Raw genomic sequence first — 227773 nt, 5'->3', positions numbered from 1 at the left:
ACCGCGCGCAGCTTTTCGCACAGCGTGCAATTCACCGAGCGCTTCTACGAGATCCTGGCCGATGTCGGCGACCGACGCCGCGCTGCCGAACTGACGATGACGGTGATGGCAGCGCCGTCGCTGCTGGGCATCGTCACCGACGTGCTCGGCATCGTCGTGGTGTGTGCCGCGCCCATACCGGCGATGGTCCGGCACGCGCTGTTCTGCGGCATGTGGGCGGTGTGGCTGATCCCGACCGGCGTCGTGCTGATCTCGCTGCTGCTGGCCAGCCTGCCGGCGCCGCAGCGGATGCGCACCACATCGAACAGCCCGGTCACGGTCGGGCTGCTGCGTCGCATCGCGCGGCTCAGCCAAGGCCGCGCCGCGCTACTGACCACGGTGGTGGTCGTGATCGCCAGTGGCGTCGTCGTCCAGCAAGCCGCGCAGATCAAGATCGGCAATCCGGTCGAAGGCTCCAACCTGTTCTGGCCGGACTCGGCGTTCAACCAGGCGGTGCGCGCGATCAATGCGCAGTTCCCCGGCGTCAATACGCTGGAGATCGTGCTGGAAGCCAAGGATCCAAAAGCGCCGTTCTGGACATCACAGCGCGTCGACACGGTGATGACGATGCAGCGACTGCAACGGCTGATGGAGAACAGCGCCGACCCGCCGCGCGCGACGCTGTCATTCGCCGACTATCTGACCGAAACCAACCGCCTGTTCAACGGCGGTGACCCGCGCTGGATGCCGCTGGATGCGCGCGAGCGGGCGATCAGTGCCGCGTCGATCGGCGCGATGATGGGGTCCAGCGCCAAGAACTTCGGTCATGTCGTCGACCCGACGCTGCAGCACGCCACGGTGTCGCTGTGGTATCGCGACAACCGACAGGACACCGTCGATGCGGCACTGGCCGCTGCGCAGCGCGCGGTGGCCGAAGTCGGCGCCGACCACGCCGAATTCCGCGTGCGTTTGGGCAGCGGCACGATCGCGTTGCAGGAAGCGGTCAACCGCGTGATCGAACGGTACGAATGGATCGTGATCGGCGTGCTCAACCTGCTGATTTTCGCGCTATGCAGCCTGGCCTATCGCTCGTTCGTCGCCGGGCTGTTGCTGTTGGTGCCGGTCAACCTGGCCAACGAAGCGCTGATCGCCGCGATGCACTGGCTCGGCGTCGGCCTCGATGTGAATTCGATGATCGTCGCAGCGATCGGCGTCGGTGTCGGCATCGACTACGGCATCTACCTGTTGTCGCGTATCGCCGAAGAAGTCCAGGCCCGCAGCGGGCGCTGGAACGAGGCGATCGAAGCCGCGCTGGTGACCACGGGCCGCGCGATCCTATTCACCGCCACCGTGATGACGATCGGCATCCTGCCCTGGTATCTGATGTCGGATCTGAAGTTCGTCGCCGACATGGGGCTGCTGCTGATCGCAATCATGGGCATCAATCTGGTACTGGCGCTGGTCGTGTTGCCGCTACTGGTGGCCTGGGTCAAGCCCTCGTTCGCGCTGCGCCAGAACCGCATCGTCGGCGAGCACTGGCTGCACTGATCAGCACCGGGCCAGACCGCAGTGGCTACAATTGACACCACCGGCGCGTCGATGCGCCCTCTCCTACTCGTCCCAAACGGAATTGCTCATGTCCAAGCCTGATGTCTTCGTCGTCTCGGCCGCTCGTACCGCGATTGGTAGCTTTGGTGGCAGCCTCAAGGATGTTGCCCTCGCCGATCTTGCGACCACCGCCGTCAAGGCCGCGATCCAGCGCTCCGGCGTGTCGGCCGACCAGGTCGGACACGTCGTCATGGGCAACGTGATCCCGACCGAGGCACGCGACGCCTACCTCGGCCGCGTCGCGGCGATCAACGCCGGCGTGCCGATCGAAACGCCCGCGTTCAACGTCAACCGTCTGTGCGGCTCGGGCCTGCAGGCGATCGTGTCGGCGACGCAGGCGTTGCTGCTCGGCGAAACCGGCGTGGCAATTGCCGCCGGCGCCGAGTCGATGAGCCGCGGGCCGTATCTGTCGACGCAGGCACGCTGGGGCGGCCGCATGGGCGACATCCAGATGATCGACTACATGCTCGGCATCCTTCACGACCCGTTCCAGAAGTTCCACATGGGCATCACTGCCGAAAACGTTGCCGAGCGCTACGGCATCACGCGCGAAATGCAGGACGCGGTGTCGGTGGAGAGCCAGCGCCGCGCCGCGCAAGCGATCGCCGAAGGTCGCTTCTCGTCGCAGATCGTGCCGGTGCAGATCGCCACGCGCAAAGGCGTCGAAGTCTTCGAAACCGATGAAAACGTCCGCGCCAGCGTCACGCTGGAGCAGCTGGCCAAGATGAAGCCGGTGTTCAAGAAGGACGGCCTGGTCACGGCCGGCAATGCCTCGGGCATCAACGACGGCGCCGGTGCCGTCGTGCTGGCCAGCGGCGACAAGGTCAAGGAGCTGGGCCTGATCCCGCTGGCGCGCATCGTCAGCTACGGCCATGCGGGCGTCGATCCGGCTTACATGGGCATCGGCCCGGTGCCGGCCACGCGCATCGCGCTGCAGCGCGCGGGCCTCGGCGTTAAGGATCTCGACGTGATCGAATCCAACGAAGCCTTTGCGGCGCAGGCCTGCGCGGTCAGCAAGGAGCTGGACATGGATCCGGCCAAGGTCAATCCGAACGGCTCGGGTATCTCGCTCGGTCATCCGGTCGGGGCGACCGGCGTGATCCTGGCGACCAAGCTGATCCACGAACTGCAGCGCACGCGCGGCCGCTACGGTCTGACGACGATGTGCATCGGCGGCGGTCAGGGCATCGCGATCGTCTACGAGCGCGTCTGATTCCGCCGCTGCGCCGACCCGGAGCATCGTGATGATCCGTTCGACGCTGTTCGTTCCTGCCGACAGCGAGCGCAAGCTCGCCAAGGCATCGGGCGCCGGTGCCGATGCACTGGTACTCGACCTCGAAGACGCCGTGCTGCCGGAACGCAAGCCGGCCGCCCGCGCCCAGATGCGCGACTACCTCGCGGCTCACGCCGCTGCGCGCGACGCGATCTGGGTCCGCGTCAACGATCTGCAATCGGGCGAGTTGCTGAAAGACCTGGCGATGGTCGTGCCGGCGCGTCCGGCCGGCATCCTGCTGCCGAAGATTCGCGGGCCGGAGGACGTGGCGATCGTCGGCCACTATCTCGATGCGCTGGAGAGCGAGCACGGCCTGACTCAGGGCCAGATTCGCATCACCGCGATCGTCACCGAAACGCCGGCTGCGGTGCTGAGGCTCAGCGAGCTGGTCAAGCAGGCTCATCCGCGCATACAAGCGATCACCTGGGGCGCCGAAGACCTCAGTGCGGCGCTGGGTGCCGGCGAACCGCGCTTGCCGGGTGGTGCCTGGCGCAGCATGTATGACTACGCGCGCTCGCAATGCCTGCTGGCCGCCCATGCGCTGGGCGTCGAAGCGCTCGACACCGTCTATGTCGACTTCAAGAACCTCGATGGCTTGCGCCGCTCGTGCCTGGAATCACGCTACGACGGCTTCACCGGACGCATGGCGATCCACCCGGACCAAGTCGCGATCATCAACGAGGCCTTCACACCGACGGCCGCGGAGCGCGAACTCGCACAGCGCATCGTCGATGCATTTGCCAGCGGCGCTGGCGCGGTTGCGATCGACGGCAAGATGTATGACGTGCCGCACCTGAAGTCAGCGCGGCGCATCCTGGCACGCTGACAGCGCGACTGCGGCCTCAGTCGCTGGCGACCGGACGCTTGAGCTGCAGCGCGCTGCGCCGGCAGTGGGCCACCAGTTCGTTCTTCTGGTTGTAGGCCCGATGGATGAACTCGACGACGCCCGCATTGGGCCGTGACTTGCTTTCGCGCAGTTGCAGCACCTCGGTTTCGACACGCACCGTGTCGCCGTGAAACAAGGGCTTGGGAAAGCGCACCTCGTCCCAGCCCAGGTTCGCCACCGCGGTGCCATGCGTGGTGTCATTGACCGAGATCCCGACGATCAAGCCCAGCGTGAACGCACTGTTGACGATGCGCGTGCCGAACTCGGTGTGTTCGCGGCAATACTCCTCGTCCAGATGCAGATACGCCGGGTTGTGGGTGATGGCGCTGAACCAGACGTTGTCGGCTTCGGTGATCGTGCGACGGATCGGATGTACGAAGCGCTGGCCAACCTTCATTTCGTCGAAATAGACACCGGGCATTGCGATCTCTCCAGGGATGCTCGTCGTACCGCCGCCGGGCCACGGCGCAGCCGGTCGTGATTCGTTGCTAGTATTGATAGACCCGATTCGGCAGCGCAAACGACGCGACGCTCAGACGCGACGCCAGCGCTGTAATGAGACGCTGCAAGGCGATGCAAGCCGGCATTCCGATCGACGACGCGCGTCGTCATTCACCGGAGGCGACGATGAAATCCAAGGTTTATCCCGATGCGCAGGCCGCGCTGCACGGCATGGTTCGCGACGGCATGACGATCATGGCCGGCGGCTTTGGGCTCTGCGGCGTGCCGGAGCACTTGATCACCGCGCTGCGCGATAGCGGCGTCAAGCAACTGACGGTGATCGGCAACAACGTCGGTGCCGACGATCACGGCATGTGGGCGGTGCTGGCCAACGGCCAGATCAGCAAGGTGCTGGCGTCGTACGTCGGCGAAAACAAGATTCTCGAACAGCTGTACATGAGCGGTGGCGTCGAGATCGAGTTCAACCCGCAGGGCACGCTGGCCGAGCGCATCCGCGCCGGCGGTGCCGGTATCGCGGCGTTCTACACGCGCACCGGCTATGGCACGGCGGTGGCCGAAGGCAAGGAAACCCGGCAGTTCAACGGCGACTGGTACGTGATGGAAACCGGCCTGGTCGCCGACGTGTCATTGGTGAAGGCCTGGAAAGGCGACACCGAAGGCAACCTCGTGTATCGCAAGACCGCGCGCAACTTCAATCCGATGATCGCGACGGCCGGCAAGCTGACGATCGCCGAAGTCGAGATCCTGGTCGAGCCCGGCGAACTGGACCCCGACCAGATCCACACGCCGGGCATCTATGTCGATCGCCTCTGTGTCGGCACACACTACGTCAAGCACATCGAGCGAAGGACGACACGACCGCGCGCGACGCCGGCACAGGAGAACTGACATGGCATGGTCCCGAGAACAGATGGCCGCGCGCGCCGCACGCGAGTTGCAGGACGGCTACTACGTCAACCTCGGCATCGGCATCCCGACGCTGGTCGCCAACCTGATCCCGGACGGCATCGCCGTCACTTTGCAGAGCGAGAACGGCATGCTCGGCATGGGGCCGTTCCCGTACGACGACGAAGTCGATGCCGACTTGATCAATGCCGGCAAGCAGACGATCACCGAACTCAAGCACACCAGCTATTTCTCCAGCGCCGACAGCTTCGCGATGATCCGCGGCGGCCACATCGATCTGTCGATACTCGGCGCGATGCAGGTGGCCGAAAACGGCGATCTCGCCAACTGGATGGTGCCCGGCAAGATGATCAAGGGCATGGGCGGCGCGATGGATCTGGTTGCCGGCGTGCGCCGCGTGGTGGTCGTCATGGAGCACACCGAAAAGAACGGAGCACCGAAATTCAAGCGTCAGTGTGCGTTGCCACTGACCGGCAAGGGCGTCGTCGATCTGCTGATCACCGATCTGGCGGTGTTCGCGATCGACCGCAAAGGCAGCGGCGCGACGCTGATCGAGCTGGCTGACGGCGTCACGCTGGACCAGGTGCGCCAGGCAACCGAAGCGCACTTCAAGGTCGCTTTGACGGCCGCGACCTGATTGGCTTCAGCCGCGTCGGCGCGCGCCGACGGCGGCCAGTGCATCGAGTTCGCGCTGATGCAGTTGCCGGTACTGCGTCGGCGACTGGCCGCGCCAGCGACGAAACGCGGTGATGAACGGCGCCGGCTCGGCATAGCCGAGACGCTCGGCGACTTCGGCCAGCTTCATCCGCCCGGTGGTCAGCAGTTCTTCGGCAATGGCCTGACGCACTTCGTCAATCAGTGCGCGGAACGAGGTGCCCTCGTCGATCAAGCGCCGCCGTAAGCTGCGACTCGACAAGTGCAGCCGCGCCGCGACGTCTTCCATCGACGGCATCGCCGCCGGCGTGCGCAGCAGCAGGTCGCGCACTTCGCCGGCGACACCGCCCCGGACGCGGCGCCGCGCCAGCAAATGACGGCACTGCGCCTCGCACAGGCGTGCAATCGCCGGATCGGCCATCGGCAGCGGCGCGTCGAGCGTGGCCGCGTCGAGCAGCAATTCGTTGCGTGCGGCACCAAAGCTCGGTCGCACGCCGCACAGCCGGTCGAAGCGGCTGGCATAGACCGGTCGCGGAAACGCAAAGTTGGCATAGCGCGCCGGAAACCCACCGGGGCGGATCTCCAGCGCGGCTTGCGCCCAGGCCGCGAAGTCGCGCTCGATCAGGAACTGGCGCAAGTCTTCGGGCAGGCCGCTGTCGTCGAGTACGATCAGCAGATCGCTGCCGCGCGCTTCGGTGCGGAAGCGGCCGAACGCATGGCTCAAATCGAGATAGCGCATCGCCAGATGCGTGGCGTCGCGAAACGTGCGACTGCTCAGCAGCGCGTAGCCGGTCAGGCCATAGGTGGACAAGTGATAGCGCAAGCCGGCTTCCAGGCCCAGCCCCGGCAGCGGGCCGAGCGCGTTGACGATGTTGCGGATCAGCTGCAGCTCTTGCGCCGCTTCGATCTCGGCCTGGGGATCGGCCAGCTGCGCCACGGTGATGCCGGTAGCGCGCAAGCAGCGCGCGCGGTCGGCGCCGCGCTCCACGGCGAGCGTGACCAGCAGCGCAGCGCTGACGGTGCTGCGGCGTACATCGGCATACGACATCGGGACTCCGCTGGCGGCATTGCACGGGTGATCGACGAGCGGACGGCTGTCCGAAAGTCTCACTTGGTTGTCCGAAAGTATCATCCAGAGCCGTCGCTGCAAACGCCACCATCGGCCCGTGCCGCGACGAGCGGCGCCTCTACTGCACAGGACTGACCATGACCGACGCCTATATCTACGACCACGTGCGCACGCCGCGCGGCAAGGGCCGCGCCGATGGCGCGCTACACGAGATCACGCCATTGCAGCTGGCCACGCAGGTGCTGCAGGCGCTGCGCGACCGCAGCGCCCTCGACACGCAGCTGATCGACGACGTGGTGATGGGCATCGTCTCGCCGATCGGCGAGCAGGGCGCGGTGCTGCCGCGCCTGGCGGCGCTGGCCGCCGGCTACGGCGATGCGATCCCCGGCGTGCAGGTCAACCGCTTCTGCGCCTCGGGCCTGGAAGCGTTCAACATCGCAGCCGCCAAAGTGATGGCGGGCCAGTCGATGGCCGTCGTCGGCGGCGGCATCGAATCGATGTCGCGCGTGCCGATCGGCTCCGACGGCGGCGCATGGCCGACCGACCCGGCGATCGCGCCGCGCGTGCACTTCGTGCCGCAGGGCATCGGCGCCGACCTGATCGCCACGCTCGACGGCCTGTCGCGTGAAGACGTCGACGCGTATGCCGTCGAGAGCCAGCGCCGCGCCGCACAGGCCTGGGCCGAAAAGCGCTTCGCGCGTTCGATCGTGCCGGTGCGCGACGTGATCGGCGATGTCGTGCTGGATCACGATGAACACATGCGCCCCGGCACCACGCTGGCCGATCTGGGCAAGCTCAAGCCGGCGTTCGAGCAGATGGGCCAGATGGGCGGCTTCGACTCGGTGGCGCAGCAGCGCTATCCGCAAGTCGAGTCGATCCGCCACGTACACACCGGCGGCAATTCCAGCGGCATCGTCGATGGCGCCTGCGCGATCCTGATCGGCAACGCCGACTACGGCCGCGCGACCGGGCTCAAGCCGCGTGCGCGCGTCCGTGCGTTCACGTCGATCGGCTCGGAGCCTTGCATCATGCTGACCGGCCCGGCGCTGGTGACGCAGAAGCTGCTGCGCCAGGCCGGCATGTCGCTGGCCGACATCGACCTGTTCGAAGTCAACGAAGCGTTCGCGTCCGTCGTGCTGCGCTTCATGTCGGCGATGGGCGTGTCCCACGACAAGGTCAACGTCAACGGCGGCGCGATTGCAATGGGCCATCCGCTGGGCGCCACCGGCGCGATCATCGTCGGCACCGCGCTCGACGAACTCGAACGCACCGGCAAGCGCACCGCGCTGTGCACCTTGTGCGTCGGTGCCGGCATGGGCACCGCCGCCATCATCGAACGCGTCTGACGCCAGACAGGAGCCCCAACATGAGCAAGACGCTAACGCTGTCCGTCGACGCCGACGGCATCGCCCTGATCACGATCGACCTGCCCGGCCGACCGATGAACGTGCTGGCACCCGAGTTCAACGCCGATTTCGCCGCTGCCGTGGAGCAGGTCGCCAGCGACGCCGCGATCAAAGGCGCCGTGGTCACCTCCGGCAAGAGCAGCGGCTTCATTGCCGGTGCCGACCTCAAAGACCTGGTCAACGCCTACGACGCCGGCATCACGCCGACGCAGGCCGCGCAAGCCTCGCAGCAGATCAGCAGCCTGTTCCGCCGCATGGAAACCTGCGGCAAGCCGTTTGCCGCTGCGATCAACGGTGTGGCGCTCGGCGGCGGCCTGGAGCTGGCGCTGGCCTGTCACTGGCGCGTGCTCAGCGACGAGCCGAGCACGCAGATCGGCCTGCCCGAAGTCAAAGTCGGCCTGCTGCCCGGTGGCGGCGGCACGCAGCGCCTGCCGCGCCTGATCGGCATTCCGTCGGCTTTGCCGCTGCTGCTGCAAGGCAAGTCGATGCGCCCGGCTGAAGCGCTGAAGCTCGGCGTGGTTCACGCCGTGGCACCGACGGCGGAGCTGGTGCAGCGTGCGCGCGAATGGCTGCTCAGCAAGGCCGACAACGCGGCCGTGCAGCCCTGGGACCGCAAGAACTTCCGCATTCCGGGCGGCGCGGGGCCGATGGCCTCGCATGCACCGCAGACCTTCGTCGCCGGCAACGCGCTGACCTCGTCGATGACGCAGAACAACTACCCGGCGCCGACCGCGATCATGTCCTGCGTGTTCGAAGGCACGCAGTTGCCGATCGACACTGGTCTGCGCATCGAAAGCAAATACTTCGGCAAGCTGCTGGCCGGTCCTGTGGCGCGCAACATGACGCGCACCTTGTTCGTCAACAAGACCGCTGCCGACAAGCTGTCGGCACGTCCGCGTGACGTACCGCGCGGCGCGGTCGCCAAAGTCGGCGTGCTCGGCGCCGGCTTGATGGGCGCCGGCATCGCGCATGTCAGCGCGCAGGCCGGCATCGAGGTGGTATTGCTCGACAACACCCGCGAGCAGGCCGACAACGGCAAGGCCGGCATCGCCAAGATGCAAGCCAAGACGCTGGCCAAGGGCCGCACCACGCAGGCCAAGATCGACGCGCTGCTGGCGCGAATCACGCCGACGGCCGACTACGCCGACCTGCAGGGCTGTGATCTGATCGTCGAAGCGGTGTTCGAACAGCGGCAGATCAAGGCCGACGTGACGCGCAAGGCCGAAGCGGTGATCCCGACCACGGCGGTGTTCGGCAGCAACACCTCGACGCTGCCGATCACCGGGCTGGCCCAAGCCAGCAGCCGGCCGCAGCAGTTCATCGGCCTGCACTTCTTCTCGCCGGTCGAGAAGATGCCGCTGGTCGAGATCATCGTCGGCGAGCAGACCTCGCAGGCGACGATCGCCAAGGCACTGGACTACATCGGCCAGCTGAAGAAGACGCCGATCGTCGTGCACGATTTCCCGGGCTTCTACACCAGCCGCGTGTTCGGCACGTTCGTCCAGGAAGGCCAGCGCATGCTGCTCGACGGCATCGCGCCGGCGCTGATCGAAAACGCAGCCAAGGCAGCCGGCTTCCCGGTCGGCCCGCTGGCCGTGTCGGACGAAGTGACGCTGACGCTGCAGCAGGCGATCGCACGCCAGCACGATGCCGATGGCGTCCCGGTGCAGTACCGCAGCCAGGTCGGCCGCGCGGTCGTCGACAAGATGGTCGACGAACTCAAGCGACCGGGCCGTCGTCAGGGCGCCGGCTTCTACGACTACCCGGCCGACGGCTCACCCAAGCGTCTGTGGCCGGGCCTGGCGCAAGCGTTCCCGCTGGCGCCGCAGCAGCCGGGCGTCGATGAGCTCAAGCAGCGATTCTTGACGATCATGGCGCTGGAGACCGCGCGTTGCGTTGAAGACGGAGTGATCGACAACGCCGCCGACGCTGACATCGGCTCGATCCTCGGCATCGGCTTTCCGCCCTGGACCGGCGGCACGCTGAGCTACATCGACACGCTCGGCGCCGAGCGCTTCGTCGCGCAGTGCCAGGCGCTGGCTGCGGTCCACGGGCCGCGCTTCACGCCGTCGCCTTGGCTGCTGGCACGCGCTGCCAGCGGCACGCGCTTCTACCCGCCGGTCAGCGCCGCCGCGTAAGCGCGGCAGCGGTCGCGCATGTCGGCTATCGTCGGGACCACCTCCCGACGCAACGCCGACATGCGCACCGTGACCTGCACCTATGACCAGCACGCCGAGGCGATGCTGGCGATCTTCAACGACGCGATCCTGAACTCGACCGCGTTGTACGAGTACCAGACGCGCACGATGGCGACGATGCGCAGCTGGTTCGATACCAAGCAGGCCGGCGGCTTTCCCGTGATCGGCGTCGAAGACGAGCGCAGCGGCGCGCTATGCGGCTTTGCCAGCTACGGCACATTCCGCGCGTGGGCCGCGTTCAAGTATTCGGTTGAGCATTCGGTGTACGTGCACCGCGAGCATCGCGGCCAAGGTCTGGCCTTGCAGCTGATGCAGCAGCTGATCGCCATGGCGACCGAGCGCGACGTACATGTGATGGTCGGTGGCGTCGATGTCGACAACACCGCCAGCATCGCGCTGCACCGCAAGCTCGGCTTCGTTCATGCGGGCACGATCACGCAAGCCGGATTCAAGTTCGGGCGCTGGCTGGATCTGGCGTTCTATCAACTGACGCTGCCGACGCCGCGCCAGCCGGTCGACGGCTGACGCCCGTGCGCTGCGCAGTGCCTACAGCGGCTCGCCGGTGACCGAGCGCAGGCTCGGACCCGGACCGGCCACCGCCCGGCGTTGATGCCGGGCGGGCGGCGTCGTGACCGGCCGCAGGCGCTGGCGCCGGACCGTGTCGCGATCGTCATCGACGACCGGCAGACCGAAGCCGTTGCGCCATTCGGGTCCGGCCGGACCTTGCTCGCCGGCACCGTCATCGAACAGCACCTGATCGAAGTTGTACAAGCGCATGGGAGTCGGCCACTCGGAGGAGACCGCAGAGTAGTCAGCCGCAGATGACCCGCTGATGACCGAAGTCAGTGCCGGCTAGCGAATCACCTGATAGCCACGGCCCGACAGGCACTGACGCACGGCACGGGCGCGGGCATCGTCGGCGTCTTCCCCGGGCGCCACGGGCGCATCGCGGCCGGCGTAGGTCTGGCATTCCTTCAGGTCGGTCTTGTAGCGGCCCGAGGCCAGGCCAGAACTCTCGACCATCGGCGTGCTGCGGAAGCAACCGCTGTTGACCAGCGACAGTCCCAATGCAGCGGCCAGCGCCAGGCTGCGGGCCAATAGGGTCGGTGCCGATGCCGGGCGCATCGTCGCGGGTTGCCGCATGGGCTGCTCCTTGGTGGGGGGACTCGATGGTAGCGCGCGCTGCCGCCGGCTCAACACTATGGACGAAGCGGCGGCACGGCGCGGGCGCCATCGTCGACGACATTGCCAAGCCTGGGGACTACACGATGTCTGCCGACCTGCTCGATGACCTGCTGCGCCGCGTCCGACGCCTCGAAGCGATCCACGAGATCGAGCAACTGAAGTACCGCTATCTGCGCGCCTGCGACGCCAAGGACGTGGACGGCTTTCGCGACTGCTTCGTGCGCCAGGGCGCCGACCTCGACTACGGCGTACTGGGCCAGTTCAGCGACCGCGAGCCACTGGTGCAGATCTTCAATCAAGTCGCGCGTCAGCGCGGCGGCGACGGGGCGTGGATCGTCCACGACGTTCACCACGGCCACCATCCGAGCATCGAGCTCGTCGACGACCACACGGCGACCGGACGCTGGACGCTGGGCTTCGTCACGCTGCACCAGACGCCGGGCTTCTACACGCAGGCGTCGATGGAGTACCACGACCGCTACGTGATCGAGGACGGCCGCTGGAAGATCCAGACCTCGCATGCCAAGCCGCTGACCAGCATCACCACGCCGCTGCCGGCCGGCTTGATGCTCGGCCCCGGCCCATCGGCCTGAGGCCTCGCGGCCGCCGCGCCGCTTAGCGCAGCACCAGCCCGGCGGCGTAGGCCGCCGTGCCGAGCAAGCCGGCCTGCGGATGCAGGATCACTTGCGTCGGAATGCGCTGGAGGATCGCACCGTGGCGGCCCTTGTCCTCGAAGCGGCGGCGAAAGCCGCCGGCCTCGATCCACGGCAGCAGCTTCTGCGTGACGCCACCCGGCAGCAGCACGCCGTCCCAGGCACCGAAGGCCATCGCCACATCGCCGGCAAACGCGCCGAGCAGTTCGGCGAACACTTGCAGCGTGCGCGCGGCCGGGCCTTGCGGATCGCGCTCAGCCGCAGCGCTGATCTGCGGCGGCGTCAGCGGGTCGGCCGGCAGTCCGTCCACGGCGCGGACGGCGTCGTACAGGTTGACCAGCCCGGTGCCGGAGATCAGCCGCTCGGCCGACACGCGGCCAAAGCGCGGCAGCAGCACGCGTAGCAGTTCTAGTTCGTAGGCCGTGCCCGGCGCAAAGCCGACATGCCCGCCTTCGGATTCGATGACGACGCTGCGGCCGCGCTCGACGATCACGCCGCCGACACCCAGGCCGGTGCCAGGGCCAACCACCGCGTAGCAGCGCCGCTCGCCGGCGCCGGCCGTCGGCGACGGCGCGCGCGCCACGTTGCCGATGGTCTGCAGATCGGCGTCGTGCAGCACCGGCAGCACGCTGGCCATCGCCGTGAAGTCGTTGATCACGTCGAGCGCATCAAGCCGCAATTGCGCGCCGAGTTCGCGGATCGAGAACGCCCACGGGTTGTTGGTGATCTTGACCGCATCGCCGGTCACGGCCGAGGCCACCGCGAACACCGCGCGGCTTGGTCTTGCCTCGACGCCCGGCAGCTGACCGAGATAATGCTCGACCGCGTCGCGCAAGCTGGCGAAATCGGCCGTGGCGACGGCCTGCTGATACCGCAGCGGCGGCTGCGCGGCGCCGGGCTCGGTCAGCGCAAAGCGGGCGTTGGTACCACCGATGTCGGCCACCAGCAGGGATGGGTTGCGCATTGCGGTCGTGCGGGAGAGGGCCTGAGAGGCGGCCACGCTAGGCGGCGCGGCGCGGCGCTGTCAACGCGGGCTACACTCGCGCACCTTCCGCGTCTCTCGCCGATGCACACGATGTCCCCTGCCGCCGATCTGCGCGTGCTGTCGATCATCCCGCCGATGACGCAGCTGAACACGCCCTACCCGTCCACCGCCTACCTGACCGGCTTCCTGCGCGGCAACGGCGTCGCCGCGGTGCAGGCGGACCTGGCGCTGGCGCTGGTGCTGGAATTGTTCAGCGTCGCTGGACTGGACCGGATCAAGGCCTGCATCGATGCACTGCCGGCCGCTGCGATCACGCCGCGTGTCGATGCGTTTCGCCAGCAGTTCCCGGCGTATCGCGCGACGATCGCGCCGACGATCGCGTTTCTGCAGAGCACCGATCCGACGATCGCGCACCGCATCGTCAGCCGCCGCTTCCTGCCGGAAGGACCGCGCTTTGCCTCGCTCGATGTCTACGTCGACGATGACGGCGGCGACCCGCTGGCCTGGGCCTTCGGCGCGCTCGGCCTGCACGATCGCGCACGGCATCTGGCGACGCTGTACCTGAACGACCTCGCCGACGTGCTGCGCGACGCGGTCGACCCGCGCTTCGAATTCGTCCGCTATGCCGAGTCGCTGGCGATGAGCCAGCCGAGCTTCGATCCGCTGGCCTGCGCACTGGACGCGCCGTACACGCTGGTCGACGAGATCCTGCATGGGCTGACATGCGATGCGATCACCACGCATCAGCCACGCGTCGTGCTGATTTCGGTGCCGTTTCCGGGCGCGGTCTACGCGGCGTTCCGGATCGCGCAGACGATCAAGCGGCAGCAGCCCGAGATCATCACCGTGCTCGGCGGTGGCTACGTCAACACCGAGCTGCGCGAGCTGGCCGAGCCGCGCGTGTTCGACTACTTCGACTATGTGACGCTCGATGCCGGCGAGCGGCCGCTGCTGAACCTGCTGGCGCATTGGCGCGGCGAGCGCGAGCGCAGCGCGCTAGTGCGCACCTTCGTCCGCGATCCTGACAGCGGCGCGGTGCAGTACCTGGATTCGCGCGAGCCGGACATCGCGTTCAACCACGTCGGCACGCCGACCTGGGACGGCCTGCCGCTGCGCCGTTACCTGTCGCTGCTGGACATGCTCAATCCGATGCACCGTCTGTGGTCGGACGGCCGCTGGAACAAGCTGACGGTCGCGCACGGCTGCTACTGGAAGCAATGCAGCTTCTGCGACGTCAGCCTCGATTACATCTCGCGCTACGACGCCGCATCGGCGACGACGCTGGTCGACCGCATCGAAGCCATCGTCGCCGAAACCGGCCAGACCGGCTTTCACTTCGTCGACGAAGCCGCGCCGCCGAAAGTGCTCAAGGCGCTCGCGCAGGAGCTGATCCGCCGCGGCGTGTCGATCAGCTGGTGGGGCAACATCCGCTTCGAAAAGAGCTTCAATCCGGAGCTGTGCCAGCTGCTGGCCGACAGCGGCTGCATCGCGATCTCGGGCGGGCTGGAAGTCGCGTCCGACCGGCTGCTGAAGCTGATGAAGAAAGGCGTCAGCGTCGAGCAAGTGGCGCGGGTGACGCGCGCGTTCACCGAGGCCGGCGTGCTGGTCCACGCGTATCTGATGTACGGCTTCCCGACGCAGACGGTGCAGGACACCGTGGATGCGCTCGAATACGTGCGCCAGCTGTTCGAGGAAGGCTGCCTGCAATCGGGCTACTTCCATCGCTTCACCTGCACCGTGCACTCGCCGGTCGGCCAGAACCCGGACGAATACGGCGTGCGTCTGGTACCGCCGCCGGCCGGCACGTTCGGCAAGAACGACATCGCGTTCATCGACCCGACCGGCGTCGACCACGACCGCCTCGGCGTTGCGCTGAACAAGGCGCTGTACAACTACATGCACGGCATCGCGCTGGATCAGGACGTCCGCGCCTGGTTCGACATCAAGGTGCCGCGGCCCAAGGTGGCACGCGACGTGATCGCGCGCGCGCTGGGCTAGCCGCGCGGCGGCGTCAGCGGCCGAAGCGCAGCAGCGCGAACGCCGCCGTCGTCTCGAAGTCGGTCTGCTGCTCCAGCGCCGCGCGACGCTCGGGCCGCGCCTTCCACACATACGGCGTCATCGCCAGCAACTGGCGCAGCGCGGTGTTGTCCAGCCGCAGCGACGCCTCGACCTGCTGCTGCGCCAGCAGCGTGAATCCCGCGGCGATGAAGCCGTCGACGAACTTGTCGGGCTCGTGCGCGCGCACCTCATCGAACAAGCCGGCGCGCAGGCTCCACAGATGCGTCGGCGCCGGCGTGACCACCAGCACCTGTCCACCAGGCCGCAGCGCGCGGTGCATTTCGGCCACGTGCAGCTGCGTGAACAGGCAGGTGATCAGGTCGAGCGTGCCGTCGGCCACCGGCAGCGCGGCGCCGCTGGCGACCAGCCAGGTAATGCCGGCGCTGCGATGACGGCGCGCGGCAAGCTGGATGCCGGGCTTGGCGATGTCCAAGCCGATCACGGCCGGCGCGCCGGGGGCCTGTGGGAAGGCTTGCGTGTACCAGCCTTCGCCGCAGCCCAGGTCCAACACCGAGCGCGCGCCGGCAGCGCCGATCTGCGCCAGCACCGCGTCGCGCAGCGGCGCGTAATGCCCTGCTTCCAGGAACGCGCGTCGCGCGGCCAGCGACTCGGCGCTGTCACCGGGGTCGGTGCTGTGCTTGTGCTGCACCGGCAGCAGGTTGACGTAGCCGTCGCGCGCGACGTCGAAGCAATGTCCGGCCGCGCAGCGCCAGACCTTGGGCTGGCAGTCGAGCATCTGGCGACACAGCGGGCAGATCAGCACGGGACGGGCATGGCATCGGGCAAGGGCGCGCAGCCTAGCGGGTCGCCGACCGGCACTCCAGCCGCTGCCGCAGCGGCAATTGACCGCACCCACGGGCGGGCGGATCATCCGCCGCCTCACGTATCGCGGCGCCGCCGACCGGCAACCGCCGCACCGAGGTCCACTGCCATGTCCGCCGCTGCCGCCGCACCGTCCGTCCCCACGCCCTCGATCGCCGAGTTGGCCGACGGACTCAAACGCGCCGGCCACGTGTTTCTGCAGGGCGCGGCGATGCAGCCGCTGCTGCAGGCCGAGCGAGCGCTGGACGACTGGCCCGCGTTTGTCGCCGCCTGGGACGGCATGCCGCTGGACACCTACATGGCCGACGGCGGCCGTTACCGGCGCCGGCTGTACGCGGTCTACCAGGCCGATGCCGGCGGTATCGAGCGCGCGGCCCATCAGCCGCATTTCCAGGGGCTGGAGTACAACCCGCTCAACGGCAACGTCGCACGCTGGTTCGAGCCGATCGCTGACGCCGTCGGCAGCGGCGCGACGATGCACGCCGTGCTCGGCTTCTGTCACCGGCTGTTCGGCTCGCTGGCGCCGGCCGTGAACCGCTGGCACGTCGAAGTGCATCAGTTCCGGATCGAAGCGGCGGCCGGCGAAGCCGGCAAGCCGACGCCCGAAGGCGTGCACCGCGACGGCGTCGACTACGTGCTGGTGCTGCTGGTGCGCCGCCACAACATCGCCAGCGGCACGACGACGATCCACACGCCGGCCGGCGACGATCTGGGCAGCTTCACGCTGACGCAGCCGTTCGACGCGACGCTGGTCGATGATCACCGCGTCTACCACGGCGTGACGCCGGTCGAGCCGATCGACCCGCAGCAGCCGGCGTTCCGCGACGTGCTGGTGGTGACGTTCCGCGCGGCCTGATCCGCGCGATACCGGGCGACGGCCTACGGCAAGCAGACGAGGCCAGCCCGGCAGCGAGGCATCAGGCTGGCAGCCGTCATCCCTGCCTGGCGCCATCTCATGACCCGTTCCGCCTTCAGCCCGCTGACGATTGGCCCGCTGACGCTGCGCAACCGCTTCATCAAGTCCGCGACCAACGAGGGCATGGCGCCGGGCGGCATCCCCAGCCGGGCACTGGTCGAACACCACCGCGCGATCGCAGCCGGTGGCGCGGCGATGACCACGGTTGCGTACTGCGCGGTCAGTGCTGACGGCCGCACGTTCGAAGACCAGATCCACCTGCATCGCGGCATCCTGCCGCACTTGCGCGCGTTGACCGATGCCGTCCACGCGCACGGCGCCGCGGCTTGCGCGCAGATCACGCACGGCGGCGCATTCACGTTCCTCAAGCAGTTGTCGACGCGCTATCCGCTGAGCGCGTCGGGCGGCTTCAACGCCGTCGGTGTCGTCAGCGGACGGCTGTTGCGCACGCAGATGGATGCAGCGCAAATGGAGCTGGTGACGCAGCAATTCGTCGACGGTGCGCAGCTGGCCGTCGAGGCCGGCTTCGACGCCGTCGAACTGCACATGGGCCACGGCTATCTGCTGAGCCAGTTCCTGTCGCCCGGCTACAACAAGCGCCGCGACGGCTACGGCGGCGATGCGGTCGCCCGCGCGCGCTTTCCGGCGCAGATTCTGCGCCGCGTGCTCGACGCGGTCGGCACCCGCGTCGCGGTGACCTGCAAGATCGGCGTCGATGAGGGCTTTCGCAAAGGCGGTACGGCCGAAGATGCTGCGGCGATTGCACGCGTGCTCGAGCGCGAGGGCGCGCATCTGCTGGTGCTCAGCGGCGGCATGAACGTCGAATCGCCGTGGGCGATCTTCGGCAGCCCGATGCCGCGCGAAGCGGTCGAAAACATGCAGAACACCGTGGTCAAGCTGTCGACGCGGCTGATGCGGCTGATCGAGCCCAAGGTGCAGTTCAAGCCGCTGTACTTGCGCGAGCACTCGCTGAAAGTCCGCAGTGCGGTGTCGATGCCGCTGGCATATCTGGGCGGTGCGCAGTCGATGGACGCGGTCGAACAGATCATGGCCGACGGCTTCGATGCGGTGACGATGGGACGTGCGCTGATCCACGACGCGCGCCTGGTGCAGCGCTTCGCCGACGGCAGCACACGCGTGTCGGGCTGCACCGCCTGCAATCGCTGCGTGGTGTCGATGTACACGCCGGCCGGCACGCACTGCGTGATCGGCCCGGCGCCCGATGCCTCGCTCAATGCGATGCCGGCCGTCTGACCTGCCCTACGTCGAATAGACGAAGCCCCTGCGGCGTCGCGGTTCTACCGTCCACGGACATGATGGCGGGGATGTCGATGGGCAGCGACGCAACTCAGGCAGTGATCTCGGGCCAGGCCTGGGACGAATTCTGCGACGCGCTCAAGCGCGCCGGCCAACAAGTGCTGCGTGCCGAAACGCCGGCCACCGAGCTCGATCGCGCCGAGGGCTGGCGCTATCTGACGCGGCTGCTGCGGATCGGCCTGGAAATGCATCTGGAATTCGCCGATCCGGATTTCCCCGGCTTTTTCGCGCCGTCGCACGAAACCGGCAAAATCGGCGCCGACAACCCCGACAATCTGTACATGATGGCGCGCATCAACGGCGCGCATGGCTATCGCATCCGCGGCACGCGCGGCAGCGTGTCGTATCTGTCGATCGGCACGCAGAAAGGCGGCTACGAGACCGACGGCAAGATGGAGCAGACCGGCTTCATCGACGTGGCCGATCTGCAACTCGACGGCGCCGACGGTCGCTTCGAGATCGTGCTCAGTGACGTGCGTCCTGCCGATGCGCGCAACTGGTTGCGGATCGAAGCCGCCAGCAACGCGGTGATCGTGCGCCAGACGTTCATGGACCGCTCGCAGGAGCGCCCCGCGCAACTGACGATCGAACGGCTGCACAAGGACGCCGCGCCCGCGCCGCTAAGCGCTGCGCGTCTGACGCAGGGCTTGGGCAACGCAACACGCTTCGTCGAAGGCACCGCGCAGCTGTTCGCGAACTGGGCGCAGAGCTATCTGCCGCATGTCAATCAACTGCCGCTGGCCGACCAAGCGCTGTGTCAGCGCGTCGGCGGCGACCCGAACATCCTGTACTACCACTCGGCCTGGCAGCTGGCGCCGGACGAGGCGCTGGTGATCCATGTGGCGCGCGTGCCCGACTGCCGCTTCTGGAATCTGCAGATCAACAACTGGTGGATGGAATCGCTCGACTATCGTCATCAGCGCATCCATCTGAACAAGCACAGTGCGCAGCTCGACGCCGATGGCGGCGTGACGATGGTGCTGTCGCATCGCGACCCCGGCCACGCGAACTGGCTGCACACCACCGGTCACGACATCGGCACGATGTGCCTGCGCTGGGTCGGTGCTGCCGAGCCCGTGCATCCGACCACGCGCGTCGTTCGACTCGGCGCCCAAGGAGAATGGCTCTGATGACGACCCCCACCGCGATCGGCGCCTTTGCCGTCGACGCCCTGCTGGCCGAAGCACGCAGCAGCACCGGCGGCCTGGACGATTTCGGCGATGCGCGCTTCATGCCGGCGCTGCATCGCTTGTGCGAGTCGCTGGAACGTGAGGCCAAGCTGTCGCCGACCGGCGTCTATCTGATGCGAACCAAGCTGATCAGTCAGCTGGTCAATCGGCTGCGGCTTGAAGACTATTTCAAACAGCATCCGGAGATCGCCAACGAGGTGATCGCCGCGCCGGTGGTGATCGTCGGCCTGCCGCGAACCGGGACAACCAAGCTGCACCGCCTGCTGTCGCGCGACCCACGCTTTCACTGGATGGCGTGGTGGGAGTCGATCTACCCGGTGCCGTTTGCCGGCGAGACACTGCAGCAGCCGTCGGCACGGATCGCACAAGCGCGCAGCGACGTGCAGGCGATGACCACGGCGATGCCGAAGCTGACCGCGATCCATCCGATGGACGCCGACGCGGCCGACGAAGAAGTGATGCTGATGGAGCACTCGTTCCTGTCGGCGTTCAATGCCTATGCCGACGTGCCGAGCTACATGCAGTGGATGGATGCGCAGGACCAGCGTCCGGCCTACGCCTTCCTGAAGCGGATGCTGCAGTTCCTGCAGTGGCAGAAGCGGCAGCGCGGCATCACGGCTGAACGCTGGGTACTGAAAGCACCGCACCACTTGCTGCGCATGGGGGTGCTACTCGACGAGTTCCCTGGTGCTCGGGTAATCCAGACGCATCGCGATCCCAAGTCGAGCATTCCATCGATCGCCAGCTTCATCCATGCGCTGTGGTGCATTTACAGCGACAACGCCAGCGCCGCCGCGGCCGGCCGCGAATGGAATGACCTGATGCGTCGCGCGCTGCTGCACACGATGCAGATACGCGATCAGCGCGGCGCCGAGGCGTTCTGCGACGTGCGCTTCATCGACACCGTGAAGCGGCCGATGGAGGTCGTGAGCCAGGTCTACGCGTTCCTGGGCCAGGATCTACCGCCGGCCATCGCCGAGACGATGCGCCATTGGCTGGTCGAAGACGAGAAGTCACACCAGGGCGGCCACGATTACACCGCTGCGCAGTTCGGCTTGTCCGACGCGCAGATCGAGCAGGACTTCGCCGCGTACATCGCGCGGCATCTGGGCTGAGCACCACGCCGGCCCGGCACGCATCACATAACGAAACCAACGAGGAGCGCTGCGCCATGCTGCTGAGAGACAAGGTCGTCGTCATTTCCGGCATCGGGCCGGGCCTGGGCGTCAAGCTCGCGATCGAAGCGGCGCGTGAAGGCGCGCGTGGCGTGGTCTGTGCGGCACGCACCGCCGACAAGCTCGACGATGCCGAGGCGCGGATCAAAGCGCTGGGTGTCGACACGCAGGTGCTGAAGATCGTCACCGACATCAGCGACCGCAGCCAGTGTGACCGCCTGGTCGAGACGACGCTGAAGACCTTCGGCCGCATCGATGCGCTGGTCAACAGCGCGTTCGTGCACGGCGACTTCGACCACGCATCGACCGCCAACCTCGACCGCTGGGCCGACGTGTTCAACGTCAACCTGCTCGGCACGCTGAAGCTGACGCAAGCGGTGCTGCCGGGCATGCAGCAGCGCAAGTCCGGCGCGGTGGTAATGATCAACACGATGGCCGCACGCAAAGTGCCGTCGGTGCCCGAAGCCGGCTACGCCGCGAGCAAGGGCGCATTGGCAACCTCGGTGAAGTTCCTCGCCAACGAAGTCGGCAAGGACAACATCCGCGTCAACTCGATCCACATGGGCTGGATGTGGGGCGCGCCGGTGGAAGGCTACATGGTGATGCAGGCACAGCAGACCGGCGTGCCGCTGGACGAACTCAAGGCGCAGGTGTCCAAGGACATCCCGCTGGGCCGCATCGTCACCGACGACGAATGCGCGCGGGCCGCGCTGTTCCTGGTATCGGACTACGCCAGTGCGATCACCGGCGCGGCACTCGACTGCAACGGCGGCATGTACATGCCCTGAGTGGGCGCGCCATGGAAAAGCTGATCTATCTGCTATGGCGACCGGTCGACATCGACGCGCAGAGTTGGGCGGAGGGCTTGCGGCACAGCGCGCCATCGCTGAAGCCGCTGCTGCGCTCGCTGAAGTTCAACCTGCAGGACGCCGATGTCGCCCCGGCATCGGCGCTGCGCCGTGTCTCGTCGGCATCGCCGCCCGATGCGATCGCGCAAGTCTGGGTCGATACCGCGATCGACTCGCGGCGCGCGCCGCTGGACGCGGCACTGCTGGCCCACAGCGCCCGCATCGCGGCCTATCTGGTCACCGAGTCGCAGCCGCTGGTGAATCAGCGCCACCCCGCGCAGCGCGGCGAACGGACGACGGGCTTTGCGCAGATGGCGCTGCTGAAGCGGCCGGCGCGACTCGACGTGGCGCAGTGGCTGTCGATCTGGCACGGGCATCACACGGCGGTGGCGATCGAGACGCAATCGACGTTCGAGTACATCCAGAACGTCGTGGCGCGCACGCTGACGCCTGACGCGCCGCACTACGACGCCTTCGTCGAAGAATGTTTCCCAGCGGCGGCAATGACCGATCCTCTGGTGTTTTTTGATGCGGCCGGTGACGGCGAGCGGTTCCAGCACAATCTCGACCGGATGATGGACAGCGTCCATCGCTTCATCGACATGGACCAACTCGACGTGCTGCCGACCAGTCAGTACTGCTGCTGAAGCGGCGCGGCGCCGAGCCCGGCGCCGCTGCTACGACCAGCCTTGCCGGATCAGGTCTGCCACAGCGCGCTGGCGCCGGCGTCGGTCGCCGACAGCAAGCGGTTCAGCAGCGACTTCAGCACTTCGCCTTCGCCGGGGCCCAGCCGCTCCAGCAACTGCGACTCGACCGCCTTGGCGGCCGAGATGATCCGCAACGCGCAAGCGCGGCCTTCCAGCGTCAGCTCGAAGGCCTTGCCGTCGCTGCCGTCCAGCGTCTGTGCCAGGCCGCGGCCGATCAGCGACTGCAGCGCCGAGCTGCTGTGGTCGTCGAGCACGCCCGCCATGCCGGCGTCGAGTTCGCTGGCCGACAGATCGTGCTTCAGCGTCAGCGTCGACAGCAGATAGAATTCTTCGTCGCTGAGCCCTTCGTGATCCAGATGCGAGCGGATCTTGCTGAAGAACTGGTGGTGACTGCGGCCGAGCAGATAGCCGAGAAAGTCTTCGTTGAAGCTGCCGGCCAGATAGGCACTGCGCGGCTTCAAGCTGTCGTCGCGGCGCGTCGCGTGCGCATAGCGGCCGCTGTGATAGACCAGCGGAGCCGACTCGGCGCGCTCGAACTTCAGCACTTGCCCGACCAAGATCACGTGATCGCCGCCTTCGTACTGGAACGCGGTGCGGCATTCGAAGCGCGCGGTACAGCCACGCAGCAGCGGAATGCCGTCCGGCCCGGTGTCGAGTTCCAGACCGGCGAACTTGTCGACGCCGCGCTTGGCGAAGCGCGACGACAGCGGCTCCTGATCGGCCGCCAGTACGTGCACGGCCCAATGGGTCGCCGCACGGAACGCCGGCAGACTGGCCGAGGTTTCGGCCAGGCTCCACAGCACCAGCGGCGGATTCAGCGATACCGAGTTGAAGCTGTTGGCGGTCAGGCCGACTTTATTACCGTCGGCATCCAGCGTGGTGATGATGGTGACGCCGGTAGCGAAGCTACCCAGCGCCCGACGGAACTCCGTCGCATCGAATGTTTCGGTCTGGCTCATTTCCATAGCATGCATGGAACGGGCGATTTGCGCAGCCGAAGTCGCGGGAGTGTCCATCGGGTCGGGCTCTGTGGGACTAGAAGTTGTATTTGGCCGAGAACGAAACGTTGTCGCGGTCCTGGATCGGCCGCAGCTTGGTGTCCGCCGAGCCGATGTAGGCGTTGTAGGCCATACCCAGCGTCAGCGCCTGCAGCCGCGTGAAGTTGACGCCGACGCTGGCGCGGTAGTCGCCAGGGCCGTTGAGCTGACCAAAGCCGCCGAGCAGCGAGCTCTGGCCGTTGATGACGCCGGACATGATGATCGGGAAGTTCACGTCCCAGGCCGGGAATACGTTCTTCTTGTCGATCAGCACGATCATCTGTGCCGCCGAGGCGTCACGCGTGTTGGTGAAGTCGCGGCGGCAGCTGTCGGGCGTCGCGGCGCAAGCCTGCTGATGCGAAAACACGTTGTTGTAGCCCACCTCGCCGACCAGCGTCAGCGTGTCCCAGAACCAGCGCGGACCGATCGTGTACAAGCCGGAGAACTGGATCTGGCCAACATTGCCGCGCACCGGCGTCGGGATCGGACCCTGGATGCCGCCGTCGGCGTCGACCAGCACCGGCGTGCCCTCGCGGTACGTCAGGTCCATACCGATGTTGGCACCGAACAACGAGGTCGACAGGCTCAGCGCCGTCATGTCGACGCCGTCGAAGTAGCGGATGTTGTAGGTCGTCGGCACCAGCAGGCCTAGATCGCCGGTCGAAATCAGCGGATTGCCATTGGGGCCGACCAGCAGCGGCGCGCTGCCGTAGTTCTGCACGGGCGCCGGGTTGGTGTCGTGATAGCGCAGGCGGAACGCACCGACGTTCGTCGTCGGCGTCAGCTGGTACTTGATACCGACGCTGTACTGGCCGTGTGCGCTCGGGCGGATATCGCCCTGACGAATCACGTTGATGAACCGCGGCTGGTTCGGCTGCGGAATCAGCGCCAACGGAATCGGCACATCGGGCAGCAAGCTGTCGAGGTTGTTGAACAGCGTGGTCAGCGCCGCTCCGGCCGGCAGCTCGGTGTTCAAGAAGCCGGCGGCGGTCTGCAGCAGCTGTATGGTGTCGGTCGAGAACAGGTTGGTGTTCTGGTAGTTGCCGAAGAACAGCGGATTGCGCAGGCCGTAGATGAATTCGGCACCGGGGCCGACAACGTCCGCCGGCGAGAAGAATTCGCCGACCGGATACAGTTCGGTGTGCTTGAACTGCAGCTTGTACTGGCCCACTAAGCTGACCCGGTCATTCAGCGACAGCTGCGCACTGATCTGGTTGACCGGCAGCAGGATGCTCTTGACGTCGGCGCCGGGGATCGCCGCCTTGGTCGCATCGGCCGGCGCCTGTGCAAACGAAATACCGCTGAAAAACAGGCTTTCGCCGTACGCAGCGATATGCCGGCCGACACGCACGTTCAGTGCTGCGCTTTCGCCCAGATACCAGCTGCCGTAGACATAGGCGTCGAGGAAACGCGCACGACGGCCGTCACGGTAGCGCGCGTCGTTGCTGAACTCGTTGACCTCGCCTTCGGTCTTGTTGATCGTGTCCGGCGAATTGTTGTCGTTGCGCTTGCGATAGGCACGGTCATAGAACACGTCGCCGCGCAGCACCAGACCGAAGTCATCACGGGCGAAGTTCAGCTCGCCGAGCAGCGTCATGCGGTTGTTGATCAGCGAGCCCTTGTTGAAGTTTTGGCTGCCGTCGTCGAAGTTGAACTGCGACACCTTCAGAAAATCGGCGACCGGGATTTCGGGAGGCGGCGGCGGATTGGTGATGCCGTTGGAAGGCGACTCGACGCGCATCGCCGTCGAATAGGTCGCCGACAGCTGCGAATCCATCTCGATGCCCCAGAAGCTGTAAGCGTTGGCTGCACCGCTGTAGCTCAGCGCCGTCCCCACGCACGCCAAACCCGCCTGCCAGCGCTGGCGCACACGACGCGCAGCCAGTTGCTCCCCATTCAACATTCCCATCGCACGGTCTCCGGTCGTCCGCTTGAGCGGACCTGTTGTGTCATCGCATCTCGCGGAGTGCCTGCCGTGCCGGCAAGACTCCGGGTGCTTATCCGGAATGCTAGACGTTGGCGCCGCCTGCTCCATCGGCTGCATGGATGAGGCGCGCATCGTCAACAAACGGGTTCGAGCGGTAAAAACGCCTCAATGGCCGGCACCGCGTCGTCGCCGGTGGCGATTGATCAGCCGGTGTTGCCGCCACTGCAGCGCTGATATCGACGACAGCAGCACGCGCCGGCATCGCCCGTTGTGACGAAGTCAGCCGACGCGTCGAAGTTGCGTCGAGTATCGACCGTCAGCGTGGCGGCGGCACCAGCAGCGGCGCGATCTCGTCGAGAATCCGTGGGTCGTCGATCGTGGCCGGCATCGTGTAGCTGCGGCCGTCGGCGATCGCGCGCATCGTGGCGCGCAGCACTTTGCCGCTGCGGGTCTTCGGCAGTCGCGGCACGATCACGGCCTGCTTAAACGCCGCAACGGCGCCGATGCTGGCGCGCACGCGCTCGACCAGTTCGCGCGTGATCTCGTCGGCCGGCCGCGTCACGCCGCTCTTGAGCACGACCAGCCCGACCGGCAACTGGCCCTTGAGCGCGTCGGCGACGCCGATCACCGCGCATTCGGCGACATCGGGATGCGCGGCCAGGATTTCCTCCATCGCGCCAGTCGACAGCCGGTGGCCGGCGACGTTGATGATGTCGTCGATCCGCGACATCACCCAGCAATAACCGTCCTCATCGATCACGCCCGCGTCGCCGGTCAGGTAATAGCCGGGATAGCGCGACAGGTAGTTGTCGCGATAGCCGGCTTCGTCGTTCCACAGCGTTGCCAGCGTGCCCGGCGGCAGCGGCAGCTTGATCACCAGATTGCCGATTTCGCCGGCCGGCAGCGCCGCACCGTCGGCATCGAGCACCTGCATATCGAAGCCGGGCACCGGCACTGTGGCCGAGCCCGGCTTGACGGTCATCGGCGTCAGGCCGATGCAGTTGGCGATCGCCGGCCAGCCGAGTTCGGTCTGCCACCAGTGATCGACCACCGGGACTTTCAGCATCTGCTGCGCCCACAGCACGGTGTCCGGATCGCAGCGCTCGCCGGCCAGATACAGCGTCTTCAAGCTGCTCAGGTCATAGCGGCCGATCAGCTCGCCACGCGGGTCTTCTTTCTTGATCGCGCGGAATGCGGTCGGCGCGGTGAAGAACGACTTGACGCGGTACTGCGAGATCACGCGCCAGAACGCGCCGGCATCGGGCGTGCCGACCGGCTTGCCTTCGTACAGGATCGTCGTGCAGCCGGCGAGCAGCGGCCCATAGACGATGTACGAATGGCCGACGACCCAGCCGCAATCCGATGCGGCCCAGAACACGTCGCCAGGGCCGACGTCGTAGACCGCCTTCATCGAGTACAGCAGCGCCACCGCGTGGCCACCGTGATCGCGGACCACGCCCTTGGGTTTGCCAGTGGTGCCGGACGTGTACAACACGTACAGCGGATCGGTCGCCGCGATCCGCGCACAGGGCGCCGGCTCGGCAGCGGCCTCGGCCAGCTGCCAGTCGTGATCGCGGCCCGGCTGCATCGACGCCAGGCACTGCTTGCGTTGCAGCAGCACCACGCGCGTGACCTTGTGCTCGGCCAGCGTCAGTGCTTCGTCGAGCAGCGGCTTGTATTCGACGATGCGGCCCGGCTCGATGCCGCAACTGGCGGTCAGCACCAGCACCGGCTTCGCCGCATCGATCCGCTTGGCCAGCTCCGGCGCGGCAAACCCACCGAAGACGACCGAATGGATCGCGCCGATCCGCGCGCAGGCGAGCATCGCGATCGCCACTTCCGGGACCATCGGCAGGTAGATGACCACGCGGTCGCCCTTGCCGACGCCCTGCGCGCGCAGCAGCCCAGCGACGCGCGCGACGCGCTCGGTCAGCTCGCGGTAGCTGTATTGCTGGCGCGTATCGGTGACCGGGCTGTCGTAGATCAGCGCCAACTGGTCGCCGCGACCGGCCTCGACATGGCGATCGAGCGCGTTGTAACAGGTGTTGAACTCGGCGCCGTCGAACCAGCGATAGATCGGCGCATTGCGGCGATCCAGCACCTGGTCCCAGCGTCGATCCCAGTGCAGTGCGTCGGCCTGCGCGGCCCAGAAAGCCTCGGGGTCGAGCTGCGCCTGCTGGTACTGAGCCTGATACAGCGTGTTCGATGTCGACATTGCGTTCGGGTCCATGGTCATCCCTGATATCGGTGGACCGCGCGCCATCCGGCGGCGGAGCGAGGAACGTCGGCGGCTAGCATGCCGCGCCCGGCGCCGTCGCGCGACCGGTCAAAAACTGACCGGCGATCATTCCCGTAGACTGGCCGTCGACAACGGAGCGCACATGGCCAAGCCCAATTACGGATTCGACAAGCGACAGCGGGAACTGAAGAAGAGCAAGCAGCAGGAAGAAAAGCGCCTGAAAAAGCTGGCCCGTGGCACGGGCGGCGCCGAAGGTGACACCGACACCCAGGGCCAAGCGCCCTCATCAACCGAGCCGACATCATGAGCAAGAGCCAGGACGCAAAGAAGGAAACCAAGAAGAAGCCGCTGAAGACGCCGGCCGAAAAGCGCGCCGAGAAGAACGAAAAGAAGAAGAACAAGTAAGCCGTCGGCGCCGGAGCGGGCCGCAAGGCCCGCCCGGCGCAGAACGCGCTACATGCGGAACACGCCGTAGCGCGGCTCGGCGATCGGTGCGTTCAGCGCGGCACTGATCGCCATGCCCAGCGCGTTGCGCGTATCGGGCGGCGCCAGAATGCCGTCGTCCCAGATTTCCGACGTGCTCCAGTACGCGCTCTGCTTGCGCTTGAACTCGCCGAGCACCGGGTCGCGGATCGCATCGATATCAGCCTGCGTCAACTGCTTGCCCTGCTTGGCGAGCTGGCGAATCTTGACGTCGGCCAGCGTGTTGGCCGCCTGCTCGGCACCCATGACGCTGATCTGAGACTGCGGCCACGAGAACAGGAAGCGTGAATCGAACGCACGCCCGCTCATGCCGTAGTTGCCGGCACCGAAGCTGCCGTGGCACATGACGGTGAACTTCGGCACTTCGGAATTGGACACGGCCATGATCATCTTGGCGCCGTCCTTGGTGATGCCACGGCGCTCGTACTCGCGGCCGACCATGAAGCCGGTGATGTTCTGCAGGAACACCAGCGGCGTCTTGTTCTGATTGCACAGCTCGATGAAGTGCGCGCCCTTGAGCGCGCTGTCGTTGAACAGCACGCCGTTGTTGGCCAAGATGCCGATCTTGTAGCCCCACAAGTGCGCATAGCCGGAGATCAGCGTCTTGCCGTAGTTGGGCTGGTACTCATGAAAGCGCGAGCCATCGACCAGGCGCGCGATCACCTCATGCATGTCGAAGCCCTGCTTGATGTCGCGCGGCAGCACGCCGTACAACTCCTCGGGGCTGTAGAACGGCGCCTCGGGCGGCTGCCATTCGACGCCGGCCTTCGGCTGGCGATGGAACTGCGCGACGATGTCGCGGGCAATCGCGATCGCCTCTTGCTCGCTGCTGGCCGGATAGTCGGCCGTGCCCGATACCGAGGTGTGCATGTCGCAACCACCGAGGTCATCGACGCTGACATCTTCACCGGTGGCCGCTTTCACCAACGGCGGGCCCGCCAGGAAGATCGCACCGGTGCCGCGCACGATCACGTTGTAGTCCGACAGGCCCGGTACGTAGGCGCCGCCGGCCGTGCAGTGACCGAGCACGACAGCGACTTGCTGGACGCCCATCTTCGACAGCATGCATTGATTGCGGAAGATCCGGCCCGCGTAGTACTTGTCGGCGAACAGATCGGCCTGCAGCGGCAGAAAGCCGCCAGCCGAATCGCACAGATGCACGACCGGCAGGCGGTTCTCGATCGCGATGTCGAGCGCGCGGATCGTCTTCTTGACCGTCAGCGGATACCAGGCGCCGCCCTTGACGCTGGCATCGCCGGCGTTGATGACGACTTCGCGGCCGGCGACGATGCCGATGCCGGTGACGCATGCCGCACCGGGCACTTCACCGTCGTAGGCCTCGTTGGCGGCCAGTGACGAGAGTTCCAGAAACGGCGTGCCCGGATCGAGCAGTTGCTGCAGGCGCTCGCGCACCAGCAGCTTGTTCTGCGCACGCAAGCGGTCCACGTCGCGCTGAGGGCGATCATGGCGCGCCTTGCGCTGCTTCTCCTTGAACGCGTCGGCCAGCGCGCGATTGTGCGCGGCGTTGGCCTGGAACTCGGCAGATGCCGTGTTGAGCTTGGATTCGATGCGTTTCATTGCGGCGGCACTCGGAAGGTTCGGTGTCGTAACGGTTCAGGGTTGCGCGTACGGCTGCAGCTCAGGCTCGGTGCGCGACAAGTGCAGCGTCGGCAGGCCGTTGCTCGGCTCTTTGAGCACGATGGTGACGATGCCGCGCAGCAGCTGCGGCAATGGCGGAATGACCAGATCGGGCAGCAGCGACAGCGGCCCGCACAGGCCGGTCTGACCGCCCGCTGCAGCGAGTACGCGCTCGACGCTGGCCGGCCCCGGATGATCGAAAGCGTCCAGCGCCAGCGTGAACGTCAGCGCGTCATTGAGCCCGATCGTCACGTGGTCGACGATGCGGCCGGGGCAGACGTCCTGCAGCAGAATGTTGCTGACGCGTGGATTGTCGAGACCGAAATCCAGTGCGGCAGTCGGCACCGGTTGCACCGGCTGCACCAGTTCGTCGAACAGCGTGTACAGCGCGGTATAGGAAACATCGCCCGGCGTCTGATCGCCGCGATTGCTCGCCTCGATGAAGCGCGAATCCGGGTTGAACTGGTGGAACGATTCGGGGATGCCGATCAGACCGAGACTGGCGATCGTGCTGAACACCGAGGTGTTGGCCGTACCCTGGTTCGGACCCGCCTGTGCGATGAAGTCGTCGACAGCCACCCGCGTTGATGGAAACCAGCGCAGCGCCCAGCGCACCACGGTGACGCCCTGGCTGTGTCCGACCACGGCGATGCGTCGCCCACTGCGCCGGAACGTCTCGCGGATCGCATGGACGACGTACTCGCCGCTGATCTGCGAATCACCAAAGCCGCGATCGGGATAGGTGACATAGCAGACATCGTAGCCGCGGTTCTGCAGCAGCGGCAGATAAGTCCACTCGTACTGCTCGAAGCCGCTGGTGAAGGTGCCGTGCACCAGCAGCACGGCCGGCTTGTCCGGATGCGTGAACGGCGTGCAGGTCAGCGACGCCGCCAGTGCATCGGGCGATGGCGACAGCGGCGGGTCGGCATCGACCAAGCGCTGGAACGTGTCCGCGTCCGGCGCTGCTGCATCGAGCACCTCGTCGCCACCGCCGCAGCCGGCGAGCGACAGCAGCATCAGCGAGCCGAGCAGCGCGTGGCGCATCGGTGCCAGCATCGTCCTCATCAGGCCTTGCCCGCGGCGGCGAGCTTGACCAGCAAGGCATCGCGGTCGAAGGTCTGGCCCTTTTCATAGCTCAGCGCTTCGATGACGCCGTCGCGCGGCGCGGCGATCGTCGTCTCCATCTTCATGCTCTCCATCACCAGCAGCGTCTGGCCCTTGGTGACGGCATCGCCAACGGTGACCTGTACAGCGACGATGCTGCCCGGCATCGGCGCGCGGATGCTGTCATCGGCGCTTCCACCGGCGCTGGCGGCAAGCCGGTCCAGCGGATGGCGGTAACGCAGCTGATAGGCCTCGCCGTCGAGATGAACGAACACGTCGTCGCCGCGCGTGGCGACGACCACTTCGACGCTATGGTCGCCGATCGACAGCAGCGCACGGCCGTTGTGCAGCTCCGCCAGCGTGACGGAAACGGTGTGGCCTTCGCGGTGCAAGCGATAGACGCCCGGTCCGCGCGACAGCGCAACGTTGTGCTCGGCGTCGCCGAGCTTGAAGGCATGATGCATGGTGCTCCCCTGCCGGCCGGGCTTCGCCCGGCTCGCGTTTAGTTGGTCCAGTCGCCGATCGCCGCGTGCAGCTCGGGTATCACGTCAGCGCCTTCCCGCAGCGGCTGCGTCGACATCGCCGCGACGGCCAGCAGCGCCTGCAAGCGGTCCTCACCCAATTCGGGGTCGGCTGCGATCTGCGGGTTGGCGTCGAGAAAGCCGGTGTGTACGTCACCGGCGATGAACGCCGGATGCGCGATCAAGCGGCGCAGGAACGCGGTGTTGGTCTTGCAGCCGAGCAGCACCGTGTCGCGCAGCGCGGCGTCAGCACGCGCGATCGCGTCGCTGCGGTCGCGACCGCGAATGATCAGCTTGGCGATCATCGGATCGAAGGCACTGGTGACTTCGCCACCCTGCACCACACCGCTGTCCCAGCGCACACCCTCGCCCTGCGGCGGATGCAGCACCAGCACCGGACCGGTGGTCGGCGTGTAGCCACGGCCCGGATCTTCGGCATAGATCCGGAACTCGATCGAGTGACCGCTGGAGCGGATGTCGTGCTGCTGCAGCCGCAGCGTTTCGCCAGCGGCGACGCGCAATTGCTCGTGAACCAGATCCAGTCCGGTGATCTCTTCGGTGACCGGATGCTCGACCTGCAGCCGCGTGTTCATCTCAAGGAAGTAGAACTCGCCGCCTTGGCCAAAGATGAACTCCACGGTGCCGGCATTGCGATAGCCAGCCGAGCGGGCGATGCCAGCGGCGGTTTCGCAGATGCGCTCGCGCAGCGGGGCATCGAGCGCCGGGGACGGCGTTTCTTCCACGATTTTCTGGAAGCGGCGCTGCACCGAGCATTCACGCTCGAACACATGGACGACGTTGCCGTAGGCATCGCCCAGCACCTGGACTTCGATGTGGCGCGGATTCTCGATGTAGCGTTCGACGTACAAGCGGCCGTCACCGAAGTAGCGCAGACCTTCGGAGCGCGCGCGCTCGATCTCGCCTTCCAGCAGCGACAGGTCGCGGACGATGCGCATGCCCTTGCCACCACCACCGGCCGATGGCTTGATCAGCAGCGGCGCACCGACCAAGCGCGCCCGCTCGACGAAGGTCGCGGGATCGTCGTCTTCGATCGCGCTCGGCGCCACCGGAAAGCCGCCCTTCTCGACGAAGTTGCGCGCACGCACCTTGTCGCCCATCAGTTCGATCTGCTCGGGACGCGGGCCGATGAACACCAGGCCCGCTGCCTCGACCGCGCGCGCGAAGCCGGTGTTCTCCGACAAGAAGCCGTAGCCTGGGTGGATCGCGCCCGCGCCGCTGGCCTTGGCGGCTGCCAAGATCTGCGCCGCGTCGAGGTAGGCCGCGACCGGCGTACTGCCGGTGATCTCGATCGCTTGATCGGCCATCGTCACCGCCAGCGCGCCGCGGTCGGCCGCGTGGTAGACGACGATGCCGCGCAAGCCGAGCTTCTTGACCGTGCGCAGCACGCGCACGGCGATTTCACCGCGATTGGCGACGAGCACCGAATCGAACGGCCATGATGAGGGGGCGCTGGAATGGCTCATGCAGACTTCCTGTGATGGTCGGTGCCGGCGACGAGGCGCGGCTCGATACGTTCCACTGCGACGGTCGGCGGCGTCGCCAGACCCTCACACAACAGCGACAGCAATTGATCGGCGATGGCGTCGATGTCGAGCGCGCCGCGGCCGCACAAGTAATTCCAGGCGTGATGTTCGATGCCGCCGTAAACGGTCGCACGCAGCAGCGTCGGCGGTACGTCGCGACGGAACTCGCCCGCAGCGGCACCTTGCTCGATGACGTCGACCAGCAACTGCGTGTAGCGACGGTTCAGACCGTGCAGCGAGGTGCCGCGATAATCGTGTTCGGACTGCACTTCGCGAAACATCAATCGGCACAGCTGTGGGTAGTCGCGCAACGCACGCAAGTGCCGCCAGATCAGCCGATGCAGACGGGCACGGGCGCCGTCGATCGACTCCAGCTCGCGTGCGCAGTCGCCAAACAACTCGTCGTGCCAGTTCTCCAGCGTGCGCAGCAGCAGATCGCGCTTGGTCGCGAAGTACTTGTAGACGGTGCCTTCGACGACGCCGATCCGTGCAGCGATCTCGGCGACACCGGCCGCCTCGTAGCCCTTCTCGCAGAACACCGCGCGGGCGGCGACCAGAATCTCGTCGACGCGTTGCTCGCGCGCCAAGCGCGGGGCTGCTGTGCGCAAGCTCATCGCGCTGGCATCCGGATCGGGAAGTCCATCAGCACCTGCGCCAGCATCTTGCCCTGCGGGTCATAACGCAGGCTGGCCGTGCCACCGCCGCCGAGCGCCTGCGTCAGCAGGAAGTTGAAACCGTTCAGGCCCGGCCAGTCATAGCGCAGCACTTCACCGTCGACGAAGTGCGCCAGATATGCGCGCACGGCGGCAGCGGTCAATTGCTCGCGCAACAACGGCAGATACTCGGGCTTGCGCGCCAACACGCCGATATTCGCGCTGTCGCCCTTGTCGCCGCTGCGGCCGTAGGCGATCTGGATCAGCGGCACCGTGGCCTCCGCTGGCGCGAGCGCTGCCGCGGCATCAGTGGCCGTCGCACGCTGCGGCGTCGATCCGGCGGGCGCGGCCTGGTAGCGCACCGCAGGCGCCTCGAACGGCCGGCCGTCGACTTCGATCGGCACCAGCGTCTTGTCGACCAGGCAGGAGAACAGGCGCACCAGCGGCGTAGCGCTCGGGCGTCCGCCCGAGAAGCCGGTGATGCTCTGCACCATCGAGGTCGCAGGCGGGATGAACTCGCGACCGAACACGTCCAGCGCCTTGGCGTTGTCGTGGTGGACGGCGATCTTCAGCAGCACTTCGCGCGTGCCGCGAGCGCGGCTGTTGGCGCCCCAGTTGGCTTCGGCGCCGAGCACTTCGACATCGGTGCGGCGGTAGTCGGCGAAGCCGGCTTCGGTCATCAAGCGCCGCGTGCGCTTCAGAATCGCGGCGGCCACGGCTTCGGCCTTGGCTACGGCGTCGACGCCGCCGATCAGCATCGTGCCGCTGCAGCGGAAGCCGTCCTGGTACGTGGTCGAGGTCTTGTACTGCGCGGTGGGTGCCGAGCCGCGCGCACCGCGCACGTCGACGCGGTCCGGTCCGATCTGCGTCAACTGCACGTTGGTGAAATCGCAGGTCACGTCGGGCAGCAGGTAGGCCGCCGGGTCGCCGATCTCGTAGACGATCTGTTCGGCGACGGTGTCGACGACGACGCGGCCGCCAGTGCCGGCCGGCTTGGTGACGACAAAGCCACCGTCGGCGCGGCATTCGGCAATCGGGAAGCCCATGCGGTCCCAGTCGTCGGCGACCTCGCGCCAGTCGGTGCTGACGCCGCCGGTGGCTTGCGCGCCGCATTCAACGACGTGCCCCGCGAGGCTACCCGCCGACAACAGGTCGTAATCGTCGGCCTTCCAGCCGAACTCATGAATCAGCGGACCCAGTGCCAGCGCTGAGTCGACGCAGCGTCCGGTCAGCACGATGTCGGCACCGGCATCGAGCGCGGCCGCAATCGGGAACGCACCCAGATACGCATTGGCGCTCCACGGCTGCGCCGGGAAGGCGTCACCGCTGAACATCTCGCGCACATCACGGCTGCGCAGCGCCTCGACCTGCGGCATCAAGTCATCGCCGGTGACGATGCTGACTTTCAGATCGATGTTCAGCGCTTGCAGCCGCGCTTCGATCGCCGCTTTGCAGGCTTGCGGATTGACGCCACCGGCATTAGTGACCAGCTTGATGCCCTGCGCCTTGAGCTGCGGCGCGAGCCGGGCGACGACGCCGGGCAGATCGGTGGCATAGCCCAGCGCCGCATCCTTGGCACGCGCGCGCGCCAGCAAGGACATCGTAATCTCGGCCAGATAGTCGAGGATCAGATAATCGATCGCGCCGGAATCGACCAGCTGCTTGGGGCCTTCGGCGCTATCGCCCCAAAAGCCAGCGCCACAGCCGATACGGACCAGACTCTTGCGCGTTTCGGGCTGGCTCATGTCAGCGACCCGTCCACACCGGTGAACGCTTCTGCTGGAACGAGGCCATGCCTTCGCGAGCGTCTTCGGTGCTGGCCATCACCGGGATCATCACTTGTGCGTATTCCAGCGCCTGGCGCAGATTCATGTCGCGCATCGAGTGGAAGGCCTGCTTGCCGATTCGCAGCGCGGTCGGACTCTTGTCGACGACGCGCGACAGCAGCCAGTCGAGCTTGCTGTCCAGTTCGCTGCGCGGCACCAGATAGTTGACGATGCCCCATTCCAGCAGCAGCGGCGCAGCGAACACCTCACCGGTGATGCACATCTCCTGCAGCTGGCGCGGCGGCAGCAAGCGCTGCATGTACGGCAGGATCATCATCGGCGTCATGCCGATCTTCGGTTCGGTGGTACCGAAGCGGATGTCGTCGGCCGCCACCGCCATGTCGCAGGCACACAGGATGCCGAAACCGCCCGCCATTGCCGCGCCATTGACGCGCGCGATGATCGGCAAGGTGCAGGCTTCCATGCAGTTGAACAGCTCGACGATATAGCTGCGCGGCTGCGAGTAGTCGACGGCAAACACCGCGCCCTGTGCATTCTTGGCCAGATCGGCGCCAGCGCAGAACGCCTTGTCGCCGGCACCGGTCAGCACGATCGCGCGAACATCGCCGCTGGCCATCGCCTGCTCGATGCCCCGGATCATCGTGCGAACCACCTGCTCGTTGAGCGAGTTGCGGCGCTCTTCGCGGTTGATCGTGATCCACAGGACATTGGCCGCAGCCCCATCACCGGCCCCAGCGACGGCGCGCCGTTCGAGCTTCACCAGATCTTGATCCGACATGCGTTTGCACACCCATTTCAGGAATGGACGGCAGTCTGTTGTCGCGCTGGTGAGTCTGCCTCACCCGTATGTGGGAGTCGGGTCCGGCGGCGTCGCTCGGGTACGCTGCACGCCTGGAGAACGCCCGATGCCGCAGCCCCCCAACGACCTCGATCCCGATGCCGACGCACCCAGGCCGGGTGCCACGGCGCCGGCTGCCGCTGGCCTGCTGATCGATGCGATGAACCTCGCCTACTGGTGTGGTGCGCCGCCGAGTTTGCGTGTGCCGCTGAGCTTGCTCGCGTACTGCGTCGGCGCTGGTATCGATGCCCGTCTGTACTTCGACGCCAGTGCGGTGCACCGGCTGCCGGTCGACGAGCGCGACCTGTATGGCCGGCTGTTGCATGAACACGCGGGCCGGGCCGGCGCAGTTCCGTCCGGCCGCAGTGCCGACGGCGTGATGCTGCGCGATGCACGCCGCAGCGGCGCCTGCATCATCAGCCGCGACCGCTACCGCGACCATCGGCGCCGCTATCGCAAGCTGATAGACGACCCGACACGCCTGCTGTCAGGCCATGTCGCAGCCGACCAGATTCACGTCGCCGCGCTGGATCTGCACGCGCCACTGGCTGAAACCGCCGCAGCGGCCTGGCAGCAACTGGCGCATGGCGCCACGCTCGCCGACACCGCCGGCTGATGGCAACGGCGCCGCCTCGATGTCAGGCAGGCGGCAGGAACGGATCGCGGAAGGTAAACGCAGCCGGCGTTGCGCCGTGCTGCTGCAAGTGCAACAGGCGCGCTTGCGCCTCGGCGACATCGGGCCGATGACCTTGCGGCACCCACCACAGCACCAGGAACGCCTGCGGCATCCGGTCGAACCATTCGCGGCGACGACGCATGATCGCCACATGGTCGGAGTCGTAGACGAACGCCTTCAGCGCTTCCAGATCGCGCCACACCGACAGGTTGACCAGCACGCTGTCGCCAAAAGGGCGCAGCGCCGTGGCGTCGCCGTCGTCGGTCTGCAGTCGCCAGACGTAGCCCGGCGAGCGTTCGGCCAACTGGTTGATACGGTCAAGGTTGGCGACGAAGTCGGCCAGCAGCGGCGATTCCAGCGGTGCCTTCATCGAGGCGATGTTCAGTTGTGCGAGTTCGTACATGCGAGTGCCGAAAGAGTCGGAACGATGGAGCCTGGGTTCGATCGGAGGGTGGGGATCGGTTCAGCGCGGCGATGGAGACGGAATCTGCGGGATTCCTGCAACGAACGAGGCCTTGCCGATGCGCCCGTTGGCGATCTGGTAGATGCACAGCATGTCGAGCGATCCGCGTCCATCGGGAAAGTTGCGCGTGATCCGCTCCAAGTCGACGACGACATCACCGAGCACTTGGCGCGACAGCAGCTCGGCATGCAGATCCGGTTCAGCGAAACGCAGCGTAAAGCGCTGCCGCAGCTGTGCATGACCCCGCGCCAGCAAGGCACCGTGCAGTTCGTAGTGCTCGGCCTCCTCCGCATAGGTGGCCAGCAAGGCGTCGACGTCCTTGGCGTTGTAGGCGTCGAGCTGGGCTTGGACGATCTGGGTCGGCGTCATCATCGGTGTCGAGGGCGGTAGCGGCGTGCCGCCATTATTGACGCAGGCGCTGCGGAGGCCCACGGCTCAGCCGCCGACGCGTGCACCGACCGCGCGCAAGCAGAAATCGGCGATGCCTTCGACGAGCTTGTCTTCGGTGACGCGCTTGGCAGTCGGTGCGACCGGCCGGACCAAGGCCTCGGTGAACGCGCCGACGATGCACGCCGCGCCGATGTCGACCGACTGTTTCGGGAATTCGCCGCTGGCGATGCCGTCTTTCAGCAGCTTCTTGAACACATCGCCGATCTGCGCACGCGCGATCAGGCGTGCGGCCTCGACTTCGGGGTCGGCTGGCTCGGCGATGAAGGCATACGCCAGATACGGGCCCTGCAGCGCGCGCCGCGCGAACGACTCGACCGCAGCGCGCAGCCGCTGGGTGGCACTGCCATCGCCACGGGCGATGTCACCCAGGATTGCGACCTCGTGCGCTACGGCGGCGCCGAGTACTTCGACGAACAGCTCGGCCTTGGACGGAAAGTAGCGATACAGCGCGCCGGTCGACAGCCCGGCGCTCTGCGCGACGGCGGTGACCGAGGCCTGACGGAAGCCGCCTTCGGCAACCAGCGCGCGGGCGGCTTTGAGGATGCGCTCGCGGTTGTCGGCGAGGCGCTCCTGCATCAGCGTGGATCGTTTGTAGGCCATGGAATGAATCCGCTTCCCTTTTGTGAATCTTATTTCATTTCTTTGTTGCCACGCCTATCATCCCGCCATGCGGCGACCCGAAGTCGCCGGCTCACTTTCGATGGCGCCGGCCATGACCGCGCCGAACCGACCCGAGGAGATGTCCGCATGTTCAGCAGCGCCTTCAACTTCGACCTGGGCCGCGACGTCGACGATCTGCGCGAGGCCGTGCGCCAGTTTGCCGAGCGCGAGATCGCGCCGCTGGCCGCGCAGACCGATCGCGACAACGCGTTCCCGATGCCGCTATGGCGCAAGCTCGGCGAACTGGGCGTGCTCGGCCTGACCGCGAGCGAAACCTACGGCGGCACGCCGATGGGCTATCTGGCCCATGTCGTGGCGATGGAAGAAATCTCGCGCGCGTCGGCATCGATTGGCCTGTCATACGGCGCGCACTCCAACCTGTGCGTCAACCAGCTCGACAAGAACGGCAGCCCGGAGCAAAAGCAGCGCTATCTGCCCAAGCTGATCAGCGGCGAGCACGTCGGCGCGCTGGCGATGAGCGAGCCGGGTGCCGGCTCCGACGTGGTCAGCATGAAGCTGCGCGCCGAGCGGCGCGGCGATCACTACCGGCTCAACGGCAACAAGATGTGGATCACCAACGGGCCCGACGCCGACACCTTGATCGTCTACGCCAAGACCGACCCGGAAGCCGGCCCGCGCGGCATCACCGCGTTCATCATTGAAAAAGGCTTCAAGGGCTTCAGCACGGCGCAGAAGCTCGACAAGCTCGGCATGCGCGGCTCCAACACCTGCGAGCTGGTGTTCCAGGACTGCGAGGTGCCCGCCGAGAACGTGCTCGGCAGCGTCGGGCGCGGCGTCAATGTGCTGATGTCCGGTCTCGACTACGAGCGCGTCGTACTGTCGGGCGGCCCGCTGGGCATAATGGCCGCCTGCATGGACATCGTTGCGCCATACACCCGCGAGCGCCGCCAGTTCGGCCAGGCGATCGGCGAGTTCCAGCTGATGCAGGGCAAGCTGGCCGACATGTACGTCGGCTTCAACGCCTGCCGCGCGTACGTGTACGCGGTGGCGCGCGCCTGTGATCGTGGTGAAACCACGCGCAAGGATGCCGCTGGCGCGATCCTGTACAGCGCCGAAAAAGCGACGTGGATGGCCGGCCAGGCGATCCAGGCGCTCGGCGGCAACGGCTACATCAACGATTACGCCACCGGCCGCTTGTGGCGCGACGCCAAGCTCTACGAGATCGGTGCCGGCACGTCGGAGATCCGCCGCATGCTGATCGGCCGCGAGCTGCACAACGAGCTCGGCTGATGGACGTCATCGCGTCCAAGCTGCGCACCAACAGCGACGAGTACCGGCTCAATCACGCGGCGCTGCAGGCGCAGGTCGACGAACTGCGCCAGCGCACGGCCGAAGCGGCACAAGGCGGCAGCGCGGCGGCGCGCGCCAAGCACACCGCGCGCGGCAAGCTGCTGGTGCGCGACCGCATCGACTTGCTGCTCGACCCCGGCACGCCGTTCATGGAGCTGTCGGCACTGGCTGCCAACGGCATGTACGGCGGTGATGTGCCCTGTGCCGGCGTCGTTGCTGGCATCGGCCGCATACACGGACGCGAGTGCGTGGTCGTCGGCAACGACGCCACCGTCAAAGGCGGCAGCTACTACCCGATGACGGTCAAGAAGCACCTGCGCGCCCAGGAGATCGCACGCGAAAACGGGCTGCCTTGCGTATATCTGGTGGACTCCGGCGGCGCGTTCCTGCCGATGCAGGACGAGGTGTTTCCCGACCGCGATCACTTCGGCCGCATCTTCTACAACCAGGCCAACCTGTCAGCGCAAGGCATCGCGCAGATCGCCTGCGTGATGGGCTCGTGCACGGCCGGCGGTGCTTATGTGCCGGCGATGTCGGACGAGACCGTGATCGTCCGTGATCAGGGCACGATCTTTCTGGGCGGGCCGCCGCTGGTCAAAGCGGCGACCGGCGAGATCGTCAGTGCCGAAGACCTTGGCGGCGGCGACGTGCATACGCGCTTGTCGGGCGTCGCCGATCACCTGGCCGACGACGATGCGCACGCGCTGGCGCGGGTGCGTCGCATCATCAGCCGGCTCGGTGCACCACAACGTCACCTGATCGCCAGCAGCGTTGAAGCGCCGCGCTACGACCCTGCCGAGTTGTACGGCGTGATCCCGGCCGATACGCGCAAGCCCTATGACGTGCGCGAGGTGATCGCCCGTATCGTCGACGGCTCGCGTTTCGACGAATTCAAGGCGCGCTTCGGCGCCACGCTGGTGACCGGCTTTGCCCAGGTCTACGGCTATCCGGTCGGCATCGTCGCCAACAACGGCGTGCTGTTTTCGGAGTCGGCGCAGAAGGCCGCGCACTTCATCGAGCTGTGTGCGCAGCGCAGCATTCCGCTGGTGTTTTTGCAGAACATCACCGGCTTCATGGTCGGCCGCAAATACGAAAACGAGGGCATTGCGCGCCACGGCGCCAAGATGGTCACCGCGGTGGCGACTGCGCAGGTTCCCAAGTTCACGGTGCTGATCGGCGGCTCCTACGGTGCCGGCAACTACGGCATGTGCGGGCGCGCCTACGGGCCGCGGTTCCTATGGGCTTGGCCCAACTCGAAGATATCGGTGATGGGTGGAGAACAAGCCGCCAGCGTGCTGGCGACCGTGCGGCGCGACGCGCTCGAAGCGCAAGGCAAGGCCTGGAGCGCCGAAGAAGAAGCCGCATTCAAGGCGCCGACGCGCGAGCAGTTCGAGCAGCAAGGCAGCCCGTATTACGCGACCGCGCGGCTCTGGGACGATGGCATCGTGGATCCGGCGCAGACCCGCCGGATGCTGGGCATGGGGCTGGCCGCCGCTGCCAATGCCCCGATCGAGGCAACACGCTTCGGCGTGTTCCGCATGTGAGGCTGCCGCGATGATTCCGTTCGACAAAGTTTTGATCGCCAACCGTGGCGAGATCGCCTGCCGCGTGATCGCCACCTGTCGCCGCCTTGGCATTGCGACGGTCGCGGTGTATTCCGAAGCCGATGCGCAGGCGCGCCACGTGCGCCTCGCCGATGAGGCTTATTGCGTCGGGCCGGCAGCCGCGCGTGACAGTTATCTGCGCATCGACCGTATTCTGGACGCGGCACAGCGCAGTGGCGCGCAGGCGATCCACCCCGGCTATGGATTCCTCAGCGAAAACGCCGCATTCGCGCAGGCCTGCGCCGATGCCGGCATCGTGTTCATCGGGCCGCCGGTGGACGCGATCCGGGCGATGGGCAGCAAGTCGGCCGCCAAGACGCGGATGCAAGCCGCCGGCGTGCCGCTGGTGCCGGGTTATCACGGCGACGACCAGCAGCCGTCGCGCTTGCAGGCCGAAGCCGATCACATCGGGTATCCGGTGCTGATCAAGGCCTCGGCCGGTGGTGGTGGCAAGGGCATGCGCGTGGTCCACGCCGCTGCCGACTTCATTGCCGCGCTGCAAAGCTGCCAGCGCGAAGCCGCATCGAGCTTCGGTGACGAGCGCGTGCTGATCGAGCGCTATCTGCAGCAGCCGCGACACATCGAAATCCAGGTGTTCGCCGACCAGCAGGGTCAGACGATCAGCCTGCACGAGCGTGATTGCTCGGCGCAGCGGCGGCACCAGAAAGTCGTCGAAGAAGCACCAGCGCCGGGCATTAGCGACGCGCAGCGCAGCGCGATGGGCCAAGCGGCTTGTGATGCGGCACGCGCGGTCGGCTATGTTGGCGCCGGCACCGTCGAGTTCATCGCCGACGGTCGCGACAGCAGCCGCTTCTACTTCATGGAGATGAACACGCGGCTGCAGGTCGAGCATCCGGTCACCGAGATGATCACCGGGCTGGACTTGGTGGAATGGCAACTGCGTATCGCAGCCGGCGAACCCTTGCCGCTGACGCAGGCACAAGTACCGCTGCGCGGCCATGCGATCGAAGTGCGGCTGTACGCCGAAGAGCCCGAAAAGGGCTTCCTGCCGTCGATCGGCAAGCTGTCATGGTTTAGAACCGGGGCGCCGTCGCCGCATCTGCGCCTCGACAGCGGCGTCGAAGCCGGCGACGAGGTGACGCCGCATTACGACCCGATGCTGGCCAAGCTAATCGTCTGGGATACGACGCGCGACGCGGCCGTACAACGGATGCTGGCCGCGCTGGCGCAGACCCAGATCGCCGGGGTCGGTCATAACGTGGCGTTTCTGTCGCGGCTGATCGGCCACCCGGCGTTCCGGCGTGGCGAGATCGACACTGGCTTGATCGAACGCGAATCCGAGATTCTGCTGGCGGCGCCGGCTCGCGTGCCATGGAACGCCGTCGCAGCGGCGGCACTTGCGCAACTGGACGACGAGCACGCGGCCACTACCGACACGCCCTGGGCCGCCGATGGCTGGCGACTCAACGGGGCGTTGCGCCGGTCGTTCACGTACCGCTGCGGCGAGCAGGTCGTGCCATGCGCGATCGACTATGTCGGGCCCGGTCGCTACCGGATCGATGACATCGACGCCACCGTTTCGCGCCAGCCGGATGGCCGTCTGAATCTGCGGCTCGGCGAGCGAGCCTGCGTTGCGACCGTCGTTGCGGAGGGTCTGCAGCGCGACGTGTTTATCGACGGCCTCCAGTATCGGCTGCGCTACGACGATCCCTTGGCGCACGACGCTGCCAGCGACGAAGCGGGCGGCAGTCTGTTGGCGCCGATGCCCGGCAAGATCATCAGCTTGCTGGTCGAGCCGGGCGCAACCGTCACGCAAGGCCAAGCCTTGCTGGTGATGGAAGCGATGAAGATGGAGATGACCGTCTGCGCACCGCGCGCCGGCGTGGTTGCCGCCTATCGCTGCGCCGTCGGTGAACAGGTGCGCGAGGGCGTCGAACTGGTGGACTTGCAGGCGTCGACGCCGGACTGAATCCCGCGCGGTCAGTCGTTGCCCAAGGCGCGCAGCATCACCATCGTGCCCAGCGCCGGTCCGGCGCTGCTGGCAATCGGCGCGCGGCTGACTTCGATGCGGCGGGAGGCCCCGTCGCGGTCGACCAGCGTTGCGATGGTCCGCTCGGGGCCTGGCTCAAGCGCTTCCTTCAATTGCAGCACCTGCGACAAGGGCCGACCTTCGGCGTCGTCGTTGAGCCAGCCGATGATCTGCTCGGCGGCTGCATTGACGAAGCGCACTCGTCCATCGGGATCGATGGCGATGATGCCGTCAGTGACGCTGCCCAGCGCCGATGCCAGCCAGTGGTGTGCCTCGCGCAGATGCGCTTCGGCCTGACCCTTGAATGACGCGAGCTGGATCGCGGCCTTCAGATCGCGACCCAGGAACGGCTTGGTCAGATAGCCGAACGGTCCGACCTGGGTAAGCCGGTCCACCGTCAGCGTGTCGCTGTATGCGGTCAGGAAGACCACCGGAATCGCCAAGTCGCGCTGAATGACTTGTGCCGCTTCGACGCCGTCACGCGGCCCTTTGATGACGACGTCCATCAACACCAGATCCGGCTGTTTTTCGCGCGCGAGGCGGATCGCGTCCTCGGCGTTGTCGGCAATGCCGAGCACCTTGTGTCCTAAATCCTGGATCTGCGCCGCGAGATCAAGCGCAACAATCGCCTCGTCCTCGACTATCAGCAATGCCGCCATAGGTGCGCTTCCGTCGCTGCGGTGGGTTGGAGAAGTCTACGGTCCAGATTATCAGTACGGCAGCGTACTGGGATCAAGAAACGACGCGCGATACCGGCAGCACCAGCGTGGCGCGGGTGCCGCTGCCAGACTGCAGATCGAAGCTGGCATCCAGCTGAGACGACAGTGAGCGCACCAGTTTCAAACCTAGGGATGTCGATGCCAGGTTGCCGATATCGTCCGGCAGTCCGATGCCGTCGTCGACGACATCGATCCTGACGCCACCGTCAGTTACACCGACCGTGATGTCGATGCGCCCGCTGCGTCCGTTGGCGAACGCATGCTTGGACGCATTGCTGAACAGCTCGTTGACGATCAAACCCAGTGGCACCGCGGTGTCCAGGCCGATCGGCATCGGCGGGCTGTTGCAGACGACCTCGATACCCCGCTGCACACTGCCGGAGGAGACCGCCAGACGCTGGACCAGGTCGGACAGGTACGCGCCCAGATCGATCGCCGCCAAGCTGCGCGACTGGTAGAGCTTTTCGTGCACCAGGGCCATTGCGCGGACGCGTCCGGCCGCATCGGCCAGCGCTGAACGTGCCGGACTGTCCGGCAAGGTCCGCAGCTGCAGATTGAACAGGCTGGTGACCACCTGCAGATTGTTCTTGACCCGGTGGTAGACCTCGCGCAGCAACGTCTCCTTTTCGGTCAGCGCGGCCCGCATCTCGACTTCGTGGCGCTTCTGCACCGAGATATCGGTGGCAATGCTCAAGTAGCCGGTGATGATGCCGACGTCGTCTCGCAGCGCCGATATCGACATCAGCACCGGCACGCCGCGACCGTCTTTGCGGATGAACGTCCAAGGACGCTGGTCCTGGCGTCCTCGACTGGCATAGGCGACGACCGCTTCGAAGTCACCCAGCACTTCAATGTCTTCTTCCTCCATCAATAAGCGAGAGCGCAGCAACAACTCGGTCTGATCGTGCAACGCGACCTGGCTCATCTGACCGACGCATTCGGCCTCGCGATACTGCAGCAGCCGCTGCGCGTTGCGGTTGATGCTGGTGATCAATCCGCTGGCGTCGGTGGTGATGATGCTCGTCGGCGCCGAACTGACGATGCTCGACTGCAGCGCCAGCGCATCGCGCAGCGCCATTTCAGCCTTGCGACGCTCCTCGGCGTTTTTCATCTGGACGATGAAATAGCGCGGCTCGCCCTGGTTGCTGCGCACCAGCGAAACCGCCAGCACGACCCACAGATAGCCACCGTTCTTGCGTACGACGCGACGATCGCTCTGGTAGCTGGGCGCTTCACCTGCCATCAGACGGTCCAGCATCTTCAAATCGAGTGCCAGCTCGTCGGGATGGGCGCCGTCCTGATAACGCATCTGTGACAACTCGTCGCGGCTATAGCCGGTGATGTCGCAGATCGCCTGATTGACCTCCAGCCAACGGCCCTCGATCGACATCAGCGCCATGCCGATCGGCGCATTGGCCATGATCGTCCGAAAGCGCTGCTCACTCTCCCGCAGCGCCTGTTCGGCGCTGCTGCGGCGCGAGATATCGGTTGCCATCATCACTTGCAGATGTTCACCGCCAACCTCGATCCAGTTGCTGAAAATCTCGATCGGAAACGTCTGGCCCGAGCGCATCGCATAGATCGGTCGTTCCGGAAGGTCACGCTCCGCCGCCACTTCGCGTTGAGCCAGGGATGGGTCGATGCTCGACCTCAGCGCGTGGCCCGGTATCAGGTTGTCGACCGGGCTGCCGATCAACGCCGGTCGCGGTATCGCGAAAATCGTGGCCGCGTGGTCATTGGCTCTGACGATGTGACCGCTGCGGTCGATCACCAGAATCGCTTGCGGTGCCTGATCGAACACACTGCTCAACATCACCTCACTGTCGATCAGCGCATCGGCCTGCACGCGACGGTGACGCTCGCCGTAGGCGACGCGCCGTCGAAGCATCGCAACCTCGACTCGCCACATCAGCACAATCACCAGCACGATCAGCAGCGCAGCCGCACCGAGCAGTATCAGCAGCCCGCCGATCGGGGGATTGAGCGTGATGTTCACATCGCTAGCGTAGGAAACCCGAACGCCAACCGCGATGACGTTCATCAGTTTCAGACAGACGGACGGAGCGCAACGATGGCCGGTCGCCGATCGCGCCCGCATCGGCACGGACGGTCGATTCCGGCGTCAGATAACGATCGATTTCCCGCCGGGTGCGCAATACGTTCGTCGCCGCTACAGGCCAACGTCCCTTGACCCGATTGTCAGGTGCGGCTGTACTGGCGATGCAACAACATCAGCCGGTCGCCAGCGCAAACACCGGTACCGCATCGCTGAATCCCTTCATCACCTCGGGAGCACGTGCGTCGACGGCATAGCGCGGGTCGTCGGCGACGGCCGTGCACGTGGTCTGGTCGATCAGCACCTCGCCGTCGGCGGCACGCTGGCACAGCCGCGCTGCGAGGTTCACCGCCGTGCCGACGGCGGCATACTCCAGCCGCCCCGCACCGCGCAAAGCGCCGATCGTCGTATCGCCGGTGGCCACGCCGATGCCGATGCCCAGATCGACTCCGGCTTCCTTCAGAAACTGACCGACGCGCTCGCGCAGCTCGGCTGCGAGCCGCACTGCATGCAGTGCGTGGCGGCGATCCGGCAGCGGCGCGCCGACCAGGATCAGCACGCCGTCACCGGCATGGTCTTTGACGGTGCCGCGATGTTGCAGGCTGACGGCGCCGACGACGCGGTAATAGCGCTCCAGCAGGCCGACGACGCCATCGGAATCGTGTTCTCGGGCATAGGCGGTAAAGCCGCGCAAGTCGCAGATGACGATGCTGATCTGGCGCCGCTCGCGGCGCATCGCTTGCTCCATGCCCTGCGTCGACAGCAGACGCGCGATCTCCGGCGACAGGAACTGCCGCATCGACGCGCCGCGCTGGCCCTGGATGATCAGGTATTGCACCGCGCCGGACAGGAAGATCAGCAAGCCGAACGAGATCAGCAGCGGCACCCAGTCGCGGCTGACCACCAAGCCGGTCAGCAGAAATGGCGCGGCGACCATCAGCGCGCGCAGCCGCACCGACTCGGCCGGGTCCTTGCGCGTGAAGCGCACAATCACCAGCGCAATCGTCGACAGCAGAATCGCCGTCGCCAACACCGGCACCAGCGCCCAAGCCAAACCGCGCATCCGCAGCCAGCCGGTACCCTCGCCCGCCGCCTGGTCGGGTGCGAGGACCACGTAGCCGATCACCAGCAAGCCGTACAGCAGCGCGATGCCCTGGGAGACGCGAAACAGCACGCCAACGGTCCGCTTGAGCGTGGCACTGGCGTCGGCGGCGACACGCCGTGCCCATTCGATGCCGGCCAGAATCGACAGCGTCTCCAGGCTGCGGCTGCCGATCTGGTAGATCCAGAAGCTGTTCGGGCCCATCGCGTGCTCGAGTGGCACCAGCGCCAGGCGCACCCCGATCACGATCAGGCACAGCGCCAGGGCGCGGCTCGACGGGCTGCGCCGGTCGGCCCAGACGAAGATCGCACCCAGGCCAACGGCCAGCAGCGCGGCAACCCAAAAGGCACTGCCCGTCATCGTCGTCGGATCGTCGCAAGAGTCGGTGGAGAACCGCGCGATGTTGAGCCCAGCGCTCCCGTGCGGCAAGCGCGGCGGTGCGAAGGATCAATGCATACTTTGGCGATGCCCACGATCGCCGATGTCGAAACCTGGTATGCCGCGCGCAATTGGCGCGTATTCGAGTTCCAGCGTCAGTGCTGGGCGGCCTATGCGGCCGGGCAGTCGGGCCTGATCCACGCCCCCACCGGCGCCGGCAAAACGCTGGCCGCGTGGATCGCCGCACTGTTGCAGTCCCGCGGTGCCGACGAGCCGCTGCGGGTACTGTGGATCACGCCGATGCGCGCACTGGCGGCCGATACCGCGGCCGGCTTGCAGCAGGCCAGTGATGCGCTCGGCGCGGGCTGGAGCGTCGAGCTGCGTACCGGCGACACCGGCAGCGCCGCCCGCGCCAGGCAGCGCCGGCAGATGCCGCAGGCGCTGGTGACGACGCCCGAATCGCTATCGCTGCTGCTGTCGTACGCCGACCTGATCCCACAGTTTACCGGCCTGCACGCGGTGATCATCGATGAATGGCATGAGCTGCTCGGCAGCAAGCGCGGCGTGCAGACGGAACTGTGCCTATCGCGCTTGCGGGCACTGGCGCCGTCATTGCGAACCTGGGGATTGTCGGCAACGCTCGGCAATCTCGAGCAAGCCGCGCGCGTGTTGGTCGGCGTCGATCGAACGGCCCAGATTGTGGCCGGTGTCTCGCCCAAGCACACCGTGATCGAAACGCTGCTGCCACCGGCGATACAGCGCTTTCCGTGGGCCGGACATCTGGGCCTGCCGCAACTACCGCAGGTGATCGAGGCGCTGAATGCGGCGTGCAGCTCGCTGGTGTTCACCAACACGCGCGCACAAGCCGAGCGCTGGTTCGACGCAATCGGCGCTGCGTTGCCAGACTGGCCGATCGGCTTGCATCACGGGTCGCTGGACGCCGGAATGCGCCGCGACGTCGAAGCCGGCATCAAGACCGGAGCGCTGCGCGCGGTGGTTGCGACATCGAGCCTCGATCTGGGCGTGGACTTCACGCCGGTGGATCAGGTGATCCAGATCGGCGGGCCCAAGGGCGTGGCGCGTCTGCTACAACGTGCCGGCCGCAGCGGCCATCAGCCGGGCCAAACCAGCCGCATCGTCTGTGTCCCGACGATGGCGCTGGAGCTGGCCGAGTTCGCTGCCGCGCGCCGCGCCGCTGGCGCCGGGCTGATCGAAGCCCGAACGCCGCTGCGGCACTGCCTGGATGTGCTGGCCCAGCATGTCGTGACGCTGGCGCTGACGTCGAGCCTGAGCGCCGATCAGCTACGCGCTGAGATCAACGGCACGCATGCCTATCACGGCCTCGGCGACGCCGAATGGGCCTGGGTGCTGGACTTCGTGATGCGCGGCGGCAGCGCACTGGCCGCCTATCCGCAATATCGCAAAGTGGTCGAGCGCGACGGCCTGTTGCACGTGGATGATGCGACGCTGGCACGACGACACCGAATGGCGGTCGGTACGATCGTGTCCGACTCGATGATGCGCGTCAGCTACCAGCGCGGCGCATCACTGGGCAGCGTCGAAGAAAGCTTCGTCGCACGACTCAAGCCGGGCGATGGGTTCTTCTTTGCCGGGCGTCGCGTTGCGCTGGTGCGCGTCCGCGACATGGTCGCCTACGTCAAACCGGCGACCGGCAGCAGCGTGATTCCGCGATGGATGGGCGGACGCATGCCGTTATCGTCGGAACTGGCCGGCGTGGTCCGCGAACTGCTGGCCGAGGGCGATCACACCGATGCGGCGTCGCCTGAACTTACCGCGCTGCAGCCGCTGCTGAGCGTGCAACGACGCTGGTCGGCATTGCCGGAACCGGGCCTGCTGCTGGTGGAGCGCATGCGTTCGCGTGAGGGCCATCATTGGTTCGTCTATCCGATGGCCGGGCGTCATGTACACGAAGGTCTATCGGCGCTGCTGGCCTATCGCCTGGCGCAACGCGCGCCGCTGACCTGCAGTTTTTCAGTCAACGACTACGGTTTCGAACTGTTGGCGCGGACCCTGCCCGACCTCGACGCCGACGGCCTGCGCGCGCTGCTGAGCACCGACCGCCTGGAGCACGACCTGCCGGCCAGCATCAACGCTTCCGAGATGGCCAAGCGTCGCTTCCGCGAGATCGCACGGATCGCCGGCCTGGTGTTTGACGGCTATCCGGGCAGCGGCGGCAAGACCGTCAAACAGATCCAGGCCTCGAGCGGCCTGATCTACGATGTGCTGGCGCGCTACGACCCGGACAATCGGCTGACAGCGCAAGCACTGCGTGAGGCACTGGAACAGCAACTCGACTACCAGCGCCTGCGCGACAGCCTGCAGCAGATGCAGTCGGAACAAATCAGGTTGATCGACGTCGACCGCTTGACACCACTTGGCTTTCCGCTATGGGCCGACCGACTCAATCAGCATCGCGTATCGAGCGAGGGCGTCAGCGAGCGCGTCGCGCGGATGCTCGAAGAACTCGAAGCCGCGGCCCAGTCCGAGCCGGCAGCGACATCGACGACGCGCCGCCGCCGCGTAAGCAGTCGTGCTTGATCCAACGCAGACGCTGGACGTGGCGCTGGCCGGCGAATCGGTACGGCTCGATGCACGACGCGCGCTGTACTGGCCGCGACGCCGCACGCTGATCGTCGCCGACGTGCACCTGGGCAAGGACAGCGTGTTCCGCCGTGCCGGCGTCGCCGTACCCAGCGGCAGCACGGGCGACGACCTGGCTCGTCTTGCGGCGCTGCTGCTGGACCACGGCGCCGAGCGGCTGCTGGTGCTCGGCGACTTGTTCCATGCACGCTTGGTCGCCGACGAGCCTTGGTTCGCCGACATGGACCGCTTTCGGAGACAACACGCATCACTGCGGATCGACGTGGTGCGCGGCAACCATGACCGCATCGACGGCGTGCCCGCCGCATGGCAACTGAACTGGCGCGAGGAACCAGCCGACGAACCACCGTTCGTGCTGATGCATGACGCAACCGCGCCGCGTTCGATCACGACGGGCTACGCGCTTGGCGGGCACCTACACCCGGTATTGAACCTGACGAGCACCCGCGACCGGCTGCGGCTGCCGGTTTTCTGGCTGCGGCAGGATCATGCGGTGCTGCCGTCGTTCGGCGGATTTACCGGCGGCCATCCGATCGAGGCTGTTGATGGCGATCGCGTGATCGGCATCGCCGGGGATCGCTTGATGGCCTTGCCGAATCGGCGACGTTGACGCCCAGTGGCGATCGACGCGCTACTCCGCGTCGGGCTGCTGCTGCGGCGCAGCGCGCTGGAACGCGTCGAGCTGCATCGCCGCGTCGCTCAAGCGGCAGATCGTCGGGTATGCGTCCATCGGCAGATCGAAACGTCTTGCATTGAACACCTGCGGCACTAGCACGACATCGGCCATCGTGATCTGATCGCCGACACAGTGGCGGCGACCGTCCGACATCGCCGACAGGCGCGGCTCGAGCGCGGCGAAGCCGAGCTGCATCCAGTGCTGCATCCACGCGGTCCGCTGCGTCTCGGCGGCACCAAACTGCGCCTTGAGCCGGTTCAGCACCCGCAGATTGTTCAGCGGATGGATATCACAGGCGATCTGCAGCGACAGCGAGCGGATCGCCGCGCGCTGCATTGCGTTGCCCGGCAACAGCGGCGGCTGCGGATAGGCCTCGTCGAGATACTCAATGATCGCCAGCGATTGGGTCAGCAGCGCACCATCGATCTTTAGCGCCGGGATCAATCCCTGCGGGTTGATCACTCGATAGGCGTCGGCGTGTTGCTGTCCGCCGTCGCGCAGCAGATGGACTGCATGCGGCTCGTAGTCCAAGCCCTTGAGCCGCAGCGCGATGCGCACTCGAAATGCGGCCGAGCTACGCCAGTAGTCGTACAGCAGCCGATCCGCTGCGTCGTTGGCGGCGCTCATGACGACGCGACTGGCGCGGCGACGCATTGGTCGATCGCGCCGAATACGCTGCAGCCGTCCTCGTCGACCATCTCGATGCGGACGCGATCGCCGATCTGCAGAAACGGCGTTTGCGGCTTACCGGTCTGCAAGGTCTCGACGGTGCGCAACTCGGCGATGCAGCTGTAGCCAACACCGCCCTGTGCGACCGGACGGCCCGGCCCGCCATCGGCGTCGCGATTGCTGACCGTGCCGCTGCCGACGATGCTGCCGGCGCTCAAGGGTCGCGTGCGTGCCGCGTGCGCGATCAATGTCGGGAAGTCGAACGTCATGTCGACGCCGGCATTTGGGCATCCGAATGCAAGGCCGTTGAGCGTGCTCAGCAGCGGACGATGCAGACGCGCGCCGTCCCATGCGGCGCCCAGTTCATCGGGCGTGACCGCCACCGGCGAGAATGCCGAGGAAGGCTTGGACTGGAAGAATCCAAAGCCCTTGGCCAGCTCACCCGGGATCAAGCCGCGCAGCGACACGTCGTTGACCAGCATCAGCAAACGAATGCTGCGCTGGGCCGTCGCACGGTCGGCACCGGCCGCGACATCCGTTGTGACAACGGCGATCTCAGCCTCGAAATCGGCGCCCCACTCGACATCGGCCAGCGGGATCGGCTCGCGGGGCGCCAGAAAGGCATCGCTGCCGCCCTGGTACATCAGCGGGTCGGTCCAGAAGCTCGCCGGCATGTCGGCGCCGCGCGCCTTGCGCACCAGTTCCACATGATTGACGTAGGCCGAGCCATCAATCCACTGATACGCACGCGGCAGCGGCGACAAGCAAGCGCACGGATCGAACGCGGCCAACGTCGCGCCGCCGGCATTGACCCGCTGATACTGCTGCTGCAGCAGCGGCTCGGCTTGATCCCATTGATCGAGCGCCTGCTGCAACGTGGTGACGGCGGCCGGCATGCACACGCTCAAGTCACGCGATACCACGACCAGGCGGCCGTCGCGCGTGCCGTCACGCAGCGTCGCGAGCTTCACGGCGCACCCGGCGCCGGCATGCGCCAGCTTTGGTGGTAGTCGGCGCGCTCGACCTGCATCGCCAGCTCGCCGATGTCGAGCGCATCGCGCGTGTCGATCATCACCGCATACTCGTCGGTGCCAGGCTTGGTCTGATGGAACATCCGGCTCAAGGCCTTCGGATGCGGGCCATGCGTGAAGCCACAGGGATGCAGCGTGACCATGCCGGGATGGATGCCATCGCGCGAGAAGAAGTCACCGGCGTGATAGAAGATCACTTCGTCGTAGTCGTCGTTGTTGTGGAAGAACGGCACCTTCAGCGCACCCGGATCGGTCTCGAACGGCCGCGGTACGAACGTGCAGACAACGAAGCGGTCGGCGACGAACGTGGTGTGTGCCGACGGCGGCAAGTGATAGCGGTGCGACATCAGCGGCCGCAAGTCGCGCACGTTGATCCGCACCGGGTGCAGCGTCCCGTGCCAGCCTTCGGCATCGAGCGGATTGAACGGATACAACACGGTCGACAACTGGTTGCGGCGCTTGATCCGCACCCGCCAGTCGCCGACGAGCGCGCGCTGCCGACAGAAAGCATCGTCGATCGCCGGTAAGTCGAACATCGCCGGGTCGAAGATCGCCTGCTCGCCGACCAGGCCCTTGCCGGGCAGCTGATAGCTGCTGCCAGTGGCTTCGATCAGCAGCAGCGTAATCGGCGCGGCGCACTCGATGCGCCACATCGTGCCGCGCGGCAGCACCACGTAGTCGCCGCTGACCACGCTCAGATGGCCGTAGTCACAGAACAGCTCGGCCTGCCCGTCGTGTACGAACAGCAACTCATCGCCATCGCCATTGCGCACCAGATGATCCATGCTCGCCGTGCAACGCCAGTAACGCATTTGCACCGCAGCGTTGAGCAGCACGCTGGCCGCGTCCCATGGCGATGCGCCTTGCACCGGCAACTGCGTCAGATCAAACGCACGCGGCCGCAGCGGGCCTTCCCAGGACGTCCAGCCGGTCGGCGGATGCGTGTGCATCATCTGCGTCGACGGGCCGAAGAAGCCGTTCTTGCCGAGCTCGCGCTCGTAGCATCCGTCGGGCAGATCGGCATGCGCCTGGCGTGATGTGCGGCCCTCGCTGGGCGGACGGTAGATCCACTTGCGGTCGCTCATTGCGGCGCTCCCTGAAGATCAGTGACCATGGGACCTGAATCGAGACTACTGACTACGACCGGCCATTGTCCTCGGCTGATCACCTGATCGTCGGCCTGCACCTGTGTGGCGGCAATCGGTGCCTGGGCACTGATGCGCAGCAGGCGCTCGCGCAGATCGCCGCGAGTCGATTCAAACAGCTGGTCAAAGCGATCGAGTACGAAGTAGGTCTGCTGAAACGTATCGATCCGGTAGGCCGTTTGCATCACACGCTCCAGATTGAACGCGATCCGGTGCGGCTGAGGCGATTCGATGCAGTAAGCCGTTTCGCTGCCCGACGACAAGATGCCGGCGCCGAATGCGCGCAGGCCCTGTGGCGTGCGGATCAAGCCGAACTCGACCATGTACCAGTACAGGCGCGACATCGGTTCAACCGCATCCAGGTCCACGGCGATGCGTCCCTGCGCGCCGTAGGCCTGCAGGTAATCGGCAAACACCGGGTTGCTCAGCAGCGGCACATGGCCGAAGAAGTCGTGAAAGATATCGGGCTCGACCAAGTAGTCGAACTCGTCTTCGCGGCGCAGCCAGACGCTGACCGGAAACTCACGCCGCGACAGATAGCCAAAGAACACATCGTTCGGAATCAGGCCCGGCACGGCGACCAGCTGCCAGCCGGTGGCACGATGCAGCAGCGTATTGACGCGATCAAAACGCGGAATCGCGTCGGCCATGTCCAAGGCGCGTACGCCGTCGATGAAGGCCGGCGCCGCATAACGCTCGATCAACTGCGCTTGGCGCGCATACAAGCGCCGCCACAATGCGTGATCGGCCGCTGTGTACCGGGCGTAGTCCTGCTCAACGCGATAGTCCGCGCCGCAGTGCTGATAGTCGCCACGCAGCTGGCAGCTGCCGGCGACTTCGAACGGGTTGCCGCGAGCGCCGTGTGCGTCCATGGCGTTACGCAGCCAGCGCGCCGCGACGAATCTGGTCGCGTTCCATGCTCTCGAACAGCGCCTTGAAGTTGCCTTCGCCAAACCCCTCGTCGCCCTTGCGCTGGATGATCTCGAAGAAGATCGGGCCGATCTGCGTCTCGGTGAAGATCTGCAGCAGCAAGCGGCCGGGGCCGGCTCCGTCGATCAGCAGCGCACGCTGACGCAACGCGGCGATGTCTTCGCCGTGCCCCGGCAGACGCTCGTCGACGGCTTCGTAGTAGGTGTCCGGTGGCGGCGCCAGAAACGGCACGCCATTGGCGCGCAGTCGATCGACGGTGGCGCAGATGTCGTCAGTCGCCAGTGCGATGTGCTGAATGCCCTCGCCGCGATAGGCCTGGAGGTATTCGGCGATCTGGCTGCGGTCGTCGGCGCTCTCGTTGATCGGGATACGCAGCTTGCCGCAGGGGCCGGTCATCGCCTTGGACGTCAGGCCCGTGTGCTGGCCCTCGATATCGAAGTGGCGGATTTCGCGGAAGTTGAACAGCCGCTGGTAGAAGTCGGCCCAGTGCTGCATGCGCCCACGCTCGACGTTGTGCGTCAGGTGATCGATCTGCGTCAGGCCGACACCGTGCGGGTGACGATCGACACCGGGCAGGTAGCGGAAGTCGACATCGTAGATCGACAGCTCGCCTTCACCCTGACCGTAACGATCGACCAAATACAGCGGCGCACCGCCGATGCCTTCGATCGCCGGTATCCGCAGTTCCATCGGCCCGACCGGGCCGTCGATCGCCGTGGCGCCGCGCTGCAAGGCCTGCTCGAACGCATGGCGTGCGTCGTTGACGCGGAACGCCATCGCGCACGCCGACGGTCCATGGTGGCGGGCAAAGCCGGCCGCGTGCGACGCCGGCTCGCCGTTCAAGATGAAGTTGATGCCGCCCTGGCGATACAGCGACACGCGCTTGGAGCGGTGCTCAGCGACGCGCGTGAAGCCGAGCGATGCAAACAGCGGCGCGAGGCTATCGGCATCGGGGGCGGTGAATTCGACGAACTCGAAGCCGTCGGTGCCCAGCGGGTTGGCGATCTGCTGCGTCATGGCGAAGCTCCTGTCTGTTGCAGACAATGTTAGGGAGCGCTTCGATCAATGTGCTATCTATATCAGCAGTGATACGCCTTGATTACGCAATATTCAAGATGCCGATGCCCGATACAAGCAATATTGTTGCGAGCACGCTGGACCGCCTCGATCACCGCATCCTGGCCGGGCTGGCACGCGACGCGCGGATCTCCAATCTGGCGTTGGCCGAGCAGGTCGGCCTGTCGCCGGCGGCCTGCCTGCGTCGCGTCAAGCAATTGGAGGAGCGCGGTGTGCTCGGCGGCTACACGACGATGGTGCAGCGCAAGGCGCTGGGCTTGAACGTGGAAGCTTTCGTCCAGATCAGCCTGGAACGGCAGACACCGGACAACGTCGACCGCCTGCACGACGCGATTCGCGGCCTGCCCGAAGTGCGCGCCTGCTACTTGATGACCGGCAGCGTCGACTACCTGCTGCATATCGTCACCAGCGACCTCGACGCCTATGCCGAGCTGATGTCGCGCAATCTGCTGGCGCTGCCCGGCATCAAGGATGTGCGGTCGAGCTTCGTGCTCAAGTGCGAGAAGCGCGAGCCGGGCATCTACGTCGTGTAGCGGCCGGTACGGCGGCCGGCAGGCTCAGGTTTCGTCGGGCTCGTCCGGCTGGTCGTCTTCGATCTCGCCCGAACGGATTCGCTCCAGACGCTCCTGGAACACTTTCAGCAGGCGCTCGCCGTAACCCTCGTCCATGATCTGCGCCTCGATCGCGTTGCGCAGCGCGTCGATGTCGAACTCGGGATGCTCCGGGTCGATGATCTCGGCAACATCGCCAACGGCCTTGGGCCAGTTCTCGTCGATCATCAGCATCGCCGGCGTATCACCGGCGTCGAGTGCGAACACGGTGAAGTCGAAGCGGTGCGAATAGCCGTCCCAGGTCACCCATTGCGGCTCGCCGGAGTCGAGGTAGGTCAACACCGCCTCGGCAATGACCGCGGCGAACTTCTGGATATGGCTGTGTTCGATCATCTGGGGTCCAATCAAGTCTTGAGGCGGTAGCCGGTGCGGAAGATCCACGCGATACCGACGATGCAGATCAGCATGAACAGCAGCGTCATGCCGAGGCTGACGCCGACGCTGACATCGGCGACGCCATAAAAGCTCCAGCGGAACCCGCTGATCAGATAGACCACCGGGTTGAACAACGCCAGCTTCTGCCAAAACGGCGGCAACATGCCGATCGAGTAGAAGCTGCCGCCGAGGAAGGTCAGCGGTGTGATGATCATCATCGGTACGACTTGCAGCTTTTCAAAGCCGTCAGCCCAGATGCCGATGATGAAGCCGAACAGGCTGAAGGTGACCGACGTCAGCAGCAGGAAGCCGAGCATCCAGACCGGATGCATCACGCTGTAATCGACGAACAAGCGCGCCGTGATCAGGATCAGCACACCGAGGATCAGCGACTTGGACGCTGCCGCGCCGACGTAGCCGCAAACCACCTCGAAGTACGACACCGGCGCCGATAGCACCTCGTAGATCGTGCCGCTGAAGCGCGGCATGTAGATGCCGAACGAGGCATTGGAGATGCTTTCGTTGAGCAGCGACAGCATGATCAAGCCGGGGATGATGAAGGCGGCGTAGCTGATGCCGTCGATGGCGCCGACGCGAGAGCCGATCGCAGCGCCGAATACGATGAAATACAGCGACGTCGACAACACCGGTGAGGCAATACTCTGCATCAGGGTGCGGAACGTGCGCGCCATTTCGAAGCGATAGATCGCGCGGATCGCGTAGAGATTGACCAGCGATGTCATCGGGGCTGCCTCACCAGACTGACGAAAATGTCCTCCAGCGAACTCTCGCTCGACGACAGGCTCTTGAAGTCGATGCCATGGTCACCGAGCCGGCGCAGTAGCGGCGCAATGCCGGTCTGCTCGCCTTGCGCATCGAATGTATAGACCAGCGTCTGGCCGTCGGCCGACAGCTCCAGCGGGTACTGCGCGAACTCTTCCGGAATCGCCGCCAGCGGCGACTGCAACTGCAGGCTCAGCTGCTTCTTGCCAAGCTGTGCCATCAAGCGCGCTTTCTCCTCGACCAGGATGATGCGGCCCTGGCTGATGACGCCGATCCGGTCGGCCATCTGCTCGGCTTCTTCGATGTAGTGCGTGGTCAGGATGATCGTCACGCCGCTGGCGCGCAGACGATGGACCATCTCCCACATGTCGCGTCGTAGTTCGACATCGACACCGGCCGTCGGCTCGTCGAGAAACAGAATCTGCGGTTCATGGGACAGCGCCTTGGCGATCATCACGCGGCGCTTCATGCCACCCGACAGGGCCATGATCCGTGAGTCACGCTTGTCCCATAGCGACAGCTCGCGCAGCAGCTTTTCGACCAGCGCCGGATTGGCCGGCTTGCCGAACAAACCACGGCTGAAATTGACCGTAGCCCAGACGGTCTCGAACGAGTCGGTCGACAACTCCTGCGGCACCAGGCCGATCTTGCTGCGCGCCGCACGATAGTCACGGACGATATCGTGACCGTCGGCGAGGACGACTCCGCTGCTGGGGTTGACGATGCCGCAGATGATGCTGATCAGCGTCGTTTTTCCAGCGCCGTTGGGGCCCAGTAGCGCGAAGATTTCGCCGCGACGAATGTCGAGGTCGATGCCCTTAAGCGCCTGGTGACCGGACGCATAGGCCTTGGTCAGCGCCTGGACGGAGATGATCGACTGCAAGCTGTTCTCCCGAAAGTGACACGGCGCATCGACCGGCGTGACAGATTATGCCTGATCGGAATGCCGGAGTTTTTACAAAAACCCGCTAAAAACCGCCTGATTTTCGCTCGGCGGGCTTGGCGCGCGCTCGCGCTTGCCCTACATTCCACGCTGCCGACGCCAAAACGCGGCTCAGATCGGCATATAAACCCACGCATCGAGGACGACATCACCCCATGAGCACGAAGAAAGCCGTGAAGAAGAAGGCTCCTGCCAAGGCCGCCAAGTCGGCTGCCAAGCCGGCCGCCGCCAAGCCGATCAAGGAAACGATGAGCAAGACCGGCCTGGTCGCGCATCTGGCCGAAGCCACCGGCCTCGCCGGCAAGGAAGTGCGCTCGGTGCTGGCCGCGCTGGAAACCGCCGTGCATTCGTCGATCAGCAAGAAGGGCGCGCGCTCGTTCACGCTGCCGGGCCTGCTGAAGATCACCGCCGTTTCGGTGCCGGCCAAGCCCAAGCGCAAGGGCATCAACCCGTTCACCAAGGAAGAGCAGGTGTTCGCCGCCAAGCCCGCCTCGGTGAAGGTCAAGGTGCGGCCGCTGAAGAAGCTCAAGGACGCTGCGCTCTAATCGCGCCGCAAAAGCCTTGACTGGATGCTGCCATCGCAGCATCCACGATGAGGGCATGGCCGGGTCTACGGACTTCGCCATGCCCTCTGTGTTTTCAGTGCTCGGCATCCGTGCCGCGCACGAAGCAACGGCAGCGCACCCTCGTATTGCCGCCTAGAAGTCCAGATCGAGCGCGCCGCACAGCCAGTCGTACAACGGCGCGATCTGCTCGTAGTGCCGCGTCAGGCGCTTGACCAGATCCGGCGCCATCACCTCGTCATCGCTCAGCGCGCGGCTGGCAATGAAGTCCTTGCGCTTCAGATCGTCGATCAGTTCATGCGCCGGGTCGTAGCCGCGCGGCGGCCGCGTCAGTGCCTCGCCGTCCAAATGCCAGGGATCGGGCAGGCCTGGCTTGCGAGTGGCGTCCTTCCAGCTGCGCGGATTGTTCAGCAGGTAGTCGCGGATCAGCTTCAGTGTGTCGGGCTGGGGATGCCAGATGCCACCGCCAACGAAGCTGGCGCCTGGCTGGATGTGCAAGTACAACACCGGGGCATCGAGCCGCCCCATCGACGCATTGCTGCCTTCCGAGCGTGCCACGGCGCGCGTTGCCGCATGAAAGAAGGTAATGCCGACGTGGCGCTTGTAAGGACTCTTGTCGCCCGAAAAGCGCACGTCGCGGTGAATGCGGAATAGCGAGCCGCCAACCCGCTTCGGCTCGGCCCGTAGCTGCGGCGAAATCGTCGCCAGCGGTTCGGCCATGTCGGCGATCAGCCGCAGGCTGGGCTCGCGCAGCGAGGCCTCGTACTGCGCCTTGTGTTCGGTGAACCACTCGCGGTTGTTGTTGCGCGACAGCTCGGTCAGAAATCGCAGCGATTGCGGCGTGAAGTACGGCGTGGACTTGGCGGAAGGCATGCGAGGAGTCGAGCGACGGCGCGTTGATGGCCGGGCGCGAGCATCGGCCACGCGACCGCGGCCGGCAATACCCCGCGACATCAGACCGCTGCGATCGCGATCGGCAAATGTGATCGGGCCGTGCCCGCAACGGCGTGCCCGCTTTCAACTCTGGCGGGCTTTCGGCCATAGCCGCGCAATCGTTTGTTTCCACTGGGATAAACGACGTCTGTCGAACGCATGGCCAAGGTCGGCAAAAAGTTTCTGACGATGCCACTGAACTATTCGAGCCGACCGGCCTCCAACACCGTGAATGTGGTTTCTCCCTTTCCACATTCCCCGCCTCTCTCCCTGGGCGGGTCCGGCTTCCCCCGAGCCGGAACCTGTGCCCCGTGAGTCCCACCCCTGGCTCACGGGGCATTTCTTTTTGGGTTCGCCGTCCGTGCCGGCTCTTGCATGGCGGCGCATCGCCGCGATATCCAGTTCGAGCACGAACGACGACAGGCGCCGCTGGAAGGAGAACGCCGATGAGACCGATGCCGATACGGTTGCCACGACCCCGTGTGCTGCTGTTCGACTGGCATGCAACGCTGGTCGATACGATGGACGCGATGTACTACGCCCTCGACGATGTGTTGCCACGCCTGGGGCCGCTCGGCCTGCTGAATCGCCTGGTACCGCCAGGCGAATCCAAGACGGCCGAAGATGAGCGCCTCGTGCAGTACGTGCGGCAGCACACCAGCCTGCACCCCAAGATCAAAACGGAGCGGCGCATCTCGCGTACCGATATCTTCGAACTGCTGTTCGGAGCCGACGAAGAAGCCAAGCAGATCGCGCATCGCGAGTTCGACGCGCTGTACGAGCGGCATTTCGGCGCCGTTCGCGTGCTCGAGCCCGACGCGCGCCAGCAGCTGCTTGGGTTGCGCGCTCGTGGCATCAAGCTCGGCGTGCTGTCCAACCGCGCCCGTCGCTTCATGGCCCACGAAATCTACACGGTGGATGCCACCGGCTGGCACGACCTGTTCGACGTGATGGTTTGCGGCGATGAGGTACCGCGGCGCAAGCCGTTCCCCGACCTGATTCTCAGCGCGTTGCAGCAACTCGGTGAACCGACCGACGCGCACTGTTGGTATGTTGGCGACAGCGTGTCGGATATCGTCGCCGGCGCAACAGCCGGCGTCACGCCGGTGTTCTACAACGGCGTGGGCTGGGATGATGCCTGGCTGCAGAAAATCTTCCCGAATACGCCGCGCCATCCGCACCAGCCCGAGGCCGTGATCGCCTCGCTGGCCGATCTGGCAGAGCGCGTGGACGCTGCCGGCGGCGCAAGCCGTACCGACCGCGTACCCCCGCTTACGGCATGACGCCGCCGGCCGGCCGGATCAGGCCGGCATACAAGCCCTCGATCGCAAACTCGGTCTGCTCGGGATCGATACGGATCGGCGCATAGCGATCCTGGTCGTCGTTCTCGGACAGCAGCACCACGTACTTGCCCTGCTTGGTATAGCGCTTCAGCGTCATCGTCAGATCGCCGGTGACCGGATCGACGATGCGCACGGCGACGATCTGTCGGCTGTGAGCTTCGTGGGTCTGATGGATGCCGACCAGATCGCCGTCGAAGATGTTGGCGTTTTGCATCGACCAGCCTTCGACGCGGCGCAGGAACTGCGCACGCGGCCGAAACAGCGTCGGCTCGACGGTCAGGAATTCCTCGACGTTTTCGTCGCTCATCACCGGCGTGCCGGCGGCGATGCGGCCGATGACCGGCAGCCGGTTCGCCGGCAGCGCCGCCAGCGTTTCGTGGACGATGCGCAAGCCGCGCGCGGTGCCCTCTTCGCTCTGCACATAGCCCTTGTCGATCAGCGCCAGCAGGTGATCGCGCGCGGCGATGCGGCTGAACTTGAAGCGGTCCGCGATCTCGCTTTGCGTCGGCGGACGACCGTTCTGCTCGATATGACGCTGCAGAAAAGCCAGCACCTTGGTCTGTTGCTCGGTCAGCGGCGGCAAGCTCATAGGGGGCTTACATTATGGGCGGGGTTACATTAATGTAAGTTCCATCAGGCGCCGTTGCAAACGCCTCCCTACCGCACGACCCGAAAGCCCCGACGATGAAATCCAAGCGCTCGAAGTTGTTGTCCGCTCCGTTTGCCCCGATCTGGCTGGTCGCTGCCGCCGTGATGGCCCAGCCCGGCAGTGCACAGGCTGCCGAAGTCGCAGCCGCGTTCTCGCCGGGCATCGCCGGCACCACGGCCGAAGCGCTGGTGATCGAGACGATCGACTCGGCGCGGCAGAGCATCCGGCTGGCGGCGTACTACCTGACGTCGCGGCCGATCGCGCAGGCCTTGGTCGACGCCCGTCGTCGCGGCGTTGACGTCAAGGCCGTGCTCGACAAGGACACGCTCAATCGCAGCGCCGGCAGCGCGCAGTATCTGGCCAATTCCGACATCGCGGTCCGCATCGACAGCGAGTACTCGACGATGCACAACAAGTTCATGGTGGTGGACTCGCAGACGGTGCAGACCGGCTCGTTCAACTACACCGAAGCCGCATCGCGGGCCAACGCCGAAAATGTGATCGTCGTGCGCAATCACGCGCCGTTCGCGCAGGAATACGAATCCGAATGGCAGCGCTTGTGGCGTGAATCCGAGCCGCTTCCTCGCCGCAACTAGCGCCGCTGGCCGCGTTCAGCCGCTGATCAGTCGCCGGTGAAGCGCGGCGGCCGCTTTTGCAGAAACGCATCGACCGCTTCGGCGTGATCGGCGCTTTCGTGGGCCAGCGCCTGAAACGCGGCCGATAACTCCAACACCTCGCGCAGTCCTTGCTGCTGTCCCTCGCGCAGCAGTCGCTTGGCCAAGCGCAGAGCCTTGGCCGGATTGGCGGTGACGGCCTCGGCCAGCGCGATGGCCGTCGGCAACAGCGCATCCGGTGCAACCACGCGCGACACGATGCCGCAGGCCAGTGCCTCGGTCGCGTCCAGCGTCTGCCCGGTCAGGATCATCTCGGAGGCTTTCGACAAGCCGACGATGCGCGGCAGGATCCATGCGCCGCCATCGCCCGGAATGATGCCGAGCTTGATGAAGCTCGATGCGAACGTCGCCGTGTCGGCCGCGACGCGGATGTCGCACAGGCAGGCGAGATCCAAGCCCAGGCCGATCGCATGCCCGTTGATGGCGGCGACCATCGGCAACTCGCAGTCCCACAGTGCGCGAATCACCGCCTGCACGCCGTCTTTGTAGTTGCGCCGCGTCGCCGCCACCGAATCGAGCGGCCCAATGCCGTTGCGATCTTTCATCGCCTTCAGATTGCCGCCCGCGCAAAACGAACGACCACGGCCGGTCAGCAGTAGACAGGACACGCCAGGCTCGTCCTGAGCACGCTGGACGGCGGCGATCAGGTCGGCGCAGTCCTGCCGGGTCGCGATCGCGTTGTGCGTATCAGGGCGATCGAGCGTCAACTGCGCAATCGCACCGTGACGCTGGTAGTGAACAAAACAGGGAGAGCTCATATCGGGTACGCAGGGCCGGCCATCACGCGATGCTGCCAGCGAGCGACCGGCAGCACCACCACCGGCGGAGCAATCAGCTCGGTTCCAGCGGCTTGAACCGGCCGTCGTTGAATTCCTGCTCAGGCCGAGCCCACAAGCTGCCGTTCTCAGCACGATAGATCGTCAGCACGTCGCCTTCGACGATCGGTCGACTCGATTGCACCTGGCCCAGCCCGAGCTGCGCATAGACGCTGCCGCGCTTCAGGTGTCGATGCGTCGGCGCGCCCAAGCCGGCGGCCCGCTCCAACTCGTCAATGCGCTGCATCAGCCTCGCGACTTCCTGCTGCAAGGCTTCGACCCGGGCGTCGTCGGCTGCGCTCATCGTCGTCACTGGTGTGAAATGGCGCCCCCATCGTAGCGGGCCCGACGCCGCTCGGCTAAGTCTTGCGCCGCGAACCGCTTGAGGGCGCGCCGCTCTTGCCGGCGATCAGCAGTTCGACCAGCGGATGCAAGCGCAGCCGCGTCGGCACCAGCAGATAGACCGGGTGATGCAGTTCCTCGGTGCGGCCCAGCGGCTTGAGCCCGTACTGACGGCAGGCATCGCGCTCGACCAGTGTCGGCACCGCGATCGCGCCCAGTCCGCGACCGGCGAACGCCTTCATCAAGGCGCTGTCGTCGAAGCGACCGACGATCTCGGGGCGCACCTCGTGGCGCGCGAACCATTGCTGCAACGACAGGTTGATCGACGAGTCCGACGACCATGACAGAAACGGCATGCCATCGAGCCGCTGAGGGAAGCGGCCGCGATGGCGATCCACCAGCTCGGGCGTGGCAACGAAACTCAAGCCCGGCCGCGCCAGCTCGTAGTCGCGCAGCGAGCGCGACAGCTCAGGCGGCAGCGGCTGGTCGGCCAGTACGGCGTCGAGTTGGTGATCGAGCGCGCGTCCGACCAGTTCGTTCAATCCGCCTTCGACACAGCTGAGCTCCAATGCCGGACTTTTGCGGAACACCGCCGGTTCCAGCAGCTTGAGCGCCATCATCTTCGGGATGCTGTCGGTCAGTCCGACGCGCAAGCGCTGGCGCCGTGGCTCACCGCGGCCGCTGAGCAGGTCGCCCAGCTCCTCGCCGAGCGAAAAAATCGCTTGCGCATACTCGAGCGCGGCCTCTCCATCGACGTTCAGCGCAAGACGTTTGCCCACCCGCGCAAACAGCGGACGCCCGAAAGCCTGCTCCAGTGCCAGCACCTGCGCGCTGACGGTCTGCGGCGCCACATGCAGACGCGCGGCCGCCGCCGTCACCGAGCCGGTACTGGCAACGACCATGAAATAGCGCAGGTGGCGAAAGTTGAGGCGGCGCAGTGCTTGTTCGCTCATATCCCGTTTTACCTGATTAAACCTGCTTTTATTTCTGCTTTATTGCGATAGCGAAGCGGCCGATCATCAAGCTCACAACGCGACGTGATCAGGAGATGACGATGAATCCGCACCAGATGATCCAGAACGACCTGCAAACCCGGAGCCTGCAGATCAGCTCCGAAGTCGAGACCATGCTGCGGCGTGAAACTCGTGCTCTGGAACATGACTATGGCGCGCTTGCAGCGCGACTCCAAGTCCGTCTGCTCAACGTGCCCGGCGCGCATCCCGATCAACCGAATCGGTGCTGCATGCTGACGATCCATCAACCCGGGATCGGCCCTCTGATCGCATCGGCGATCAGCCACGACTTGCGGATCGCCTTGCGGATCGCATTCGCCAATCTGCGCGACATGATGGCGAGGCGCAATGACGACGGCTCGGCGCCGGCGCGTATCGGGCTTGCAATCCACTGAAACCGTGCCGATTCGCTTTTCAGGAAACGCCTGATTCCAACTGCGCATTTATCTGCTTTGCCTTGCATCAGGACTCGGACACGATGAGCTGGCTCCACGACCAGACCCCTTCCACGATGTCGATTGACCTGCAGGCCCGCGGCTTGAGCGTCGACCCAAGCCTGACCGCACTGGCGCGGCGCGAGGCGGCAGCGTTCGAGGCCGACTACGGCCACCTGCTGCGCAACGCTCGCATTCGCTTGTTCGAGGTCGACAGCGCCTTGCACGGCGGCCTGAGCCTCTGCTGCCTGATCGCGATGCGCGGGCCGTCCGGCGCCGTCGTCATGCGCTCAGGGCTGGGCGCCGACGCATATCAAGCGCTGCGTGCGGCTTTCGTCCGCTTGCGCCGCGACGTCCGGCAGCACTGCCGCGCTGCGCGGCGACGCCACCCCTTCCCTCCAATCACGCTGCCCGCGTGACGGTATTGACGCTGCTGCACTGGCGTCCCTTTTATTCCTCCCACCCGCCGTTGCCGATGCCTCGCGACGGCGGTTTTTTTTGCTTGTCGCTGCGCTGCGGCGTCGATACCGTAAGCGGCCTGACGCTTCGAACGAGTCTCGCCGCATGCAAACCCGCAGTGTGTCGCTTTGTCATGGTGGCCAGCTCGGCTACTACCGCCACGCCTCCAGCAGCACCGGCACCGAGATGGGCTTCGCCGTGTTCGTGCCGCCTCAAGCGGCGCAGGCGCCGGTTCCGGCGCTGTACTTCCTCGCCGGCCTGACCTGCACCGAAGAAACCTTCGTCATCAAGGCCGGTGCGCAGCGCCTTGCAGCCGAACTGGGCCTGATGCTGGTGGCCTGCGACACCAGCCCGCGCGGATTGAATCTGCCCGGCGATGCGGAATCCTGGGATTTCGGCGTCGGCGCCGGCTTCTATCTCGACGCCACGCAAGCGCCCTGGGCGGCGCACTACCGGATGAGCCAGTACATCAACGTCGAACTGCCAGCGCTGATCGAATCGCAGTTTCCGGCGCGCGGTGACCGCCGAGGCTTGTTCGGTCATTCGATGGGCGGCCATGGCGCGCTGGTCAATGCCTTGCGCCATCCGCAGCGCTGGCAGTCGGTGTCGGCGTTCGCGCCGATCGCCAATCCGGTGGCCGTGCCGTGGGGCGAGAAAGCGTTCAGCCGCTACTTGGGCGAAGACCGCAGCGCATGGGTGCAGTGGGATGCTTGCGAGCTGATGCGGCAGCAGCCGTATCCGGGACCGATCCTGGTCGACCAAGGCTTGGCGGATCAGTTTCTCGCCAGCCAACTGCATCCCGATGCGCTGCAAGCGGCCGCGGATGCCTCAGGCCAAGCGCTGACGCTGCGCCAGCATGCGGGCTACGACCACAGCTACTGGTTCATTCAGAGCTTCATCGACGATCACTTGCGTCATCACGCATCGATTCTGCTGGCGCGCTGACCCGCCGATCGCGAGTCAGCCGCCGAACAGCCACTGATGCAGCAAGCGGCCCGGCATCAGCGCGAAGCCACCGGCGATCAGCAAACCACCGACATAGACGCCGATCATGCTGTCGCGGTGGCGGCGAATGTCGCCGCGTCGCGCGGCACGGTATGAACGCGGCACGCTGATGAACACCATCAGCGAGAACAAGTGAATAAATCCAAAGTGGCCGAGCCACCGCGGGCCCACTTGCGCCGGCATCAGCAGCGCGATCAGCGCCGTGGCCAGCATCAGCAGCAAGTAGACGTGGCCAACGACACGATGCACGGGTGTGCCCTTGGGACGCAGCAACTGCCAAGTTCCGATGACGAATGCCGGTAGCACGGTCGCCAGATGCAGATAGGCCAGCGTCAGATACGTCATTGGACCCCCGTCCCGTCAGGGGCCTCCGCCCCATTGCCGCAATTGCAGCACATTGCCTTCGGGGTCGTAAGCATTGCGAAGGACAAAGCCCGGCCCGGCGTACTCGGGACCGATCAAGCCGCCACCGAGCCGGTCCGCCGTCTTGCCGGCATCGGCCAGCGAATCCACCGAGAAGAACAGTTTGATCGCCTGCTCCTCGCGTATCGCTGGCGGCCGATCGATCGTAAAGGTGGCCGCAATCGCAGCGGGGATCGCATGCAGGATCAGCTGAGTATCGGCGGATTCCAGCACCTGATGCTGATCGTCGGCGGTCAGCACCTGCAAGCCGAGCACGGCCTGGTAGAACACCGACATCCGCTGCAGATCATGGGCGTAGATCAGCGCGCCAGCGCGCGCGGGACCGGGCATCGGTCAGCGCCCGCGGATGGCGGCCGCGCGGCGCGCGTCGAGCCATTCGAAGATCGCCATGCCGGCCAGCATCGCCAGCGTGAAGATCACCGCCTTGGTCTGCATCAAGCCGACGGCAACGATCGCCGGCCCTGGGCAGAAGCCCGCCAAGCCCCAACCCACGCCGAACATCAGGCTGCCCACCACCAGACGGCGATCGATCTGCGTCGCCGTCGGCAACTGCAACGGTGCGCCGGATAGCGTGCGACCACGCCGAATGATGAACGCGAATGCGACGCTGGCCACGCAGATGGCACCGCCCATGACCAGCGCCAGCGAAGGGTCCCAAGCGCCGGCGAGATCGAGAAAGCCGAGCACTTTGGCCGGGTTGGCCATGCCCGACACCAACAGCCCGACACCGAATATCAGGCCCGCGATGAATGAACTGATCAGAGCGCCCATTTCAAGCTCCGGACAGCGGCAGCAGATGGCGTACGACGTACACGGTCGCGAAGCCGGCCATCATGAACACCGGCACCGCGACCATCGAACGCGTCGACAGCCGCGACAGACCGCAGACGCCATGACCGCTGGTGCAACCCGAACCGTAGCGTGTGCCGATGCCGACGATCAGGCCGGCCGCGATCAGCAGCGGCGTGCCGGCATCGATCCGTATATCGGGCATGCCGACGCTAGCCCGATACAGCAGCGGCGCCGCGAGCAAGCCCGCCGCAAATGCGATGCGCCAGCCGATGCCACCAGCGGATGGTTTCAACAAGCCGCCAATGACGCCGCTGATGCCGGCGATGCGGCCGTTGAACAGCAGAAACACCGCAGCCGCCGAGCCGATCAGCAGCCCTCCCGACAGCGCAGCCCATGGCGTGAACGACACCCAGTCGATGGTCATCGTGTTTACTTCTCCCGTTGTAATTAGAAATCGATCCGACGACCCCGGCGCGCGGCAGCGCGCCAAGGGCGTCAAGTCGTCGGCAAGATGCCGCCGGCGCGAGCCAGCAGCAACATCATCACCAGGCCACCGACAATGGCAAACGCCTGCTGCAAACGCGGCCCCGGCAACCGTGAGGCGAGCCGCCGGCCCAGCAGCAAACCCAGCAAGGCCCCAATGGCAAACGGCAGCGCCAGCGCCCATGGCAGGCTGCCCACCACGGTCGCCGACACGACACCGCCCGCCGACACCAGCGCGATGACCCCCAAGGACGTGGCGACGACGCTGTGCTGCGCGATGTCGGTGTAGCGGCGCAGCGCCGGCACGATCACAAAGCCGCCGCCGACGCCAAGCAGTCCGCTGAGCACGCCCGCGAGCGCGCCGATGCCGGCCAACGCGCGTGCACACGGCAAGGTCCAGCGTAGACGCCCCTCGCCGGGATTGATCACGCACGGCAGCGGCGGCAGCTCGACACGCGCGACATCAGCGGCGCGAGGCGCTGCACTGCGCCAGGTGCGCAGCGAGGCATAACCCAGCACCAGAGCGAATGCGGCCAGCAGCGGGCGGTCTGGCAGCCGATGCGCCAGCGCCACGCCCAGCGGCGCCGTCAGCACACCAGCGACACCGATCATCGCGGCTGCGCGGTAGCGCAAAAGCCCGTCGCGATGGGCCAGGCCGGCGCCCAGCAGCGCCGACAGGCCGACCGCGAGCAATGCGGTCGGCGCGGCCTGCTGCAGCGGCAAGTGCAGCGCGAACACCAGCAGAGGAACCGCCAGAATGCCGCCGCCGGCGCCGGTCAGCGCCAAGATCAAGCCGATGATGGCGCCGAGCATCAGCGGCAGCGCGTCGGCAGACAGCAGCGCGGCGATCACAGCGCGTTCAACGGAATCTTCAGGTACCGCATGCCGTTGTCTTCGGCCGGCGGCAGTTCGCCCGCCCGCATGTTGATCTGCACCGACGGCAGGATCAGCGTCGGCATGTCGAGCGTCGCGTCGCGAGTCGTGCGCATCGTCACGAAGGCGTCTTCGCTGATGCCGTCGCGAACATGGATGTTGTGCGCGCGTTGCTCGGCCACGGTCGTCACATAACGCAGCTCGCGGCCACCGGGACGATAGTCATGACACAAGTACAACGGCGTCTCCGGCGGCAGACTCAGCACTCGATTGATCGACCGATACAGCGTTCGCGCATCACCACCGGGAAAGTCGCAGCGTGCGGTGCCGTAATCGGGCATGAACAAGGTATCGCCGACGAACGCGGCCTGCTCGCGCCCATCACCGATCACGTAGGTCAGGCAGGCCGGCGTGTGCCCGGGCGTGTGAATCACGCGGCCTTGCAGCGAGCCGATCGCGAACGTATCGCCGTCATCGAACAACCGGTTGAATTGACGACCGTCGCGGGCGAATTCCTCACCGGCATTGAACAGCGTGCCGAATACTTTCTGCACGGTCCGGATCTGAGCGCCGATCGCGATATGGCCACCGAGATGTTGGCGCAGGTACGAGGCGGCCGACAGATGGTCGGCGTGCACATGCGTCTCCAGGTGCCACGACACCGTGGCGCCCAGCGCCTTGACGCGCGCCATCAGTCGATCGGCCGACGTCGTCGACGTGCGGCCTGATTTGGGGTCGTAGTCGAGCACGCTGTCGATGACAGCGCACTGCATCGTCTGCGAGTCCACGACGATGTAGCTGACCGTGGAGGTCGCCTCGTCGAAATAGGCTTCAATCTGCATCTTCGGGTTCGAATTCATCGTGAGGTATCCAGCAGAAAAACCAGCGGTAATCAGCCGACCCACTCGGGCTTGGGCGTCGGCTTCTTCAGCCACCAATTGCAGTGCGTCGGCCTGCGGCCATCGAAGCGAGCCCTGAGGACGCCTCGACCGGCGAAATCGACGCGCTCGGGACGCCGCTCAGAGACAACGCAGACCGGTTCGGCCAGCCCGGCAAGTGGCATCGCGGTCTTGCATCACGAAGGGGGCATGCTTTGCAGTCAAACCGCATGCCAAGGCGATCAGATCGTCACATTCAGAACAAGCTAGCGTTTCTAAACAGGTTTTGACGGCATGGGCAACCGCGGTGATGACATCGGCGCCCGTCAGGGCGCGCCGATTCTGCCACGTGGCAGCACTATGGCGGCGCTGTGGCAGCTTCTTGGCAGCATCAGCCCGCGATATCTGCCGTCACGCGCGATGGCCGAGCCCGCTGACCAGTGGCACACGAACCGCAGCAATACCGCCGGTAATGCCGCAGCGCAGCACGAAATCTTGCGCCGCAGACCATACCAACGGGTGGGGCCGGCTCGGGCTGTGAACCGCTAGCGTGCAACTTCGATCGTTGCGGGGGAGATCCATGTTCCAGTGTGTGAGCGGTGCGGCAGTGCGTCGCGTCTTCAGCCTGTCGGCCGCGTTGCTGGTCAGCGCCTGCAGCACGGTCGCCACGACAACGGCACCATCGCCATCGCCGGCACCTGCGTCGCCGTTCACCGGCTTCTTCAAAAACTTCAGCACCTGCCGCAGCGAGTTCGACGCGATCGAAGCGCGGATTGCAGAGGCCGGCGTGCGCGAAGCGTCGTTTCACGTCGTGCCCGGCTTTGCGTATCTGCGCACCGACCGGATGCTGGCGTCGTTCCGCGACCAAGTGAGCGGCGTCGATGACGTTTGGGAATGGACGCGGCGCATGCGCGAACTGGAAGAAGAGGCGCGCGACTACGAACTGATGAATCTGGGCATCCCCAATCCGCAGCGCGCCGACCTGCGCGCGCGGTTGGCCGACTGCGGCCGGGTGCTGGCCGCGATCGAACTGGCGGACGATGCCAACTGGGCCAAGCTGCAAGCGGCGGTCAAGCCCGCCGACCAACCTGCGGCCGTCACCGAAGCCGCGTTCGATCCAGCCCAGTGGCAGCGCGACTATCTGGCACCGTTGCAGGCTTTACCGGCCGGTACATCGATGCGCCTGTGGGCGCCCAAGCCCGTCGAAGATCTGCGTCTGCTCGACCAGCTCCCGCAGGCCGTCGAACTGAACGTGCTGCAGTATCCGTCGATGACCAATTCGGCGTGGCGGGCGCTGGCCGAGCGCCATGCACCGCGACTGTGGATCGAAACCGCCAGCGAACAGGATCTGCCGGCGGCACCGGCCTATCTGCCTCAGGGCTTGGGCGCCGACACGGGTCAATCGCCGGTCTATTACCAGATCGGCTACACGCGCTTTGGCGGCGCCACGCTGGTGCAGATCACCTACGTGGCCTGGTTCAAGGCCGCTGCGTCGGCGCCCGCGCCGCTGGAAGGACTGATCTGGCGGGTGACGCTGGACGCGGCGATGAAGGTGCTCAGCTACGACAGCTTGCGTGCGTCGGGCCAGGACCATCGCTGGTATCCGGTACAGCCGCTGAGCCCGCAACCCGATCGGCTCGCCAGCGGCCAACTGTACGTCGCGCCGGAACTGGCGCCGGCCACCGGCGCCACGCTGCGCGTGGCCAGCGGCGACCACCAGCTGCGTCGCGTTGTGCCCGCCGCGCAAGCCGCGTCGGCCAAGACCGGTGAATACGAACTGCGGGCCTACGAGGATCTGTACGCACTGCCGCTGGCTGACGGCAATACGCGCAGCTTGTTCGGACCGGACGGCACGCTGGCGACGACGGCCCGTGCAGCGCGACCCGAAGTGCCGCGCCAAACGGGGCACCACGCACCGGCCGACGTGACGCCGCTGCATCTGGACGACCCCTACGTGCTCGAAGCGGTGTTCGTGCCGGTACCGCAGCAGCCGCTGCGGACGATGCAGACGGCGCAGCTGCGCCGCTAGGCCAGCACCACGCAGTTGCGGCCGCGGCGCTTGCCGACGTAAAGCGCCGCGTCCGCGATCTTCATCGCCGACGCCAGTGACCGGTCGTGACCGGGCACCGTGTAGACACCGATCGTCACCGTCGTCGACAACGAGCGTTCTTGATCGACCGGCAGGCTGACGCGCTCGAAGCATTCGCGCAGGCGCTCGCCGATCACCACCGCATCGGCGGCAACGGTCGCTGGCAGTAGCACGCAAAACTCTTCGCCGCCGTAACGGCCGAACAAGTCGCCGGGACGCAGCAGGCCACGGACGGTCTGCACGAACAGCCGCAGCATTTGATCGCCGATGTCGTGGCCGTAGCGATCATTGACCTGCTTGAAGTAGTCCAGATCCATCATCAGCACGGTCGAAGCCGACCCCGAGCGGTGGCAGCGCTCGACCTGGCGCTGGCCCAGCCGCTCGAAACCGGCCCGATTGAGCACTCCGGTCAGGCCATCGCGCTCGGCCAACAGCAACAGCCGGTTTTGCAAGCGTTCGCTGATCATCAGCAGCAGGCCGATGTGCCAGAGCATCGTCACCACGACCAGCAGAATCGCCGATGCCTGCTGCACCCGGGGCACGCCTCGCAGCGAGGTTGCCGACGGACCGACGACACTGGCCAGCACGCCTTGTCCGAGCAGCGCGAAGGTCGACACCAGCACCGCCAGCAGCACGATGTGGCGCGCCACCAGCGGCTCGCGGCGCTGATCACCGATCAGATCCAACGCGGTCACGCCGGTGATCAAAGCCAGCGAATAGCAGCTGATCTGCACCCGAATGCGAAAGTCGCCGGCGATCGCCGGCACGAAGGTAAAGGCCAGCGCAATGGCCAGCGCCGGCAGCCAGATCAGCCAAAGATGGACCGGGCGCCGCGAAAACAAGCGCATGCCAGTCCACAGCATCGACAGGCCGAGCCAGTACAAGCCGTTTGCCACACCGATGCTCAGCGCATCGGGAATCAGCCCGCGCAATGCAAGCAGCAGCGTGCTGACGCCGGTGATCAAGGCGGACAGGCTGGTCATCAACAGCAGCGGCGTATCGCGCCGGGTGCTGGCCATGATCAGCTCCAGTACGCCGAACGAGAACTGCACCAGCAGCCAGATCACCAGCGCCGTGCGCACGTCGAAATGCTGATCGAGCGGCGGATTCACGGCAGCGTCCAGCCGAAACGCAGGCCGATGATGCGCGGGTCACCGGCAAAACCGCCGTAATCGCCGACGCCGTACAGCGCCTGCGTCGCTGCCAGATACTGCTCGTCGAACACGTTGCGCACCCAGGCTCCTACGACCCAGCCTTGCCGTTCGCTGCGCACGTCGACGCGCAGATCGGTCAGCGTGTAGCCCTCGATGCGACTGGAGCGGCCGCGCTCGACGCTGCCGAATGTATCGCTGCGGTACGACGTATCGACACCCGACTCCAGCACCAGCGAGTGCCCCAGCGACAGGCTGTGGCTCAAGCCGACATTGCCGCTCCAGCGCGGCGCGTTGTACAGCTGGCGACCGCTGAGGTCGCGGTCGTTGCGGCGCGTGTCTTCGTCGGGCGCATTGCGAAAGTCGACCGTCACGGCGTCGTTGTACGCCAGCGCAGCGCGCAAGCGTAGATCGGCCGGAAGCAAGGCGTCGGCCTGCAACTCGACACCGCGCAAGCGCACACGGCCGACGTTGAGCAGATTGGTCTGGCGCGGATCGGGGATCAGTGCCTTGTCTTCATTGAACGTCAGCGCCTGATAGTTGCGGACCTGCGAGTAATAGAGCGCGCCCGACAGCGACAGACGGCGTTGCAGCAGGTCGGCCTTGGCGCCGAGCTCGTAGGCGTTGACCGTCTCGGGTTTGAACGTCGGCTTGACCGTCTCGCCGGTGACCCCGAGATTGATGCCACCGCTCTTGTAGCCGCGTGCCACCGACCCGTAGACACTGGCATGTGGCGTCAGCGTGTAATTCAGCGCGACATTGCCCGACACGTTGCCTTCCGAGTAACGGTCACGACGGCTGAACTCGCCGCCGACCAAGCCATCGATCAGGCCGTTGAACGTGGCACCGCTCAGATCGACGCCGATCAAGTTGCCGAGCACGTCGAGATTGTTGGTCAGCGCCAGCGGGCTGGCGTCGACATCGCCGCCGGAGCGCGAGCGGCTGACGTTGGCCAGTTTCCACTCATGCGTATAGCGCAAGCCCAGGTCGACGATCAGCGAATCCAGCGCCTGCCAGTGCGTGGAGGCGAACCCCGCGACGCTGTCGGTGTGTTGCCAGTAGGGCGCCTGTACGACCATGCCGTCGAGCGTCCGTGGCGGGATCAACAGGTCGAGCGCCAGGCCGACGTCGCGGCGCGTTGCGCCCGGTACGCGTTCGCGGATCAAACCGCCGAGCGTCCACTGCACCAACTCGTCACCGAGCACCGCACGATCGCGACCTTCCAGCTGCTGGTGCAGGTAGTAGAGGCCTGCCACGCTCTTGAACGCGCCGTCGTCGCGATTCAGCCGCAGCTCCTGGCTGAATTGCTGCTGGCCGTTGGCCGTGCCGAATGCGGCCAATCGCAGCGACGTACCGTCGTCGCTCAGCGGCACCGAGTGCCAGTCGCGCCAACCACTGAGGCTGGTCAGCGTCTGCTGCGAGCCCAGCGGCAGCACCAGCTCCAGCGAGGCGGCGCTGAGCTCGACGAAGGCCCGCGTCGGCAAATCGGAATCGGCCTCGCGATCGAAAGGATCAGATGAGGCGCGGGTGTATTCCATGTAGTCGTCGCGCACGGTCACGTTGGGACGAATCGGCGCCACCAGCGGATAGGCACAGCAGCTTTCGTCGCCGCGACCGTATTCGGTGATCAGTCTGGCCACCAGGTCCCGCCCTGATGGCGTCCACAGCAACTGACCGCGCGCGCCGGCCTTGTCACGGTTGTTCAAGGTTTGACCGTCGAAGCGGTTTTCGATCAAGCCGTCGCGGCGCGTGCTGTAGCCGGTCAGCCGAGCGGCCAGTTCGTCGTCGACCAGCGGCCCGCTGACGGTGCCGCGAAACTGCTCGCCGCCGTATTCCGACAATCGCGACTCACCCTGGACTTCAAACGATTGCGTCGGCAGGCGCGTGACCACGTGAATGGCACCGGCGGTCGTGTTCTTGCCATAGAGCGTGCCCTGCGGGCCGCGCAGTACCTCGATTCGCTCGAGGTCGATCAAGTCGAACACCGAGTTGCCGGCACGTCCGGCGTAGATGCCGTCGACGAACAAGCCAACGCTGCTTTCGATGCCGTCGTTCTGGCTGCTGCTGCCCAAGCCGCGGATCGAGAACGTCGTCAGCCGCGGATTGACCGAGACCACGGTCAGGCCCGGCACCCGCTGCGGCAGATCGGTGACCGAGCTCAATCCGGCGGCCGCCAGGTCGTCACCCGACAGCGTCACCAGCGAGATCGGCACGTCGAGCGCTCGCTCCTGGCTGTGACGCGATGTGACGATCACGGTCGGCAGTTCGACGACGGTCGCGACAGGATCAAGCTCGTCCGCCGTCGTCTGCGCCCCGCTATCACAGGGCAGCCAGCAGGCAGCCGCGATCAGAACCCGGCCATAACGGGCGATCGCATTCTGGAGAGCACACCAGTCAAGCGTCATCAATGACGTCTTTTAGGCTACGCGTCGGGGCGCGGCATTATTCCCGAACGGCGTCAGGCTGGGGAGCACCGCGACGCGCGCGCCGACGTACGGTCACCGCCGTCAGCGGGCGGCGCCGATCCATCCCCAGCCGTACACCGGGTCGTGCCCAGGCTCACCCAGATCGCGTGCCTCGGATCTCAACGCAGCCAACACCGCCGTCGCCGAGCCCGGCGGTTGGTCGGATAACCGCAACGCGATCTCCGCGGCAACACGAGGCGCGGCAAACGACGTACCCGACACCGTCGACCGCGCCGCTGGATCAAACGGGTTCAGCACATCGACGCCGAGCGCTGCAAACCCGATGTAGCGTCCGCGGTTGGCGCGCCGATAACCACGGCCATCGCCGTCGACGGCGGTCACTGCGACCACGTCGGGGTAGGCGGCCGGATACACCGGCGCGGCCGCCGGCCCGCCATTGCCGGCCGCTGCCACCACCACGACACCGCGAGCGGCGGCGCGCCGCACGACTTGCGCCAGCACCGCGTTGTCGGGGCCTTCGATGCTGATGTTGATGACCGGGTAGCGGCGACCGACCAGCCAGTCGACCGCGCTGGCGATCGCGTCGGTCGGTGCAACCAAGCGCTGCGCCGTGTCGATCGCGAACACGTCGGCCACGCCCAGTCTCAAGCCCTGCGCCGCCGCAATGGCCGCCACGACGCTGCCGTGCTCTCGCGGTGAGTAAGACTGACCGGTAAAGCTGCGTGCCTCGTCCACCACGGCAGACAGCGGACCGGTCGCGAACTCGGCGCCGGTGTCGATGATGCCGATGCGCCCGCCCACCACGGTGCGGCGCGGCGCGGACCCGGCCGGTGATGGGGCCGAGACTGGCGCGGGCGCCGACGCGGAAAACAGATGATTCGGCGCGACTGCCGCCTGCGGGGCCAAGGCTTGTACCCGCTCGACCGCAGCGGCCACCGACTCGCCCGGAGCAAGCCGAACGCGTGCCTGGACCAGTCCGAGTGCCTCCAGTGGTCGGAGGTCGAACACGCGGTAGCCGCCCTGCTGCACGCCAAGCAGATCCGCCGCCTCACCGACCATCAGCACTTCGCCCTGGCGATGCTCATGGCCATCGCCGCCTCGCTCGAAGGCGATCACATCGTCGGCGCGCGGGACCAGCGGGTCGCGCGACAGCGCATCGTCGTCCTCGCCGCGCCCGCGATCCGAATCACCCCCGCGGTCGTCGCTGCGGTCGTCATCACGGTCATCGCGGTCGTCGCGGTCATCATCGCGCGGCTCGCGATCGCGATCGCGCTCCCGATCGGCATCGCGTCCCGAACGGTCGTCGCGATCGCCGCGATCGTCGCGGACCTCGTGCGACTCGCGACTGTCACGGACTTCGCGCGGCTCGTCGCGTGCCGAAACCGGCAGCGCGAGCAGCGCCATCAGCAGGCAGGCCTGCAAGGGAACAAGGCGTCTAGGACGGGTCATCGGCGCCGACACTACATAAACCGGACCGCGAGGGGAATAATCCCGCCGCTGGTTCGTTGTGCAATGCAAGAAGGTGAAGACGGATGCCGGATTTCAGGCGTGAGCTGGTAGAACTGCTACCGAGGTTGCGACGGTTTGCGCTGGCCCTGTGCGGCTCGCCGGCGGACGCCGACGATCTGGTGCAAGCCAGCGTCGAGCGCGCGCTGCTGTACGCCGCCCAATGGCAGCCGGGCACGCGGATGGACAGCTGGCTGTACAAGATCGCGCAGAACCTGTGGCGCGACGAATTGCGCGCCCATCGGCGCCGCGCCGAGCCGCTGGACGAAGCGGAGCAGGTCGTCGGTGAGGACGGGCGCGACGTGACGCTGCAGCAGTTGCAGATCGACGAGGCACGGCGCGCGATGCGCGCATTGCCCGATGAGCAGCGTGCGGTGCTGGCGCTGGTGGTGCTTGACGGCCTGTCCTACCAGCAAGCCGCCGACGTCATCGGCGTACCGATCGGCACGGTGATGAGCCGGCTGGCACGGGCGCGCAGCCGGATGGCCGAGGCCTTGGGCGGCCGCGCCGTCGGCGTCGGCGCCGGTTGATTCGCAACCGCCGGCGCTGACCGCCTTTTGCGACTGGACGACGATGAACTTCAGGATGACGACAAGCCGATGAACCCGACCGACGAAACGCTGAGTGCCTACCTGGACGATGAGCTCGACGCCGACGCGCGTGCTGCTCTGGAATCGCTACTGGCGCGCGATGCCGCCGCACGCGAGCGGCTGCAGGCACTGAGCGACAGCGATGCGCGACTGCGCGCCGCGATGCCGCTGGGTAGCGCCGAGGCCGATCCGCTCGCGGCGCTGATTCTGGGCGGTACTGCGTCGGCACGGCGCGCGCCAGCGCCGGTCATGACCATGCCGCGTCCGGCGCTGCGTCGGCGACGGCGCCTCGCCAGCGTGATGGCGATGGCGGCAGGACTGGGCGCGATCGTGCTCGGTCAAGCGCTGCTGACGCGTCACGACAGCGGTGATGCCGGAGCGACCGCGCCCTGGCTACAGGCCGACAGCGGCTGGCAGGCCGCGCTCGACCGGCAGCCCAGCGGCGTGGCCGGGGCCACACGGATCGAGTTGAGCTTCGCGGCAGCCGATGGCCGCCATTGCCGGCTGTTCGCGCAAGCCGGCGGCGAAGGCCTGGCCTGCCGCGCCGCGACCGACACGGGCTGGCAGGTGGTCGCCTGGGACGCAACGGCACCGCAGGCCGGCGCCAGCGACGGCTATCAGCCCGCCGGCGCGAGCGCGGCGCTGGACTCGGCGATGAATCGTCTGGGCGGCGGCGACGCGCTGGCGCCCGAGCAGGAGCGCCAGCTGATCGAACGGCAATGGCGCTGATCGGCAGCACCGTGACGCACCGCAGCGGCCGCTGCGGTCAACACAAGCCGTCAGCTCAGCGCCGCGTGCTGGCCACGTTCCACAGCAGCGTCAGGCCGCCGAAGTAATCCGCACTGCCGTCCGACAGGCCGGCGCCACCGGCGATGGACACGCGCCAGCGATCGCTGAGTCGCACGGTCACCGTGCCATCCGCCGAGGCCGGATGGGTATCGCCTTGTACCGAAGCCGAGCGCCACTGGACATTGGCGCCCAATTCGACCGCTGGCGTCACGTTGACCCAAGCCCCGCCACCGGCCTGCCAACCGTCGACGCGGTCGAGCAACTGGTTGTCACCGAGAAATCGGCGGCCCCCTCCGACATAAGCACCATAAAGGCCCGAGTCCCAGCCCAGCTCACCGGTGGCGGCGTAGTCGGTGGCACCGACGCCCAGACCCTTGCGCTCGCTGCCGGTGGCGAACTTCACCCTTCCGGTGGCGTCGACGTAGAACGCACTGCCAGCGATGTCGTTGAACGAATAGGTCAGCGCCAGGCTCGCGTCGCCGATCCCGGTCACGTTGCGATTGGCGTCGAAGCGCTCGATATCCTCGGCCTCGTCTTCGAGCTCCTCTTCGATCTCTTCTGCGGTGTCATCGCCATCATCGGGATCACTGCCGCTGCCACTGCCGCTGGAGCCGGAGCCGCTGTTGCTGCTCTCCTCACCACTGCTGGAACTGTCACCGCCGCCGTCATCGCCGACCAGCACCGTGACGTCGGCAGGACCACTGAGATTGACGATCGGCAGCGAGGCGCGCAGCGACCAGTGATTCCAGCGCAGCCGCGCGGTAATCGGCGTGACCAGCGTGTCGGTGCGCGTGCTGCCGCCATAACGACCACTGGAATACTCCGATCCGGCCGTCAGCTGCAGCGCCGTCGCAGCCGACGCGGTGCCGACAGCGCTGCCGGACGCGGCCAGGCCGCAAATGCCGCATCGCAGCAGACGCTTGATGTCGATTGTCACGCTACCCCCATCGCTTTATTGGTCTTGTCGTCATGACGCGGCGCCGATCATACGCAGCCGCGGGCGGCTCGCCGCGACCGCGCTGAAAGTTTATTTATTTTCGAAAATCGTACCGGGCGTGGAATAAACCGCTGGATGGATCGTTGTCGGGATAGGAGCCGGGCTGATCGAACGTCGATTGCACCGGCAGCAACAGCGCAGTCAACCGAGAACCCCATGATCCAGATCAGCAAAAGCGCCCGCCTGGCGGCCGCCAGCATCAGTGCCTTCATCGCCGCGTGCGGCGGCGGTGGCGGCAGCGATTCCAGCAGTACGCCAACGACGCCGAGCGGTACGACCACGCCGGTGGTGATGTCAGGCCCGATCACCGGCTTCGGCAGCGTGATCGTCAACGGCGTGCGCTTCGATGTGTCGAGTGCTGCCTTCAAGATCGACGACTCCAGCGGCGGCCAGGACGACTTGTCGGTCGGCCAGATCGTGACCATCGCCGGCACACTGGATGATCGCGGCAACCGCAGCGCCAGCGAAGTCGTCTACGGCTCCGAAATCAAGGGCCCGGTGCAGAGCATCGATCTGGCCAACCGGCGCTTCGTTGCGCTGGGTGTCACCGTCGTCGTCAGCGACGCCACGATCTTCCGCAACCTGACCGGACTCGACGCACTGGCCGTCGGCAACTTCGTCGAGGTCAGCGGCTATCCGAATGCGTCCAATGGCACGCTGGAAGCCAGCTACGTCGAAAAGGAAGACAACACGTCGCAAGCCCGTCTGCGCGGTAGCGTCGCCGCACTCGATACGGCGCAGAAGCGCTTCACGATCGGCACGACCACGGTCGACTACGCCAACGCCACGCTCGACCCGTCGAGCCTGACGCTGGCCGACGGCCTGTCGGTCGAGGTGCGCGGCAGTGTCGGCGCCGATGCCGTGTTGCGCGCCAGCCGCATCAAGAGCCGCAAGGGCTTCGATGTCAGTGACGACCGCCGCAACGGCAAGGCCGAAGTCGAAGGTCTGGTGTCCTCCGTTGATGGCAGCCGCTTCGTCGTCAACGGTGTCACCGTGACGATCAGCAACAGCACCGTCTACGAGCGCGGCACCGCAGCCGACATCGTCGTCGGCGCGCGACTGGAAGCAGAAGGCGCCGTGCAGGCCGATGGCTCGGTCGTCGCCAGCAAGATCGAGTTCAAGGTCAACGGCGGCAACGGGGGCGGACGCGACGGCCGCATCTACGGCACGATCGAAGCGGTCGACGCCACGGCCGGCACGATCAAGCTGCTCAACACCACGGTCAAGACCAACACCTCGACGATCTACGAAGACGATCGCGACAAGATCAAGACCTTCCAGTTTGCCGGCTTGAGCGTGGGTGACTACGTCGAGATCGGCTTCGTGATCGCGGGCAGTGATGTGTTGGCCACCCGCGTCGAGCGTGACGATGCGGAAACCCGCAGCGAAGTGCGCGGCCCGGTGTCCAGCTTCGATGCCGTCACCGAGCAGCTGGTCATCATCGGCGTCGCGGTCGACGCCAGCAGCGCCCGCTACCAGCGCGGCGAAGCCGTGATCACGCAGGACGAGTTCTACGCTGCGCTGACGGCCGGTGCCGAGGTCAAGGCCAAGGGCAGCTATTCGCCCACCACGCTGAAGGCCACCGAAGTCGAACTCGAAATCAATGACGACGGCGATGATGGCGACGACGACAACGGTGATGATGGTGACGATGACAGCGGCGATGACAGCGACGACGACAAGGGTGGCGATGGCAAAGGCGGCTGATAGCGCGCACTGCACGGCGTGACGCATACGCGATTCGTCGGCCCCTGGTGGCGACCTGCATCCCTTGCGGAGCGGTCGCCACCAGGGGCTTTTTGATTGCAGCACCGCATGGCGGCGCGAGCCGGCCGACATCGCGTACAAGCCGTCACCCATGCTTCACGCAGCGGCAACATCGTGCCGCTACTTTCCCAACGATCAAAAAAAGTAGATCACGGGGATCATCATGAAGCGCGAATCACGCCGGCATCGCCACAAGGCGATCGCCACTGGCTTGTTGCTGGGCGGCAGTCTTGCATTGCCTGCCAAAGCGGCGGAACTCAGCGGCCGGGTCAGCGACGTCAGCGGCGTCAAGTCGTTGCAGAGCGCGGAAATCGAACTGCTGCCGCTGGGCCGGCGTACGCTCTCGGGCGCCGACGGCAGCTTCCGCTTTAGTGATATTCCAGCAGGGCGCTTCACGCTGAAGGCGCGATACAGCGGTGCCGACACCGTGGAACTTCCGGTGACGGTGGACGCCGATGGCGTCACCCGGCTCGACATCAAACTCGGCAGCAGCCGCGATGGCGACGACATGGCGACGATTCTGGTCGTCGGCCAGCGCGCCAACCAAGCCAGCGCGCTGTCACGGCAGCGCGCGGCCGACGGCGTCGAAAGCGTGCTGACGCGTGATGCGATCGGTCAGTTTCCGGATCAGAACGTCGCCGAGTCACTGCGGCGCGTGCCGGGCCTGTCGGTGCAGAACGACCAAGGCGAAGGACGCTTCATCGTATTGCGTGGTCTCGACCCGCGGCTCAATGCCGTGTCGGTCAACGGCGCACGCGTGCCGTCACCGGAATCCGACAGTCGCGCGCTGCCGCTGGACACGATCTCGTCGGATCAGATCGAGTCGATCGAGGTCAAAAAGACGCTGACGCCGGACATGGACGGCGACACGCTCGGCGGCTCGGTGGAAATCAAGACCGCCAGCGCATTCGATCGAACCGGTGCGTTCGTCGGCGGCACCGTCGAAGGCGCCTACAACGACCAGACCGGGCGTCATTCACCGAAGGGATCGCTGAACTTTTCGGATATCTACGCTGACGGCAAGCTGGGTGTCGCCGGTGGTGTTTCGTACTACGACCGTCGCTTTGGCTCCGAAGGCGTCGAAGCGTCGGACTGGACGATCAGCGACGACGATGTTGCTTACGCCGAGGAGCTGGACTATCGCAACTACGATGTCGAGCGCCGTCGCATCAGCGGCTCGCTGACGCTCGACTACCAGGCAAGCCAGGACACAGCGCTGTACCTGCGCGGCTTGCTCAGCTCGTTCCGCGATCAGGAAGAGCGTTCGCGACTGGTGCTGGGCTTCAACGAAGCACCGCGCGTCGGTGACGCACAAAGCGCCACGTTCGCGTCGGACGACGGCGAGATCCAGGCCGAGCGCGAGATGAAGGACCGCACCGAGACGCAGGACGTGCATTCGCTGGTCGCAGGCGGCAAGACCTACCACCAAGCGTGGACGTTCGACTATGCCCTGAGCCAGTCGCGTGCCAGTGAAAAGGAAACCGGCCGTCTCGACACCAATTTCGAGCGGTCTTTTGAAGACCCGGGCGAACTGCAGTTGACCGTCGACGGTACGGCGAGCCTGCGTCCGCGCTTCGCGGTTTCGGATCAAGTGTTGTTCGTCAATCCGGCCGAATACGAGTTCGACAAGTTCGAGCTGACCAACGGCCGCAGCACCGATGAAGAGCAGGCGCTGCGCGTCGACATCGCGCGCGCATTCTCGCTGGAGCGTGGCACGGCCGAGATCAAGTTCGGCGGCAAATATCGCCAGCGCGACAAGCAGTACGACTTGCAACTCGACGTCTACGACGACGTCAGCAGCGGCGACCGGCCCACGCTGGCCGGCTTCAGCACCGGCGTACCCTACGCGCCGGGCCTGATCAATCCGACGGTATCAGCCGCGGCCGCGCGGCAGTTCTTCAATGCCAACCGCGACACGCTGGAGCTGAGCACGGCTGATACGGCGCTCGAATCCAATGCGGCCGACTACGACGTGTCCGAAGACATCACGGCCGGCTATGTGATGGGCCGTTACGATGCACGCCCCTGGCGCATCATCGGTGGCGTTCGCGTCGAGCGCACCGACAACGACATCCGTGGACAGCAGGTCGATCTGGTTGAAGAAGGCGGCACGCGCGACGGCGTGCAGTTGGACGAAGACACGGTGTTCGTCACGCCGCGCAGCCGTTCGCGCAGCTACACCACGGTGCTGCCGAGCCTGAATCTGCGCTACGAAGCCGGTGACGATCTGGTGCTGCGCGCGGCCGCCTACCGGAGCCTGGTGCGGCCCGACATCGCCGATCTGGCACCACGCTTCCTGATCGAAGAAGCCGACAACGGCGGACGCGAAGGCGAGTTCGGCAATCCGGATCTGAAGCCGTACACGGCATGGAACTACGACCTCAGCGCCGAGTGGTACTTCGCGCCCAACGCGGTTGTTCAAGTCGGGCCTTTCGCCAAGCGCATCGACGATGTGATCCTACAGACCCGCATCGAAGATACGACGTTCAACGGTATTGCGGTTGACGAAGCGGTACTGCCCGTCAACGGCGCGCACGCCACGCTGCTCGGCGTCGAGCTGAACTACCAGCAGTCGATGGACTTTCTGCCGGCGCCGTTCAACGGCCTGCTGGTGGGCGTCAACTACACGTATGCGGACACGCAGACTGACTACAACGGTCGGGAGATCATGCTGCCGGCGACGTCGCGTCATGTCGGCAATCTGGTGCTCGGCTACGAGCGCGGTCCAGTGAGCCTGCGTCTGGCGGCGGCGCGTCGCAGCGAGTATCTCGACGAAGTGACCGAGGATGGCGAGGGCGATCGCTGGGTGCTCAGCCACCTGCAGTACGATCTGACGGCGCGCTACCGGATCACGCCGCGGCTGCAGGTGTTTGCCGAAGGCATCAACCTCGCCGATCAACCGCTGCGCGCCGTGTTTCGCGGCACCGAAGCCGGCGGAGACCGCCTGTCGCAGTTTGAGGAATACTCATGGACGGCCAAGCTGGGCTTGCGCTTCACGTTCGCCGAGGGTGGCATCTGATGCGGCGCACTCCGGTCGCGATGCCGGCGCTGACCGCGCTGGCACTGCTGACCACAGCCTGCGCCACGACACCGCGACAGCCGATCGACGGCACGCGTCAGGTCCGCGCCACGGTTGAGACGACGCCGGTGGCCACCGGCAACGATGCGGCGGACGACCCGGCGATCTGGCGCAACGCTGCCGACCCGGCGCGCTCGCTGATCGTCGCCACCGACAAGAAGGCGGGCTTGCACGTCTATGAGCTTGATGGCCGCCAGCGCCAGTTCTTACCCGCAGCGCGTTTGAACAACGTGGACTTGCGCGCCGACCTGCAGTTGGGCGGTGAGCCGGCCGTGATCGTCGCCGCCAGCGACCGCAGTCAGATCGATCGGGCCCAGTTAGCGCTGTTCCTGCTCGCGCCGGCCAGCGGCGAGCTGCGCCCACTGGCGACGGTGCCGGTCGGTAATGGCGAGGCTTACGGCAGCTGCCTGTATCGGCGTGCAGCGGACGCTGCGCTGTTCGCGTTTGTCGTCGACAAGGACGGCAACATCGTCGAGTTGGCGCTGGACTTGAGCGGCCGCGTGCCGCAAGCCAAAGCGGGCCGTCGCTTCAAGCTCGGCAGCCAGTCCGAAGGCTGCGTCGTCGATGATCGCACCGGCTTGCTGTATGTCGGCGAGGAAGATGTCGGCATCTGGCGCATCGATCTCAATGCCGGCGCTGACCCGCGCCCGGTCGCGTTTGCCCGCGTCGATGATCGCAACCTGGTGGCCGACGTCGAAGGCCTGGCGCTGGCGCCGCAAGGCGAGCGTGGTGGCTGGCTGATCGCGTCGAGCCAGGGCGACAGCAGCTACGTCGCCTACCGGCTCGATGACGGCCGGCCGGTGGGCCGTTTCCAGATCGTCGACGGTGCCGTCGACGGCACCCGCGAGACCGACGGTATCGAGCTGATGCTCGGCGACTTCGGTCCGCAGTTCCCGGACGGTCTGTTCGTTGCACAGGACGGCGACAACGCACCGGACCTGCAGAACTTCAAGCTGGTGCCGTGGCAGGCGATTCGCGCGGTGCTGGGCGGGTCGCCCTAAGAGCCGCACCGGGCTTCGGCGCTCTCACCGAGTGCCGAAGCGCCGTGTGTTGTACGCAAGACCGGCACTGGCCTATCGTGTCCGGGTGAACCGATCCGTCCGACCGCTGCTGAACCTGTTGCTGGCCCTGGTGCTGTTTGCACAAGGCGTCAGTGCGGCCGCCAGCGGCCGCGGCATCGAGCGCTCGACGCCCGCCAATGCGGTGGTGGCAGCGGCAGCGGCAGCGGCCATGCCGATGGATCACTGCCAGCGGATGCAGGCCGCGGCCAAGTCGCCGCCGGCCGCGATCGCCGCACCGGTCATGTCGGCCAAGGCCTCGTGCTGCAACGCCGCCTGCCCTGACATGCTCAGCTGCGCGATGGCCTCGCTGGCGATGCCGGCGCATGGCGCGCTGCGGCTTCATCACCACTTGCCGCCGCTGCTCGGCGCCGAACCGGCGCAACTGAGTGCGCAGACCCGCGGCAAGGCCACGTTCCGACCTCCGATTCTCTCGCAGCAAGCCTGATGTTGCGCTAAGGGCTGCGCCGCCTGCGGGCGGTGGATGCCCTGCGTCGCCCGCCGCCGGGGTTCTGTCGTCATCGACCCCGCCGTGGCGACGCATCGAATCCCCTCGATGCGAGAGATCGAAACGTGAAACCGAATTATCGAAGCGTGCTCGCGGCCGCCTGGCTGATCGCCGGCACCGCGACGGCCGCCGACGACGGCCGTGCACCGGCTGCTGCCGCCGGACTGACGATGCAAGACGCGGCACAGCAGGCCGTGCAGCATCAACCCTTGCTGGACGAACTCGACGCCCGCGCTCGTGCCGAGCGTGAGAGCGCGATCGCCGCACGGCAGCTGCCCGACCCGAGCCTGATGGCCGGCGTATCCAACCTGCCGGTCGACACCGCCGATGCGTACTCGCTGCGGCGCGACAGCGACACGCAGCTGCAGATCGGCCTGAACCAGGAGCTGACGCGCGGCCGCAAGCGCGCGCTGCGTGGCGACGTCGGCGATGCCCGCGCAGCGGGCTATGCGATCGAGCGCCGCGCGACCGAGCGCAGCGTGCGCCGCGATGCCGCGCTGGCTTGGCTGGCGCTGTGGCGCAACCTGCGCATCGTCGAGTTGGCGCAAGCGAACCACGTACAAGCGCAGACCCAGGCGGCCGCCGTGCAGATCGCGCTCGAATCCAATCGCGCGACCCAGGCCGAGCTCTTGGCGGCTCGGATCGAAGCGGGACGCATGCGCGACGCGGTCGCCGCTGCCGAGCAGAGCGTCGATCACGCGCGCTTCCTGTTGTCACGCTGGATCGGCGATTTGGCATTCGGGCCCATCAGCGAAGTCCTGCCCGCTGCTGTCGAGCCACCGTCGATGGAGCAAACCGTGTCGCGGGTTCAATCGCATCCGTTGCTGACGGAGCGGCGCAACCAGTTGGAGACCGCGCAGCGTCAGGCCGAACTGGCGCGAGCCAGCTATGCGCCGGACTGGCGCGTTCAGGTCGGCTATGCACACCGCCCCGACTTCTCCGAGATGGCCACGCTGCAGTTCGGCGTCGATCTGCCGGTGTTCACGCACCAGCGCCAGGACCGCACGCTGGCTGCGGCGCAAGCGCAAGCCGAAGCAGCCGAGCATGCGATCGATGACAGCCGGCGTCAGCTCGAAGCCGAGGCACGACTCAACCACCACGACTGGCTGCGACTGCAGCAACGCTTGCGTGACTACGACGAGACGCTACTGCCGCAAGCGCAGCAGCGGATCGACGCGGCGCTCGCGGCATGGAGCGCCGGCCAGTCCGCGTTGACGACCTTGCTCGACGCACGTCGTGCGGCCTTGGAGCTGCAGATGACCCGCGTCGATCTGCAGTACGACTTCAGCCAGCACGCGATCCAGTTGCAGTACCTGGGTGCCTACGACAGCGCCGGCGACGGCGTGGAGAATCCCTATGAATAAGCCCATCTTGATCATCGGCGCGCTCATGGTGGCCAGCGCTGGCGGCATCGGTGTGGTCCTGGCGCAGCGTGCATCGGACCCGGCGCATCAGCACGTACCGACACCCCGTCGGGACGCAGCCGGCACGCTGTACTACACCTGCGCGATGCACCCGCAGGTGCATCAGGACGCACCCGGCCAGTGCCCGATCTGCGGCATGAAGCTGATCGAGAAGCGCGAAGCAGCACAGGTCGACGCGGCGCGGCCCGACGCGGCAAGCCGTCCGGCCGGCGTATCGATCGATCCGCGCATGGTGCAAAACCTCGGCATGCGCAGCATCGTTGTCGGCAGCGCCGATGGCGCAGCGCAGGCCGGCAACACGGCGAGCATCGAGGCCACCGGCAGCGTGCAGATCGACGAGCGTCGCATCGTCGCCGTCGAATCGCGCGCCGCAGGTTGGGTCGAGCAATTGGCGGTGCGCGCAGTCGGTGACACGGTGACTGCCGGGCAAACGCTGGCGGCGATCTACTCGCCGGATCTGCTTGCCGCACGTCAGGAGCTGACGCTGGCGCAGCAGACCGGCGATGCCGCGCTGATCGACGCGGCACGCACGCGGCTGCGACTGCTCGGCGTCGATGCAGGCAACGGCAACACGACACCACGGATCGCATTGCGCTCGCCCCAGGCCGGCATCGTCACCGAGTTGCTGGCCCGCGAAGGCATGCAGATCAGCCCCGGCATGCCGCTGCTGAAGCTGGCGGATCTGTCGCGCGTGTGGATCATCGTCGACGTACCGGAATCGCGTGCCGCTGGCGTGGTCGTCGGCGCGACCGCGCAAGCACGGCTGCCAGGCGTGCCCGACACCGTGTTTGACGGGCAGATCGACTATGTCTATCCCGAACTGGACGCCGGTACGCGCACGCTGCGCGCCCGAATCAGCCTGGAAAATGTCGGCGGACGCCTGCGACCGGGCATGTATGCGCAAGTGCAGATCGGCGTGCGCCATGACGATCGACGCAGCAGCGCGATGCTACGAGTGCCGGCGACGGCCGTGATCCGCACCGGGACCCGCGACCTGGTCATCATCGATCAGGGCCAGGGCCACTATCAGCCGACCGAGGTGCAGATCGGCGCCGAGCAGCACGATCAGATCGAGATTCGGTCGGGCCTCGAGGCCGGCCAGCGCGTCGTCGTCAGCGGGCAGTTCCTGATCGACGCAGAGTCGAATCTGCAAGGCGCACTGGACCGGCTCGGCACCGCGCATGCTCATGGTGATGCGCCGTGATCGCGCAGCTGATTCGCGGCTCGCTGCAGCATCGTGCGCTGGTGCTGATCGTGGCGCTGATGCTCAGCGTCTGGGGCCTGTTTGCGCTGCGGCAGACGCCGCTGGACGCGATACCCGACCTGAGCGACGTGCAGGTGATCGTGCGGACGACCTACGCCGGACAGGCACCGCAAGTGGTCGAAGACCAGGTCACCTATCCGCTGACGACGACGCTGCTGTCGGTGCCGCATGCGCGAACGGTGCGCGGCTATTCATTGTTCGGCGAGTCGTTTGTCTACGTGCTGTTCGACGAGGGAACCGATTTGTACTGGGCGCGATCGCGCGTGCTGGAGTACTTGGCGCAAGTACAGGGCCGCTTGCCGGCGGGCGCCAAGGCTGCGCTCGGCCCGGACGCGACCGGGGTCGGCTGGATCTACGAGTACGCGCTGGTCGATCGCAGCGGCCAGACCGACATCAGCCAACTGCGCGCGCTGCAGGACTGGTTTCTGAAATACGAGCTCAAGACCGTCCCCAACGTCGCGGAAGTCGCGACGCTGGGCGGCTACAACCGCCAGTATCAGATCGTGCTCGATCCCGATCGACTGCGCGCGCTGAAGCTGCCGCTGGAGCGCATCATCGACGCGGTGCGCGCCGCCAACAGCGAAGCTGGCGGCGCCGTGATCGAACTGGCCGAAGCCGAGTACATGGTGCGTGCGCGCGGCTACCTGAAGACGCTGGATGACTTCCGTCAGATTCCAGTCGGCCTGGACGATGACGGCACGCCCGTGATGCTCGGCGATGTGGCCCGTGTGCAGGTCGGCGCCGAGACGCGGCGCGGCATTGCCGAGCTCGATGGTGAGGGCGAGGTCGTTGGCGGCATCATCGTGATGCGTTCGGGTGCCAATGCGCGCTCGACGATTGCCACCGTCAAAGCACGGCTGGATGCGCTCAAGCCGAGCTTGCCCGCGGGCGTCGACGTCGTCGAAACCTATGACCGCGCGACGCTGATCGATGCGGCCGCCGCGCATCTGAGCCGCAAGCTGATCGAGGAATTCATCGTTGTCGCCGTCGTCTGCCTGCTGTTCCTGTGGCATCTGCGCTCAGCGCTGGTCGCGATCATCACCTTGCCGGTGGGGCTGCTGTGCGCGTTTATCGTGATGCACCTGCAAGGCATCAACGCCAACATCATGTCGCTGGGCGGTATCGCGATCGCGGTCGGTGCGATGGTCGACGCCGCGATCGTGATGATCGAGAACGCACACAAGAAGCTCGAAGCCTGGCGCCATCAACACGGCGCGGAGCCACAGGGAACGGCGCGCCTGCAGCTGATCGGTGACGCGGCCGCCGAAGTCGGCCCGGCGCTGTTTTTCAGCCTGCTGATCATCACGCTGTCGTTCGTGCCGGTGTTCACGCTGCAAGCCCAAGAGGGTCGACTATTCGCGCCGCTGGCCTACACCAAGACCTACGCGATGGCCGCAGCGGCCGCGCTGTCGGTGACGCTGATTCCGGTGCTGATGAGCGCCTTCATCCGCGGCCGCATCCGCGACGAGCACGACAACCCGATCAACCGCGCACTGATCGCGGTGTACCGACCGGCCATCGACCGCGTGCTGCGCCATCCACATGCGACACTGGTCATCGCAGCGCTGCTGGTGTTGGCGGCGCTGTGGCCGGCGACGCGACTCGGTAGCGAATTCATGCCGCCGCTGGACGAAGGCGACGTGCTGTATATGCCCACGACGCTGCCGGGATTGTCGGCGGGCAAGGCTGCCGAAATCCTCCAACAGACCGACCGCATGCTCAAGACGTTTCCGGAAGTTGCGCGGGTGTTCGGCAAGAGCGGACGCGCCGAAACCGCAACCGATCCCGCGCCGCTGGAAATGATCGAGACGACGATCCAGTTCAAGCCGCGCTCCCAGTGGCGGCCCGGCATGACGCCACAAGCCTTGATCGCCGAAATGGACGCCGCGCTGAAGATTCCGGGCATGGGCAACGTCTGGGTGCAGCCGATCCGCAATCGCATCGACATGCTGGCCACCGGTATCAAGTCGCCGGTAGGCGTCAAGATCGCCGGGCCCGATCTCGCCGAGATCGAGCGCATCGCCAACCGCGTCGAAGCCGAGATCAAGGCGATCCCCGGCACCGCATCGGCATTCTCGGAACGCGTATCGGCAGGTCGCTACATCGAGGTGATTCCTGATCGGCTGGCCGCTGCGCGATACGGCTTGAGCATCGCCGACGTACAACGCATCGTCAGCGTTGCCATCGGCGGCGACAACGTCGGCGAGACGATCGAGGGCTTGCAGCGCTTCCCGATCAACATCCGCTATCCGCGCGAGCAGCGCGACTCGGTGCAGGAGTTGCGCGATCTGCCGGTGGTGACGATGCGCGGCGAAACGCTGACGCTGGGCAGCGTCGCCCAGGTGAAGATCACGGACGGTCCGTCGATGATCAAGTCGGAGAACGCACGACTCAGCGGCTGGGTCTATGTCGATATTCGCGACCGCGACTTGGGCGGCTACGTCGCCGAAGCGCAGCAGCGCATCGCCGAGCAAGTAGACTTGCCGCCGGGCTATTCGATCGCGTGGTCGGGGCAGTTCGAATATCTACAGCGCGCCAGCGAGCGGCTGCGCATCGTCGTGCCGGCGACGTTGGCGATCATCCTGCTGCTGCTGTACCTGAGCTTTGGTCGCGCCGCGCCGGCACTGCTGATCATGGCGACGCTGCCGTTCGCGCTGGTCGGCGGCTTTTGGCTGATCTACCTGCTCGGACACCATCTTTCAGTCGCATCGGGCGTCGGTTTCGTCGCACTGGCCGGCGTCGCCGCCGAGTTCGGGGTGATCATGCTGGTCTATCTCGACAGCGCGATTCGCGAGCGCGAGGCGCGCGGCACGCTGCTGACCACGGCCGATCTGCGCGACGCGATCATCGACGGCGCGGTACTGCGTGTGCGACCCAAAGCGATGACGGTGGTGGTGATCATTGCGGGTCTGGTGCCCTTGTTTGTCGGCGACGGCACTGGCAGCGAGATCATGCAGCGCATCGCCGCACCGATGATCGGTGGCATGGTGACGGCACCGCTGCTGTCGATGTTCGTGTTGCCGGCGGCGTACCTGCTGATCCGTCGTCGTGGGTTGCGCCGCCCCGATCAAGCGTCGTAGACGTGGGCGCCGCGCGCCGTTCAGGCCATTGCGGCCGCGACTTCACGTGCGACGCGTTCGCCGGCCTGCAGCGCGCCTTCGATGTAGCCACACCAGGCCTCCGCCGTTTCGGTGCCAGCCCAGTGAATGAGCCCGGACGGCGCGCGCAGCGCCGTGCCCAGGCTGCTGAGCGTGCCCGGCGTCGGCACGCCAACGTAGCAGCCGAGGCTGTAGCGCTCGGCGGTCCAGTCCTGGTCGACATAGTCGATCGGGTCTGCGGCTTGCGGCCCGTGACTGTGCACCAGCGACTCGATCACCGCACGCCGCCGCGCCGCAGCGTCGGCACTCCAGCGCAGCGCGCGGGCACCGTCGATGAAGCCGACCAGCACGCCGTGCGAGGCATCGGCCGGCGAAGCGTCGAACACCGGCGACAGCAGGCTGTCGCTGCCGACGAACTCGCCCGACAAGCCCGAAGCGCGCCAGAACGGGCTGCGGTACGCCACCAGGCACTTGATCACCGAGCCCATCGGCATCCGCTGACCCAGTGCATGGCGCTCGACGCTGATGCCGGGCATGTCGATCCTCGAGGCCAGCAGCGGCGACATCGCGACGATCACGCGCCTCTCCGACAGTAGGCGGCCGCCAGCCAAGCGCAGCGTCGCTTGGTTGGCGTGCTGTTCGATCGCCAGCACCGGTGTCTCGTACGACACGCCGTGATGTAACTGCGAGGCGAGGTGCCGCGACAATGCATGCATGCCGCCTTCGATCACATGCGCTTGTGCGCCGTCGTCGGCCGACACCAGATATTCGAAGCTGCGGTTCGACGACAGGTAGTGCAGGAAGCCCAGCATCGACAGCTTCGAAGCCTCCGTGCACAGCACCGCGCGCAGCGCGGCGTCGAACAGCCGGCGACCGCCCGCGGTGCGTATCCAGCGCGCCTGCCATTGCTGCACGGTGACGGCGTCCAGCGTCGCCGCATCGTGGGCCTGCCACGGCGAATCAGCCGGCACCAGCGACTGCAGACGGCGCAGCCGGGCCAGCGCCGCCGAAAACTCGAGCAGCCCCAGCGGTGACACCGGGGGAATCAAGCCGCGATAGCGCCGCACCACGCCCGCATCGGCGATCAGCTTGTCGCCGGTGGTGTACTGCGCGCGAATCGTCGCGCCAGCCTGATCGGCCAGCGCGCGCAAGCGCTGATGATCGACGCCGAGCCACTGACCGCCAACGTCGACCACACGGCCGTTGAGCATGGCGGCGCACGAGCGCCCACCGACTCGTTCCCGTGCCTCGACCACCTGCACGCGCAAGCCGCGTTGCTGCAGCTCGCAAGCCGCGCGCAAGCCGGAAAATCCGGCACCGACGATCACCACGTCGTAGCCGTCGGTCGTATCCCGACCGCAGAGCGGCACCATCGCGGCGGGACTTTGCTCAAGCGTCATTGGCTGCGCATTCGTGGACTGCGGCATGGAAGAATCCAATCGCGATCATCGTTCACCGCAGCGCCGGCGGCGCCACCCCGGCCGTGGCCAGTGCGGTCTTGCGCAGCACACTCGGCGGCTGGCCAAACCAACGCTGGCAGGCGCGACTCAGCACCGCTTGTTCGGCATAGCCGAGCAAGCTGGCCAAGCGCGTCAGCGGAATTCGGGTTTCGCAGAGATAGCGGTGCGCCAGTTCGCGCTGTACCTCGTCGCGCACACGCTCGAACTGCGTGCCCTCGGCGGCCAGATGGCGCTGCAGCGTGCGCGGGTGCATCGCCAGCAGCGCGGCGATCGCGACTTTGTCGTTCGGCCCGGTGCCGATCGTGCGCCGCAGCAGGCGCCGTACGCGCATGGCCATCGACTGTGTCGGGTCGGCGACCTGCTCACGCAGGTAATCCATGGCCAATTGCTGGAGCGCCGGATTGGTGTCGGCAAAGCGCAGTTGGTAGGTCCGCTCGGATATCAGCAAGGCCGCATGAGGCTGCGCGGCCAGCACCGGCGCGCCAAAGAAGCGGCTGTACGTGATCAGCGGCGCCAGCGGCTGGTGCGGCAATGCAACCGCCTGCAGTTCGTAGGCATCGCCCGCAAGCAGCTGCAGGATGCGATGCACGTCGCCGAGGCAGACATCGATCGCTTGGCGCAGCACGCGCGCACCGGGCACATCGAGTTCGAAGCGGACTTCTGCGCCATGGCGCAGTGCGCCGCGCTCGCGCTGCACGCTGACCGACATGCCGGTGCTGTGGACGAACAAGTAGCGCGAGATGATCTGCAGCGCCTCGGCCATCGTCTGCGCGTTTCGCATCGCGATCGCCAGATGGCCGAGCACACTGATGTCCTGCACCGCCGACAGCCGCAGACCGAAGTCGGCGCAAGCAGTGATCTCGGCACTGGCTTCCAGAAGCTGCACCACCGACCGCAGCGGCAGCGGCGCCTCACCGTCGTCGAGCGCCTGCGGCACGATCCGGTAGCGCTGCAACAGCGGCAGCGGATCGACGCCCAGCTGCTGCATCAGCGTCCTGTAGCCGTACAAACCGCCGGCGCGTACCGTGATCGTCATGTCTCATTAGATCAAATGTTTGTCTCCAAAGGTCAAGTTTGGAGGGCGCCCGCCACCGCAGAATCAGCCTGATGCTGTGCCGGCCATGACCGGCACCTGACCGTGCGATATCAGGAGCCCCGATGACCCAAGCGACTGCTTCCCCGTCCAGCCCCACCTCACCGATCGTCGACGTGCTGATCATCGGTGCCGGCCTGTCGGGCGTCGGCATGGCCTGCCACCTCAAGCGCGAATGCCCGGACAAAAGCCTGCTGATTCTGGAGCGCCGCAAGACCATCGGCGGCACTTGGGATCTGTTCCGCTACCCCGGCATCCGCTCCGATTCGGACATGTTCACGTTCGGCTTCAAGTTCCGTCCGTGGAACGAACTCAAGGTGCTGGCCGACGGCCCGTCGATCCGCCAGTACGTCAACGACACCGCGCGCGAGTACGGCATCGACCGGATGATTCGCTTCGGCCTGAAGACGACGCGGATGGAATGGAGCGACGCGCAGCGACTGTGGACCGTCACCGCGCTCGATGAGGCCAGCGGGCAGACCCAGCAGTACCGGGCCCGCTATCTGGTCGGCGCCACCGGCTACTACAACTACGACCGCGGCTACGAGCCTGCCTTCCCGGGCCGCGAGCGCTTCCAGGGCCAGGTGATCCATCCGCAGCATTGGCCCGAGTCGCTGGACTATCGCGGCAAGCGCATTGTGGTCATCGGCAGCGGCGCCACTGCGGTGACGCTGGTACCGGCCATGGCCGACCAGGCGGCCAGCGTGACGATGCTGCAGCGCTCGCCTAGCTATGTGTTCTCGGTGCCCGGCTACGACCAGCTGTCGGCGGTGCTGCTCAAGCTGCTGCCGCGGCAGTGGGTGTTCTCGCTGGCGCGCCAGCGCAACATCGTCGTGCAGCGCTGGATCTACCTGGCGTCCCAGCGTTGGCCGGCGCAAGTGCGGCGCTGGCTGCTGTCGGGCGTGCGCCGGCAGCTCGGGCCCAATGCCGACATGAGCCACTTCACGCCGCGCTACAACCCGTGGGAAGAGCGGCTGTGCGCGGTACCGGACGCCGACTTGTTCAAGGCGATCCGCAGCGGTAAGGCGCGGGTCGTCACCGACCAGATCGAGACGTTCACCGAGACCGGCATCCAGCTCAAGTCGGGCGCCGTGCTCGACGCCGACATCATCGTCACCGCCACCGGGCTGCAAGTGCAGATGCTCGGCGGCGCTGAGTTGGTCGTCGGCGGCAAGCCGCAGCCGCTGAACCAGCTGATGACCTACAAGAGCGTGCTGGTGCAGGACGTTCCGAACATGGCGGTGATCTTCGGCTACACGAACGCCCCGTGGACGCTGAAGGCCGACCTGGCGTCGGAATACATCTGTCGCCTGCTCAAGCACATGGATTCCCGCGGCCTGGCTGTGGCCACACCGCGGCCGCACGGCGAGCAGCCGGTTGAGGAGACCATCTTCGGCGCCCTGGGCTCCGGCTACGTCAAGCGCGCCCAGGCCGTGCTGCCCAAGCAGGGCCACGACGTGCCCTGGCGCGTGCTGCATCACTTCGAGCGGGACACGGTGATGCTGCGCGACGAGCCGATCGAAGACGGCCTGCTGGAGTTCGAACCGGCGCGGACCGGAAGCGCGACGGCGGCCCGGATGGCGGCCTGAACCGGCCCAGCCGCCGACACGATCCGGTCGGCATCTGAGGTTAAGTTCATGATTTGTACGTCGGAACCTACAGGCGCTGGCGATTTTGCGGCAGGCGGCGACCATGCAGGGCTGGTCATAATCAGCGAAGCTCTGCCCGCCGACCCTGCTGATGATGAACGACGAGTTGTACACCACTGACCTGCCACAGCATCGCGAGCGGTTGCGTAACGCGGTCCGGGCACTGGCCGGCAACTCGGTGCTTCGCCTGCCGCCGCCGCGCGCGCCGATTCCGGCCCTGCCGCAAACCGCTCTGTCGATGGTACTCAGCCCGGCGCTGAGCCGCGCCGTCGGCACCGGCCAGCTCAGTGGCGACGACGGGCTGCGGCTGTTCGTCAGCCTGCTCGACGCCGAGGTCGACCCGCTGACGGCGCTACGTCGCTGGATGATGGGCCTGCGCTTTCTGGCTCGAAACCTCGCATCGCTGCTCAACACCGGCCACGCCTGGTTCCGTGGCGACCATGTCGATGTGCACGAGCGCTACTGGATCTTTTTCGCGATCTGCGACTTCGACGCGTTCAACCGGGTGCCGGGCTTCGAGGACTGCCTCAGCTTCCTCGACCTCGACGACAGCCCGGACTGCAACGGCGACGACGGCGTCGATCCGGTCGACGCGATCTGGCCCCAGGGCTACGTGCTGCTGCACTAGCCCGGCGCCCGCACTTCAGGTGCGGCGCGACGGCGGCGTCGGGTACTGCGCGGCGTAGGCACGCATCAGCGGCGTACTGCTGATGCCGTGCAGCAGGGTCGACGCGGCAATCGCCGTCAGCGTCAGCGTCGCGATCGGCAGCGCATCGGTCGGCGACAAGCCGTGCGTGATCGCGTAGGCCAGGTAGTAGATCGAGCCGATGCCGCGTATTCCGAACCACGACACCAGCGCGGTCCGCAGCGGGCGGTAGCCGGCGATCGCGCAGATCGGAGCGACCGCCAACGGCCGGATCGCCAGCAACAGCACGGCAGCGAAGGCCATCGCACGTGCGTCGGGCGACATCGTCGCCAGCAAGGCGCCCACCAGCAGCACCAGCGCCAGTTCCCCGATGCGATCCATGTGATCGTTGAAGCGCAGCACGCCTTCGGCCAGCACGGCCGGCGCCCGCCGCGGATCGGTGGCGTGATTGCGGGCCGGCGACGCCGACGGCGAGATCGTCGTCCTTGGCGCTGCTTGGGTCTGCCGACGCTCGACCGCGCGCACGGCCCAGCCCGCGGCGAACACGGCGACGAAGCCATAGGCGTGGATCAGATGGGCGGCGCCGTAAGCGGTCGCAATCAATCCCAGGGCCAGAAAGTCATCGAAACCCAGCGCCTCTTGATAGCGCCGCCGCAGATACAGCACCAGATGCGCAACGCTGCTGCCGACGACGACGCCGATCGCGGCGCCGGCCGGCACCATCCACACGATGTCCACGGCCAGCCAGCGCAGCCCCTGGTCGCCCAGCGCGTGCTGGCCGAGCAGGCCGAGTCCGAGCATCAGCAGCGGGAACGCCGTGCCGTCGTTCATGCCGGCCTCGCCGGTCAGCGTCGTGCGCACCGGGTCGGTATCGCGGGTGTGCGTCACTTGCAGGTCGGATGCGAGCACCGGATCGGTCGGCGCCAGCACGGCGCCCAACACGACGGCCGCGCCGAGCGGAAGGCCCAGCCAATAGACTCCGAGCACGGCGATCATCGCGACGGTCAGCGTCATCGACACCGTCGCCAAGGCCAGCGGCAGGCGCCAGCGCGGCGCGTTGAACGGCAGCCGCAGCTTGAGGCCGACACTGAACAGCGACACCGTGACCGCGATTTCGCTGGCGATTTCGAGCCAGCGGGCATCGGCGATCACGTCGAGCGAAATCCAGCCGAGCCGGCCCATCGCGACGCCGATGACCAGATAGATCACCGCCGTCGTCAGCGGCCAGCGCGCCACGCGCACGCCGATTAGGGCGATCAGCAGCAACAACAACCCAATGATCAGATACCAGCTGGCAGCGTCCATCGGCCGCAGCCTAGCCAGCCAACGCCCGCCCCGGCCTGAACCGCCGGCAGCTCGCGTCGCCAGCGATGTGACGGGGCGAGCGCCGACCCGTCGCCAGCACACACGCCCGGTCGATCCGGGATCGTGTCCCGCCCGTGACGGTCAGTGGCGGCGGCGGGTCAGACCAAGCGCCAGGCGATCGTCTCGCCGGCGCGGAACGGCACCAGCTCGTGTCCGGCAGCCGGCTGCGAGGCCGGCACCGTCCACGGCTGCTTTTCGAGCGTGATCGTGCTGGTGTTGCGCGGCAGTCGGTAGAAGTCCGGGCCATGGAAGCTGGCGAACGCTTCGAGCCGGTCGAGCGCGCCGGCTTGCTCGAACGCCTCGGCATACAGCTCGATGGCCGCGTGCGCGGTGTAGATGCCCGCACAGCCGCAGGCCGCTTCCTTGGTGTGGCGCGCATGCGGCGCGCTGTCGGTGCCGAGGAAGAACTTGGTGCTGCCGCCGGTGGCGGCCGCCACCAGCGCCTGGCGGTGCACTTCGCGCTTGAGCACCGGCAGACAGTAGTGATGCGGACGCACGCCGCCGACGAACAGCGCGTTGCGATTCAGCAGCAGATGGTGGGCGGTGATCGTCGCGCCGACGCGAGCCGGCGCCGCCTCGACGAACTGCGCGGCATCGCGTGTCGTGATGTGCTCAAAGACGACGCGCAGGCCGGGGAAGCGCTCGACGATGCCGATCAGGAAGCGGTCGATGAAGGCTTTCTCGCGGTCGAAGATATCGACGCTCGGGTCGGTGACCTCGCCGTGCACCAGCAGCGGCAGGTCATGGCGTTCCATCGCCGCCAGCACCGCGTCGCAGCGGGCGATGTCCTGCACGCCGGCATGCGAATTGGTCGTCGCACCGGCCGGGTACCACTTCACGGCATGGACGATGCCGCTGGCCTTCGCCTCGGCGATGTCGTCGGGCGTGGTGCCTTCGGTCAGGTACAGCACGATCAGCGGCTCGAAGTCGGCACCGGCCAGCGTCGCGGCGCGGATGCGCTCGTAGTAGCCGCGCGCCTGGGCGGCGTTGACCACCGGCGGCACCAGATTGGGCATGGCGATGGCGCGAGCGAAGCGGCGAGCCGTATCCGGCAGCACGCTCTTGAGCATCTCGCCGTCGCGCAGATGCAGGTGCCAGTCGTCGGGTCGGGTCAGGGTCAGGCGCATGGGTCGTGATCGGGCAGCGGCCGCAAAAGGGCGGCTATCTTCTCATTCCCTGCCCGGCCGCCGCAGCAAGCGCGACGGCGGCCGGTACGATCAAGCGCGCGCCATCACCGGATCGAGGTGCTCGCCACCCGGGAACGCGAGGCGCAGGTTCTTCAGCCAGGTGCTGCCGAACTGCCGCGTCAGCGACGCCGAGTTGTACGGCAGACCGTAGCGCGCCGCCAGCGCGCGCACGCGCGGCGAGACTTCGGGATAGCGGTTGCTGCACATGTCGGGGAACAAGTGATGCTCGATCTGGTGCGACAGATTGCCCGACAGCACGTGGAACAGCTTGCCGCCTTCGATGTTGCATGAGCCGAGCAGCTGCCGCAGATACCAGCGTGCGCGCGTCTCACCTTCGACCTGCTGCTGCGTGAAGTTGTATGCCCCGCCCGGAAAGTGCCCGCAGAAGATGATCGTGAACGTCCAGATGTTGCGCATCACGTTGGCGATCGCATTGGCGCCGGCCACCAGACCGAACACGGCCCATGGCGACCACGGCAAGTAGAACGACAGCGGGATCGCCACCAGCGCCGCGGCGCCCGGCCATGCGATGTAGTCCTTGACGATCTGCCGCCAAGCCTTGCGAGCGACGTGCTTGAGCACCGGCTTGACCTCGGCAAACGTCTTGCGGCCGTGCAGGTGGTCGTCGAGCGCTTGCTCGTGCAGCGCCACGCCTTCTTCGAACAACAGCATCAGCAGCACGAACGTGATCGGCTGGAACAGATAGGCCGGATGCCACTTCTGCATCGGCGTGACGCGCATGATCCCGTAGCCGACATCAAGGTCCTTGCCCAGCACGTTGGTCCACGTGTGGTGGACGACGTTGTGCGAGTGCATCCAGCGGTCCGACGGACCCATCGTGTCCCACTCCCAGGTGTTGGACTGGATGTTCGGGTCCTTCATCCAATCCCACTGCGCGTGCATCACGTTGTGGCCGATCTCCATGTTCTCGAGAATCTTGGCGATGCCGAGCATCGCCGTGCCCAGGCCGATGATGCTCAGGCTCGTCGCCCACATCGCCAGCGGATGACCCCAGGCCGGCAGGAAGAACAGCCCGGCGTAGATCACGAAGCGGCCGGTCACCGCCAGCAGGCGCTGCGTGCGGATCACTTTGAGTATGTAGCGGCGGTCGCGCTCGCCACGGCTGTCGAACACTTCGTCGCGGATCGCGTCCAGCTCGCGGCCGAACTCTTCGATCTGCGCATCGGTCAGGTCGACCGGCATCGCGCTGCGGATGGTGCTTGTCATCGTCAGTCCCTCAAAGGTCGAGTTCGCAGTCGCCGGCCGCCGCACAGACGCAGGTCTGCACGATGGCGCCGACGTCGTTGAGCAGCTTGCCGGTGCGCAGATCGCGCACGCAGCCGCCGAGCAAGCGGGTATTGCAGGTGTGGCAGATGCCCATGCGGCAGCCGTGCGGCGGGTTCATGCCGGCGTCTTCGGCCACGCGCAGCAGCGGCGTCAGATGGTCGGCACTGGCCTGCACGCCGCTCTTGCCGAAGCGGACCAGGCCACCGACCGCGTCCGGCGGGATCGGCGCCTGCGTCGCGCGGAAGCGCTCGATGTGCAAGCGACGCGACAGCCCCGCGCCCTGCCAGTGTTGTTCCAGCGCGTCGAGCAGCGACTGCGGGCCGCAGGCATAGACCTCGCGCTCGCGCCAGTCGGGGCACAGCGCGTCGAGCTGCGCCGCCGAAAAATGCCGCTCCGCTGCGCTGCCGGCGCTGATCGCCTGCGTCAGCTGCAGACTCAGCTTGTAGCGTGGATGCTGGGCCGCCATCGCGCGCAACTCGTTGCCGAAGATCACGTCGAATTCGTGCGGCGCGTAATGGATGTGCGCCGTATCCGGCAAGCGCTGCTGCGCGATCAGCGCGCGCAGCATGCTCATCGCCGGCGTGATGCCGCTGCCTGCAGTGATGAACAGCGGCTTCACCGGCTGCGCATCAGGCAAGTAGAAGTCGCCTTGCGGCAAGCCCAGCGGCAGGTAGTCGCCAACCTTGATCTGCCGCACCAGGTGATGCGACATGCGACCACCGGCGATCGCCTTGACGGTGATCGTGATGCAGCGGTCGTCGCGCTCCGGCGCCGACGAGATCGTGTACGTGCGCGTGTAGTGCATGCCGCCGATCGGCACGCCGAGACGCGCGTGCTGCCCGGCGCGATGGCCGCGCCAGTTGACGCCGGGTCGCAGCGTCAGCGTGCGGGCGTCCTTGGTTTCATCCCAGACCTTCTCGACCCGCGCCTGCAGCGAATGGCTGGCCCACAGCGGGTTGACCAACTCCACGTAATGCGAGGTGCGTAGCGGCCACGCAAAGTAATCGGTAACCGCGGTAACACGTGACCACAACGACGGTGCGCGCGGCTGCGCACTGGCATCAGTCTGCATCGTCTCTCTCCTTCCGACGAAACTGGTTTTAGTAGTCGTCGGACTCTGACACGTTCCAAGCCCGTTGGCGCGTGTCAGAGTCGAGATTCCCGCAAAAAACGATGACTCGACCGATCGTTCAGCACACCTCCGATCAACGGCTGAGCTGGGTGTACAGCGCCACCTGCAGAATGTGATTGACCGTGTCGCCGTTACGACGCTGCGTCCACTGGTTCAAGTAGCCGATTTCGACGTCGGTGGTCGGGTTCAGGCGCCAGCCCAGTGCGACGTAGGCGCGGTTCTGGTCGAGCGTGCGGGCGTTGAGTTCGTCGCGCGCCGACAGGTTGAGAAACACCTCGTTTTGCAGCGCAACAAACGCTCCGTGGCGAAATGGCATGGCGCCGTCGAGCGGCAATACAGCGCGGCCGAACCAACGCAGGCGATCCGAATAGAGATCGTCGGCGCCGTTGCGGCCGATGAAGCGCTGCTCGAGCCGCAGACGTTGGCTCACCGATCCGAACGACAACGCACGACTGAACACGTACTGCTGCCAGGTGCGATGCTCGGTCGCCGTTGGCGCGCCTTCGGGGTAGGTGCCGATGTAGGCATAGCCCGCACTGAAGGTGTGGCCCGGTGCCGCGAACCATGACAAGCCGGGCCGCACCAGCAGATTGCGTACACCGGTCCATTCGTCGCGGCTGCGCACTTGCACGTCGGAGATCAGTCCGAAGTCTGGCGTCAGCGCCGTGTTGTTGAACCAGGCCAGCCAGCCCGACTGTTCGTCGTCGCTGGCGATCGCGCGGGGCGCTGCCAGCATCGAGGCTGCGACCAGCAGGGCAGCGGCCCCGCGCAGCAGCGCGCGGGGGCTTGGAGCAGCGGTTGCAGCGAGCGTCGACATCAGCGTCCTCGTCGTCAATATAGGCAGGGATCGGTGCAAGGCTCAGCCGCCGAACGGAACGGACGACTGGTGCACGGCGATCTTCAGATTGTTGTTGCGGTCCTTGACGTAGGCGAACGTGTATTCAACCTTGACGTCGGCGCTACCGTCGGGCGGCGTGAAGTAGTAGTTGCCCATCGCGACGGCCATCTTGCAATTGTTGTTGATGATGCCGGCGTTTTCCCAGCGGATCTTGGTCCAGCCCTTCAGCGCGAAGCCCTTGTCTTCGGGGTAGCTTTCGTTGCCGCCGACGAAGTACGAAAGCGCCGCGTCGAACGAGTTGCGGAACTGCTTCTGCGCCGCCAGCGTCGGCTTGAACAGCACCGAGCCCAGATCGTAGCCGTAGAACGTCTGGATGTGGTCCTTGGCGGCGGTCACGTAATCCCCGCTGTCCTTGTGGATCTTGCCGATACGGACGATGCCGTTGCCCCAGGCGGTCTGTGCATTGACGACCTCGGCTTCGGTGATGCACTCGTCCGAGTACAGAAGCGCGTTGTTCTGGGCCGAGCTGCGCAACTCGGGCGCAGCGGATCCAGCTGCCGCGCCACGCACACTGGCGTCGGCACCGGCGCCGCAAGCCGCCAGCAACACGCTGGCAGCCGACATCAACAAGGGAGCCGCAATACGGATCGGACGGGCAAACATGGCGATGAATCTCCTGATACGGGTCTGCACTTCATGGGATGGAACGCCGGCATCGGCGTGACATCATTGTCAGCAGGACCCGCCGGTTTTTAATATGCTGACCAGCAGATCATCTGATAGGCCGATCGGCAGACCATGACCACGACACTCGACAGCCCGATGACAGCGCGCGAACTGCGCTCGTCCGCACGCAAAACCGAAAGCCATGCGAGCCGCGTGGCGTTGCTGCTGCGTGCGGCCGAGTGTCTGTCGCTGGAGCGAACCCCGCGAGAGGCCATCGTCGCCGCACTGGCACCGCTGACCCGTCACCTGGGCATCGACAGCGCGCTGGTGATGACCCAAGCGGGCGGCGCGCTGACCGTGTTCGCCGGCGTCGGTCCGGTATTGCCGGTTGGCGCCAGCCTGCCCAACGGCGGGGTACTCGGCGAGGTCACGCGGCCACCGATGCAGCCCGCGCTTCGCGAACATGTGGTCAGCCGGATGCGAGTCGGCAGCCATGCCGCGCTGGCCTACGAGTACCTGCTGCCGCTGCGCTTGGCAGGCCGCTGCCACGGCATCGTCGCCCTGCTCGGTGAGCGCGGCGCGCGGTTGCCGGACGCCGACGACCAAGCCGTGTGCGTCGCGATGGCCACGATGCTGACCGGCGCCGTGGCGACCACTAACGCACCGCGAACGCGCGCAACCAACACACAGGCGATGGCGACGATCACGCGCTTGACCGCGCGCGAGCAGCAAGTACTCAGCCTGCTGCCCACCGGCGCCAGCAACGCCGATATCGCCACACGGCTTGGCATTGCACCGGGCACCGCCAAAATTCACGTCGAGCGCATCCTGCACAAGCTCGGCGTGCGCGACCGGACGGCTGCCGCGATCGTCGCCGCCAACTGCGGCTTGCAGCCATGACGCGGCCGACGCGCTGGCGCGATGCGCCACTGTGGCTCAAGGGCCTTGCGCTGGGCTCACTGCCGGCCGTGATCCTGCTGGTGGTCACGCTGATCGGTCAGCAGCTGTATCAGCGTGTAGAACGAGCCGATGCGGAACTCAGCCGTGCGGTGTCGATCCAGAACGACATCCAGGCGATTCACATCCTGCTGGCCGAAAGCTCGATGGCCGTGCGCGGCTATGCGCTGACCGGCCGACGTGACTTCCTGGCGCCCTATGAGCGGTCACGTTCGGCAATCGGCGTGGTGCTGGTCGATATGCGCAAGCGCATCCGCGACCCCGGCGTGCTGGCACTGCACGACACGATCACCGGCTTGTTTGAGCAAAAAGTCGAGAGCCTCGATCAACTACGCGATGCCGTGGCACAGGGCGTCACCGGCGATGCGCTGCTGCCACGCTTGATCGAGTCCAAGATCGTGCTCGACGATCTGCGCGCCAGGCTCGGCGAGATGCACGCGCGCGAAGCGCGGATCGTCACCGACTTTTCGCGGGCGGCCCGTGCAGCCACCGAAGCCAGCTACCGGTTCAGCCTCGTCGCCAGCGTGCTGATTCTCGGTGGATCAGCAACAGCCGTGATGCTGCTGCTCGGCAGTATGCTGCGGCGCATCCAGGCGCTTGCGGTCAATGCCGAACGCTTGGTCCACGACGAACCGCTGCAACCCATCGACGGCGGTCGCGACGAACTCGGCGTGCTCGCCGACCGGCTGCAGAACGCCAGCTTGCTGCTCGCTGCGCGCGCCGCACAGGCGCGTACCGCCAACGACGCCAAGAGCCGCTTCCTGTCGCGAACCAGCCACGAATTCCGCACGCCGCTGAACGCAATCATCGGCCAGTCGCAATTGCTGGCGCGGTACCGCGACGATGCCGCGATCCAGCGCGCCACCGAGCAGATCGATACAGCGGCGCGCCATCTGCTGCAGTTGATCGACGACACGCTGGATCTGTCGACCGCCGAAGTCGGCGAGTTGCGGATCGCCGACGAGCCGGTTGACGTGCAGGCGCTGGTCGATGAGCTACGCGCGTTGATCGCACCGCTCGCCGACCGCCACGGCGTGCGGTTGATTTTGGAGCCAGCGGACGCGCCGCTGACGCTGCGCGCCGATCGTCGACGACTGCGCCAAGTGCTGTTGAACCTGCTGTCGAACGCGATCAAGTTCAATCACGGCGGCGGCGAGGCGAGGATCGGCTGGCGCGTGGTCGGCGATGCCGGCGTCATCGACATCGCCGACAACGGCCCGGGCATTGCGGCTGACGATCTAGGGCGGCTGTTCACGCCGTTGGAACGGCTCGACGCCGAGCAACGCGGCATCGAAGGCACCGGTCTGGGTCTGGCGCTGTCGCGTCAGTTGGTGACGGCCATGGGCGGCACAATCCGCGCCACCAGCCAGCCCGGCGTCGGCTCCGTGTTTTCGGTCGAGCTGCCGCGTGATGGGCAAATGACGGCCACGGTGTCGACGGGTACCGCAGCCCATGTTGAGGTCCAGGCCACCGCCGCTGCGTCGATCCTGATGATTGGCGCTTCTGCCGATGATCGCGCCTTGTTCGGTGCCCTGGTTGCGCGACGTCCGCAATGGCAGTTGCGCTACGTCGATGCACCGGTCAGTGTGATTGCGGCCGCTGAACTGATCCGCGCAACGCTGCCACAGCGGATCGTTGTCTGTACGCCGCTACGCGACGCGTTGATCGGGGCCTTGGCTGAGGCGCCGACACCGCATACCAACGTCGTCGACGGGCGCAGCGCACCCGCGATCGCCATCATCCACGATGCCGCGATTGTTGGACATGATGGCGACCTCGATGGCGATATCAATGGCGACATCGATCGTACTCGTCGAATCACGGTGCTGACCCGTCCGCTGCAAGTGCGGCGATTCTTCGACTGGCTCGACTCACCCGGATCCGACCGATGAACAAGATCGACGACATCAGCAGTGCGCGCATCCTGATCGTGGACGATCAGGACACCAATCTGCGTCTGCTCGAAGACTTACTGGAGCGCGAAGGCTTCAGCAACATCATCAGCACATCCGATCCGGAGCGCGCATTGGAGCTGTATCGCGCGTTCGATCCCGATCTGCTGCTGCTCGATTTGATGATGCCGGTGGTATCGGGCTACACGATTCTCGAACAGCTCGAAAAGCAGCGCGACCCCGACGACTACCGCCCCGTGCTGGTACTCACCGCCGACGCCACGCTGCAAGCCAAGCGCCGCGCGCTGGCCCTGGGCGCAAAAGACTTTTTGACCAAGCCGTTTGATGGACTTGAGGCGATGCTGCGGGTGTGGAATCTGCTGGAAACGCGGTTCTTGTACCGGAAGCTGCAGGCACTCGAACGAAAGAACGCGCCCAATGGGAGTGGTGACTGAGCGCAGACCGTGTGGCGGTCAGCCACCACCGACGCAACGGCCGATGATGCCCAGGCGCGACGAGACGGTGGCAGCTACAGCGCGAGCGCGTCACGGACGATAAGGCTCCTCGACGATCCGTTGCGAGATCCACCAGATGTTGCCGTGCGCGTCTTTGACGCCGCCTTGTCGATCGCCGTAGGGCATGTCGGCCACCGGCATTTCAAGGATCGCGCCGTGATCGAGTGCGCGTTGCATGGCGGCGTCGGCATCGGCCACGTACAGATAGAACGCGGCCGACATTGCGGGATAACGCGCCGTGGCTTGGCTGACCATGACTGTCGAGTTTCCGATCTGGACTTGAACGTTCTGAATCACGCCATTGGGACGCATCGTCCGGCAGGTTTCTGCGCCGCCGAGTCCGTCGATCAGAAAGCGGACGAACGCCTCCGCCCGGTCGACGAAGAAGTACGGCGTGATGGTGTTGAATCCCGGAGGTAGGTACATAAGGCCTCGGTTGGCGGAACTGCGGGCTGCGATTTGATCTCGTCGGCCACAGGTACTGCAGCGGATCAGCTGTCGCGACCTGCCAGGCCAGCGCGCGCGTAGATCAGGCCTGCAAACAGCAACTCGATAACGCCGCCGGCAAGGGCACTGAACAGCGGCGGTGCGCGAGTCAGTGCGAGCCCGATACCGGCCACGCACAGCGTCCCGCCCAAGACCCAGTAGATCGACAGCCCATAGAGCGTTTGGAACGTCAGATATCGACCGCCGATCACCAGCAGCATCGCCGGAAAGAACCATTCGATCCGCAGCGTCGACAAACCGAACGCAACGGCAATACCCATGAGCATCCAGACCGTGCTTTCCATCGCGAGCCGAGCCAAGGGATTCCCCGGCTGATGCGCACCGCGGCGACCGAGCACTTTGGTCAACAGCACGCTCACGGGATGAATGAAAGCGCCCGCAACCAGCAGCGTCCATACCGCCGCATCAGGCGAACGGAACAACGCGACGGATGCCGCTGCCAGCCATGCGACGGCCGATACGGCGGTTCCGGGCGCACCACTGATGTACCCCGCGCGCATGTCCATCTGCGCATCGGCAATCTGCAGGTCTTTCATAGAGGGTTCCGGCATCGGCCGCGCCGTGCGTGCCGCGTTGAAGGTACGAGCCGATATCGAACCGGCCGCCATCGCGTGTCGGCGCAGATCCGCTCACACGCCACGACGAATCACGCTGACCTGCTTGTGCCGGATCAGCAGATACAACGCGAACCCGACCGCCACGCCCGGCACGATACCGAGCAGCAGACACAGCCACCCGTACTGAACGGCATAGGCTTTGGCGTCGCGGATCACCCAGACCGCCAGAACGAACCAGCACACCAGAACGTCCGTCGAGTAGCCGCTGGAATACGGATTGACGAATCCGGCTGCAAACGCACCCCAGATATCGGGATTTTCAATCAGCGGCGGGACCACGACCGAAGCGAAAAAGACCGTAAAAGCGACGATCGCACCAATCAATAGCGTCCTGTAGACGGATTCCGACATCGTTGACACTCCCTGTTGCACGGATGGTGCGCGCCGTCATGCGCGGCCTTGAATCGGAGCATTGCGACGCAACGCACCGCAGACCCCGAAGGACCCGACTTCACGTCGATATCCACGTTGCGGGGGTCTGTTTGACGCCTTGCTTCACCATAGCGCCAGCGCATCGGAGGCGGCAACCGGCATCGAGATGGCGACGTCGCCAACGCCCGATATCACGGGCGTCTCGTGAACGAGGCGTGCTACGTCGGCGCCACCGACGCTAGACCTGCGACGACGACGTGCCGTGCTGCGCGGTCGCTCCGTCCGTGGAGTAGCCAAGAATGGTCTCATCGGCCATGCGCCCACACTGATACGTCGCGTACAGATATCGCACGATGGCAAACGGGCTCGCGGACACGAAGCCCGTATTCGGATCGATCAGCCCCAGCACGGCAGCCGCACCAAACCGCTCGGCCAGCTCGGCACGTTTGCGGCTGCCGCGCGCGCAGCTTCGCCACTGATACGGCAACTCCAAGCACGTGAGCGCATCGAACACGACGATAGCGCCGGCACTGCCTTGCGTACCGTAAAACGTCAGCGGCTTCGGCGGCAGCCGGCTGGGCACACGGAGCACGCCGAAGTACAGCGATAACCGCAGTGATCGCAACATCAATGTCGAGATCGACAGCGACGATAAGCGACGCACGCGGGCCCCGCCGCCGTAGGTCTGCATCAGGTAGGCGATGATGGCCGACGAATCCGACAGGCTCACGCCGGTATTCGGATCCTCGATGTACGGAAACATCAGCTGGCCGCTCTTCTCCTTGACCACCGGCCGATAACGACTGTCGCCAAGCTGCGCATAGGCGCGGATCGTCACACGCGGTGTGGGATAGATCTGTACGTCTAGGTCCAGATCGGTGATCACTGCGCGTACGCGCTGGCAGAACGGGCATCCGTTGTACTCGTACAACACCAGCGGTTGGGCGGCCGGGATCGCGGTCGGCTGCACCCACGCGCCACGCTGGCGCGTCCAGTAGGTCAGCAGATAGCTGCTCAGCCAATGCCAGACGAAGTAGATGGCGCCGGAAGGCCGATGGAACACGTAGCGCCACGACAGTATCGCGAGCGCAATGGATTCCGGAACCAAGGCGGCGATCGCCGTCAGCTTCAGATGCCAGGTGTCGCCCGCATCGAACAAACCCGCTGCACCCGCGAGATGAGCCGACACGATGTCGGTGGCGTCGATCGCGATGCACGCGATCAACAGGCCTCTGATCGTCTGCGGCCTTGCGAGCACCACGAGCAAGGCCAGCACGACATCACGGATCGCCCACACGCGGACGATGTAGGGCATCTGAGGATTGGATGCGATCGACGCACCCAGTGAGTCCATCAGCTGATCCGGATAAAGATAGCCGTATGCAGCCAAACCGCCGCGGACGGCGCACATGGCGGCAATCAGTGCGGCCATATACCCAAGCTGTCCCCGCATGATGCCTCCCGTTGCGGTGCCGACGACCGCGTTGCGCCCTGGTGCCAGCCTGCCACCGCGAACCAGCGGGGCGAGGTCATACGGTAACGGATGTTGCGAGCGATCCGGCACCAGCTCGGCGTGCTGCTACCTAGCCGCGCCCTTGCGCAAGGTTCGACTGAGGATGAACTTAGTGGTGGCGATCTGGCTGGGGCAGTAACCATTGACCTTGGGAAGGGCGTCGTCGACGTCGGCCACGCGCGATCCGTAGAAGATATGCAGCGATGGCGCCGGCAGTGGCGACGACGGCGGATAGTTCTGCGCCGGGACGAAAGCGAGCTCTACGAACGGCGCCAGCGCGAGGAAGCCGACGCGTGCCGGGTACAGGGCGCGGCCTGATTTTCCCGTTTTTTTGTACGGCGAGGATCTCAATTCAGATGTCCCACGCGCATCGGCTTCGTTCGAACGCCGATGCTCCACCCCGAGCAAGGGCTGCGGTGAAACGGCCGGTCAGCGATCTGTCCCGGATTCGCCGACGGCAGTGTCGGCAGCAAACGCCGCGGCCAGGTGATCCATGAACACGACGGCACGTCGCGGCAGCAGCCGCTTGGCCGGATACAGCGCGCTGATCGGCAGCGGCGGGATCGCCCAATCCGCGAGTATCCGTTGCACTTGGCCGCTGGCCAGTGCGTCAGCGAACAGCCAGTCGGGCATCAAGCCGATGCCGATGCCGTCAATCACGGCACTGCGAACGCCCTCCGGCGAGTCCACCTTGAAATTGCCGCGAACCTCGACCGGTGCCTGCACGAACGGCCAGACGTTGCCGGTGGCCAGCAGCGTGTACTGAATGCAGTTATGCATCGGCAGCGCCTGCGGTGATTGGGGAACGCCGCGAGCCGCCAGGTATTCGGGGCTGGCAACGCAGATGCGCCGGGCCGTACCCAGCGGACGCGCCTTCAATGTCGAGTCGCGCAGCTCACCGACGCGGATGGCGACATCGATACCGTCCTGCACCAAGTCGACTTTGCGATCGGAGATCTGCAGGTCGAGCTCGACATCGGGATAGCGCGCCAGAAAGGGCTTGACCAAGGGCAGCAGCTTGAAGCGGGCCAGCGCCACCGGGCACGCCACGCGCAGCGGCCCGCGCGGCCGGTCCTCACCTCGCGCATTGCTTTCGGCATCGGCGATCGCGTCCAGCGCGCGACGCACTTCGACGTAATAGCGTTCCCCTTCCGGTGTCGGGGTCAGCTTGCGGGTCGAGCGGTGCAGCAGGCGCGTGCCCAGGTGGCTCTCGAGCGCGGCGATATGACGGCTGACATTCGGCTGACCGATCGCCAGCTCCCGCGCCACGGCGCTGAAGCTGCCGGTTTCAACGGCCCGCGCGTAACAGTGCATCCAGAGCAGACGATCCATTGGGCCCTATTCATGCATCCAGTGCATGAGCGCTGTGATTTCGGCTGATCTTATCGATCTGCAGTCATGGGTGGATAGTGCACACATGGCCGGCACATTCCGCTGCCGCGACACCCACCAGGAGACTCCCATGCTCAGCTATCCGATCCCGACCAATGAAGCGGCGCCCGAAGGCAGCCGCGCCACGCTCGCCGCTGTCGAGAAAGCCTGGGGGTTCGCACCCAATCTGATGCGCACCTTCGCCAACAGCCCGGCGGTACTCGAAGGGGCATGGGCGCTGCTGACCGCGTTTAGCAAGACGCGCTTCACGCCGGCCGAGCAGCAACTGATTTCGCTGGCGATCAGCGTCGAGAACGAGTGCGGTTACTGCGCTGCCGCCCACAGCCTGATGGGCAAAGGCGCCGGCCTGACCGCCGCCGAACTCGATGCCGCCCGGGCCGGCCAGCCGCTGCTATCACCGCGTCATGAAGCACTGCGCCGCTTCGCGACCGTGGTCACCGCGACGCGCGGCAATCCCGGCGCCTCGGACATCGACGCCTTCCTGGCAGCGGGCTACGACGCGACGGCGATCCTCGAAGTGATGCTCGGTGTGGCCACCAAGACACTGATGAACTACACCGACCACGTCGCGCATGTGCCGCTGGACACGGCATTCAAAGCCACGGCCTGGACAGCGGAACTCAAGACAGGGCGCTGAAGCAGCGTGCCCAATGGCCAGCCGGCTGCGACAGCATGGGCCGGCTGGCGATTGGGCGTCGATCGCAAGGGGCCGGCGCAGGCTGAAGAACCATGGTGCGTCGCGGGCTCGAAACACGTGGCGCCGATGCGAGACCCAACCGAGGGCAACCCGCCGCCCAAGCGAAGCCCAGACCCACGACTCGCCGCATGCCGGCCAAGGCTGACCCGGACAGCAGCGGCGGGCGCAGCGCGCTCGCTGACCCGATCGGACTCGGATCGCGTGATGGCTGTAACCTCTGGCGCCTTGACACGTGTCTAGCGGACCTTGATCATCCGGCCATGTCCGAAAGCACCAGCCGCCAGCAAGACGAGAAAGACCGTCGTCGAGACGAGATTCTCGATGCAGCAGAACGCGTGCTGCGCGAACAGGGCTTTGACGCCGCCAAGATGCAGGACATCGCCACGCGTGCGCGCGTGTCGCGTGCGCTGGTCTACCTCTACTTCAAGGACAAGGCCGAGCTGCATTTCGCCATCGGTCTGCGAGCGCTGGAGTTGCTGCGTGCGCGCTTTCAGCAGGCCCGTGCGCGGCACAAGACGGGGCTGGATCAACTCCGAGCCATTGGCCATGCCTATTTGGTGTTTGCACAGGAGTTTCCGGTCTATTTTCAGGCGATTTCGCGCTTTGAAGGCCATCAGGCGACACCTGACGAAGAAGGCGCCCAAAAGCGAATGATGATGGCGGGCCGACTCGTCCATGCCGAGCTGATCACCGCGCTAATGATCGGGCAGCAGGACGGCACCATCCGCAAGGACATCGACGCCCATATCCAGGTGGCAATCACCCTCTGGGGTTTCACCCACGGGGTGGCGCAGCTGTTGATGACCAAGGCAAGCGTTCTGGAATACGAAGGCATTTCGATGGTGGACTTCGTCAACGACGCAATGGAAATGGCCATCCGCGCGGTGCGCGCCTGATTTTTGTTGTCCGGAGATATACATGGGTCTAGTCAGTAGACACGCATTTAGTCATGCACCTTCTGCCGGCCGGCGGACGTCAGCATCAGTACCACTGGCCCTGCTGATGCTGCTGTTCGGCACGGCCGCCCATGCCGATCCACTGCTGGATCGCTACGTGACCGAAGCGCTCGCCAGCAACAGCGCGCTCCAGGCGCAGCACTTTGCAGTGGAGGCGGCGTTGCAGGGTCTGTCGGCGGCACGTGGAAAGCGCGGTCCGACGGTGACGCTCAATGCGCGTTACACCGCTGCTGAAGGTGGGCGCGTCATCGAACTGCCGACCGGTGATCTGGTGAATCCCGTCTATCAAACGCTGAACCAGCTGACGGCCGGGTCTGCCAACCCGACCGCTTTTCCGCAGATCGACAACACCGACATCGCCTTGGTGCGGCGGCGCGAGCAAGACACACGCCTGAGCTTTGCGGCACCGCTCTACGCGCCGGAGATTGATGCGGAAGTGCACCTGCGCGCCGCCCAGTTGGAAGGCAGTCAGGCCACGCGAGAGGCCTATGCCCGCGCGCTGGTTCGCGATGTAAAGACCGCCTATCTGCGCGCCGTGGCAGCCGATGCCGGCGTGCAGGTACTCGAAGCCAGCCGCGCCAGCCTTCAGGCCAATCTGCGAGTTGCCCAAGCACTGGTCGCTGCCGGCAAGGCCACTCGCGATCAAGGTCTGCGTGCGGAAGCCGAGCTGCTCGATATCGAGCAACGGCTCAACACCGCCCGCAATGAGGCCCGCGCGGCACGACGCTTCCTGAACCTGCTGCGCAACCAGGACGAAAACACCCCGGTGGACGTGCGGGTGGACACCACCGAACCGCTTGGCGATGGCAGCGCGCCTGCGTCATCCCGCCCGGAACTCCGACAGCTCGATGCCCAGATCGATGAGGCTGAAGGCGCCCGCAAGCTTGCCCGCGCGGCCTATCAGCCCGTGCTGGCCGTGGTGGCCGATGCCGGCATTCAGGGCGTGGAATACGGATCGGGCCGCGACCCCGACGTGGCGACCGTCTCGCTGGTGCTGAAGTGGACGCTGCTGGATTTCGGTACCCGCCGTGCCGCGGTCTCTCGCGCCGCCGCGCAAGCCAATCAGCTCAAGGCCCTGCGGCAGGATGTTCAGCGTCAGCTGGCGCTCGCACGCGCCAACGCGGCCGATCGCGTCCAGACCACAGCCGATAGCTTGAGCACGGCCGCTGCGCGCCGCGCCGCGGCCGAGGAGTCGCTGCGGATCGCCGAGCGCAAGCGCGATGCCGGCCAGCTCTCACAGGCTGAGTTCATCGATGCCGAGCGCAGCGCCACCGCTGCTCGTATGGGCCTGTTGCTCGCAGGTACCGAACAACGCATCGCCGCTGCCGAGCTGGAGTTCACCGAAGCCCGCTTTCCCTTGCCTGCCGTGCTTTCCGGAGTTTCCCCATGACCGTCCCTGCCAGCCCTCTGCTGTCAGTTCGTGCCTATCGCGCGCGCTCGTCTGGCCATCTGGCCGCCGTGTTGTTGCTGCTCTCTGCCTGCTCAAAACCCGATGCGCCGCTAGCGCCGCCGACACCGCGAATCGTGCAAGTGGCCACGGTAAGCGAAGGCCCTGCCGAGCCGCAGATCGTGGCGAGCGGTCTGGCGGCCAGCCGCGATGAGGTGCGCCTGTCGTTCAAGGTCGGCGGTGTGGTCGCCCGCATCGAGGTGCGCGAGGGTGATCTCGTCAAAAAAGGCCAAAGGCTGGCGAAGATCGACACCGCCGAAATCGACGCCCAGCTGCAACAAGCTCAGGCCGCCGCGACGAAAGCCGCCCGCGACCTCGACCGCGGCAAGTTGCTGTTCGCGCAGGATGTGGTTACCCAAGAGCAGCTGGATGATCTGGGCACGGCTGCCTCGGTTGCCCAGGCGCAACTCAATGCCGTGGCGTTCAACCGCGAATATGCCGAAATCATCGCGCCCGATGATGGCCGCGTGCTTCGCCGTCTGGTGGAGCCACTGGAGCTTGTGGCCGCTGGAACCCCGGTACTGATCGTGGGCAAGCAGCAGGGCGGCATGGTGCTGAAGGTCGCGCTGCCAGATCGTGATGCATTGCGGCTCAAGATCAACGATCCCGCCGAGATCGTGTTCGATGCCATCCCGTCGCAGCGGATCCCGGCACGCGTACGACAGCTGTCACAGGCGGCTGACGCGCGCACCGGAACCTACCAGGCCGAGCTCAGCCTGGATGCGACGGCACTGAACCGCCCCCTGCCCAGCGGCTTGATTGGCCGCGCCACCATCCGGCCTTCGGGCGCAGCGGGCGGCACCCTCACGCGAATGCCGTTGGCTGCACTGGTCGAAGGCGATCAGCACCAGGCCCGTGCGTATCGCTTTGATGCCACCACGAGCACCGTGCACGGCATTGAAGTCTCGGTGGCCTTCATCGAGGGCAGCGACGCTGCCCTGCAACAGCCGCTACCTGCCGGCACGCAGCTGGTCACCGATGGCGCGGCCTATCTGCACGACGGGGAGAAGGTCAGGCTCGTCGCTCGGGAGAACCACACGCCATGAATATCGCCGCGCTATCCGTTCGCAATGGCCCCTTCATGCTAGTGCTGTTCGGCCTGCTGATCGCGCTGGGCTTCAGCAGCCTGCAATCCATCCCGCGCTCCGAAGACCCGTACTTTCCGATTTCGGCATTCAGGATTGTCACGGTCTATCCCGGCGCCGATTCGCTGGTGATCGAGCGACAGATCAGCGAGCCGATCGAAGACGCGATCACGGAGCTGGATAACGTCAAAAAGCTCACCTCCACCTCGAGTGACAGCCTGTCCGTGGTGTTCGTGGAGTTCGATGCGACGGTCGACGTCGACAAGAAGTACGACGAGGTCTCGCGCGAGATCAACGCCCTGCGTCCGGATCTGCCCGACGGCGTTGTGCGGCAGGAGATCAACAAGATCAACCCCGGTCTGGTGCAGATCGTGCAGTTGGGCCTGGTCTCGGAAACCGCCAGTTATGCGCGTCTCGCTGACGAGGCGGAAGCCTTGCAGGACGAGCTGGAGCGTATCCCCGGCGTGCGGCAATCCGAGACCTGGGCCTATCCCAAGCGCGAGCTGCGGGTCGCACTCGACTACCAGCGAATGGCCGAACTGAAGCTGCGCGCAGGCGACGTGCTCGCCGCCGTCGCGGGCGAAAACACCAATGTGCCGGGCGGCGCCATCGAGAGCGGTCCGCGCCGCTACAACCTGCAAACCTCGGGCTCCTACACCGATCTCGACGAAGTAAGGGAGACCGTGGTGGGCGGCAGCCCAGGCCGGCTGATCCGCATCAAGGACATCGCCACCGTGAGCTGGGACTACGAGGCCCGGGAAGTGGAGGCGCGGCTCAACGGCCAGCGTGCGGTATGGGTCACCGCCAACCAGAAGGACGGCCAGAACATCGCCATCACCCAGGCCGCCATCGACGAGACGGTCGAGGCTTTCAAGGCTCGCCTGCCGAGCGACATCAAGCTGGTGCCCACGTTCAAGCAGTCCAAGAACGTGGAGGAGCGTCTGTCGCGCCTGACGACGGATCTCGCCATTGCGATCGCGCTGGTCGTCATCACACTGCTGCCGCTCGGACTGCGCGCCGCCGGCGTTGTGATGATCTCCATTCCGCTGTCGCTCGCCACCGGTCTGGCGGCGCTGCACTTTGCCGGCTTCTCGCTCAACCAGCTTTCGATTGCCGGTTTCGTGGTGGCGCTGGGTTTGCTGGTGGACGACAGCATCGTCGTCACCGAAAACATTGCGCGCTTCATGCGCGAGGGCCACAGCCGCATGCAGGCGGCGATTCTGGGCACCCGGCAGATTGCACTCGCGGTGCTGGGCTGCACGGCCACGCTGTTGTTTGCGTTTCTGCCCCTGCTGCTACTGCCCGGCAATTCTGGCAAGTACATCCGCTCGCTGCCGGTGGCCGTGGTGTTCACCGTCACCGCCTCACTGTTCATCTCGCTGACGATCATCCCCTACCTGGCATCACGGCTGCTGCCCAGACACGAGAAGGAGGAAGGCAACGCTGCGCTGCGCTTCACGATGTCGGCGATCCACACGATCTATGCCCCGTTGCTGAATCGGGCACTGGCTGCCCCCAAGCGGGTGATGCTGATCTCCGGGGTCGTCGTTGCTCTGAGCGTCATGCTCATTCCCTCGATCGGGTTCTCGCTGTTCCCCAAGGCGGAGACGCCACAGTTTCTGATTCAGGCACGGCTGCCCGTCGGCGCCAGCTTGCAGGAGTCCGACCGCGTCGTGCGCGCCATCGAGTCGGCCCTGGCGAGCGAGAAAGAGGTGGAGCACTTCATGGCGACCATCGGCCGTGGCAATCCACAGATCTACTACAACCTCTTCTCGCGCGAACCGGCCGCGCACTACGCCGAGGTCTTCGTGCAGCTATACCGCTACGACCCCGAAACCACCCCGGCACTCTATGCGCGGCTGCGCAGCCGCTTCGATGACATTGCGGGCGCGGAAGTGTTGCTGAAGGAGTTCGAGAACGGCCCGCCGATTGATGCGCCGATTGCGCTGCGCCTGGTCGGTCCTGACCTCACGGTGCTGCGCGATCTGGCCAACGAGCTCGAACGCCTCATGGCGTCCACTCCCGGCGCGCGCGATGTCATCAATCCGCTGCGACGCGGCAAGATCGATCTGCAACTGGCGCCCAACGTTGCGCAGGCTGGGTTGCTCGGCGTGCAGCCCGTGGAGCTGGACCAGAACATCCGGCTCGCCGTATCGGGCCTGGAGGCAGGCGACTTTCGCACCGCAGATGGCGACAACTACCCGGTGGTGCTGAGGGCCCCCATGCAGGGCCGCAGCACGCTCGAGGTACTGCAAGGCCTGCATGTGGCGTCAAGCACCGGCGAGCAGATCCCGCTGGCCCAACTCGCAGCCGTGGAGCTGGTGCAATCGCCGCCCAGTATTTCGCGCTACGGGCGCAGCCGCTCGGTCACGGTCACGGCCTATCCGCAGGCCGGCTTCAATACCGCAGCGGTGACCTCGGCCATCGTCAAGCGGCTGGAGCAGATGAATCTGCCGCCCGGCTACCGGTTCGAAATCGGTGGTGAGGCCGAGAGCCAAGCCGAGAGTCTGTCCGGCTTCGGTACGGCAATCTTGCTGACCGTGTTCGGCATCACTGCGGTACTGGTGCTGGAGTTCGGGAGCTTCAAATCCACGCTGATCGTGGCCACTGTTATTCCGCTGGGCATCACCGGCGGCCTGCTGGCCCTGTTTTTCACCGGCAACTCGATCTCGTTCACGGCCATGATCGGCTTCATCGCGCTGGTGGGCATCGAGATCAAGAACTCCATCCTGCTGGTGGATTTCACCAATCAGTTACGAGCGGAAGGCCTGCCTCTGGATGACGCCATCGCCAAGGCGGGCGAGGTGCGGTTTCTGCCGATCCTGCTGACGTCACTCACGGCCGTGGGCGGCCTGCTGCCGTTGGCCGTGCAGAACTCCGGCATCTACTCACCGCTGGCCTGGGTGATCATCGGCGGACTGACAAGCTCTACCCTGCTGGGTCGGTTGGTCACACCGGTGCTCTACAAGTTGCTGCCGCCGAACCAGACCGATGATCTGGATGCCGCTATCGAGACCCGGATGCCGACGTCGCTACGCTCCTGAGCCGGCGCTTGCATCGACGGTGAAAACCGTCGGGCTTGCGCCTGACGGCCCCGCCTACTCGACCGTCACACTCTTCGCCAGATTGCGCGGCTGATCGACGTCGGTGCCGCGCAATACGGCGACGTGGTACGCGAGCAGCTGCAGCGGGATCGTGTAGATCAGCGGGGACTGGATCGCTTCGATGTGTTCGGGCATCAGCAGCACTTCGACGCCATCTTCGGCCTGGAAGCCGGTGTCGGGGTCGGCGAAGACGAACAGCTTGCCGCCGCGGGCGCGGACTTCCTGCAGGTTGCTTTTGAGCTTTTCCAGCAGCGCATTGTTCGGCGCGACGGCGACGACCGGCATGTCGGCGTCCACCAGTGCGAGCGGGCCGTGCTTGAGCTCGCCGGCCGGATAGGCTTCGGCGTGGATGTACGAGATTTCTTTGAGCTTGAGCGCGCCTTCCAGCGCGACCGGATACGTCGGGCCGCGGCCGAGAAACAGCGCGTGGCGCTTGTCGGCAAACTGCTGCGCCCATTGCTTGATCTGCGGCTCGAGCTTGAGCGTGCGCTCGACCAACTCGGGCACGTGCGCGATCTGGCGCACGAACAGCGCTTCGGTGCTGGCGTCCATGCCGTTGTGCCGCGCCAGCACCAGGCCCAGCAAGCTCAACGCGGCCAGCTGCGTGGTGAAGGCCTTGGTCGAGGCCACGCCGATTTCGGGACCGGCGCGGGTCATCAGCGTCAGGTCGGCTTCGCGCACCAGTGAGGACTCGGGCACGTTGCAGATCGCGCAGGTGGCCAGGTAGCCAAGCTTGCGCGCTTCACGCAACGCGGCGAGCGTGTCAGCGGTTTCACCGGACTGCGATATCGCGACGAACAAGGTGTTCGGCGGCACGACGGGATCGCGATAGCGATACTCACTGGCGACTTCGACCGTACACGGCAGCTTGGCGCCCTGTTCGATGTAGTACCGCGCGATCAGGCCAGCGTGATAACTGGTGCCGCAGGCGACGATGTGCACGCTCTTGACGCGCGGCAGCAGCAGCTCGGCCTTGGGGCCGAGTGCGGCTTCGAGCACGCGCTTGCCGGTGATGCGTTCGGCCAGCGTGTCGGCGATCGCGCGCGGCTGCTCGAAGATTTCCTTGAGCATGTAGTGCGCGTAGTCGCCGCGTTCAACACTTTCGGCCGACAGGCTCGATTCGCGCAGCGGGCGCTCGGCAACCGCACCTTTGGCGTCGAAGATGCGGATGCCGCTTTCGCGGATCTCGGCGACGTCGCCTTCTTCAAGGAACTGAAAACGGCGCGTCACCGGCAGCAGTGCCTGCACGTCGCTGGCAACGTAGTTTTCGCCGTCGCCATGGCCGACGACGACCGGGCAGCCGGCACGCGCGGCGACGATGCGGTCGGGGTCCAGCGGCGACACGACGACGATCGCGTAGGCGCCGTGCAGGCGTTTGACGGCGGTCTGCACCGAGGCGAGCAGGTCGCCGCCGTTGAGCTTGAGCGTGTCGTTGATCAGGTGCGCGACGACTTCGGTGTCGGTTTCGCTGCTGAACAGATAGCCCTTGCCACGCAGTTCGGCACGCAGCTCGTCGTGGTTTTCGATGATGCCGTTGTGCACCAGCGCGACTTGGCCTTCGGAGAAGTGCGGGTGCGCGTTGCGTTCGCTGGGCACGCCGTGCGTCGCCCAGCGCGTGTGCGAGATACCGCGATGGCCGCTGATCGGCTGGGCGGCAATGTTGTCGGCCAGCTGCTGCACCTTGCCCTGGGCGCGCCGGCGGTCGAGCACGCCGTCGGCGGTGATCAACGCGACGCCGGCCGAATCGTAGCCCCGGTATTCGAGCCGGCGCAGGCCTTCGACCAGGATGGGAGTCACGTCGCGAGGCGCTACGGCGCCGACGATTCCGCACATATCAGAGCACCGGAGCGCGCCGCGCACGGTGGCGCGGGATCGAGGAAGACAGGGCGTGGTTCATGGCCGATTGTATCCGCTGGCGCCCATACCGGCCGCGCTGCAGCGGGCGGTGTTGCCTCAGCTTTTCTTTTTGCTGGGACGCTTCCAGTTGGCGATGGTCTTTTGGTCGCGCGCGCGGCATACGGCCAGCGCATCGGCCGGTACCTCGCGCGTGATCGTAGAGCCGGCCGCGATGAACGCACGCTCGCCAATGGTCACCGGTGCCACCAGCTGCGCGTCGGTGCCGATGAACGCGCCGTCGCCGATCACCGTCTGGTGCTTGTTGGCGCCGTCGTAGTTGCAGGTGATGACGCCGGCGCTGATGTTGACGTCGGCACCGACGGTGGCATCGCCGATGTACGCCAGATGACCGGCCTTGGTGCCGTGGCCGAGCGCACCCTTCTTTACTTCGACGAAGTTACCGATGTGCACCTCGTCGGCAAACGTGGAGTCGGGCCGCACGCGCGCAAACGGGCCGATGCGGCAGTCCGCACCGGCTGCGAGGCCTTCGAGCACGCAATGCGCCTGTACCACGCTGCCTCGGCCCAGACGCACGTCCTTGAGCAGCGTATAGGCGCCGACGCGCACGCCGTCGGCCAGCTCGACGCGGCCTTCGATGATGACGCCGACGTCGATGAACACGTCGCGGCCGGCGATCAGCTCGCCGCGCAGATCAAAGCGCGCCGGGTCGGCCAGTTGCACGCCGGCGCGCATCAGCCGCGTGGCCTGCCGCTGCTGATACAGCCGCTCGGCGCGCGCCAGTTGCACGCGGTCGTTGACGCCTTCGACTTCGTCCGGCTGCGGCGCGCTGACGGTGCGCACCAGCATGCCGTCGGCCACGGCCAGCGCGACGACATCCGTCAGGTAGTACTCGCGGTTGGCGTTGTCGTTGCGCACCTGCGCAATCCAGCGCTTCAGCGCGCCAGCCGGCGCGGCCAGCAAACCGGTGTTGATCTCGGTGATCGCGCGCTGGGCGTCGTTGGCGTCTTTGTGTTCGACGATGCCGGTCACCTGCCCTGCCGCATTACGCAGGATGCGGCCGTAGCCGCTTGGATCGGCCAGCGTCGCGGTGACCAGTGCCAGCGCGCCATCCGCCGCTTGCGCCAGTGCCTGCAGCAGGTCAGCACCGATCAGCGGCACGTCGCCATACAGAATCACAACGCGTGCGTCATCGGGCACGCCCGGCAGCGCTTGCTGGACCGCGTGTGCGGTGCCGAGCTGTTCGGCCTGCATCGCGATCGCCTGCGGTGTGGCGACGCCGGCATCGGGTCGCGCAAGCCAGGCTTGCACGGCATCCGCGCCGTGGCCGAGCACCAAGTGCGTGGGCGCGTCGAGCGCCGCTGCCGCACGCAGCACATGCGCCAGCATCGGCTGACCGCCGACGGTGTGCAGCACCTTGGGCAGGTCGCTGTGCATGCGCGTGCCGCGGCCGGCGGCAAGGATCAAGGCGTGGACGGCGGTCATGGCAGCGGTATCGGAAGTGGCAAGCGGCTGCGCAGTTTAGGCAATGGCGCACAAAGCGGCAGCCCAAGTCCGTGGCCTAACGAAAGCGGCCCTGCTGCACGAGCCGAAGCGCGTGCAGCAGGGCCGAGCCAGGCCGGTCAAACGCTCGCGGTCAGGACAGGCCTTGAGTCACCGACTTGCGGCCCGCCGATTCGGCACGCGACTCGATCGCCGACGGGTCGACGACCATGCGCCGGTTGGTGGCCGGCGCCGTGCGCTGCCAGTCCTTCAGCAGTACGAGGCAGGCGTGGTCGATGAAGCGCAGCCGGTCAACGTCCAGGTGCAGCGTGGCGCCTTCGGGCACCGCATCGAGCGCCTTGGCCAAGCGCGGCACGCTGAGGAACGTGGCCGAACCCTCCAAGCGAAGCTCCCACTGGTTGGGCTTATCGAGCTGACGCAGGTTGACGTGCAGCATCGCCGCGCGCAGCGCCAAGCGCAGGATCGACAACGCCATGCCGGCCAGCACACCGGTCAGCAGGTCGGTCGCCACAATCACCAGCGCCGTGGCCAGGAACACCAGCAGCGAGCCGCGACCGTAGGCGGCAAACTCCTTGATCTGCGACGGGTTGACCATCTTCACGCCCGTGAAGATCAGCACGCCGGCCAGGCCTGCGATCGGCGTCATCCGCAGCAGCCACGGCAGCAGCATCACGAAGCCGAGCATCCAGGTCCCGTGCAGGATCGTCGACGCACGCGTGGTCGCGCCGGCCTGAACGTTGGCCGCACTGCGCACGATCACGCCGGTCATCGGCAGCGCACCGAGGGCACCGCAGATCAGATTGCCGACGCCCTGAGCGCCCAGCTCGCGGTCGTACTTGGTGCGCGGACCGTCGTGCATGCGGTCGACCGCCGCGGCCGACAGCAGCGTCTCGGCACTGGCGATGAACGCGAACACGACCGCAGCAATCAGCAGCGTCGGGTCGAGCAGCAGGGCCAGCGCGCTGCCGTCGACCGGCTTGATCGCCGCCAGCAGGTCATGCGGCACGTCGATACGCTCCACGTCGAGCTGACCGAACTGCGCCGTCGCCGTCACCGCAACAACCGCCAGCAACGCACCCGGCACCAGCTTGAGCTTGGCCGGCTTGAGCTTCTCCCAGGCGTACATGATGGCAATCGTGCCCAGGCCGAGCAGGCCGGCCAGTGACCCGTCGCCATGCTTGACGGCCGCCCACAAGCGTCCCGGCAGCGCGGCAAAGTTCTGCAGGCCGGTCGACAGCGGCTTGGCGTCGAGCATCACATGTGACTGGGACGCGACGATCAGGATGCCGATGCCGGCCAGCATGCCGCTGACGACAGCCGGGCTGACCATGCGGAACCACACACCGAGGCGGCCGATGCCGGCAATCAGCTGCAGCAAGCCTGCAAGCGCGACGACCGGACCCAAGGCCACCAGGCCGTGGTCACGGATCAAGTCGAACACCAGCACCGCCAGGCCCGCGGCCGGCCCGCTGACCATCAGCGGCGAGCCGGCGATCGACCCGACGATGATGCCGCCGACGATGCCGGTGATCAGTCCGGTGACCGGCGGCGCGCCAGAGGCGATCGCGATGCCCATGCACAGCGGCAGCGCGACCAGGAACACCACCACCGACGGAAGTAGGTTGGCAACGAACTGACGACCCGGGGCCGCCGCCGGCTTGGCGGTGCTGATGGCGCTGTTCATGCTGCGTTTCCGAGGACACCGGACAGACGGGCCGGCGGCGTGGCGGTGGGCCAGGATTCGCCGTTTTCCAACACCTGCGACAGCGACACGAAGTGACCGCGCTGTGCGCAATACGCCTTGATGCCACCGTTCTCGATGTCGTACACCCAGCCGTGCAGCGTCAGGTTGCCACGGGCGAGACGCGCTGCCACCGACGGATGCGTGCGCAGGTGGTCAAGCTGGGCCACGACGTTTTCTTCGGTCAGCGACGCCAGCGTGTCGGCCGAGGCCTCGTGGCTGTAGTTGTTGTCGACCACATGCTTGGCCACATGCGCGTGGCGCAGCCAGGCGCTGACGGCCGGCAGCTTGTCGACGGATTCCGGCGTCATCGTCGCCTTCATCGCGCCACAATCGGTGTGGCCGCAAACGACCACGTTGGCGACGCCGAGCACGGCGACGGCGTATTCGATGGCCGCTGAAACACCACCCGTGAACTGCGCATAAGGCGGCACGATGTTGCCGACATTGCGGCAGACGAACACGTCACCCGGCTCGCTGGAGGTGAAGAATTCGGGCACCACGCGCGAATCGGCGCAGGTGATGATCATCGAGTGCGGCGTCTGCTTGGCAGACAGCTTCTCGAACAGTTCGCGCTTCTCCGGGAACGATTCGAGGCGGAAACGGTTGAAACCTTCAATGAGTCTTTGCATGGCGTGATAATCCAGATTTCTTGCGGAGGGACAACCGCCCGGGCCCTGAACGCGGCCGGGGTGATGTTCGATCAGACAGGAGAACGCCGCCGTGAATTGGCGACGCGGTCGCAGACGTCAGGCGACGGCTGGGGGGCGCAGCAGAGGTTTAAGGTGACGCGTGGGTACAACGCCGTGCCCCTTGCGGGCACGGGCACCGCTGCAATCGGCTTCGTAGGAGCCATGCAGCGCGTGTTTCAGTGCATCTTCGAGTTCAGCGGTGCTGGGCTCGGCTTGGTCTTGCGTGACATCTTGCCCAGCCAACGGCGCCCCATCGTTATCGGACGGTGCCACTTCTACAACGCTGTCCGATACAGCGGCAGCGCGTGAGGGCTCCGCCGACCAGGCGTACTGGTGTACCGCCGACAACCAACAAAACAACGCCACGCACAGCGGCCAGACGAGCTGGCGCCGCAAATCCGCGAACGTGTTGTGTGAAGCTGCCCTAGTGAACACGGTATCTCTTGTCGCCTCCCAGAATCCTGCAAGGCTTATATGTGATCCCTCAGAACAGCAAAGCCTGTTCCGGGTTCCATCATTTACGAGCTTACGTCTAAATCGGACGCGACAGAATACGCCGCCCAAATGACAAAAGGCGCCTGGAGGGCGCCCTTCATCACGACGATCGAGGCGTGACGCCTAGTGCGTCGGGCCCTTGAGCTTGCGCACAAACTCGAGCCGGGCAGCGGCTTCGACCATCTCCTGCTGGGCCTTGGCCAGATCGGTTTCGGTCTTGGCACCGGCCAGACGCGATTCAGCGTCCTGCTTGGCGCGCAAGGCCGACGCCTCATCGGCGTCCTTGGCGCGCAGCGCGGTGTCGGCGAGGACCGTCACCAGGTGCGGCTGCACTTCGAGGATGCCGCCGCTGACGAAGATCTGCAGCTCTTCGCCCGAGGGCGTCTTGACGCGCACGACGCCCGGCTTCAAGCGCGTAAGCAACGGCGAGTGGCGCGGCGCAATGCCAACTTCACCCATTTCGGCGGGGGCGAACACCATCACCGCCTCACCCTTGTGGATGTGACCTTCAGCGGAAACGATATCGACGTGAATCTGCGCCATGGCGGGTCCTATTGTGCTGACAGGTAGCGGGCGGCCTTAGGCCGCTGCCGCCATCTTGGCGCCCTTCTCGATGGCTTCGTCGATCGTGCCGACCATGTAGAACGCCTGCTCCGGCAGGTGGTCGTACTGGCCGTCGACGATGCCACGGAAGCCGCGGATCGTTTCCTTCAGGCTGACGTACTTGCCCGGCGAGCCGGTGAACACTTCAGCGACGTGGAACGGCTGCGACAGGAAGCGCTGGATCTTGCGCGCACGGGCAACGACGCGCTTGTCGTCTTCCGACAGTTCGTCCATGCCAAGGATCGCGATGATGTCCTTGAGTTCCTTGTAACGCTGCAACACGCCCTGCACGTCGCGGGCGGTGTTGTAGTGCTCGGCACCGACGACATCCGGGTCAAGCTGGCGGCTGGTGGAGTCGAGCGGGTCGACGGCCGGGTAGATACCCAGGCTGGCGATGTCACGCGACAGCACGACGGTGGCGTCCAAGTGAGCGAACGTGGTCGCCGGCGACGGGTCGGTCAAGTCGTCCGCCGGCACGTAGACGGCCTGGATCGACGTGATCGAGCCGGTCTTGGTCGACGTGATGCGCTCCTGCAGCACGCCCATTTCTTCGGCGAGCGTCGGCTGGTAACCCACCGCCGACGGCATACGACCGAGCAGCGCGGACACTTCGGTACCGGCCAGCGTGTAGCGATAAATGTTGTCGACGAAGAACAGCACGTCGCGACCTTCGTCACGGAAGTACTCGGCCATCGTCAGGCCGGACAGCGCCACGCGCAGACGGTTGCCAGGCGGCTCGTTCATCTGGCCGTACACCATGGCCACCTTGGACTCGCTCAGGTTCTCCTGAACGATGACCTTAGCATCCGACATTTCATGGTAGAAGTCGTTGCCTTCGCGGGTACGCTCACCGACGCCGGCGAACACCGACAGACCCGAGTGCGCCTTGGCGATGTTGTTGATCAGCTCGAGCATGTTCACGGTCTTGCCGACGCCGGCACCACCGAACAGGCCAACCTTGCCGCCCTTGGCGAACGGGCACAGCAAGTCGATGACCTTGATGCCGGTTTCGAGCAGTTCGGTCGAGCCGGACTGATCTTCGTAGCTCGGCGCTTCGCGGTGGATCGACCACTTCTCGTCGGTGACGACCGGGCCCACTTCATCGATCGGCTCGCCGAGCACGTTCATGATGCGGCCGAGCGTGCCCTTGCCCACCGGAACCGAGATCGGCTTGCCAGTGTTGGTGGCGATCAGGCCGCGCTTCAGGCCTTCGGACGAACCCAGCGCGATGCAGCGGACGACGCCGTCGCCAAGCTGCTGCTGGACTTCCAGCGTCAGGTCGGCGCCATCGACCGTCAGCGCGTCGTAAATGTTGGGGATGGCGTCACGCGGGAATTCCACGTCGACAACCGCGCCGATGATCTGAACAATCTTGCCGGTGCTCATCGCTCTATCTCTCTTTATCAGTACTTCGTGCTGTACGGCGTTAGACGGCCGCGGCGCCGCCGACGATTTCGGCGAGTTCCTTGGTGATGCTGGCCTGACGCGCCTTGTTGTAGGCGAGCTGCAAGCCCTGAATGATCTTGCCGGCGTTGTCGGTGGCGGCCTTCATCGCCACCATGCGCGCGGACTGCTCCGAGGCGGTGTTCTCGATCACGGCCTGGTAGACCTGCGACTCGATGTAGCGCTGCAGCACGCTGTCGAGCAGCTCGGTGGCACCGGGCTCATAGATGTAGTCCCAGCTCTTCAGCAAGCCGGTGGCCGGCGTCGCTTCGATCGGCAACAGCTGCTGCACCGTCGGGCGCTGCGTCATCGTGTTGACGAAGTTGGCGTAGACGACATAAACGCGATCGACTTCACCGTTGCGGAACGCGTCGGTCACGACCTTGATCGTGCCAAACACGGACTCCAGCGTCGGCTTGTCGCCAAGTCCCGACGCGGTCGCCAGCACCTTGCCGCCAACACGCTTGAAGAAGCTGATGCCCTTGTTGCCGACGATCGCCAGATCGGCGTCGACGCCCTTGTCCTTCCATTCCTTGATCGAACGGATCGAGGCACGGAAGGTGTTGACGTTGATGCCACCCGCCAGACCACGATCGGTCGAGATGATCAGGTAGGCAACGCGCTTGACCGGGCGATCGACCATGAACTGGTGGCGATACTCGGGCTGCGCATTGGCCAGATGACCCATCGTCCGGCGGATCGCCTCAGCGTAAGGACGCGCAGCCAGCATGCGTTCCTGCGCGCGGCGCATCTTCGACATCGCCACTTTTTCCATCGCACGCGTGATCTTCTGCGTGTTCTTCACGCTCTTGATCTTGGTGCGGATTTCCTTTGCGCCGGCCATCGCCTGCTCCTAGTGCTGGCCGACCTTAGATCGCGCTCTGCTTCTTGAACGCGTCGAGCGCGGCTTTCAGCTCGCCTTCGATCGCGTCGTTCCAGTCGCCCTTGACGTTGATCTTGTCCATCAACGGCTTGTAGGCCGACGCCAGGAACTGCTGCATGCTGGCCTCCCATTCGCCGATCTTGTCGACCGAGACGGAATCCAGGTAGCCCTTTTCAGCGGCGTACAGCGAGGCGGCCATTTCGGCGACGCTCATCGGCGCGTACTGCTTCTGCTTCATCAGCTCGGTCACGCGCTGGCCGCGCTCGAGCTGCGCACGGGTGGCCGCGTCGAGGTCAGAGGCGAACTGCGCAAACGCGGCGAGTTCACGGTACTGGGCGAGCGCCAGCTTGGTGCCGCCCGAGAGCTTCTTGATGACCTTGGTCTGAGCGGCGCCACCGACGCGGCTCACCGAGATACCGGAGTTCACGGCCGGACGAATACCGGCGTTGAACAGGTCGGTTTCGAGGAAGATCTGGCCGTCGGTGATCGAGATCACGTTGGTCGGAACGAAGGCCGACACGTCACCGGCCTGGGTTTCGATGATCGGCAGCGCGGTCAGCGAGCCGGTCTTGCCCTTCACTTCGCCGTTGGTGAACTTCTCGACGTAGTCGGCGTTGACGCGGGCCGCACGCTCGAGCAGACGGGAGTGGAGATAGAACACGTCGCCCGGGTAGGCTTCACGGCCCGGCGGACGCTTCAGCAGCAGCGACACCTGACGATAGGCGACGGCCTGCTTGGAGAGGTCGTCGTACACGATCAGCGCGTCTTCGCCGCGGTCACGGAAGTATTCGCCCATCGTGCAGCCGGAGTACGGTGCGATGTACTGCAGCGCAGCGGCTTCGGAAGCCGAAGCGGCGACGACGATGGTGTGAGCGAGCGCGTCGTTCTGTTCGAGCTTGCGCACGACGTTGGCGATCGACGAGGCCTTCTGGCCGATGGCGACGTACACGCACTTAACGCCGGTGGACTTCTGGTTGATGATCGCGTCGATCGCCAGCGCGGTCTTGCCGGTCTGGCGGTCACCGATGATCAGCTCGCGCTGACCGCGACCCACCGGGATCATCGCGTCGACGGCCTTGTAGCCGGTCTGCACCGGCTGGTCGACCGACTGACGGGCGATAACGCCGGGGGCGATCTTTTCGATCGGGCTGGTGCCGGCGGCCGTGATCGGGCCCTTGCCGTCGATCGGACGACCCAGCGCGTCGACGACGCGGCCGAGCAGGCCCGGACCGATCGGCACTTCCAGGATGCGGCCGGTGGTCTTGACCGTGTCGCCTTCCTTCAGGTGCTTGTAGTCACCGAGAACGACGGCGCCGACCGAGTCGCGCTCGAGGTTCAGCGCCAAGCCGAACGTCGGGGCGCCGCTCTTGTCGGCCGGGAATTCGAGCATTTCACCCTGCAGCGCGTCCGACAGGCCGTGCACGCGGACGATACCGTCCTGCAGCGAGACGATCGTGCCGGTGTTGCGCGCTTCGGTGGCCGCGTCAAAGTTCTGAATGCGGGCCTTGATCAGGTCGCTGATTTCGGAAGGGTTGAGTTGCATGGTTAATGCCCTGAGTGTCCGTAGGGACGCGGCCTGTGCCGCATCCGGCTGATTCTTCATCCCGGCCGCTTTCGCGCCCGGCTTGTCTGTGCTGCAGCGCTGCCTTAGCCGGCCAGCGCGCTCTTCATCCGTGCCAGCTCACCGCTGACCGAACCGTCGATGACGAGATCGCCTGCGCGAACCACCGCGCCCGCGATCAGGCTCTCGTCCGTCTTCCATTCGATCGCCACCTGGCGATGCAGACGCTGCCCGATGGCGGCACCCAACGCAGAACGCTGGGCATCGTGCACTTCGCTGGCCGACGTGATTTCCACGTCGACCCGCGACTCCGCCTCGGCGCGCAGCGCTTCGAACTGCTCGGCGATCTGCGGCGCCAGCTTCAGCCGACCGTTTTCGGCCAGCAGACGCGCCAGACCCTGGCCTTCGGTGCCGATGCTGCCGCCCAGGGACTGGGCCAGCGCATCGGACAACATCTGCCGGGTCACGCGCGGATGACCGATCAGCGCAGCCGTTTCCGGCACCTGCACGGCGGCGGCGATCGCCGCCAGACGTGCCGACCACTCCTTCAAGCTGCCGCTGTCACGCGCCAGCTGGAAGACGGCCTTGGCGTAGGGACGCGCCAGAGTCTGCAATTCGGCCATGGCTGCTTAGATCCGGCCGGCGAGGTCTTGCAGGATGTCGGCGTGCGCGCTGGCGTTGACTTCACGCTTGAGGATGCGCGCCGCACCGAGCACGGCCAGATCAGCAACCTGCTTGCGCAGTTCTTCCTTGGCATGTGCAACCTGACGGGCGACTTCACCGTTGGCGTGCTCAACGATCTTCTCGCCTTCCGCCGTTGCAGTGGCCTTGGCCTGCTCGATCATCTGCGTCGCCTGCTTGTTGGCAGCGGCGAGGATTTCCTGAGCCTGCACGCGGGCAGCCTTCAGGGCCTCGTCGCTCTTGGCGGACGCTTCCTTCAACGAAGCGGCGCCACGCTCGGCAGCAGCCAGACCTTCGGCGATGCGCACGCGGCGTTCTTCGAGCGCCTTGGTGATCGGCGGCCAGACGTACTTCATCGTGAACAACACGAAGATGAAGAACACGATCATCTGGCCAACGATGGACGGGATACTTGCCTGCATCGCGTTTCTCTTTTAGGTCGAGTCAGTCAAACGTTTACGCAAAGACGCGCAAGCGCGTCTTAGCCAGCGGGCTGCAGAGCGGCGAGCAGCGGGTTGGCAAACATCATCAGCAGGCCCATGGCGACGCCGATGATCGCGATGGCGTCCAGCAGGCCGGCGATGATGAACATACGGGTCTGCAGCATGTTGGCCATTTCGGGCTGGCGGGCAGCGCCTTCCAGGAACTTGCCGCCCAGCAGGCCGAAGCCGATGGCGGTGCCGAGGGCAGCCAGACCAAAGATCAGGCCGATGGTGATGGCCGTGTTGGCCTGGATTGCTGCGATCAACTCCATGGGATGCTCCGTCTCTATATCTATTGCGGTGGTTGGTACGGGGTACGGCTTACAACTGGAAACCAGGTACTACGTGCTGCAGACGACGGCGTGGCTCAATGATGCTCGTAGGCCATGCTCAGGTAGACGATCGTCAGCGTCATGAAAATGAAGGCCTGCAACGTAACGACCAGAATGTGGAAGATCATCCAGCCCATGCCGGGGATCACCTGCGCCCACCAGGGCAGCAGCGCGATCAGGATGAAGATCAGTTCGCCGGCGTACAGGTTGCCGAACAGTCGCAGTGCCAGCGAGAGCGGGCGGGCAAGGTATTCGACGGTATTCAGCAGCACGTTGGCGGGCAGCATCTTGGCGCCGAACGGGTGCGTCAGGAACTCTTTGGCGAAGCCGCCAGCGCCCTTGCCCTTGAAGCTGTAGACGAAGATCAGGATGAACACCGACAGCGACAGCGCGAATGTGGCGCTCATGTCGGCCGACGGCACGACGCGGATGTAGGCGTGGTGTGGATCGTGGCCCATGGCACCGTAGACCTGGGCCCAGATCATCGGGACCAAGTCCACCGGGAGCAAGTCCATGCAGTTCCACAGGAACACCCAGACAAAGATCGTCAGGGCCAGCGGCGCAATGAAGCCGCGCGGGCCGTGGAAGCCGTCTTTGACCGAGTTGTCGACGAATTCGATGATCGATTCGACGAAGTTCTGCAGCTTGCCGGGCACGCCCGACGTCGCCTTGACCGCCGCGATGCGGAAAATGGTCAGGAACACCAAGCCGAGAATCGTGGCGAAGAACAGCGTGTCCAGATGCCAGGCCGTCAGCGAGATGAACTGCTTATCGCCGGCATAGGTCAGATGCTGCAAATGGTGGGTGACGTATTCCGCCGGTGTTTGTTCCGCGCTCGCCATCACTCTTTCCAAAGCAAAGAGAACCAGTAGATCGAAAGGGTCGCCAGATACGCCGTGATGAACGGCAGGAACTGGTGCCCGAATATTTTAATTGCGGCGACGAAGACCACCGCCACCATGACGTACTTCCAGGCCTGCGCGCGAAAGAAATCCGACAGCATCGCACCCGGGTCCCGATGCGCCCGCCCCAGGGCCTTCAAGGCCGCGTAGTAGCTGATGAGCGCGCTGGCAGCCCCTCCGGCTGCTGCGGCCAAGGCGGCGTCAAACCCCGACACCCACCACCACAGCAATCCGGCCCCCAGGCCGACAGCCAGCTGATACCAGACGATGCGCGTTGCCAGTGACATGCCGCGTTACCGATGACTGGGTATCAAGCCCATCAATTATAGGGGGCCGCGATAGGCCAGTTCAACTGCGCTGATTGCCTGCGCATATCGCAATTGGCGATTCGCCCGATCGAAGCGCCGGATGGCCCTGCCACCGTTCGTCGCTCAGGCGCCTCCGCCGATGCGGCCAAGCAGGGCCTGCAGCTCCTTGTCGTTGCGGAAGCTGACGGTCAGTTTGCCGCGTCCCGACTCGCCTTGGACCAGCCGCACGGGCAGGCCGAAGCTCTGCCGCAGGCGCTGCTCGATCTCGCTGCCGGGTGCTGCCGGCACCTTGGACGCCGTCGGCCGAGGCTCGCCGCGGTTCTGTGCGGCCTGCACCAGCGCTTCGGTCTGACGGACGGTCAGGTGCTCGTCGATCACCCGATGGGCCAGCGCGGTTTGCGCGCTCTTGGGCAGGCCGAGCAGTGCCTTGGCGTGGCCCAGCGTCAGCCGGTTTTCACGCAGCCACTGCTGGACCTCGGCTTCCAGTTCCATCACGCGCAGCAGGTTGGTGATGCTGGCGCGCTTGCGGCCGACCGCCGTGGCCGCCTGTTCGTGGGTCAAGCCGCATTCGAGGATCAGCTTGTGCAGCGCCTCGGCTTCTTCCAGCGGGTTGAGGTCGGCGCGCTGGATGTTTTCGACCAGCGCCACCGCCATCGCGCCACGCTCGTCGAGGTTGCGGACCACGGCCGGCACGGTCTTGAGTCCGGCGAGCCGGGCGGCGCGCCAACGCCGCTCGCCGGCCACGATCTCGTAGCGGCCGTTGTCGGCGGGCCGGACCACGATCGGCTGGACCACGCCCTGGCTTGCGATCGAGTTCGCCAGCTCCTCAAGTGCCTCGGTGTCGAACGCACGACGCGGCTGATGCTTGCCGGGCTGCAGATCGTCGAGCGGCAACTGGCGCAGCTCTTCGTCGGCGTCGACCGGCGCCGCAACCGCGTTGACGCTGCTCAGCAGCACATCCAGGCCGCGGCCTAAACCTCTCTTCTTTACGCTCATCAGCTCTGGCTCAGGCCATGTGGTCGGTTGTCAGGCGAAGCTGGCCGCCGTCGTGACGGCGCAGCACTTCGCCGGCCAGCGCCAGGTAGGCCTTGGCGCCGGTGCTGGCAGCGTCGTAGAACATCACCGGCAGGCCGTGGCTGGGCGCTTCGGCCAGGCGCACGTTGCGCGGGATGATCGTGCGGTAGACCTTGTCCGGAAAATGCTGGACCAGCTGCGCGGACACGTCGTTGGCCAGGTTGTTGCGCGGGTCGAACATCGTCCGCAGCAGGCCTTCGATTTCGAGCCGGGGGTTGATCACCCGCTTGATCTTCTCGACGGTATCGACCAGCGCCGACAGGCCTTCGAGCGCGTAGTACTCGCACTGCATCGGGATCAGCACGCCGTCGGCGCAGACCAGCGAGTTGACGGTCAGCTTCGACAGCGCCGGCGGGCAGTCCAGAATGATGTAGTCGTATTGATGCGCGACTTCGGCCAGCGCCGTCTTCAGCGCGAAGTCGCCGGCGGGCTGGTCGCGCAGCTTGATCTCGGCCTCGGTCATGTCCGAGTTGGCCGGCAACAGCCACAGATTCAACGACGGCAAAAAGTGGATCGCATTCGCTGCCGGGGTTTTTTCCAGCAGCACGTCGCGGGCGCTCAACTGCAACGACGACTTGTCCACACCGACGCCCATCGTCGCGTTGCCCTGCGCGTCGAGGTCCACCAGCAGCACACGGCGCTTGGTGGCCGCCAGTGAGGCAGCGAGATTGATCGAGGTGGTGGTCTTGCCGACCCCGCCCTTCTGGTTGGCAACGGCGATGACGTGCGTCATGGAGCTTCACGTAGCGACAGGATGACCGCGTGCCGGTCCTCGTTCAGTTCCGGCACCTGCAAGCGGTGGATCGACTCGACCCGGCAGTCAGGCGGCAACGCCGAGACTTCGGCGTCCTCTAGTTTGCCCTTCATGGCGACCCATTGACCACCCGGCGCCAGCAGCGACCGCGTGCCGTCGACGAAATCCGCCAGGCTGGCGAACGCGCGACTCAGGATTTGCAGGAACGGCTCGGCAGGCCGATAGGCCTCGCAACGCGCTTCGACGACCTGCACATTGGCCATCGCCAACGCACGAACCGCGTGGCGCATGAACCGGGTCTTTTTGCCGTTGGAATCGAGCACCGTCACGGCCACGTCAGGACGGGCGATCGCCAACACCAAGCCCGGCAGACCGGCGCCACTGCCCACATCGAGCACGGGGCCATCGCCGATCAATGGCAACAGCGACAGCGAATCGAGCAGATGTCGCGTGATCATCTGCTGCGGATCGCGGATTGCCGTCAGGTTGTAGGCGGTGTTCCATTTCTGCAGCTCGTGCAGGTAGGCACGAAGCCGCTCGGGGGCGTCGGCGGGCAGTTGCAGGCCAAGGCGGTCGATGCCGCGATCGAGTCGGTCGGCCGGTCGGCCCTGAAGATTGAGGGAGGCCAACGGCGGCGACTCCAGCCTTGAATGAAGGCCCGGAGTATATCGGCCGGCCGGCCCGTCGGGCCGACAGCGGCGCCATCGCGACGACCGTTGTCGACCGCGTATCCGACCAGCGGGCATTTTCGCCCGACCAAACTAGGGCTTTTTCCCTAGTGCGCCGGTGCTTGGATATGGCTACGGTGCACGCGGGCGCCTGGTGGGGGCGAGCCCATTCCTCTGTAACGAACGGAAGCGCAGGCCAGTACGCGGGCGGGCCTTCGGCTTGCCGTCGCCACGCGCTTGCGCGTCCGTCACTCAATTTTGGTGACGCACCGATGTCGATTCCGTTGATCAAGTACAGCGCGCTGCTGGTGCTGCTGACGTCTCTGGCTGCCTGCGGCGGCGGCGGTAGCGAGCCGGACGAACCCGATGCCGGCGGCCCGGTGCCGACCATCGTCGACACCGACGGCGACAGCATCGCCGATGCCGTCGACAACTGCCCGGCGGCAGCCAATGCCAGCCAGGCCGATGCCGATGGCGATGGCTCGGGCGATGCGTGTGACGCGATCACCCCACCGGATGCACCGGCCGACAACGATGGCGACGGCGTGGCCGACACCATCGACAACTGCCCGACCACGGCCAATGCCGACCAGCGCGACACCGACAACGATGGCCTAGGCGATGCGTGCGACGACGCCACCGTCGTTCCGCCACCGCCGCCGGCCGACAGCGACGGCGACGGTATCGCCGACGCTAACGACAACTGCCCGCGCACCGCCAATGCCGACCAGCTCGACAGCGACGGCAACGGCATCGGCGATGCCTGCGACGTGCGCAATCCGCCGGCCGACGCCGACAGCGATGGCGTCGCCGATGGCAGCGACAACTGCCCCAGCACGGCCAATGCCGACCAGCGCGACACCGACGGCGACGGTGCCGGTGACGCCTGCGATGCAACAGCGCCAGATCGTGACGGCGACGGCATTGCCGACGCCAGCGACAACTGCCCCGCCGATGCCAACGCCAGCCAGCTCGACAGCGACGCCGACGGCATCGGCGATGCCTGCGATGCGCCCGCCCCGGCGCCCGACACCGACGGTGACGGCGTCGCCAACGATCGCGACAACTGCCCGACCACGGCCAACGCCGACCAGCTCGACACCGATGCCAATGGCGTCGGCGACGCCTGCCAAGGGCCGCCGGTGGCCGCCCGCTGCCCGCTGCCCGCCGGCGCACAGACGCTGCACGAATGGACCGGCACCGCTGAAACGGCGCTGCTCGGCACCACGCTGAGCGGCGGCCCGGCGGTCGAAACCTACGAACTCCCGGCCGGCTGTGAAGTGCGCGACGTGACCGTCGACATCCAGTGGGCGACGCCGCTGGAAGACCTCGATCTTGCGGTCAGTTTCCCGGGCGGCGGCCGGGCCACGTCGGCTGACTTCCAGCTGTCGGGCGAAGCGGTCGAGCGCGTCAGTGCGGCCCGCGTCGGGCCCGGCACGTTCTCGATGACCGTCACCGGCTACATCAGCGTGGCCACAGCATTCAACGGCCGCATCACCGGCATCGTCGGCGATGCGGGCAGCGGCGGCGGTGGCGGCGACACCGGCCTGGGACCGATCCGCGATCCGCAATCCGAGCCGGGACGGCCGCGCGTGGTCGTCGCCGACATGGATTCGGGCATCAACCCGTATCACGCGATCTACTACGGCGGCAGCGAGCTCTATCCGGACGCGCATCCGTCGTCGGTCACGCAGGAAGTGCTGGCCGAGCTGGGCGTGAAGCCCGAAAACGTGGTGCAGCTGACCCGCACCGGCAACCTCGCGGCGGACCTCGCCGCCGACAAGGCGTTCTGGGATCGGGTCGAGCGCGGCGTGCCGTATCACTTCAAGGGCACCAACATCGTGGCGATCTCGTTCGCTGCCGATGGCGACATCGTGCTCAAGCCCGACGTGTCCAAGAGCGCCCATGGCGTGGGCACCAGCCACGCCGTGCTGCGCGCCAATCCCGAGGCGGTGATGCTGTTCGTCGAGCAAGCCACCGATCTGGGCAGCGACCGCTCGCATGAATACAGCTTCGGCCATCCGGCCGTGGACATCGTCACCACCAGCTATGGCGTGTCGATTCCGCAGACCGGCTTCCCGCTGCCGGAAACGCGTGCGTTCCACATGACCTACGAGGGCGTGATCCTCAACGGCAAGCTGCACTTCTCGTCGGGCGGCAACGGCCCCGGCCTGACGCCGCTGCGCGCCGGCGCCGGACCGTGGTGGAGCATCGGTGTCTCCGGTATCGAAGAAGGCACGTCCGAAGGCCGCTCGCTGTTGTCCGGCAACTTCCCGGACTTCATCTCCGACTTCACTCAGGACCTGGCCTACTGCATGGACTGCCAGTCGGGCATGCAGAGCGTCGGCGGCACCAGCTTTTCGACGCCGCGCGCGGCCGGCGTAGCCTCGCGCGTGCTGCTCGACAGCCGCCGCGCGCTCGGCCACACCGGCGGCATCAAGACCGTCGACGGCAAGCCGGTGATGGCAGCCAGCGCGGCCGGTCGCACGATCAGCAACTGGTTCCTGCGCCGCGCGCTCGAACAAGGCGCCTACGCGCCGGATTTCTCCGAGTACGACCCGACGCAGGCGGTCACCGATCTGGTCGGCCTGCCGATCAATCCGGTCGCGCCGTGGCTGCAGACCGGCTGGGGTGATCTGTCGGCACTCAACGACAAGGGCGTCGTCGCGGCGGCGCTGAGCCATCTGGGTCTGGCCAAGACACCGCGCGAGAAAGCGCTGGGCTTTTGCGAGTTCCAGACCGAGCTGATCCTCGAACGCAAGCGGTACTGGGACCAGTTCGCACCGCTGCTGCCGGACGTGCTCGGTGGCGATCAGACCGGCACGGTGCCGGCACAGGACCCGTTCCTGTATTGCGCTTCGTCGGTGCCCGGTCACCCCGAAACCAATGATCCGGCCATCGTCGGCGAGCCCGGCGACGGCGGCGGTGATCCGGAACCGCTGCCCTGCCCGGCCGCTGGGCAGTCCGCAATGGTCGCGACGTTCTCCGGCACGGCCGGCACCGCGGTCGGCGGCCTGGGACCGGTCGGCACCGAAACGCGTCATAGCGTCACCGTGCCGGCAAGCTGCTCGTTGGCCTCGCTGACGGTGCGTATCGAATGGGCTAATGCGGCCGAAGATCTCGACTTGCAGGTGCTCGCGCCCGACGGCAGCGTCGCTGGCACTTCCGAGCAGACCAACCTCGCCGCCGGTGCGTTCGAGCAAGTGGTCGTCGCCAATCCGGTGGCCGGCACCTACACCGCGGTCGTGCGCTCATTTACCAACATCCAGACCGCCTACGACGGCAGTGGCCAGACCACCGGCGCGACGGCAGGCGGTGGCGGTGGAGGTGGAGGTGGAGGTGGTGGCGACGAGCCGCCGGCCGAAACGGCTTGCGCAGCGGCATTCGAGAGCGTCGCCGTCGGCGCCGATGTGGCGCGCATTGATCCAGGCCTGCGCTACGGCCTACCGGGCAGCCTGATCTTCACGTTCGCTGACAGCCGCGGTCGCGACGAAGGCTTGAAGCGCCTGCTGCAGGGCGGCTTGCTCAGCGCCGACGAAGCGGCGCGCACTTATGCGCTGAAGCGCTTGAACATGGTTCGTGTGCCGGTCGCGCTGGTGACCGGCAGCCTCGTCAGCAAGCTGCGCCGCGCAATGCAGGGCCTGCCGCTGATTTCGATCTGGGGCGACCACGCACGCGTGCCGTCGCTGGACAGCTCGGTGCCGCTGATCGGCGTCAACGCGGCGCGTCAGGCCTTTGCCAGCCCCTCGCTGCCGCTGACCGGTCAAGGCATCGGTGTGGCCATCATCGACACCGGCATCGACACCTTCCAGGGTGACCTGAAGGCCGTGCAGCACAACGTGCGCATGGTCGGCAACATCGCCGTACCGCTGGCCAATACCGAAGTGGTCAACGGCCACGGCACGCACTTGGCCGGCACGATCGCCGGCGACGGCACGATGTCCGAAGGCCGCTTCGTGGGTGTCGCGCCCGGCGCCACGCTGGTCGGTGTCGCCGTCGAAGTCGGCGCGCCGTATCTGTTCACGATCGAAGCGATGGACTACGTGCTGCAGATGCAGCAGACGTACAACATCCGCGTGACCAACCACTCCTACGGCCCGGGCACCGGCAGCGGCTTCCGCTTCGACCCGTCGTCGCCGGATTCGCAGGCGGTCAAGGCGCTGCACGACGCCGGCATCGTGCCGGTGTTCGCAGCCGGCAACCTCGGTCCGAACGACGACACGATCAGCGACGAAGCGCAGAACCCCTGCGCGATCGGCGTTGCTGCCGGTGACCGTGCGTTGCAGCTGGCGGACTTCTCGTCGCGCGGCACCGCCAATGGCGATGCGGTCGGCCCCGACATCACGGCGCCCGGCGTCAACATCACCGCGTCGCGTGCGGTCAACGGCATCAACTCCACGCCGACGCCGCGGCTCGACTATCCGGCGTACGCGACGATATCGGGCACGTCGATGGCCGCGCCGCATGTTGCCGGCGTTGTCGCGCTGCTGCTGGAAGCACGACCCGACCTGAGCTTCGAGCAGATTCACGAGGTGCTGACGACCACCGCCGATCCGATGACGCGGCCCGATGGCAGCGCGTATCAGCCGCACGAAGTGGGCGCCGGCTACGTCGATGCACTCGAAGCCATCGCCCGCGTGCTGGACCGCGACGTGCCGGTGACCGACGTTCCCGGTCCGGTGATCCCGGGGGCCGGTCGCACGCCCGTGGCGAGCTTCGCCAATAACGGCGGCACCCTGACCACGCCGGTGTTCTGCCTCGGCTGCGGCTCGGACCCGGAGTTCGGCTTCCATCGCTACACCTACGAGCTGGCGGCGAAGCCGGGCGTCGATGCGCTCGAAGTGGCGCTGACGCCGAGCACGCCCAGTGCCTTGTTCAACATCGACGTGCTCGGCCCGGACGGCGCCACGGTCGGCAGCGACACCACGCCCGGCGTCGACGGCGCCTTGCTGGTCACGGTCGCCGAGCCCAAGGCCGGCACGTACACGGTGCTGGTGCAGGAACTGGTCGGCGTCGGCGGCACGCCGTACTCAGTGGCGATCACGACGGTTTGCCCGGCCGACGGCTGCGACGCGGTCAATCCGCCGCCGCCGGTGACCGACACCGACGGCGACGGTCGCGACGACGCGGTCGACAACTGCCCGGCCGTGGCGAACTTCGACCAAGCTGACGCCGATGCCGACGGCATCGGTGACGCCTGCGAAACGCCGACGGGCGGCGACGCACCGGTCGCCGGCGACGATGCGCAGCCGCGTGTCGTCGTCGCGGTGATCGACTCGGGCATCAACCCGTATCACGCGTTCTACAACGCGGGCAGCCCGATCTATCCGGCCGGTTCGGCGCCGTCCTCCGTGACGCGCGACGTGCTGGCCGAATTCGCGGTCAAGCCCGAATGCGAACTGAAACTGACGCGCACCGGCAACTTCGAAGCCGACTTCGCCGCTGACAGCAGCAGCGGCTTGTGGGCGCGCGCGGCCAGCTGCGACGTGATGTGGTTCGTCGGCACCAATGTGCTCGCCAAGTCGTTCATCGCCGGCACGCGCGTCGTGCTGCCGGACAACGCCGACGACACCCACGGCGTTGGGGTGTCGGCAGCCGTGCTCAAGGCCAACCCCGAAGCCGTGCTGCTGTTCCTCGAGGGCATCAGCGATGCGTCCGAGGAATACGCGATGACGCACGCGGCCATCGATCTGGTCAGCACCAGTTACGGCGCGGTCGGCAGCCTGCCGATTCCGGAGCACATCAATCGCTCGTTCACTGGCACGCAGACCTTCGGCAAGCTGCATTTCGGCGCCTGCGACAACTCACCGGCCACGGCGCCGCAAGACGGCACCTGCGGGCCGTGGTGGAGCATCGGCATCGCCGGCTATGAGGAAGGCGACAGCAACTACAACACCGGTGAGCCGCAGGACGCGAGCAACGGCAAGCAGCTGATCAGCGGCTCGCTGCCGGACTTCCTGGCCGATTTCACGCAGGTGTTGCCGTACTGCGACGCCTGCGAAGACGGCTACGACGACTTCGTTGCCGGGACCAGCTTCGCCACGCCGCGGTCGGCCGGTACGACGTCGAAGATCCTGCTCGAACTGCGTCGCAAAGCCGGCCATCTGCGCGGCATCCGGCTGCCACCGCAGAGCACCGCGCCGCTGATGGTCTCCTCTGGCGGCATCGCGGTCAGCAACTGGCAGCTGCGCCGTGTGCTCGAAGTCGCCGCTTGGTATCCGCCGATCGAGAACTACGATCCGGTACAAGCGGTATTCGATCAAGTGGCCGTACCGATTCCGCCAGCGGCGCCGTACACGGTGGCGGGCTGGGGCGTGCTCAGCACCGACCAGGGTGGCGTCGTCGACGAAGCACTGAGCCTGCTCGGCGTGCGGACGCGGCCGCCCGGCGAAGTGCCGCGCACCAAGAGCGTCGACGCCTGCTACTTCCAGACGGCGTTGATCACGCTGCGCAAGGGCTATTGGGACTTCGTGGCGGTCGGCAGCGAAACCTTCCTGAATCCGCCGCAGCCGGACCCGTTCCTGTTCTGCGAGTAACGCGGCGGCGGCCCATCGCTGCCTGTTCGGAGCGACCGTCAACACCGGGCCCGATCGATGATGCCGAAGCATCGTCGATCGGGCCACGGCGATCGCAACGGTCGCCGTGCAACGACCCCGTGTGATGCCTCAGCGCTTGCGCGCGCCCACCACCAGCAAGACCAAGCCGGCGAGCAAGATGGCGCCCGAGGCGACCGGCGTCACCGGGAACGATTTGGTTTCCTGCTTTTCGATTTCGATCGGACCGATGTCGGCCACTTTCTCGTCGTGCTTGAACACCACGCCGCCGAAAACGAAGCCGAGGATGCCCAGCACGATCAACACCACGCCGAATCCTTTCATGGCGCAACTCCCTGTTCAGTGAATGATGGAGTTGCGGAGTACGCCAGCGCTGATGCGTCTGCAGGCTGAATCAGGCTAGCTGCCGGGCAGCCACAGGCGCACTTCCAGCCCGCCGTCGATGCGGTTGGCCAGTGCGACGCGGCCGCCATGCGCCTCGACGATTTCGCGGCACAAGGTCAGGCCCAGGCCGGTACCGTCGGGTTTGGTCGAGTAGAACGGCAGCAGCGCGCTGGCCAGCACTGAATCCGACATGCCCGGCCCGCGATCGAGCACGCGCAGCAGCACTTGGCCGTCGGCCTGCGTCTCGACCGCAAGACAGACCTCGTCGGCAGGGCCGCCGGATTCGTGCGCGTTCTTCAACAGGTTGATCAGCACCTGTTCGATCTGCGCGGCATCGAAGCGCGACGGCTGCGTCGGCGGCTCGCCGACCGGCCGGTACGGCACCGTGCGTCCGAGACGCGCCAGGAACGCAGCCCAGTCGACGTCAACCTTGCGCGGCTGCGGCAGCTTGGCGAAGCGGGCATAGTTTTCGAGAAACTGCTTGAGCCGCGCGCTGCGCTCTTCGATCGTGACGAAGATGTCGTCGAGCAGATCGTGGCGCTGCGCCTGCACCGCAAGCCGGCCCGAGTGCGCCAGTGACGAAATCGGCGCCAGCGAATTGTTCAGCTCATGGCTGATCACGCGGATCACCTTCTTCCAGGTCTGCAGCTCTTGCCGCGTCAGCTCGCGCGTCAGGCTACGGAACTGGTAGAGCCGGTGCTCGCGCGTATTCAGCGTGAACTGATTGCGGGTCACATGCACGATCTCTGGCTCTTCGCCGTCGGCCTCGACCGTGTACAAGCCATCGCGCTCGGCAGTCGCCGCCTCGCGCAGGCCTGGCGGCGATTGCTGCAGCAAGGTCTGAAACACCAGGCCTTCCATGCGTCTTCCGCGATGGAAACGCTTGCGCGCCGCTGTATTGGCGTACAACACGTGGCCACTGGTATCGGTCAGCACCAGCGACTGCGGAGACGACTGGATCACCGTGTCCAGCAGCAACTCGCGCTGATACAGGTTCTGTCGCTCACTGCGCAGGATGTCACCGACGCTGTTGTAGACATCCGCCAGCTCGCCCAACTCGTCGTGGCGCGTGATCGCCAGGCTGACGCTGAAGTCGCCGTCGCGCAGCGATGAGACACCGTCGACCAGCGCGCGCAGATGCCGCGTCACTGGCGCCATCACATGTCGCACCGCGAGCATCGTCACTGGCAGCACGATCAATGCCGACAGCAGCACCGCCAACAGCGGCTCACGCAGATACCCGGCCATCAGGATGCCCAGCAGCGTACCGGCCAGCGCCAGCAGGCTGCACAGCAACAGCGTGCGCCCTTCGAGCGACAGCATGCGGCGGGTCATCTTGCCGCCGCGAGGCAATCGCGCGTGCGGGCGCGCAGGCTGCTCATTCTGGCTTGTGCAAGCCGAACTTCTCCATGCGCCGATACAGCGCCTGGCGCGATAAACCCAGCTCGCGTGCTGCGCTGGCAATGACGCCGCCACTGCGCGCGAGCACCGCCTGCACCGTGTCACGATCGGGCTCTGGCAGCGCATGCGTGGCCGCGCTTTCGGCCATCCGGTCGCTGACCGCCGGCAACCCAAGCTCGCGCGGCTGGATCACATCGCCCGCCGCCAGCAGACACGCGCGCTTGACGCAGTTCTGCAACTCGCGAACGTTGCCCGGCCAGGGATAGGCCAGCAGTGCGCGCTCGGCTTCCAGACTGAAGCGGTGATTGGCGTCGAGGAAGGCGTTGGCCGTGACCAAGATGTCGTCGGCCCGATCGCGCAGCGCCGGCACGCGCAGCTCGATCACGTTCAGGCGGTAGTACAAGTCTTCGCGGAATGTGCCGGCCGATATGGCAGCTTGCAGATCGGAATTGGTCGCGCTGATCAGGCGTACCTTCACGCTGCGTGTCTGGGTGCTGCCAAGCCGCTCGAACTGACCGGTCTGCAGCACGCGCAACAGCTTGACCTGGCCCTCGAGCGACAAGGTGCCGATCTCGTCCAGAAACAGCGTGCCGCCGTCGGCGGCTTCGAAGCGACCGACGCGGGCCTTTTGCGCGCCCGTAAAGGCGCCGGCTTCAGCGCCGAACAACTCGGCGCTCATCAACTCGGCGGGCAAGGCCCCGACGTTGACGCGAATGAAAGGCCCATCGCTGACCGAGCTGTTGGCCTGGACGATCTCGGCAATCTTTTCCTTGCCGGCGCCATTGGGACCGGTGATCAGCACCGGCACATCGGCATGCGCGACGCGTGTCGCCAGCGTGACGATCTCGTGCATCGCATCGCTTTCGTAGACCAGTCCGCACAAGTCGAACTGGCCGGCGACGCGGGTCCGCACGGCGCGACGTGCCGACCGCAGCCGGTGGTTCTCGCGTGTGGCCTGGCGCAGCCGCAGCAGGTTGTGGACCGTGGTGATCAGCTTGGCGTCGTCCCAGGGCTTGCCCAAGTAGTCGGCTGCACCGGCGCGCATCAGGTCCACGGCGTGCTCCAGGTGCGTCCAGCCGGTCAGTAGAATCACCGGCATCTCGGGTTCGACGTCGCGGATGTCGCGAAACAACTTGATACCGTCTTCGCCCGAGGTGGTGTCCGACCTGAAGTTCATGTCCTGAATCACCAGGTCGATGTCTTCGGCATCGATCACGCTGAGCGCCTCGTCCGGAGACGCGGCGCTGCGGGTCTTCAGGCCATGAAGCGCAAATAACACTTCGAGCGCGGTGCAGACCGCGCGGTTGTCATCGACGATCAGGATCGTGGCCATGGCATTCGGTTAGGGTTGCAGCGTTACATCGGTATCGACGGCGCTGTGTTGTCACGATACGGGCACAGCGCAGCCGATGCGAGTGTGGAATGTTTCAGATGCTGCGCGTCGCCAGCGCCGGCGACAGCCGCGATGCCCGCATCGCCGGGCCGAGCACCGAGCCGACACCGAGTAGCAGCAGCGCGACGACACCGAAGGCCAAGCCTCCCCAGGGCAACGGCGGCAGCGACATCTGGCGCAGTAGTAGCGCATTGAGCAACTGCGCCGCAACGAGGCCGGCGACCACGCCGGTGCCGCTGATCATCAGATTCTCGGTGATGAAGTAGCGGACGATGTCGGCGCGTGTGGCGCCCAGCGCACGGCGTACGCCGATCTGCTTGCGCCGCAGATTGACCCACAAGCTGGCCATGCCGACGATGCCGCTGGCGGTGACGATCAGCAGGAACACCGTGACCGCCAGCAGCAGACCCGCCACCGCATATTCCCCGCGATAGCGCTTGGCACGCAGATCCGCAATCGATTCCAAGCCGCGTGTCGTCACGCGGTCGGGCTCGTTGCGCGCCAAGGTATCGAGGATCTGCTGGCGCGTATCGGGCGCTGCGTCGGCGCGCAAGCGCACCACGTAATAGTTGTACGGCTGCAGCAAGCGCTGCGGAAAGATGACGCTGTTCAGATGCCGCTCGCTGGTCTGGGCCCACGGCGTTTCGATGTGGTCGACGACACCAATGATCTGCAGCGCCGGTGAATCAGCCGTGTTGCCCAGGTAGACGGTCTTGCCGAGCACCGAGGCTTCGTTCGGGAACAGGGTCTTGGCCAAGCCGCGCGTCACCAGTGCTGTGGGTGGGTTGTCGCGGGAGGTGTTCGGGTCAATCACCAGAATCTCATCCGGTCGAAAGTAGCGACCCTCGACCAGCTTGACACCCAGCGTCGGCAGCAGATGTCCGTCGTCGAACACCATGCCGGCGTTGACGCTGGGCGACTCGCGGCGATTCTGCACAGCAAAGCTACCGCTCCAACCGCCACCGCCGAGTGGGACCTGATTGGTGATGGCGACGCTTTCAACGCCCGGAACGGCTTGCAGGCTGCGCAGGTCACGCTGCGCCATCGCATCGATGTTCTGCGGCGAGTTCATCGTGTAGCGCACCGCCAGCACGCGCTGTTCATCATCGACGCCCGAGGGTCGCGCCGCGATCGCGAGACGGTCGCGTATCACGTAGGCGGCATTGATCGTGATCGCGAACGTCAATGCGATCTGCGCTGCAATCAGCAGCGCACCGGTCTTGTTGCGCATCAGGGCCGACAGGATCGGACGGATTTCCATGGTTCGGTTCTCGCAGATGCCTTACTGGGATTTGAGCTGCAACGCGGGTACGACCTGCGTGGCACGCCATGTCGGCAACAAGCCGGCAATCACGGCCGCCGCGACCGACAGCAGCACGGACGTCACCAGCATTAACGTGTCCATCCGTGCCAGCGCCTCCAGATCGGGCGACTGCGTGGCCATGATGTGCAGCATCAGGTACGCCAGGGCGACCCCGAGCACGCTGCCGACCAAGCCGAGCGTGCCGGCTTCGATCAGGTACTGCGCAAAGATCTGGGCACGGCTGGCGCCGAGCGCGCGGCGCACGCCGATTTCACCGGCACGCGCGGTGAACTTGGCCAGTAGCAGACCCACCGTGTTGACCAGACACACCGTCAGAAAGCCGAACGCCAGCAGCGTCTGCAAGCGCGTATCGTCGTCGACGACGCCGACGTACGACAGCCAGTCGAGCACGTCGTAGTCGCGGACCGGCTCGGGCCGCTTCAGGCGGCCGCGCTGCTGCTGCTGCGCGACGTAGCCCGCGAGGTATTCGCGCCATTGGCGTCGATCGCTACCTTCGGGCAACTCGACCCAGTAATGCAGGAACGTGCACTCCGACGCGATCAAACCCTTGAATCCGGGTTCGGCATCGGCCTGGCAGCTGACGTTGCCGTTGATGTCCTGCTCGGTGGCGATTGCCGTCGACAGCGGTATGAACAAGTCTTCCTGGTCCGCCAGCCCGGGCCCGCCGCCACGGCCGCCATTTTCCAGCAGATAGAAGCGCGGCAACATCTTCCAGTGATGTAGCACACCGACCACACGCAGCTCGTTGCCGTTGAACTTGAGCGTGCGGCCGATCGAGTTCTCACGACCGTAGAGCTTCTCAGCCATCGTGTCGCTGATGACGACGACGCGCGCTTCGTTACGGTCGTCGTCCGCAGACCACGCGGCCCCTTGAGCAAACTGCGCATCCATCATCGCAAAGAAGTCGCGATCGACGGCAAGACCATCGCCAACGAAGTTCTTCACCCCTTCTTTCTGCGGCTCGACGATGCCGCCGGTGCCGTACAGACCGCTCCGTCGGAGTCCAAATCCACCTTCGCGCAAGGCCCGCACGTCGATCCATGACAGACCACGCGGCCGATACTCTTCTCCCCCGTCGGAGTCGGCTGGGGCGTTATCGAGCGTCAGCGTCAGGATGCGATCGCTCTTCTGCGGAATCGGGTCGGACGACATCATGTACAACACGGTCAGCGTCGACATGCTGGCGGCGACGCCAACAGCGAGCGTGACGATCACCAGCGCCGTCAGCACCGGTGAACGCCGCAGCTGGCGCAAGCCCAGACGTACGTAATAGCCGAACATGGCGCGGCTCAACCGACGGCCGGCGCGGCCGCCGCGGCGCGCGGCGCGATCCGGTCAACCGGCGCATCGGAGCGATCCTCAAAATCGCTGGCCTGGCCGTCCATGATGTGAATGTTGCGGTGCATGCGGCGCGCCAGCTCAGGATCGTGTGTGACCATGACGATGGTCGTGCCTTGTGCGTTGATCTCTTCGAGCATGTTCATTACCTCGCGCGCCATCAACGAATCGAGATTGCCAGTCGGCTCGTCGGCGAACAGGATGCGCGGGCTGCCGGCAAGCGCACGCGCGATGGCGACGCGCTGCTGCTGACCACCCGACAGCTGCGACGGCAGATGCTTGAGTCGCGACGCCAGGCCCACGCGCTCCAGCGCCTCTTTGATGCGCCGGTCGCGCTCGCCACTGGCCAAGCCCCGGTAGCGCAGCGGCACGTCGACGTTGTCGTAGACGTTCAAGTCGGGGATCAGATTGAAGGACTGGAAGATGAAACCGATCTTCACGTTGCGGATCTTGCTGCGCTCACGATCAGACAAGCGCGACACATCCTTGCCGTCGAGCGTGTAGCGACCGCCATCGAAGGTTTCGAGCAGGCCGGCAATGTTCAGGAACGTGGTCTTGCCCGATCCACTGGGACCGGTCACCGCGACAAACTCACCTTCCTCGACCTCCAGGCTCAACGAGCGCAGCGCATGGGTCTGCACCAGATCGGTCCGGTAGATCTTCTGTACACCTTCCATCTTCAGCATCGTGTTGCTCCGATAAGAATGGCTTCTCTCTCTCTGAGAGAAGCCGACCCGAAGGGCCAGATGAGGGCCTTCCAGTCCCATGCGGGTTCGAACCGTCGAGGCCCTCACCCAAGCCCCTCTCCTGTTAGGAGAAGGGTTCACGACATCATCTGATCACCGCACTCGCTGCACGCTCAAAGGCCTCATCGCCGGAGACGACGACCGCGTCGCCTTCCTGCAAGCCCTGCGTGATCTCGACGCGATCGATCGACACGGCGCCGATCGTGATCGGAACGCGCGTGGCCATGTCGTCGCGAACGCGGTACGCGCTCAGACCGCCACCACTGTCGACGAAGCTGCCGCGCGGCAGCTGCAGTACCGCATCGCGCTGGTCGAGCACGATGCGCACCGACACGCGCTGGTTCTGCCGCAGCTCCGGTGGCACCGCCTCGTCGAAAGCGACGCGGCCGGTGACGATGTTGTTGTTGACCTCGGGCGATATCGCGGTCAGGTGCCCGCGCACGGTCTTGCTGCCGACCCGCACTTCGGCCGGCATGCCGATGCCGAGACTGTCGGCGTAGGTTTCGGGTACCTGGATATCGACTTCGAGTCGCGACAGATCGACCACGGTCATCAACGGTGCGTTGGCGGCCACGGCCGCGCGCTGCGCCACGTTCAACGTGCCGATCACGCCGGCCACCGGGGCGACCACGCTCAGATCGGCGACGCGACGGTGCAGGTTGTCGACCAGCAGTTTCTGGCGCTCGACTTCGAGACGCCGCGATTGCAGCTGGAAATCGAGGCTCTGGTTCTTCAGCTTGGTTTCGTCGATGGAATGGGCGTAACGCACTTGCGCCACACGCAGTTCATCGGCGCGCCGATCGACTTCCATCACCGGCAGCACACCGAGTTGGTGTGCGTCCTGCGCTCGCTTGAGTTCGCGTTCGGCGCCTTCGACGCTGACCTTGGCCAGTTCCAGCGTTTGCCGGTTCTGCAGCCGCGTGGTGTCGACGTCGATGCCCTGTTGCGCCAGCGCGGCGCGCAAGCTTTGCAGGTTGGAAGCTTCGCGGGCGTACTCGTTGGTCACTTCGGGGCTGTCGAGGACCGCCAGCAACTGGCCCTGTTCAACGCGCTGGCCGGCTGCCACCTTGAGCGTGACCGTGCCCAGCGCCGGCGCGTACAGCGTCGGGCTGACGGCTGCGACCACGCGGCCCTGCGCCGACAGATCCGACACGAACGGCGCGCGCGTCACCGTGGCGATGCGCAGCCGCTCCGCTGCCACCGAGCGCTGTGCACCACCCAGCACGGCACTGATCGCCCAGATGATCAATCCGGCGCTGACCAACACGACCAGCGCCATCGGCAGCCATCGCCGACGGCGAGGCTCGACAGGGACGTCCTGAGCGGAAGTGTCGCGGATGGTGCCGGAGAGCGGTGCGTTCATGCCGCTTCAATGGCAAGGCCCGTGCAAACATCGCTGGCCGCTCTCAGGTGGCTGTTTTAGTTGCGATTATGGCCTTCGGCGATGCATCGACCGCGCGCTTCGGCAGTGTCCGCGGACAGCGGCGGACACGCGTGGTGTCCGCCGTCGGCGCCTCAGCGGCGCAAGCTTCCCAGCAGGCCGCGAATCAACTGCCGGCTGATCTCACGGCCCAGCCCGCTGGACAAGCTACGCACCGCACTTTTGACCACGGTGTCGGCGACGCTGTCGCGACCACGGCCACGACCCGCGCCAGCGCCAGCGCCGCCGCGACCGGCGCCGCCACCGCCACCGCCACCACCACCACCACCACCACCACCACCGCGACGGCCGGCTTGCGCCGGCTTGCCCCAGGCCTGTTCCACGTCACGCTTCCAGTCGTTGCCGCCCGCTGGCGTGCGTGTGGCTTCGTCGTCAGGGATCGAAGCTGCGGCGCCACGCTGCGCCAGCATCTCGTAGGCTGATTCGCGGTCGATCGCCTCGTCGTAGCGGCCGAGCAGCGGACTGGCAGCGAGCAGCGCCGCACGTGTCGCGTCGTCGATCGCACCGATCGCCGACCGTGGCGGGCGGATCAGCGTGCGCTCGACGCGGCTGGGCACGCCGCCTTCGCCGAGCGTCGACACCAGGGCTTCGCCGACGCCCAGCTCGGTGATGACGGTCGCCACGTCCAGTGTCGGGTTGGCGCGGAAGGTCTCGGCGGCGGCCCGTACGGCCTTTTGATCACGCGGCGTGAACGCGCGCAGCGCGTGCTGGACCCGGTTGCCGAGCTGGCCGAGCACGGTCTCGGGCAGGTCCAGCGGGTTCTGCGTGACGAAGTAGATGCCAACGCCCTTGGAGCGAATCAGGCGGATCACCTGCTCGACCTTGCCGACCAGCGCAGGGCTTGCGTCCTTGAACAACAAATGCGCTTCGTCGACGAACAGCACCAGTCGCGGCTTGTCGGCATCGCCGGCTTCGGGCAGTTGCTCATACAACTCGCTGAGCAGCCACAGCATCACGGCCGCGTACAGCTTTGGCTGCAGAAATAGCCGGTCGGCGTCCAGCAGGTGGACCCAGCCGCGCCCCTGCGGGTCGACGCGCAGCAGGTCGTGCAAGTCGAGCGCCGGCTCGCCGAAGAACTGACCGGAGCGGTCGCCATCCAGGCCCAGCAACGCGCGCTGGATCGCCGCGACCGACGCGCTGCTGACGAGGCCATATTCGGCACCCAGCGCCTTGGCGTCAGTGGCGATGTGTTGCAGCAGCGCGCGCAGGTCCTTCAAGTCGAGCAGCAGCAGCCCATGATCGTCGGCGTAGCGGAACGCCAGCGTCAGCACCGACGCCTGTACGTCGGACAGCTCCAGCAGCTGCGCCAGCAGCAAGGGACCCAGGTCGCTCACGGTGGCGCGCAGCGGGTGGCCACGCTCCCCGTACACGTCCCAGAACACCGTGGGACAGGCCTGCGGCGCCCAGTCGGCCGCGCCGGCGCGCTGGGCACGCGCCATGATCTTGTCGCTGGGAACGCCGGGGCGACCGATCCCCGACAGGTCGCCCTTGATGTCGACCGCCAGAACAGGCACGCCGATCTGCGAAAAACCTTCTGCAAGCACCTGAAGCGTGAGCGTTTTTCCGGTCCCGGTCGCCCCGGCGATCAAGCCGTGGCGGTTGGCGTAACGCGGGTCCAGCACTTGCAGGGAGCTGGCTTGGCCAATCAATAAACGCATATCCATGTGGGGTCTTGAACAGGAGGTTCGAGGAAGCCGGTCACCGGTTGGGGTGAACGCAGGGGCGCACGTCACGAGCCTAGCAGCAGAACTGGGTAGCCGGTGCCACCGCTGGTGGTCGACAAGCTTTAAAGTCCGGCTGCCTATCGGCGCAAGGCGCCGCCAGACGCACCGCCGCTCAGAACCGAACTTCATCACCTGCCCTGCCGACGCCCGGTAACCCGACGTGAAGCTGAAGTACTACTTTGCCGCCGCCGTGATCGCCGCCAGCGCGCTGGTGTCGGCCGTGATTCTCGGCTGGGTCGAAGGCAATGCCGCCACGCTGGCCGCGCTGTCGCTCCCGCTGTTTCTGATCGGCACCGCAGCAGCCTGGTTTCTCGATGCACTCGATCGTCGCTTATCCGACTTGTCGCAAACGGCACGATCACTGGCGGCACCAACACGAGCGCAAGCCGCCGAGCTGGCACGGACTGACGACTCGGTGACGGTGATCGCCCGCTCGCTCGACGGCGTGCAGCAGCGCATGACCGAGCTTCAAACGCGCTTTGAACAGCAGCGCGCCATTGCCGAACACGCGCCCGACGCGATGTGGGTGCTGCACGTCGAAAGCGGCACCGTGGCCGACGTCAATCAGAGCTTCGTCGATCTGTGCGGCATTCCGCGCGAGCAGATCATCGGCGTCACGCCACGCGTGTTCGGCCCTCGGCTGCAAGCCGACGGCACGCCGTCGGCCGACTTTCTGCGCACCTTGATCCAGCATTCGCTCGCCGGCGAGCGCGTGATCACGACCTGCACCTTGCTGACCGGCAACGGCGAGCGCGTCGCCTGCGAGGTGCGCGCCGCCAAGCTGCCGTCGCTACCCGGCCGCACGCTGCTCGGCGGTACGATCATCGACATCAGCGACCGGTTGGCGGCGGAACGTCTGGCAGCGGATCGGCTGGCATTCGAGGCGCTGATCTCGCGGCTGTCGACCGAAATGATCACCTACGATTCACGACAGATCGACGAGGGCATCGCCCACGCGCTGGAAGAAGTCGGCCGCCTGATGCAGGCCGACCGCTGCACCGTCTGGCTGTACCAGGATGCAGGACAGACGATGCGCGGGTCGCATGAGTGGCACGCGCCCGACGTCGCTGCGCCGCGCGACTACACCGAGCCCACATCGATCGGTCACTTTGCGTGGACACAGTCGTTTCTGCAGCGCGGCGAGATCGTCAACGTGGCGCGCGTATCCGACCTTCCCGACGAGGCCGATCACGAGCGCCGGCTGTGGGCGGAGTCGGGCATCAAGTCGATCGTGCTGGTGCCGCTGCGCCCGCCGCCGAGCGTGCCGGGTGTGGTCAGCTTTGAATGGATCGACCGCGAGCGCGTCTGGCCACCGGAGCTGGTATTTTTGCTGACCGTGTTCGGCGAAATGGTCAGCAACCTGCTGTCGCGGCAAGTGGTCGAACGCGAGCTGGCGCGGCAGCGGGAAACGCTGGAACGCAGCATCGCCGAGTTGACGCGCAGCAACTCCGAACTGCAACGCTTCGCCTATGCCGCCTCGCACGACCTGCAAGAGCCACTGCGCGCGATCAGCGGGTTTTCAGACCTGCTGACGCGCCGCTACAAGGGCCGCATCGACGCCACCGCCGACGAATACCTGGACTTCGTCCGCGACGCCGCCGGTCGCATGCGCGGCATGATCACGCACTTGCTCGATTATTCGCGGATCGACGCCAGCCCGCGGCCGTTCGAAGTCTGCGACCTCACCGCCGTGCTGAGCCTGGCGCTGGCGAATCTGCACGCGTCGATCGAAGAACTCGATGCGCGCATCGACCATGACCCGCTGCCGTCGGTGATGGGCGATCCGTCCCAGCTGCTGCAGTTGCTGCAGAACCTGATCAGCAACGCAATCAAGTTTCACAGCGACGCACCGCCGCATGTGCGCATTGAATGCCGTCGAGAGGGCGACCAGTGGTGCATCGCCGTGCGCGACAACGGCATTGGCATCCGTCATGAAGATGCCGAGCGCATCTTCGAAGTGTTCAAGCGGCTGCACGCGGCCGACCGCTATCCGGGCAGCGGCATCGGGCTGTCGGTGTGCAAGCGCATCATCGAGCGCCACCGTGGCCAGATCCGCGCCTGGCCCAACGAGGACGGCGTCGGCACCACGCTGAGCTTCACGCTGCCGGTGCGCTCGGGTACGGCGGACGCCATCGCGTAGCGGCATCAGCCGCCATCCAGGCCGGTTTCAGTACACTCTGCGCCCCGGTGGCCGACACCGTCGCCGCCCGCTACGAGCCGCCGCAAGTCCCCATGCCGAATACCGCCCAGCAATACACCCGCAACCCGCCGCTGAATGAATCGGACCTGCTGCCCGAGCCGCTCGATCAGCTGCAAGCCTGGCTGGCCGACGCGCAAAACGCCGGCATGATCGAGCCGGGCGCGATGACGCTGGCCACCGTCGGCGATGACGGCCGCCCGTCGGCGCGCGTGGTGCTGTGCAAGGGCTTCAGCGACGGCGGCATCTGCTTCTATACCAACTACGCAGGCCGCAAGGGCCGTGAGTTGAGCGCCAATCCCGAAGCCGCACTGGTGTTCTGGTGGGACAAGCTCGAACGCCAGGTGCGGCTCGAAGGCCCGGTCGAGCGCATGAGCCGCGAGGAGTCGCTGGCTTACTTCCGCAGCCGCCCGCGTGAATCCCAGCTTGGCGCCTACAGCTCGCAGCAGTCGGCCATCGTCGCCACGCGCGAAGAGCTCGACGCCCGGATGCTCGCCCACGACGAGGCCTTTGCCGGCCAGGACATCCCGCTGCCGGAGCACTGGGGCGGGTTCCGGCTGCGACCGCGCGCCGTGGAGTTCTGGCAGGGCCGCAGCGGCCGCATGCATGACCGCCTGCGCTACGTCCGAAACGAAACCGCGTCCTGGCGTGTCGAACGCCTCGAACCCTGATCCTTACCGTTGCCCCGGAGGCTGCATGTCCGCACGTCTACTGAGCTTGTTGCTACTGATCACCTTGGTCGCCGCCTGCGCGACCTCGCCACTGGGCCGACGCCAGCTCAAGCTGGTGTCCGACTCCGAAATCAGCAAGATGGGTATCACCTCGTTCACCGAACTCAAGCAGAAGACCCCGGCGACCAAGGACACCCGAGAAGCGGCTTACGTGCAGTGCGTCGCCGGTGCGATCACCCGCGTGATTCCGCAGATGCAGTGGGACGTGGTCGTGCCGCCGGCTTGGGAAGTGGTGACCTTCGACAGCAAGGACGTCAACGCGTTTGCACTGCCGGGCGGCAAGATCGGCGTCTACACCGGGCTGCTGAAAGTCGCCACGACGCAAGATCAGCTGGCCGCGGTGATCGGCCATGAAGTGACGCACGTGCTGGCCGGCCATTCCGCCGAGCGCGTGTCCTCCAACGCGGTCGGACAACTCGGCACCGCGGTGGCATCGGCCTACACCGGCATCGACGCCAATTCGCTGAGCATGGCGACGCAGACGCTGTTTCTGCTGCCGTACTCGCGCAGCCACGAAAGCGAAGCCGACCTGCTGGGCATGGACCTGATGGCGCGCGCGGGTTTTGATCCGAGCGCGGCGATCACGCTGTGGCAGAACATGGCCGCCGCGTCGGGCGGGCAAGCGCCGCCGCAGATGATGTCGACGCATCCGTCCAACCAGACGCGCATTCGCGACCTGAGCAACCGGCTGCCGATGGATGCGCCGATCTATCAGCAGGCCAGGGCCAGCGGTATTCGCCCCAACTGCTCGCGCTGAACGCGCGTCGCGCCGTGTGGTGCCGTGCCGCTCAGACCGGCGCGGCCATGCCGACGAAGTGACACGCCGCGTAGCCGCCGTGGGCGACGCGGCGCAGCGTCGGCATCGAGCGGTTGCAGGTTTGATCCGCCATCGGGCAGCGCGTAACGAACACGCAGCCCGGCGGCGGGCTCAGCGGATCGGGTACTTCGCCGTCCAGCGCCGGGCGCGCGTACTCGGCCGGTAGCGACAGATCATCAGGCGGCATCGCGGCCAACAGCGCCCGCGTATAGGGATGCACGGCTTGCTGGAACAGCACGTCGCGCGTGGCTTGTTCCATGATGCGGCCGAAGTACATCACCAGAATCCGCTGCGACACATGCCGGACGACGGCCATGTCGTGCGCGATGAAGATCATCGCCAGACCGTACTCGGCTTGCAGCTCGGTCAGCAGGTTGATGATCTGCGCTTGCACCGACACGTCGAGCGCCGACACCGGCTCATCGCAGATCAGCACGCGCGGCTTGACGATCAGCGCGCGGGCAATGCCGACTCGCTGCGCCTGCCCACCGGACAGCTCATGCGGAAAGCGGTCGGCGTGCTCGGGCGACAGACCAACGCGGTCGAGCATCGCCAGCATCCGCGCGGTGCGCTCGTTCTTGCCAAGCTCCGGAAACAACGCGCGCAGCGGCTCTTCGACGATGCGGCCGACGCGGTGGCGCGGATTGAGGCTGGACTGCGGGTCCTGAAACACCAGCTGGATATCGCGGCGCAGCCGGCGCCACAGCTTGGGGTCGAGCTTGGCGAGGTCGACCGTATGGCCGTCACGCGTGGTGTATTCGATCGCGCCGGACGTGGCCTTTTGCAGCCCCGCCAATGTGCGCGCGATGCTCGACTTGCCGCTGCCCGACTCGCCGACGATGCCGATCGTCTCGCCGGCGTGCAGGTTGAAGTCGACGCTGTCGACGGCCTTGGCTACGCCTCCGCGACGCCACGGCAGCCAGCTGCGCAGCGGGTAATGGACTTTGAGTCGACGGACGGCCAGCAGCGGGGAACGGTCATTCACCCGAGCATTTTACGTTGCGGCGAGGCCGCTCACGTAGTCACAAACGACGAAGCTGCAAAAAAGCTTCAGCGGGTCGTGGCAGACGGTACGGTCAGGCGCATCACGTCTTCGACCGTCGTGGCACCGGTGGCCTGAATCTCCTCGCGCGTGACGACCTGACCGGCTGCGTTGACACAGCCATTGCGGGAGCGCAGGCGCGATCCGGTTTTCAGGCACGGTCGACTCGGTTCAGCCGCTGCATCCGCAGCCGGCGTCGACGCCGCAGAGGCAGACGTGGTGGCAGCGGCGGGTGGTTCCGTCGCCGTTGCCAGCGGCGCGAGCGCCAGCATCGACAGCGTCAGCAACAAGGTCGGTAGCGGTTTCATCACGCAAACTCCAGCGGGTGGCCAAGCGGCCCGGTACGCATCGCACCGGGCCCGAGGCGCGTTCGGCTTATTCCAGCAGGCTGCGCAGCATCCACGCGGTCTTTTCGTGCAGCTGCATGCGCTGCGTCAGCAAGTCGGCGGTCGGCTCGTCGCTGACTTCGTCGGCCAGCGGGAACAAGCTGCGCGCGGTACGCGTCACCGTCTCGTGGTCGGCAACCAGATTGCGCACCATCGACATCGCGTCGGGCACGCTGCGGTCTTCCTTCACCGCCGCCAACTCGGCGTACTGGCTGTAGGAGCCCGGCGCCGGGAAGCCCAGTGCGCGGATGCGCTCGGCCACCAGATCGACGGCCAGCGCCGCTTCGGTGTACTGGGTTTCGAACATCAGGTGCAGCGTGTTGAACATCGGACCGGTGACGTTCCAATGGTAGTTGTGCGTCTTCAGGTACAGCGTGTACTCGTCGGCGAGCAGTCGCGACAGGCCGTCGGCGATCGCCTGGCGGTTGTCCTTGGGAATGCCGATGTCCACCTTCGGGGCCTTGCTGGCCGGGCGGTCCTTCTTGCTCATCTGGTTCTCCTTTCAGGTCGCGTGACGGCCAGCATAAACAGCTGCAGTCGATTATCGAAGTGAAAGTTTTATGCGGCCGCGATTGCCAGCGTCTATGGGCTGGCGCGCAGACACTCTCAACCGGCCGGCAACTTCTGCCGCCGGTAATAGCTGAAGATGTCGTTCAGGTTGCGCTTCGGCCGCCAGTCGAATGCTTCGCGGAACAGCTTGCCGTCGATGACAACCGGGTACTTGAAGAAGTCGATCATGTACGCCGGGAAGAACGCATTCCAGTTGAGCAGGTTGCTGACCATGCGCGGGATCGCCGGCGGCACGGACAGGATCGGCAAGCGGCGGCAGCCGCTCTGCTCGACTGCGTCCTGATACGCAATCCAGTCATCCGGCGCCACGTTGTAGATGCCGGGCTTGTTCTGCTCGAACGCGACCTTGATCGCATCGGCCATGTCGTCGACGTGCAGGAACTGCATCATCGGCGAGAAGCCGACCAGCACCGGCACCATGGGCCGCGCCAGCAGGATCGACATCGTGTTGCGCACGCCCGGCCCCAGCACCGTGCAGGGCCGCAGGATCGTGATGTTCAGCTCCGGGTGCTTCCACAGGAAGATGTTCGCCAGCGATTCAAGCTCGACCGAGTCGACCAGCTCCTGCGTGACTTCGGAGGCTTTCAGCGGCTGGTCTTCGTCGAGCAGCGCCGGGTTGTACGCGGTGGCGCCGTACACCAGGAACGTGCTGTGCACGATGATCTGGCCCACGCCGTAGCGCTTGGCCAGCTCCAGCAGCTTCTTCATGCCCAGCACGTTGGCGTTGTAGCGCCGGTGCCGATCGGACTCGTGAGCAAAGATGCGGCCGATGTGGATGATCGCGTCAATTTTGTGGCTACGAAACACATCCTCGAAGTCGCGCTTATGCGTTTCGACGCGGTACGACGGGATGCCGCCGTCCAGATCGACCTTGTGGCGGAAGTCGACCGCGATCACGTTGTAGGTCGGGTGCAAGCGTGCGATCACGCGCTTGGCCAGCGAGCCGGCGGCGCCGGTGACCAGCACCGTCTTGGCGGTCGCGGCGGGTTTCTTGCGGGCAGCCATCGTCCTGGGGTTCCTTAAAAGATTTGGGTGCGCTGCTTCAGGCCCACGTCGATCAAGCCGCGGATCGCGTCCTTGACCTCCTCGACCCGTTGCTCGACCTCGTCTTCGCGCGTCACGCAGCCAGTGAACCGCATCGGCTTGCCAAAGTTCAGATAGACCCGCGCCGGCAGCGGCATCAGCGGCCCGATCGGGAAGTACGGAATGCCCAGCAACTTGGCCAACGGCCAGAAGTTGAGCAGCGACGGCATGGTTTCTTCGCAGCCGACGACGCCGACCGGGACGATCGGCACGTTCTGCGTCATCGCCATGTGCATGAAGCCGTGGCCGAAGCGCTGCAGCTCGTAGCGCTTGGCGTAGGGCTTGCCCGAGCCGCGCACACCCTCGGGAAACACGATCAGCAGCTCTTCGGCGTCGAGCATCTTGACCGCATTCAGCGGATCGCCGATCACCGAACCCCACGCCGCCAGCAGATTGCCGACCCAGGGCACGGTCGGGAAAAACCGCTCGATCATCGAGCGCGGCACGCGCGGCCCGTGATCATTGGTGGCCACGGCCACCGAAATCATCATGCCGTCCATCGGCAACTGCCCCGAATGGTTGGCGATCAACAACACGCGCCCCTTGGCCGGGATGTTCTCCAGGCCCGTCGAGGTCACGCGGAAATAGTGGTCGTACAACAGCTTGGCGATGCCGAGCCCGACCTTGGCCTGCGATTCGTTGTAGCCCCAGGGGTCGTAGCCGAAGCTGCCGACCGGCTTGGGCATTCGCGCCATCCAAGCATCGATTTCGGGGGTCACGACCCGGCTCAGCAGGGATTCCTTCAGAGCGTCCGGGCTCAGTAATTTCAACGATTCGCGCAGATTCATGGTGGGCTTCGTAGCGTCCTTGCGACGCCCGGCGACGTTAAGTCAATTTGCCGGCCAGGAGAAGAGCATCTGATCGTAGAATCTGTATTACCAATCAACGTGATGCGTGGGTCAGCGCTCGTTCAGTGCCGCCGACATGCGATTGCGGCAGACGAGGCGCTCCGTCGCCCAGCCAGCCCTCGCTCAGCGAGAACCGAGGCAGACCGTCAGGCCGGCTGCAAGCTCGGCGGGTGGATCGGGTCGGATCGCTCGCTCTGCTGCAAGCGCCACAGGCCGGCGTAGGCGCCGCCGGCAGCGAGCAGTTGTTCGTGGCGGCCGCGTTCGATAACGCGGCCTTGGTCGAGCACGACGATCTCGTCAGCGTGGGTGATCGTCGACAGACGGTGGGCGATGACCAACGTCGTGCGGCGGGCCGCCACTTCTTCGATCGCGGCCAGGATTGCGCGTTCGGACACCGAGTCGAGCGACGAGGTGGCCTCGTCGAAGATCAGGATCGCCGGGTTCTTCAGCAGCGCGCGGGCGATGGCCACGCGCTGCTTTTCGCCGCCGGACAGCTTCAAGCCGCGCTCGCCGACCGGGGTGTCGTAGCCCTGCGGCAGTTGCGCGATGAATGACTCCAGGTGCGCCAGTCGCGCGGCCTGTTCGACCTCGTCGCGGCTGGCGCCCGGGCGGCCGTATTGCAGGTTGTAGAACAGCGTGTCGTTGAACAGCACGGTGTCCTGCGGCACCACGGCGATGGCAGCACGCAGGCTGGCCTGGCTGAAGCCGCGCAGGTCCTTGCCGTCGATCAGGATGCCACCGGCATCGGGGTCGTAGAAGCGAAACAGCAGCCGCGCCAACGTGCTCTTGCCGGCCCCGCTGGCACCGACGACGGCGACGGTCTTGCCGGCCGGTATCTCGAAGCTGACGCCGTTGAGGATGCGGCGGTCGTCGTGATAACCGAACTGCACGTTGTCGAAGCGCACCGACGGTGAGCCAACCTGCAGCTCGCTAGCGTCGGCCGCGTCCTGCACCTTGGGACGGATGTTCAGCAGGCCGAACATGCGGTTCATGTCGGTCAGCGCGCGGCGGATTTCGCGGTAGACGAAGCCGAGGAAGTTCAGCGGGATGAACAGTTGGATCACGTAGGCGTTGATCGCGACGAAGTCGCCCAGGCTCATCGCGCCCGACACCACGCGCGACGCGGCCAGCACCATCATCAGCGTCAGGCTGCCGGCCACGATCAGCGACTGGCCGACATTGAGCGCGCCCAGTGACATGCGGTTTTGCTGCTGTGCCGATTCCCACTCGGCCAGAAAGCGGTCGTACTCGGCCGCTTCGTGCGCCTCGTTGCCGAAGTACTTGACCGTCTCGTAGTTCAGCAGCGAGTCCACGGCCCGCGTGTTGGCGCGTGAATCGAGCTGGTTGGCGGCGCGGATGAAGCGCGTGCGCCACTCGGTGACGACCACCGAAAACGCCACGTAGATCGCCACCGATAGTGCGGTGATGATCGCGAACGCCGGGCCATAGGCCCACAGCAGGATACCGGCGACCATCAGCAGCTCGAGAATCGTCGGCAGGATGTTGAACAGCATGAAGCGCAACAGGAAGCTGATGCCGGCGACGCCGCGCTCGATGTCGCGCGACAGGCCGCCGGTGCGGCGGCTCAGGTGGAAGTCCAGATCCAGCGCGTGCAGGTGGCGGAACACTTGCAGCGCACTGCGGCGCACGGCGCGTTCGGCAACGCGGCCGAACACCACGTCGCGCAACTCGCCCATCAGCACGTTGACGAAGCGCAGCGCGCCATAAGCCAGCAACAAGGCCAGCGGCACGGCGACGAGCGCGGCGCGCGTGCCGTCGAGGTCGTCAACCAGGTGCTTGAGTACCAGCGGCAAGGTCACGCCGGACAGCTTGGCGACCACCAGGCAGGCCATCGCCAACGCGATGCGGCCGGGGTAGTCGCGCAGATGCGGCAGCAGCGCCGGCAGCATCCGCCAGTCGGCGGCCGGTTCGGGCTCGCCGGGGCGAGAGACCACTTCGGGGGTGCGGTTACGGCGGGGCATCCCTCATTGTACGGGCTGCTTCACACCACCCGTCGCTCGATACCGCGCAACGACCGGCGCGGGGCACTAATCTTGACGACACGACCCGTCACCTCATGCCCGGATCACCATGCGCTGCTCATTGCCGTCACCCTTGCGTACCCCACTGCTGCTGCTCGCGTCGTCGGTGCTGCTGGCCGCTTGCGGCGGCGGGGGATCGTCCGGATCGTTTGCCGGCTCGAATCTGACGCTGTGGGAACAACGCACCGCGCAGTCGGACAAGATCGCCGCGATCTGCGCGGTGCCGCGCACCGGAGTCGACCCGTTCAACAACAACCGGCCCTACCCCGACCGCAGCGGCACGCTGGCCGATGAGCGCAACTGGGTACGCACCTACATGGACGAGGTGTATCTCTGGTACCGCGAGATTCCGTTCGTCGATGCCGGCAACTACACCGCCGCCGAGTACGGCGGCAGCGTGACCGATGCGCTGGACGCGTACTTCCAGGCGCTGAAAACACCGCAGATCGTCGACGACCGGCCCAAGGACGGCTTCAGCTTCACGTTCCCGACCGACGAGTGGCGCGCGCTGTCACAAGGCGGCGTCAGCGTCGGCTACGGCATGCAAGTGGCACTGCTCGCCACGCGGCCGCCGCGTGAAGCACGGATCGCCTACACCGACCCCAACACGCCAGCGGCAGCCGCGTCGATTGCGCGCGGCGGCGCGATCCTGGCCATCGACGGCGTGGATCTGGTCAACGACAGCAGCGACGACGGCGTCGACACGCTCAATCGCGGCTTGTTTCCGTCGACCGAGGGCGAGCGCCACACGTTCACGATCCGCGATCTGGGCAGCGACAGCACCCGCGACGTGACGCTGTCAGCGCAAGTGGTCACCTCGACGCCGGTGCAGAACGTGTTGACGCTCGATACCGCCAGCGGCCGCGTCGGCTATCTGCTGTTCAACGACCACATCGCCACGGCCGAAGGCCAGTTGCTGCGCGCGATCACGCAGCTGCGCGACGCCGGCGTCAGCGACCTGGTGCTCGACCTGCGCTACAACGGCGGCGGCTTTCTGGATATCGCCAGCGAGCTGTCGTTCATGATCGCCGGCGATACGCGCACGCGCGGCAAGACCTTCGAGCGGCTGTCGTTCAACGACAAGAATCCGCTGGCGCGTGCGTCCGACGTCGCCACGCCGTTCCATAGCAGCACGCAGGGCTTCGACCGCAGCGTGGCCGAAGGCACCCCGCTGCCGACGCTCAACCTGCCGCGCGTGTTCGTGCTGATCGGCGACGGCACCTGCTCGGCCAGCGAGGCGATCATCAACGGCTTGCGCGGCGTCGACGTCGACGTCGTTCTGATCGGCGACACGACCTGCGGCAAGCCGTACGGCTTTTATGCGCAGGACAACTGCGGGCTGTCGTACTTCGCCATCGAGTTCGCCGGGGTCAACAACAAGGGCTTTGGCGACTATGCCAACGGCTTTGTGCCGGGATGCATCGTCGCCGATGATTTCACGGCCGCACTCGGCAATCCGCAGGAAGACTTACTGGCAACGGCGCTGCGCTATCGCGACGTCGGCAACTGCGGCAGTGCAACGCGGCCCAGCAGCGCCGACGGCGCGAACACTCGCCCGGTGACGCTGCTGCGCTCGCCGCTGCGCGAGAACGCCTACCGCGCGATACCGCGCTGAGGCCGCGCCGCTGTCACCGGTGCCGTTGCGCCGGTGACGGCAACAGGATCAGCTGCGCGTCACCTTCTCGACGCCGTCGAGGCGGTGCAGGCGGCGCATCACATGCGCCAGATGCACGCGGGAACGCACGGTGATCACGAAGCGCATCTCGATGGTTTCGCCGCCGGCACGATCGGGCATCTGCACGTTTTCGATGCTCGATTCGCTGCTGGTGATTTCGGCCGTGACCCGCGCCAGCAAGCCGCGCATGTTCTGCGCGTGGACGCGCAGCTCGCTCAGGTAGTCGCCCTGGACCTTGTCGGACCAGATCAGCGGCACCCAGTCCTGCGGACGCGCCTTGGCGTGCTTGCAGTCGATGCGATGAATCACGATGCCGCGGCCGACGCTGACGTTGCCGCGAATTTCGTCGCCCGGAATCGGACGACAGCAGCGTGCGTAGTCGACGACCAGGCCTTCGGTGCCTTCGATCGCCAGCGGCGCCGCCTTGCTGGTTTCGGCGTCCGGCGAGTTCTGGTCGGGCAAGAAATGCCGGGCGACCAGCGGCGCGAGGCGCTCGCCGGTACCGATGGCCGCGTACAGTTCTTCGACGTCCTTGAGCCCGTAAGCCTTCAGCACCGGTTCGGCAGCATCTTCGCGAAGCTTGGCCAGCGGCACGCCCAAGTCGCGCATCGCGATTTCGATCAGGCGCCGGCCCAGGCGCACGGCCTCGTCTTCGCGCTGGTTGCGCAGGAAGTTGCGGATATGGCTGCGCGCCTTGGCGGTCTTGACGAAGTTGAGCCAGGCCGCATTCGGACGGGCGTGGCGCGCGGTGATGATCTCGACCGTCTGGCCACTCTTGAGCGGCGTGTTCAGCGGCTCCAGGCTGCCGTCGATGCGCGCGGCGACGCAGCGGTCGCCCAGCTCGGAATGAACTGAATACGCGAAGTCGACCGACGTGGCGCCACGCGGCATCCGGCGGATCAGCCCCTTGGGCGTGAACACGTAGACCTCGTCCGGGAACAGGTCGACCTTGACGCCTTCGATGAATTCCAGCGAGCCGGCCGTGCCCAGTTCGTCGAACAGGCTGCGCAGCCACTCGTTGGCACGCACTTGCGGCGCCGACGCACCGTCCTTGCTGCCGAGCTTGTATTGCCAGTGCGCGGCGATGCCCGAGTCGGCGATGTGGTGCATCTCGCGCGTGCGGATCTGCACTTCGATCTTGTGACCTTCGGGGCCGATACAGGTCGTGTGCAGACTCTGGTAGCCGTTGGCCTTGGAATTGGCGATGTAGTCGTCAAACCCGCCCGGCACCGGCTTGTAGACGTGGTGCACCACGCCGAGCGCGCGATAGCAGTCGTCGACCTTGGCCACGACGATGCGAAAGCCGAGCAGGTCCATCACCTGCAGCAGACGCATCTTCTTGCGGCGCATCTTCTGGTAGATGCTGTAGATGTTCTTTTCACGACCGACCACGGTCGCGCCGATGCCTTCGTCGCGCAGCGCCTTGGCAAGCTTGCTTTCGACGCCGCGAATCAAATCACGTGAATCGCCGATCTGGTCGTCGATGGCGCGTTCGAGCACGCGATGGCGCTCGGGATACATGTTGGCGAAGGCCAGATCTTCGAGCTGCGTGCGAATCGTGTTGATGCCGAGCCGCTGCGCGATCGGGGCGTAGATCTGCAGCGTTTCCTTGGCGACGCGGCGCCGCTTTTCGGGGTCGCGTGCGCCGAGCGTGCGCATGTTGTGCAGACGGTCGGCGAGCTTGACCAGAATCACGCGCAGGTCCTGCGTCATCGCCAGCAACAGCTTGCGGAAGCTTTCGGCCTGCAGCTCGGCGCGCGACAGGCCCTCGACCTTTTCGATCTTGGTGACGCCTTCGACGATGCTCGCCACATCCTTGCCGAACACCATCGCGACACGCTCGGGCGACACTTCGGTGTCTTCGACGACGTCGTGCAGGATCGCCGCCATCAGCGTCGTGGCGTCCATCCGCATTTCGGCGAGGATCCGCGCCACCGCCAACGGGTGGTAGATGTACGGCTCGCCCGAGCTGCGGTTCTGCCCGGCGTGATACTTCGCACCAAACTCGTAGGCGCGGCGGACATCGGCAATCTGGTCTTCGGGCAGGTACTCGTCGAGCACCTTGACCAGCGCTTCGATGCCGAACTCGCGCACAACGCTGCGCGTGCGCAAGGCCGAGCTGAGACGATTGATTACCGGAAGATCCATGGCTCGACTATAACAATCCCGTCACGTTCCGTAAGACCCGCTCGAAAGACCCAACACCGCCGATGACCCCGCCCGCAACCACCGCACCGCCGAAGCCTCAACGATGAGCCGCGCTGGCCTGCTTTACGCGGTGCTGGCCTGCGCCGGCTGGGGCTTCGCCTTCGTCGGGCCGCTGATTCTCGGCCCGTGGCCAGGGCTGGCCGTGGCCGCCGGCCGCTACATCGCCTATGGCTTGGCATCGGCCGTCGCGCTGGCGCTGCTGTACCACCGCTCGCGGCCGCCGCATCGCCCCGGGCTGTGGCGCCAAGCCACCGCGCTGACGCTGACCGGCAACCTGCTGTATTACGCATTGCTGAGCGTTTCGGTTCAAAAAGCCGGCTACGTGATGCCGACGCTGATCATCGGCTTGCTGCCGGTGACGGTGTCGCTGGCCGGACGCTGGCGCTCGCGGCAGGCGCCGAGCGCACGCTATGCGCTGGCCCTGCTGCTGATTCTGGGCGGGCTGTGGCTTGCCCACGAGCGCCAGCCGGCCGGCGCCGACGACCTCGTGCGCGTCACGTCCGACGAAGTGCTGGGCCTGGCGTGCGCGTTTCTGTCGCTGGCGCTGTGGACGTTCTACGGCATTGCCAACAGTGAGTGCCTGCGCGGCCGGCCCGGCACCAGCGGCGTGGAATGGGCCTCGCTGCAAGGCGTGGCGGCACTGCCGTTTGCGCTGATGCTGTTCGTCGCCAGCACCGGCACGTCAACGTCGCCGATCCCGCAGGACTGGACGGCGTTCATCGTCGTCAGCGTGGTGCTCGGTCTGATCACGTCCTGGGCGGCCAATACGCTGTGGAACATGGCCAGCACCCGGCTTCGGCCGTCGCTGCTGGGCCAGATGATCGTGTTCGAAACCATTGCCGGCATCGGCTACGGCGCGCTGCACGCCGGCCGCTGGCCCGCGGCAACGGTGCTGGTCGGGACGGCGCTGTTGATCGCCGGCGTGGTCGTGGCGATCAGCGAGCCGGCGCCGGCCGTCGGCGCGGCGCAGGCCGACCCGCCGACGCCGCCCGCTTAAATCGCGAAATGCGCCACCGGGTCGCCGAAGCCCTTGAGCACGACGGCGGGGCGCTCGGACATCGGCAGGTTGCCCGCCGCGATGCGGGTCGAGGTGTCGATCAGGATCTCGCCATCATGGGCTTGCTCGCACAAGCGGCACGCCAGGTTCACGGCGGTGCCGACGGCCGTGTATTCCATCCGCGACACGCCGCCGATGACGCCGACCGTGACCGGCCCGCTGGCAACGCCAATGCCGATGCCCAGCGACGGGCCGGTGTCGCGCCATTGGCCGACCAGTTGCTGGCAGGTGGCGCGAAGCTGGCGCGCCATTTCGGTGGCACGCGCTGCGTGATCGGGCATCGCGATCGGCGCACCGACCAGCACCAGCACGCCGTCGCCAGCGTAGTCCTTGATCGTGCCGCCGTAGCGCGCCACGACCGCGCCGACCGCGTCGTAATACTCGCGCAGCACCTGGATCACCATCTGCGACGGCACGGCGCGAGCAAAGCTGGAGAAGCCGCGCAGATCGCAAGCCACGGCCGTGATCGTCAGCTGGTTGTCCTGCATCGCCTGGCGCAAGCCGCGCTCGGACACCAGCTTGGCGACTTCGGGCGACAGGAAGCGCGCCATGAACAAGCCGCGCCGGCCCTGCAGCACGTGATAGTGAACGGCGCCGATCAGCAAGATCATCTCGCCGATAACGATCGCGATCGTCCCCAGATTGGTCGGCAGCACGAAGCCCGACAGCATGAACGGCGTGCAACCGGCGAACGCCAGCAGCCGAGCGCGTTCGGCGCGGTCTGGCCGCCGGTTCAGCAGCAGCACCAGCGACGTCAGCCCGGCGAGCACCGACAGCAAAACCGGCACTGTAAACAGCCAGAAGCCGCCGCGCAAGAACGCGCCGGAGCCGCCGGCCGAGCGCAGGAACTGTTCGATACGCACGTCCGGCCATAGCAAGGCGAACAGCGTATAGAACCCGGCGCAGATCTGCCCGAAGCGCAGCACCCGGTCACCGAAGCGGGTATCGAATTCAGCCGGCGCCGGCACCGTGCGACGCACGCGCAGCAGCCATTCGAGCATCGTCACGATCGCCAGCGACTCGGGAATCGCCAGCCAGCCGGACCAGGTCGGCGCATGCGCTGCATCGGGGATCAGGCTCTGGTTCAGGAAAATCGCCAGGCTGGTCGTGCCCAGCGCACCGGCCAGCGCGCGCGAGGTCTTGCTGCGGCGGTCGGCCGACAGAAACGCCAGCGCCATGCCCAGCGCGACCACCGACACCAGAATTTGCGGCGTGATGTTGCCCACGGCTCCCCCCTCGTCGCGACAGCCTAGTACAGCTTGCGCTGCGGCGGGCGAACGCCGGGCAGCACCTCAGGATCGGGCCGACGTCGCCGCGCGCACCGCCGCCCCGTCATCACTCTGCTTGTCGGCGTCGAACAGCTCTTCGAGTTCACGCGCGGCCTCGCGCGCGGCCTGTTGCATGGACTGTTCGTCGCGCGGCCCGGCGAGCTGACGTAGCAGGGTTTTTTCGTCGTTGCGGCGGAAGCCGTCGATCGTGCGCTCGGCTTGCGACTCGCTGTCGCCGAGCAACTGCAATATCTGCCGGGTCGCCTCCAGCGACGAGAAGTAGCTGCGCCGGATCACGCTGTGCACGCCCAGGTCGGTCAGCTCCATCGCGTGCTGACGGGTGCGGGCGCAGGCCAGGATCGTCAAATCCGGAAAGTGCCGCCGTGCGACCTCGACGACGCGCATCGATTCGGTCGCATCGGCGATCGCCACGACCAGCAACCGCGCCTCGTCGGCGTGCGCGGCGCGCAGCACTTCGACCCGTGCCGCATCGCTGTAGAACACCAGGATGCCGAACTTGCGCAGGAACGCGACGTTATCGGCGCTTTTGTCGAGCACCGCGTAGCGGATGCGCCGCGTACGCAGGATACGGCCGATGATCTGCCCGAAAGGCCCGAAGCCGGCGATCACCACCGGCGCGGCGTCGACGTCGATCTCGTCAAACGGCGGCGGTGCCGTTTCGGGCCGCAGCCGTGCGTGCAGCAGGTACAGCAGTGGCGACACCATCATCGACAGGGTCACCGACAACACCAACAAGTCCTGCAGCGGCTTGTCGATCAGCCCCGATTCGCTGGCGACGCCGAACAGCACGAACGCAAACTCGCCACCCTGGGCCAAGGCCAGCGCCAACGACCGCGACGAGTCGCCCGGCATACCGCTGACGCGCCCGACGCCCCACAACACCACGGCCTTGACCGCGATCAGCCCGAACACGATCGCCAATACCAGCAGCGGCTGCTGCGTGGCCAGTCCGACGTTGGCCGACATGCCCACGGCAATGAAGAACAAGCCCAGCAGCAGGCCCTTGAACGGTTCGATGTCGGCCTGCAGTTCGTGGCGATACTCCGAGTCGGCAAGCAGCACGCCGGCCAGAAACGCACCCAGCGACATCGACAACCCGACCGCCTCCATCGCCAGTGAGGTTCCGACCACGACCAGCAGCGCCGCAGCGGTGAAAATCTCGGGCATTTGCACCCGCGCCAGCGCGCGCAGCAGCGGCCGCAACGCGTAACGCCCCCCAAGTACGGTCAGCACGACGGCGCCGAGCGCCATCGCAACACTGATGGCGGTCGATGCGCCGCTGGCAGCGGCCTGACCCGGATGTACGCCCAGCACCGGCACCAGCGCCAGGAATGGAATCACCGACAAATCCTGGAACAGCAGGATCGCGAACGCGCCGCGTCCGTGCCGCGTCGTCAGTTCGCCGCGCTCGGCCAGCATCTGCAGCACGAAGGCGGTCGACGACATCGCCAGCCCGAAGCCGGCGATGACGGCAGCAGCCGTCGGCAGGCCCGCTGCGATGCCGATGCCGGCCAGCGCGATCGACGTCAGCACCACTTGCATGCCGCCAGTGCCGAACACCGCCGAGCGCAGACGCCACAAGCGCGAAGGCTGCAGTTCCAGGCCAATGATGAACAACAGCAACACCACGCCGAACTCGGAGAAATGCAGGATCGATTCGACGTCCGATATCAGCCCCAAGCCCCAGGGCCCGATGCTGACGCCGGCGGCCAGATAGCCGAGCACGGCGCCCAGACCGAGGCGCTTGAACAGCGGCACGAACATCACGGCGGCAGCCAGAAACAATGCGACGTCGACCAGCATCGGGGGTCCTTCCCTGTTCGGATGGAGCGCCCGGATGGGCGTTCGCGTTTCACGGATAGTGCGGAAAGCACTCAAGACTTTGTCACAAAGTCTTTTACAATTAATAGCTTGAAACGATCTCTTGCAATACTTTCAAACTTGTTCTCAAATATATACAGATTTTAAAAACATCTTACGCTTGCACACAGGCCCGCCTCTCCGGATGGACGAACCAAGCAAATCCGACCGCATCGTCGAGCTGGCGTCAAAGCTCGGCGTGCTGCGTCCGAAGGATTTGGCCGCCGAGGGCATTCAAGCCGAATACTTGCGCCGGGTCTGCGACAAGGGGCTGATCAAGAAGGTCGGGCGCGGCAGCTACGTGCTGGCCGACAAACCGGTGACCTCGCACTTGGCGCTGGCCGTGGCCGGTCGCGCCGTACCCAACGGCGTGATCTGCCTGCGCTCGGCGCTGGCGTTCCACGGCTTGGCCGAACCGCTGTCTGACGAAGTCTATATCGCGATCGAGCGGCGCGCGGCGCGGCCGCGGCTCGACTATCCCGAGGTCAAGGTGGCGCGCCTGGGCGGCCCCGCGTTTACCGAAGGCGTCGAGCACCACGAGATCGAAAGCGTCACCGTCAGCATCTACGCGCTCGAAAAAACGCTGGCCGACTTGTTCAAGTTCCGCAACAAGATCGGCCCGCACATTGCAGTTGATGCGCTACGCGCTGCGTTCGCGGCGCATAAGGTCGACAAGGACAAACTCTGGCACTACGCCAAGCTGTGTCGTGTCGAGCGGGTGATGAAACCTTACGTGGACGCGTTGGCGGCCTGAGCCCGCAGCGCGACCCAGTCGATGGGAAGCCTGGAATGACAACCGCGACCTCGGCCCTCGCCGCCCTCTGCCTCACCGTCGGATCGACGCTGTGCCCGGCGACGGCGCTGGCGCAAGCCGCACCCGAACCCGCTTCCGCACCGACCATCGACGCGCCAGGCGCCGCCATCGTCGCCAGCCCGCCCGCCGTCGAAGTCGCGCCACAGGCCGTGACGCCGGAACTCGGTAGCGGGTCAACGGGCGACAGCGCTCCGATGTCGGCAGTCAGCGCCGCGCTGCCGTCCGACGCACCGCCGCCGCCATCGCCGATGACGCAGAACCTGGGTCTGTTCGGGCGGATGCGCAGCGACGATCCCGACGCGTATTCAATCGTGTCAGTGGCGCGCGGCCTGTCGACGCACAAGCCGATGTTCATCCTGCCGGCCACGTACAGCCCCGACTACACCGGCGCACAGACCGAAGTGATCTTCGCGATCAGCGCCAAGGTGCAGTTGTTCAGCACGCCGCTGTACTTCGGCTACAGCCAGCGCTCGTTCTGGCAGGTGTACGACGCCGACCGCTCGCGGCCGTTCCGCGAAACCGACTACAACCCGGAACTGTTCTACCGCTGGACGCCGGACCCGAAGCGCTTCAACCACTGGGGCGCCGACTTTGGCGCCGAGCACGAATCCAATGGCCAGGACGTGCCGGACTCGCGCTCTTGGAACCGGTTGTACGTCGCGCCGTTCCGCGCCAAGGGCAAGTCGCTGCTGTACGTCAAAGCCTGGTACCGGCTGCCCGAGGACGCCAAGAAAACACCGGACGATCCCAAGGGTGACGACAACCCCGACATCGAAGATCACTACGGCTACGGCGAGTTGCACTACCAGCGCCAGGTCGGCCGGCGTCAGGTCGTCCACACGATGCTGCGCCTGAACCCGGACACCGGCCACGGCGCGCTGAACATCAACTACACGATCCCATCACGCGACGGCTCGATCTTCTACCAAGCCTATCTGTGGCATGGATACGGCGAGAGCCTGCTCGACTACAACGACTCGGTCACGCGCATCGGCCTGGGCATCGCGTTTTCCCGTTAGGCTGTACCCATGTTCGAACTCCACGACACCTCGACTCTGTCCAAGCCCGAACGCTACGCGGCACTGCTGAGCCAGGCCCAAGGCTTGTTTGCCGGTGAGCGCGACGCGATCGCCAACGCGGCCAATCTGTCGGCGCTGATCTTCCACGGCCTGCCGGGCCTGAACTGGGCCGGCTTCTACTTGCTGAAGGACGGTGGGCTGGTGCTCGGCCCGTTTCAGGGCAAGCCGGCTTGCATCCGCATCGCGCTAGGACGCGGCGTCTGCGGCACGGCTGCGGCGACGCGTCGTACGCAAGTCGTCGAGGACGTGCACGCGTTTCCGGGCCACATTGCCTGCGACAGCGCGTCCAACAGCGAAATCGTCGTGCCGCTGCTGGACGGCGAACGCCTGCTGGGCGTGCTGGATCTCGACAGCCCCGAGCACGCGCGCTTCGACGACACCGATCGCGCCGGGCTCGAAGCGCTGGCCGCACTGTGGGTCGCGGCATCGGATCACTGAGTCCGAGCACCCCGCCGGGCGCGGCGGCGGCTCAAGTTCGCTGAACAAGCGCCGATAGGCGGATTACCCCTTGTTCGCCCGACGCCCCCATGGAGCCTGACCGCTGGCAGCGCCAATACCGCGAGACCGTCGACGAGCTGGAAAAGCGCGAACGACACTGGCGCGACACCGAGGAACTGCTGCGCCGGATCGCGAGCCGGCTGTGCATCGCCGCGCGTGGTCAGCACGAGACGCTCGACGCCTCGCTGACCCAAGTGCTGGGCGCGTTGCGCCGTCCGGCCGAGCCGGGGCCGCTGGAGACGCTGCTGGGCCAGCTGACCCAGGCCGTGACCGTGCTGGACCAGAAGGACGCGCCGCCCGCGACCACGGCCGTCGTACCGGCGCGGTCTGCTGTCGCTGCCACGCAGTCGGCGCCGGTCCCGGCGCTGCCCGCTGTCACAACCCCCGCTGCGGTGATGCCGCCACCGTCGCCGGCACTGACGCAGATGCTGCAACGGCTGCTCGACCGGCTCTCCGCACTGCCCGGGGCCGGCGACCGCGCGCGCGAACTGCTCGGCAAGCTCGGTGACCCGCAGCCCACGCATGAATCACTGGCCAGCGTCGCGATACAGGTCGCCGATCTCGCCGACGCCCAAGCGCAGACGCTGCACCGCGAGAAAGCCGAAGCCGATCGCCTGCTGCGGATGTTCAACGAACGCCTGGAAGACATCGTCGAGCATTTGCGCGGCGACACCGAAGAGCGCGCCAGCGCGCTGGCCGAAGGCCATGCGTTCGGCCAGCAGCTGCTCAGCGAAACCGAGGCGCTGTATGCCAACACGCGCGACGCCGCGGATCTGGCCAGCTTGCAGAGCCAGGTGTATCGGCGTCTGACCGCAATCGACCAACGCGTGCGCGACTACCGCGTGCGCGAAGAGGCACGCGTGCAGACGCATCGTGAGCGCAACGAGGCACTACGGTCGCGGATCGAAGAACTGGAGAACCAAACCCAGACCCTGATGCACTCGGTGCGCAAGCTCGAGCGAAAAGCCAGCCGCGATGGCTTGACCGGCGTGCCCAACCGGGCGGCTTATGACGAGCGCGTCGCGGCCGAATTGCTGGCCTGGAAGCGCGACCAACGACCGCGCAGCATCGCCGCGTTCGACGTCGACCACTTCAAGCACATCAACGATCAGTACGGGCACACCGCCGGCGACAAGGTGCTGCAGGTGCTGGCCAAGCAGCTTGGACGGCGGCTGCGCGACAACGACTTCCTGGCTCGCTACGGCGGCGAAGAGTTCGTGATGCTGCTCGACGACGTGACGCCGTCGCGTGCGCTGGCGGTGACCGACAAGCTGCGGCAGACCGTGGAGAAGCTGGGCTTCCACTTCCGGCAGATGCCGGTGTCGATCACCGTGTCCTGCGGCGTGACCGGGTTTCGTGACAACGACACGCCGCAAAGCTTGTTCGAGCGTGCCGACCAGGCGCTGTATCAGGCCAAAAATAGCGGCCGCAACCGCTGCTGCATCTCGCCCTGAGCCGCGGCACCGGGAGGCGAGCGCTCTTTACTTCAGCGCTTCGAGCTCTTCCCAGCGCGCGTAGGCGGTTGCCAGCGTCCGCGCCAGCTCGTCGAGGCGCTTTTGTACCTTCAGCACTTGATCCTTCGGGCGGTCATAGAAGCCGGGCGCGCTCAGTTCGTCGGCCAACGTGGCCTGCTCGGCTTCGAGCTTTTCGATCCGCGCCGGCAGCTCCTCAAGCTCGCGACGCTCCTTGGCGTTGAGCGCGCGCGCGATCGTCAGCTTGGCGGCCACGGCCGGCGCCGCAGCCGGCTTGCTGCCCGCGTTGTTGTTGCTGCCGCCACTGCTGGCGCGCAAGGCCGACGCCGGGCGCTGCCGCACCCAGTCCTGATAGCCGCCGATGTATTCATTGACGCGGCCACCGCCTTCAAACACCAAGCAGCGCGTGACCACGTTGTCCAGAAACGCGCGGTCGTGCGACACCAGCAGCACGGTGCCCTCGTAGTCCATCAGCAGTTCTTCGAGCAGCTCCAGCGTTTCCATGTCCAGGTCGTTGGTCGGCTCGTCGAGCACCAACAAGTTGGACGGCACCGCAAACAGCTTGGCCAGCAGCAGGCGGTTGCGCTCACCGCCGCTGAGTGCGCGGACTGGCGAACGTGCCCGGTCGGGCGTGAACAGGAAGTCCTGCAGGTAGCCCATCACATGCTTGCGCGCGCCGCCGATCTCCACGTAGTCCTTGCCGTCGCCGAGGTTGTCGACGACCGATGCGTTCTCGTCCAGGCCCCCGCGCAGCTGGTCGAAGTAGGCGATCTGCAAATTGGCGCCGAGCTTCATCGCGCCGCTCTGCGGCTGCAGCCGGCCCAGCAGCAGGTTGATCATCGTGGTCTTGCCGGCGCCGTTGGGCCCGATGATGCCGAGCTTGTCGCCGCGGATGATCGTCGTTGTCAGACCGCGCACGATCGGACGCTCGCCATAGGAATAGGCCACGTTGTCGGCTTCGGCGACCAGCTTGCCGCTGCGGTCGGCTTCCTGGATCAGCATCCGCGCCTGCCCAGGCGCATTGCGTCGCTGACTGAACTGCTGGCGCAACTGCATGAGCCGCTCGACACGGCCCTGGTTGCGCGTGCGCCGCGCTTCGACACCTTTGCGGATCCAGGCTTCTTCCTGCGCTAGGCGCTTGTCGAACAGCGCGCGCTCCTGGCTTTCCGCGTGCAGTCGCTCTTCCTTGCGCCGCAGATAGTTGTCGTAATCACCGGGCCAGCTGGTCAGCCAGCCGCGGTCCAGTTCCAGAATGCGCGTCGCCAGCCGCTGCAGGAATGCACGGTCATGGGTGACGAACAGGATCGCGCCCGGATAGCCGACCAGGAATTCTTCGAGCCAGGCGATCGATTCGACGTCCAGATGGTTGGTCGGCTCGTCGAGCAGCAGCAGATCGGGCTGCTGCACCAGCGCCTGCCCGAGCAACACGCGGCGCTTTAAGCCGCCCGACAAGCTGCTGAAGATCGCCTCGCCGGGCAGGTCAAGCCGAGAAATCGTCTCGGACACGCGCTGGTCCAGCGTCCAGCCGTCGACCGCTTCGAGCTTGGACTGCACATCGCCCAGCTCGTCGTAGCGCTCGGCGGCGAGCAGCTCGTGATAACGAGCCAGCAGCGCACCGGCGGTACCCAAGCCTTGGGCGATCACTTGGAACACGCTGCCGTCGGTGCCGGCCGGTACGTCCTGCACCAGGCGCGCGATGCGCAGGCTCTGCGCGCGGACGATCTCGCCGCTGTCGATCGCAACGACGCCGTCGATGACCTTCATCAGCGTCGACTTGCCGGCACCGTTGCGGCCGATGATCGCGACGCGTTCGCCCTTGTCGATCGAAAAAGCGGCGTGGTCGAGCAGTACGGTGCTGCCCAGATTCAGAGAAACATCGCGTAGCGTCAGCAGCATGAGGCGGGCACAGCGGCAAAGGGCGGCCAGTCTAGCCGGTCGGGCGCGTGGCGGACGCGGCCGGCGCGCCGACGCGTCGGTCAGCTACTCCGAAAATCCGCTGATGATCTGATAACGAATCTGCGTGGCATCAGCTTCGAGCACCCGAAGCAACGCGTCTCGGTAGCGAATCTCGGTCACGGCGGGGGCCGTATCGAGCCTGACTTGCAGCGGCTGGGTATAGCTCGGCGCGCTCAGATCATCGGTGTAGTCCTGGTAGCGCAGCTGAATCACCTGACCGTTAAGACCCAGGTAGATCAGCTCCGACTTGAAGCCGCGCGCCATCCGGCTGTCGACTTTGTCGTAAGGCTCCGGCACCGGCAGCGGCCGGACGCTGCTGGCGACGCCCCAGTTGCTGACCCAGTCGTGGTCGAAAGCCCTATCGCCATCGCGGTCGTAGAAACAGGCCACGCTGCTGGCCTGTGGCGGAGTGCAATACGCAGCCTCGCCGTCGACGCGTCGCGCCACCAACGGATAGCCGGCACGTAACGCGTAACGACCGGGGGCCGCCGCAATCTCGGACCGAGGCTTGGCCGTCGGTTCGGTCGCATAACGGTAGCGATCCAGCATCACGTCGCCGACGCGAGCACTGGCACGGTCACCGACGCGGAAGCGCGCACCGTCCCGTGTCTCAGTGAGGTCAGCGATCGTCGTGCACGCGGCCAGCTGGGCAGCCAAGACCAGCAAACCAGCGGTAATGAACGTTTTCACCGGGGTGGTTTCGATCGGTGGAGGACAGACGGCACTATAGGTTCGCTGTCCACAGAGTGCCCACTGCAGCCTCAGCGATACGCGCCAAAACGAGGCCTGCGCCTGCAAAACACCCCCATCGGTCGATAGCCGGTAGCAATTTGCCGGCAGAGCGCGCGTTGACCGTACAACGCCGCGTCTAGACTTTCGGTGCCCGACGCAAGGCAACACTCGTACACGAAGCGCTGCGCCTGATCAGGCCCGCATCGGATCGACCGCGCCGGAACCACTGCCGATATGGGATGCGGCAGAGCAATCAATCAAGGGATGGATGACGATGCTGGTCAACTCGGCAGAACGAGGCTGGTGGTCATGGCTGCCATTCAAGCCGCCTAGCGACGCTGACGACAGTGCTGCACCGGATCTGGCGGCCGAAGATCTTCAGGCACTGGAACGCATCGTCTCGGGGCGATTCCACACCGAGGTGCTGTCGCCCGCGCTCGCCGAGAGCCTGCGTGTTCATCTTGGCCATCGCACGCTGCCCGACCGCCTGTATGCCGTGCTGGGGCTGATGACGATGACGGCGGTCGCACCACTCTGGATCTATGCCGCGATCCCGCATCCCTTGCAGGACCCGGTCGTGGTCTACGGACTGCTGTTCGGACTGCTGTTGGGATACGCCGCTCTGACGCGCTTCCTGTTGGTTGATTGCAGCCATCGATTGATCGACTGGGCTATCGGCGGCATGTTCATGGCCACCGTCGTCTGCGCTGAATATGTTCGCTACAGCGAAGGCTTCAGCCGGGGCGAGCTGACCCCGTCGATCATGCTGGTCGTTCCGGTGATGATGCTGTCGCTGGTGAACCAGCCGCCGACACGTTCCATCGGCTTCGTCATTTGCTACGGATTGGTGATCCTGCTGTTTGATGCGCTGTATCTGGCGAGCGACTCCACGCCGACACCCTCGATCTGGCTGATGCAGGCCCTGGTCCTGGGACCGATGCTGGTGTCCAACCTGCTGCGGCAGGTATCGATCCAACACGAGTGGGCCGCCCGGCTGCTGCTGCGTAGCCAGGCCTTTCGCGATCCACTGACCGGACTGCCGAATCGGCGTGCACTCGAAGATCATTTCGAGCGCGTACAGCGCCAGCAGCACCGGTCGGACGAGGGCTCACACCACTACCTGGCGCTGATCGACCTCGATCGGTTCAAGCAGATCAACGATACCTACGGTCATGTCCGGGGCGATCAGGTTCTGGGGCATGTGGCGCTGATCCTCAACCGCAGCGCGCGTCGGCCCTTCGATATGGTGGCGCGTATCGGCGGCGACGAGTTCGCGATCTTTCTGTACGACTGCGCATCCATTGACGGTGAAGCACGCGTCGAAGCGCTGCTGCGCGACATCCGGCTGGCGCGTCTGGAGCATGAACAAAGTCCCGACCATATCGTGACCTGCAGCGCCGGAGGCTGCTCGATCTCGCCCGGTCGCACGCTGACCGATTCAATGCGGGTGGCCGATACCTCGCTGTATCGCGCCAAGAGCAACGGGCGCAACCAACTATTCACCGGATCCATGGAACGCGGTCAGCGCCTGGGTCTGGACGGCGGTCGATCATCGCGAACCTATTATGACGAAGGCGGCGGTCGAGCCTCCGGGTTCACGATCATCGTCAACGATGCGGGCGCCATCCATCGCCGAGCCAAGGATGAGCCGCGCTAGCGTTACAGCGGCTGCACTCTGACGCCATCCGCGATCTTGCCGAGCTTCAACAGGTTGTTCAGCGCCGTAATGGCCGCTTCACTGAGCCGCTGGCCCTTGTGCAGCACCAACATGCCGGCATCAGTCAGCACGTCCTGCTCCAGCAGCCAGCCCGGCACCAGTTTGTGAATGGCTTCGAGCCGCACGCCATGGATGTCCGGCACGAAATCATGCACGGCATCAATGATCCTCGGCGCAATCTTGTGGCGTGCGGCGATCAGCGCTTGCTGGGCCCGGTTATGGCCCAACTCGCTGTAGGTCAGGCCTTCGAGCACGACGGCCGCATGTAGCAATTGCGCGCCTTGGCGACTGGTCTCGTCGAGCTCGACCGGAATCGCGCTGTCGTGATACCGGACCATCAGCGCAACTTTGTCGAGCCGGGGTATCGAGCGCAGCAGCGCCCATGCCCGCTCGGAATGTGCAGGCATCGCACTGCCTTCCACGATGGACGGCTCAGAGTCGCCACCGGCGCGGCCAATCTGGCTCAGTGTCGCGGCGGCTTCGTATTGCCAGCGGTCCGACCACTGCAATCGGGGCAAACCGTAGCGTACGCACTGCTCGACGAAGCGCGTCTTCAAGTAGGCCGCCGGACTGGCCAAGGCCAGCATCTGCGACATCGCCCGCATTGTCTCCAGCAGCGTGGTGTGCAGCAGGGCCGATTCGGCGTCGCGTGCCTGTACCAGCGCCAGCGCATCGTCGAGCGCACCGAATAGCGTGGATTGCGGACATGGCTTGGTCAGCAACTTGAAGATCGCGCCTTCGTTGACGGCCGCGGCAGCCTGTTCGAGATCGGCATGGCCGGTCAGCAGCAGCGTGACGACGCCTTCATGACGACGTCGGACTTCCTGCAGAAACTGCGCACCGTCGAGTACCGGCATCCGCATATCCGACACCACGACGCGGATGTCGGGATGGTCAATCAGGCATTTGAGCCCGGCGATACCGGAGGTGGCCGTGTACAGCTCGTAGCGCTGAAACAGGCTGCGCTCGATCGCAGCCAGAACCTGGGGCTCGTCATCAACGAACAGCACGCTAGCCACGATCCCGCTCTCCATCGATCGCCGTGGTCTGCGCCAGACATTGACGAGCCAGACCCAGCAGCGCGTCGGCACGGTTACCGAGTTGCAGCAAATAGCCGCTGTCGCAAGCCTCGGCGTTGGCCACGCAGACGGCGATATGGGTGGCCGTGATCAGCTCGCGCATCGCCGCATCATCGACCCATCGAGGCGAGTGATGCTGCCGGACCAGATCCACCAGCGAATCCGGCATGCCCCACGTCGACAGCAGGTAAGCACCGACCTCCGCGTGGCGATCGGTCGTCGACATTCGATACCGATGCATCAGCATGCGACCGATATCGGCCAGCAGCGCCGCCGTCATCGCCACATCACGTCCCGGCGTACCGTGCATCAGCGTGGCCGCGATGATCGAGGCTTCGATGGCACAGCCGCGCAGACGGGCCAACACGGGATCGTCACGATAGGCGTCGTCGGAATACAGATCGCAGATCAGAATCAAGGTCCTGATCGTCGAGAGTCCGAGCCGGACGACGGCGGTGTGAACATCGCTGATCGGTGCGTTGGCTCGAAAATAGGCCGAGTTGGCCAGCCTCAGCACATTGGCGGCCAGCGCCACATCATGCTCGATCAGTGCCGTCACTTGGCCCAAGTCATAGCCGGGCGTCGTCAACAAGGCTTGCAATTGCAGATAGCTGCGCGGTGCCACCGGCAGCCGGTCGAACTGCCCGACCAGGGCGACCAACGACGCATCATCCTGGCGCTGTCGATCCTCGGCGCAGTGCTCGATCAACGTCTCCAGCGTCGACAGGTCGCAAGGCTTGGTCAGGTACTGATGGGCAACGTCGAGCGCACGGATCGTCATCTCTTCATCGGCATGGCCCGACAGAATCACACGCAGTGTCGAAGGCCAGCGCTGCTGCACCTGCTTGAGCAGACGGGCACCGTCCATGCCCGGCATCCGCATGTCGCTGATGATGATGTCGGGCGCTGCCGCTTCGCAAAACGCGATCGCCTGACGGCCCGACGTCGCATAGCGTACGTTCCAATCGAAGCCCGCCAGTCCGATCGTGCGCTGTACGCCCTTGAGTATCAGTTCTTCATCGTCGACGAACAGTACGTCCATGGCCGCTTACTCGCTGGTCGCCTGCAACGGCAGTTCGATATGGAACGAGGTTCCTTCTCCGGGCGCGCTATCGAACCACAGGCGACCGCGATGCTTCTGGACGACGATCGAGTGGGCGATCGCCAGGCCCTGCCCGGTACCCTTGCCCACGGCCTTGGTCGAATAGAACGGTTCGAACACTCGGCCGCGAGCGGTATCGGCGATGCCGCAGCCGTTATCGACAATCGTGATGCGCACGCAGTCGGCCAAGGCGCGGGCCCGAATCTGGATCAGTCCCTTCTCGTAGCGCCCGGCCTCGACCTGGCTTGCGATTGCATGGGCGGCATTGATGATGATGTTCAGCAGCACGCTGTAGATGTCGTCGCGGATGCACGGCACTGGCGGCATCTGGGGCGTCACGTCGATCTGCATGTCGGCGACATACTTCCACTCGTTGCGCGACACGACCGACGTGGTGTTGATGATGTCGATCATGTCGACCGAGTCGCGCTGTCCATTGCTGGCATGCGACAGGCGCTTCATCGCCGAGACGATCAGGATGACCCGCTGCAAGCCTTCGATCGTCTGCTCAAACGCCAGCGGAATCTGCTCGCGTGCGTACCGCAACTGGCGCTCGTTGACGGTACTGCTGCCGTCGGCACGTGGGTCGAGCAGCATGAAGGCCTGCTTCAGGAACGCGACGTTGTCGGAAATGAACTGAATCGGCGTGTTGATTTCGTGCGCGATGCCGGCCGCCAGTTGGCCGATCGCTTCCAGCTTCTGGGAGTGCAGCGCCAACGGCTGCACTTGTCGGACCATCGACAGCATCTGGGCCAGAAACGCCGCCTCATCAAGCCGGGCCGTCTGCGGCGGCGGTACAGGCTGACCGACCATTGCGTGGATCACGCTCAGCAACTGCTGACGCTGATCGTCGATCGACGCGCCACCGCCTTCGTCGTCGGCATCAACTGGATCGGGTGCGGCGCTTAGCGGTGAATCGAACGTTGCGGGCATTGGAACCCCCTGCGTGTCGATGCACGCTAGGCCGATCACCGCTGCTGCCGGCATCGATCGCGACCAACGGCAGCGAAGCGCATCGCCAAGGGCAGGCGCCGATTCTCTGCCGCATTCGCGGCCATCGAGAGCGCCTGATCCCGCCGGTATGGGACGGCGGCAACCGACCCCAACCAAAAAGCCCCCGTTTCCGGGGGCTCGACGACGCGGTGTGTCGCGTCATCCGTCGCTTTTTTGGTGCCGAGTGAGGGATTTGAACCCCCGACCTTCGGTTTACAAAACCGCTGCACTACCGCTGTGCTAACCCGGCGAAGGGCCGCAAGTTTAGTCGTGCAGGGCACCGCCCGCCAGCGCGGCCGGCGAGGCAGCGGCCGCGCACCAGCGCAGGCCTTCGAGGACCAGCAGCGGCCGGTGCTGCCAGGGCCCGGTCAGATAGGGCAGCAACTGCGTCGCGTCGCCGCCGGTAATGAACCGGGCGCTATCGGGACCTGCCAGCGCGGCCGCACGGTCGATCGCACCTAGGCAGGCAAGCATCGCGCCTTGGCGCACGCAGGTTTCGGTGTCGCGGCCAAGTCCGCCGTCGTAGCCGGCCGACAGGTCACGCGTAGCGAAGCGGGTGGCGCCGAGCACGGCACGCTGCGCGGTCAGCAGGCCGACACCGATCGTGCCGCCACGGTGCTCACCATCGGCACCGATCACGTCGGTGGTCAGTGCGGTACCGGCATCGACGACCACCGCACCGGCTGGTGCCAAGTGATAGGCCGCCAGCATCGCCAGCCAGCGGTCGACACCCAGGCGCACCGGCTCGACATACGCGCTGCGCAAGCCCTGCTGCGCCGCAACCGCCCGGGCGTACTGCGGCCGGAAACGCCAGCGCGACTCAACGGCCGCATCCAGCGCGGCTTCGCCGGCGGCACCGAGCACATGCGAGATCCAGATCTGCGCCGGCGCTTGCGGCGGCAGCGTCAGCCGCGCCAGCGCACCCGCTGGATCGGCGTCGTGCGGCTCGGTCGGCAGCATCCGCAGTGGCGCCTCCGCGTCGTCGGCCCATGCCGCCTTCACACGGCTGTTGCCGATATCGAGCAGCAGCATCGGGCTGCTGACGCTCATGAGGCGAGCCGCAGGCTGACGTCGCCGGAATGCACGACGCGTCGCTCGCCGTCGACGTCGACGCGCAAGGCGCCGATCTCGTCTACGCCACGCGCGATGCCCTGATACGACGGCGTCCCGGTGATCTGCACCGGCTGGTCGCGCGTCAGATCCAGCGCACTCCATTCGGCCGCCAACGGCGCGAAGCCCTGATACTCGAACGCACCGACGACGCCGTGTAGCGCCGTCAGCAGTGCGCTGGCGACGGCATTGCGCGATGCCTTGGCACCGAGCGCTTCATCGAGGCTGATCCAGGCTTGGTCGATACCGTCGGCCTGCGCGTTCGACATCGCCACGTTCAAGCCGATGCCGATGACGACCCGGCAGGCGCCACCCGCCTCGCCTCGATGCTCGATCAGGATGCCGCCCAGCTTGCGATGGTCGACCCACAAGTCGTTCGGCCATTTCAGTTGCAGCGTCTGCAGCCCGACGCTGCGCAGCGCCCGCGCGCAGGCGACGCCGACCGCCAGCGGCAGCGCCGTCAGCTGCGGCGGCCATTGGGTAAACGACCAGGCCAGCGACAGGTACAGATTGGCGCCGTAGGGCGAGCGCCAGACCCGGCCGCGCCGACCGCGCCCGGCCGTCTGGTATTCGGCCAGCAGCGCCTGCGGATCGTCGATCGGGGCGGCATCGAGCAACTGGCGATTCGTGGAATCGGTGCTGTCGACAACCGCCACGCGCAAGCCAGCCGGTGCGCCGCCCTGCAGATGCGCCGCATCGAGCCGCTCCAGCGGCTGCGTCAGCCGATAGCCCAGCCCCTGGCGCGCCTCCACGTCCAAGCCCATCTCGCGCAGCTTGTCGACGCGCTTGGCCAGCCCGGCACGCGTGATGCCGGCGCTGGCGGCCAGCGCCTCGCCGCTATGCCACTGGCCGTCGGCCAAAGTATCGAGCAGGCTCTCGCTCACCGACGCGGCGCCCACAAGCGGCCGAGCACGCGGGCTTTTTCGAAGCGATGCTCGGTGCCAGTCAGCAAGCGACGGACGTTGTCGCGGTGCTTGAACAGCACCAGTGCGGCCATCGCCAGCGTGAACACGCTGGCCGGCGCGGCGAGCGCCTGGGCTTTGAAGATCAGCACGTACAGCAGCGCCGTGCCGGTTGCACCCAGCGTTGCGGCGCTGACATAGCCGGTCAGCATCACCACCAGCGCGAACACCAGCAACATCCACGGCAGCGCCGGCGTCATCAGCGCACCGAACACGCCGGCCAGCGTTGCCACGCCCTTGCCGCCGCGAAAGCCCAGCGTGACCGGATAGCAATGTCCCAACGCGACGCCGACGCCGCACAGGTACTGGATCGATTCCAGCGGCACGTGGCCTGCTCCGGGCAGCGGCCACGGGATCAATGGAACCAGCCGCGCTGCCACGACGCCTTTGAGCACGTCGATCAGCAGTACCGACAGTGCGAAGGCTGCACCCTGCGTGCGCAAGGCATTGGTGGCGCCGACATTGCCGCTGCCCTGCTGGCGCAAGTCGATGCCGCCGCGCAGCCAGCCGACGATTTGTCCGCCCATCAGGTTACCGACGGCGTACGCACAAACGAGTTTCACAATGGCTTCGATCATGGGCGTTTAGTACGCAGCGCCGCGTCGCCGGGATTCAGAACGCATCATCGGAATCGCCTCAAACGCCGAGCCAGGCTTGGCGCCGCGCCAGGCGCTCACCGTCGACATCGGCCAGCGTCAGCGTCCAGGTATCCAACGGTGCCGGCAGCAACGTCAGCGTCGTCGACAACAGCTCTTCACCACGGAAGAAATCGACCCGCACCTCGCGCCCGGCGTCGATCAGGTCGAGACGACGGGTCCAGTTCTGCGCGCTGACGCGCAAGCCGTCGATCGCCACCAACTGATCGCCGGCCGCCAAGCCCGCCTGCATCGCGGGACCATCGCTGATGACAGCCGCGATGCTGGTGTCGCCGGGCCGCAAGCGCAGCCCAGCCCAGACGCCGTGCGCGCGGCTGGCGGTGCGCCCGCCATCGTCGATCGGCGACGTCGCCGCGCGTAGCGTGGCCGTGACGCCAAACTCGGCCAGCAACTCGGCCAGCGGCAGCTCGTCGGTGCTGCGCAGCGCAAGATCGAAGAACGGCCGCAAGGCCAGACCGCTGAGTTGCTCTGCGGTGTCGGCCAGCCCGTTCTCGGGCACGCCGATATCCTGAGCGCCATAGCGCTGCCACAAGGTGCGCATCACATCGTCGAGCGTCACGCTCGATTCAAGGCGCAGCTTCAAGTCGAGACACAGCGACACCAGCGCGCCTTTGACGTAGTAGTTGGTGCTGGCGTTGATCGAGTTTTCGTCGGGCTGGTAGTACTTGATCCAGGTTTCGAAGCTGGCGTCTTCCAGCGTCTGCGTCAGCCTTGCCGGGGCGCGCTGCAGCCGCGTCGCTTGCTCGGCCACCAAGTCCAGATAGACCGGCGCGTCGATGATCGCGGCACGCAGCAGAAACAGATCGTCGTAGTACGAGGTGGTCCCTTCGTAGTGCCACAAGTCGCGCGTGTAGGCTTCGCGCTGCAGGTCCGACTCGGCGAATGCAGCGGCGGTGATGCGCTTGACGTTCCACAAGTGAAAGTACTCGTGAGAGCACAAGCCGAGAAACGTGCGGTATTCGCGGCTCAACTCGCTCTTGCCGGGCCGCGGAAAGTCGCCGCGCGAACAGATCAGCGCCGTGCAGCTGCGATGTTCCAAGCCGCCGTAACCGGACGACACCACGTTGGTCAGGAACAGATACGAGTCCAAGCCCGGGCCGCGCGCCGGCTGCTGGCCGAACATCTCGCGCTCGACATGGCAGATCTTCTGTAGATCGCCGGTCACGCGCGCCGCGTCGAGCTCGACACGCCCCGACAACACCAGCGCATGCGGGATGCCGTCGACGTCGAAGTCATAGCGCTGGAACGGCGCGATCTCGACCGGGTTGTCGATCAGTGTTTCGTAGTCGGGCGCCGAGTATCGACCGAAGCCGTCGGCATCGACGTCTTCGGCGGTCAGCGTCGTCGCCAGCTTCCAGTCGTGGCACAGCGGATCGAGCGGACGTTCGATCGTCAGCTCGAAGCGGGCGCGCTCGTAGCCAGCCGGGCAGTAGAACAGCGAGCTGCCGTTGAAGAACCCACGCCGCGTATCGAGAAACGCCTTGCGCACCGACTCGTCGAACGCATTGACGCCGTAATGCAGCGTCAGCGCGCCGCGACCGGGCACGCGGAAGCGGTTCTTGTCGAGACGCTCGATTGTTTGCGCGATGCCGTCGCGCTCGGCTCGCAGCGCGAGCACATGCTTGGCGAAGTCCCGGACCAGATAGCTGCCGCGGATCCAGCCGGGCAAGCTCAATACCAGATCGGCCGGTGCGTCAGCGAGGTGACAACGGACATCGAACCGGTGAGCGCGCAGATCGGCGAGCGTGACGGCGTAGCAGACGACAGCGTTCAAGGAACAATGGCCAAGGTTGGAGACTAGGCCGATTCTAACCGCCCGAGCGGCGATGTCATCGCAGCGTCACCGCGCTGTCATCGCTGGATTTTAAGGTCGTCGCCGTCCCACCGCATTGCGGCTGGGCTTGCCATGACTTCCCAGCACAGCCAATCGGAACTTCAAAGATGAATGATCTCCGCCGTATCGCCGCGGGCGCTCCCGTCGCGGCCGACCCCAATTCGTTCGACGCGGTGCTTGCCGCCCGTCTGTCGCGCCGCCAGGCGCTGCTCGGCGGCCTGTCCGCCACGGCGATGGCCGTGCTCGGCAGCACCAGCCTGATCGGCTGCACCGACGACAACGACGACGAAGACGGTGACGACAGCGTGACGCCGCCGCTGGCGACCGCGCTGGGTTTCACCGCCGTTGCCAAGAACCGGAACGATATCGTCAGCATCCCGGCCGGCTACACGGCCACGACGCTGCTGCGCCTGGGCGATCCGCTGACGGCCAGCACCAGCGCCTATCGCAATGACGGCACCGACAGCGACTTTAGCCAGCGCGCTGGCGACCATCACGACGGTATGCATTTCTTCGGCATGGACAGCGCCGGCCGCTACTCTGAAAACGCGGTCGATCGCGGCCTGCTGGTGATGAACCACGAGAACATCACCGAAATCTATCTGCATGTGAACGGCCCGAGCCCGGCGCCGCGGCCCGAGTCGGAAGCGCGCAAGGAAATCGAAGCTCACGGCGTCAGCGTCGTGGAAGTGGCCAAGGGCAGCAATGGCCGCTTTGCCTACGTTCAGAGCTCCACGTTCAACCGTCGCATCACCCCGTTCACGCCGATTCAATTGAATGGCCCGGTTGCTGGCAGCGCCTACGCCAAGACCGCGTACTCGCCGACCGGCACGATGACGCGCGGCACGATCAACAACTGCGCCAACGGCTATACGCCGTGGGGCACCTACCTCACCTGCGAAGAAAACTGGGCCGGCTACTTCCGCCGCGCCGCCGATGACGACAGCAAGCGCAGCGCCACCGAAGTGGTGCTGCTCAAGCGCAGCGGCACCAACCAGGGCGCAGCCGGCAGCAATGCCTGGGCGACCGTCACGCCGGCCAGCGCCAGCGAAACCGGATACTCGCGCTGGGACATCTCGTTGCGGGGCAGCTCCACCGACGGCACCGACGACTTCCGCAACGAGGCCTACACCTACGGCTACATCGTCGAGATCGATCCGTTCAACCCCAGCTCGGTGCCGCGCAAGCGCACAGCGCTGGGCCGCTTCGGCCATGAAGGCGCTTGGCCGGCCGAGCCGGTCAGCGGTCAGCCGCTGGTGTTCTACATGGGCGACGACAGCCGCGGCGAATACGTCTACAAGTGGGTGTCCGACGCGCTGTGGAACCCGGCCGACGCCACCGGCGGCCTGGCCGCCGGCGACAAGTACCTGGATGCCGGCACGCTGTACGTGGCCAAGTTCGCTGCCGATGGCAGCGGCCAGTGGATCGCGCTCAAGCAGGGCCAGAACGGCCTGACCGCGGCCAACACGCTGTACCCGTTCGCCAGCCAGGCCGACATCGCGGTGGCCACGCGCCTGGCCGCTGACTCGGTCGGTGCCACGCGCATGGATCGCCCGGAGTGGGCTGCGGTCAACCCGGCCAACGGCGAGGTGTATCTGACGCTGACCAACAACGCCAACCGCGGCAGCAGCAGTAACCAGCCGCTGGATGCAGCCAATCCGCGCGCGTACTCGGACTTCAAGGGCACTCGCGAGCAGAAGGGCAACGTCAACGGCCACATCATCCGCTGGAAGGAAGATGGCAACCAGGCGAGCCTTACGTTCAAGTGGGACGTCTACGTGTTCGGCGCGCAGGCCGACGCCGATGCCACCAACGTCAACCTGTCGTCGCTGACCGATGACAACGACATGTCGAGCCCTGACGGCCTGGCGTTCGGCCCCAACGGCCTGATCTGGATCCAGACCGACGACGGCGCCTACACCGACGTGACCAACTGCATGATGCTGGCCGCTGTCCCTGGCGCGTACGGCGACGGCGCCGCCAAGGACGTGGTGTCCGGCACGACGACGACGCGCACCTATGTCGGCAAGGCGCCGGGTACCAACCTGCGTCGCTTCCTGGTCGGCCCGGTCGAATGCGAAATCACCGGCATCACGTGGACGCCGGATGGTAAGGCGATGTTCGTCAACATCCAGCATCCGGGTGAAGCGGGCTCGCTGACGTCGATCACCAGCCACTTCCCGGACGGCGGCACGTCGCGCCCCCGCTCGGCCACGGTGGTCATCACCAAGGACGACGGTGGTGTGATCGGCGTTTGATCCGCGTCGGATCGGCGTCCGTTCGGCGCCGATTCGCAGTCCGGCCGATCGGCTCGGCCGACTGAGAATTGGCGTCGGATGACCGCGTCGCATGACCAACGCCCCGCCCTGCGCCACGCACGCACGGCGGGGCGTTTCACGTCTACCGGTCACGCTGCCTACAATCGGCCGATGCCCGTATTGCCGGGCGGCGCGCACCGGAGCGCAACATGACTGCATTGGGCATGCTGGCCGTGGCCATCGGCGCTGCGCTCGGCGCTTGGCTGCGCTGGCTGCTCGGGCTCGCCGCCAACGCGCTGTTTCCCGCAATCCCGCCGGGCACCTTGATCGCCAACCTGATCGGCGCCTACGTGATCGGCGCCGCAATCGCCGCGTTTGCTCAAGCCGCGTCGCTGGCTCCCGAGTGGCGGCTGTTGGTGATCACTGGATTCTGTGGCGGCTTGACGACGTTTTCGACGTTTTCGGCCGAGCTGGTGGCCCTGTTGCAGCAGGGTCGGCTCGTCATGCTGGCGGGCGCGGTGGCGCTACACGTTGGCGGCTCACTGGCGATGACGCTGCTCGGCATCGCGTCGGTGCAGTGGATCAGCGCCCGATGACGGACTTGTCACTGCGGCGCGCGGTGCTGACCGTGGCGCTGCTGAACCTCGCCTGGTTCGGCGTCGAGTTCGGCGTGGCAATCAACATTCAGTCGGTTTCCCTGTTTGCCGACAGCATCGACTTTCTCGAAGACGCCTCGGTCAATCTGCTGATCCTGCTCGCGCTGGGCTGGTCACTGGCCGCGCGAGCCCGCGCCGGCATGGCGATGGCGGCACTGCTGATGGTGCCGGGGTTGGCGACGCTGTGGGCGCTGTGGCAGCAGATCGCCAGCGGCGTTGCGCCGGAGGCGACATCGCTGACGCTGACCGGCTTGGGGGCACTGGCGATCAACAGCGGCTGTGCACTGCTGCTGACGCGCTTTCGCGATCACAGCGGCAGCCTGACGCGCGCTGCATTCCTGTCGGCGCGTAACGACGCCTACGCGAACCTCGCGATCATCGGCGCCGGCTTGGTCACGCTGCTGTGGCCGCAACCGTGGCCGGACGTGATCGTCGGCATCGGCATCGCACTGCTCAATGCCGACGCCGCGCGCGATGTCTGGCATGCGGCGCGGCGCGAGCAGCGCGACGCCGCCAGCTGACGCGGCTGGCGCGCTAGCGACGACGCGGCTGGAAGCGGACCGTCTGCTCGGTGGGGAGCGCGGGGCTGACGCTGGGCGCAGCGCTCGCGCATTGACCGCAGGTCCCGCACGAGGACGCGGGCACCGCTGCGGCGGCATCGCCACCGCTATGGCAGCCCGACGTGCGGCGTGCCACTGGCTGCAACTGCGCGGCCGCTCGTGCATGGCCCCGCCGCGACAGCCAGTCGGCCAGCGCGGCGCGTGGCGCATCGATCGCCTGCGGCCAGTAGCGACCGAGTGCATACAGCATCGCGGCCGCGACGCAGGCGCCGACGATCAGGTCTTGCACGATCGGTCCCAGCGTGTTCATAAGCCCAAGCCCCGCGCCAGCTGATAGGTCACGAACGAGGCCAGATACGCCAGGCCGAACAGATAGCCGGCCGCCAATCCGACCGTCTTCCACGAGTTGGTTTCGCGACGGATCACGGCCAGCGTCGACATGCACTGCGGTGCATAGACGTACCAAGCCAGTAACGACAGCGCGGTCGGCAGCGTCCACTGCGCAGCGATGATCGGCGCGAGCGCCGTTTCGACACCGTCACCCGACAGCGCGTACACCGTCGCAAGCGATGCCACGGCCACTTCGCGCGCTGCCAAGCCCGGAATCAGCGCCACGCAGATCTGCCAGTTGAAGCCGACGGGTGCGAACACGAATTCCAGCCAGTGGCCGATGCGGCCGGCGAAGCTGTAGTCGATCGCATCACCGAGATGGCCATCCGGCGGCGCCGGAAAACTCGACAGGAACCACAGCAGCACCGTCAGCGCCAGGATGATCGTGCCGACGCGACGGACGAAGATCGAGCCGCGCTCCCACAAACCGATCGCCAGATCGCGCAGATGCGGCAAGCGGTACGACGGCAGTTCCATCAGCAACGACTGCTCGGTGTGGTCTCGCTTGAAGTACTTCATCACGTAGGCCACCAGCGCGGCTGACACGATGCCGAGCGCATACAGGCCAAACATGACCAAACCCTGCAAGTTGAACAGGCCACCGACGCTGCGCTGAGGAATGAACGCACCGATCAGCAACGCGTAGACCGGCAGCCGCGCCGAGCAGGTCATCAACGGTGCCACCATGATCGTCGCCAGGCGCTCGCGCGGATCTTGAATGCTGCGCGTGGCCATGATGCCGGGGATCGCACACGCGAAGCTCGACAGCAGCGGAATGAACGCGCGACCCGTCAGGCCGGCGCCGACCATCAGCCGGTCGAGCAAGAACGCCGCGCGCGGCAGATAGCCGGATTCCTCCAGCGTCAGGATGAACAGGAACAGGATCAGAATCTGCGGCAGAAACACCAGCACGCCGCCGGCTCCGGCTATCACGCCGTCGACGACCAGGCTGCGCAGCAAGCCGTCGGGCAACCACTGGCCGACCGCGACACCGAGGCCCGCCATGGCCGCTTCGATGCCGTCCATCAGCGGCTCGGCCCAAGAGAACACCGCCTGGAACATCAGGAACATCACGACGCTGAGAATCGCCAGTCCCCAGACCGGGTGCAGCAGCACGCGGTCAGCGGCCGCGTCGAAGCGCGCGATGCGACGCGGCATCGACACGCAGTCGCTCAGCAAGCGCACCACGCGGGCATGCAGGTCGCTGCCGTCCTGCAAGGCCACCGGCACCGGCGGCAGTACGCCATCGAGACGCTCGACCAGCTCGCGCGCGCCACCACGACGGACCGCCACCGTTTCGACCACCGGCACACCGAGCATCTGCTGCAAGCGTTCGCGGTCGATCACGATGCCGCGGCGACGCGCGGCGTCGACCATGTTCAGCGTCAGCACCATCGGCAAGCCGAGCTGTTGCAGCTCCAGCACGAAGCGCAGATGCAGACGCAGGTTGGTGGCGTCGGCAACGCAGACCAGCAGGTCGGGCCTCGCCTCGCCTTCGAAGCGTCCCATGCAGACATCGCGCGTCACCGCTTCGTCGGGGCTGGTCGCGGCCAGGCTGTAGGCGCCGGGCAGATCGAGCACTTGCACCAAACGGCCGCTGCCGGCGACGAAGCGGCCTTCCTTGCGCTCGACGGTGACGCCGGCGTAGTTGGCGACCTTCTGGCGGCTGCCGGTCAGCTGGTTGAACAGTGCGGTCTTGCCGCAGTTGGGGTTGCCGACCAGCGCGACGCGCAAGGTGTCCATCAGGCGTCGCACTCCACTTGCACGCGCGCCGCTTCGGCACGGCGCAGCGCAAACTGGGTGAAGCCGATCTGGATCAGCATCGGATCGCCTCCGAACGGGCCGTTGGCAACGACGCGCACCGCCTCGCCCGCGACAAAGCCGAGGTCGCGCAAGCGGCCCGAAATCGGATCAGGCCGCGTTACGTCGTCGACAGTGACGATCACCGCCGGCACATCGCGGGACAGGTCGGACAGCCGCATCGAGCGGGACTCAAGGAATGAGAATAATTCTTATTGTAGAGCAGTTGCGACGATGCAGCACGACCGATGCCGACACGGATCTACACCTTCCACTTGATGCTGCAACCGACGCTGGGGCGCGGCTGCGGATCACAGGGCCGGCCCGCCAGCAGGTCGTCGATGGCGGCCGACAGATCGGCGCCGGTCACCGGCCGGCCGTTGCCGGGCGTGGCGTCGTCGAAGCGTCCGGCCCACGCCAGCCGCCCGTCGCCATCGACCAGGTAGAAATCCGGCGTGCACGCAGCGCCATAGGCCCGCGCGACTTGCTGGGATTCGTCATAAAGGTACGGAAAGCTCAGCCCGTGAGCGGCTGCGAACCGCGTCATCTCGGCCGGGGCATCCTGCGGATAGCGCTGGACGTCGTTGCTGCTGATCGCGACGACCGCGACGCCGCGCGCCTGCCACTGCGGCGCAAGCCGGGCGATCGTGCCGATCAAGTGCAGCACGTAGGGACAATGGTTGCAGATGAACATCAGCACGCAGGGGCGCCCGGCGCGCCAGGTCGTCCAGTCGAGCATCGGCCCGCCCACCGTGTCCGGCAGCGAAAACCCAGGCGCCTTGGCGCCCCGTTGCAAGATCAGTGTCGATTCCGCTCGGGCCATGGTGGCTCCTTTTCGATAGTGGCGGCCAGTGTGCCGCTGCGGCGGGTGAACCGCAGCGGTTGCCGCTGATCGCAGACCCGGCGAGGATGCGCGCCACAAACCTTTGCAGACGGCCTTCATGCCCGATTTCGCCAACCCCGCGCCGGTCTCGTTGCGAGCCCGACTGATGCACCCCGTGATCCGCCTGACGATAGGGCGCGTGATGAGCAGCCCGGCTCCGCACCAGAAACAGCGCGCCGGTCTGCTGCGCGCCGGCGCACTGCTGCGACCACTGCACGCCCGTGGCGGACGGATTCAGCCGCAGACCACGGCCGGCGTGCCCGGCCTGCTGGTGACGCCGACCGGCGCCGATCGCCAGCGCGTACTGATCTACTTCCATGGCGGCGGCTATGCCGTCGGCGCACCGAGCTTGTACACCTCGATGGCCAGCCGGCTGGCGGCGCTAACCGGTGCCCGCGTGCTGTTGCCGGATTACCGCCTGGCGCCCGAGCATCCGTTTCCAGCCGCGATCGACGATGCGCTGGCCGTGTACCGCGCCGTGCTCGCGTCGGGCGTGCCCGCGGCGCATATCGCCTTCGGCGGGGATTCGGCTGGCGGCGGCCTGTCGCTGGCCTGCGCGCTGGCAGCGCGCGACGCCGGCATGCCGCAACCGGCCGCGATCCTGACCTACTCACCATGGACCGACCTGACCGTCAGCGGCGACAGCTTTCTGGGCAACGCGGCGACCGAGTTGGTGCTCAGCCCGCGCGAAGCCGAGCGCTTCGTCCGCTCTTACCTGGGCGACGGCGACCGGCGCAATCCGCTGGCGTCGCCGCTGTTCGCCGACCTGCGCGGCTTGCCGCCGCTGCTGATCCAGGCCGCCGCCAGCGAGATTCTGGTCGACGACTCGCGGCGCCTCGCCGACAACGCGCGCCAAGCCGGCGTCGACACCGAACTACAGATCTGGAACGGCGTCTGGCACGTCTGGCAGGCGATGCCGGTACTGGTGCCGGAAGCCGACGCAGCGCTCGCCAGCGCCGCCGCGTTTCTGCGACGTGCCTGGCATTTGTGATTTTTGTACCAAAAATAAATTTTTATAAAATATAACGTAACAAGCAAAATGCGATGATGTACTCAGGTGTCATTCAGCCTGCCCGGTAAAGATAGCGACGCTTTTGAGGGCTTGCGGTCATCGACCACAGCCCGCCTTCCCATATTGCTGTACCGATCGAGATTGTCATGAACAAATTGACGCTGTGCGCCGCGATGACCGCGTTCACCCTGCTGGTTTCGGCCTGTGCACCGCCGGCCGACCAGGCAGCGCAGGAAGCGGCCGCCGCCGCCGAACTGCAGGCCAGCGAGTTGGCCAAGGCCCAGGCCGATCTGGCCGCCGCCCAGGAAGAAGCGGCCAAGAAGCAGGCCGAACTCGATGCCGCGCAGGCTCGCGCCCGCAAGGCCGAGCGCGCCGCGCGCGAGGAGCGTGCCGAAGAGGTGCGCGAATCCGCGCCGCCGCCGCGTCAGGTTTGCAACGACTGCGGCACGGTTGCGTCCATCAACGAAGTCCGCGCCCGCGGTGAAGGCTCCGGCCTCGGCGCCGTTGCCGGTGCGGTGCTCGGCGGCGTGATCGGCCATCAGATCGGCGGTGGTCGCGGCAAGGACGTCGCCACCGGCGTCGGCGCCATCGCTGGCGGCATGGCCGGCCATCAGGTCGAACGCAGCGCTCGGGCCGTCATCTATTACGAAGTCGGCGTGCAGATGGAAAATGGCGGCTATCAGACGGTGCGCGTCAATTCGCCGGAAGGCATCCAGGTCGGCACCGCAGTCCGGGTCAACGGTAACGACCTGCAGCTGCGCTAGGCTCGGAACACCGTCGGCAAGCGCTGTCGCGACAGCGCATTCCGGAGGTGAACCATGCTGACTTGGCTGATGGATGTGGCGACGATGACCGTCGGCACCTTGTGCGTCGTCGCGTTTCTCTACGGCCTGGTTGCCAAGGACGCGACGCCGCCCAAGCGGAACTACCCGTTCCACGAGCGTCGCGGATTGGATGGCGGTGACCGCCGTCTCGAAGACCTGGGACCGCCGGGCAGCGTCGAGCGACGCGCCCGGCATCGCCGCAGTCACGAGACGTTCTAGCCCCGATGTTGTTGCGCACAAGGCCCGCCCATCGCGGGCCTTGTGCGTTTTGCGTGATGCCGCGATCGCATCGCGCCGCGTTACAATGCCGCAATGCGGGTGTAGCTCAATGGTAGAGCTGTAGCTTCCCAAGCTACTGACGCGGGTTCGATTCCCGTCACCCGCTCCATTCCATGCGGCTGCTACGGCAGCCCGCCTTGTCACTCACCACGATGATGACGATCCAGCTCAACGGCCAGCCTCACCCCGTGCCGGCTGCCTGCAGTCTTCAGCAGTTGGTCGAACGACTCGGACTGACCGGTCGGCGGCTGGCGATCGAGGTCAACGGCGAGATCATTCCGCGCTCTGCCCATGCAGACGCTTTGCTGCACGACGGCGACCGAGTCGAGATCGTGCAGGCCATTGGAGGCGGCTGACCTGCCGCACGCACCGAACATGACGCTGCCTGTTACCGCCAACGACGCGCTGACCATTGCCGGCGTCGATTTTGATTCCCGCTTGCTGGTCGGCACCGGCAAGTATCAGGACCTCGCGCAGACGGCTGCCGCGATCGACGCCAGCGGCGCACAGATCGTGACGATGGCCGTGCGTCGGACCAACCTGGGCCAGGACCCAAACCAGCCCAATCTGCTCGACGTGTTGCCCGCGTCGCGCTACACGCTGCTGCCGAACACGGCCGGTTGCTACACCGCTGACGACGCGGTCCGCACCTGCCGGCTGGCGCGCGAACTGCTCGACGGCCACAAGCTGGTCAAGCTCGAAGTGCTCGGCGATGCGCGCACGCTGTATCCCGACGTGCCGGCCACGCTCGAAGCGGCGCGCATCCTGGTCAAGGACGGCTTCGACGTGATGGTCTACACCAGCGACGACCCGATCATCTGCAAGCGGCTCGAAGAGATCGGCTGCGTCGCCGTGATGCCGCTGGCCGCGCCGATCGGCTCGGGGCTGGGCATCCAGAACCGCTACAACATTCTCAGCATCGTCGAGAACGCCCGCGTGCCGATCATCGTCGACGCCGGCGTCGGCACGGCGTCGGACGCGGCCATCGCGATGGAACTGGGCTGCGACGGCGTGCTGATGAACACCGCGATCGCCGAGGCGCGCGACCCGGTGCTGATGGCCAGCGCGATGCGGCACGGCATCATTGCCGGCCGCCAGGCGTTTTTGGCCGGCCGCATGCCGCGCCGCCGCTATGCATCGGCGTCCTCGCCGCTCGACGGCCTGTCGCCGGCCTGAGCCAGCGCCGCGCCTCTGACTGGATGAACGATCTACCGATGTCCGACGCCCCGCCAACCGATTCGCCGCTGCGCCGCATCCGCTCCTACGTGCGCCGCGAGGGCCGCATGACCGACGGGCAGCGCGACGCGCTCGACGCGCTGTGGCCGCGTTACGGCATCGACGTGCCCGATGCACCGCTGGACCTGCCGGGGATCTTCGGCCGCGACGCACCGCGCGTGTTCGAGATCGGCTTCGGCAACGGCGATCACCTGCTGGCGCGGGCGGCCAGCGAGCCTCAACACGACTTCATCGGCGTCGAAGTGCATCGCCCCGGCTGCGGCCGCGTGATGATGCAGGCGTCGCAGCAGGGGCTGGGCAATCTGCGCGTGTCGAGCCACGACGCGGTCGAAGTGCTGCGCGACTGGATTCCGGCCGGCTCGCTCAGCGAAATCGTCATCTACTTCCCCGACCCCTGGCACAAGAGCCGGCACAACAAGCGGCGCCTGGTGCAGCCGCATTTCATGCCGCTGGTGACGCGGGCGCTGCACCCGGGCGGCTTGCTGCGGATGGCGACCGACTGGGCGCCGTACGCGGCGCACATGCTGGAGGTGGTCAGCGCGGTCGACGAATTGCGCAACCTGGCGCCGGAGGGCGGCTATGCACCGCGCCCCGATACGCGGCCCAAGACCCGCTTCGAGGCCCGCGGCGAACGTCTGGGCCACGAGGTGTTCGATCTGCTGCTGGAGCGTCGCTGACGCAGCGGTCGGATCGGTCGTTCATCGACCCATGCGGCACCGTCGTGCTATCTATGTCCGGCAGTCGTCGACACCGTCACGCTGTGATCTTCGCGCTGTCTACGAAGCAATGTTCAATCTTTTGTCTCAGGTCGAATGACAGCCAGGCATCCCATCATCGGCGTCACCGGCTCCAGCGGTGCCGGCACCAGCACGGCGATCCGGCTGTTCGAGCAGATGTGCGCGCAGCTCGGCATCAAGCCGGCGATCGTCGAAGGCGACGCCTTCCATGCCTATGACCGCGAAGGCAACCGCCGCGCGATCGCCCGTGCACGCATCCGCGGCGAGCACTTTTCGCTGCTGGGGCCGGCGGGCAATCTGCTGATGCGGCTCGAAACGCTGCTGCGCGAATACGGGCTCAGCGGCAACGGCATCAGCCGCCGCTACTTGCACACCGATGCCGAAGCCAAGCTGGCGCGACAGAGCGTGGGCACGTTCACGCCCTGGGAGCCGCTACCAGCCGACACCGACGTGCTGTTCTACGAGGGTCTGCACGGCGGCTATGTCGGCGAAGACGCCAACATCGCCCAGCATATGGATTTGCTGGTTGGTGTGGTGCCGATCGTCAATCTTGAGTGGATCCAGAAAATCCGCCGCGACAACGACGAGCGTGGCAGCACGCCGACCGAAATCACCAGCACGATCCTGCGGCGCATGCCGGACTACGTGAACCATATCGCGCCGCAGTTTTCGCGCACCGATGTGAACTTCCAGCGCGTGCCGCTGGTGGACACATCCAACCCTTTCGTTGTCCAGGAAATCCCCGGCAACGAAGAAAGTCTGGTGGTAATCCACTTCAACGACCACACGCGGCTATCGCCCGACCTGGATCGCTACGAACACCAGATTCCCGGCGCATTCCGCAGCAACGCCCACACGCTGGTCGTGCCCGGCGAGCAGATGCACACCGCGATGGAGTCGATCCTGCTGCCGGCGCTGCAAGCGCTGATGGCGCGCCGCGAGCAGGTCCGTGCCGGCGATACGCCGTTGGCTTGATGCCCTGCTGATTGCGGCGTAGAACTAGCGGCAACGTTCGGGCTTGACCGCGGTACGACGGGAGGCTGGCGATGGCGCAATGGCTGCAGCAGATCAACCCCGGCGACTGGTATCAGACAGCCGCCACCACGTTCGAGATCGTTGGCGTGGACGCCGACGCGGAAGTGGTCCTGGTCCAGCACTTCGACGGCGCACTCGAAGAGGTGGAGTTCGATGCCTGGATTGAACTCGATGCGGTGCCATGCGCACCGCCCGAGGACTATTCGGGTGCGCTCGACCTGGACGCCGAAGACCTGGCCGTCGACGCGGTGCCCTCACCGAGCGTCGACGACACGCTCAAACGCCTGGAGCTCGATCCAGGCTGAGGCAGGTCACGCCTCGCGCTGCGGCGATCGGGGTGGCTTTGACGCAGGACCGCAGCCGATGCGTGCCGCGTTCAAGCTCGGGCTCGACGACGGCGCGGCTGTGCCAGCGTGGACTTTGAGGAACCGCAGCGCCGCGGCGGCGGACTGTTGTTGCAGGCGGATCTGCATCTGACCGCGCATCGCGCTGGTATCAGACGGCTCCATGACGACATGCCGCGCGCCCATCAACGCTTCATTGCCCCGATCAAGGCAGCGCCGGTTAGCCGGCACTCATGCCCTCGTAGCCACACCCACTGACAGGAATCCTTCGATGACGATGCCGTTCAAATCACTGCTGCTGATCGCCACCTTGGCCGCCTCGACCTGCCTGCCCGCCGTCGCGGCACTGAAGGAAGGCGATGCCGTCACCGACTTCAAGGCCCAAGCCTCGCTGGCCGGCAAGAGCTTTGATTTTTCGCTGCAGGACGCGCTGAAGAAGGGCCCGGTCGTGGTGTACTTCTACCCGTCGGCCTACACCGGCGGCTGCAACGTCCAAGCGCATACGTTCGCGGTCAAGGCCGACCAGTTTGCCAAGGCCGGTGCGACGATCATCGGCGTGTCGCTGGACAGCATCGAGCGCTTGAACGACTTCTCGGCCGACCCCGAATACTGCGCCGGCAAGTTCCCGGTGGCGTCAGACCGTGACGGCAAGATCGCCCGCTCGTTCGACCTGAAAGTGACCGAGGGCATGGCCGGGTTCAAGGACACGCGTGGCGTCGAGATCGGCCACGGTTTCACCGAGCGCACGACCTTCGTCATCAAGCCCGATGGCAAGATTGCCAACGTGGTCGGCGGCTTGGCGCCAGCTCAGAACGTCGAGCAGGCGCTGACGGCAGTGCAGTCGCTGAAGCGCTGACGCGACGCGCTGCGCGAGCGCGCCGCCGTCACGATCCGGTGGCGGCGCGTTTGCGCACCAGCACCAGGCACAGCAGCAAGGCCGGCAAGCCGACCAGCGCCGTACCGGTAAAAAACACCGAATAGGCGGCCATCAGTCCACGCCCCGGCTCCAGCGCTTCGACGATGCCGCCCGAGGCGACCTTGGCCAGCTTGCCGGGCAAGGCATAGAACGAACTGAGCAACGCGTACTGCGTGGCGGTGTAGCCCAAGCTGGTCAGGCTCGACATGTAGGCCACCAGCGCGGTGCCGGCAAAGCCGGTCGAGAAATTGTCGATCGCCATCGCCGCCGAAAACAGCGACAGATCGGCGCCGTGCCAAGCCAGCACGGCAAACGCCAGGTTCGAGCCGGGCCCGACGATCGCGCCGATCAGCAAGGTCGGCACGAAGCCGAAGCGCACCGCGCAAAGCCCGCCGGCGGCAATGCCGGTGATCGACGCGACCAAGCCGATCGAGCTGCGCACGGCGCCGACCACTTCCTTGGCAAAACCCAGATCCTTGTAGAACGGATTGGCCATCGGTCCCATCGCAAAGTCAGGCAGCCGGTACAGCGCCACCGCCAGCAGCATCAGCAGCGCCCAGCGACCATGCTCGCGGAAGAACGCGATGAACGGCCCGGCGACGGCATCGAACAAGCCGCGGGCGGTCCACAACGTCGGCCGCTGCGACGGCCCGCCGGCCACGCTCGCGGCCGGCTCAGCGGCGCTCAGCGTCGCCAGCACGCCGAGCAGCATCAGCGCCGCCATCACACCGTAGGACAGCGACCAGCCGAGCAGCCCGGCCAGGATCAGAATCAGTGCATCGGCGATCAGCAGCGCACCGCGATAGCCGGTCTGGAACGCGGCCGTCAGCAGGCCTTGTTCGTCATCGTTGGCGGCGCTTTCGATGCGCCAGGCGTCGATCACGATGTCCTGCGTCGCCGAGCCAAATGCGGCCACCAACGCCAGCAGGCCAAAGCCGGTCAGACCGTGATCGGGGCCGAGCAGGGCCATCGCCGACAGGCCTGCGATGACGGCAAGCTGCGACAGCAGCATCCAGCCGCGGCGCCGGCCGAGCCAGCGTCCGAGCAGTGGCGCGTCGGCTTTGTCGATCAGCGGGGCCCACAGAAACTTGAGCGAGTACGCCAAGCCGACGCCCGACAGCAGACCGATGGCCGTCAGCGCCACGCCGCCGTCACGCAGCCAGAAGCCGAGCGTGTTGCCGACCAGCATGAACGGCAGGCCGGATGAGAACCCCAGCATCAGCGTCAGCCGGACGCGAGCCTGCGCCAGCGCCGGCAGCACGTCGCGCCATCCGGCGCGGCGCGGTGCGGGCGCCGGCTCAGATGTCATAGTCGACGATCAGCGGCGCATGGTCGGAGAAGCGGCTGGTCTTGTGCACCTGCGCGGCACGCAAGGCCGGCTGCAGATCGGGCGTGACCAGTTGGTAGTCGATGCGCCACCCGACATTGTTGGCAAATGCATTGCCGCGATTCGACCACCAGGTGTAGCCCTCGCCTTCGGCGTCCGGATACAGCGCGCGATATGCATCGACCCAGCCGACGTTGTCGAGCACGTCGCTCATCCAAGCGCGCTCGTGCGGCAGGAAGCCGGAATTCTTCTGGTTACTGCGCCAGTTCTTCAGGTCTTTTTGCGTGTGCGCGATGTTCCAGTCGCCGCAGACGATGTACGAGCGGCCTTCGCCGATCATCGTCCGCAAGCGCGGCAGGAAGAACGTCAGAAAGCGGTCCTTGGATTCCTGACGCTCGGGGCCGGCGCTACCGGACGGCAGATACAGCGAGATCACCGACAGATCGCCAAAGCGTGTCTCGATGTAACGGCCCTCGTCATCGAATTCGCTGGCGCCGAGCGTGGTCAGCACCGCATTGGGCTTGGCGCGCGAGTAGATCGCCGTGCCGCTGTAGCCTTTGCGCAGCGCGCTGTTGAACTGCACATGCCAGCCGGGCGGCGCGAACGCGGCCTTGCCGTCGAGATCGGCCGGCTGCGCCTTGACCTCCTGCAGGCAGAGTACGTCGGCGTTCTGCGTGTCGAGCCATTCGAACAGGCCCTTGGTGGCCGCCGAGCGGATGCCGTTGCAGTTGAGGCTGATGATTCGTTTCATCCGGGCAGTGTGCCGCAAACATACAATGCGCGAAAACGCCGACCGGACCCGCTGCATGAAACCGCATCAGACCGCATTTCTCGAACTGGCTCTCGAACACGAGGTGCTGAAGTTCGGCCAGTTCACGCTCAAGTCGGGCCGCATCAGCCCCTACTTCTTCAACCTCGGCAAGATCGCCAGCGGCAGCAGCCTGCGACGCCTTGCCGGTGCCTATGCCGATGCGCTGCTGGCCTCGGGCATCGAGTTCGATTTGCTTTTCGGGCCGGCTTACAAGGGCATTCCGCTGGTCGCGGCGGTGTCCTGCGCGCTGGCGGAACGCGGCCGCGATCTGCCGTTTGCGTACAACCGCAAGGAAGCCAAGGACCACGGCGAAGGCGGCGTGCTGGTCGGCGCGCCGGTGGACGGGCGTCGCGTCGTGATCATCGACGACGTGCTGACCGCCGGCACGGCGCTGCGCCAGTCGCACGCGCTGTTGCAGCAGGCCGGCGCGACGACGGTGGCGGCCATGACCGCGCTCGACCGCCAGGAAGTCGGGCCCAACGGCCGCTCGGCCGTGCAGGAACTGGCGGCCGAAGCCGGCATCGCCGTGCTGCCGCTGGTCACGGTGCGCGATCTGCTGGCCCACTTGAGCCGCAGCGGCGGCGATGCGGCGACGATCGCCGCGATCAACGCTTATCAGGCGCAGTACGGCGTCAAGGACTGACGTGCCGTCATCGGCACGCTAGCCGCGGATCAGCGTGCCGATGCCTTCGTTGGTGAACAGTTCGAGCAGCACCGAGTGGTCGAGGCGACCGTCGATGATGACGGCGCTCTTGACGCCGCTGGCGACAGCGTCGAGCGCGCACTGGATCTTGGGCAGCATGCCGCCGTAGATCGTGCCGTCGGCGATCAGGGCCTGCACTTGCGGCACGGTCAGTCCGGTCAGCACGTTGCCGGCCTTGTCCATCACGCCGGGGATATTGGTCAGCAACATCAGCTTTTCGGCCTGCAGCACCGAAGCGAGCTTGCCGGCGACCAGATCGGCGTTGATGTTGTAGGCCTCGCCGTGAGCACCGACGCCGATCGGCGCGATCACCGGGATGAAGCCGCCGTCTTCCAGATGCTGCACGACGCGCGGGTCGATCGCGTCGACTTCGCCGACCTGGCCCAGGTCGTCACCGGCGATGACCAGCTTGCGGGCGCGGATCAAGCCGCCGTCCTTGCCCGACAGGCCAACCGCTTGCCCGCCCTGCTGGTTGATCGCCGACACGATGGCCTTGTTGACCAGGCCACCGAGCATCATCTCGACGACGTCCATCGTCTCGTCGTCGGTGACGCGCATGCCATCAATGAAACGCGAGGTCTTGCCGAGCTTTTCCAGGTGCGCGCCGATCTGCGGCCCGCCGCCGTGCACGACGATCGGGTGCATGCCGACTTTCTTCATCAGCACGATGTCGCGCGCGAACGAGGCGATCATGTCGTCGCCCTTCATCGCATTGCCGCCGTACTTGACCACCAGCGTCTTGCCGGCGAAGCGACGGATGTAGGGCAGCGCTTCGGTCAGGACGCGGGCGGTGGTCTGGGCGTTGGTCAGGTCGATCGGCATCGTCTGCAGCAGGTCAAAAAAAGATAGAGAGAAAACGGAACGGCGGTCAGTGGCGGCCGGTGTGGCCGAAGCCGCCGGTGCCGCGCGCACTGGTCTGGAACTCGCTGACCATCTCGAAATCGGCACGGACCACCGGCACCAGCACCAGCTGCGCGATGCGCTCGCCGGGGTTGATCGTGAACTCGGTGTCGCCGCGGTTCCAGCAGCTGACCATCAACTCGCCCTGGTAGTCGGAGTCGATCAGCCCGACGAGGTTGCCGAGCACGATGCCGTGCTTATGGCCCAGGCCCGAGCGCGGCAGGATCACGGCGGCCAAGGACGGGTCGGCGATGTAGATCGCCATGCCGGTCTTGATCAACGTGGTCTGGCCTGGTGACAGCAGCAGCGGCGCGTCCAGCAGCGCGCGCAAGTCCAGGCCGGCCGAGCCGTCGGTGGCATAGCCGGGCAACGGAAAGTCGCGACCCAGGCGGGGGTCAAGAATCTTGAGCTGGATTTTTTGTGACATTAAATTTGCTTTTATAGTGGTTTACAGCTTTTTCGCACGGCGTGCGACGATCACATCGGCCAGTTCGGCCGCCACGGCCGCCTTGCTGGCATGGCCGATCGCATGCTGACCGCCGTCCCAGAACAGCTGCAGGCTGTTGTCGTCCTGGTCGAAGGCACGGCCCTGGCCGACCCAGTTGGCGGCGATCAGATCCAAGCCTTTGCGCTGCAGCTTGCCGCGCGCATGGGTTTCCAGATCATCGGTTTCGGCGGCAAAGCCGACGACGAACAGCGCCGGATACGCTTGGCGCACGGTCGCCAGCACGTCGTCGGTGCGGGCCAGCGCCAGCGTCAGCTCGGCGTTGTGCTTCTTGATCTTGCTGTCGGCGATCGCGGCCGCGCGATAGTCGGCCACGGCAGCTGCCGCGACGAACAGCTGCGCATCGGCGCAGGCCTGCATTGATGCCTGCAGCATGTCGGCCGCGGTTTCGACGTCGACGCGCGTTACGCCGGGCGGCGTCGGCAGCGTCGTCGGGCCACTGATCAGCGTCACCTGGGCACCGCGGTCGCGCAGCGCCGCGGCGACCGCATAGCCCTGCTTGCCCGAGCTGCGATTGGTCAGAAAGCGCACCGGGTCGAGCGGCTCGCGCGTCGGGCCGGCGGTCACCACCGCCTTGACGCCGCGCAGCGGGCCGTCGGCCAGCAAGGACACGACGTCGTCGCGGATCTGCAGCGGCTCGCGCATGCGACCTTCGCCGGTCTCGCCGCAGGCCTGGAATCCAGCGCCGGGGCCGAGCACGCGCACGCCGCGCGCGACCAGCGTCGCCACATTGGCCTGCGTCGCCGGGTGCGCCCACATCAGGCGATTCATTGACGGCGCGACCGCGACCGGCCGGTCGCTGGCCAGGCACAGCGTCGTCAGCAAGTCGTCCGCTGCGCCATGCGCGAGACTGGCGATCAGGTTGGCCGTGGCCGGCGCGATCAGGATCAGGTCGGGCCAGCGCGCCAGCTCGATATGGCCCATCGCCGCTTCGGCAGCCGGGTCCCACAAGGATTGCCGGACCGGCTTGCCGGTCAGCGCCTGGAACGTGGCCGCGCCAATGAAATGCTCGGCACCGGCCGTCATCACCACTTGCAGCTCGGCACCGGCCTCGATCAGCCGGCGACTGAGGTCGGCGGCCTTGTAGGCGGCGATGCCGCCGGTGACGCCGAGCAGGATGCGGCGCCCGGCCAGCGCATGCGAGGAGTGGGTCTGTGACATGGCCCGGATTCTACTGTTTTGCCTGTCGCTACAGTCGTCACCGGGACGCTACGACACAAACCAGGGATCGACGGCAATGAGCATCCGCCACTGGCCGGCCGGCGAACGGCCTCGCGAAAAGCTGCTGGAACGTGGCGCCGGCGCGCTGTCCGACGCCGAGCTGCTGGCGATCTTCCTGCGCACCGGCATACCGGGCAAAAGTGCGGTGGATCTGGCGCGCGAGCTGCTGACGCGCTTCGGCGGGCTGCGCGGCTTGCTCGCCGCAGAGCGTCGCGCGTTCTGCCAGGCACCGGGCCTGGGCGACGCCAAATATGCCCAGCTGCAGGCCGTGCTCGAGATGAGCCGCCGCCATCTCGACAGCCAGGTCCGCGAACGCTCGGCGCTGAACGATCCCGCCACGGTGCGCCGCTTCCTGCAGGCCCAGCTGCGTGATCGCGACCAGGAAGTATTCGCTGCGCTGTTTCTCGACACCCAGCATCGCGTGCTCGCGTTCGAGCATCTGGCGGTCGGCACGATCGACAGCGCGGCGGTGTACCCGCGCGAGGTGGTCAAGGCGGCGCTGAAGCTATCGGCAGCGGCGGTGATCTTCGCGCACAACCACCCCAGCGGCGTCGCCGAGCCTTCGGCCGCCGACCGGCTGCTGACCGAGCGGCTGCAGCAAGCGCTGCGACTGATCGATGTGCGCGTGCTCGACCACTTCGTCGTCGGCGACGGTGCGCCGGTATCGTTCGCCGAACGCGGCTGGCTATGATGCGACCCTGCACGTACCAACGAGCGACACGCCGATGATTCTTGGACTGCGCACCGCGATCTATCCGGCGCCGGATCTTGCCGCCGCCAAGACTTGGTACAGCGCGGCCTTCAGCGCCACGCCGTACTTCGACGAACCGTTCTACGTCGGATTCTCGATTGGCGGCTTCGAGTTGGGCCTGATCCCGGATGGCGTACCGGGCACCAGCGGCAGCCAGGTGCTGTGGGGCGTCGACGACATCGACGCCGAGTACGCGCGGCTGATCGGCTTGGGCGCCACGCCGCTGGAGCCGGCCTACGATGTCGGCGAAGGCATCCGGGTCGCGGCAGTGGCTGACCCGTTCGGCAACCGTCTGGGCTTGATCCAAAACCCACTGTTCGACCCGACCCGGGTCAAATAACCGCCGCAAAGGCTTGCCGCTCTCGATCTTCGCTGGTATCTTTCGCGACCCTTTTCGGCGCCCAGCGTTTTTGCGGGTCCGATCGCGCCCTTTCTGCATGAGGTTGTGTCATGTCCAAAGTCTGTCAGGTCACCGGCAAGAAGCCGCTGGTCGGCAATACGGTCTCCCACGCGAACAACAAGCGTCGTCGCCGTTTTGAGCCGAACCTGCATACCCATCGCTTCTGGGTCGAGGCCGAGAAGAAGTTCATCAGCCTGCGCGTGTCGAACCACGGGCTGCGCATCATCGACAAGAAGGGCATCGACGTCGTGCTCGCCGACATTCGCAAGAATGGCGTGAAGGTCTAAGGAGCTAAGTCATGGCCAAGAAAAAAGAACGCGAAAAGATCAAGCTGATCTCGACCGCCGAAACCGGGTTCTTCTACACGACGACGAAGAACAAGAAGAACACGCCGGACAAGTTCGAGTTCAAGAAGTACGACCCGATCGTGCGCAAGCACGTGATCTTCAAGGAAGCGAAGATCAAGTAAGTGCAGCGTCGCTACGGCGGCGCCACTGCTACGGACCCAAAACGCGAGCCCTTCGGCTCGCGTTTTTTTTGCCTGCGAACCTGCCCGCGCCGATCGGATGCGAGATCGACATCGGCCGAGGGTAATATCGCGCCATGAACGAGTTCGCCGACCCGAGCACCCAGCGCCAGCATTTCCGGCATCTGGAACAAGCGCGTGCGCAGGTCATCGAGTTGCTGTCGCGCCAGGCGGTCGAGCGCGAGCTGATGCAGCGCACGGTGTCGGAGAACCGGCGTCAGGACGTGGTCGCCCAGCTGGTCGCACGCCAGCATCAAGCCGCTCTGGAAACCCGGCTGGCGCACTTTCACCCCGCCGACATCGCGTTCGTGCTCGAAAGCCTGGATCCGGATGCCCGCGATCTGGCTTGGGCGCTGGTCAAGCCCGAGCGCCGCGGCGCCGTGCTGCTCGAAACCTCGGACGCCGTGCGGCGCATGCTGGTGGCCGGCATGGCGCCGGACGACATCGCGGCCGTGGTCGCGCCACTGGACTCCGACGACATCGCCGACTTGGTCGGCAGCCTGCCCGACGATATCGGCCAGGAAGTGTTGCAGCGGCTCGACAATGCCGACCAGGCCGAAGTGCGGTCGATGCTGTCGTTTCCCGAAGATTCGGTCGGCTCGCTGATGGACCTGGACTTCGTCGCGGTCCGCGAAGACGCCTCGCTGGAGGCCGTGCTGCGTCTGCTGCGTCGACGCAAGACGCTGCCACCGCACACCAACCAGTTGTTCGTCGTTGACCGCGGCAACCAGTTGCGCGGCTTGCTGTCGCTGACACGACTGCTGCTGGCCGACCCGGAATCGGAAGTCGCTGCCGAGATGACGCGCGACACGATCTTCTTCTACACCGACGACCGGATGCGAGAGGCGGTCACCGCGTTCGAGAAATACGATCTGGTGTCGGCGCCGGTGGTGAACCTGCACAACCAGGTTGTCGGCCGGATCACCGTCGACGCCATCGTCGACGAGATCAAGGAGCGCGCCAGCACGGAAAGCCTGCGCCAGGTCGGCTTGTCGGAAGAAGAAGACCTGTTTGCGCCGGTGACACAGAGCGCGCGCAACCGCTGGCCATGGCTGGGGCTCAACGTGCTGACGGCGTTCGTTGCCTCGCGGGTGATCGGCGCATTTGAAGACACGATTGCGCAGCTGGTGGCGCTGGCCGTGCTGATGCCGATCGTCGCCAGTATCGGCGGCAATACCGGCAATCAGACGATGGCGCTGGTGATTCGGGGACTGGCGCTGGGCCAGCTCGGTGCGGCGCAGCTGCGCAAGATGCTGACCAAGGAGCTGTCGATCGCCGCACTCAACGGCGCGGTCTGGGGCAGCGCGCTGGGTCTGTTCACGCTGCTGCTGTATCGCAACCTGCCGCTGACCCTGGTGATCGCCGGCGCGACGATTCTGGAGCTGATGGTCGCCGCCTTGGCCGGCGTATTCATTCCGCTGCTGTTGCAGCGCTTTGGTCGCGATCCGGTCATGGGCTCGTCGGTGATCCTGACGGCGATCACCGACAGCATGGGCTTCTTCATCTTCCTTGGGCTGGCGGCGACGTTCCTGATCTAGCACGACAGCAGCGGCCCAATGCCGCTGCTGTCGTGATCACCGCCCGGCGACCTCAGGGCTTTTTCAGCTCGACCGAATCGATCTGGAACAGCGCCGTGGTGCCGCTGACCTCATTGCCGATCACCAGCAGCGGCTTGCCGTTGGGGCTGGCTTCGGCCGACACGAAGGCCAGGCCTTCGGGACCCAGATCGCCGACGCTGGGATCGGTCACCGTCTTGGTGAAATCGCGCGGATTGACGTACTGCACGAAGCGCGCGTTCTGCGGGTTGCTGATGTCGTACACCATGACGCCGCCGATGCGCTCCAGGCCGATGAACGCGAACGTGCGCCCACCGATCGTGCCGACCGCCAGACCTTCCGGCTCGGGGCCCTTGTTGTCGCTGCGGTCTTCGAGCGAGTTGTTGTCGTTGCTGACGTTGAAGAAGCTCGGGCTGCGCTGCGCCGTGATCCGCTCGAAATCGGCGCCGCTGTCGAACAGCCGCTGACCGTCGGCCGTCCAGATGCTGAACGACCGGCCGCCGAGCACGTGGATCTCGGTGAACTGGTTGTTGGCGTTGCGCGGCACCTGGAACGTGGTCGCGGTCAGGCGACCGAGATTGGCGCTCTGCTGCAGCGTGGCCGCATCCGGGAACACCGCCGGATCGAGCGCCAGCGCGCTGACGCGCCGCGTTTCTTCACCGGGGATGAAGTCGTTGCGATCGTCGCCCTCGTTGGCCGTGACGTAGTAGGTCTTGCCGTTGAACAGGTACGAGGCGATCGCATCGGGCTGGAACATGCCCTTGACCGGCCAGCTGCGAATGTTGATGCGGCCATCGCGGTCGCTGGCGTCCAGTTCGTTGCCGATCAGCGAATGGTCCTTCAAACCCAGCGGCAGCAGGCGCGTGACGCTCGGGTTAGCTAGGTCGCGCAGGTCGAGCACGGCCGCGGTGTTGGCTTCCTGCAAACCCACCCAGGCAGACTGACTGTCGGCGGCTACTGCGATGTACTCCGGCTCCAGATCCTGGGCAACGGTCGCATTGGGCCCGTAGATGCGCACGCCAGCGGCGCGCAAGCTGTCGATCTGGCTGTTGAACGATTCAAAACCCGCGGTGCGTACGGTCGGATTGGCGACACCGGCACGCAGGTCGATCACGCTGATCGAGCCCACCGGATCGATCGTATAGCCCGCGTTGGGCTCGCCTTCGTTGGCGACCAGCACGGCATTGCCGTTCGGCGTGAACGTCAGCATGTCGGGCAGCGCGCCGACAGCGACTTCGGACAGCTTGTCGAGCGTCGCGGCGCTATAGAAGGCCACCTTGCCCGGATCGGTCTTGGGCGTGGCTTCGATGGCCACGGCGACGATGCCGTCACGCACGGCCACACTGTTGGCGCTGCCGCCGGTGGCGGTAATCGTGCCGACCTTCTGCGGCGCGGCGGGGTTGCGCACGTCGAGCACGTCGACGGTGACGGCGGCCGCATTGATGACAAACAGCCGCTGCGTGCCGGCGTCGTGGGCGACGATCTCGGCGGCGCCCTTGCCGAACTCGCCGGATGAATAACGGCCGATCAGGCTGACATCGAGCACCACATCGCCGACGCCATCACTGCCGTTGCTACCGGTCGAACCGGTGGGGCCGCTCGGCCCGACAGGACCCTCGGGCCCAGCCGGACCCGCAACACCCGGTGCACCCTTGGCACCTGGGGCGCCGTCATCGCCCGAACAGGCGGACAGCATCAAGGCCAGCAGCGCTGTTGCCAGCGCGCTCTTGTTACGGATCATCTGCATCACTCCCCGGTAGACGCCGTCAGTTCGGCGGTCGTCGACGGTAAAAGTGCGATATGACCTGCCGATGACAAACGCAGGCGCGAGGTTGTCGCCGATCCTCGATCGGAATGACGACAGGCCCAAATCGCCTTGAAACCGACGCGACAGATTCATCGACACTGCGCAAAATGCCAGGCTAGCCAGGGTCGGCTGCTGCGTTGAACGCCCTGGGTCATTCCCGTACAGTCGCGCCCCTTCGCCAGCCCCCCCGAGCCGCCGATCCATGAACACCGACCTGATTGCCCGCCACAGCCGCGACCTGATCGCGGCGGGCGCGCTGTTCCATCAGCGCGGCTGGGTGCCGGCCACCGGCGGAAACTTTTCGGCGCGGCTGTCGTCAGACCGGATGCTGATCACGGCGTCGGGCTGGCACAAAGGCGAGTTGGCGCCGGACGCGTTCCTGGTGGCCGACTTCGACGGCAAGCCCGACAACCCGGGCGGACGCGCCTCGTACGAGACGCTGCTGCATTGCCAGCTGTACCGGATGGACGAGCGCATCGGTGCGGCACTGCATACGCATTCGGTGGCCAACACCGTGCTGTCGATGCGCGAGTCGTCGATCCGCCTGGCGGGCTACGAGTTGCTCAAGCTGCTGCCCGGTATCAGCACCCACGAGGCGGCCGTGGAAATTCCGGTATTCGACAACGACCAGGACATCGCCCGTCTTGCGGCGCGGGTCGATGCCCATATCAAGCAGCACGCGTCGGCGGCGTATCTGATCCGCGGGCACGGCCTTTATGCCTGGGGCAGCTCGGTGGCGCAGGCACGCCACCGCGTCGAAGCCCTGGAGTTCATGTTCGAGTGCGAGTTGAAGCAACGACAGCTGGAGAGCAAATCATGAGTGAGCTGCGCATCTATCCCGAAGGTTCGGCCCAGCAGGCGGCCGCGATCCACACCGGCTACGACGACATCCGCCGCGCGCTCGACAAGATCGGCGTCGGCTTCGAGCGCTGGGGAGCCAGCCAGCCGCTGGACACGCAAGCCAGCCAGGATGAAGTGATCGAGGCGTACCGCGATTCGATCGACCGGCTGATGAAGACTTACGGCTTCAAGAGCGTCGACGTGATCAGCCTGTATGCCAGCCATCCGCAAAAAGACGCGATGCGCGACAAGTTCCTGCACGAGCACACGCACGACGACTTCGAAGTGCGCTTCTTTGTTGAAGGCGAAGGCTTGTTCAACATCCGCAAGGAGGGCCACGTCTACGCGATGCGCTGCGTCAAAGGCGATCTGCTCAGCGTGCCGGCGCACACCACGCACTGGTTCGACATGGGCCCCAACCCGAACCTGAAGGCGATCCGCTTGTTCACGACGCCGGAAGGCTGGGTTGCCAACTTCACCGGCGACAAGATCGCCGACCGCTTTCCGCGCCTCGAAGCGCCGCATTACGACATCACGGCCTGAGCCGATGATCCGCGCGATCGTCACCGATATCGAAACGGATGCGCCATGGATGGCTTTGGAGAGCACATGATCAAGGCCATCGTCACCGATATTGAAGGGCGAGCCGGAAACAGACGAACGTCCGGCCACGGAGGGCCGGGCCGGACTGATGCGCCATGGATGGCTTTGGAGAGCACATGATTAAGGCCATCGTCACCGATATCGAGGGAACCACCTCCTCAATCGAGTTCGTCCACAAAAGCCTGTTTCCGTACGCGCGCCAGCATATGCGCTCGTTCTTACGCGAGCAGGCGGGCGACCCCTTGGTTCAGGCGCTGATCGACGACGTCGAGGCCGTCGTCGGCTGGGACCTGTCGATCGACGAGGCCGCCGGTGTGCTTGAGCAGTGGATTGACGAGGACCGCAAGGCCACGCCGCTGAAGACGCTGCAAGGCATGATCTGGAAGACCGGCTATCAGGCCGGTGAACTCAAAGGCCATGTCTACGTCGACACGCCGGTCTACCTGCAGCGCTGGCATCAGCAGGGCTTGCAGCTGTACGTGTATTCGTCGGGGTCGGTCGAAGCGCAGCAACTGATCTTCGGCCACAGCGACGCGGGCGACTTGAGGCCGCTGTTTTCGGGCTACTTCGACACGCAGGTCGGTGGCAAGCGCGAGGCGACGTCATATCGGACGATCCTGTCGCGGATCGGCCTGCCGGGTGCGCAAGTGTTGTTTTTGTCCGACATCGGCGAAGAACTCGACGCGGCGCGCAGCGCCGGCATGCAAACCTGCCAGCTGATCCGCGACACGATCGCGCGCCCGGCGCTGGCGCATCCGCAAGCGCGCGACTTTTCCGAAGTCTCCATCTGAGTCGTCGGCGCCACGCCGACCGTGTAGCGCCGTTTCAGCGACGCGGCCGGTGGCACCAGTGCCACGGCTCATAGGCATAGCCCTGCGGATTGCCGGGCGGATAGCTCATCCGGTAGCCATGACGGGCCGCGTTGCGACGTAGCCAGTCGAAGGCCTCGGTCTGGTCGAAGGCCGGGTCCAGGCCGCCGCAACCGGGCGCGCCGATGTCGACCGCGCGGCCGCTGTGGTGCTCGCTGCAGCCCGGCGCGGCGTTGATCCGCAGCACCTGCTCGATGCTCTCGCCTCGCGCCAGCCGCGCCCGCAGCAGCGCAGCCTGATAGTCGACGCTGCGGAACGCCGATACCAGCAGCAGCACGACGCCGTCGGCAGCGGCCTGCTCGCGCATGGCCAACCAGGCGCGAGCCGCAGCCGGCGTCAGCAGCTTGTCGCGGCCGTCGGTGCCCAAGCCGACCGGCGTTAGCTGTCGCGCTTGCCGGACCATGCGCACACCACGTTGTTGCAGCGTCGCCGGGTCGATGCCCAGCTCGCGCCACAGGGCATCGAGGGTCACGCGGTGATCGTCGCCAGCAGTGGCTTCCAGTCGTGGTCACTGTCGCCAATGACCGCAAACAGCGGATTGAGCAGCGAAGCTTTCTGGTTGTAGCGCAGCCGCGACAGGTCGGGCAGCCGCAGCACCAGCGCGCCAGCCTGCTCGGCGATGCACTGGCCCGCCGCGGTATCCCATTCCGACGTCGGCCCGGTGCGCGGATACAGGTCCGCCTCACCAGAGGCGATCTGGCAGAACTTCAGCGACGATCCGCGGCTGCGGGCTTCGTGGTCGGGCGCAGCAGCCAGGAACGCTTCCAGCTCCGGATTGCGGTGCGAGCGGCTGACCACGTACACCGGCCGCGCCGGCACGGGCCGCGTGTGCAGCACCGACAGCCGGCCGTCGCGGATCTGGAATGCGCCGCCGCCCTGCGCCGCGAAATACTGCAGGCCCAGCGCCGGCGCCACGATCACGCCGAGCACCGGGTAGCCATCTTCGATCAGCGCGATGTTGACCGTGAAATCGGCATTGCCGCCGATGAACTCCTTGGTGCCGTCAAGCGGATCGACCAGCCAGTAGCGCGACCACAGCCGGCGCACCGCAAAGTCGATATCGGCATCTTCTTCCGACAGCAGCGGAATCGTCGGCGTCAGCGCCGCCAGGGTGCTGGCGATGTATTGGTGTGCGGCCATGTCGGCCCGCGTCAGCGGCGAGTGATCGGCCTTCTCGGTGATGCCGACATCTGCCGAGCCGCGGACGTCCATGATGCGACGCCCCGCCTCGACGGCGATATCCAGCACCGCTTGCAGCAGATCCACTGCTTTCATAGTCCGACCCGTTCGATGGCAGGCCTTATGATACGGCGATGACCACGCCCTCCCCTGCACCGCGCCTCGACTGGGCCGGCATCGACCATGTGCTGCTCGACATGGACGGCACGATCCTCGACCTGGCTTTCGACAATTACTTCTGGATGGAGCTGGTGCCGCAGCGCTATTCGCAGCGGCGCGGCCTGAGCCTGGAAGCCGGGCTTGCCGAACTGCTGCCGCAATTCCGCGCGATCGAGCACACGCTGCCCTGGTACTGCACCGACCACTGGAGCCGCGTCACCGGCCTGAACCTGCGCCAGCTCAAGGAAGAAGTGCGCGAGCGCGTCACCTTCATCGGCGGCAGCCTGGAGTTTCTGCACGCGGTCAAAGCCTCGGGGCGCGCGCTGTGGCTGGTGACCAATGCGCATCCGGACAGCTGGCAGGTCAAGCTCGAACAAGTACAGCTGACGCCGATGTTCGACGCGATCATCTCGTCGCACGATTACGGCGCGCCCAAAGAAGACCCGCGCTTCTGGCAGGCACTGCAGTCACAGCATCCGTTCGATCCGTCGCGCGCACTGTTTGCCGACGACAGCCTGCCGGTGCTGCGCGCTGCGCGTGACTACGGCATCGGCCACGTCGTGGCGATGAGCCGCCCCGACTCGCGGCTGCCGCCGCGGCCGATGGAAGACTTCATCGCGGCCGAAGGCCTGGGCGCGCTGTTGCCGCTGTAGGCAGCAACCGGTTGCGGGCCGTCGATGCCGGCCCGCAACGACCGACTATGGGGTGAACGTCAGCACCAGGCCGGCACCGCCGACCGTGTGGTCGGCGTGCATTCCGGTCAGCTCCAGGCCTAGATCCCAGTGCGGGTGCAGCCGGTAGTGCCCGCTGACGCCCAGCAGCCCGGCGACGCGCTCGTCGGCCTGGCGAACCTTGTCGTCATCGACGAAGAACGACACGTCGTTGCGCAAGCCGAACCAGGCACCGGCGCGACCCTCGATGCGCCACCGGTCCCAGGCTTTTTGCGTCTTCAGCGCCAGCGTAATGCCGGGGCCGGTCACCGGCAGGTTGCGATCCAGCGAATCCTTCAGTGCCTCGACATCGCGCTCCGGGTCATCGGCCTGCAGGCTGAAGTCCAGCGGCTTGAGAATCAGATAGCCGAGTTCGACGCCGAATGACGGCGCCACCCAGTAGCTGAAGCGGACGTTGGCGTACGGCATCTGCTGGTCGAGATCGCGAATCGAGGCGCCCGGAACGTCCTGCGCCAGATCGGCGCTGACCTTGCCGTCGGACCGACCGCTGAAGAACGAGCCGGCACTGACCTGCATCGTCCAGCGTGCCGCGGCCGCCGTGCTCGAGCGGGCAGCGGTCGGGGCCGGAGCCGCAGCCGGTGCGGTCGCCACCGCTGCAGCAGGAGCCGGGGTCGCAGCCGTCGACGGGACGACCGGCTCGGCGGCGGCTGGCGCAGCCGCCGTGGCGACCGGCGGCGTCGCGCCAACCAAATACTTGTGCTTCAGATAGCCTTCGACGCCATCGGCGCGGCGCACGCGGACGAAGTCACCCTGCCACTGCAGCACCTCCAGCGTGCCGCCCTGCGGCATCACGGCGACGATACGGCTGGCCAGATCCGGCGCCTCACGCAGATTGATCTGCAGCCGGGTCTGCGCCTGCTGCGCGGTCGCCGCCGTCGCAGCGGTCGACAGCGTCGAGAGGGTTGCCGCGATGGACCACGCGGCCACGACGAGGGGGCGCACCCCGGAAACAAGCTTCATTCGGAACTCCGGTCGGCGGGATGAGACGGTCGGGCGGCGCATCAGCGACCCGCCGTATTGGTCGAGAACACGGTCTCGCCCGAGGCCGAACGCAATTCCAGGTTGCCGTCGCGGGTCAGTTCCAGCGTGCCGTCGCGCGCCCGGTCACCGGTGTTGCTCGCCCACAGCGCGCGTCCATCGCCGCCGTCGGCGTAGACCACCAGATTGCCGTCTTCCTGGAACACGGCGGCCGCGCCCGAATTGCCGGACGTGTTGGACGCCCACAGCGCCGGGTCATCGCGATTGCGATCCGGGTTGAAGCGATACAGCACCAGGTTGCCGTCACGCTGCATGTACAGCGTCCGGTTTGGCGTGACGATGTAATCACCCGGCTTGAGCGTGAACGCGCCGGCCTTCTGCGTCAGCTCGTAGCCCCAGACGGCGATCTCGCGATCCTTGTCGTAGATCTGCAGTTCGTCGTCGGCCGTGATGCGCAGCTCGCTGTTCGGATAGCGCTGCGTGCCCGACGCCCAGATCGGCTCGTTGCGCAGGTTGTACAGCACCAGGTTGCCGTCGCGCTGGTACACCATGCGGACGTTGAACGTGCCGTTGGTGCCCGTGGCCCAGATCGGCGCGCCTTGTTCGCCGGCTTCGCCGTCGTACTCGTACAGCACCAGGTTGCCGTCTTCCTGCATGACCAGCTGACGGGTCGCGGTGGCGACGAATGCGTTGTCGCGCAACTGCAGGTCACCGGTGTTGGCGGTGTAGTCCTCGTTCTCCGGACGCAGGCCGCCGGTGCAGGGCTCGGGTTCGTCGGCGACGTTGGTCACCGAGAAGCCGTTGGACTCGCTCGCCGGCTCCGCCAGCTTGCCTTCGCTGAACTTGAAGTCCCAGCCGTAGGACGCGAACTTCCACTTCCATTCGCCGATCTGGTGAGTCCGCGAGAACGACACGATGTCGTCGACCGGCTGATCGCGCGTCGTGATCTCCAGTTCGGAGCGCAGGCCGTAGTAGGCGTTGAACGCCAGCCCGCCTTCGCCATCGAGGCAGACGGTTTTGTTTTCCTGGATCGCGCGCTGCTCGGGCTCGTTGGTGATGCTCAGCGTCGGTCCGGCCAGGATCATCTCGCCCTGGACGAAGCCGCGCAGGCTGACCTTGGTCAGTTCCGGCGCCACGGCGCGCAGCCCGTTGATGACGGCGAATTCAAGGAAGGGCTCGACCGTCAGGTTGGCTTCGCCGGTCAGCACGTAGGTGAACTGCAGCTCGGGCACGACCGCGAGGCTGATGTCCTTGCTGCCGAACAAGCTGATGTTGGCGTTGCCGTCCCAGCTGACGATGATCGGCAGACGCAGCTTGTTCTGCAGCTGCGCGGTGCCCTTAACCTCGACGCCCATCGAGCTGCGCAGCTCGCCGGTGAAGATCGCCGCCGCGCCGCCCGCCTTGGTTGCGTAGTCGAACGAGAACAGACTGCGCTCGAGCGTCGCCGAGGGGTTGTCCTCGTCATCGGCGGTACGCCCGTCAGCGCCCCAGACCCGACCCAGTTCGGCGACGAGATTGACCTCGACGCTCGGCGTGATCCGCAGGAAGCCGCTGGTATTGGCGCGCACGTACGGGTTGAACGAGAACAGCTTGTAGTTGAAGTTGCCGGTGGCGCGGGCGTTGAGGTTGAGCTGCAAGCCGATCTCGGCCTTCAGGTTCTCGGTGCCCAGGTCAAAGCCGAAGCCGGACGGGAAGATGTCGAAGCCGCTGCGCGACGCAGTACGCGCCGACAGCAGCGGTGTCGGTCCATTGCCCCAGGCCTGGCAGCCTTCGGCATACGGATTGAGCTCGCAGGTGGTCTGCTGCAGGCGCTGCGCTTCGGCGCGGTCGTAGACCGGCATCGTGCGCGTCGCTTCGACGATGGCCAGGCCGCCGTCTTGCGGCGCCTTGGTCAGGTACATGTTGTTGCCGAGGTCGAAGGCGCGGCCGTAGCCGGCGAGGAAGACCTCGCGAGCCGGCTGGCGTCGTGCCAGCGACACGGCCGGCGACGGATCAACACCGATCAGCAGCGTGTTCGACGGCTTGCCCGCGGTGCCCGATTCGGGGCGCGCATTGCCAACGGCGCTGCTGGCCACGCAGTAGCGGCGGCCGTCGAGCACTTCGATCGCGGTCTGGCCGCTGCCGCAGTTCTCGTCGGCTGCCAGGGGCGGCACGTTTTCGGGAATGCACAGCACCACAGGACGGCCGTCGGACGTCGGTTCGAGGGCAAAGATTTCCTCGTAGACCTGATCTTTCGGGCACAGGCCCAGCGGCTGGTCGCTGCCGGATGGATTCGGGCCGGGGATGAACGAGCGCGTCACGCGGGCCGGCAGTTCGAGTGTGACCAACTGGTCGGCAGCATCGACGTCCTGGTAGCTGACGCCGGTCAGGTCATCGAGACCGATCTCGGTGTCGGGGGCTTCGGCGGAGAACTGTCCGTACGCCTCCAGCAGCGTCATCTCGGTGACTTCGTAGACGGCGCGATAGAACAGCGAGCCGATCGCCGTCGGCGGCGACACGATGCGGTTCACACGCACCAGCGGCGTGTCCATGATGCCGGTGTCGACCAGGTCGTTGACCGCAATGCGGTCGATCACCGCGCGCATCGATGCGCTCTGCGGCGTACCGTCGAGCGTGGTGCTGAGCACGATGCGGCCGGTGCGCGCGGTTTTGGCGGCGACCGGGCGCGCAGCAGCAGCATCGGCCAGCGCTGCCTGGGTCAGCGGCACAGCCTCGGCCGGCTCAAAGCCGGTCATCGACACACCGAACACGCCGGGTGCGTCGGGCAGCACGACTTCCTTGCCCAGGCCGGCATTCGGATTGAGCTGGTTCTCGCTCAGCAAAAACTGAGCGGACACCAGTTGTTCCTTCAGCGTGGAGATGTCCACCGTGCACGAGCCGTCGGCATTGACCTGCGGGCAGCCGACCCAGCGGCTGAAGCGGAAGTCGGCATCCGGCGTGGCAACGAGCTGGAACGGCGGCGTCGCGATTTCGCGGTCAAACGTCAACCGGATTTCGGGCTTTTCGTCGCTGACGTCGATCCGGCGCTGCTGCGGGCTGGTGACTCGGCCACCGCCCGTGGTGCGCACGGTGACCGTCGCAAAGGCCTTGGCGATGGTCTTCGGGTCCGGCAGATCCATCAGCAGGTAGCCGGAAAAAATCTCCGACACGCGACGGCTGATGTCGCCCAGGCGATTGGCGTGGTAGTGGTCGATCAGACGCTGACCGCTGCCGTCGGCAACGTAGACATCGTCGTAGCGAATTTCGAGCTTGGCGCGGTCGCCGGCGCGATTCGGGTTGAACGCGACGACGTCGGCGTACGAGATGAAACCATCGCCGTCGATGTCATCCTTGAGCACAGCGTAGGCGAACTCGTCGAGTGCGTAGCGGATCGATGACGGCGGCAAGGTCGCCAGGAACGGATAGACCGCGCGGAAGGCCGCGTCGCTGAGCACGGTCACCGACACCGACTTCTCGCGCAGTTCACGGCCGAGAATCAGCAGGCGCCATTCGCCCTGGTTCGGAGTGCCGGACGTATCGGCCGTGCCGTCACCGTCGGCATCCAGATCGGAACCGCCGATCACGCGCACCAGCAGGTACTGGCTGTCGAAGTTTTCGGTACCGGCTTCGAAATTCAGCGAAAAGCGGCCAGCCGTATCGCTGGTACCGCGGGCGACGATCGTCTCGAGCTGGTCGGCCGGGCTGACGACGACCTGAGCATCGGCAAGACGCCCCAGCGCGATGTGACGGCCAGCGACTTCACCGGCGCCGCGCTGCGGCACCAGCGGCGGCTTGGGCGGATCGATCCGCTCGCTGCCGTTGAGCGTGCCATTGACGTTGTCGAGCACCGGACCGGCGGCACCCGCCGCATCGGCGACGCGCGTGGGCGTGTCGCAAGCCGTCAGCAGCAAGGTCAGGACACCGCCCAAAAGACCGGAAACCAACCGTTGCCGGGAAACCCGCTTGACTGCCATGACGATGCTCCGTGGTGTGCGCGAACGACAGCGACACCTCACCTACGGGCGCCTGTCAGTGGCGCATCGTCGCGAGCACTGCGGGGGAAGTCCTTAGGAAACTCTTAGCATCTCTCAGGCATTTGATTTAGATAAGGTTTACAGCCGCCGAACGCGGCGGGACGCGATCATCCCGATCCATTTCACTCAAAGCGCCTGCGGCTGCTCGTCGCGCAACAGACGCAACAATGCCTGGAAGTCTTCGGGTGGCTCGGCCGTAAAGCTCATCATCTCGCCGGTCACCGGGTGCTCCAGCTCCAGGTGGCGCGCGTGCAGCGCCTGGCGCGGAAACGCCAACAGCGCTTCGCGCAGCCGCAAGCTCATACCGACGCCGCGCGCGACCCGGCCGCCATACAGCGCATCGCCGACGATCGGCCACTTCACGTGCGACAGATGCACGCGGATCTGGTGCGTGCGGCCAGTTTCGAGCTTCACACGCAACAGCGTGTGGTGCTTGAAGCGCTCCTGCACGCGGTAGTGCGTAACCGCGCGCCGCCCGGCGGTGTTGACCGCCATCCGCAAGCGATCGCGCGGGTGACGGCCGATCGGCAGATCGATCGTGCTGCCGGCCACGATCGTGCCGGTGATCAGCGCGTCGTACTCGCGCGCCACGTCGCGCTGGGCGATGGCGTCGACCAGGTGCGTATGAGCCGTTGGCGTCAGCGCCACGACCAGCAGGCCCGAGGTGTCCTTGTCGAGCCGGTGGACGATGCCGGCGCGCGGCACCGACGCGGTCTGCGGGAAATGGTGCAGCAGCGCGTTCTGCAGCGTGCTGGCCTTCTGCCCGGCACCGGGGTGGACGGTCAGCCCAGCCGGCTTGCGGATGATCGCGATCGCGTCGTCGGCATAGACGACGTCGATCGGGATGTTCTGCGGCTGCACATCGGTGTTGGCTTCGGGCACATCGGCGCGCAGGTCGAGCTGATCGCCCTCGCGGACCGGGTCACGGCCGCGCGCCACCGGCGCGCCATTGACCCACAAGCTGCCTTCTTCGATCCAGGTCTTGAGCCGTGACCGCGAATGATCGGGGAATAACTTGGCGGCTACCGCGTCGAGCCGCTGCCCCGCCAGCTCCGCCGGCACCAGGGCCAGCGTCTCCGACGACGGAACCGAGGCACCCGATTCGAGGTCTTCCAGTTCGTCCGGTGCGTCCGTGCTCATCGGCTATACTCCGCTGCCGCCGCATCACGCGGGCTGTTTGGTTTGGCTTCGTATCGACCGCATGGCGGCTCTCCTTCCAGCATTTCTCTCGTCTTCCTTCCGCGCATGATGAATCTCCAGCGTCTTCTGGCAGCGGCATTGGCCGCCGCATTCGTCCTGTCGGGCGCCGCTTGTTCCAACGGGAAGAAGAAGGACGATGCCTTCGCAAACCAGGAGAAGAGTGACCGCGAGCTGCGTGCCGAAGCGGCCGCATTGTACAGCCTGGCACGCAAGAGCCTGGACCAGAGCGACTTCGACGACGCCGTGCAGCGCTACGACCTGCTGTCGAAGCGCTATCCGTTCACCGACTTCGCCACGCAGGGTGAAGTCGAAGCGATCTACGCGTTGTACCGCGGCTATGACGCCGACCGGGCGCTGTCGGCAATCGACCGCTTCCAGCGCGAGCACCCGCGCAACGCTGCGATCGACTACGTGCAGTACATCCGCGGCTTGGTGAACTTCAACCGCGATCCGTCGTTCAGCAGCATGTTCGGCAGCAATGCATCCAAGGGCGACGTATCGAACTACCGCCGCGCGTTCGATGACTTTGCGCTGCTGGTGCAGAAGCATCCGACCAGCCGTTACGTCGGCGATGCGCGCAAGCGGATGATCTACCTGCGCAACGTGATCGCCGAGCACGAGCTGGGCGTGGTCGAGTTCTACACCGATCGCGGCGCCTATGTGGCCGCTGCCAAGCGCGCCGAGCAGATCATCGCCCAATATCCCGGGGCGCCCGCGACTTACCGCGCGCTGGAACTGATGGAACAAAGCTACCGCAAGGCCGGACTCAAGCAGCAGGCTGACGATGCCGCGCGCTTGCTGGCCGGCCAGCCTGCCGCTGGATCGCAGGATGTGGCGGGCTTCCCGGGTGGCGAGAGCAGCCCGTCGTGGCTGGATCGCCTGCTGCGCCGCGATGCCGCCGACGCGCCCAAGCCGCCGAGCAGCGGCATGAGCCCCGATGCAGCAGCGCCGGCCGCGGAACCCGCCGCGCCGGCGGCTGAGGCCGCGCCCGCCAACGCCGAACCCGCCGCGACGCCCTGAACCGGCACCGCCGCGGCAGCGGCGGACACGCGAGGCGCCGCTGACAACGTCAGATCGGCCGCGACCGGTGGCTACAAATCGCCGTACTGCGCGGTCAGCGGATAGCGTCGTTCGCGACCAAACGCCCGATGCGTGACCTTGGGCCCCGGCGGTGCCTGACGGCGCTTGTACTCGGAGCGCCGCACCAGGCCGGCGACGCGCCGGACGGTCGCCTCATCAAAACCCATTGCGACGATCTCGGGGATCGAGCGTGATCCCTCGACGTAAGCCCGCAAAATCGGATCGAGCACGTCGTATGGCGGCAGCGAATCCGAGTCCTTCTGATCATTGCGCAATTCGGCGGTCGGCTCGCGCGTGATGACGCGCTCCGGAATCACGGCGCTGAGCGTGTTGCGGTAGCGCGCAAGCCGGTAGACCAGCGTCTTGTAGACATCTTTGATCGGCGCAAAACCGCCGCACATGTCGCCGTAGAGCGTGGCGTAGCCGACCGCCATCTCGCTCTTGTTGCCGGTGGTCAGCACCACGTGGCCGAACTTGTTCGACAGCGCCATCAGCAGCACGCCGCGGCAGCGCGACTGCAGGTTTTCTTCGGTCAGATCGGGTGCGCGTCCGGCAAAGCTCGGCGCCAGCAAGCCGTCGAACGCCTGGAACGCATTCTCGATCGGAATCACCGAATAGCGGATGCCGAGTGCCTCGGCCTCGATCCGCGCATCGTCATTGGACATATCGGCGGTGTAGCGCGACGGCAGCGACACCGCCCAGACCCGGTCGGGGCCCAGCGCGTCGGCAGCGATCGCCGCGATCAGCGCGCTGTCGATGCCGCCGGACAAGCCGACCAGCGCGCCAGGAAAGCCATTGCGATCGACGTAGTCGCGCGTGGCCTGCACCAGCGCCGCATACACCTGCGCTTCTTCACCGGAAGCCGGCGCCGACACGCCGCTGAAGCGCTGGCCGTCGAAGTGCACCGGGTAGACCTCTTCGACGAACTGCGGCGCGGCAAAGCCGAGTTCGCCATCGGCGTTGACGGCCATCGATCCGCCGTCGAACACCAGATCGTCCTGACCGCCGACCAGATTCACGTACAGCACCGGCAGGCCGGTTTCGGCGACACGCTCGCGCAGCACCTGCAGTCGCCCCGCCGCCTTGTCGATCTCGAACGGCGAAGCATTGATGTTGATCAGCACCTGCGCACCCGCTGCACGCGCCTGTGCGGCCGGCCCCGGCCCCCAGACGTCCTCGCAGATGCACAGACCGACGCGCAGGCCGCGCAAGTCGAACACCGTGGTCCGGCTGCCGGGCGTGAAATGACGCTTCTCGTCGAACACGCCGTAGTTGGGCAGCAACTGCTTGCGGCTGCTGGCGATCACGGCGCCGTCGCGGATCACCAGCGCTGCGTTGTAGAGCGCGCCGTCGGCGTATTCGGGCAAACCCACGACCAGCGTGATGCCGTGGACCTCGGCCAGCAGCCGTTCGACGCCGGCGGCGATCGCCTGCGGCAGTGCGGTGCGCAGCAGCAGGTCATCCGGCGGATAGCCGACCAAGGCCAGCTCGGGGCAGGCGATCAGGTCGGCCTGCAGTTCGTCACGCGCCCGAGTCGCAGCACGGACGATCTTGTCGACGTTGCCGTCGATATCGCCGACCCAGAGATTGATCTGGGCCAGCGCGAATTGGAGAGGCTGGGACATCGTTCGATTATTCCAGAATCAGCAGTGTGACTTTCTATTGATAAAGGCGCGAGGCAGCGCGCCTCGCATCATCACTGCGGTCAGCCGGCACCAGCGCGGACAGCATCGATCACGGCGGCCTCGTCGCCCTTGGCAAAGCCGATCGTGATACCTGCGCGATGCACGATCACCGGCCGCTTCACCAGCGACGGTTCGCGCACCAGCAGCGCGGCCGCCGACGCGGCCGTCAACCCGTTGCGGGTGGGCTCGTCGAGCTTGCGCCAGGTCGTGCCCTTGCGGTTGACCACGACATCGACGCCGAGGGCGTCGATCCAGCGCTGCGCTGTGGCAGCGTCCAGGCCCTCTTTCTTGAAGTCATGGAATTGGTAGGCGATGCCGGCCGCATCGAGCGCCTGCAGCGCGCGCTGGACGGTGTCGCAGTTCTTGATGCCATAAACGATGACGCTCATCGGCACTCCGGTGTCGCGTGGCGCGCTGCGGCCGCCGCGCGATGAAAGGGAATCGAATCAGGCGGCCGCCACGGCGCGCCAACGCAAGAAGGCCCGCTTGCGCGGGCCTTCGGGACTGCAGACGCGATGGCTTACTTCAGCAGCGACAACATTGCCGAGCCGAGGTCGGCCGGGCTGCGGACGGTCTTGACACCGGCAGCTTCGAGCGCGGCGAACTTCTCGTCGGCCGTGCCCTTGCCACCCGCGATGATCGCGCCAGCGTGGCCCATGCGCTTGCCCGGCGGCGCGGTGACGCCGGCGATGTAGGCGACCACCGGCTTCTTGACGTGCGCCTTGATGTACTCGGCCGCTTCTTCTTCCGAGGAGCCGCCGATTTCACCGACCATGATGATGCCTTCGGTGGCCGGGTCCTTTTCGAACAGCGAGATCACGTCGATGAAGCCCAGGCCGCGAACCGGGTCGCCGCCGATGCCGACGCAGGTGCTCTGGCCCAGGCCGTTCTGCGTGGTCTGGTGCACGGTTTCATAGGTCAGCGTGCCGGAGCGCGACACCACGCCGATGCGACCCGGCTTGTGGATGTGGCCCGGCATGATGCCGATCTTGCACTGGCCCGGCGTGATCACGCCGGGGCAGTTCGGACCGATCAGCACGCTGTCCGGATACTGCGCGCGCAGCGCGGCCTTGACCTTGACCATGTCGATCACCGGAATGCCTTCGGTGATGCAGATGATGACCTTGATGCCGGCATCCGCCGCTTCGAGGATCGCATCGGCCGCGCCGGGAGCCGGCACGTAGATCATCGTGGCTTCGGCGCCGGTCTGCTTGACCGCATCGTGCGCGGTGTTGAACACCGGCAGGCTCAAGTGGCTGCTGCCGCCCTTGCCGGGCGACACGCCGCCGACCATCTTGGTGCCGTAGGCGATCGCCTGTTCGGAATGGAAAGTGCCCTGCTTGCCGGTGAAACCCTGGCAGATGACGCGGGTGTTCTTGTCGATCAGGATGGACATTGCGTTACTTCCCCTGCGCCAGACGAACGACCGTCTGCGCCGCTTCGGTGAGGTCGGAGACCGGCGTGACGGCCAGGCCGGATTCGCGCAGCAGCGCCTGGCCCTTTTCCATGTTGGTGCCCTGCAGTCGGGCGACGACCGGAATCTTCAGGCCAACCTGCTTGACCGCGGCGATGATGCCTTCGGCAATCAGGTCGCAGCGGACGATGCCGCCGAAGATATTGATGAAGATCGCCTTCACTTCCGGCGACGAGGTGATCAGCTTGAACGCCTCGGTGACCTTTTCGGCCGTGGTGCCGCCGCCGACGTCAAGGAAGTTGGCGGGCTGGCCGCCATGCAGCTTGACGATGTCCATCGTCGCCATCGCAAGACCGGCGCCGTTGACCATGCAGCCGATGTTGCCTTCGAGCGTGACGTAGTTGAGGTCGTACTTGCTGGCCAGGCGCTCGCGCTCGTCTTCCTGCGACGGGTCGCGCTGCGAGGCGATGTCCTTCTGACGGAACAGTGCGTTGTCGTCGAAGTTGAGCTTGCCGTCGAGGGCCATGATGTTGCCCTCCTTGGTGACGATCAGCGGGTTGATCTCGACCAGCGAGCAGTCGCACTCCATGAAGATCTTGTACAGACCGTTCAGCACCTTGGTGAACTGGTCCGCCTGCTCCTTGGACAGGTCCATAAAGAAGGCCAGTTCGCGCGCCTGGTAGGGCTGCAGGCCGGCGGCCGGCGACACGAACACGTGCTTGATCCGCTCGGGCGTGTTGTGCGCGACTTCTTCGATGTCCATGCCGCCATCGCTGGAGGCCATGAACACGATCTTTTCCTGCGTACGGTCGATCAGCGCCGACAGATACAGCTCGCGGGCGATGTTCGACGGCTTCTCGACGTAGACCGAGTTGACCGGCAGGCCCTTGGCATCGGTCTGGATCGTGACCAGATTCTTGCCGAGCATGCCCTTGGCTGCTTCTTCGGCCGCATCCGGGCCGGTGACCAGCTTGACGCCGCCGGCCTTGCCACGCGCGCCGGCGTGGACCTGAGCCTTGACGACGACCTTTTCGGTGCCGAGTTGCTTGGCAGCGGCGCGAGCCGCTTCGGGACTTTCAGCCAGCAGGCCTTCCGGAACCGGAATGCCGTAACGAGCGAAGAGGGCCTTCGCTTGGTATTCGTGGAGATTCATTGGTTTCTCGCAGTGTGAGCGGGGCGGATTTTCCACTAATTGACCGAGGCGCGCAAAGCAAACGGTTCAATTACGGTGGCTTATGTCAATGGCGTTACCGACCGGGCAATCCCCTACCCGGGCCGTGAAATTCTCTAGACTGCTCTGGCAGCCGCTGCTTGCTGTCTACCGTCGAGATGGCCTGATGATCGTTCGCCTGATGTTGTTCGCCGCTCTGGCCTGGCTGGGCTGGCGCCTTTGGAATCAGTGGCAGCACAAATTGCGCGGGCCGCAGCCACCGGAAGCCGGCAAGGAGCCGTTTGAGTTGATGCAGCGTTGCAGCGCCTGCGGCGCCCATCTGCCGAGCACCGCGCTGTCGCGCAGCGGCCGCTGCGGCCGATGCTCGGACTGAAGCGCCAACACGCGGACCCGCCGCTGGCGGGCGAGATGATCGACCACGCCGCGCCTGAGGAATGGCGCGTCCTGCGGCTGTTGTCGCTGTATCGGCTGATCCTGGTCGCCGTGCTGGTGGTCGCGCTAAAAGCCGGCTTCGCGACCCGGCTGTTCGACAACCTCGACCCGACGCGGCTCAGCTGGGTCTGCGTGGGCTATGGAGCCGTCGCGCTGGCGCTGCTCCATCTGGTGATGCGCCAGCGCCCGATCCTCGAAACCCAGGCGCACCTGCACTTGCTCGGCGACCTGACCGGCCTGAGCCTGATGCTCTACGCCAGTGGCGGCGTGCCGACCGGCCTGGGCACGTTGGTGATCATCCCAGTGGTCGGTGGTGCGCTGGTGCTGAGCCCGCGGATGGCGATGCTGCAGGCCGCGCTGGCGACGATCGCGATGTTCTCCGTCGAAATCGCCCGCCGCTACGACCGCAACTTCGACACCAACGACTTCACGGCCACCGGCGTGCTCGGCTTGATGCTGTTCGGTGCCAGCATCGCCGCCAATGCCGTGGCGCAGCGGGCGCGCAAGAGTGAGGCGCTGGCGGAGTTCGTCGGCAACGAATTCGCCGATCTGTCACGCCTCAACGACAGCATCGTCTCGGGTATGAACACCGGCGTGCTGGTGGTCGACTCGGCTCTGCGCGTACGCCGCAGCAACGAGGCGGCGATGCGGATGCTGCAGTTGCCGGCAGGGGCACTCGACCGCCCGCTGAGCCGCGATGCGCCGGCGCTGGCGGCTCGGCTGCTGCGATGGCGCAGCGACGGCGTGGCCAGCGGCGCGCCGATCGCGGCCAGCGGCGGCAGCGCCGAAGTGGTGCCGCGTTTCTCGTGGCTGGGCAGCGGCACGCTGTCGCCGGTGCTGGTCTTGCTCGAAGATGCGGCGCTGATGCGTGAGCAGGCGCAGCAGATGAAGCTCGCCGCGCTGGGCCGGCTGTCGGCCAACATCGCCCACGAAATCCGCAATCCGCTGTCGGCGATCCAGCACGCCAGCCAGCTGCTGGCCGAGGGCGAGTCGATCGGCGAGCCGGGCAACAGTGATCAGAACCAGCGGCTGTTGGCGATGATCCAGCGTCATAGCCAGCGCATCGACAAGATCGTCCAGGACGTGCTGGCGATGACGCGTCGCGAGCCGCCTCAGCCGACCACGCTGCTGCTGCGCGACTGGCTGCTGCGCACCGCGGCGCTGTACCACGAGTCCTATCGAGACCGCGCACGGCCGATCGAACTCAGCGACATGCGCACCGACCTGCAGGTGCGCTTCGACCCGCATCATTTGCAGCAGGTGATGTTCAATCTGTGGGACAACGCGTTTCTGCATGGTGGCGGGGAAACCTCGGTGGTGCTGGTCGACGCCGGCATCAATGAGCGCGCGCAGGTCTGGCTCGACGTGATCGATACGGGCCCCGGCATCGCCGCCGACCTGCACGACCAGATCTTCGAGCCGTTTTTTACGACCGCTCATCAAGGCACCGGTCTGGGTTTGTTCTTGACCCGTGAGTTGTGTGAATACAATCAGGCCCGGATCGCCTACCGGCCGCGCGATGTGCGTGGCGCCTGCTTTCGGTTGACGTTCGCCCATTCCGCCTCTGACCGAGCTGCATGAACCGATCCGCCGGCAAAACCCCATCCTCGCCCGTTGCGCTGATCGTCGACGACGAAGCCGATATCCGCGAGTTGATCGAGATCACGCTGCTGCGCATGGGCGTGCGCACGCAGGCGGCGGCGAATCTGGCCGAGGCGCGCGCGCACTTGGCCGAGCGCAGCTTCCACTTTTGCTTTACCGACATGCGCCTGCCCGACGGCAGCGGCATCGATCTGGTACATCACGTGCAGAAGCACAGTCCGGGTTTGCCGGTGGCGGTCATTACGGCCTACGGCAACGCCCAAGCCGCCGTCGAGAGCCTGAAGGCCGGCGCGTTCGACTTCGTGTCCAAGCCGGTCGACTTGCCGATGCTGCGCAAGCTGGTCGAAACCGGGCTGCGGCTGAAGGCCGGCGACGGCGAGGCGCCTCCGGCCGATGGCGGCCTGCTTGGACGTGACCCGTCGGTGGATCAGCTGCGCTCGCTGATCGAGCGTCTGGCCCGCAGCCAGGCGCCGGTACACATCTGCGGGGAATCCGGCACTGGCAAGGAGTTGGTCGCGCGGCTGATCCATCAGCGCGGCCCGCGCGGCAGCGCGGCGTTCGTACCGGTCAACTGCGGCGCGATCCCGAGCGAGCTGATGGAAAGCGAGTTCTTCGGTCACTTGAAGGGCAGCTTCACCGGCGCGCTGCGCGACAAGAGCGGCCTGTTCCAGGCGGCGGAAGGCGGCACGCTGTTTCTGGATGAAGTCGCCGATCTGCCGCTGCACATGCAGGTCAAGCTGCTGCGTGCACTGCAGGAACGGCGCGTGCGACCGGTCGGGAGCGAAAGCGAGATCCCGGTCAACGTGCGGGTGATCTCGGCAACGCATCGCGATCTGAGCGGCTTGGTCGCGTCGGGCCAGTTCCGCCAGGACTTGTACTACCGGCTCAACGTGATCGAAGTCCGCACGCCGGCACTGCGTGAGCGGCGCGGCGATATACCGCTGCTGGCCGCCAGCATCTTGGCTCGATTGACCGACGGCGATGGCCGCCAGCCACAGCTGACGGCCGATGCGCTGGCGCAACTGATGGCCTACGAATTCCCCGGCAATGTCCGCGAGCTGGAGAACGTGCTCGAGCGTGCGATCACGCTGTCGGACGGCGCCAGCATCGGCGCAGCCGACTTGCAGCTGCGTCCGACCGCGTTGACCGGCGTCGCACCGGCTGCGGCTGCGGCAGCGCCAGCGCCAGTGCTGGGCAACGCGCCAGCGCCGGCCGGGCTCGACACGCAGATCGAACAGATGGAAAAGCGCGCGATACGCGACGCGCTGGAAAAGGCGCGTTACAACAAGACCCGCGCCGCGGAGTTGCTCGGCCTGAGCTTCCGGCAGCTTCGCTACAAGCTCAAGAAATTCAACATCGAGTAGCCGACGCATGATGCGAGCCCCGATTTCCGCGCGATGGATGCGCTGCTGGATCGGCGTGCTGCTCGCGCTGGCCGTCAGCGCCTGCAAACCTCCGGCCCGCGACGAACGCGCCGACGCCGATGCCGCGTTTCTGCAACTGCTGGATCAGCAGTGGCAGCACACGCTGGAGGATTCGCCGTTGACGGCGACCTATCTCGGCGACCGCCGCTACAACGACCGCTGGGACGACGTGTCGGCAGCGGCCTTTGCGGCGCGACAGCAGCATGGCGAGCAGTTGCTGGTGCAACTGGCTGCGATCGACCGGCAAGCTCTATCGACCGAGCAACAGCTGAACTACGACCTGTTTCGTCAGCAGACCCAGGATCAGCTCGACAGCCTGCGCTACGGCGCGCATCTGCTGCCGATCAACCAGCGCGGCGGCATCCAGACCGCGCATGAAATGCTCGAAGCCATGCGCTTCGAGACGGCCAAGGACTATCAGGACTACCTGGCGCGCCTGCAGCACTTCGGCGTCTACATGGACCAGACGATCGCACTGATGCGTCAGGGCATGGCCCAGGGCCGCACCTATCCGCGCGTGATCATGCAGCGCGTGTCGGCGCAGATCGCGCACCAGCGGGTCGCCGACGCGCGGCAGAGCCCGTTCTACGCCCCGTTCGTGGCGATGCCCGGCACCATCGACGGCGCCGCCGCGCTGCGCAGCGCCGCTGCCGACGCGATACGCGATCAGGTGCTGCCGGCCTATGAACGCTTTGCGACGTTCTTCGATCAGGACTACCTGCCGG

At 66.1% G+C, this 227773-nt stretch carries 208 protein-coding genes and 2 tRNA genes (2 of these 210 cut by a window edge); 89 read left to right on the top strand and 121 right to left on the bottom strand.

The features are described 5' to 3' along the window. From BUB09_RS07510 to BUB09_RS07500, 3 genes are all read left to right on the top strand, one after another. Positions 1–1527 carry the 3' portion of an efflux RND transporter permease subunit gene (locus tag BUB09_RS07510; protein WP_072896243.1) on the top strand. It extends 840 nt beyond the left edge of the window, so the window shows 1527 of its 2367 coding nt (coding positions 841–2367); its start codon lies beyond the left edge, outside the window; the stop codon is at positions 1525–1527. Positions 1528–1615: 88 nt separating this feature from the next. Beyond that, entirely contained in the window at positions 1616–2800 is a 1185-nt protein-coding gene (locus tag BUB09_RS07505; RefSeq protein ID WP_072896242.1) for an acetyl-CoA C-acyltransferase family protein, read from the top strand. A gap of 31 nt (positions 2801–2831) precedes the next feature. Next, positions 2832–3686 carry an HpcH/HpaI aldolase/citrate lyase family protein gene (locus BUB09_RS07500; protein ID WP_072896240.1) on the top strand — a complete coding sequence of 285 codons (855 nt, stop codon included), beginning with the start codon at positions 2832–2834 and terminating at the stop codon, positions 3684–3686. A gap of 16 nt (positions 3687–3702) precedes the next feature. Here BUB09_RS07500 and BUB09_RS07495 read toward each other — a convergent pair whose 3' ends face one another. Beyond that, positions 3703–4167 carry a MaoC family dehydratase gene (locus BUB09_RS07495; RefSeq protein ID WP_072896238.1) on the bottom strand — a complete coding sequence of 155 codons (465 nt, stop codon included), beginning with the start codon at positions 4165–4167 and terminating at the stop codon, positions 3703–3705. Positions 4168–4373: 206 nt separating this feature from the next. Here BUB09_RS07495 and BUB09_RS07490 point away from each other — a divergent pair, with 206 nt between their 5' ends. After that, positions 4374–5096, top strand: a complete 723-nt coding sequence (locus BUB09_RS07490; protein WP_072896676.1) for a CoA transferase subunit A — start codon at positions 4374–4376, stop codon at positions 5094–5096. Position 5097: 1 nt separating this feature from the next. After that, a complete protein-coding gene (locus BUB09_RS07485) occupies positions 5098–5751 on the top strand; it encodes a 3-oxoacid CoA-transferase subunit B (RefSeq protein WP_072896237.1) in 654 nt (217 codons plus the stop codon). Between the two features lie 6 nt (positions 5752–5757). On the opposite strand, the gene BUB09_RS07480 is transcribed toward BUB09_RS07485, so the two are convergent. Continuing rightward, positions 5758–6816: an AraC family transcriptional regulator gene (locus BUB09_RS07480; RefSeq protein ID WP_072896235.1), complete on the bottom strand. Its 1059-nt coding sequence runs from the start codon at positions 6814–6816 to the stop codon at positions 5758–5760. A 158-nt stretch (positions 6817–6974) separates the two neighbouring features. Between BUB09_RS07480 and BUB09_RS07475 the strand changes: the two genes are divergently transcribed. From BUB09_RS07475 to BUB09_RS07465, 3 genes are read left to right on the top strand one after another with little or no spacing between them, the layout of a single operon-like run. Then, positions 6975–8183, top strand: coding sequence for an acetyl-CoA C-acetyltransferase (locus BUB09_RS07475; protein WP_072896233.1), 1209 nt, complete (start codon positions 6975–6977; stop codon positions 8181–8183). A 20-nt stretch (positions 8184–8203) separates the two neighbouring features. Beyond that, positions 8204–10381, top strand: a complete 2178-nt coding sequence (locus BUB09_RS07470) for a 3-hydroxyacyl-CoA dehydrogenase NAD-binding domain-containing protein (protein ID WP_072896231.1) — start codon at positions 8204–8206, stop codon at positions 10379–10381. A 60-nt stretch (positions 10382–10441) separates the two neighbouring features. Then, the gene (locus BUB09_RS07465) at positions 10442–10966 is read left to right on the top strand and encodes a GNAT family N-acetyltransferase (protein WP_084083238.1); all 525 of its coding nucleotides are present in this window, start codon (positions 10442–10444) and stop codon (positions 10964–10966) included. A gap of 21 nt (positions 10967–10987) precedes the next feature. On the opposite strand, the gene BUB09_RS07460 is transcribed toward BUB09_RS07465, so the two are convergent. Continuing rightward, positions 10988–11218, bottom strand: a complete 231-nt coding sequence (locus BUB09_RS07460) for a hypothetical protein (protein ID WP_072896228.1) — start codon at positions 11216–11218, stop codon at positions 10988–10990. Positions 11219–11293: 75 nt separating this feature from the next. Continuing rightward, positions 11294–11584, bottom strand: coding sequence for a hypothetical protein (locus tag BUB09_RS07455; protein WP_072896226.1), 291 nt, complete (start codon positions 11582–11584; stop codon positions 11294–11296). A gap of 125 nt (positions 11585–11709) precedes the next feature. Here BUB09_RS07455 and BUB09_RS07450 point away from each other — a divergent pair, with 125 nt between their 5' ends. After that, positions 11710–12219, top strand: a complete 510-nt coding sequence (locus tag BUB09_RS07450; RefSeq protein WP_072896674.1) for a nuclear transport factor 2 family protein — start codon at positions 11710–11712, stop codon at positions 12217–12219. Positions 12220–12241: 22 nt separating this feature from the next. Here the strand turns inward: BUB09_RS07450 and glk are convergent, their stop codons facing one another. Further along, positions 12242–13243, bottom strand: coding sequence for a glucokinase (gene glk / locus BUB09_RS07445; RefSeq protein ID WP_072896225.1), 1002 nt, complete (start codon positions 13241–13243; stop codon positions 12242–12244). Between the two features lie 111 nt (positions 13244–13354). On the opposite strand from glk, the gene BUB09_RS07440 reads away from it, so the two are divergent. Next, complete coding sequence (locus BUB09_RS07440; RefSeq protein WP_139250171.1) at positions 13355–15262, top strand: B12-binding domain-containing radical SAM protein; 1908 nt, start codon at positions 13355–13357, stop codon at positions 15260–15262. 13 nt (positions 15263–15275) lie between these two features. On the opposite strand, the gene BUB09_RS07435 is transcribed toward BUB09_RS07440, so the two are convergent. Then, entirely contained in the window at positions 15276–16085 is an 810-nt protein-coding gene (locus BUB09_RS07435; protein ID WP_217650259.1) for a putative RNA methyltransferase, read from the bottom strand. A 168-nt stretch (positions 16086–16253) separates the two neighbouring features. Here BUB09_RS07435 and BUB09_RS07430 point away from each other — a divergent pair, with 168 nt between their 5' ends. The 6 genes from BUB09_RS07430 to BUB09_RS07405 all read left to right on the top strand — a co-directional run bounded on the left by BUB09_RS07430 (position 16254) and on the right by BUB09_RS07405 (position 22237). Further along, a complete protein-coding gene (locus tag BUB09_RS07430; protein WP_084083236.1) occupies positions 16254–17000 on the top strand; it encodes a 2OG-Fe dioxygenase family protein in 747 nt (248 codons plus the stop codon). Positions 17001–17099: 99 nt separating this feature from the next. Next, the gene (locus tag BUB09_RS07425) at positions 17100–18314 is read left to right on the top strand and encodes an NADH:flavin oxidoreductase (RefSeq protein ID WP_072896220.1); all 1215 of its coding nucleotides are present in this window, start codon (positions 17100–17102) and stop codon (positions 18312–18314) included. A 71-nt stretch (positions 18315–18385) separates the two neighbouring features. After that, complete coding sequence (locus BUB09_RS07420; protein ID WP_217650258.1) at positions 18386–19507, top strand: DUF1214 domain-containing protein; 1122 nt, start codon at positions 18386–18388, stop codon at positions 19505–19507. Next, the gene (locus BUB09_RS07415) at positions 19507–20682 is read left to right on the top strand and encodes a sulfotransferase family protein (RefSeq protein ID WP_072896668.1); all 1176 of its coding nucleotides are present in this window, start codon (positions 19507–19509) and stop codon (positions 20680–20682) included. Before BUB09_RS07420 ends, BUB09_RS07415 begins: the two co-directional genes overlap by 1 nt. A 56-nt stretch (positions 20683–20738) precedes the next feature. Continuing rightward, positions 20739–21530 (top strand): SDR family oxidoreductase, encoded by a 792-nt coding sequence (locus BUB09_RS07410; RefSeq protein ID WP_072896218.1) that lies wholly within the window; start codon positions 20739–20741, stop codon positions 21528–21530. Between the two features lie 11 nt (positions 21531–21541). Beyond that, complete coding sequence (locus tag BUB09_RS07405) at positions 21542–22237, top strand: EthD domain-containing protein (RefSeq protein ID WP_072896216.1); 696 nt, start codon at positions 21542–21544, stop codon at positions 22235–22237. Positions 22238–22287: 50 nt separating this feature from the next. Here the strand turns inward: BUB09_RS07405 and BUB09_RS07400 are convergent, their stop codons facing one another. The 3 genes from BUB09_RS07400 to BUB09_RS07390 all read right to left on the bottom strand — a co-directional run bounded on the left by BUB09_RS07400 (position 22288) and on the right by BUB09_RS07390 (position 27491). Further along, positions 22288–23256 carry a flavin reductase gene (locus BUB09_RS07400; protein WP_072896666.1) on the bottom strand — a complete coding sequence of 323 codons (969 nt, stop codon included), beginning with the start codon at positions 23254–23256 and terminating at the stop codon, positions 22288–22290. A gap of 76 nt (positions 23257–23332) precedes the next feature. Then, positions 23333–25243 (bottom strand): DUF1302 domain-containing protein, encoded by a 1911-nt coding sequence (locus BUB09_RS07395; RefSeq protein WP_175550129.1) that lies wholly within the window; start codon positions 25241–25243, stop codon positions 23333–23335. A 334-nt stretch (positions 25244–25577) separates the two neighbouring features. Then, positions 25578–27491 carry a propionyl-CoA synthetase gene (locus tag BUB09_RS07390; RefSeq protein WP_217650257.1) on the bottom strand — a complete coding sequence of 638 codons (1914 nt, stop codon included), beginning with the start codon at positions 27489–27491 and terminating at the stop codon, positions 25578–25580. Between the two features lie 151 nt (positions 27492–27642). Here BUB09_RS07390 and BUB09_RS17175 point away from each other — a divergent pair, with 151 nt between their 5' ends. Then, a complete protein-coding gene (locus BUB09_RS17175; RefSeq protein ID WP_175550128.1) occupies positions 27643–27807 on the top strand; it encodes a hypothetical protein in 165 nt (54 codons plus the stop codon). Between the two features lie 146 nt (positions 27808–27953). Here the strand turns inward: BUB09_RS17175 and BUB09_RS07385 are convergent, their stop codons facing one another. From BUB09_RS07385 to BUB09_RS07355, 7 genes are read right to left on the bottom strand one after another with little or no spacing between them, the layout of a single operon-like run. After that, positions 27954–29561, bottom strand: coding sequence for an acyl-CoA carboxylase subunit beta (locus BUB09_RS07385; protein WP_072896211.1), 1608 nt, complete (start codon positions 29559–29561; stop codon positions 27954–27956). A 36-nt stretch (positions 29562–29597) separates the two neighbouring features. Further along, positions 29598–30686 carry an esterase/lipase family protein gene (locus tag BUB09_RS07380; protein ID WP_139250169.1) on the bottom strand — a complete coding sequence of 363 codons (1089 nt, stop codon included), beginning with the start codon at positions 30684–30686 and terminating at the stop codon, positions 29598–29600. Continuing rightward, a complete protein-coding gene (locus tag BUB09_RS07375; RefSeq protein ID WP_072896208.1) occupies positions 30686–31189 on the bottom strand; it encodes an acyl-CoA carboxylase biotin carboxyl carrier protein subunit in 504 nt (167 codons plus the stop codon). Before BUB09_RS07375 ends, BUB09_RS07380 begins: the two co-directional genes overlap by 1 nt. Positions 31190–31227: 38 nt before the next feature. Further along, positions 31228–32730, bottom strand: coding sequence for an acetyl-CoA carboxylase biotin carboxylase subunit (locus BUB09_RS07370; RefSeq protein WP_072896207.1), 1503 nt, complete (start codon positions 32728–32730; stop codon positions 31228–31230). After that, entirely contained in the window at positions 32727–33404 is a 678-nt protein-coding gene (locus BUB09_RS07365; RefSeq protein ID WP_072896205.1) for a TetR/AcrR family transcriptional regulator, read from the bottom strand. Before BUB09_RS07365 ends, BUB09_RS07370 begins: the two co-directional genes overlap by 4 nt. Further along, positions 33401–35188, bottom strand: a complete 1788-nt coding sequence (locus tag BUB09_RS07360; RefSeq protein ID WP_072896203.1) for an acyclic terpene utilization AtuA family protein — start codon at positions 35186–35188, stop codon at positions 33401–33403. Before BUB09_RS07360 ends, BUB09_RS07365 begins: the two co-directional genes overlap by 4 nt. Position 35189: 1 nt before the next feature. Further along, positions 35190–36008, bottom strand: a complete 819-nt coding sequence (locus tag BUB09_RS07355) for an enoyl-CoA hydratase-related protein (protein WP_072896201.1) — start codon at positions 36006–36008, stop codon at positions 35190–35192. 127 nt (positions 36009–36135) lie between these two features. On the opposite strand from BUB09_RS07355, the gene BUB09_RS07350 reads away from it, so the two are divergent. Continuing rightward, positions 36136–36684 carry an NYN domain-containing protein gene (locus BUB09_RS07350; RefSeq protein WP_072896200.1) on the top strand — a complete coding sequence of 183 codons (549 nt, stop codon included), beginning with the start codon at positions 36136–36138 and terminating at the stop codon, positions 36682–36684. A gap of 22 nt (positions 36685–36706) precedes the next feature. Here BUB09_RS07350 and BUB09_RS07345 read toward each other — a convergent pair whose 3' ends face one another. The 3 genes from BUB09_RS07345 to BUB09_RS07335 all read right to left on the bottom strand — a co-directional run bounded on the left by BUB09_RS07345 (position 36707) and on the right by BUB09_RS07335 (position 38257). After that, positions 36707–37147 carry a DUF3291 domain-containing protein gene (locus tag BUB09_RS07345; protein ID WP_072896198.1) on the bottom strand — a complete coding sequence of 147 codons (441 nt, stop codon included), beginning with the start codon at positions 37145–37147 and terminating at the stop codon, positions 36707–36709. Positions 37148–37207: 60 nt separating this feature from the next. Further along, a complete protein-coding gene (locus BUB09_RS07340; protein WP_072896196.1) occupies positions 37208–37579 on the bottom strand; it encodes a nuclear transport factor 2 family protein in 372 nt (123 codons plus the stop codon). A gap of 63 nt (positions 37580–37642) precedes the next feature. After that, positions 37643–38257, bottom strand: a complete 615-nt coding sequence (locus BUB09_RS07335; RefSeq protein WP_072896195.1) for a TetR/AcrR family transcriptional regulator — start codon at positions 38255–38257, stop codon at positions 37643–37645. Between the two features lie 147 nt (positions 38258–38404). Between BUB09_RS07335 and BUB09_RS07330 the strand changes: the two genes are divergently transcribed. The 3 genes from BUB09_RS07330 to BUB09_RS07320 are packed head-to-tail and all read left to right on the top strand — an operon-like array spanning position 38405 to position 43162. Then, positions 38405–39568, top strand: a complete 1164-nt coding sequence (locus tag BUB09_RS07330; protein WP_072896193.1) for an isovaleryl-CoA dehydrogenase — start codon at positions 38405–38407, stop codon at positions 39566–39568. After that, positions 39568–41172, top strand: coding sequence for a carboxyl transferase domain-containing protein (locus tag BUB09_RS07325; RefSeq protein WP_072896192.1), 1605 nt, complete (start codon positions 39568–39570; stop codon positions 41170–41172). Before BUB09_RS07330 ends, BUB09_RS07325 begins: the two co-directional genes overlap by 1 nt. A 10-nt stretch (positions 41173–41182) precedes the next feature. Next, complete coding sequence (locus BUB09_RS07320; protein ID WP_072896190.1) at positions 41183–43162, top strand: acetyl/propionyl/methylcrotonyl-CoA carboxylase subunit alpha; 1980 nt, start codon at positions 41183–41185, stop codon at positions 43160–43162. Between the two features lie 11 nt (positions 43163–43173). Here the strand turns inward: BUB09_RS07320 and BUB09_RS07315 are convergent, their stop codons facing one another. The 3 genes from BUB09_RS07315 to BUB09_RS07305 form a co-directional block, all read right to left on the bottom strand. Beyond that, positions 43174–43881, bottom strand: coding sequence for an ATP-binding response regulator (locus BUB09_RS07315; RefSeq protein WP_072896188.1), 708 nt, complete (start codon positions 43879–43881; stop codon positions 43174–43176). A 73-nt stretch (positions 43882–43954) separates the two neighbouring features. After that, positions 43955–45982 carry a sensor histidine kinase gene (locus tag BUB09_RS07310; protein WP_072896187.1) on the bottom strand — a complete coding sequence of 676 codons (2028 nt, stop codon included), beginning with the start codon at positions 45980–45982 and terminating at the stop codon, positions 43955–43957. A gap of 190 nt (positions 45983–46172) precedes the next feature. Continuing rightward, positions 46173–47459, bottom strand: coding sequence for an adenylate/guanylate cyclase domain-containing protein (locus tag BUB09_RS07305; protein ID WP_139250167.1), 1287 nt, complete (start codon positions 47457–47459; stop codon positions 46173–46175). Positions 47460–47564: 105 nt separating this feature from the next. Here BUB09_RS07305 and BUB09_RS07300 point away from each other — a divergent pair, with 105 nt between their 5' ends. Both BUB09_RS07300 and pdeM read left to right on the top strand, forming a co-directional pair. Further along, positions 47565–50036, top strand: coding sequence for a ligase-associated DNA damage response DEXH box helicase (locus tag BUB09_RS07300; RefSeq protein ID WP_072896184.1), 2472 nt, complete (start codon positions 47565–47567; stop codon positions 50034–50036). Continuing rightward, positions 50029–50709 carry a ligase-associated DNA damage response endonuclease PdeM gene (gene pdeM / locus BUB09_RS07295; RefSeq protein ID WP_072896182.1) on the top strand — a complete coding sequence of 227 codons (681 nt, stop codon included), beginning with the start codon at positions 50029–50031 and terminating at the stop codon, positions 50707–50709. The genes BUB09_RS07300 and pdeM overlap by 8 nt, the downstream gene beginning before the upstream one ends. Positions 50710–50730: 21 nt before the next feature. Here the strand turns inward: pdeM and maiA are convergent, their stop codons facing one another. From maiA to hppD, 5 genes are read right to left on the bottom strand one after another with little or no spacing between them, the layout of a single operon-like run. Further along, positions 50731–51402 carry a maleylacetoacetate isomerase gene (maiA, locus tag BUB09_RS07290; RefSeq protein WP_072896665.1) on the bottom strand — a complete coding sequence of 224 codons (672 nt, stop codon included), beginning with the start codon at positions 51400–51402 and terminating at the stop codon, positions 50731–50733. Then, positions 51399–52415 (bottom strand): fumarylacetoacetate hydrolase family protein, encoded by a 1017-nt coding sequence (locus tag BUB09_RS07285; protein WP_072896180.1) that lies wholly within the window; start codon positions 52413–52415, stop codon positions 51399–51401. Before BUB09_RS07285 ends, maiA begins: the two co-directional genes overlap by 4 nt. Next, positions 52412–53560: a homogentisate 1,2-dioxygenase gene (locus tag BUB09_RS07280; RefSeq protein WP_072896178.1), complete on the bottom strand. Its 1149-nt coding sequence runs from the start codon at positions 53558–53560 to the stop codon at positions 52412–52414. Before BUB09_RS07280 ends, BUB09_RS07285 begins: the two co-directional genes overlap by 4 nt. Further along, entirely contained in the window at positions 53557–54492 is a 936-nt protein-coding gene (gene phhA / locus BUB09_RS07275) for a phenylalanine 4-monooxygenase (protein ID WP_072896176.1), read from the bottom strand. Before phhA ends, BUB09_RS07280 begins: the two co-directional genes overlap by 4 nt. Before the next feature lie 4 nt (positions 54493–54496). Beyond that, positions 54497–55567, bottom strand: a complete 1071-nt coding sequence (hppD, locus tag BUB09_RS07270) for a 4-hydroxyphenylpyruvate dioxygenase (RefSeq protein WP_072896174.1) — start codon at positions 55565–55567, stop codon at positions 54497–54499. Positions 55568–55671: 104 nt separating this feature from the next. Here hppD and BUB09_RS07265 point away from each other — a divergent pair, with 104 nt between their 5' ends. Beyond that, positions 55672–56160: an Lrp/AsnC family transcriptional regulator gene (locus BUB09_RS07265; protein ID WP_072896663.1), complete on the top strand. Its 489-nt coding sequence runs from the start codon at positions 55672–55674 to the stop codon at positions 56158–56160. A 24-nt stretch (positions 56161–56184) separates the two neighbouring features. On the opposite strand, the gene BUB09_RS07260 is transcribed toward BUB09_RS07265, so the two are convergent. Genes BUB09_RS07260 through BUB09_RS07250 form a run of 3 tightly spaced genes read right to left on the bottom strand, consistent with a single transcriptional unit; the run spans position 56185 to position 58279 of the window. Next, entirely contained in the window at positions 56185–56571 is a 387-nt protein-coding gene (locus tag BUB09_RS07260; RefSeq protein WP_072896172.1) for a hypothetical protein, read from the bottom strand. Positions 56572–56582: 11 nt separating this feature from the next. After that, the gene (locus BUB09_RS07255; RefSeq protein ID WP_072896171.1) at positions 56583–57356 is read right to left on the bottom strand and encodes an ABC transporter permease; all 774 of its coding nucleotides are present in this window, start codon (positions 57354–57356) and stop codon (positions 56583–56585) included. Then, positions 57353–58279, bottom strand: a complete 927-nt coding sequence (locus BUB09_RS07250) for an ABC transporter ATP-binding protein (protein ID WP_072896169.1) — start codon at positions 58277–58279, stop codon at positions 57353–57355. The genes BUB09_RS07255 and BUB09_RS07250 overlap by 4 nt, the downstream gene beginning before the upstream one ends. A gap of 215 nt (positions 58280–58494) precedes the next feature. Here BUB09_RS07250 and BUB09_RS07245 point away from each other — a divergent pair, with 215 nt between their 5' ends. After that, positions 58495–58884, top strand: coding sequence for an HU family DNA-binding protein (locus tag BUB09_RS07245; RefSeq protein WP_072896167.1), 390 nt, complete (start codon positions 58495–58497; stop codon positions 58882–58884). Between the two features lie 153 nt (positions 58885–59037). Here BUB09_RS07245 and BUB09_RS07240 read toward each other — a convergent pair whose 3' ends face one another. Then, positions 59038–59775, bottom strand: a complete 738-nt coding sequence (locus BUB09_RS07240; protein ID WP_072896165.1) for a DUF2461 domain-containing protein — start codon at positions 59773–59775, stop codon at positions 59038–59040. Between the two features lie 506 nt (positions 59776–60281). Here BUB09_RS07240 and BUB09_RS07235 point away from each other — a divergent pair. Then, complete coding sequence (locus tag BUB09_RS07235; protein WP_072896164.1) at positions 60282–61118, top strand: HAD family hydrolase; 837 nt, start codon at positions 60282–60284, stop codon at positions 61116–61118. On the opposite strand, the gene lexA is transcribed toward BUB09_RS07235, so the two are convergent. Next, positions 61108–61767, bottom strand: a complete 660-nt coding sequence (lexA, locus tag BUB09_RS07230) for a transcriptional repressor LexA (RefSeq protein WP_072896162.1) — start codon at positions 61765–61767, stop codon at positions 61108–61110. The two genes, BUB09_RS07235 and lexA, sit on opposite strands and share 11 nt — an antisense overlap. Before the next feature lie 95 nt (positions 61768–61862). On the opposite strand from lexA, the gene BUB09_RS07225 reads away from it, so the two are divergent. Then, positions 61863–62423, top strand: coding sequence for a phospholipase D family nuclease (locus tag BUB09_RS07225; protein WP_072896160.1), 561 nt, complete (start codon positions 61863–61865; stop codon positions 62421–62423). A 26-nt stretch (positions 62424–62449) separates the two neighbouring features. Here the strand turns inward: BUB09_RS07225 and BUB09_RS07220 are convergent, their stop codons facing one another. The 3 genes from BUB09_RS07220 to BUB09_RS07210 form a co-directional block, all read right to left on the bottom strand. Further along, positions 62450–63259 (bottom strand): crotonase/enoyl-CoA hydratase family protein, encoded by an 810-nt coding sequence (locus BUB09_RS07220; RefSeq protein WP_072896158.1) that lies wholly within the window; start codon positions 63257–63259, stop codon positions 62450–62452. Positions 63260–63332: 73 nt separating this feature from the next. Next, a complete protein-coding gene (locus BUB09_RS07215; protein WP_072896155.1) occupies positions 63333–63620 on the bottom strand; it encodes a coiled-coil domain-containing protein in 288 nt (95 codons plus the stop codon). A gap of 55 nt (positions 63621–63675) precedes the next feature. Beyond that, complete coding sequence (locus tag BUB09_RS07210; RefSeq protein WP_084083233.1) at positions 63676–64611, bottom strand: LysR family transcriptional regulator; 936 nt, start codon at positions 64609–64611, stop codon at positions 63676–63678. 101 nt (positions 64612–64712) lie between these two features. On the opposite strand from BUB09_RS07210, the gene BUB09_RS07205 reads away from it, so the two are divergent. From BUB09_RS07205 to fghA, 3 genes are all read left to right on the top strand, one after another. Next, entirely contained in the window at positions 64713–65066 is a 354-nt protein-coding gene (locus tag BUB09_RS07205) for a hypothetical protein (protein ID WP_139250165.1), read from the top strand. Positions 65067–65149: 83 nt separating this feature from the next. After that, positions 65150–65524: a hypothetical protein gene (locus tag BUB09_RS07200; RefSeq protein WP_072896150.1), complete on the top strand. Its 375-nt coding sequence runs from the start codon at positions 65150–65152 to the stop codon at positions 65522–65524. A gap of 145 nt (positions 65525–65669) precedes the next feature. Continuing rightward, on the top strand, positions 65670–66509 hold the full coding sequence (gene fghA / locus BUB09_RS07195) for an S-formylglutathione hydrolase (RefSeq protein WP_072896147.1): 840 nt from the start codon (positions 65670–65672) through the stop codon (positions 66507–66509). Positions 66510–66524: 15 nt separating this feature from the next. On the opposite strand, the gene BUB09_RS07190 is transcribed toward fghA, so the two are convergent. From BUB09_RS07190 to BUB09_RS07165, 6 genes are all read right to left on the bottom strand, one after another. Then, on the bottom strand, positions 66525–66914 hold the full coding sequence (locus BUB09_RS07190; protein WP_072896144.1) for a DUF2306 domain-containing protein: 390 nt from the start codon (positions 66912–66914) through the stop codon (positions 66525–66527). 15 nt (positions 66915–66929) lie between these two features. Continuing rightward, positions 66930–67322 carry a VOC family protein gene (locus BUB09_RS07185; RefSeq protein ID WP_072896141.1) on the bottom strand — a complete coding sequence of 131 codons (393 nt, stop codon included), beginning with the start codon at positions 67320–67322 and terminating at the stop codon, positions 66930–66932. 3 nt (positions 67323–67325) lie between these two features. Then, positions 67326–67763 carry a DUF6691 family protein gene (locus BUB09_RS07180; protein ID WP_072896138.1) on the bottom strand — a complete coding sequence of 146 codons (438 nt, stop codon included), beginning with the start codon at positions 67761–67763 and terminating at the stop codon, positions 67326–67328. A gap of 1 nt (position 67764) precedes the next feature. Beyond that, positions 67765–68208, bottom strand: coding sequence for a YeeE/YedE family protein (locus BUB09_RS07175; RefSeq protein WP_072896135.1), 444 nt, complete (start codon positions 68206–68208; stop codon positions 67765–67767). A 71-nt stretch (positions 68209–68279) separates the two neighbouring features. Beyond that, the gene (locus BUB09_RS07170) at positions 68280–69107 is read right to left on the bottom strand and encodes a sulfite exporter TauE/SafE family protein (RefSeq protein WP_436232909.1); all 828 of its coding nucleotides are present in this window, start codon (positions 69105–69107) and stop codon (positions 68280–68282) included. An 8-nt stretch (positions 69108–69115) separates the two neighbouring features. Then, positions 69116–70000 (bottom strand): MBL fold metallo-hydrolase, encoded by an 885-nt coding sequence (locus BUB09_RS07165; protein ID WP_072896131.1) that lies wholly within the window; start codon positions 69998–70000, stop codon positions 69116–69118. Positions 70001–70625: 625 nt separating this feature from the next. Between BUB09_RS07165 and BUB09_RS07155 the strand changes: the two genes are divergently transcribed. Beyond that, a complete protein-coding gene (locus BUB09_RS07155; protein WP_217650256.1) occupies positions 70626–72047 on the top strand; it encodes a hypothetical protein in 1422 nt (473 codons plus the stop codon). Here the strand turns inward: BUB09_RS07155 and BUB09_RS07150 are convergent. The 3 genes from BUB09_RS07150 to BUB09_RS07140 form a co-directional block, all read right to left on the bottom strand. After that, a complete protein-coding gene (locus tag BUB09_RS07150; protein WP_072896125.1) occupies positions 72044–73219 on the bottom strand; it encodes a GGDEF domain-containing protein in 1176 nt (391 codons plus the stop codon). The genes BUB09_RS07155 and BUB09_RS07150 overlap by 4 nt on opposite strands. After that, a complete protein-coding gene (locus BUB09_RS07145; protein WP_084083232.1) occupies positions 73216–75663 on the bottom strand; it encodes a TonB-dependent receptor in 2448 nt (815 codons plus the stop codon). Before BUB09_RS07145 ends, BUB09_RS07150 begins: the two co-directional genes overlap by 4 nt. A 102-nt stretch (positions 75664–75765) precedes the next feature. Further along, positions 75766–77133 (bottom strand): S8 family serine peptidase, encoded by a 1368-nt coding sequence (locus BUB09_RS07140; RefSeq protein WP_139250163.1) that lies wholly within the window; start codon positions 77131–77133, stop codon positions 75766–75768. Positions 77134–77216: 83 nt separating this feature from the next. Between BUB09_RS07140 and BUB09_RS07135 the strand changes: the two genes are divergently transcribed. Both BUB09_RS07135 and BUB09_RS07130 read left to right on the top strand, forming a co-directional pair. After that, entirely contained in the window at positions 77217–77720 is a 504-nt protein-coding gene (locus tag BUB09_RS07135) for an RNA polymerase sigma factor (RefSeq protein ID WP_072896119.1), read from the top strand. Between the two features lie 69 nt (positions 77721–77789). Further along, on the top strand, positions 77790–78509 hold the full coding sequence (locus BUB09_RS07130) for an anti-sigma factor family protein (protein WP_139250161.1): 720 nt from the start codon (positions 77790–77792) through the stop codon (positions 78507–78509). Between the two features lie 55 nt (positions 78510–78564). Here the strand turns inward: BUB09_RS07130 and BUB09_RS07125 are convergent, their stop codons facing one another. Then, a complete protein-coding gene (locus tag BUB09_RS07125; RefSeq protein ID WP_072896115.1) occupies positions 78565–79506 on the bottom strand; it encodes a hypothetical protein in 942 nt (313 codons plus the stop codon). 216 nt (positions 79507–79722) lie between these two features. Between BUB09_RS07125 and BUB09_RS07120 the strand changes: the two genes are divergently transcribed. The 7 genes from BUB09_RS07120 to BUB09_RS07090 all read left to right on the top strand — a co-directional run bounded on the left by BUB09_RS07120 (position 79723) and on the right by BUB09_RS07090 (position 91746). Further along, positions 79723–81273, top strand: coding sequence for a DUF5666 domain-containing protein (locus BUB09_RS07120; protein ID WP_072896112.1), 1551 nt, complete (start codon positions 79723–79725; stop codon positions 81271–81273). A 223-nt stretch (positions 81274–81496) separates the two neighbouring features. After that, entirely contained in the window at positions 81497–84352 is a 2856-nt protein-coding gene (locus BUB09_RS07115; protein WP_072896110.1) for a TonB-dependent receptor, read from the top strand. Further along, entirely contained in the window at positions 84352–85413 is a 1062-nt protein-coding gene (locus BUB09_RS07110; protein WP_072896108.1) for a phytase, read from the top strand. The genes BUB09_RS07115 and BUB09_RS07110 overlap by 1 nt, the downstream gene beginning before the upstream one ends. A gap of 85 nt (positions 85414–85498) precedes the next feature. Next, a complete protein-coding gene (locus tag BUB09_RS07105; RefSeq protein WP_072896106.1) occupies positions 85499–85918 on the top strand; it encodes a hypothetical protein in 420 nt (139 codons plus the stop codon). Positions 85919–86043: 125 nt separating this feature from the next. Further along, a complete protein-coding gene (locus BUB09_RS07100) occupies positions 86044–87342 on the top strand; it encodes a TolC family protein (protein ID WP_139250159.1) in 1299 nt (432 codons plus the stop codon). Further along, positions 87335–88606, top strand: a complete 1272-nt coding sequence (locus tag BUB09_RS07095) for an efflux RND transporter periplasmic adaptor subunit (RefSeq protein WP_072896100.1) — start codon at positions 87335–87337, stop codon at positions 88604–88606. The genes BUB09_RS07100 and BUB09_RS07095 overlap by 8 nt, the downstream gene beginning before the upstream one ends. After that, complete coding sequence (locus tag BUB09_RS07090; protein ID WP_072896097.1) at positions 88603–91746, top strand: efflux RND transporter permease subunit; 3144 nt, start codon at positions 88603–88605, stop codon at positions 91744–91746. The genes BUB09_RS07095 and BUB09_RS07090 overlap by 4 nt, the downstream gene beginning before the upstream one ends. A gap of 20 nt (positions 91747–91766) precedes the next feature. Here BUB09_RS07090 and BUB09_RS07085 read toward each other — a convergent pair whose 3' ends face one another. After that, positions 91767–93191 (bottom strand): flavin monoamine oxidase family protein, encoded by a 1425-nt coding sequence (locus BUB09_RS07085; RefSeq protein ID WP_217650255.1) that lies wholly within the window; start codon positions 93189–93191, stop codon positions 91767–91769. 25 nt (positions 93192–93216) lie between these two features. After that, positions 93217–94260, bottom strand: coding sequence for an AraC family transcriptional regulator (locus BUB09_RS07080; RefSeq protein ID WP_072896095.1), 1044 nt, complete (start codon positions 94258–94260; stop codon positions 93217–93219). Between the two features lie 122 nt (positions 94261–94382). Here BUB09_RS07080 and BUB09_RS07075 point away from each other — a divergent pair, with 122 nt between their 5' ends. Together BUB09_RS07075 and BUB09_RS07070 are read left to right on the top strand one after the other, a co-directional pair. Further along, positions 94383–95906: a flavin-containing monooxygenase gene (locus BUB09_RS07075; protein ID WP_072896092.1), complete on the top strand. Its 1524-nt coding sequence runs from the start codon at positions 94383–94385 to the stop codon at positions 95904–95906. 154 nt (positions 95907–96060) lie between these two features. After that, positions 96061–96594, top strand: coding sequence for a hypothetical protein (locus BUB09_RS07070; protein WP_072896089.1), 534 nt, complete (start codon positions 96061–96063; stop codon positions 96592–96594). Between the two features lie 15 nt (positions 96595–96609). Here BUB09_RS07070 and BUB09_RS07065 read toward each other — a convergent pair whose 3' ends face one another. The 6 genes from BUB09_RS07065 to BUB09_RS07040 form a co-directional block, all read right to left on the bottom strand. Beyond that, entirely contained in the window at positions 96610–97917 is a 1308-nt protein-coding gene (locus tag BUB09_RS07065; RefSeq protein WP_072896086.1) for a cation:proton antiporter, read from the bottom strand. A 158-nt stretch (positions 97918–98075) separates the two neighbouring features. Then, on the bottom strand, positions 98076–99104 hold the full coding sequence (gene pyrC, locus BUB09_RS07060) for a dihydroorotase (RefSeq protein WP_072896083.1): 1029 nt from the start codon (positions 99102–99104) through the stop codon (positions 98076–98078). 90 nt (positions 99105–99194) lie between these two features. Further along, positions 99195–100391 carry a fatty acid desaturase family protein gene (locus tag BUB09_RS07055; protein WP_072896080.1) on the bottom strand — a complete coding sequence of 399 codons (1197 nt, stop codon included), beginning with the start codon at positions 100389–100391 and terminating at the stop codon, positions 99195–99197. 10 nt (positions 100392–100401) lie between these two features. Beyond that, positions 100402–101523 (bottom strand): ferredoxin reductase, encoded by a 1122-nt coding sequence (locus tag BUB09_RS07050; protein ID WP_072896077.1) that lies wholly within the window; start codon positions 101521–101523, stop codon positions 100402–100404. Positions 101524–101656: 133 nt separating this feature from the next. Continuing rightward, complete coding sequence (locus BUB09_RS07045) at positions 101657–102400, bottom strand: DUF2490 domain-containing protein (RefSeq protein ID WP_084083230.1); 744 nt, start codon at positions 102398–102400, stop codon at positions 101657–101659. A gap of 42 nt (positions 102401–102442) precedes the next feature. Then, a complete protein-coding gene (locus BUB09_RS07040; RefSeq protein ID WP_072896074.1) occupies positions 102443–103084 on the bottom strand; it encodes a metal-independent carbonic anhydrase family protein in 642 nt (213 codons plus the stop codon). Positions 103085–103219: 135 nt separating this feature from the next. Here BUB09_RS07040 and BUB09_RS07035 point away from each other — a divergent pair, with 135 nt between their 5' ends. Genes BUB09_RS07035 through BUB09_RS07025 form a run of 3 tightly spaced genes read left to right on the top strand, consistent with a single transcriptional unit; the run spans position 103220 to position 106391 of the window. Beyond that, positions 103220–103987: a helix-turn-helix transcriptional regulator gene (locus BUB09_RS07035; RefSeq protein ID WP_072896071.1), complete on the top strand. Its 768-nt coding sequence runs from the start codon at positions 103220–103222 to the stop codon at positions 103985–103987. Beyond that, entirely contained in the window at positions 103984–105936 is a 1953-nt protein-coding gene (locus BUB09_RS07030) for a sensor histidine kinase (RefSeq protein ID WP_072896068.1), read from the top strand. The genes BUB09_RS07035 and BUB09_RS07030 overlap by 4 nt, the downstream gene beginning before the upstream one ends. Next, positions 105933–106391: a response regulator gene (locus tag BUB09_RS07025; RefSeq protein ID WP_072896065.1), complete on the top strand. Its 459-nt coding sequence runs from the start codon at positions 105933–105935 to the stop codon at positions 106389–106391. Before BUB09_RS07030 ends, BUB09_RS07025 begins: the two co-directional genes overlap by 4 nt. A gap of 90 nt (positions 106392–106481) precedes the next feature. Here the strand turns inward: BUB09_RS07025 and BUB09_RS07020 are convergent, their stop codons facing one another. The 6 genes from BUB09_RS07020 to BUB09_RS06995 form a co-directional block, all read right to left on the bottom strand. After that, the gene (locus tag BUB09_RS07020; protein ID WP_072896063.1) at positions 106482–106877 is read right to left on the bottom strand and encodes a VOC family protein; all 396 of its coding nucleotides are present in this window, start codon (positions 106875–106877) and stop codon (positions 106482–106484) included. Between the two features lie 65 nt (positions 106878–106942). Then, entirely contained in the window at positions 106943–107509 is a 567-nt protein-coding gene (locus BUB09_RS07015; protein ID WP_217650254.1) for a DUF7010 family protein, read from the bottom strand. Positions 107510–107587: 78 nt separating this feature from the next. Further along, a complete protein-coding gene (locus BUB09_RS07010) occupies positions 107588–107926 on the bottom strand; it encodes a DUF2834 domain-containing protein (RefSeq protein ID WP_072896060.1) in 339 nt (112 codons plus the stop codon). A 259-nt stretch (positions 107927–108185) separates the two neighbouring features. Beyond that, positions 108186–109358: a glutathione S-transferase N-terminal domain-containing protein gene (locus BUB09_RS17170; RefSeq protein WP_175550125.1), complete on the bottom strand. Its 1173-nt coding sequence runs from the start codon at positions 109356–109358 to the stop codon at positions 108186–108188. 168 nt (positions 109359–109526) lie between these two features. After that, positions 109527–109811, bottom strand: coding sequence for a hypothetical protein (locus tag BUB09_RS07000; RefSeq protein ID WP_072896055.1), 285 nt, complete (start codon positions 109809–109811; stop codon positions 109527–109529). 78 nt (positions 109812–109889) lie between these two features. Next, positions 109890–110792 carry a LysR family transcriptional regulator gene (locus BUB09_RS06995; RefSeq protein WP_072896052.1) on the bottom strand — a complete coding sequence of 301 codons (903 nt, stop codon included), beginning with the start codon at positions 110790–110792 and terminating at the stop codon, positions 109890–109892. Positions 110793–110922: 130 nt separating this feature from the next. Here BUB09_RS06995 and BUB09_RS06990 point away from each other — a divergent pair, with 130 nt between their 5' ends. The 5 genes from BUB09_RS06990 (at position 110923) to BUB09_RS06970 (ending at position 118081) form a co-directional block, all read left to right on the top strand. Next, positions 110923–111489 carry a carboxymuconolactone decarboxylase family protein gene (locus BUB09_RS06990; RefSeq protein ID WP_072896652.1) on the top strand — a complete coding sequence of 189 codons (567 nt, stop codon included), beginning with the start codon at positions 110923–110925 and terminating at the stop codon, positions 111487–111489. Between the two features lie 320 nt (positions 111490–111809). Continuing rightward, the gene (locus BUB09_RS06985) at positions 111810–112445 is read left to right on the top strand and encodes a TetR/AcrR family transcriptional regulator (protein ID WP_072896050.1); all 636 of its coding nucleotides are present in this window, start codon (positions 111810–111812) and stop codon (positions 112443–112445) included. A 106-nt stretch (positions 112446–112551) separates the two neighbouring features. Beyond that, positions 112552–113895 (top strand): TolC family protein, encoded by a 1344-nt coding sequence (locus BUB09_RS06980; protein ID WP_072896048.1) that lies wholly within the window; start codon positions 112552–112554, stop codon positions 113893–113895. Beyond that, a complete protein-coding gene (locus BUB09_RS06975; RefSeq protein ID WP_072896045.1) occupies positions 113892–114998 on the top strand; it encodes an efflux RND transporter periplasmic adaptor subunit in 1107 nt (368 codons plus the stop codon). The genes BUB09_RS06980 and BUB09_RS06975 overlap by 4 nt, the downstream gene beginning before the upstream one ends. Continuing rightward, positions 114995–118081 (top strand): efflux RND transporter permease subunit, encoded by a 3087-nt coding sequence (locus BUB09_RS06970; protein WP_072896043.1) that lies wholly within the window; start codon positions 114995–114997, stop codon positions 118079–118081. The genes BUB09_RS06975 and BUB09_RS06970 overlap by 4 nt, the downstream gene beginning before the upstream one ends. A gap of 54 nt (positions 118082–118135) precedes the next feature. Here the strand turns inward: BUB09_RS06970 and glmS are convergent, their stop codons facing one another. The 16 genes from glmS to rsmG all read right to left on the bottom strand — a co-directional run bounded on the left by glmS (position 118136) and on the right by rsmG (position 134078). Continuing rightward, complete coding sequence (gene glmS, locus BUB09_RS06965) at positions 118136–119974, bottom strand: glutamine--fructose-6-phosphate transaminase (isomerizing) (RefSeq protein ID WP_072896041.1); 1839 nt, start codon at positions 119972–119974, stop codon at positions 118136–118138. 120 nt (positions 119975–120094) lie between these two features. Beyond that, on the bottom strand, positions 120095–121480 hold the full coding sequence (glmU, locus tag BUB09_RS06960; RefSeq protein ID WP_072896038.1) for a bifunctional UDP-N-acetylglucosamine diphosphorylase/glucosamine-1-phosphate N-acetyltransferase GlmU: 1386 nt from the start codon (positions 121478–121480) through the stop codon (positions 120095–120097). Between the two features lie 151 nt (positions 121481–121631). Continuing rightward, positions 121632–123182 (bottom strand): SulP family inorganic anion transporter, encoded by a 1551-nt coding sequence (locus BUB09_RS06955; RefSeq protein WP_072896035.1) that lies wholly within the window; start codon positions 123180–123182, stop codon positions 121632–121634. Then, positions 123179–123871, bottom strand: coding sequence for a carbonic anhydrase (locus BUB09_RS06950; protein ID WP_084083226.1), 693 nt, complete (start codon positions 123869–123871; stop codon positions 123179–123181). Before BUB09_RS06950 ends, BUB09_RS06955 begins: the two co-directional genes overlap by 4 nt. Before the next feature lie 678 nt (positions 123872–124549). Further along, entirely contained in the window at positions 124550–124969 is a 420-nt protein-coding gene (locus BUB09_RS06940; RefSeq protein WP_072896026.1) for a F0F1 ATP synthase subunit epsilon, read from the bottom strand. Between the two features lie 36 nt (positions 124970–125005). Beyond that, positions 125006–126415, bottom strand: a complete 1410-nt coding sequence (gene atpD / locus BUB09_RS06935) for a F0F1 ATP synthase subunit beta (RefSeq protein ID WP_072896023.1) — start codon at positions 126413–126415, stop codon at positions 125006–125008. A gap of 40 nt (positions 126416–126455) precedes the next feature. Further along, entirely contained in the window at positions 126456–127316 is an 861-nt protein-coding gene (gene atpG, locus BUB09_RS06930; protein WP_072896021.1) for a F0F1 ATP synthase subunit gamma, read from the bottom strand. Positions 127317–127341: 25 nt separating this feature from the next. Then, positions 127342–128898 (bottom strand): F0F1 ATP synthase subunit alpha, encoded by a 1557-nt coding sequence (atpA, locus tag BUB09_RS06925; protein ID WP_072896019.1) that lies wholly within the window; start codon positions 128896–128898, stop codon positions 127342–127344. A 104-nt stretch (positions 128899–129002) separates the two neighbouring features. Beyond that, on the bottom strand, positions 129003–129539 hold the full coding sequence (locus BUB09_RS06920) for a F0F1 ATP synthase subunit delta (RefSeq protein WP_072896016.1): 537 nt from the start codon (positions 129537–129539) through the stop codon (positions 129003–129005). A gap of 6 nt (positions 129540–129545) precedes the next feature. After that, positions 129546–130019: a F0F1 ATP synthase subunit B gene (locus BUB09_RS06915; RefSeq protein ID WP_072896013.1), complete on the bottom strand. Its 474-nt coding sequence runs from the start codon at positions 130017–130019 to the stop codon at positions 129546–129548. A 59-nt stretch (positions 130020–130078) separates the two neighbouring features. Beyond that, positions 130079–130351 (bottom strand): F0F1 ATP synthase subunit C, encoded by a 273-nt coding sequence (gene atpE, locus BUB09_RS06910; RefSeq protein WP_072896011.1) that lies wholly within the window; start codon positions 130349–130351, stop codon positions 130079–130081. A gap of 95 nt (positions 130352–130446) precedes the next feature. Then, the gene (gene atpB, locus BUB09_RS06905) at positions 130447–131253 is read right to left on the bottom strand and encodes a F0F1 ATP synthase subunit A (protein ID WP_072896009.1); all 807 of its coding nucleotides are present in this window, start codon (positions 131251–131253) and stop codon (positions 130447–130449) included. Next, on the bottom strand, positions 131253–131600 hold the full coding sequence (locus tag BUB09_RS06900; RefSeq protein ID WP_072896006.1) for an ATP synthase subunit I: 348 nt from the start codon (positions 131598–131600) through the stop codon (positions 131253–131255). The genes atpB and BUB09_RS06900 overlap by 1 nt, the downstream gene beginning before the upstream one ends. A 144-nt stretch (positions 131601–131744) precedes the next feature. After that, positions 131745–132617: a ParB/RepB/Spo0J family partition protein gene (locus BUB09_RS06895; protein WP_072896003.1), complete on the bottom strand. Its 873-nt coding sequence runs from the start codon at positions 132615–132617 to the stop codon at positions 131745–131747. 10 nt (positions 132618–132627) lie between these two features. Next, the gene (locus tag BUB09_RS06890; protein ID WP_072896001.1) at positions 132628–133428 is read right to left on the bottom strand and encodes a ParA family protein; all 801 of its coding nucleotides are present in this window, start codon (positions 133426–133428) and stop codon (positions 132628–132630) included. Next, complete coding sequence (rsmG, locus tag BUB09_RS06885; RefSeq protein ID WP_072895998.1) at positions 133425–134078, bottom strand: 16S rRNA (guanine(527)-N(7))-methyltransferase RsmG; 654 nt, start codon at positions 134076–134078, stop codon at positions 133425–133427. The genes BUB09_RS06890 and rsmG overlap by 4 nt, the downstream gene beginning before the upstream one ends. A 311-nt stretch (positions 134079–134389) precedes the next feature. Here rsmG and BUB09_RS17480 point away from each other — a divergent pair, with 311 nt between their 5' ends. Continuing rightward, the gene (locus BUB09_RS17480) at positions 134390–140653 is read left to right on the top strand and encodes a S8 family serine peptidase (protein WP_072895996.1); all 6264 of its coding nucleotides are present in this window, start codon (positions 134390–134392) and stop codon (positions 140651–140653) included. A gap of 129 nt (positions 140654–140782) precedes the next feature. On the opposite strand, the gene BUB09_RS06875 is transcribed toward BUB09_RS17480, so the two are convergent. From BUB09_RS06875 to BUB09_RS06840, 8 genes are all read right to left on the bottom strand, one after another. After that, entirely contained in the window at positions 140783–140995 is a 213-nt protein-coding gene (locus tag BUB09_RS06875) for a DUF3185 domain-containing protein (RefSeq protein ID WP_072895993.1), read from the bottom strand. Positions 140996–141070: 75 nt separating this feature from the next. Next, a complete protein-coding gene (locus BUB09_RS06870; RefSeq protein ID WP_072895991.1) occupies positions 141071–142390 on the bottom strand; it encodes a sensor histidine kinase in 1320 nt (439 codons plus the stop codon). 43 nt (positions 142391–142433) lie between these two features. Beyond that, entirely contained in the window at positions 142434–143789 is a 1356-nt protein-coding gene (locus BUB09_RS06865) for a sigma-54-dependent transcriptional regulator (protein ID WP_072895989.1), read from the bottom strand. Between the two features lie 94 nt (positions 143790–143883). Next, the gene (locus BUB09_RS06860; protein WP_072895987.1) at positions 143884–145110 is read right to left on the bottom strand and encodes an ABC transporter permease; all 1227 of its coding nucleotides are present in this window, start codon (positions 145108–145110) and stop codon (positions 143884–143886) included. 21 nt (positions 145111–145131) lie between these two features. Further along, the gene (locus BUB09_RS06855) at positions 145132–146454 is read right to left on the bottom strand and encodes an ABC transporter permease (RefSeq protein ID WP_072895985.1); all 1323 of its coding nucleotides are present in this window, start codon (positions 146452–146454) and stop codon (positions 145132–145134) included. 8 nt (positions 146455–146462) lie between these two features. Next, positions 146463–147197: an ABC transporter ATP-binding protein gene (locus BUB09_RS06850; protein ID WP_072895982.1), complete on the bottom strand. Its 735-nt coding sequence runs from the start codon at positions 147195–147197 to the stop codon at positions 146463–146465. Positions 147198–147342: 145 nt separating this feature from the next. Continuing rightward, positions 147343–148620, bottom strand: coding sequence for an efflux RND transporter periplasmic adaptor subunit (locus BUB09_RS06845; RefSeq protein ID WP_072895979.1), 1278 nt, complete (start codon positions 148618–148620; stop codon positions 147343–147345). A gap of 152 nt (positions 148621–148772) precedes the next feature. Beyond that, a complete protein-coding gene (locus BUB09_RS06840) occupies positions 148773–150362 on the bottom strand; it encodes a helicase HerA-like domain-containing protein (protein ID WP_072895977.1) in 1590 nt (529 codons plus the stop codon). Positions 150363–150582: 220 nt separating this feature from the next. On the opposite strand from BUB09_RS06840, the gene BUB09_RS06835 reads away from it, so the two are divergent. From BUB09_RS06835 to BUB09_RS06825, 3 genes are read left to right on the top strand one after another with little or no spacing between them, the layout of a single operon-like run. Then, entirely contained in the window at positions 150583–152562 is a 1980-nt protein-coding gene (locus tag BUB09_RS06835; protein WP_072895974.1) for a PAS domain-containing sensor histidine kinase, read from the top strand. 47 nt (positions 152563–152609) lie between these two features. After that, positions 152610–153290, top strand: a complete 681-nt coding sequence (pdxH, locus tag BUB09_RS06830; protein WP_245793177.1) for a pyridoxamine 5'-phosphate oxidase — start codon at positions 152610–152612, stop codon at positions 153288–153290. A 25-nt stretch (positions 153291–153315) separates the two neighbouring features. Next, on the top strand, positions 153316–154107 hold the full coding sequence (locus tag BUB09_RS06825; RefSeq protein ID WP_072895971.1) for a M48 family metallopeptidase: 792 nt from the start codon (positions 153316–153318) through the stop codon (positions 154105–154107). A gap of 31 nt (positions 154108–154138) precedes the next feature. Here BUB09_RS06825 and BUB09_RS06820 read toward each other — a convergent pair whose 3' ends face one another. The 6 genes from BUB09_RS06820 to BUB09_RS06795 form a co-directional block, all read right to left on the bottom strand. Further along, entirely contained in the window at positions 154139–155152 is a 1014-nt protein-coding gene (locus BUB09_RS06820; RefSeq protein WP_072895968.1) for an ABC transporter ATP-binding protein, read from the bottom strand. 65 nt (positions 155153–155217) lie between these two features. Further along, a complete protein-coding gene (locus BUB09_RS06815) occupies positions 155218–155517 on the bottom strand; it encodes a hypothetical protein (RefSeq protein ID WP_072895964.1) in 300 nt (99 codons plus the stop codon). A gap of 67 nt (positions 155518–155584) precedes the next feature. Next, positions 155585–156085 (bottom strand): Dps family protein, encoded by a 501-nt coding sequence (locus BUB09_RS06810; RefSeq protein WP_072895961.1) that lies wholly within the window; start codon positions 156083–156085, stop codon positions 155585–155587. A 116-nt stretch (positions 156086–156201) separates the two neighbouring features. Next, a complete protein-coding gene (locus BUB09_RS06805; RefSeq protein WP_072895958.1) occupies positions 156202–157170 on the bottom strand; it encodes an SDR family oxidoreductase in 969 nt (322 codons plus the stop codon). Between the two features lie 14 nt (positions 157171–157184). Then, positions 157185–158036 (bottom strand): lysophospholipid acyltransferase family protein, encoded by an 852-nt coding sequence (locus tag BUB09_RS06800; protein ID WP_072895956.1) that lies wholly within the window; start codon positions 158034–158036, stop codon positions 157185–157187. A gap of 206 nt (positions 158037–158242) precedes the next feature. Then, positions 158243–160006, bottom strand: a complete 1764-nt coding sequence (locus tag BUB09_RS06795) for an ABCB family ABC transporter ATP-binding protein/permease (RefSeq protein WP_366486227.1) — start codon at positions 160004–160006, stop codon at positions 158243–158245. 181 nt (positions 160007–160187) lie between these two features. On the opposite strand from BUB09_RS06795, the gene BUB09_RS06790 reads away from it, so the two are divergent. Continuing rightward, positions 160188–161753, top strand: coding sequence for a S41 family peptidase (locus tag BUB09_RS06790; RefSeq protein WP_084083224.1), 1566 nt, complete (start codon positions 160188–160190; stop codon positions 161751–161753). Positions 161754–161801: 48 nt separating this feature from the next. Here BUB09_RS06790 and BUB09_RS06785 read toward each other — a convergent pair whose 3' ends face one another. Then, the gene (locus BUB09_RS06785; protein ID WP_072895946.1) at positions 161802–163961 is read right to left on the bottom strand and encodes a RelA/SpoT family protein; all 2160 of its coding nucleotides are present in this window, start codon (positions 163959–163961) and stop codon (positions 161802–161804) included. Between the two features lie 103 nt (positions 163962–164064). On the opposite strand from BUB09_RS06785, the gene BUB09_RS06780 reads away from it, so the two are divergent. Further along, positions 164065–165018, top strand: coding sequence for a DMT family transporter (locus BUB09_RS06780; RefSeq protein WP_072895943.1), 954 nt, complete (start codon positions 164065–164067; stop codon positions 165016–165018). Here BUB09_RS06780 and BUB09_RS06775 read toward each other — a convergent pair. Further along, complete coding sequence (locus BUB09_RS06775) at positions 165015–166304, bottom strand: adenylate/guanylate cyclase domain-containing protein (RefSeq protein WP_139250155.1); 1290 nt, start codon at positions 166302–166304, stop codon at positions 165015–165017. The genes BUB09_RS06780 and BUB09_RS06775 overlap by 4 nt on opposite strands. Before the next feature lie 66 nt (positions 166305–166370). Continuing rightward, a complete protein-coding gene (locus tag BUB09_RS06770) occupies positions 166371–168170 on the bottom strand; it encodes a monovalent cation:proton antiporter-2 (CPA2) family protein (RefSeq protein WP_072895941.1) in 1800 nt (599 codons plus the stop codon). A gap of 202 nt (positions 168171–168372) precedes the next feature. On the opposite strand from BUB09_RS06770, the gene BUB09_RS06765 reads away from it, so the two are divergent. From BUB09_RS06765 to BUB09_RS06750, 4 genes are all read left to right on the top strand, one after another. Continuing rightward, entirely contained in the window at positions 168373–168981 is a 609-nt protein-coding gene (locus BUB09_RS06765) for a type IV toxin-antitoxin system AbiEi family antitoxin domain-containing protein (protein WP_072895939.1), read from the top strand. Positions 168982–169016: 35 nt separating this feature from the next. Beyond that, the gene (locus BUB09_RS06760; protein ID WP_072895936.1) at positions 169017–170060 is read left to right on the top strand and encodes a phospholipase A; all 1044 of its coding nucleotides are present in this window, start codon (positions 169017–169019) and stop codon (positions 170058–170060) included. Between the two features lie 9 nt (positions 170061–170069). Then, the gene (locus BUB09_RS06755) at positions 170070–170558 is read left to right on the top strand and encodes a GAF domain-containing protein (protein WP_072895934.1); all 489 of its coding nucleotides are present in this window, start codon (positions 170070–170072) and stop codon (positions 170556–170558) included. Positions 170559–170647: 89 nt separating this feature from the next. Further along, positions 170648–172072, top strand: coding sequence for a diguanylate cyclase (locus BUB09_RS06750; protein ID WP_072895931.1), 1425 nt, complete (start codon positions 170648–170650; stop codon positions 172070–172072). A 27-nt stretch (positions 172073–172099) separates the two neighbouring features. Here the strand turns inward: BUB09_RS06750 and BUB09_RS06745 are convergent, their stop codons facing one another. Both BUB09_RS06745 and BUB09_RS06740 read right to left on the bottom strand, forming a co-directional pair. Next, positions 172100–173986: an ATP-binding cassette domain-containing protein gene (locus BUB09_RS06745; RefSeq protein ID WP_072895928.1), complete on the bottom strand. Its 1887-nt coding sequence runs from the start codon at positions 173984–173986 to the stop codon at positions 172100–172102. Between the two features lie 84 nt (positions 173987–174070). Next, positions 174071–174736 carry a hypothetical protein gene (locus BUB09_RS06740; RefSeq protein WP_139250153.1) on the bottom strand — a complete coding sequence of 222 codons (666 nt, stop codon included), beginning with the start codon at positions 174734–174736 and terminating at the stop codon, positions 174071–174073. 316 nt (positions 174737–175052) lie between these two features. Between BUB09_RS06740 and BUB09_RS06735 the strand changes: the two genes are divergently transcribed. After that, complete coding sequence (locus BUB09_RS06735) at positions 175053–176435, top strand: GGDEF domain-containing protein (protein ID WP_139250152.1); 1383 nt, start codon at positions 175053–175055, stop codon at positions 176433–176435. Between the two features lie 2 nt (positions 176436–176437). On the opposite strand, the gene BUB09_RS06730 is transcribed toward BUB09_RS06735, so the two are convergent. From BUB09_RS06730 to BUB09_RS06695, 8 genes are all read right to left on the bottom strand, one after another. Continuing rightward, positions 176438–177514, bottom strand: coding sequence for a response regulator (locus BUB09_RS06730; RefSeq protein ID WP_175550124.1), 1077 nt, complete (start codon positions 177512–177514; stop codon positions 176438–176440). Beyond that, on the bottom strand, positions 177507–178616 hold the full coding sequence (locus tag BUB09_RS06725) for an HDOD domain-containing protein (protein WP_072895918.1): 1110 nt from the start codon (positions 178614–178616) through the stop codon (positions 177507–177509). The genes BUB09_RS06730 and BUB09_RS06725 overlap by 8 nt, the downstream gene beginning before the upstream one ends. Positions 178617–178622: 6 nt before the next feature. After that, a complete protein-coding gene (locus tag BUB09_RS06720) occupies positions 178623–179609 on the bottom strand; it encodes a sensor histidine kinase (RefSeq protein WP_072895916.1) in 987 nt (328 codons plus the stop codon). Positions 179610–179844: 235 nt separating this feature from the next. Then, a tRNA-Thr gene (locus BUB09_RS06715) sits at positions 179845–179919 on the bottom strand. 14 nt (positions 179920–179933) lie between these two features. Beyond that, positions 179934–180719, bottom strand: a complete 786-nt coding sequence (locus BUB09_RS06710; RefSeq protein WP_245793174.1) for a type III pantothenate kinase — start codon at positions 180717–180719, stop codon at positions 179934–179936. Continuing rightward, positions 180716–181663, bottom strand: a complete 948-nt coding sequence (locus BUB09_RS06705) for a biotin--[acetyl-CoA-carboxylase] ligase (protein WP_139250150.1) — start codon at positions 181661–181663, stop codon at positions 180716–180718. The genes BUB09_RS06710 and BUB09_RS06705 overlap by 4 nt, the downstream gene beginning before the upstream one ends. Beyond that, on the bottom strand, positions 181660–182319 hold the full coding sequence (gene plsY / locus BUB09_RS06700) for a glycerol-3-phosphate 1-O-acyltransferase PlsY (protein ID WP_072895911.1): 660 nt from the start codon (positions 182317–182319) through the stop codon (positions 181660–181662). Before plsY ends, BUB09_RS06705 begins: the two co-directional genes overlap by 4 nt. Positions 182320–182377: 58 nt before the next feature. After that, entirely contained in the window at positions 182378–184171 is a 1794-nt protein-coding gene (locus BUB09_RS06695; protein ID WP_072895908.1) for a M61 family metallopeptidase, read from the bottom strand. Positions 184172–184338: 167 nt separating this feature from the next. On the opposite strand from BUB09_RS06695, the gene BUB09_RS06690 reads away from it, so the two are divergent. From BUB09_RS06690 to BUB09_RS06680, 3 genes are all read left to right on the top strand, one after another. Further along, complete coding sequence (locus BUB09_RS06690) at positions 184339–186489, top strand: PhoX family protein (RefSeq protein WP_072895905.1); 2151 nt, start codon at positions 184339–184341, stop codon at positions 186487–186489. A 209-nt stretch (positions 186490–186698) separates the two neighbouring features. Beyond that, on the top strand, positions 186699–187085 hold the full coding sequence (crcB, locus tag BUB09_RS06685) for a fluoride efflux transporter CrcB (protein ID WP_217650253.1): 387 nt from the start codon (positions 186699–186701) through the stop codon (positions 187083–187085). Beyond that, entirely contained in the window at positions 187082–187666 is a 585-nt protein-coding gene (locus BUB09_RS06680; RefSeq protein ID WP_072895903.1) for a cation efflux transmembrane domain-containing protein, read from the top strand. Before crcB ends, BUB09_RS06680 begins: the two co-directional genes overlap by 4 nt. 13 nt (positions 187667–187679) lie before the next feature. Here BUB09_RS06680 and BUB09_RS06675 read toward each other — a convergent pair whose 3' ends face one another. The 4 genes from BUB09_RS06675 to BUB09_RS06660 all read right to left on the bottom strand — a co-directional run bounded on the left by BUB09_RS06675 (position 187680) and on the right by BUB09_RS06660 (position 190718). Beyond that, a complete protein-coding gene (locus tag BUB09_RS06675; protein WP_072895901.1) occupies positions 187680–188015 on the bottom strand; it encodes a DUF6587 family protein in 336 nt (111 codons plus the stop codon). Further along, positions 188012–189838: a ferrous iron transport protein B gene (feoB, locus tag BUB09_RS06670; protein WP_072895898.1), complete on the bottom strand. Its 1827-nt coding sequence runs from the start codon at positions 189836–189838 to the stop codon at positions 188012–188014. Before feoB ends, BUB09_RS06675 begins: the two co-directional genes overlap by 4 nt. Next, positions 189838–190077: a FeoA family protein gene (locus BUB09_RS06665; RefSeq protein WP_072895896.1), complete on the bottom strand. Its 240-nt coding sequence runs from the start codon at positions 190075–190077 to the stop codon at positions 189838–189840. Before BUB09_RS06665 ends, feoB begins: the two co-directional genes overlap by 1 nt. An 80-nt stretch (positions 190078–190157) precedes the next feature. Beyond that, a complete protein-coding gene (locus BUB09_RS06660; RefSeq protein ID WP_072895894.1) occupies positions 190158–190718 on the bottom strand; it encodes a thioredoxin family protein in 561 nt (186 codons plus the stop codon). 202 nt (positions 190719–190920) lie between these two features. Between BUB09_RS06660 and BUB09_RS06655 the strand changes: the two genes are divergently transcribed. The 10 genes from BUB09_RS06655 to BUB09_RS06605 all read left to right on the top strand — a co-directional run bounded on the left by BUB09_RS06655 (position 190921) and on the right by BUB09_RS06605 (position 197101). Beyond that, positions 190921–191769, top strand: a complete 849-nt coding sequence (locus tag BUB09_RS06655; protein WP_245793173.1) for an alpha/beta hydrolase — start codon at positions 190921–190923, stop codon at positions 191767–191769. Positions 191770–191936: 167 nt separating this feature from the next. Beyond that, entirely contained in the window at positions 191937–192554 is a 618-nt protein-coding gene (locus BUB09_RS06650) for an outer membrane lipoprotein (RefSeq protein ID WP_072895891.1), read from the top strand. A 54-nt stretch (positions 192555–192608) separates the two neighbouring features. Continuing rightward, positions 192609–192833, top strand: a complete 225-nt coding sequence (locus BUB09_RS06645; RefSeq protein WP_072895888.1) for a hypothetical protein — start codon at positions 192609–192611, stop codon at positions 192831–192833. 95 nt (positions 192834–192928) lie between these two features. Then, positions 192929–193002 (top strand) — tRNA-Gly (locus tag BUB09_RS06640). 46 nt (positions 193003–193048) lie between these two features. After that, positions 193049–193249 carry a sulfur carrier protein ThiS gene (gene thiS, locus BUB09_RS06635; protein ID WP_072896639.1) on the top strand — a complete coding sequence of 67 codons (201 nt, stop codon included), beginning with the start codon at positions 193049–193051 and terminating at the stop codon, positions 193247–193249. A 19-nt stretch (positions 193250–193268) separates the two neighbouring features. Continuing rightward, a complete protein-coding gene (locus BUB09_RS06630; RefSeq protein ID WP_072896641.1) occupies positions 193269–194069 on the top strand; it encodes a thiazole synthase in 801 nt (266 codons plus the stop codon). 38 nt (positions 194070–194107) lie between these two features. Next, complete coding sequence (gene trmB / locus BUB09_RS06625) at positions 194108–194806, top strand: tRNA (guanosine(46)-N7)-methyltransferase TrmB (protein ID WP_139250149.1); 699 nt, start codon at positions 194108–194110, stop codon at positions 194804–194806. A gap of 135 nt (positions 194807–194941) precedes the next feature. Further along, complete coding sequence (locus BUB09_RS06620; RefSeq protein WP_072895881.1) at positions 194942–195841, top strand: phosphoribulokinase; 900 nt, start codon at positions 194942–194944, stop codon at positions 195839–195841. A 71-nt stretch (positions 195842–195912) separates the two neighbouring features. After that, entirely contained in the window at positions 195913–196206 is a 294-nt protein-coding gene (locus BUB09_RS06615; RefSeq protein ID WP_072895878.1) for a DUF6763 family protein, read from the top strand. Between the two features lie 310 nt (positions 196207–196516). Continuing rightward, positions 196517–197101: a peroxiredoxin gene (locus tag BUB09_RS06605; RefSeq protein WP_217650252.1), complete on the top strand. Its 585-nt coding sequence runs from the start codon at positions 196517–196519 to the stop codon at positions 197099–197101. A gap of 28 nt (positions 197102–197129) precedes the next feature. Here the strand turns inward: BUB09_RS06605 and BUB09_RS06600 are convergent, their stop codons facing one another. Then, positions 197130–198470, bottom strand: a complete 1341-nt coding sequence (locus BUB09_RS06600) for an AmpG family muropeptide MFS transporter (protein WP_072895873.1) — start codon at positions 198468–198470, stop codon at positions 197130–197132. Then, the gene (locus tag BUB09_RS06595) at positions 198460–199239 is read right to left on the bottom strand and encodes an exodeoxyribonuclease III (protein WP_072895871.1); all 780 of its coding nucleotides are present in this window, start codon (positions 199237–199239) and stop codon (positions 198460–198462) included. The genes BUB09_RS06600 and BUB09_RS06595 overlap by 11 nt, the downstream gene beginning before the upstream one ends. Before the next feature lie 55 nt (positions 199240–199294). On the opposite strand from BUB09_RS06595, the gene pyrE reads away from it, so the two are divergent. Next, the gene (pyrE, locus tag BUB09_RS06590; RefSeq protein ID WP_072896635.1) at positions 199295–199942 is read left to right on the top strand and encodes an orotate phosphoribosyltransferase; all 648 of its coding nucleotides are present in this window, start codon (positions 199295–199297) and stop codon (positions 199940–199942) included. An 18-nt stretch (positions 199943–199960) separates the two neighbouring features. Here the strand turns inward: pyrE and argB are convergent, their stop codons facing one another. The 3 genes from argB to coaBC are packed head-to-tail and all read right to left on the bottom strand — an operon-like array spanning position 199961 to position 202568. Further along, the gene (gene argB, locus BUB09_RS06585; protein ID WP_072895868.1) at positions 199961–200824 is read right to left on the bottom strand and encodes an acetylglutamate kinase; all 864 of its coding nucleotides are present in this window, start codon (positions 200822–200824) and stop codon (positions 199961–199963) included. 46 nt (positions 200825–200870) lie between these two features. Continuing rightward, entirely contained in the window at positions 200871–201329 is a 459-nt protein-coding gene (gene dut / locus BUB09_RS06580; protein WP_072895865.1) for a dUTP diphosphatase, read from the bottom strand. Positions 201330–201350: 21 nt separating this feature from the next. After that, a complete protein-coding gene (coaBC, locus tag BUB09_RS06575) occupies positions 201351–202568 on the bottom strand; it encodes a bifunctional phosphopantothenoylcysteine decarboxylase/phosphopantothenate--cysteine ligase CoaBC (RefSeq protein WP_072895862.1) in 1218 nt (405 codons plus the stop codon). 76 nt (positions 202569–202644) lie between these two features. Between coaBC and radC the strand changes: the two genes are divergently transcribed. The 5 genes from radC to mgtE all read left to right on the top strand — a co-directional run bounded on the left by radC (position 202645) and on the right by mgtE (position 205843). Then, complete coding sequence (gene radC, locus BUB09_RS06570; protein WP_072895859.1) at positions 202645–203319, top strand: RadC family protein; 675 nt, start codon at positions 202645–202647, stop codon at positions 203317–203319. A gap of 34 nt (positions 203320–203353) precedes the next feature. Continuing rightward, positions 203354–203719, top strand: coding sequence for a VOC family protein (locus tag BUB09_RS06565; protein ID WP_072896633.1), 366 nt, complete (start codon positions 203354–203356; stop codon positions 203717–203719). A 110-nt stretch (positions 203720–203829) separates the two neighbouring features. Continuing rightward, positions 203830–204066, top strand: coding sequence for a 50S ribosomal protein L28 (rpmB, locus tag BUB09_RS06560; protein ID WP_072895857.1), 237 nt, complete (start codon positions 203830–203832; stop codon positions 204064–204066). Between the two features lie 11 nt (positions 204067–204077). Then, a complete protein-coding gene (gene rpmG / locus BUB09_RS06555; protein WP_072895854.1) occupies positions 204078–204248 on the top strand; it encodes a 50S ribosomal protein L33 in 171 nt (56 codons plus the stop codon). 134 nt (positions 204249–204382) lie between these two features. Continuing rightward, a complete protein-coding gene (mgtE, locus tag BUB09_RS06550) occupies positions 204383–205843 on the top strand; it encodes a magnesium transporter (RefSeq protein WP_072895852.1) in 1461 nt (486 codons plus the stop codon). Between the two features lie 52 nt (positions 205844–205895). On the opposite strand, the gene BUB09_RS06545 is transcribed toward mgtE, so the two are convergent. Further along, a complete protein-coding gene (locus BUB09_RS06545) occupies positions 205896–207602 on the bottom strand; it encodes a choice-of-anchor I family protein (RefSeq protein ID WP_072896632.1) in 1707 nt (568 codons plus the stop codon). A gap of 268 nt (positions 207603–207870) precedes the next feature. Here BUB09_RS06545 and BUB09_RS06540 point away from each other — a divergent pair, with 268 nt between their 5' ends. The 3 genes from BUB09_RS06540 (at position 207871) to mtnC (ending at position 209902) form a co-directional block, all read left to right on the top strand. Further along, a complete protein-coding gene (locus tag BUB09_RS06540; RefSeq protein WP_072895849.1) occupies positions 207871–208488 on the top strand; it encodes a methylthioribulose 1-phosphate dehydratase in 618 nt (205 codons plus the stop codon). Further along, positions 208485–209051, top strand: a complete 567-nt coding sequence (locus BUB09_RS06535; RefSeq protein ID WP_072895846.1) for a 1,2-dihydroxy-3-keto-5-methylthiopentene dioxygenase — start codon at positions 208485–208487, stop codon at positions 209049–209051. The genes BUB09_RS06540 and BUB09_RS06535 overlap by 4 nt, the downstream gene beginning before the upstream one ends. 176 nt (positions 209052–209227) lie before the next feature. Beyond that, the gene (gene mtnC / locus BUB09_RS06530) at positions 209228–209902 is read left to right on the top strand and encodes an acireductone synthase (RefSeq protein WP_072895843.1); all 675 of its coding nucleotides are present in this window, start codon (positions 209228–209230) and stop codon (positions 209900–209902) included. 34 nt (positions 209903–209936) lie between these two features. Here the strand turns inward: mtnC and BUB09_RS06525 are convergent, their stop codons facing one another. Both BUB09_RS06525 and cysQ read right to left on the bottom strand, forming a co-directional pair. After that, a complete protein-coding gene (locus BUB09_RS06525) occupies positions 209937–210452 on the bottom strand; it encodes a M15 family metallopeptidase (RefSeq protein ID WP_072895840.1) in 516 nt (171 codons plus the stop codon). Further along, on the bottom strand, positions 210449–211255 hold the full coding sequence (gene cysQ, locus BUB09_RS06520; protein WP_072895838.1) for a 3'(2'),5'-bisphosphate nucleotidase CysQ: 807 nt from the start codon (positions 211253–211255) through the stop codon (positions 210449–210451). The genes BUB09_RS06525 and cysQ overlap by 4 nt, the downstream gene beginning before the upstream one ends. Before the next feature lie 38 nt (positions 211256–211293). Between cysQ and yrfG the strand changes: the two genes are divergently transcribed. After that, the gene (gene yrfG / locus BUB09_RS06515) at positions 211294–211971 is read left to right on the top strand and encodes a GMP/IMP nucleotidase (protein WP_072895836.1); all 678 of its coding nucleotides are present in this window, start codon (positions 211294–211296) and stop codon (positions 211969–211971) included. A 45-nt stretch (positions 211972–212016) separates the two neighbouring features. Here yrfG and BUB09_RS06510 read toward each other — a convergent pair whose 3' ends face one another. From BUB09_RS06510 to rluD, 3 genes are all read right to left on the bottom strand, one after another. Continuing rightward, positions 212017–213009: an SH3 domain-containing protein gene (locus BUB09_RS06510; RefSeq protein ID WP_175550123.1), complete on the bottom strand. Its 993-nt coding sequence runs from the start codon at positions 213007–213009 to the stop codon at positions 212017–212019. A 41-nt stretch (positions 213010–213050) separates the two neighbouring features. Next, the gene (locus BUB09_RS17160) at positions 213051–216980 is read right to left on the bottom strand and encodes a hypothetical protein (RefSeq protein WP_084083220.1); all 3930 of its coding nucleotides are present in this window, start codon (positions 216978–216980) and stop codon (positions 213051–213053) included. A 186-nt stretch (positions 216981–217166) separates the two neighbouring features. Beyond that, positions 217167–218180, bottom strand: coding sequence for a 23S rRNA pseudouridine(1911/1915/1917) synthase RluD (gene rluD / locus BUB09_RS06500; RefSeq protein WP_072895828.1), 1014 nt, complete (start codon positions 218178–218180; stop codon positions 217167–217169). Positions 218181–218288: 108 nt separating this feature from the next. On the opposite strand from rluD, the gene BUB09_RS06495 reads away from it, so the two are divergent. Continuing rightward, the gene (locus tag BUB09_RS06495; RefSeq protein ID WP_175550122.1) at positions 218289–219260 is read left to right on the top strand and encodes an outer membrane protein assembly factor BamD; all 972 of its coding nucleotides are present in this window, start codon (positions 218289–218291) and stop codon (positions 219258–219260) included. Positions 219261–219331: 71 nt separating this feature from the next. Here BUB09_RS06495 and BUB09_RS06490 read toward each other — a convergent pair whose 3' ends face one another. The 4 genes from BUB09_RS06490 to sucC all read right to left on the bottom strand — a co-directional run bounded on the left by BUB09_RS06490 (position 219332) and on the right by sucC (position 223572). Further along, positions 219332–220945: an NAD+ synthase gene (locus tag BUB09_RS06490; protein WP_072895824.1), complete on the bottom strand. Its 1614-nt coding sequence runs from the start codon at positions 220943–220945 to the stop codon at positions 219332–219334. An 80-nt stretch (positions 220946–221025) separates the two neighbouring features. Further along, on the bottom strand, positions 221026–221394 hold the full coding sequence (locus tag BUB09_RS06485; protein ID WP_072895821.1) for a Spx/MgsR family RNA polymerase-binding regulatory protein: 369 nt from the start codon (positions 221392–221394) through the stop codon (positions 221026–221028). Between the two features lie 131 nt (positions 221395–221525). After that, entirely contained in the window at positions 221526–222401 is an 876-nt protein-coding gene (gene sucD, locus BUB09_RS06480) for a succinate--CoA ligase subunit alpha (RefSeq protein WP_072895819.1), read from the bottom strand. A 4-nt stretch (positions 222402–222405) separates the two neighbouring features. Next, positions 222406–223572 carry an ADP-forming succinate--CoA ligase subunit beta gene (gene sucC / locus BUB09_RS06475; RefSeq protein WP_072895817.1) on the bottom strand — a complete coding sequence of 389 codons (1167 nt, stop codon included), beginning with the start codon at positions 223570–223572 and terminating at the stop codon, positions 222406–222408. 184 nt (positions 223573–223756) lie between these two features. Here sucC and BUB09_RS06470 point away from each other — a divergent pair, with 184 nt between their 5' ends. The 4 genes in view from BUB09_RS06470 to BUB09_RS06455 are tightly spaced (at most 7 nt apart) and all read left to right on the top strand, a layout consistent with a single transcriptional unit that may run on beyond the window. Continuing rightward, positions 223757–223963, top strand: a complete 207-nt coding sequence (locus tag BUB09_RS06470; RefSeq protein ID WP_072895814.1) for a hypothetical protein — start codon at positions 223757–223759, stop codon at positions 223961–223963. After that, complete coding sequence (locus tag BUB09_RS06465; protein WP_072895811.1) at positions 223951–225603, top strand: sensor histidine kinase; 1653 nt, start codon at positions 223951–223953, stop codon at positions 225601–225603. The genes BUB09_RS06470 and BUB09_RS06465 overlap by 13 nt, the downstream gene beginning before the upstream one ends. After that, a complete protein-coding gene (locus BUB09_RS06460; protein WP_072895809.1) occupies positions 225600–226988 on the top strand; it encodes a sigma-54-dependent transcriptional regulator in 1389 nt (462 codons plus the stop codon). Before BUB09_RS06465 ends, BUB09_RS06460 begins: the two co-directional genes overlap by 4 nt. A gap of 7 nt (positions 226989–226995) precedes the next feature. Beyond that, on the top strand, positions 226996–227773 hold the 5' end (the start) of the coding sequence (locus BUB09_RS06455; protein ID WP_217650251.1) for a DUF885 domain-containing protein. 1058 nt of this gene lie beyond the right edge of the window; only the first 778 of its 1836 coding nucleotides appear in the window; it begins with the start codon at positions 226996–226998; the stop codon falls past the right edge of the window.

This window comes from Hydrocarboniphaga daqingensis (assembly GCF_900129825.1).
Classification (GTDB): Bacteria; Pseudomonadota; Gammaproteobacteria; order Nevskiales; family Nevskiaceae; genus Hydrocarboniphaga; species Hydrocarboniphaga daqingensis.
Note: the sequence above shows the minus strand (reverse complement) of the source record. Positions and strands in the feature narration are given on the sequence as shown.

What these genes read in the sequence shown, in the direction of transcription:
- BUB09_RS07070 (WP_072896089.1), top strand. Translation starts at nt 96,061, where the DNA reads ATGAACGACGAGTTGTACACCACTGACCTGCCACAGCATCGCGAGCGG.
- BUB09_RS07395 (WP_175550129.1), bottom strand. Translation starts at nt 25,243, where the DNA reads ATGGGAATGTTGAATGGGGAGCAACTGGCTGCGCGTCGTGTGCGCCAG.
- BUB09_RS07385 (WP_072896211.1), bottom strand. Translation starts at nt 29,561, where the DNA reads ATGAAACGCATCGAATCCAAGCTCAACACGGCATCTGCCGAGTTCCAG.
- BUB09_RS07200 (WP_072896150.1), top strand. Translation starts at nt 65,150, where the DNA reads ATGAGCTGGCTCCACGACCAGACCCCTTCCACGATGTCGATTGACCTG.
- BUB09_RS07040 (WP_072896074.1), bottom strand. Translation starts at nt 103,084, where the DNA reads ATGTTTGCCCGTCCGATCCGTATTGCGGCTCCCTTGTTGATGTCGGCT.
- lexA (WP_072896162.1), bottom strand. Translation starts at nt 61,767, where the DNA reads ATGAGCTTGCCGCCGCTGACCGAGCAACAGACCAAGGTGCTGGCTTTT.
- rluD (WP_072895828.1), bottom strand. Translation starts at nt 218,180, where the DNA reads ATGAGCACGGACGCACCGGACGAACTGGAAGACCTCGAATCGGGTGCC.
- BUB09_RS07380 (WP_139250169.1), bottom strand. Translation starts at nt 30,686, where the DNA reads ATGAGGACGATGCTGGCACCGATGCGCCACGCGCTGCTCGGCTCGCTG.
- BUB09_RS07495 (WP_072896238.1), bottom strand. Translation starts at nt 4,167, where the DNA reads ATGCCCGGTGTCTATTTCGACGAAATGAAGGTTGGCCAGCGCTTCGTA.
- trmB (WP_139250149.1), top strand. Translation starts at nt 194,108, where the DNA reads ATGTCCGACGCCCCGCCAACCGATTCGCCGCTGCGCCGCATCCGCTCC.
- BUB09_RS07345 (WP_072896198.1), bottom strand. Translation starts at nt 37,147, where the DNA reads ATGTACGAACTCGCACAACTGAACATCGCCTCGATGAAGGCACCGCTG.
- glmU (WP_072896038.1), bottom strand. Translation starts at nt 121,480, where the DNA reads ATGACCGCCGTCCACGCCTTGATCCTTGCCGCCGGCCGCGGCACGCGC.
- BUB09_RS06810 (WP_072895961.1), bottom strand. Translation starts at nt 156,085, where the DNA reads ATGAGCAAGAAGGACCGCCCGGCCAGCAAGGCCCCGAAGGTGGACATC.
- BUB09_RS06840 (WP_072895977.1), bottom strand. Translation starts at nt 150,362, where the DNA reads ATGGATATGCGTTTATTGATTGGCCAAGCCAGCTCCCTGCAAGTGCTG.
- BUB09_RS06630 (WP_072896641.1), top strand. Translation starts at nt 193,269, where the DNA reads ATGACGCTGCCTGTTACCGCCAACGACGCGCTGACCATTGCCGGCGTC.
- BUB09_RS07095 (WP_072896100.1), top strand. Translation starts at nt 87,335, where the DNA reads ATGAATAAGCCCATCTTGATCATCGGCGCGCTCATGGTGGCCAGCGCT.
- BUB09_RS06940 (WP_072896026.1), bottom strand. Translation starts at nt 124,969, where the DNA reads ATGGCGCAGATTCACGTCGATATCGTTTCCGCTGAAGGTCACATCCAC.
- plsY (WP_072895911.1), bottom strand. Translation starts at nt 182,319, where the DNA reads ATGATCGAAGCCATTGTGAAACTCGTTTGTGCGTACGCCGTCGGTAAC.
- BUB09_RS06735 (WP_139250152.1), top strand. Translation starts at nt 175,053, where the DNA reads ATGCTGGTCAACTCGGCAGAACGAGGCTGGTGGTCATGGCTGCCATTC.
- BUB09_RS06650 (WP_072895891.1), top strand. Translation starts at nt 191,937, where the DNA reads ATGAACAAATTGACGCTGTGCGCCGCGATGACCGCGTTCACCCTGCTG.
- BUB09_RS07425 (WP_072896220.1), top strand. Translation starts at nt 17,100, where the DNA reads ATGACCCGTTCCGCCTTCAGCCCGCTGACGATTGGCCCGCTGACGCTG.
- BUB09_RS06785 (WP_072895946.1), bottom strand. Translation starts at nt 163,961, where the DNA reads ATGGATCTTCCGGTAATCAATCGTCTCAGCTCGGCCTTGCGCACGCGC.
- BUB09_RS07065 (WP_072896086.1), bottom strand. Translation starts at nt 97,917, where the DNA reads ATGGACGCTGCCAGCTGGTATCTGATCATTGGGTTGTTGTTGCTGCTG.
- BUB09_RS07325 (WP_072896192.1), top strand. Translation starts at nt 39,568, where the DNA reads ATGGACGTCATCGCGTCCAAGCTGCGCACCAACAGCGACGAGTACCGG.
- atpA (WP_072896019.1), bottom strand. Translation starts at nt 128,898, where the DNA reads ATGCAACTCAACCCTTCCGAAATCAGCGACCTGATCAAGGCCCGCATT.
- BUB09_RS06870 (WP_072895991.1), bottom strand. Translation starts at nt 142,390, where the DNA reads ATGACCCGCCGCATGCTGTCGCTCGAAGGGCGCACGCTGTTGCTGTGC.
- BUB09_RS07420 (WP_217650258.1), top strand. Translation starts at nt 18,386, where the DNA reads ATGTCGATGGGCAGCGACGCAACTCAGGCAGTGATCTCGGGCCAGGCC.
- mtnC (WP_072895843.1), top strand. Translation starts at nt 209,228, where the DNA reads ATGATTAAGGCCATCGTCACCGATATCGAGGGAACCACCTCCTCAATC.
- BUB09_RS07265 (WP_072896663.1), top strand. Translation starts at nt 55,672, where the DNA reads ATGCCCGATACAAGCAATATTGTTGCGAGCACGCTGGACCGCCTCGAT.
- BUB09_RS07450 (WP_072896674.1), top strand. Translation starts at nt 11,710, where the DNA reads ATGTCTGCCGACCTGCTCGATGACCTGCTGCGCCGCGTCCGACGCCTC.
- BUB09_RS07375 (WP_072896208.1), bottom strand. Translation starts at nt 31,189, where the DNA reads ATGCATCATGCCTTCAAGCTCGGCGACGCCGAGCACAACGTTGCGCTG.
- BUB09_RS07415 (WP_072896668.1), top strand. Translation starts at nt 19,507, where the DNA reads ATGACGACCCCCACCGCGATCGGCGCCTTTGCCGTCGACGCCCTGCTG.
- BUB09_RS06470 (WP_072895814.1), top strand. Translation starts at nt 223,757, where the DNA reads ATGATCGTTCGCCTGATGTTGTTCGCCGCTCTGGCCTGGCTGGGCTGG.
- sucC (WP_072895817.1), bottom strand. Translation starts at nt 223,572, where the DNA reads ATGAATCTCCACGAATACCAAGCGAAGGCCCTCTTCGCTCGTTACGGC.
- BUB09_RS07410 (WP_072896218.1), top strand. Translation starts at nt 20,739, where the DNA reads ATGCTGCTGAGAGACAAGGTCGTCGTCATTTCCGGCATCGGGCCGGGC.
- BUB09_RS06540 (WP_072895849.1), top strand. Translation starts at nt 207,871, where the DNA reads ATGAACACCGACCTGATTGCCCGCCACAGCCGCGACCTGATCGCGGCG.
- glk (WP_072896225.1), bottom strand. Translation starts at nt 13,243, where the DNA reads ATGCGCAACCCATCCCTGCTGGTGGCCGACATCGGTGGTACCAACGCC.
- BUB09_RS07355 (WP_072896201.1), bottom strand. Translation starts at nt 36,008, where the DNA reads ATGTCGGATCAAGATCTGGTGAAGCTCGAACGGCGCGCCGTCGCTGGG.
- BUB09_RS06920 (WP_072896016.1), bottom strand. Translation starts at nt 129,539, where the DNA reads ATGGCCGAATTGCAGACTCTGGCGCGTCCCTACGCCAAGGCCGTCTTC.
- BUB09_RS07470 (WP_072896231.1), top strand. Translation starts at nt 8,204, where the DNA reads ATGAGCAAGACGCTAACGCTGTCCGTCGACGCCGACGGCATCGCCCTG.
- BUB09_RS06855 (WP_072895985.1), bottom strand. Translation starts at nt 146,454, where the DNA reads ATGTTCGGCTATTACGTACGTCTGGGCTTGCGCCAGCTGCGGCGTTCA.
- BUB09_RS07280 (WP_072896178.1), bottom strand. Translation starts at nt 53,560, where the DNA reads ATGAGCGACCGCAAGTGGATCTACCGTCCGCCCAGCGAGGGCCGCACA.
- BUB09_RS07505 (WP_072896242.1), top strand. Translation starts at nt 1,616, where the DNA reads ATGTCCAAGCCTGATGTCTTCGTCGTCTCGGCCGCTCGTACCGCGATT.
- BUB09_RS07135 (WP_072896119.1), top strand. Translation starts at nt 77,217, where the DNA reads ATGCCGGATTTCAGGCGTGAGCTGGTAGAACTGCTACCGAGGTTGCGA.
- BUB09_RS07080 (WP_072896095.1), bottom strand. Translation starts at nt 94,260, where the DNA reads ATGACGATCACGGTACGCGCCGGCGGTTTGTACGGCTACAGGACGCTG.
- rpmB (WP_072895857.1), top strand. Translation starts at nt 203,830, where the DNA reads ATGTCCAAAGTCTGTCAGGTCACCGGCAAGAAGCCGCTGGTCGGCAAT.
- BUB09_RS07180 (WP_072896138.1), bottom strand. Translation starts at nt 67,763, where the DNA reads ATGGGCGCTCTGATCAGTTCATTCATCGCGGGCCTGATATTCGGTGTC.
- BUB09_RS07300 (WP_072896184.1), top strand. Translation starts at nt 47,565, where the DNA reads ATGCCCACGATCGCCGATGTCGAAACCTGGTATGCCGCGCGCAATTGG.
- BUB09_RS07310 (WP_072896187.1), bottom strand. Translation starts at nt 45,982, where the DNA reads ATGAACGTCATCGCGGTTGGCGTTCGGGTTTCCTACGCTAGCGATGTG.
- BUB09_RS06615 (WP_072895878.1), top strand. Translation starts at nt 195,913, where the DNA reads ATGGCGCAATGGCTGCAGCAGATCAACCCCGGCGACTGGTATCAGACA.
- BUB09_RS07245 (WP_072896167.1), top strand. Translation starts at nt 58,495, where the DNA reads ATGAGCACGAAGAAAGCCGTGAAGAAGAAGGCTCCTGCCAAGGCCGCC.
- BUB09_RS06485 (WP_072895821.1), bottom strand. Translation starts at nt 221,394, where the DNA reads ATGAGCGTCATCGTTTATGGCATCAAGAACTGCGACACCGTCCAGCGC.
- phhA (WP_072896176.1), bottom strand. Translation starts at nt 54,492, where the DNA reads ATGGACGCACACGGCGCTCGCGGCAACCCGTTCGAAGTCGCCGGCAGC.
- BUB09_RS07370 (WP_072896207.1), bottom strand. Translation starts at nt 32,730, where the DNA reads ATGAGCCATTCCAGCGCCCCCTCATCATGGCCGTTCGATTCGGTGCTC.
- BUB09_RS06860 (WP_072895987.1), bottom strand. Translation starts at nt 145,110, where the DNA reads ATGGAAATCCGTCCGATCCTGTCGGCCCTGATGCGCAACAAGACCGGT.
- BUB09_RS06495 (WP_175550122.1), top strand. Translation starts at nt 218,289, where the DNA reads ATGAATCTCCAGCGTCTTCTGGCAGCGGCATTGGCCGCCGCATTCGTC.
- BUB09_RS07145 (WP_084083232.1), bottom strand. Translation starts at nt 75,663, where the DNA reads ATGACGCTTGACTGGTGTGCTCTCCAGAATGCGATCGCCCGTTATGGC.
- glmS (WP_072896041.1), bottom strand. Translation starts at nt 119,974, where the DNA reads ATGTGCGGAATCGTCGGCGCCGTAGCGCCTCGCGACGTGACTCCCATC.
- BUB09_RS06975 (WP_072896045.1), top strand. Translation starts at nt 113,892, where the DNA reads ATGACCGTCCCTGCCAGCCCTCTGCTGTCAGTTCGTGCCTATCGCGCG.
- BUB09_RS07400 (WP_072896666.1), bottom strand. Translation starts at nt 23,256, where the DNA reads ATGAGCCAGACCGAAACATTCGATGCGACGGAGTTCCGTCGGGCGCTG.
- BUB09_RS07405 (WP_072896216.1), top strand. Translation starts at nt 21,542, where the DNA reads ATGGAAAAGCTGATCTATCTGCTATGGCGACCGGTCGACATCGACGCG.
- BUB09_RS06765 (WP_072895939.1), top strand. Translation starts at nt 168,373, where the DNA reads ATGGACGAACCAAGCAAATCCGACCGCATCGTCGAGCTGGCGTCAAAG.
- BUB09_RS07440 (WP_139250171.1), top strand. Translation starts at nt 13,355, where the DNA reads ATGTCCCCTGCCGCCGATCTGCGCGTGCTGTCGATCATCCCGCCGATG.
- BUB09_RS07485 (WP_072896237.1), top strand. Translation starts at nt 5,098, where the DNA reads ATGGCATGGTCCCGAGAACAGATGGCCGCGCGCGCCGCACGCGAGTTG.
- BUB09_RS07315 (WP_072896188.1), bottom strand. Translation starts at nt 43,881, where the DNA reads ATGGCGGCATTGCTGATAGTCGAGGACGAGGCGATTGTTGCGCTTGAT.
- BUB09_RS06995 (WP_072896052.1), bottom strand. Translation starts at nt 110,792, where the DNA reads ATGGATCGTCTGCTCTGGATGCACTGTTACGCGCGGGCCGTTGAAACC.
- BUB09_RS06790 (WP_084083224.1), top strand. Translation starts at nt 160,188, where the DNA reads ATGCGCTGCTCATTGCCGTCACCCTTGCGTACCCCACTGCTGCTGCTC.
- BUB09_RS07260 (WP_072896172.1), bottom strand. Translation starts at nt 56,571, where the DNA reads ATGATCGAACACAGCCATATCCAGAAGTTCGCCGCGGTCATTGCCGAG.
- BUB09_RS07305 (WP_139250167.1), bottom strand. Translation starts at nt 47,459, where the DNA reads ATGACGGGCAGTGCCTTTTGGGTTGCCGCGCTGCTGGCCGTTGGCCTG.
- BUB09_RS06780 (WP_072895943.1), top strand. Translation starts at nt 164,065, where the DNA reads ATGAGCCGCGCTGGCCTGCTTTACGCGGTGCTGGCCTGCGCCGGCTGG.
- BUB09_RS06680 (WP_072895903.1), top strand. Translation starts at nt 187,082, where the DNA reads ATGACGGACTTGTCACTGCGGCGCGCGGTGCTGACCGTGGCGCTGCTG.
- BUB09_RS17480 (WP_072895996.1), top strand. Translation starts at nt 134,390, where the DNA reads ATGTCGATTCCGTTGATCAAGTACAGCGCGCTGCTGGTGCTGCTGACG.
- BUB09_RS07340 (WP_072896196.1), bottom strand. Translation starts at nt 37,579, where the DNA reads ATGATGACGCCGACCCAGATCGTCCAAGCCCAGCTCGACGCCTACAAC.
- BUB09_RS07335 (WP_072896195.1), bottom strand. Translation starts at nt 38,257, where the DNA reads ATGGCCTACAAACGATCCACGCTGATGCAGGAGCGCCTCGCCGACAAC.
- BUB09_RS07210 (WP_084083233.1), bottom strand. Translation starts at nt 64,611, where the DNA reads ATGAGCGAACAAGCACTGCGCCGCCTCAACTTTCGCCACCTGCGCTAT.
- BUB09_RS06850 (WP_072895982.1), bottom strand. Translation starts at nt 147,197, where the DNA reads ATGCTGAAGATGGAAGGTGTACAGAAGATCTACCGGACCGATCTGGTG.
- BUB09_RS06805 (WP_072895958.1), bottom strand. Translation starts at nt 157,170, where the DNA reads ATGGCTGCCCGCAAGAAACCCGCCGCGACCGCCAAGACGGTGCTGGTC.
- coaBC (WP_072895862.1), bottom strand. Translation starts at nt 202,568, where the DNA reads ATGTCACAGACCCACTCCTCGCATGCGCTGGCCGGGCGCCGCATCCTG.
- BUB09_RS06750 (WP_072895931.1), top strand. Translation starts at nt 170,648, where the DNA reads ATGGAGCCTGACCGCTGGCAGCGCCAATACCGCGAGACCGTCGACGAG.
- BUB09_RS07500 (WP_072896240.1), top strand. Translation starts at nt 2,832, where the DNA reads ATGATCCGTTCGACGCTGTTCGTTCCTGCCGACAGCGAGCGCAAGCTC.
- BUB09_RS07085 (WP_217650255.1), bottom strand. Translation starts at nt 93,191, where the DNA reads ATGCCGCAGTCCACGAATGCGCAGCCAATGACGCTTGAGCAAAGTCCC.
- BUB09_RS06720 (WP_072895916.1), bottom strand. Translation starts at nt 179,609, where the DNA reads ATGCCCGCAACGTTCGATTCACCGCTAAGCGCCGCACCCGATCCAGTT.
- BUB09_RS07465 (WP_084083238.1), top strand. Translation starts at nt 10,442, where the DNA reads ATGCGCACCGTGACCTGCACCTATGACCAGCACGCCGAGGCGATGCTG.
- maiA (WP_072896665.1), bottom strand. Translation starts at nt 51,402, where the DNA reads ATGAGCGCCGCCAACGACGCAGCGGATCGGCTGCTGTACGACTACTGG.
- BUB09_RS06845 (WP_072895979.1), bottom strand. Translation starts at nt 148,620, where the DNA reads ATGAACGCACCGCTCTCCGGCACCATCCGCGACACTTCCGCTCAGGAC.
- BUB09_RS07050 (WP_072896077.1), bottom strand. Translation starts at nt 101,523, where the DNA reads ATGCAGACTGATGCCAGTGCGCAGCCGCGCGCACCGTCGTTGTGGTCA.
- BUB09_RS07010 (WP_072896060.1), bottom strand. Translation starts at nt 107,926, where the DNA reads ATGTCGGAATCCGTCTACAGGACGCTATTGATTGGTGCGATCGTCGCT.
- yrfG (WP_072895836.1), top strand. Translation starts at nt 211,294, where the DNA reads ATGACCACGCCCTCCCCTGCACCGCGCCTCGACTGGGCCGGCATCGAC.
- argB (WP_072895868.1), bottom strand. Translation starts at nt 200,824, where the DNA reads ATGCCGATCGACCTGACCAACGCCCAGACCACCGCCCGCGTCCTGACC.
- BUB09_RS07360 (WP_072896203.1), bottom strand. Translation starts at nt 35,188, where the DNA reads ATGAGCCAGCCCGAAACGCGCAAGAGTCTGGTCCGTATCGGCTGTGGC.
- BUB09_RS06600 (WP_072895873.1), bottom strand. Translation starts at nt 198,470, where the DNA reads ATGACATCTGAGCCGGCGCCCGCACCGCGCCGCGCCGGATGGCGCGAC.
- BUB09_RS07430 (WP_084083236.1), top strand. Translation starts at nt 16,254, where the DNA reads ATGTCCGCCGCTGCCGCCGCACCGTCCGTCCCCACGCCCTCGATCGCC.
- atpE (WP_072896011.1), bottom strand. Translation starts at nt 130,351, where the DNA reads ATGGAGTTGATCGCAGCAATCCAGGCCAACACGGCCATCACCATCGGC.
- BUB09_RS06990 (WP_072896652.1), top strand. Translation starts at nt 110,923, where the DNA reads ATGCTCAGCTATCCGATCCCGACCAATGAAGCGGCGCCCGAAGGCAGC.
- BUB09_RS07025 (WP_072896065.1), top strand. Translation starts at nt 105,933, where the DNA reads ATGAACAAGATCGACGACATCAGCAGTGCGCGCATCCTGATCGTGGAC.
- BUB09_RS06950 (WP_084083226.1), bottom strand. Translation starts at nt 123,871, where the DNA reads ATGCAAAGACTCATTGAAGGTTTCAACCGTTTCCGCCTCGAATCGTTC.
- BUB09_RS07205 (WP_139250165.1), top strand. Translation starts at nt 64,713, where the DNA reads ATGAATCCGCACCAGATGATCCAGAACGACCTGCAAACCCGGAGCCTG.
- BUB09_RS07055 (WP_072896080.1), bottom strand. Translation starts at nt 100,391, where the DNA reads ATGACAAGCACCATCCGCAGCGCGATGCCGGTCGACCTGACCGATGCG.
- BUB09_RS06865 (WP_072895989.1), bottom strand. Translation starts at nt 143,789, where the DNA reads ATGGCCACGATCCTGATCGTCGATGACAACCGCGCGGTCTGCACCGCG.
- BUB09_RS07120 (WP_072896112.1), top strand. Translation starts at nt 79,723, where the DNA reads ATGATCCAGATCAGCAAAAGCGCCCGCCTGGCGGCCGCCAGCATCAGT.
- BUB09_RS07185 (WP_072896141.1), bottom strand. Translation starts at nt 67,322, where the DNA reads ATGCCCGGTCCCGCGCGCGCTGGCGCGCTGATCTACGCCCATGATCTG.
- BUB09_RS06900 (WP_072896006.1), bottom strand. Translation starts at nt 131,600, where the DNA reads ATGTCACTGGCAACGCGCATCGTCTGGTATCAGCTGGCTGTCGGCCTG.
- BUB09_RS06460 (WP_072895809.1), top strand. Translation starts at nt 225,600, where the DNA reads ATGAACCGATCCGCCGGCAAAACCCCATCCTCGCCCGTTGCGCTGATC.
- BUB09_RS06875 (WP_072895993.1), bottom strand. Translation starts at nt 140,995, where the DNA reads ATGAAAGGATTCGGCGTGGTGTTGATCGTGCTGGGCATCCTCGGCTTC.
- BUB09_RS07320 (WP_072896190.1), top strand. Translation starts at nt 41,183, where the DNA reads ATGATTCCGTTCGACAAAGTTTTGATCGCCAACCGTGGCGAGATCGCC.
- BUB09_RS06565 (WP_072896633.1), top strand. Translation starts at nt 203,354, where the DNA reads ATGATTCTTGGACTGCGCACCGCGATCTATCCGGCGCCGGATCTTGCC.
- hppD (WP_072896174.1), bottom strand. Translation starts at nt 55,567, where the DNA reads ATGACGCAGCAGATCGCCAACCCGCTGGGCACCGACGGCTTCGAGTTC.
- BUB09_RS06655 (WP_245793173.1), top strand. Translation starts at nt 190,921, where the DNA reads ATGAGCAGCCCGGCTCCGCACCAGAAACAGCGCGCCGGTCTGCTGCGC.
- BUB09_RS06675 (WP_072895901.1), bottom strand. Translation starts at nt 188,015, where the DNA reads ATGAACACGCTGGGACCGATCGTGCAAGACCTGATCGTCGGCGCCTGC.
- atpD (WP_072896023.1), bottom strand. Translation starts at nt 126,415, where the DNA reads ATGAGCACCGGCAAGATTGTTCAGATCATCGGCGCGGTTGTCGACGTG.
- BUB09_RS07330 (WP_072896193.1), top strand. Translation starts at nt 38,405, where the DNA reads ATGTTCAGCAGCGCCTTCAACTTCGACCTGGGCCGCGACGTCGACGAT.
- BUB09_RS07190 (WP_072896144.1), bottom strand. Translation starts at nt 66,914, where the DNA reads ATGACGTATCTGACGCTGGCCTATCTGCATCTGGCGACCGTGCTACCG.
- BUB09_RS06745 (WP_072895928.1), bottom strand. Translation starts at nt 173,986, where the DNA reads ATGCTGCTGACGCTACGCGATGTTTCTCTGAATCTGGGCAGCACCGTA.
- BUB09_RS06915 (WP_072896013.1), bottom strand. Translation starts at nt 130,019, where the DNA reads ATGCAGGCAAGTATCCCGTCCATCGTTGGCCAGATGATCGTGTTCTTC.
- rpmG (WP_072895854.1), top strand. Translation starts at nt 204,078, where the DNA reads ATGGCCAAGAAAAAAGAACGCGAAAAGATCAAGCTGATCTCGACCGCC.
- atpB (WP_072896009.1), bottom strand. Translation starts at nt 131,253, where the DNA reads ATGGCGAGCGCGGAACAAACACCGGCGGAATACGTCACCCACCATTTG.
- pyrE (WP_072896635.1), top strand. Translation starts at nt 199,295, where the DNA reads ATGAAACCGCATCAGACCGCATTTCTCGAACTGGCTCTCGAACACGAG.
- BUB09_RS07030 (WP_072896068.1), top strand. Translation starts at nt 103,984, where the DNA reads ATGACGCGGCCGACGCGCTGGCGCGATGCGCCACTGTGGCTCAAGGGC.
- BUB09_RS06490 (WP_072895824.1), bottom strand. Translation starts at nt 220,945, where the DNA reads ATGTCCCAGCCTCTCCAATTCGCGCTGGCCCAGATCAATCTCTGGGTC.
- BUB09_RS06595 (WP_072895871.1), bottom strand. Translation starts at nt 199,239, where the DNA reads ATGAAACGAATCATCAGCCTCAACTGCAACGGCATCCGCTCGGCGGCC.
- BUB09_RS06605 (WP_217650252.1), top strand. Translation starts at nt 196,517, where the DNA reads ATGACGATGCCGTTCAAATCACTGCTGCTGATCGCCACCTTGGCCGCC.
- BUB09_RS07365 (WP_072896205.1), bottom strand. Translation starts at nt 33,404, where the DNA reads ATGAGCTTGCGCACAGCAGCCCCGCGCTTGGCGCGCGAGCAACGCGTC.
- BUB09_RS07215 (WP_072896155.1), bottom strand. Translation starts at nt 63,620, where the DNA reads ATGAGCGCAGCCGACGACGCCCGGGTCGAAGCCTTGCAGCAGGAAGTC.
- BUB09_RS07390 (WP_217650257.1), bottom strand. Translation starts at nt 27,491, where the DNA reads ATGGACCCGAACGCAATGTCGACATCGAACACGCTGTATCAGGCTCAG.
- fghA (WP_072896147.1), top strand. Translation starts at nt 65,670, where the DNA reads ATGCAAACCCGCAGTGTGTCGCTTTGTCATGGTGGCCAGCTCGGCTAC.
- feoB (WP_072895898.1), bottom strand. Translation starts at nt 189,838, where the DNA reads ATGGACACCTTGCGCGTCGCGCTGGTCGGCAACCCCAACTGCGGCAAG.
- BUB09_RS06795 (WP_366486227.1), bottom strand. Translation starts at nt 160,006, where the DNA reads ATGCTGCCGGCGCTGCTGCCGCATCTGCGCGACTACCCCGGCCGCATC.
- BUB09_RS07240 (WP_072896165.1), bottom strand. Translation starts at nt 59,775, where the DNA reads ATGCCTTCCGCCAAGTCCACGCCGTACTTCACGCCGCAATCGCTGCGA.
- BUB09_RS07235 (WP_072896164.1), top strand. Translation starts at nt 60,282, where the DNA reads ATGAGACCGATGCCGATACGGTTGCCACGACCCCGTGTGCTGCTGTTC.
- BUB09_RS06890 (WP_072896001.1), bottom strand. Translation starts at nt 133,428, where the DNA reads ATGACGCACGTCATCGCCGTTGCCAACCAGAAGGGCGGGGTCGGCAAG.
- BUB09_RS07015 (WP_217650254.1), bottom strand. Translation starts at nt 107,509, where the DNA reads ATGCCGGAACCCTCTATGAAAGACCTGCAGATTGCCGATGCGCAGATG.
- BUB09_RS07475 (WP_072896233.1), top strand. Translation starts at nt 6,975, where the DNA reads ATGACCGACGCCTATATCTACGACCACGTGCGCACGCCGCGCGGCAAG.
- BUB09_RS07075 (WP_072896092.1), top strand. Translation starts at nt 94,383, where the DNA reads ATGACCCAAGCGACTGCTTCCCCGTCCAGCCCCACCTCACCGATCGTC.
- BUB09_RS06895 (WP_072896003.1), bottom strand. Translation starts at nt 132,617, where the DNA reads ATGAGCGTAAAGAAGAGAGGTTTAGGCCGCGGCCTGGATGTGCTGCTG.
- BUB09_RS06770 (WP_072895941.1), bottom strand. Translation starts at nt 168,170, where the DNA reads ATGCTGGTCGACGTCGCATTGTTTCTGGCTGCCGCCGTGATGTTCGTG.
- BUB09_RS07480 (WP_072896235.1), bottom strand. Translation starts at nt 6,816, where the DNA reads ATGTCGTATGCCGATGTACGCCGCAGCACCGTCAGCGCTGCGCTGCTG.
- dut (WP_072895865.1), bottom strand. Translation starts at nt 201,329, where the DNA reads ATGTCACAAAAAATCCAGCTCAAGATTCTTGACCCCCGCCTGGGTCGC.
- BUB09_RS17160 (WP_084083220.1), bottom strand. Translation starts at nt 216,980, where the DNA reads ATGGCAGTCAAGCGGGTTTCCCGGCAACGGTTGGTTTCCGGTCTTTTG.
- BUB09_RS07140 (WP_139250163.1), bottom strand. Translation starts at nt 77,133, where the DNA reads ATGACCCGTCCTAGACGCCTTGTTCCCTTGCAGGCCTGCCTGCTGATG.
- BUB09_RS06620 (WP_072895881.1), top strand. Translation starts at nt 194,942, where the DNA reads ATGACAGCCAGGCATCCCATCATCGGCGTCACCGGCTCCAGCGGTGCC.
- BUB09_RS06955 (WP_072896035.1), bottom strand. Translation starts at nt 123,182, where the DNA reads ATGAACAGCGCCATCAGCACCGCCAAGCCGGCGGCGGCCCCGGGTCGT.
- BUB09_RS07115 (WP_072896110.1), top strand. Translation starts at nt 81,497, where the DNA reads ATGAAGCGCGAATCACGCCGGCATCGCCACAAGGCGATCGCCACTGGC.
- BUB09_RS07350 (WP_072896200.1), top strand. Translation starts at nt 36,136, where the DNA reads ATGCCGCAGCCCCCCAACGACCTCGATCCCGATGCCGACGCACCCAGG.
- BUB09_RS06980 (WP_072896048.1), top strand. Translation starts at nt 112,552, where the DNA reads ATGCTGCTGTTCGGCACGGCCGCCCATGCCGATCCACTGCTGGATCGC.
- sucD (WP_072895819.1), bottom strand. Translation starts at nt 222,401, where the DNA reads ATGTCCATCCTGATCGACAAGAACACCCGCGTCATCTGCCAGGGTTTC.
- BUB09_RS07110 (WP_072896108.1), top strand. Translation starts at nt 84,352, where the DNA reads ATGCGGCGCACTCCGGTCGCGATGCCGGCGCTGACCGCGCTGGCACTG.
- BUB09_RS06510 (WP_175550123.1), bottom strand. Translation starts at nt 213,009, where the DNA reads ATGAAGCTTGTTTCCGGGGTGCGCCCCCTCGTCGTGGCCGCGTGGTCC.
- BUB09_RS06985 (WP_072896050.1), top strand. Translation starts at nt 111,810, where the DNA reads ATGTCCGAAAGCACCAGCCGCCAGCAAGACGAGAAAGACCGTCGTCGA.
- BUB09_RS07130 (WP_139250161.1), top strand. Translation starts at nt 77,790, where the DNA reads ATGAACCCGACCGACGAAACGCTGAGTGCCTACCTGGACGATGAGCTC.
- mgtE (WP_072895852.1), top strand. Translation starts at nt 204,383, where the DNA reads ATGAACGAGTTCGCCGACCCGAGCACCCAGCGCCAGCATTTCCGGCAT.
- BUB09_RS06535 (WP_072895846.1), top strand. Translation starts at nt 208,485, where the DNA reads ATGAGTGAGCTGCGCATCTATCCCGAAGGTTCGGCCCAGCAGGCGGCC.
- radC (WP_072895859.1), top strand. Translation starts at nt 202,645, where the DNA reads ATGAGCATCCGCCACTGGCCGGCCGGCGAACGGCCTCGCGAAAAGCTG.
- thiS (WP_072896639.1), top strand. Translation starts at nt 193,049, where the DNA reads ATGACGATCCAGCTCAACGGCCAGCCTCACCCCGTGCCGGCTGCCTGC.
- BUB09_RS17175 (WP_175550128.1), top strand. Translation starts at nt 27,643, where the DNA reads ATGGCCAAGCCCAATTACGGATTCGACAAGCGACAGCGGGAACTGAAG.
- BUB09_RS07165 (WP_072896131.1), bottom strand. Translation starts at nt 70,000, where the DNA reads ATGAATTCGAACCCGAAGATGCAGATTGAAGCCTATTTCGACGAGGCG.
- atpG (WP_072896021.1), bottom strand. Translation starts at nt 127,316, where the DNA reads ATGGCCGGCGCAAAGGAAATCCGCACCAAGATCAAGAGCGTGAAGAAC.
- BUB09_RS06815 (WP_072895964.1), bottom strand. Translation starts at nt 155,517, where the DNA reads ATGAAACCGCTACCGACCTTGTTGCTGACGCTGTCGATGCTGGCGCTC.
- BUB09_RS07225 (WP_072896160.1), top strand. Translation starts at nt 61,863, where the DNA reads ATGAAATCCAAGCGCTCGAAGTTGTTGTCCGCTCCGTTTGCCCCGATC.
- BUB09_RS07460 (WP_072896228.1), bottom strand. Translation starts at nt 11,218, where the DNA reads ATGCGCTTGTACAACTTCGATCAGGTGCTGTTCGATGACGGTGCCGGC.
- BUB09_RS06465 (WP_072895811.1), top strand. Translation starts at nt 223,951, where the DNA reads ATGCTCGGACTGAAGCGCCAACACGCGGACCCGCCGCTGGCGGGCGAG.
- BUB09_RS07020 (WP_072896063.1), bottom strand. Translation starts at nt 106,877, where the DNA reads ATGTACCTACCTCCGGGATTCAACACCATCACGCCGTACTTCTTCGTC.
- BUB09_RS07220 (WP_072896158.1), bottom strand. Translation starts at nt 63,259, where the DNA reads ATGAGCTCTCCCTGTTTTGTTCACTACCAGCGTCACGGTGCGATTGCG.
- BUB09_RS06970 (WP_072896043.1), top strand. Translation starts at nt 114,995, where the DNA reads ATGAATATCGCCGCGCTATCCGTTCGCAATGGCCCCTTCATGCTAGTG.
- BUB09_RS06710 (WP_245793174.1), bottom strand. Translation starts at nt 180,719, where the DNA reads ATGAGCGTCAGCAGCCCGATGCTGCTGCTCGATATCGGCAACAGCCGT.
- BUB09_RS17170 (WP_175550125.1), bottom strand. Translation starts at nt 109,358, where the DNA reads ATGTGCGCCGTCCGCGGCGGTTTGGCTGCATACGGCTATCTTTATCCG.
- BUB09_RS07255 (WP_072896171.1), bottom strand. Translation starts at nt 57,356, where the DNA reads ATGACATCGCTGGTCAATCTCTACGCGATCCGCGCGATCTATCGCTTC.
- cysQ (WP_072895838.1), bottom strand. Translation starts at nt 211,255, where the DNA reads ATGAAAGCAGTGGATCTGCTGCAAGCGGTGCTGGATATCGCCGTCGAG.
- crcB (WP_217650253.1), top strand. Translation starts at nt 186,699, where the DNA reads ATGACTGCATTGGGCATGCTGGCCGTGGCCATCGGCGCTGCGCTCGGC.
- BUB09_RS07175 (WP_072896135.1), bottom strand. Translation starts at nt 68,208, where the DNA reads ATGACCATCGACTGGGTGTCGTTCACGCCATGGGCTGCGCTGTCGGGA.
- BUB09_RS06645 (WP_072895888.1), top strand. Translation starts at nt 192,609, where the DNA reads ATGCTGACTTGGCTGATGGATGTGGCGACGATGACCGTCGGCACCTTG.
- BUB09_RS06755 (WP_072895934.1), top strand. Translation starts at nt 170,070, where the DNA reads ATGTTCGAACTCCACGACACCTCGACTCTGTCCAAGCCCGAACGCTAC.
- BUB09_RS06800 (WP_072895956.1), bottom strand. Translation starts at nt 158,036, where the DNA reads ATGAATCTGCGCGAATCGTTGAAATTACTGAGCCCGGACGCTCTGAAG.
- pyrC (WP_072896083.1), bottom strand. Translation starts at nt 99,104, where the DNA reads ATGCGCCTGACCCTGACCCGACCCGACGACTGGCACCTGCATCTGCGC.
- BUB09_RS06725 (WP_072895918.1), bottom strand. Translation starts at nt 178,616, where the DNA reads ATGGACGTACTGTTCGTCGACGATGAAGAACTGATACTCAAGGGCGTA.
- BUB09_RS06825 (WP_072895971.1), top strand. Translation starts at nt 153,316, where the DNA reads ATGTCCGCACGTCTACTGAGCTTGTTGCTACTGATCACCTTGGTCGCC.
- BUB09_RS07045 (WP_084083230.1), bottom strand. Translation starts at nt 102,400, where the DNA reads ATGTCGACGCTCGCTGCAACCGCTGCTCCAAGCCCCCGCGCGCTGCTG.
- BUB09_RS06660 (WP_072895894.1), bottom strand. Translation starts at nt 190,718, where the DNA reads ATGGCCCGAGCGGAATCGACACTGATCTTGCAACGGGGCGCCAAGGCG.
- BUB09_RS06760 (WP_072895936.1), top strand. Translation starts at nt 169,017, where the DNA reads ATGACAACCGCGACCTCGGCCCTCGCCGCCCTCTGCCTCACCGTCGGA.
- BUB09_RS07455 (WP_072896226.1), bottom strand. Translation starts at nt 11,584, where the DNA reads ATGCGGCAACCCGCGACGATGCGCCCGGCATCGGCACCGACCCTATTG.
- BUB09_RS06665 (WP_072895896.1), bottom strand. Translation starts at nt 190,077, where the DNA reads ATGCGGCTGTCCGACCTGTCCCGCGATGTGCCGGCGGTGATCGTCACT.
- BUB09_RS07490 (WP_072896676.1), top strand. Translation starts at nt 4,374, where the DNA reads ATGAAATCCAAGGTTTATCCCGATGCGCAGGCCGCGCTGCACGGCATG.
- BUB09_RS06690 (WP_072895905.1), top strand. Translation starts at nt 184,339, where the DNA reads ATGAATGATCTCCGCCGTATCGCCGCGGGCGCTCCCGTCGCGGCCGAC.
- BUB09_RS06545 (WP_072896632.1), bottom strand. Translation starts at nt 207,602, where the DNA reads ATGATCCGTAACAAGAGCGCGCTGGCAACAGCGCTGCTGGCCTTGATG.
- BUB09_RS07035 (WP_072896071.1), top strand. Translation starts at nt 103,220, where the DNA reads ATGACCACGACACTCGACAGCCCGATGACAGCGCGCGAACTGCGCTCG.